Source organism: Streptomyces sp. NBC_01498, assembly GCF_036327775.1.
Lineage (GTDB): Bacteria > Actinomycetota > Actinomycetes > Streptomycetales > Streptomycetaceae > Streptomyces.
This window is the reverse complement of record NZ_CP109598.1, coordinates 230,686-461,371: the sequence shown is the minus strand read 5'-3', so window position 1 is coordinate 461,371 and position 230,686 is coordinate 230,686. Positions and strand designations below refer to the sequence as shown.

The window sequence follows — 230,686 nt, the reverse complement described above, 5'->3', positions numbered from 1 at the left end:
GGACGCGAGCCGGGCCAGCAGATCCACGGCCGGTGCCTCGGCCGGCGCGGGAACCGGGTTCCCGCCGTGGGACAGTACCGTCGTCATCGTCGCCTCACTCCCCGGACGCGGTCGTCGCCGGCGCGGTCTCGGGACGGCACTCGGCCAGGGTGATCGGGTCGCCCATGGCCACCAGGATCTTCCGGTCGCCCTTGAAGGACTCCCGGCCGTGGGCGTTGAGCACGTTGTCCACCAGCATGACGTCGCCGCGCTGCCAGGTCTCCCGGACGGTGACCCGGTCGTACACCTCGTTGATCGCGTCGACCTCGTCGTCGGTCAGCCGTGTCCCGTCGCCCAGGTACGTGTCGAACGGCAGCCCGTCGTCCCCGTACGTCTCCAGCAGCACCTCACGGACGTCGGGGTCGAGTGTCCGGTTGTTCCAGAACGCGAAGTGGTTGAACCACGACTTCTCCCCGGTGACCGGGTGGGTCACGACCGCCGAACGCCGCTGGCGGGTGCGCAGCGCGCCGTCCGGCAGCCACTCGTAGCCGATGGCGTTCTCCCGGCAGTACGCCTCCGCCACGGCGGGGTCCTCGGTGGCGAAACTCTTCTGCCAGGGCAGCCCGGCCAGTTCGGAGAAGTTACGCGTCAGCAGCCAGCCCTTGGCCATGAACCGGTCCCGCAGATCGGCGGGCAGCAGACGCAGCGCCTCGCGCATGTCGCCGACCGTGGTCGCGCCGTCCTCGGTGGGGGCGACGACACAGCCGAACAGCAGGGTGCCGGGGAAGTCGAGGGTGTAGCTGTTCTCGTTGTGCAGCCGGATCGGCTGGACGGCGGGCAGGTCGGTCGAGGAGAACACACCCTCGCCGAAGTCCGTGCGCGGCGTGGCCTTCTCCTTGTAGCCGGCTCTGCGCGGCATGAGGACATCACGCACCCGGCCGAAGTCGGCCGCGTCGTCCACCCCCAGCCCGCGGATCAACAGCGCGCCGGAGCGGTGGAGTTCGTCCTTGACCGCGGCCCGCTGCTCGGTGAGCCAGTCGATCGCCGGATCGATCCCGGCGAACGAGGGGGCCCGCAGGACCGCGGGCTTGCCCGCTTCCCTGCTGACGTCGAGAGCGGTGGCGGTGGCGAGGGTGGCGGCGGCGGGAGCGGCGGTGGCCGTGGGCGACATCGCGTTCTTCCTTCTGATCGGGTGGACGGGTGGGGTGGGTCAGGCGAATTCGTGCGGGGTGGGCGCCCCGGAGAGCACGGAGTTGACGAGGGTGAAGAAGCGCTCCAGCTGCTGCTGGAAGTAGAAGTGGCCGCCCGGCAGGATCTCGAACGCGGCCGGGCCGTCGGTGATCTCGGCCCACCGCGTGAGCGCGTCGAGCGGGACGACGGGGTCCTCGGTGCCGCCGATCGCGGTCACCGGGCAGCTCAGCGCGGGGGAGGGACCGGTGTAGCGGTAGACGTCGTCGATCGCGAAGTCGGCGCGGACGGACGGGATGATGATCTCGCGCAGCTCGGGTTCGTCGAGGATGCCGTCGTCGGTGCCGCCGCGCGCCTTGATGGCGGCGACCAGTTCGTCGTCGGTGAGCCGTTCGGGGTGGACCGTGCTGGGGTTGGCCACGAACGGCGCGCGGCACGCCGAGGCGATGAGGGCGCGCGGGGCGCGGCCGGCCAGGGTGAGGGCGCGCGTCACCTCGAAGGCGACCAGCGAGCCCATGCTGTGTCCGAGCACCACCAGGTCGTCGGTTCCGGCCGGCAGGCTCTCCACGATCGGGCCGACCAGGTCGTCCACGCCGGTGGGCAGCGGGTCGGAGAAGCGGGCACCGCGGCCGGGGTACTGGCCGATGAGCAGCCGCACGTCGGCGGGCAGGAACGCGCGCCACTCCGTGTACGCGTGGGCGTTGCCGCCGGCGTGCGGGAGGACCAGGAGGGACGTACGTACCTCGGTGGCGTCGGCGGCGTCGAGCGTCCACACCACGTCGTCGGGATCGGGAATCACCGTGAACTCCGTTCGTCTTCGGGAGAGCGGGAATCGGACAGGGAAATGGGGACAGCGGGCGAATCAGGGCAGCGGGAACCAGGGCAGTGGGAATCAGGGACGTGGGAATCAGGGACGTGGGAATCAGGGACGTGCGAAGGCGTGTGACGGAGGACGGGGTGCAGGCGACGGGGGCGTCAGCCGCGCGCGCCGTCGTTGCTCAGGAGCGTGCCCGCCTCGGTACGGCGCCGCAGAGTGGGGCGCTTGCGTTGCCGGGGAGCTGCTTCCTGGAGTGTGGTGATGTGGTGGGTGAGGGTGGCGGGGGTGGGGTTTTGGAAGATGTCGCGGATGGTGAGGTTGGTGTGGAGGGTGGTGCGGATGTGGGTGGTGAGTTTGGCGGCGAGGAGGCTGTGTCCGCCGAGGTCGAAGAAGTTGTCGTCGATGGTGGTGGGGTGGGTGAGGTTCAGGGTTTGGGTATAGAGGGTGCAGAGGATTTCTTCTTGGGGGGTGCGGGGTGGGCGTCCTTGGGTGGTGGTGTGGGGTGTGGGGAGGGCTTTGTGGTCGATTTTGCCGTTGGGGGTGAGGGGGAGTTTGGGGAGGATGGTGATGGTGGTGGGGATGAGGTGGTGGGGGAGGGTGGTTTGGAGGTGGTGGCGTAGGTGGGTGGGTGTGGTGGTGTGGTGGTGGGGGTGGAGGGTGGTGTAGGCGTTGAGTTGGGTGGTGCCGTTGGGGTGGGTGGTGGTGGTTGTGGTGGCTTGGGTGACGTGGGGGTGTTGGAGGAGTGCGTGGTGGATTTCGGTGGGTTCGATGCGGAAGCCGCGGATTTTGATTTGGTGGTCGGTGCGGCCGTGGTAGTGGAGTTGGCCGTCGGGGGTTTGGTGGGCGAGGTCGCCGGTGCGGTAGAGGCGGGTGCCGGGGGGTCCGTAGGGGTGGGGGATGAAGTGGGTGGCGGTGAGGGTGGGTTGGTGTTGGTAGCCGTGGGCGAGTCCGGTGCCGGCGAGGTAGAGCTCTCCGGTGACGCCGGGTGGGACGGGCTGGAGGTGTGTGTTGAGGATGTAGGCGTGTTTGTTGGTGACGGGGTGGCCGATGGGGATGGGTGTGTGGGTGGGGGTGTCGGTGGTGGGGAGGGTGTGGGTGGTGGTGTAGCCCATGGATTCGGCGGGGCCGTAGCCGTTGGTGAGGGTGAGGTGGGGGTGGAGGGTTTTGAGGTGGTGGGTGTGGGTGGGTGAGGCGGGTTCGCCTCCGGTGGAGGCGTGTTGGGTGTGGGTGAAGGTGTCGGGGTGTTCGTCGGTGAGGTAGTTGAAGAGACTCGACGACAGTTGGAGCATGGTGATGCGGTGGTGGTGGGCGAGTTGGTTGATGAGGGTGGGTTCGGGGCGTTGTCCGGGCTGGAGGACGGTGGTGGCTCCGTGGAGGAGGGCGCCCCAGAATTCGAGGGAGAAGGCGTCCCAGGAGACGGGTGAGCACTGGAGGAATCTCTGGCCGGGCCCGAACTCGGCGTAGTCCTGGGCGAGCACGGTGCCGGTGAGGGCGCGGTGCGGGGTCAGGATCGCCTTCGGCCGGCCCGTCGACCCCGACGTGTACATGATCGTCGCCGCATCCTCCGGATGCGTACTCGTCTCGGGATCGGTCACCGGAGAGAGGCTGACGTCCAGGGCGTCGAGATCGAGGGTGGCGAGACCGGTGAGCCGGTCATGGGTCGGCCGATGGGTGAGTACGACGACGGGCCGGGCGTCGCCGGTGATCAGCCGGAGCCGTTCCTCGGGGAAGTCGGGGTCGAGCACCGCGTAGGTCGCCCCGGTCTTGGTCACGGCGACCAGGGCGGTGGCGAAGGTGATGCCCCGCTCGACGAGCACGCCGACGGTCTGCCCCCGCCGCACACCATGACGGTCCATCAGCTGATGAGCGAGGCGGTTCGCCCGCTCGTTCAACTCCCTGTACGACACGTGCTCGTCATTGAAGATCAGCGCCGTCGCCTCAGGTGTCCGCGCCGCCTGCTCCTCGAAACGACCGCCCAGCGTCACACTCTCCACCGGCCGCACCGTGTCGTTCCAGGTATGCAGGACCAACTCCCGCTCCTCAGAAGACATCACCTCCACCGCACCCACCAACACCCCCGGATCGGCGGTCACCTGGTCCAGGAAGCGGGAGAGGCCCTCGACCAGACGCTCCACCGTCGACCGGTCGTAGATGTCGGTGCTGAAGACGACCGCGCCCGTGATGCCGGCGTCCGCGTCCTCGCGCAGCAGGAACTCCAGATCGAACTTGGCCGCCCGGTTGTCCACGAAGGTCGCCGGACCCGACCGCGTACCCGCCAGTCGTACGTCGCCCGCGGCCCCGCTCTCCAGCGCCAGACAGATCTGGAACAGCGGATGCCGGGACAGCGACCGTACCGGGCTGGTCGCCTCGATCACGAGGTCGAACGGTGTCTCCTGATGGGCGAACGCGTCCAGATCGGCCGTCCGTACCCGTTCGAGCAGTTCGCGGAACGACGGGTTGCCCGAGGTGTCCGTCCGCAGCACCAGCGTGTTGACGAAGAATCCGACCAGCTCGCCCAGGGCGTCGTCCGTTCGGCCGGCCACCGGGGACCCGAGCGGTATGTCCTCGCCCGCGCCCATCCGGGTCAGTGTCGCGGCCAGCGCCGCCTGGAGCACCATGAACACCGTGCAGCGCTCGGCCCTGGCCAACTCCACCACACGGGACCGCAGTTCGGGTCCGAAGTCCACCACCACCGCGTCGCCGCTCTGCCCCGCCACGGCCGGTCGCGGCCGGTCCAGCACCAGGCCCAGCTCCTCGGGCAGCCCCTCCAGCGCCTCCCGCCAGAATGCCAGCCCCTCGGCGAGCAGGCTCGTGTCGTCCGACGTCTCGCCGAGCAGCCGGTGCTGCCACAGCGCGTAGTCCGCGTACTGCACGGGCAGCGGCGTCCAGCCCGGCGCGGTCCCCGCACGACGCGAGGCGTAGGCGGCGGACAGGTCGTCGAAGAGCGGACGCAGCGACTGGCCGTCGGTAGCGATGTGGTGCAGCAGCACCAGCAGGACGTGCGTGCCGTCGCCCAGGTGGAACAGGCTTACCCGCAGGGGGAGTTCGGCGCTCAGATCGAAGGTGTGCCCCGCCGCCGTACGCAGCCGCTCGGCAAGTCCGTCCGCGTCGACCGTCTCCTCCTCGAAGACGACCGGGGCCTCTTCGGGGGCCAGTACACGCTGGTACGGCTCACCCTGCTCCACCTCGAACCGGGTTCGCAGCACCTCGTGCCGTGCCACCACGTCACCGAAGGCCGCGCGCAGCGCGGCCGTGTCCAGTTCCCCGTCGATCCGCACCGAGAGCGGCACGTTGTACGCGGTGCCCTGCTCGCCCAGCGCGGCGAGGAACCACAGCCGGCGCTGTGCGTACGAGAGCGGCAGCCGGTCCGGCCGGTCGCCGGCGGTCAGCCGCGGACGTGCGCGTCCGGGTCCGTCTGCCAGTGTGGTGATGTGGTGGGTGAGGGTGGCGGGGGTGGGGTTTTGGAAGATGTCGCGGATGGTGAGGTTGGTGTGGAGGGTGGTGCGGATGTGGGTGGTGAGTTTGGCGGCGAGGAGGCTGTGTCCGCCGAGGTCGAAGAAGTTGTCGTCGATGGTGGTGGGGTGGGTGAGGTTCAGGGTTTGGGTGTAGAGGGTGCAGAGGATTTCTTCTTGGGGGGTGCGGGGTGGGCGTCCTTGGGTGGTGGTGGTGTGGGGTGTGGGGAGGGCTTTGTGGTCGATTTTGCCGTTGGGGGTGAGGGGGAGTTTGGGGAGGATGGTGATGGTGGTGGGGATGAGGTGGTGGGGGAGGGTGGTTTGGAGGTGGTGGCGTAGGTGGGTGGGTGTGGTGGTGTGGTGGTGGGGGTGGAGGGTGGTGTAGGCGTTGAGTTGGGTGGTGCCGTTGGGGTGGGTGGTGGTGGTTGTGGTGGCTTGGGTGACGTGGGGGTGTTGGAGGAGTGCGTGGTGGATTTCGGTGGGTTCGATGCGGAAGCCGCGGATTTTGATTTGGTGGTCGGTGCGGCCGTGGTAGTGGAGTTGGCCGTCGGGGGTTTGGTGGGCGAGGTCGCCGGTGCGGTAGAGGCGGGTGCCGGGGGGTCCGTAGGGGTGGGGGATGAAGTGGGTGGCGGTGAGGGTGGGTTGGTGTTGGTAGCCGTGGGCGAGTCCGGTGCCGGCGAGGTAGAGCTCTCCGGTGACGCCGGGTGGGACGGGCTGGAGGTGTGTGTTGAGGATGTAGGCGTGTTTGTTGGTGACGGGGTGGCCGATGGGGATGGGTGTGTGGGTGGGCTTTTCTGTTGTGGGGAGGGTGTGGGTGGTGGTGTAGCCCATGGATTCGGCGGGGCCGTAGCCGTTGGTGAGGGTGAGGTGGGGGTGGAGGGTTTTGAGGTGGTGGGTGTGGGTGGGTGAGGCGGGTTCGCCTCCGGTGGAGGCGTGTTGGGTGTGGGTGAAGGTGTCGGGGTGTTCGTCGGTGAGGTAGTTGAAGAGACTCGACGACAGTTGGAGCATGGTGATGCGGTGGTGGTGGGCGAGTTGGTTGATGAGGGTGGGTTCGGGGCGTTGTCCGGGCTGGAGGACGGTGGTGGCTCCGTGGAGGAGGGCGCCCCAGAATTCGAGGGAGAAGGCGTCCCAGGAGACGGGTGAGCACTGGAGGAATCTCTGGCCGGGCCCGAACTCGGCGTAGTCCTGGGCGAGCACGGTGCCGGTGAGGGCGCGGTGCGGGGTCAGGATCGCCTTCGGCCGGCCCGTCGACCCCGACGTATACATGATCGTCGCCGCATCCTCCGGATGAACACCCACGACAGGATTCGTGACCGGCGGCTCATCGGCGTACGGAGTATCGAGGGACAGAGCGTCGAGATCGAGGGTGGCGGCGGAGACCCGGCCACCGGTCGGCCCATGCGTCAGGACCACGACCGGCCGCGCGTCCCGTGTGATGAGGGCGAGGCGCTCATCAGGAAAGTCGGGGTCGAGCACCGCGTAGGTCGCCCCGGTCTTGGTCACGGCGACCAGCGCGGTGGCGAAGGTGATACCCCGCTCGACGAGCACGCCGACGGTCTGCCCCCGCCGCACACCATGACGGCCCATCAGCTGATGAGCGAGCCGGTTCGCCCGCTCGTTCAACTCCCCATACGACACGTGCTCGTCGTTGAAGATCAGCGCCGTCGCGTCAGGTGTCCGCGCCGCCTGCTCCTCGAAACGCCCGCCCAGCGTCACACTCTCCACCGGCCGCACCGTGTCGTTCCACGTGCGCAGGACCAACTCCCGCTCCTCAGAAGACATCACCTCCACCGCACCCACCAACACCCCCGGATCGGCGGTCATCGAGGCGAGAATCTGATGGAACGTCCGCTCGTACGCGGAGAGGTCCACGCTCTCGCCGTACGCCTCGTCGATGGTGAAGTCGACCCGCAGCCCCCCGTCGGGACCGCGGCTGACGGTGAGTGAGAGATCCTCGGCGGTGCCCCCGGTGGAGAGCAGATGCCCCACGGCCGGGATGCCCGCGAACGACGACTGCTCCTCGGCCACGACGATGTTGACGACCGGACCGAACCGCCGCCGACCGTTCGCCGGCCACCCCAGGTCCCGCATCAGATCGGCCGCGTCGTACCGCTGGTGCCACTGCGCGCGCAGCGTCAGCGCCGCCACCCGGGCCGCGAACTCCTCGCAGGTCTCGGCGTCGTCGACCCGGCAGCGCAGCGGGATGACGTTCGCCATCATGCCGGGCACCGTCATGCCGTCCTTGCCGAGCCGCCCCGACACCGGGAGGCTCAACAGCACGTCGGCGTCGCCCGTCCACAGCCGGCGGTGCAGCACCGCCGCCGCCAGGACCGCCTGCTGCCAGGAGATTCCCGCGCGTTCCCCGAACGCGACCAGCCGCCCGAAACCCTCCTCGTCCAGCGAGGAGATCCGCCGGCTGATCCGGTGCGTGAGCGCCCCGGCGGGACCCGGACCCGCCGGATACTCCGCACCCGCCATGACGTTCTTCCAGTACGCGGCGTCCCTGGCCCGCGCCTTCGACTCCGCGTACGCGTCCTGGTCCGCCAGCAGACGCTCGAACGAGCCGTACGGGGTGCCGGGGCCCGCCACCCCGGCGAGTGACGCGTACAGTTCGGCGGCCCTGCGCCGCATCAGGGTCGCGCTGTAACCGTCGTTGATCAGATGGTGGGCGCGGTTGTACCAGAACCAGCGGTCGGGACCCACCGCGAAGAGCAGATGGTGGAAGAGCGGCCCCCGTTCGAGATCGGGCACGGCCGCCAGGTCGTCGAGCATCCGCTGTCGCGCCGCGCCGACGGGGTCCGGTTCCGCGCTGACGTCCAGCAGTTCCACGGTGAAGTCCGGCGCGTCGCCGAAGTGCTGCCGGGGCACGCCGTCGGCCTCGCTGAACGTGAGGCGCGCGGTCTCGTCCTCGGCGACCAGGGCCGTCACCGCCGCCTTGAGGAGTTCCGGGTCGGCGGGACCGTTGATCTCCAGATAACCGCCCATGTTGAAGACCGGGTTCAGCGGGTCCATCCGCTGCGCGTACCACACCCCCGACTGTGCCTCGTTGAGCGGACGTCCGCCGTTCACCGGACCAGACATGGCTTCCCCTTGTACGTTGTTCCGCTGGCGGACAGGTGACGGCGCCGGCGCGGTCCTGATACCGCGCCCGCCGCCCGGAAATGAGCCGGGCCCCGGCCGGCCGCGCGCCCGGCGCGCGGTCCGGCCCGTCCGGCGGACAGCCCGTGGGGCCGGTTCTCAGACGACGGCCACAGCCTGCCGGCGCTCGATGATGTCCAGAATGTCCTGCACGCTCTCGACGTCGATCATCTCGCTGTCGTCGAGGGTGACGTCGAAGCGCTTCTCCACCTGGACGAGGATCTCGACCAGCGAGAGGGAGTCGACTCCCAGATCCTGTTCGAGCCGGTCCCCGGCGGCGATGGTCGCCTCGAACTCCGGCAGGACGTACACGACGATGTCCCGCACTCTTTCCAGCGTCGTTTCCATGTCTCTCCTTCGGTGGTGGCCGGCGGATGCCGAACCGGGTGGGTGGTGACGCGTTGACGAAGAGGAGCCCGGGGGGCCGGGATCCCGTGGAGGTCTCAGAGGGAGTCGGCGGGGGCGACCGGGGGCAGGTCGGGCCAGATCAGCGTGGCCGCGGCCCAGGTGACTCCGCCGCCGAACGCGGCCAGCAGGACCTTGTCGCCCGCCTTCAGCTCCCCGGAGCCCATCGCCTCCATGAGGGCGAGCGGGATCGAGGCGCCGGAGGTGTTGGCGACGCGGTCGACATTGATGACCGCCCGCTCCTCGGGAAGACCGATCTCCTTGGCGGTCGCCGCGAGAATCCGCCGGTTGGCCTGGTGCGCGACGAGCCGGTCGACGTCCTCGACCGCCCAGCCCGTCTTCGCGAGCACGTCCAGCGACGCCTCGGCCATCCGGGCGATCGCGTGCCGGTAGACGAGCCGTCCCTGCATACCCAGGTAGCTCTGTTCCGGGTCGGTCGCCGAGAGCGGTGAGCGCTGCCGCGAACCGCCGCCGGGTGTCAGCAGGATGTCCAGCAGATCGCCGTCGCTGCCCAGCGACTGCGCCAGCAGGCTGCCGGGCTCGTCCGCCGTACCGGCCCGTACCACCACGGCCCCCGCGCCGTCACCGAAGATCGGTGCGGTGATCCGGTCGTCGTGGTCCACGATGGTGGAGATGGTGTCCGCGCCGATGATCAGACCGGTGCCGTACGCGCCCGAGGCCAGCATGCCCGCCCCGGCGGAGAGCCCGTACACGAAGCCGGAACAGGCGGCGTTCAGGTCGAAGGCGGCGATGCCCGCGAGGCCCAGCCGGGAGGCGACGGCCGGCGCGGTGGAGGGGAACGTGTGGTCGGGCGTGCAGGTCGCCAGGATGAGGAAGTCGACCGGGGGGTTGCCGCACGCGTCCAGCGCGCGCCGCCCCGCCTCCACCGCCAGGTCCGACGTCGCGCCCTCGGGGTCGACGAGATAGCGCTGCTCGATTCCCGTCCGCTCCCGGATCCAGTCCTCGGTCACCCCGAGCCGCGCCGCCACTTCCTCGTTCTTGACGAGGCGGGCGGGCAGGGAGGCGCCGATGCCCGTGATGACGGCGGTCCTGGTGCCTGAGGCACTCTGCAATACCGGGGACATGGGTCCTCCTCCAGTGCGCGTGTGGTCGGCCCGGCGGGATTCCGTCGCTCTCCGAGGCCCGTTGCTGACCTCATCGAACACCTGGTACGAAACGGCCTGCGGCAGTTGTTCCGGCATTCGCGGAGCAGAAGGACCCGGTACGGCACCGGGCCCCGGGGCGCCGTTCACCGGTGGCCCGCGGCGGTCGTGACCCGGGCCGCGGCCGGCTGGAAGGCCCGTACCAGGTGGAAGACCTGGAAGCGGGAGCGGCCCAGCTCGTAGCTCGGGCGGGCGGTGCCGCTCAGCAGCAGATCGCGCACCATACGGCCGCAGTCCGGCAGGCTCCGCCCGGTCAGCGCGGCGACGTCGGCGAGCGCGAAGCCGCCGTCCCGGCCCGCCCCGTCGGCGTCCCCCGCACCGCCGTTCCCCTCGCCCGGTTCCCGCTCGCAGAGCCGGGCCAGCAGTGCCCGGCCGTCCTCGGGCAACCGGGCGACCCGGCGCCGCAACGCCTCCAGGAACCTGGCCCCTTCGTCGTCCCCCGCCAGATGGACCAGCAGACTCGCCAGGTCGTCCTCCAGGCACTGGCGCAGTGTCGCCAGGTCGTACACGACCAGCCAGGAGGCCGCCGCCCGCAGCGCGGAGGGCAGACCGTCCAGCCTGCGGCACACGTCCGCGACCATCGGCACGTCGTCGGCCGTCAGTACGTACTCCGGTCTGGTCCGCCGCAGCTGGTCCAGGAAGAGCCGTACGGCCGGGATCCGCCCCAGCGCGTCGGGGGTGTACTCCACGGTGCCCACCGGCGCCTCCAACGGGCCCAGCAGGAAGGCGCGTTCACCCGCGATGCCGTACGGGCCCTCCGACGTCACCAGGATCCGCAGCTCCGGGCAGTCGCGCAGCAGCCGGTCGATCCCGGCGGTGTCCGGGCGGTCGGTGAGCGCGCCGTCGACCACCAGGAGCGCGGGCCGGTCGGCGACGAGTTCCGCGAGCGCCGTGACATCCGCGTGCCGGGCGCCTGCTTCGGCGGGGGGCTCCGCCGAGGGGCCGGACGACGGCCGACCGGTCGCGGACGGCCCGAACAGCGCGTCCGCGCACCCCGCGACCAGCGTGGTCAGACCGTCCGGACCGCTCGGCGGCCGGTACGCGACGGTCGGGCCCCCGAAGGCCGCCCACAGCACGGGAAATCCGCTGCCACCGTGCAGCCGGGCCGCCACCTCCAGGGCGAGCCGGGTCTTGCCCACCCCGCTCAGACCCATCACATTGACCAGCCGCTCGGTCCCGGAGGCGAGTTCGGCGGTGAGGGCCGCCGCCTCGGACTCCCGGCCCGTCAGCGTGTCCAGCGCGGCGGGCGGGGCCACGGGGCCGGCGTCGTACCCCAGTTTCAGCGCCCACCCGTTCTGCCCCTGCCGGGCGGCGGCCTCCAGATCGGCGCGGGCCCGCGGGCCCAGCCGCAGGCCGTCGGCGATCAGCCGCACGGTGGCGTGCCGGGGCCGGGTGGCCCGGCCCTGCTCCAGATCGCGGATGGCCCGCACACTGATGGTCGAGAGGTCCGCCAGCTCCCGCTGGGTCAGGCCGACCCGGTCGCGGTGCCCGCGTACCAGCCTGCCGAACAGACCGATGTCCTCGGCTGTTTCCCCGGTTCTCTCCGCCTTGGTGCTCGTCGTCACCTTCAACACTCCTCGCGTCGGGACCTGGGTCCGGGAGAAGGCTGAGCCCGCGTCGGTCCGCCCCCGGACTGGAACTACGCACCCATCGTCCGAATCCGGCTATCGGCGCGGCATCGCCGGAACAACGGCGTACGGGGGCCGAGCCGGCGCCGGAGGAAGGCGGCGACCGGTGGTGAAAGGATCCCGTCATCGGTGATAGCGGCGGGATAAAGCCCGCGATAGTCCCGAGTTTCCAGCTCTCCCTAAGTTCGTGTCATCGAAGAGCGGAACCGAGGGAAGGAAACCCCGAGATGAGCGTCACCAGAGTCCTCGACAGAGTCCTCAAGAGCCTCGCCGTCACCGCCGTCATCGGCGGAACCATCCTGATCGGCGGCACCGCCGCCCACGCCGCCGAGGGCGACCCGACCCCCCGCACGACCGCCGCGCTGTCGGCGCCGGCCACCACGTCCGACGACGGACAGCAGGGGAACGACCCCTGGGACGTCCCGCCGCCGAAGAACGACCCGTGGGACGGCGAGCCGAAGGGCAACGACCCCTGGGACAGCTCCCCGCACGGCAACGACCCCTGGGACTGACACCGGGAAGCGGCTCGACCGCCTCGACCGGGTGCGGGAGCCGACCTCCCGAACGACATCCGGGACCGGCCTCGGGAACCGCCCGCAGGACCGGCCCCCCGATACGAACTCCGGGACCGGTGACAGAAACCGGCCCCCCCTCGAACGCCCCCGGGCCCGACCCCCCCGGAGAGGCCCGACACGACCCCCGCTACGGCAGGTTCTCGATGTCGCGCCGTACGACGTCCGCCCCACCGTGGTCCATGATCTGCTCCCGTACCGCCAGCGCGCGGACGAAGAAGCTCCGGGCCTCGTCGTAACACCCCCGGCCGGCCTTCACCTCGCCGAGGTTGCGCAGCAGATGCCCCTCGCCGATCAGGTCACCACTGGCCCGTACCATCGCCAGCACATCGGTCAACGTCCGTTCGGCCTCGGCATGTTCACCGCGCTGGAACAGCACCTGACCCACCCGCCGCAGCGCACGCGCCTCACCGCCGGTGAACCCCACCGACCGGTAGATGCCCAGCGCCTCCTCCAACTGGGCGTGCGCGGCTGCCGTATGACCACGTCTCATCCAGATGTGCGCGCTCTGTGTCAGTACCGTCGCCCGGCCGACGATGTCGCCGACCAGTCCGAAATCACGGATCGACCGGTCGTACAGCGCCAACGCCCGTTCGTCGTCGCCCGCCTGTCGTTCCAGAAGTGCCAGGTCCCTTCGGCAGAGGGCCAGTCCGCCCCGGTCACCGAGTTCGTCGAAGAGAGTGAGTGCCTGGTCCAGCGACGTCCTGGACTCCTCGGGCCGTCCCCTGCTGAGATACAGCGTGCCCAGCGAGCTGAGCAGTGCGGCGGTGCCACGTCTGTTGCCGGATCTTCGAACCGCCGCGAGCGCCACCTGATGCGTCGTCTCCCAGTGGTCCAGATAGCCACGGGCCTCGAAGAGCGTCACCAAGGTGGTCGCGAGATCCCAGCACAGTTCGTCCAGCCCTTCCTTCGCCGCCTGTTCCACCGCGTGACGGAGATTCTCCTGCTCCCTGTCCAGCCAGTCGAGCGGGTCGGCGAGCAACTCCTCGACATAGTCGGCGGGCGGCACCCACCGGGGGGCCGAGCCGTGCAGCACCGTGTAGTCGCCGCCGTAGATCTTGCGGTGGGCGCGCTCCGCCAGCGCGAGCCAGCCGCCCAGCATCCGCTCGGTCGCGCTCTGCCGAACGGACCTGCTGTCGGTGACGGACAGCTGCTCACGCGCGTAGACCTTGATGATTTCGTGGAACCGGTAACGGAACTCGCCGGTGTTCTCCACCGAGACGACATCGAGCATCTGTACGTCGACCAGCGACTCCATCAGGTCCGACGGCTGCGGGCGCTGGTCGTCCAGCAGGGCGCCCGCGAGCCAGCCCGGCAGTGTGGGCCCCTCCGCCAGACTGAGCCTGCGCAGCAGATGCCGGTCGGTGGCGTCGAGGCCGTCGAACGTGAGCGACAGGCTGGTACGGATGGTCATCTCGCCGTAGGCCAGTTCGTCCAGCCGATGACGTTCGTTCGCCAGCCGGTTGACCATCGAGGCGAGCGACCAGTGCGGACGGGCGGCCAGCCGGGCGGCGACGATCCGCAGCGCCAGGGGCAGCCCGCCGACCGTACGGATCAGCGCCTTCGCCGCCTCCCGCTCGTCGGACACCCGCTCGGGGCCGAGGATCAGGCTCATCAGCTCCAGGGCCCGCGTCTCGTCCAGGATCGTCAGCTCGATCCGGCGCGCGCCCGGCAGGGCCGTCATCCGGGACCGGCTCGTCACCAGGACCGCGCAGCAGTCACTGCCGGGCAGCAGCGGGCGGACCTGGCTCTCGTTGTACGCGTCGTCCAGGACGACCAGGACCCGGCGGGTCGCCATCAGCGTCCGGTACATCTCGGCGCGTTCGTCGAGGGAGGCGGGGATGACCGGGCCGGGAATGCCCAGCGCCCGCAGGAAACGGCCGAGCGCGTCGGCGGGGGCGACCGGGTCGGCGCCCGCGCCGCGCAGGTCGCAGTACAACTGGCCGTCGGGGAACACCTTTCCGCTCAGCCGGTGCGCGATGTGGGTGGCGGTGGTGCTCTTGCCGATGCCGGGCTTGCCGACCATGACGGCCACCCCGACCGCGCCCTGGCCGGCGCCCCCGGTCAGCACCGCCTCGACCGTCCCGATCAGCACCTCGTCACCGACGAAGTCCGCCGTGTCGGTTGGGAGTTGATGGGGCAGCTCGTCACGGTGGCCGACGTCGGCGGGGTCCGCCGGAAGGAGTGCGGGCGGCTCGACGGAGGTCCGTACCGGAGCGGGAGCCGGAGCCGGGGCGAGAGCCGTGCCCGCGACCGGGGCGAGCGGCCCGGCGTGCAGGGCGCTGTCGCCCGCCAGGATGGCGGTCTCCAGCAGCCGCAGTTCCTCGCCGGGGAGCAGCCCCAGCTCCTCGATCAGCAGATCACGGCCCGCCCGGTAGATGTCCAGCGCCTCGGACTGCCGGCCGGAGCGGTGCAGAGCCAGCATCAGCTGGCCGCGCAGCCGTTCCCGCAACGGGTTTTCGTGCAGCAACCTGCCGATCTCGCCCACCAGTTGGTGATGGCGGCCGAGGTCGAGCTCCAACTGGATATAGGTCTCCACGGCGTTCAGCCGGTCCTCGTCGAGCTGGAGCGCCTTGGCCCGCAGCGCGTCACTGGTCACACCGCCCAGACACTGGCCGCGCCAGAGGGCCGCCGCCGCGCGCAGCAGCTCGGCGGCCTCCGCGCCGCGCCCTTCCTTGACCAGCACCCGGGCCTCGGCGGTACGTCGGTTGAACAGCCGCAGATCGAGCATCTCGTCGGCGGCGCGCAGCAGATAGCCCGGCGGGCGGGTGGTGATCGGGGCGTCGATGCCCGCTTCCGTGAGCCCCTTGCGCAGTCGTGACACGCAGATCTGGACCTGTGTCCGCGCGGTGCCGGGCGGCTCCTCGTCCCAGATCAGGTCGACGAGGTAGTCGGTGCTCACCACCCGGTTGGCGTCCAGCAGCAGGGCGGCCAGAATCGCCTCCTGGCGGCCGGGAGGTATCCGTACGTGCCCGGCGGGGCCCCGTACCTCCAGCGGCCCGAGGATCAGGAAGGCAAGCTGTGCCGAGCTGGTCCGTTCCACTGCCGACGACTCGATCATGCGTCTCCAAGCTGACACATCTGTGACGTTTGGGCACAGTGTCATCGACCGTAAATCCGGTTGTCCATGGGGTGTTGATGGCTATCTTGGGGATCGGTGTGTCTGGAACATAAATTCCACGGGTCTTCGGGCACGCACCGTCGTCCGGCCCCCGGCGCTGAGCTGTGACTTCGTCAACTGCCCACGCGGCGTCGTGTGTTGACGGAGTGTGAACCGCTGACTTCCGGTCAGACGAGGGATGCTACCGCCCGCTGAGGCCCCTGGGGCCGGTGGTGTCTGAGACTGTTTGACCGATCCTGCGAGTGGCCGATGTGCAACGCCCGCCGGAGGGGGTCCGAATCCCGCGGCGGCCCGTTCCGTTCACCGTAATAGCGCGGTGATAGCCCCCAGTTGTGACACTCGAAGAAGGTGTCCGAGCGAACCACGCATCGTGGCACGGACGCCCCGGTGCGAGTTGAGAGGAGTAGCCGTATGAGCGGCCTGTTTCCGAGACGGTCGCCGCGAAGTACCGCCGCCACGGCGGCCGGCATCGATCATGTGCGGCTGTCCTACCACTACCGCGACACCGGGGACATCGACGCGTTCGGCTCGCTGCTGCACGAGGACGTGCAGGTCAAGCGGCCGGACGCGCCCTTCGGGCACGGCCGCGACGAGGTCATCCGGCTGCACACGCGGATGGCCGGCGCCCGGGAGCACCATCACATCTACAAGATCGTGGCCGACGGTGACTGTGTCGTGGTGACGGGCAGCTACACGGGGGCCTGCGCGGGGGCGGGCGGCGACGGCGGACCGGACGGGGGGCCCGCCGGTCCGCTGGAGTTCGCCGACGTGTTCACGCTCACCGACGACGGCATGCTCCTCGGCTACCGGCGGTTCTACTTCGTCGCGCCGAACTGAGGGGCTCCGCCGCCCGCACGCGCCTCAGCCGGCGGCCCGCGCGGCCCGGGCGTCCGCCGCGGGCCCCTCGGGGCTGCCGTCGATCCACTCCTGGAGCTGGTCCGGCGTCACGGCCGGGTCGGCGATGAGGGCGTTCAGCGTGTCCGAGGCGTGGACGGACGTGCTCACGGCGGGGCAGCGCCCGCAGGCGGCCCGGCCGGTCTGCTGCCACCACTGGCAGCGGGCCCGCAAGTGGCAGCGGGGGAGCGGCTGTTCGTCGGCGGCGGGCAGCGTACGGATCTTGTCGACGAGCGTGCAGTCGTTGTTCCGGCGGTGGGCGCACTCGCTGACGCAGTGCGAGGCGAAGCGCAGGACCCGGCTCGGCTCGATGCCGTCGGGGATCATCGGGAGCAGCTCCCGGGCCGGGGCCGGGGTGGCGAGGTAGGCCAGGGTGCCGTCCGACCGGGAGCGGACGCCGAGAACCACGGCCTCGGGTGCGAGGGCCTGTCCGCTGGGGCACCACGTGGTGGGTGCGGGTTCGGCAGCAGTTGCGACGTCGGGCGCGTTCTCGGTGTCCATGACTCCTCCTCGGGACGACGGTGTCAGCAGGCGGCGGTCGCGGCCGTGCCGGGCTTCGACTGGAGGGCGGGGCGGCCCACCGGGTCGGTGTTGAGGGCGACGGAACCCTGAGCGGCCTCCAGGGCGACGGCCTGGGCCAGGTGCTCGTGGAGCTGGGCGGTGCCGGTGATCCGCTCGGCGGCGACCGCACCGCCGGTACCGGCGGCCAGCAGACCGGCGGCGAGAACCGCCGCGGCGGCCACGCGGGATGCCTGGGGCAGAGGAGACATGAAGTGATCCCTTCCGGATGGACTGTGGGGCTGACGGACTGACGCAGCGCGTACGTCGGGTACTGCGCTCCCGAAGGGACGCTAGGGGGACGGACGCGCCGCGACCGGCAGTCCCGGTGCCGGGTACGGCGGCGGTTTCCGGTCAATGTCGGTGAGGGCCAAGGCAGTTGGCAGCGTGACCTCGGACGCCCGGCCGGCTGCCGGCCCTCGGGGAGCGCCCGGGGGGCGGGAGACACGCTCGGGTGGGTGGTCGCCCCGCCCGCGCCGTGATACCTGTTCCATTCTCCGTCCCCAGACTTTGTCGTCCATTCGGAAAACGTCCGGACAAATCGATGCATGGGGCGCCCGTGGAGTTTCCCGACGGATTATTTGTCGCCACCACTGGCTTGAAGTGAGCGACGGTGCGGGGGGAACTTGGTCATGCCATGTTGTCGAACCCGAATAAACGGGAAGACGCACCCCGTCAGCCGGTGCACCACGAAATCGACACCTGTATCCGCCGCCCTGCGGCCCCATTCGCATGCCCCCATGTCCCCACGCCCCCGTCCCGCGTGCCCGCATGTCTGTTTATCCGCATGTCCGTGCATAAATCGTCTCGGTATTGAGATTCGGTTCATCACCCTCAGAAGAAAGGTTTTCGATGAAACTGGCGCTGATATCAGGAGATGGCCTGCCGGTGAGCGGCCTGCTCACCATCTTCCGAAATGTGATCGAGTCCGAACTCGGGAACGGAAGTCTTGAGCTGCCGGTGGTGGCCGATCTCGGTTTCTCCTGGCGCCCCGACAAACAGCACTTCTTCCCGCGAGGCTCCGAGCAGTGCGTGTATCCCGACTGGATGTCCACGAGCGACGCCGTGCCGGTCGGTACCGGCCGTGCGGAGCTGATGCGTGAACTGACCGAGATCCGTGGCGCGGTGGCACGTGCCGACACGCTGGACGACGAGGCGCGCGCGGAGCTGCGCAGTGCCGTGGAGTCGCTCGCCGGGCCGTACGAGGAGTACTTCACGCGCTGGTTCGAGGAACACGACGTCGACTGGGTCTGCGCGGTCAACATGACCCTCTCCGACGCCGTGCCGGTGACCCTCGGTCTGCACCGGGCGGCTGCCCGGCGCTGGCCCCCCGGAGTGCCGGGCGGGGTGCTGTTCTGGGATCACGACCTCTTCGGTACCTGCGCGATCTTCGAGGACGGCGCCCGGCTGTACCCCCCCGTCGCCCAACGAATTCACGCCCGTTCCCGGCACACACCCGTGTCACCGCTGGGCTGTCATCTCTCCCGCGCTGGCGGAGGAGGTGAAGGGATATCCCACGGAGCTCGAAGCGACGACGCTGCCGAACGTGCTCCCGTCGCTGGAACCGGCGGAGCCGGGGGAGCGGCACGCGTCCTTCCTGGCACAGCACGGACTGGCCCCCGACCGGCCGCTGTTGCTGGTGCCCGTGCGGGTGTTCCAGGTGAAGGGGGTGGAGATAGCGGTCTCGATGTTCGCGGAGATGAAGCGGACATGTGAGGAGCGGGGAATGCCGGAGCCCAGTCTGCTGGTGTTCGGCAGTCTCGACGAGGATCCGCCGTACGCCCGGAAAGTGCTCTCCGTCGTCCAGGAGCTGAACGTCCAGGACGACGTGATCTTTCTGGACGGGGTGCCGCTGTCGAGCCATCAGGACGCCGGGGGCCGCCGGCGGCTCGACGAGGTCGACCTGCTCCGACTCTGCCGGGCCAGTGGGGGCGCGGTGCTTTTCACCCCCAACACCTCGGACGTGGAGAGCGTCGGGCTCGGACCGGCGTTGGCGGCCATCGCCGAAGTGCCGTGCGCCGTCACCGAATACGCGTGCTTCGAGGACATCTACGGGACACGGAGCAGTTGCGTCAGGGTGTCGGACGCGGCCGACATTCCGGCGGCGGCCGGGCGGCTCCTCGAACTGATGGCGAAGAACCGGCACGGCGATCCGACGGTCCGGGAAGCGCTGAAGCGCGACAAGGAACAGGTTCTGGCGTCGTTCGACCCGAATCCGTGGCGGAAGCTTCTTCAGGAGATGGCGAACGAGGTGAGCGGGTCCGGGAGTTACGGGGAGATCGACGGAGCGGGTGACAGAGGACCGCGCTCCTGAGCGGGCGCTCCACACCGGTCGCACACCACGGGGTGAACTCGTCGGGGTGAACGCGTCGGCTCGCGCAAGCCACGGACCCCGAACCGCGGTCCGTGGCTTGCCCGGCCTGATCCGGACGAGGAGCGAGCCCTATCCGTGGGTCCGGCGGGCGCTCGCCGTGACCATGGCGCTCAAGTCACCGGTGCGGGCGAGCAGTTCGCGCTGAACCCGGGCGCCGCTGCCGGTCTTGAGGAGCGTGGCCAGCAACTCCCGCGCGGAGTCGGTGTCGCCGCTGTCCTCCAGGGCGTCCCGTACGTGGTCGAACAGCGCGTGCAGCACCGCCTCGGCAGGGGCGGGGCGCATGGTGAGGGGGTGGACCAGTTGGTCCTCCAGCCCGGATCGCGCGGCGCGCCAGGACGCGAGACGCAGCAGTTCCACCCCGTGCCGCGCCGGTGGCTGCCCGGCCTGCCACTGCCGCGCGGCCGTCTCCACCAGCGCGCGGACCAGGGTCGCCAGCAGCACCGTGGTGGAGGAGTCCAGACAGACGTCGGCGACCCTGATCTCCACCGTGGGATAGGAGTGCGAGAGCCGGGCGTCGAAGTAGATCATGCCCTCGTCGAGCAGCGCCCCGGTGTCGATCATCGCCCGTATCCGCTCGTGGTACCGGTCCGCCGAACCGAAGACCTCCACCGGCCCGGCCGACGGCCACCGTCCCCACACCCGGCTGCGGTAGCTGCTGTACTTGCTGTCCTGGCCCTGCCAGAAAGGGGAGTTCGAGCTCATGGCGAGCAGAACGGCCAGCCAGGGCCGGATACGGTCGAGGACCGCGACCCCCTCCTCGTCGGACGCGACCGACACGTGCACATGGCATCCGCACGTGAGCTGCTCGTGGGTGGTCAGCCCGAAGTTGTCCGCCAGCCAGCGGTACCGCTCCCCGAAGCCGATCGTGGGGCTGACAGGAAGGGGCGAGGTCCCGAGCGCGGCGACCGTCGCCCCCAGCCCGTCCGCGTGCCGGGCGGCCTCGGCCCGGCAGCGGTCGATCTCCGCCGCCAGCTCGCCCATGTCGGTCCGGGGCGACGTCGCGAACTCCAGCTGCTGCCGGTGCAGTTCCGCCTCGAACACCTCGTCCTGCCCGTCGGCCTCCCGGGAGGCCGATGCCAGCACCGCGGTCGCCAGGGCCCGCGGCTCGCCGTTGTCCGCGTCCACCAGGAGCAGTTCCTCCTCGACACCCACGCTCCGCACCATCACTGCCTTTCAGCTGTTGATCAACGAACAACGAACACGAACAACGAACACGAACAACGAGCACCCCGAGCACCGAGCACCGAACGCCGGAGAGATCGAGAGCCGGGACCTCGGGGGCCACGCTGACCCTGCTGGTGCCCAGCTCCGGAACTCTGACGCGCCGCCCGCCCGGTCTTGTTCGGAAGAGACCGGATCTGCCCGGATCGGGCCGTCCGAGGCCGGATGAGCTCGGACGGATGAGAAGGGATGAGCGCGGAGGGAGCGGGTGGGGCTCCGAGCGTGCGGTGCCGGTGCGGTGCCGGGCCGGGTCCGGCCGGTGCGGCACCGGGAGAGGCGGGCGACCCGGCCGCCCAGCGCGTGCGCGATCCCGCCGGAGGCACCAGCCTGGAACCATGACCGATCCGCTCGTACCTCCTCAGGAGACCCCGCCGGCCGAGGGCTGCATCGCCGAGGCCCACGAGGAACGGCCGGACGGAGGCATCTGGGAGCACCCCGGCGTCTGGCTGGGGCTGATCCTGTTCGGTGCCGTGCTCGTCGCGGCCTTTCTCATCGGCCGGGTGATCGCCTTCTGACGCCGCCGGTCCGCGGGCCGCGTACCGCTCACCGCGCCTCCCCGACCGACTTCGCCCCGGCCCGCGCCTCCGACGCCGGGACCGTCAGGGAGGCGCGGCACCACGCCGCGCCGCGGCGTCGAGGAGTTCCGCCAGATCCTTGAGCCGGTCCAGGCCCGTGACGGCGCGGGCCGTGCGGTGGTTGGCGGCCAGCCGTGCCCGGTGGCGGTGCAGGAAGGCCCAGTAACCCGCCGTGTAGGGGCAGGCACGGTCGCCCGTACGCTCGGCCGGCCGATAGGCACAGGGCCCGCAGAGGTCGCTCATCCTGTGGATGTACGCGCCTCCGGAGGTGTAGGGCTTGGTGGTCATGAGGCCGCCGTCGGCGTACTGGGACATGCCGACGACGTTGGGGAGCATGACCCAGTCGTAGCCGTCGACGAAGCAGCGGTGGAACCAGTCGGTCACGGCCGCCGGGTCCCAGCCGTCCTGGAGCGCCCGGCTCCCCAGGACCATCAGGCGCGGGATGTGATGGGTCCACCCGGTGTCCCGTACCTGTGCGAGGACCGTGGACAGGCAGTTGGCGGTGACCGCGTCGGCGTCCAGATCGAGGAACCAGCCGGGCAGCGGCGCGGTGTGGCGCAGCGCGTTCCGCTGCCGGTAGTCCTCACCGAAGTGCCAGTAGAGCTGCCAGACGTACTCCCGCCAGCCGGCGATCTGCCGGACGAAGCCCTCGACGCTGTTGAGCGGCGCGTCACCGGCGCGCCACGCCCGTTCGGCCCGCTCGACGCACTCCGCCGGGTCGAGGAGCCCGAGATTGAGCGGCGCGGAGAGCAGACTGTGGCTGAGCGCGGGGTCGGCCGCGAGCATGGCGTCCTCGTAGCAGCCGAAGTCCGGCAGCCGGTGCCTGACGAAGTGGCGCAGCGCGGCCAGCGCCTCCCGGCGGGTGGCGGGAAACCGCCGTGGCCCGTCCCGGCCGACGAAGGAGACGTCGCCGTCACGCTCCCAGCGGTCGAGGTCGTGCCGGACCTCGGCGTCGATGTCGTCCTCGGAAGGTTCCCAGGGCCCCCGGACATCCAGGGTCGGGCTGCCGCGCGGTGGCGGCTCACGGTTCTCGTGGTCGAGGTTCCACTTCCCGCCCGCCGGTTCGTCCCCGTCCATCAGCAGACCGTGCCCCGCGCGGACCCAGCGGTAGAAGCTCTCCAGCCGCAGACTTCGCCCGGAGCCGCGCGCCGCCCACTCCTCGAAGTCCCCCTGGCCGACCAGGAAGCCCCGCGCCGGCAGGACCTCCACCCCGTCGAGCGCGCTCACGAAATCCAGCGCGGCGCGGGAGGTGGGGTGGCAGACGGTCAGCCCGGCCGTGCGGCGCGCCCCGGCCGGTGCGAGCCCCTCGGCCTGTTCGCGGGCCCGTTCAAGCCCCTCGGCGTACGTCTCCGCCCGGATGTAGCTGACCCGGTCGCCGAGTTCGGCGGCGCGGTGCCGCATCGCCGAGAGGACGAGGTGGGCCTTGGCCCGGTGGAAGCGGCGCCGCCGCAGTACCGAGCGTGCCTCGATCATGACGACCGGCGCCTGCGCGTCGGGACCGCCGTGCCGGGGATCGAGGAAACGCGGGCCGAGTTGGTCGCCGAAGAGCCAGTGCGTGCGTGGCGCCATGGGCCCGCCTCTCGTGCCGTCGGCCTCGTCGGTCGCGTCGTCCTCGTCGTCCTCGTCGGCCTCGTGGGCCTCGTGGGCCCGGCCGGTTCTCAGGCCCCGCCGAAGAGGCGGGAGAGAAGGCGGAAGGGCAGGGACACGACGGTGGCGACCGCGCCACCGACGGCCCGGAGAGCGTCTGCGATGGCCTGGAGCACTGAGTACCTCCCGGAAACAGATGGATGCGTACGTCGTCCGGCGCCGGCGGCCGGTTCAGGGTCGGCGGCCGGTCCAGAGGCGGTCACCGGTTCTGGGGGCGTTGACCGCGTCTCCAGCGTCCGCCCCGCGTGAACGTGCCGCCACCAGGGACGGGGACATCCGCCCCGTTGCCGGTCGGGCCGCGTGTTCCCCGTACGGCTGCCAGAGTGAGAAGCGGACCCACAGGCGCCGGGCACCGGGGACGGGCGCCTTTCGACAGGCCGTGACCAGGGTTGGAGGGCCGATGGCCGTACGACACCGACTGATCGAAGCGCCCGTGGAGGACGTGTGGGCGGTCCTCGCGGACGGCACGCGTTACGCCGAATGGGTGGTCGGCACGGCCGACTCGTACCCGCGCGAAGGTCAGTGGCCCGAGATCGGCGCCCGCATCACGTACACGGTCCGGCTGGGGCGGTGGTCGGCGTCGGGGACCACGGTCGTCCGGCGGAGCGAACCGCCTCGGGTGCTGGAACTGGAGGCGGACAGCGGCCCTCTCGGCACCGCGCGCATCGCCGTCGAGGTCCGCCCCTGGGGTGAGCACGCCCTGGTCGTCATCGACGAACACCCCCTGCGCGGACCGGGCGGGACCCTGCACAACACGGCCGTGGACGCCGTGATCCAACTGCGGCACCGCACCATGCTCGCCCGCCTGGCGGACGTCGTGGAGAACCCCCCGAGGCACACGCGCGCCCGACGGGCGGCGTGACCAGGGGGTGCGACAGGCGGCGACGAGAGCGATCAGAACCTGGAGGCGGCGATGCCGGATGCCGTGGTTGTCGGCGCGGGGCCCAACGGCCTGGTCGCGGCGAACGTGCTCGCCGACGCCGGCTGGAGCGTCGAGGTCCTGGAGGCCCAGCGGGAGCCCGGGGGAGCGGTCCGCAGTGACCGGGGCCTGCACCCCGACTACGTGAGCGACCTCTTCAGCTCCTTCTATCCGCTGGCGGCGGCCTCCCCGGTGCTGGCGGAGCTGGAACTCGGGCGCCACGGCCTCCGCTGGAGCCACGCGCCACGCGTTCTCGCCCACCCGCTGCCGGACGGCCGGTGCGCGGTGCTCGAACGCGGCGCCGCCAGCACGGCGGCCGGCCTGGACGCCTTCGCGGCGGGCGACGGAGCGGCCTGGCTCGAACTGTCCACCGTCTGGGACCGCCTGGGTCCCGACATCCTCGGCGCGCTGTTCACCCCGTTCCCGCCCCTACGGTCCGGCGCGCGTCTCGCCGCCCGGCTGCGGGGCGCCGGAGGGCTGCGGCTGGCCCGGACCCTGATTCAGCCGGTACGGCGCCTGGGCGAGGAGCGGTTCGGCGGCGAGGCCGGGCGGCTGCTCCTCGCGGGCAACGCGCTCCACGCCGACCTCGGACCGGAGGCCGCGGGGAGCGGCGGCTTCGGCTGGCTGATGTCCATGCTCGGGCAGAGCGTCGGCTTTCCCGTGCCGGTCGGCGGGGCGGGCGCGCTGACGGCATCCCTCGTCCGGCGTCTGGAGCGGCTCGGGGGCCGGGTCCGCTGCGGCGAGCGCGTGACGCGGATCGTCGTACGGGACGGGCGGGCCGTCGGCGTACGTACGGCGGGCGGCGACAGCGTCCCGGCCTCCCGCGCCGTACTCGCCGACGTGTCCGCGCCCGCGCTGTACGGCGAACTGGTCGACCCGGCCCGGCTGCCCGGACGGCTGCTGGACGACCTGCGCCGCTTCCAGTGGGACTTCGCCACCTTCAAGGTCGACTGGGCGCTCTCCGGCCCGGTGCCCTGGGCGGCGCCGGAGGCCGCCACGGCGGGCACCGTGCATCTCGCCGACGGCGTCGACGGCCTCACACGTTTCGCCGCGCAGCTCGCCACCGGGCATGTGCCCGAGCGTCCCTTCCTCCTTCTCGGCCAGATGACCACGGCCGACGGCACCCGCTCCCCGGCGGGCACCGAATCGGCGTGGGCGTACACGCACGTCCCGCACCGGATCAAGGGCGACGCGGGCCGGGAGGGCCTGACGGGGCTCTGGGACCGGCGCGAGCAGGAGGTGATGGCGGCCCGGATGGAGGAGGAGGTGGAACGCTGGGCGCCCGGTTTCCGCTCCCGTATCAGAACCCGCCGTCTCCTCGCGCCGCCCACCCTCCAGGCCCTGGACGCCAACCTGCGCGGCGGCGCCGTCAACGGCGGTACGGCCGCCATTCACCAGCAGCTGGTGTTCCGCCCGACGCCGGGAGCCGGACGGGCGGAGACCCCGGTCAAGGGCCTGTACCTCGCCTCGGCCTCCGCCCACCCCGGCGGTGGTGTGCACGGCGCGCCCGGCGCCAACGCCGCCCGCGCCGCACTGCGCGGGCACGGCGATCACCGTCTCCGCCGGCTCGCTCTCCCCCGGCGCGGGCGGGCCTCGCGGCCCGCGCCGCCGCATGGCGGGGACGGCGCATGACCCCCGTGGGGCGCGCCTGCCGCGCCGTGCCCACCGCCCGCGCCGGTCCGCGAGGCGGCGGCGAGCCCGGCGTACTCGGCTTCGGCCGCCCGTGCCCCGGCCCGGCGCGCCCGGTGACGACAAGGAAGGGCGGGTGATGGTCCGTGTCGAACGCGTCCGATGACAGGCCCCGCCGTGTGACGCCGACCCGGGACGGGCCGTTCCTGGTCGACGGCCCCGTGGAGGTGGTCCTCGACGACGGGACCACGGTGAGGTCGGACCGGTTCACGGTGGCCCTGTGCGCGTGCCGCCGCAGCCGTACGTACCCGTGGTGCGACACCAGCCACCGCCGCAGGGTCAGGGAGCCCGCCGACCGCCCGTCGGCGACGCACGACGAACGCGGTGAGCGGAGTGAGCGGGGCGAACGCGGCGACCCCGCCGGGCCGAGCGAGGAGGCCGAGGAGTGACGACGCGACACACGACGCGACAGGCCCCCGCCCCCTCACCGGCCGACCCGGCTCTGCCGGACGGCCGTGGCGACCTCAGCCACGGAGTCGTACGCGCTCTGCGCGACCGGCCCGGTGATCGGAGCGCTCTGCCGCCGGACGGCACGGCCGACGCGGCGGATCCGTACGGGGACGATCTGCACCTCGCGCTCTACGTCTGTTACGAGCTCCACTACCGGGGCTTCCGCGACGTCGACCCCGCCCGGGAGTGGGACCCCGCGCTGCTCGGGCTGCGGGCCGCCCTGGAACGCCGCTTCCTCGCCGCGCTGCGCGAGGACACCCGGGCCCAACCGCCGGGCGCCGACGAGGCGTTGGCGGTACTTCTGGTCGAGCCGGTCGGCGGCGCGGGGCTCTCCCACCATCTGCGGGACGCCGGAGAGCTGTGGCAGCTCCGCGAGTACGCGGCGCAGCGCTCGCTCTACCACCTCAAGGAGGCCGATCCGCACCTCTGGGTGATCCCGCGCCTGCGCGGGCGGGCGAAGGCGGCCATGGTCGCGGTCGAGTACGACGAGTACGGCGCCGGCCGGGCGGACCGGATGCACTCGCGGCTCTTCGCCGACCTCATGACGGACCTGGGACTCGACACGACGTACGGCCGGTATCTCGACGTGGCGACGGCCGAGATGCTGGCGAGCGTCAATCTGATGTCGATGTTCGGGCTGCACCGGGCGCTGCGTGGCGCGCTGGTGGGACACTTCGCCGCCCTGGAGGTCACCTCCTCGCCGTCCTCGCGCCGCCTGGTCCGGGCGATGCGCCGGACCGGTGCGGGCGAGGCGGCCGAGCACTTCTACGCGGAGCACGTCGAGGCCGACGCCGTCCATGAACAGGTGGCCCGCCGGGACGTGGTCGGCGGGCTGCTGGCGGACGAGCCCTGGCTCGAGAAGGACGTGGCCTTCGGCGTCAACGCCACGGAGATGCTGGACGCACGGCTGGTGGAGAAGACGCTCACCGCCTGGCGGGCGGGCCGCAGCAGCCTGCGCGCGCCGCTCTGACCCGGGGCCGCCCGTCCGGCCCTGTCTCGTCCGGCCCTGTCTCGTCCAGCCCCGTCCGTCCAGCCCCGTCCGTCCGGCCCGAAGGCGGGGACAGCCGGGCCGGAGGGATGACGGCTTCAGGGGAGACAGCGGGAAAGGGCGGCTATTGGTCTAGGCCAGGCCGCTCCGTCCCTGTAGCCTCATGCGTGGCCAGCGGCACTCAATCCCCCCCACCCCGGTTGTGTGTTGGCGCGGGCGAAGCCCCAGTACGACCCTGCGCCAGGCAGCCGGGCGGGTTCCCCCCATCCGCCGCCTCCAGGAGGTCACGGTGAAAACTCGTACCAGAAGCACGGCCGTCATCGGCGCCATCTGCCTCATCGGTTCACTCGCCCTGGGTTCGGCATACGCCGACCAGCCCGCCGACCCGCCCCGGGCGGCGGCGGACGTCGTGCTCACGGAAGTGGCCACGGCCACCAACCCCATCGCCGGTGCCGCCGGACCGGGCGACACGGTCTGGATCGCCGAACGCGCGGGCACCGTAAGGGTCCTGGGCGACCAGGGCCTCGGCGCGCCCGTCCTCGACATATCCGACGAGACGACCACCGACGGCGAACGCGGCCTGCTGGGCGTCGCGTTCGACAACGAACTCGAACACTTCTACATCTCTTTCACGGATCTTGAAGGCACCAGCACCATCGACGAGTTCGCGGTGCGGGACGGCGCCCTCCAGCCGGAGACGCGGCGTACGGTCCTGACCCAGACGCAGCCGTACGAGAACCACAACGGCGGCGACATCAAGTTCGGGCCGGACGGATATCTCTACATCGCCTTCGGTGACGGTGGCGCGGGCGGCGACCCGCACGGCAACGGGCAGAACCTCGACACCCTGCTCGGCAAGATCCTCCGCATCGACCCGACCGGTGGCGAGCCGTACGCCGTCCCGGCCGACAACCCGTTCGTGGCCGACCCGAACGCCAGGGACGAGATCTGGTCGTACGGGCTCCGCAACCCCTGGCGCTTCTCCTTCGACTCGGCCAACGGCGACATGCTCATCGGCGACGTCGGCCAGAGCGACTGGGAAGAGATCGACTGGGCCTCCGGGGCGAGCGCGGGTGGCGAGAACTACGGCTGGTCCTCCATGGAGGGCACCCACCCGTTCCGGGGCGGCACCGAGCCCGCGAACCACACGCCTCCGGTGTTCGAGTACGACCGCACCGGCCTCGGCTGCTCGGTGACCGGCGGCTACGTCTACCGGGGCGACGCGATCCCGGCCCTCCAAGGGCAGTACGTGTTCAGCGACTACTGCGACGGCACCGTCCGCACACTCCAGATCGCGAACGGCGAGGTGACCGGCCAGGGCGACCTGGGGGTCAGCGGCGGCGAGGCCATCTCCTTCGTGCAGGACGGCGACGGCGAGCTCTACGTGCTCGGCATCGGCGGCGCCATCTCCCGTATCGACCCCGCGTAATCAGCACCGGAGTGTGACCTCGGGCCCGGAGCCGGACGACCGGCACCGGGCCCGAGGTCGTGCCCCACCGTCGCCTGCCCCACTTCCTCAGGTCCGGCGCTCGTCCACAGGGAGGAGTGTACGTTCGTACGCTCTCCTTGTAGGCTCCCGCCCATGACCGTCGACGCGATACGCCTGCCCACCCACGCCGAACGCCGGGCGCGCGCGGCTGTCGCCGTGCTGTTCTTCACCAACGGGGCGCTGTTCGCCAACCTCCTGCCGCGTTTCCCGCAGATCAAGACGGATCTCGGCATCGGGAACGCCGCGTACGGACTGGCCCTCGTGGCCTTTCCGGCCGGCGCCGTCGCGGCGGGCCCGGCGGCCGGGGCGCTCGTCCGGCGGCTGGGGTCGGCGCGCGTCGCGGTCGCCGGCACCCTGCTGACCGGCCTCGGAGTTCTCGCCGCCGGACTGGCGGGATCCGTGGCGCTGTTCGCGGCGGCCCTGTTCCTGGCGGGAGCGATGGACGCCCTCACCGATGTCGGGCAGAACGCCCACGGCCTGCGTGTCCAGCGCCGCTACGGTCGCTCCCTCATCAACTCGTTCCACGCGATCTGGTCCGTCGGCGCCGTGACCGGGGGATCGATGGCGGCCGGGGCGATCGCGCTCGGCCTGCCCCAGGGGCAGCACCTGCTGATCTCGGCGGTGCTGTTCGGGATCGCCGCCTGCGTCGCCCTGCGGTTCTGCCTGTCCGGGCCCGACACCGATCCGGACGCGGCGCGGACGGACGATGTGACGACGGACGGCGCGAAGGCGGGCGGTGCGGATACGGACGCGGCGAGGACGGACAGCGCGGACGGCGGTGACCGGGGGCGGGCCGCGTGGCCGGGGGACCGTGACTCCGCGCGTCTGCGCGGCGCTTACGTACTGGCGGCCCTCGTCCTCATCGCCGCGTCCGGTGCCCTTGTCGAGGACGCGGGCAGTTCCTGGGCCGCGCTCTATCTCGCCGACTCGCTGCACGCCTCGGCGACCCTGGCGGCCTCCGGCTACATCGCCCTGGTCGGGGCCCAGTTCGTCGGCCGTGTCATCGGTGACCGGATGGTCGACCGGTTCGGCCGGCGTACGGTCGCACGCTCCGGCGGCGTCGTCGTCGCGATCGGCATGGGACTCGCCCTCGCCGTACCCACCACTAGCGGGACGATCCTGGGCTTCGCCGCCGCCGGATTCGGCGTGGCGACCCTCGTGCCCGCGGCGATGCACGAGGCCGACGAACTGCCCGGTCTCAAGCCCGGATCGGGCCTCACGATCGTCTCCTGGCTGATGCGACTGGGCTTCCTGCTCTCCCCGCCGGTCGTCGGGCTGGTCGCCGACGAGTCGGGTCTTCGGGTGGGCCTGCTGGTCGTACCCCTGGCCGGGGTCCTGGTGATCCTGTCGGCGGGGGTGCTGCGGCCTCGACGCCCGTGAGCCGTCCCGCCGGCCGGTGCGCGTCGACCCTCGACTTTCCGCCGACCTCCTGAGGAGGCCGCATGGGGAGGGAGAGGGAGAAGCGCCGGTACGGAGGAACTCCCCGGTGTACGTTCGCGTCTATGCCGATGGACTTCCCCGGGCCCGGCCCGCGCAGGCGACCGATCGTACGACCCGGCGCCCGCCCGGCCCGTACCCTCTGAGCGCGCCGCCATGGCCACCGGACACACCGACCCGCAGCGCCGCGAACGCATCATCGCCGCCACGCTCGACCTCATCGCCGAAGAGGGCCTCGCCCGTGTCTCCCACCGGAAGATCGCCGCGCGGGCCGAGGTGCCCCTGGGCTCGATGACCTACCACTTCGGCGGGATCGACGAGCTGCTGCGCGAAGCCTTCGGCCGTTTCACCGGCCATATCGTCGCGGTCTTCGACGCGTACCTCTCCGCCCCGGCCGACCGCGACCAGGCCCGGGAAGCCGTGGCCGACCTCGTGCACGTCCTGTCCGAGGGACCCCAGCGCGACCTCGTCCTCACGCAGGAGCTGTACACCCTCGCCGCCCGGCGCCCGGAGTACCGCGAACTCACCCACGAGTGGATGCGCCGCAGCCGCGTCCACCTGGAGAAACACTTCGACCCGGACACCGCCCGCCAACTCGACGCCCTCATCGAGGGCTTGGCCCTGCACCGCGCCCTGGCCCGCGAACCGCACGGCCGGGAGCTGACGTTGGAGGCGATCACGCGCATCACCACGACCGACGGGTGAACGGCGGGCGGGTGAACGGCGTGCGCGTGAACGGCAGACGGGTGATCGACGGACGCACGACGCACGGACGCACGACCCGCGGGTGAACGACCCCCGGTTCGCGGGGTCCTCGCTCACCTCCGCGGGCTGATGCCCGCCACCGTCAGGCCGAGCAGCCGGTGCGCCTCCGCCTCGGGATCGGGGTGGTGCTCCGTGGCCAGGGCGATGCCCGTGACCAGCGTGACCAGGTCGGCGACGGTCACGTCCGCCCGCACGGCACCGGCCCGCGCGGCGCGTTCCAGCAGTGGTTCGACCGCCCCGCAGAGCTTCTCGGAACACGCGTTCACGCGCTCCGGGCCGCCGACCGCGCCGTCCTGGACCAGCGCGTCCGCCATGCCCCGCGCGGACGCGGCGTACGAGGTGAGCGCGCCCAGCCACTCCAGCAGCGCGGCCCGCGGATCGGCCGCGCCGGTCAAGGCGCGCGCACGGCCGCACAGCGCCTCGATCCGCTCGCCGAACACCGCCTCCAGCAGCGCGCGCCGCCCCGGGAAGTGCCGCCGTACGGTCGCCGATCCCACCCCCGCCGTACGGGCGATCTGCTCCAGCGAGGCGTCGGCGCCGCGCGCGGCCACCTCGGCCTCGGCGACGGCGAGGATCCGTGCGTAGTTACGACGCGCGTCCGCGCGCTGGACGGTCATGGCGTCCTCTCCGAATTGTCGAGTGGCCGACGTGCCGGGTAGGCCGGGCCTGCCGAGGTGCCCGAGCGATACGAGCTTGCTAAGTGGCGGGGCCCTCCGTATCGTACCCGAACGTAAGTGGCGGCCCCCGCCACTTAGGGCCCGTGGTCTGCGCCGGGCCCTGGCCGCGAGTCATCACCGAGGACCTCATGACGTCAGAATCAGCGCCCCCGAACCCGACCCCGACCCCGCTCCCACCCGCCTCCGCGCCCGTCCTCGTCGTCGGCGCCACCGGACAGCAGGGGGGCGCCACCGCCCGCGCCCTGCTCGCGTCCGGTATCCCGGTCCGGGCGCTGGTCCGCGACCCGGCGAGCGCCAGGGCGAAGGCCGTGGCGGTGCTCGGCGCCGAGCTGGTCACCGGGGACCTCGACGACCGCGACTCCCTGAAACGGGCCGCAGAAGGGGCCCGCGCCGTCTTCTCGGTCCAGATGCCCGATGTGGGCGGGCGTGCCTTCGAGGGCGAGGTCGCCCAGGCCGTGAACCTGATCGAGGGAGCGAAGGCGGCGGGCGTGCCGCAGTTCGTGCACACCTCGGTCTCCGGCGCCGGACAGCACACCGACTGGGTCAGGGGCGACTGGGCCTGGATGGATCCGTACTACTCCGCGAAGAGCGAGATCCAGGACCGGGTACGCGACGCGGGCTTCACGCACTGGACGCTCATCAAGCCCGGCTACTTCATGGAGAACCTCCGCCCCGCCGCCGGGATCGTCTTCCCGCGCGGGGTCGAGGGCGGTCTGGTCACCCTCCTGAAGCCCGGCACCCGGCTGTCTCTCGTCGCCGTCGGCGACATCGGCGTGGCCGCGGCGGCTGCCGTGGCCGCACCTGAGCGGTTCCACCGGGTCGAGATCGAACTGGCGAGCGATCTTCTGGCGATGACGGACATCGCCCGGATCCTCTCCGCCCGTCTGGGCGCCGACCTGACCGCGCCCGACCTGACCGGCGAGGAAGCCGTCGCCGCGGGGATGCCCGACATGGGCTTCGGCCAGGCCGCCCTCAACGACTTCCCGCAGCCGGCCCGCCCGGAATTCGCCCGCGCGCTCGGTGTCCCGCTCACGACCTTCGAGGAGTGGGCGCGCGAGCACCTGCGGGCGACGGTCTGAGGGTCCCGTCGGACGAGGCGGGAGCAGGTGTCGTGTTTGAGCCGCGCGTCGGCGGTTATCAGACGGGTGTCCCTGAAGTCGATCGCAGCAGGATGTGAGTGATCATGGCTGCCAATGAGAAGACGCGGGCCAAGACCGAGCAGGCCAAGGGCAGGGCGAAGGAAGCCGCCGGCCGCACCGTGGGCAACGAGCGTCTGACCGCCGAGGGCCGCGCCGAGCAGGCCAAGGGCGACGCGCGCCAGGCCAAGGAGAAGACGAAGGACACCTTCAAGCACTGACACCGCCTCCGCCGTCCCCCGGACGGCGCGGCGACCGCGGCCCGGCACACTGTGCCGGGCCGCACGCCTGTCCGGAAGGAAGCCGCAGATGCCTCAGTCGCCGACCTATGACGACGTCCAGGACGCCGCCGCGCGTATCGCGCCGTACGCCCACCGCACCCCGGTGCTCCGCTCGCGCCTGATCGACGAGCGACTCGGCTGCGAGGTGGTGTTCAAGTGCGAGAACTTCCAGCGCATGGGCGCCTTCAAGTTCCGTGGCGCGTACCACGCCCTGTCGCGGTTCACTCCCGAACAGCGGCGTGCCGGAGTGGTCGCCTACTCCTCGGGCAACCACGCACAGGCCGTGGCGCTGTCCGCCCGGCTCCTGGACATACCGGCCACGATCGTGATGCCGCACGACGCGCCCGCCGCGAAGGTCGCCGCGACCCAGGGGTACGGAGGACAGGTCGTCCCGTACGACCGTTATACGGAGGATCGCGAGGAGATCGGCCGCGCGCTGGCCGACGCCCGCGGTCTCACGCTGATCCCGCCCTACGACCACCCGTGGGTGATCGCCGGGCAGGGCACCGCGGCCAAGGAGCTGTTCGAGGAAGTGGGCGACCTCGACGCCCTGTTCGTACCGCTCGGCGGCGGTGGACTGCTGTCCGGTACGGCCCTGTCCACGAAGGCGCTGTCGCCGGGCTGCCGTCTGTACGGAGTCGAACCGGAGTCCGGGGACAAGGGCCGGAGGTCCGTGCGCGAGGGGGCCGTCGTGCACATTGACACCCCGAGGACCATCGCCGACGGCGCGCAGACCCAGCACCTGGGCGCCTGGACGTTCGACATCATCCGCCGTGACGTCACGGACTTCCACACTGCCGGCGACGCCGAACTGGTCGCGGCGATGCGGAGTTTCGCCACCTTCATGAAGATCGTGGTGGAGCCGACGGGATGCCTCGGCTTCGCCGCCGCCCGCGATCTGGCCGGTCAACTGCGTGGACGGCGCGTCGGTGTGATCGTCAGCGGCGGCAACATCGACCTCGACCGCTATGCCTCGCTCCTGTCCTCCGGGCCGTCCGCCTGACGGGGAGACGGGTCACGGCAGCACCGAGGAAAGACGCCCGAGCGGGGCGGCCCGGAGAAGCGATTCTCCGGACCGCCCCGCTCGGGCGTTTCCCCGGACCGCGCGCGTCCGTGTTCGACTCATCAATCGAACAAATCGCACACCATCTGCCGAGCAGATAAACCTCATGCGCAACAAGATCGCCGGATCGAGTTAACTCACCAGCCGTTTCAGGCGAGTTGGGCCCACCCGCCGTTAGCGTTCCCATGGATCTGGACGCCTTGCCCGTGATTCGCCCTTTTGCTCTTGTCCACAGTCCGTCCTTGTTCTTGGTCCCTGCTCCGTCCTTCCTCACCCGTTCCACCGGTTGGCGCGTGTACGCCGATCACCGCCGTGGCAAAGGAGAACCCGCCCGATGACCGTCGACACCAGCCCGGAAGCACAGCCGGAATCGCCCCCGCAGTCCAGCCTTGGCACCGCGGCTGCCCGCAATCTCGCCACCACCACCAAGTCCGCCCCGCAGATGCAGGAGATCACCTCCCGCTGGCTGCTGCGGACGCTTCCCTGGGTCGAGACCAAGGGCGGCGCCTTCCGGGTGAACCGGCGGCTGACCTACACCGTGGGCGACGGACGCGTGGACTTCGTCCAGGACGGCGCCGATGTCCGCGTCATCCCCCGCGAGCTGGGTGAACTGGCCCTGCTGCACGGCTTCGACGACGTCGAGGTGCTGACCGCGCTCGCCGACCGCTGTGTCCAGCGCGACTTCCGCGCGGGCGAGCCCCTGGTCGAGCGCGGTACGCCCGCCGAGCACATCCATCTGATCGCCCACGGCCGGGTGAACCGGACGACCGTCGGTCCCTACGGTGACGAGGTCTCCCTCGCCGTCCTCGCCGACGGCGACCGGTTCGGCGACGAGGCCCTGCTGGACGACGACGTGCGCTGGGACTACACCGCGACCGCCGCGACCGACGGCGTTCTGCTCACCCTCTCCCGCTCCGACTTCGCCGCCGTGCAGTCCTCCGCCCCGCAACTCAGGGCCCACGTCGAGCGGTTCCGCGCACTGCCCCTCCAGCGGCAGAACCGGCACGGCGAGGCCGAGATCGCGATGTCGTCCGGCCACACCGGTGAGGTCGCCCTCCCTGGCGCCTTCGTGGACTACGAACTGAAGCCCCGCGAATACGAACTCTCCGTCGCACAGACCGTGCTGCGCGTCCACACCAGGGTCGCGGACCTCTACAACGGCCCGATGAACCAGACCGAGGAGCAACTCAGGCTCACCATCGAGGCGTTGCGGGAGCGGCAGGAGTACGAGCTGGTCAACAACCGGGAGTTCGGCCTGCTCCACAACGCCGACTTCAAGCAGCGCCTCCAGCCGCACTCCGGCCCGCCCACCCCGGACGACCTCGACGAGCTGCTCTCCCGCCGGCGCGGCACCAAGGTCTTCCTGGCCCACCCCAGGGCGATCGCGGCCATCGGGCGTGAGCTCAACCGCCGGGGCCTCTACCCGAACCATGTCGACCTCGGCGGCCAGCAGGTCCCGGCCTGGCGCGGTGTCCCGATCCTGCCCTGCGGCAAGATCCCCGTCACCAAGGAGAACACCACCTCCATCATCGCCATGCGCACCGGCCAGGAGGAGCAGGGCGTCGTCGGTCTGCGCCAGACCGGGCTGCCCGACGAGTTCGAACCCGGCCTGTCGGTGCGCTTCATGGGCATCAGCGAGCAGGCGATCATCTCGTACCTGGTGACCACGTACTACTCCGCCGCCGTCCTGGTGCCCGACGCGCTGGGCGTGCTGGAGAACGTGCAGATCGCCCGCACCCGTGACTGAGGTGCTCGGGCGGTCCTCGCCGCCCGGCCCCCGGCCGTCGGTGCTCCCGTCGGGGCCGTCCGTGGCGGCGGCCTTCGCCGGGGTACGCGACCGGGCCGCCGCCGACGTGGTGACGCCGCCGGGTCCCGCCCCGGGGCGGGTGCTCGGCGGCCCCACCGGGCTCGGTACGGCGGGTCTGCGTCCCGGCCGCCGTACGGAGCCCGCCGTGCCGTCGGCGCCGCCCGCGCCGCCGGAGTCCGGCAAACCGGCGAAGGGCAGTCCCGTCCCGGGCCTCTACCACCATCCGGTGGCGGAGCCCGACCCGGTCAGGGTGGAAGAGGTCGGGAGCCGTATCCGGGTCTGGGCGGTGGACGACGTCCAGGCGGTGCCCCCCGAGTGGGAGGACCAGTTCGACGGCTTCTCCGTGGGCCGCTACATGGTCGCCTGCCACCCGGACGCCCCCACCGTCGACCATCTGATGATCGCCACCCGGCTGATGGTCGCCGAGAACGCGCTGGACGACTGCTACTGCGAGGACCACGGCGGCTCACCCGTCGGCCTCGGCGGACGCCTGCTGCTGGCGCACACGGCCCTGGATCCGCTGCACACGACGAAGGAGTACGAGCCCGAGTGGGCCCGCTCGCTCCACGCGGACGCGCCCCGGCGTGCCTACCGCTCCGCCATGGAGTACTTCGTCCGGCAGGCCACCGACTCGCAGGCCGACCGGTACCGGCACGACATGGCCCGGCTGCACCTGGGCTACCTCGCCGAGGCCGCGTGGGCCGAGACGGATCACGTACCGGAGGTGTGGGAGTACCTGGCGATGCGCCAGTTCAACAACTTCCGCCCCTGTCCCACGATCACCGACACCGTCGGCGGCTACGAACTGCCCGCCGATCTGCACGCGCTGCCCGCCATGCAGCGGGTCGTCGCGCTCGCCTCCAACGCCACCACCATCGTGAACGACCTCTACTCGTACACGAAGGAACTCGACAGCCCCGGCCGGCATCTGAACCTGCCCGTGGTCATCGCCGACCGGGACGGAGTCTCCGACCGGGACGCCTATCTGAAGGCGGTCGAGGTCCACAACGACCTCATGCACGACTTCGAGGCCGAGGCCGCCGCCCTGGCGGCCGACTGTCCCGTCCCGAACGTGCTGCGTTTCCTCCGCGGCGTGGCGGCCTGGGTCGACGGCAACCACTACTGGCACCAGACCAACACCTACCGATACAGCCTGCCCGACTTCTGGTAAGGAGTTCTTTTCACTGTGACCAGCACCCAGCTCACCTCCGGCACCTCCGTGTACATCCCCGGGCCGGCTTCGCCCTACCAGGGAGACATCGCCCGGTACTGGGACGGGGAGGCCAGGCCCGTGAACCTGCGCCTCGGTGACGTCGACGGGCTGTACCACCACCACTACGGCATCGGCGACGTCGACCACGCCGCGCTCGGGGACACCGGCGACAGCGGCTACGAGAAGCGGCTCATCGCCGAACTCCACCGGCTGGAGTCGGCGCAGGCCGAAGTCCTCCTGGACCACCTCGGCTCCGTCGGCCGCGACGACACCCTCGTGGACGCCGGCTGCGGCCGGGGCGGTTCGATGGTCATGGCGCACCAGCGGTTCGGCTGCGACGTCGAGGGCGTCACCCTCTCGGCCAAACAGGCCGAGTTCGCCAACGGGCGCGCCCGGGAACTCGGCATCGAGGACCATGTCCGGGCCCGCGTCCGCAACATGCTCGACATGCCCTTCGAGAAGGGCCACGCGACCGGCTCCTGGAACAACGAGTCCAGCATGTACGTCGACCTGGACGACCTCTTCGCGGAACACTCGCGCATCCTGGCCGTCGGCGGCCGGTACGTCACGATCACCGGCTGCTGGAACCCGCGCTACGGCCAGCCCTCGAAGTGGGTGTCCCAGATCAACGCGCACTTCGAGTGCAACATCCACTCCCGCCGGGAGTATCTGAAGGCGATGGCCGACAACCGCCTCGTACCGCAGACCATCGTCGACCTGACCGCCGAGACCCTGCCCTACTGGGAGCTGCGGGCGACGTCGTCACTGGTCACCGGCATCGAGGAGGCGTTCATCAACTCGTACAAGGACGGTTCCTTCCAGTACCTGCTGATCGCGGCCGACCGGGTCTGATCCGCCCTCCGGCCGAGGCCGCCGCCCGGCCCCCGCGGACGCATCTCGTACGCGAGCACGAATCGCGCGACGACCGCGGGGGCGCGGACCGGCACGGATCGCCGCTGCTGTGATGCGCGGGGTGCGGCGCGCCGGCGCCGACCGGGTCCGGACGGTCGCTCGCCGGCGTCCGCTCGCCGGCGTGACCCGGACTCCGGGCACGGTACGGGTCTCGGGCCGGACGGCCGCAGGTACGGCCCCCGGAGCACGGCGGCGACGGCACGTCCGCGCGCCGGCCGTTCCTCACCCGCCCGGCGCTCCGACCGTCACCGCCTGTGGTGGCCATGTCACCGCTCCGTCGCCGTACGCCCCCTTTGCTCCGTTTTGCTCGGATGAGGTGGAAAATGGAGGGAGGCGACATCTGACGGAGGCGAGCGATGACACGAACCCGCTACACGAAGGACCGCGGACTGACCACGCGCATGGTGACCACCCTGTTCCTGATCGGCCTGCTCTACGTGGTCCTGCTCGGTGTGCTTCTCGCGGTGCTCGGCAAGTTCTGGCCGGTGATCCTGATCCTCGTCGGCGCGCTCTTCGTCGGGCAGTTCTGGTTCAGCGACAAGATCGCCGCCTTCGGCATGGGCGCGCACGAGGTCACCCCCGAACAGGCGCCCGCACTCCACGGCGCCGTCGACCGTATCTGCGCGCTCGCCGACATGCCGAAGCCCAAGGTGGCGATCTCCGACAGCGACATACCCAACGCCTTCGCCACCGGCCGCAGCGAACGCAGCGCACTCGTGTGCGCCACCACCGGCCTGCTCCGCAGACTGGAACCCGAGGAACTCGAAGGCGTCCTCGCCCACGAGATGTCCCACGTGGCCCACCGCGACGTCGCGGTCATGACCATCGCCTCGTTCCTGGGCGTCCTCGCCGGCGTGCTGACCCGGATCGCGCTCTACAGCGGACTGGCCAGAAGCGCCCGCAACTCCGGACCCGTCGGACTCGCGATCCTGATCATCCCCCTGGTCAGCGCCGTGGTGTACGCCATCGGCTTCCTGCTCACCCGGCTGCTCTCCCGCTACCGCGAACTCTCCGCCGACCGCACGGCCGCGCTGCTCACCGGACGGCCCTCGGCACTCGCGTCGGCACTGACCAAGGTCGACGGTCAGATGGCGCGCATCCCGACGCGTGACCTGCGGAAGGCGGAGCCGTACAACGCCTTCTACTTCGTCCCGGCCTTCTCCTCCGGCGAGAGCCTGGGGCGGCTGCTCGCCTCCCACCCGACCTTGGAGCAGCGGCTCGACCAGCTGGCCCGGATCTCCGCCGACCTCGCCCGTCCGTGAGTCGGTCCTTCACCCCTGAGGAGCTGGTCCCGTGGGTCTTCTCGACACCATCCTCGGCCGGAGCAAACCGGTCCGCCCCGATCTCGACCAGCTGTTCGCCCTCCCCGCCGCCGCGCTCACCCTCCAGGCCGGAGCCGGTTACACACCCACCGGCTTCGGCTCGGTCTGTTTCGCCGGTGTCGAGGGGGGCGGTTTCGCCCAGGTCAGACAGGACGTACGGGAACTGCTCGACGCGGACGTACGTCAGGACGGCCACCCCGTGGAGTTCAGCCGGGACTCGTACGGCTACACCTGGCTGCTCGCCCGCCAGGACCCCGGCGACACGGCCTCGCTGGTCAACGATCTGCACGCGGTCAACACGCTCCTCCAGGAGGCCGGATTCGGCCCCCAGCTCCTCTGCTCACTGATCAGTTTCCGCGACGCGGAACAACGGCCGCTCGCCCTCGTCTACCTCTACAAGCGCGGCACCTTCTACCCCTTCGCACCGCTGCCCGGCACCGCCGAGAAGCGGGACAGCCAGCGTGAACTCCAGGTCAGAGCCGTCATCGGCGACGATCTCCGGATCGAGACCGACCTCGCCCGCTGGTTCCCGGTCTGGGGCGCACCCGGACTCTGACCGCCCTCCGGCCCCGGCCGGGCCGGTGTGCCCCGCGCCTGAGCAGACCCGGCCGCGTTCCCGAACGGGTGAATCGACTCGCGATTTCGGCGTGTCCCGCCGCCGTAAGCAGCACTGTGCGGATGCGGGAGCGCGTCGGCGCCGTACCCGCCGCGCAGGCACAAGTGCACGGGGCACGAGGGGGAGGGGCGGGAGTGGCAGAAGCGAAGGTGCGACGTCCGGTCTCGTGGCGGGACCGGGCGAGTTACCGGTTCGACCGGACGCTGGCCCGCAGCACCGGCACGCTGATGGGCTGGCTGGTGATCACCTGCCTGGCCGTCGTCGTCCCGGTCAGCATGCTGCTGGTGTGGACCGACCCCGGCTCACCGAGGTCCCTGTCGGGCAGGCTGACGGCCGCCTGGCGGACCAGCGCCGAGACACTGCGGCTGGGCGCGATGACCGGCACACCGCTGCGCATGCTGCTGTCCGCCCTGCTCGGGCTGGTGGCTCTGCTGTGCGTGTCGACCCTCGTCGGCGTGATCACCACGAGTCTGGCCGAGCGGATGGCGGAGCTGAGCCGTGGGCGGTCGACGGTCCTGGAGCAGGGCCATGTGGTGCTGCTCGGCTGGTCGGACCAGGTGACCACGGTGGTGAGGGAGCTGATCGCCGCCCAGACCCCGCACCGGCCCCGGGCCATCGTCCTGCTCGCCGACCGGGACAAGACCGAGATGGAACGGGCGCTGGCCGCCCAGGTCGGCCCCGCCGCGCGCACCCGGCTCATCTGCCGTAGCGGCCCCGCGAGCGACCCGGCCGTTCTCGCACTCGTCGGCCCGGGGACGGCGAGCACCGTCCTGGTGCTGCCGTCCGGTGAACCGGGGGCGGACGCCGAGATCCTGCGGATCCTCCTCGCGCTGCGCGCGGTCGTCGGCGGCGCGCCGGACGCCCCTCCGGTACTCGCGGCGGTGCGGGACGACCGGTACCGGGCGGCGGCCCGGCTGGCGGCCGGACCGCGCGGCACGGTCCTGGAGACCGACACGGTCACGGCCCGGCTCATCGCCCAGTGCGTGGGCAGGCCCGGCCTCTCCCTCGTCCTGCGGGACCTGCTCGACTTCGCGGGCGACGAGTTCCACCTCGCCGACGCGACCGCCTTCCACGGCGCTTCCTTCGGCGCGGCGCTGCTGGGCCACGCCGACTCCTGCGTGGTCGGACTGCTCACCCCGGAGGGGCGTACGGTGCTCAATCCGCCCGCCGACACGGTTCTCGGGACGGGGAGCCGGCTGATCGTCGTCACCCACGACGAGACCTCGGCGCGGCGGCAGGACTGCCGGCCTCTCGTGGACCCGTCGGCCCTCGCCGGGGACCGCCCGCCGCCGGAGGCCCCCGCGCGGCTGCTGGTGCTGGGCTGGAACCGGCGGGCGCCCCTGGTGGTCGAGCAGTTACGGCGTACGGCCCGGCCGGGCTCCACCCTCGACGTGGTCATGGACAGGGCCGTACCGGGACCGAGGGAGCCTCAGCCGGCCGACACGGGGGAACGGCTCGGTGCGGCGGGGGAAGGCGTCGCGGGGGAGGGGGAGGCCGATCGGCTGACCGTACGGTTCCGTTCCGCCGCCCTGTCCCGGCCCGAGACCCTGCTCGGGCTCGACCTCACTCCGTACGACGGACTCGTGGTCCTCGGCCCGGACCCCGACGACGGCCCGGACCGCCCCGACGACTGGACACTGGTCACCCTGCTGGCCCTGCGGCTGCTCGAAGAACACACCGGAGGACGGGAGTTGTGCGTGGTCAGCGAACTGACCGACGACCGCAACCGGCCGCTGGCACCCGTCGCCCCCGGCTCCGACGTCATCGTCAGCGGGCAGCTGACCGGACTGCTGATGGCGCAGATAGCGCAGAACCGCCATCTGGCGGCCGTGTTCGACGAGTTGTTCTCCCCCGACGGCAGCACGATCTCGCTGCGGCCCGCCGGGACGTACATCCGTCCGGGCGTCGAGGCGACCTTCGCCACCGTCGTGGCCGCCGCGCGCGACCGGGGCGAGTGCGCCATCGGTTACCGCCGCCACGACCGGTGGACGACGGCCCCCGACCACGGGGTCCGGCTCAACCCCCACAAGGGGGAGCGGCGGGTGTGGCACGCCCTGGACCAGGTGGTCGTCATCACAACCGAGCACACGGAGCGCGCACAACTCACGGAGCGCGCACAACGCACGGAGCGCACGGAACGCACGGAGCAAACGGAAATCATGGAACGCACGGCGCCGACCGACTGCGCGGAGCATGCCGACCGGACCGGGCAGGCCGACCGCACCGAGTTCACCGAGTCGACCGATCCGACCGAGCCGGTCGAACAGGCCCGACAGCGGAAGCGGCCTGTCGCGACGGCCGACACAGCGGAGGGGCCGGGGCGCCCCGGTTCCCTCCTCGGTCCGCCCGACGGACCCTGAACGGCCGTCGGCCTCCCATGTATCCACGGGAGGCCGACGACAGCGTGCGAAGGACAGCTCAGATGTTGTCGCCGAAGACGACAATCGTGTTGAAGCTGTTCTTGATCCAGGTGGAGACGAACTCGCTGTTCACACCGTAGTTGCCGCCGTGGGGGCCGCTGCCCGGCGTCATGGCGGTGGCGGCACCCGCGCCGCCGAGGAGGGTGACGGCGGCGAGAGCGGTGGCGGCGACTGCTGTGCGGATGCGCATGGGGTTCTCTTTCTACGGGTACTGCGGGGACGGTCGGACTCTGCACCCATAGACGCCGGGAGCCCCCGATAATCCCGTCGCCCGAGAGACCACTCCGATGCCGGGCACGGTCGGGCGGCGATATTAAGTCAGTCGCTTGCCTTAGTGGGCGGGCGGCGGTTAACTGATCGCGTACTCGAAGCCGACCACGAGGATCTGTGATGGGTGACCCCGCGCGACGTGCCGGTCCGCTCGTGACCGAGCGAGGCAGGAACGGCCGGGGCGAACGCTCCGACGCGACACGCGAGTTGATCCTCGCGACGGCGGAGCGGCTGTTCGCCGAGCACGGTGTGTTCGCGGTCTCCAACCGGCAGGTGAGCGAGGCGGCCGGACAGGGCAACAACGCCGCCGTCGGCTACCACTTCGGCACGAAGACCGATCTCGTGCGGGCCATCGCCCGCAAACACGCGGAGGCGCTCGAACAGCTCCGCCGCCGGATGGTGGCCGGGATCGGCGAGACTCCCGGCGTACGGGACTGGGTGGCCTGTCTCGTACGCCCGGTCACCGACCATCTCGCCGAACTGGGCAGCCCCACCTGGTACGCCCGGTTCGCCGCACAGGCGATGACCGACCCCGCCCTGCGCGAGGTCATGGTCCAGGAATCACGCACCGCGCCGTCGCTGCACCGGATCATCGAGGGCCTCGACGTCTGCCTGCCGGACCAGCCGGCCGATGTACGGGCCGATCGCGCCGACATGGCCCGACAGCTGATGACGCACGTCTGCGCCGAGCGGGAACGGTCGCTCGCGCTCGGTGCCGACACCCCCCGATCGAACTGGCAGGACACCGGTACGGGCCTGATCGACGCGATCGTCGGGCTCTGGCTGGCCCCCGTCACCCGGCCCTGACCTCCTCCTCTCCCCTCCCCGCAGCTCCCGTCCTGATCCCTCCTCACCTCGTCCCCGCACGGCGACGACCCGACCTGCCCACGAGCGGACGACCGTCCGGCCCCCTCCTCGGGACCCGCCCCACGGCCCCCGCATGCTCCACGGCTCGCACCCGCACCGAGCCCACCGAGCCCGCCCGCGCCCGCGACACCCGCGGCAGAGGCCCCGCACGACCCCCACGTTCCCTGCCGAACCGCAGACGGAGGAGTTCCCACCATGAGAGCAACGGTCGACCGGTCGTCGCACACGACGGCGGGTGAGCCCGCCGACGTGCTCGTGATCGGCGCGTCCGCCGCCGGGCTGACCACGGTGGAGGCGTTACGACGCCAGGGCTTCACCGGCCCGGTGACGGTGCTCGGCGCCGAGAAACACCCCCCGTACGACCGGCCGCCGCTGTCGAAGCAGGTGCTCGCCGGTGTCTGGGAGCCCGAACGGGCCCAGCTGCGCCCGGAGAAGGCGCTGTCGGCCCTCGGCGCCGAGTTCGTCCTCGGCGACCCGGCGGCGGGCCTGGACGCGGCGGCCCGCACGGTGCACACCGCCTCCGGCCGCACGCTGCGCGCCGACGCGATCGTGGTGGCCACCGGCACGCGTCCCCGTACCCTGCCCGGCCAGGAAGCGTTGGCCGGGGTCCACTACCTGCGGACCCTCGACGACGCGCTCGCGCTGCGCGCCGGACTGTCGCGCAGCACACGCCCCGTGGTCGTCGGCGACGGCGTCCTCGGCGCGGAGATCGCCGCGACCGCCCGCACCATGGGCCTGGACGTCACCCTGGCAGGACCCCAGCACGCGCCGATGGCGAGCCAACTCGGCCACGGCGTGGCCGACCTGCTCGCACTCCTGCACACCGGACGCGGCGTCGGAACCCGGCCGGGCGCCGGCGTACGCGGGCTGACCAGCAGCGCGGGCACCGTCACCGGCGTGGCTCTCGACAACGGTGAGGTGCTGCCCGCGGACCTCGTCGTGGTGGCGATCGGCGTCGTCCCGGTCACCGACTGGCTCCAGGACAGCGGGCTGCGGATCGACAACGGCGTGGTCTGCGACTCCCGTTGCCGGGCGGCCGAGGGTGTGTACGCCGTCGGGGACGTGGCGCGCTGGCACCACGACGGGCTCGGCCGGCTGCTGCGGCTGGAGAACCGGACCAACGCCGGCGAGCAGGCGATGACCGTCGCGGCCAACATCCTGGGCGCGGACCGCGCGTACACGCCCGTGCCGTACTTCTGGACCGACCAGTTCGAGACGAAGATCCAGGTGCACGGCGCCGTGCCCGCCGGTGCCGGCGCCGAGATGACCGTGGTGGAGGGCGACCCGGCGACCGGACGGTTCGTCGCGCGCTACCGCCACGAGGGCCGGGTCACCGGCGTACTCGGCTGGAACATGCCCAAGCAGACCCGGCTGCGCCGCCAGGAGGTCGTCGACGCGCTCGCCGCCGGACGACCGGACCCGGCAGCCTCCGGGGCCCCGCGCTGACCGCACCGCACCGCTGACCGCACCGCGGCGTCCCGGGACGTCCCGGGACGTCCCGGGACGTGCGAGCGACCGGGGCCCGGCCACCCCAGGGGCACCACCACCCCCACGGCCCCCGTGCTGACCTCACCACCGCATCGCCGCACCCACGGCACCGCCCCCAGGTGCCCCATCCCCCACAACCAACCCCCCTTTGGAGCGGACATGTCCACCACCGTGAAACCCGCCGGCGACACCCCGGAAGCCATACCGGCCTTCCCGATGGACCGGGCGCCCGGCTGCCCCTTCGACCCTCCGCCGACCGCGGTCGCCCAGCAGAGGACCGCCCCGCTCACCAAGGTCCGGATGTGGGACGACAGCACCCCCTGGCTGGTCACCCGGTACGCCGAACAGCGCGCCCTGCTCGCCGACCCACGGGTCAGCGCCGACATCACCCGGCCCGGCTACCCGCTCCAGACCCCGCTCCCGCCCGACGGCGCCGGAGTCAGCTTCATCCTGAAGGACGACCCCGAACACGCCCGGCTGCGGCGCATGGTGACGGCCCCCTTCGCGATCAAGCGGGTGGCGGCGCTGCGTCCCGCCGTCCAGAAGATCGTGGACGATCTGATCGACGACCTGCTCGCCGGTCCGAAACCGGTCGACCTGGTGGAGACGTTCGCGCTGCCGCTGCCCTCGCTGGTGATCTGCGAACTGCTCGGCGTCCCCTACGGCGACCACGACTTCTTCCAGGACAACAGCAAGGTCGTCATCAGGCGCGACGCGGCACCCGAGGAACGCATCGCCGCCCAGCGGCAGTTGTTCGGCTATCTCGACGACCTCATGGGCCGGAAACTGGCAGCCCCGGCCGACGATCTGCTGTCCGGTCTGGCCGGGCGGGTGACGGCGGGGGAGCTGACCCGGAAGGAAGCGGCCCAGATGGGCGTGCTCCTGCTGATCGCCGGACACGAGACCACCGCCAACATGATCGCGCTCGGTACGCTCGCGCTGCTCGAACACCCCGACCAGCTCGCGCTGCTGCGTGACTCCGACGATCCGAAGCTGGTCTCCTCGGCCGTCGAGGAACTGCTGCGCTATCTCAACATCGTCCACAACGGGCGCCGCCGGGTCGCCCTCGAAGACATCGAGATCGGGGGCCGGCTCGTCCGCGCGGGCGACGGCCTGATCATGGCCAACGACATCGGCAACCGGGACCCCGACGTCTTCCCCGACCCCGACCGCCTCGACATCGAGCGCGACGCCCGGCACCACGTGGCGTTCGGCTTCGGGGTCCACCAGTGCCTCGGCCAGCCCCTGGCCCGGCTGGAACTCCAGATCGTCTACAGCACCCTCTACCGGCGTGTTCCCACCCTGCGGCTCGCGGGCGCCATCGAGGACGTCCCGTTCAAGCACGACGGCAGCGTGTACGGCGTCTACGAGCTGCCCGTCACCTGGTGACCGCCCCCCGCCGCCCGCCCCTGCCACCCACCGATCGCCCGTTTCCCGTCCCCCCGCCCAAGGAGCCCTCATGAAGATCACCCTCGACCAGGACAGGTGCGTCGCGTCCGGGCAGTGCGTGGTCGCCGCCGCCGACGTGTTCGACCAGCGTGACGAGGACGGCATCGCCGTCCTGCTCAACGCCGCGCCCCCGGCCGACCAGGCCGACGACACCCGCCACGCCGCGTCCGTCTGCCCGGCGCTGGCCATCCACATCGAGGAATGAACCGAGAAGTGAACCGAGAAGTCAATCGAGGAAGGAGCGGACGGGGCCCGGAGGTCCCGTGACACTCGGTTCCGGACCGTCACCGTTCACCTGAACGGCGTAGTACCGGTGGTCAGGGGAGCACGGACGGCGGATTGTCGGGCCCATGCCGGAGTGGTTCGCGGAGCGGGCCACACAGTCGGCCGAGGAGGCTCTCATGGCACAGACCGCGTCCCCTTCGGGGGCACACCAGACACCGTCCCGCAAGAGTCACGGCGGAACCGCCTGGGCGACGGGCGGGGCGATGTTCGCCGGGGTCCTGCTGTTCGTGGACGGCGTACTGGCCATCCTGAACGGCGTCGTCAGCATCGCCCGGGACAAGGTCTTCACACTGAACGGCAGCTACACCTACCAGTTCACGCTGACCACCTGGGGATGGATCCACGTGGCGGTGGGCATCGTGCTGGTCCTCACCGGGATCGGCATCATCAGCGGGGCGTCCTGGGCACGGTGGCTCGGCGTGGCCGTCGCGGCGATCAGTGTCGTCACGAACTTCATGTGGCTGCCGTACCAGCCCGTCTGGGCGGTTGTTGTGATCGCCATGGGAGTCTTCGTCATCTGGTCCCTGCTCACCGACCACCGGCCCCGGGCGCTGCGGTAGCCGCGTACGGGGGCGGCCGGGAATCCCCGGCCGCCCCCGTACGCCGGGACTCTCCCCGAGCCGGTCAGGAGCCGCTGCCGCCGGTCTCCCGCTCCGCGTTCTTCTCCTTCACGCGCGCCGCTTCCTTCCGGACCTCGGCCTGGGTGGCGCGCTCGCGGCGCAGCCAGGACGGGAACTCCTCCTTGAGCGCGTCGATCTGCTCCGTCGTGAGCGGGTCGGTGACACCGCCGCGGGCCAGACCCGCGATGGAGACACCCAGCTTGGCCGCGACCACCGGCCGGGGGTGCGGGCCGTCGCGCCGCAGGTCCCGCAGCCACTCGGGGGGATCGCTCTGGAGCGCGTTCAGTTCACCGCGCGAGACGACTCCCTCCTGGAAGTCGGCGGGGGTGGCCGGGAGGTACACACCCAGTTTCTTCGCCGCCGTGGCGGGCTTCATGGTCTGGGTGGTCTGCTGCGACGTCATGGGCCCCAGACTATCGAGCGCGTGCGGTGCCTCCGACCACGACCGGTAGCCTGACCGGCGTGACAGGCTCGGAGGTACCCCTCGCGTCCCCCACGTTCCGGCTCGTGTACGTGCCGGGGGTGACCCCCACCAAATGGCTGCGGATCTGGGACGAGCGGGTTCCCGGGGTCCCGCTGACCCTCACCGCGGTCGCCGCGGCGGAGGCGGGCGGCGTGCTGCGCGCGGGCGGGGCGGACGCCGGTCTCGTACGTCTGCCGGTCGACCGGACGGAACTCAGCGCGATCCCCCTCTACACCGAGACCACCGTGGTCGTCGTCCCGAAGGACCATCTGGTGAGCGCGGCGGACGAGGTGTCGGCCGCCGATCTGGCCGGTGACATCGTCCTGCACCCTCTCGACGACACCCTCGACTGGGACGGGCCCCTGCCCGGCCGGCCGGCGATCGAACGGCCCGCGACGACGGCGGACGCCGTCGAACTGGTCGCGGCGGGCGTGGGACTTCTCGTCGTCCCGCAGTCGCTGGCCCGGCTGCACCACCGCAAGGACCTCACCTACCGGCCGGTCACCGACGCCCCCGAGTCACGCGTCGCCCTGTCGTGGCCGGAGGAGCGGACGACCGATCTGGTCGAGGAGTTCATCGGGATCGTCCGGGGGCGCACGGTCAACAGCACCCGGGGCCGCCGCGCCGCGCAGGCCCAGGCGCGGCCCGACCCGAAACAGAAGCAGAAGCCGGCCTCCGGCGACAAGCCGAAACCCCGGGGCTCCGGCGGGAACGGGAAGACGACGGGCCGCGCTACCGGCAGGCCCACCGGCGGCGGGAACTCCCGGAACACCCCCCGGGGCGGCGGCGGTTCGGGCGGCCGGAAGAGCGGCGGGCGCGGGCGCCGCGCCTGACGGCGGGCCACCGTCGGCAGCCGCGTCCGACAACGGCCCGCCGGCCCATGCCTCAGTGCCCGGTGTCCTCCACGAGCCGGGCCAGACTGTCCAGCGACATCCGCGTACCCGTCTCGTTGTCGGCCGCCGGCACCGCGTCCGGCACCCCTTCGTGGACGAGCCGGACCTCCGTCCCGCCGTCGACGTCCGTCAGCGTCGTCGTCATGGTCATGGTGCCCCGCATCGCGGCGTCGTCGGTCTCGAACTCAAGCACCTCCACCACCAGTTCGCCGGGCACCAGCCGCGCGAAGTGACCGTGGTACGTGTCCCGGCGCGGCGCCGACCTGCCGGTGTCCGTCGGCGCGTCGTACAGGAGCGAGACCCGGAACCGCCCGCCCTCGCGACCGTCGAACTCGTGCACCCGCGCGCTCATGCCCTCGGGCGCCCGCCACACCGCGACGGCGTCCGCGTCCAGCAGCGCGCGATAGACGGCGGCACGCGGGGCCCGCATCCGCCGGGAGACCTCGGTCGAGTACATGGCGCAAACGTAGCGCCCTCACTGCCGCCACAGCCGGCCCGCGTCCGCCGTCGGCGGCTCCCCGGACAGGGTGTCGCCGCGGTGCAGTTCGAAGAAGAGCCAGCCCAGGGAGACCAGGGCCAGCAGCACGTAGGTGAACCGCCCCGTCGTCCCGTCCCAGAGGGCGTGCAGGGCGACCGCCGCCAGGAACGTCACCACCAGCCGTACGACGGCCCCCAGCGACCAGCGCGCCGCCACGGCCCCCCACAGGGCCCCGCAGACGAGCCCCGTCCACGCCATGTGCGCGGCGGGCGAGGTCAGTCCGCGCAGCAGCAGGGTCTCCTCGACGTCCCCGATGTTCCCCTGGGACGCCAGCAGCGCCGTGAACGCGTACCCCATGGTTTCCAGCGCGGCGAACCCCATGCCCGCCGCGACGCCGATCAGCAGACCGTCGCCGACGCGCACGGTGCCGCGCCGCGCCTGCCACACCAGGATCAGCACCGGGACGATCAGCTTGCAGGACTCCTCGATCAGCCCGATACCGATCAGGGTGCTGGTGCCCAGACCGCGCAGGGTGTCGAACTCCAGCTGTCCGGCGGTCACGATCCCGACCACGCCGCCGAACAGCGCGGCGATTCCCAGCGTGAACGGCCCGACCTGCCACTGGCCGGTGCGCCCGGCGACGAAGGTGAGGAAGGACAGGGGCACGACGACCGCGCCCAACATGATCATCGCCGGTACGTAGTTGACGTTGCCGGTGTCGACGAGGGTGGCCTGGACGATGAAGTACAGCCCCAGCCCGACGGCCAGAACGGGCAGCCAGGCCCATTTGCGCATGACGGTCGGCATCGCACTGCACCTCGTTCTCACGTCCACGGCAGGTCGTACCACCGGTGCAGCGTAAGCCGGACCCACCCGCGGTCCGGTGCAGCGACCCGGCCGCGCGTCGCCGGGGGTTCACGAGGAGGAACACACCCGCCGGGACCGTTCCCGGCGGGTGCGGAAGGGCTACGACACCCGGGCCACGCCCGCGTAGATGCCGCTCGCCTCGTCGGTGGGCGCCGTCGTGTCCTTGAACCAGGAGGGGGCGGTGACCAGCCCCGGCTCGACCAGTTCCAGTCCGTCGAAGAAGCGGCCGACCCCGGCGTGGGTACGGAATCCCAGCCGGATGCCGCCCTTCGCGTACTCGGCGACGACCTTGGCCGACAGCTCAGGCATGATGTCGGACGCGGCGTGCGACAGCATCAGATAGCTGCCCGACGGCAGCACGTCCAGCAGGCTGGAGACGATCTCGTACGGCCCCTCGTCGTCCGGGACGAAGTGCATGAGCGCGATGAGCGACAGCGCGACCGGCCGGTCGAAGTCGAGGGTGCCTCGGGCGTGACGCACTATGTCCTGCGGCGCGCGCACATCGGCCTGTATGTAGTCCGTCCTGCCCTCGGGGCTGCTGAAGAGCAGGGCCTCGGCGTGGCGCAGCACGATCGGGTCGTTGTCGGCGTAGACGATGCGCGCCGCTGGGTTTATCGCCTGCACGATCTGGTGCAGGTTCGGCTCGGTCGGGATGCCGGTGCCGATGTCCAGGAACTGGGTCACGCCGTGGCCCGCCAGCCAGGCGGCGGCGCGGTGCATGAACGCCCGGTTCTGGCGGGCGGCGGCCTTCGACTCGGCCGGCAGGGACCCGCCCACCCGACGGTCGACCTCGTAGTTGTCCTTGCCGCCGAGCAGCCAGTCGTAGACCCGCGCGGGGTGCGGCTTGCTGGTGTCGACCTGGGGTTTGGGCGTGCCTGCCGTCATGACGAAGCTCCGATGCGTACGTGGCGGTGCGACGGAGGCGGCACGACGTGTTGGGACGCGTCGCCGGGTCGGCCCCGGGCGTCACCGGCCGTCCGGGCAAGTCTGCCACAGGGGACGGGAGTTGATCGTGGCCGGGTCGGACGGCGGCCGGGCCCCGGCGACCCGGACCCGGCGGGGCCACCCACCTCGGGACGCCCGGCGCGGACGGTCGACCGCGAGCCGTTCAGCGCCGACCGACCGCCGACCGCCGACCACGACCGCAGATCGCCGACCGCGACTCGTCCGCCTCGCCCCGTCGGCCCCCGACAGCGCCCGGTTCAGGCCATCGACAGCCCGAGACCGTAGAACGTGACCCGGTACGCCCCCACCTCCCCGGCCTCCGCGCCGATCAGCAGGTCCTCGGGGGAGACCACACCCATGGCACGGGCCGTCGCCACGATCGTCTCGGCCAGCTCCTGGCCGGAGGGCTCGCCCGGACCGCCCGCGTCGATGCGCAGCCGGGGGTGGCGGGTGTCCGGCCAGGGCCGGCCGGTCTTCGGGTGGTCGGCCGACGTGCCCCAGCCCAGCGCCGACGCGTCGACGTCCTCGCCCGCGAAGCAGGCGAGCATCAGCCGGTCACCGCAGTCGACGTCGAACAGGATCGGTGCGCCCTTCCCCTCGATCCGGCCGTAGATCGGCATCCACATCGGGGTCCGCAGCGCGCTCGTCTCGGCCGGGAGGGTCGTGAGGAAGTCGGCGAGCGCCCGCGTCACCGTCTCCCAGCTGCGGGCCTTCCAGCCGCCGGGGAAGGTCAGACCGCCGTTCGACGCGTCGGGCCGGAAGCCGAAGAAGCCGCTGATGGCGTGCTCCTCGCCGTTGCCCTGGCGGACGAACCAGTTCTCCGCGGGGTCGGTGGGCCTGAGCACCAGCTCGGGCCCCGTCGGCCCGGCGCGCAGTTCGAGCGTGTCCCGTTCGCCGCGCCAGCGCAGATAGGGGGAGCCCCAGCTCTGCACGGCGCCGAGGAACGGTGCCAGCCTGCCGTGCACGCCCATGATCGACGCCTCGCCGAGGGTGGCGGTCAGCTCGTCCTTCGCCACCCGGAACGCCTCCGCCTGGGAGGCGGCGTCCGGTGCGGCGCGCCGTACCGGCACGGCCAGTTCGACGTACGCCTCCCCGCCGACGTACCGCTCCTCGTACTTCCCGACGGGCCGCAGCCGCGCGTCACCGGTGGAGCGGCCGGTGAACACCGTGGGGCTCTCGCTCCAGCCCCAGCCGAGCCGGACGATCAGCGCGCGTGTCGCGTCCGCCGTCCAGCCGCCCGTGTCCGCCGCGCGGAGGCGGACCGCCAGGGCCGCGATCGTCTCGTCCGTGGCGCTGTGCTGCGGTGCGCCGCCCCGTTGTTCGGTCATACGACCGATCTTGCCGTACGCGACGGTCCTTCTTCACCGGGAGTTGCGGAGTTGGAACATCGGGCGGCGGCGGGGCGGCGCCGGCGGAGCTCAGTTGCCGAACCGGTCCGGGTGGGGGCCGGTCCTTTCGTCCCGGTTCAGCGCGGACAGTTCGGCCATGTCGGCCTCGCTCAGCTCGAAGTCGAACAGGGCGAAGTTCTCCTCGACACGCTCCCGGGTCACCGACTTCGGGAAGACGATGTCACCGCGCTGGAGTGCCCACCGGAGGGTCACCTGCGCGGGCGTGCGGCCGGCGGACTCGGCGATGCTCACGACGACCGGGTCCTTGAGCACCCGGCCCTTGGCGATGGGGGACCACGCCTCGGTGGCGATGCCGTGCTCGGTGTCGAACGCCCTGACCTCGTCCTGGGTCAGATACGGGTGCACCTCGACCTGGTTGACGGCGGGCACGATCTCGGAGCCGTCGAGGACCCGGCGCAGGTGGTGGGGCTGGAAGTTGGAGACGCCGATGGCCCGCGCCCTGCCGGAGCGGTACATCTCCTCCAGCGCCTTCCAGGTCTCCACGAAGTCCCCGGCCGCCGGCCACGGCCAGTGGATGAGGAAGAGATCCAGCCGGTCCAGCCCCAGGTCCCGCAGGCTCTGCTCGAACACGGCGTGCGCGGCGGCGGGATCGTGGGCGGTGTTGTCCAGCTTGCTGGTCACGAAGATGTCGTCCCGGTCGATCCCGGAGTCGCGGACCGCCTGGCCGACCTCCTTCTCGTTGCCGTACATCTGCGCGGTGTCGATGTGCCGGTAGCCGATCTCCAGCGCGGCCAGCGTCGCGCGCCGGGTGTCCTCCGGCGGGATCTGGAAGGTGCCGAAGCCGAGTTGGGGGATCGTCACGCCGTTGTTGAGCGTGATGTCGGGGACGGCGTTCATGGGTGGCTCCTCGATGGGGTGGGGGAGAGCGGACGGGAGGCCGCCGGGGTGATCGTATGACGTCGGCGCCACACAACACCGCAAAGGCGTACGAAATGTCAGCCGGCCGTGCGCAGGACCGTCGACACCAGTGCCTTAGCCTCCTCCTGGACCTCGCTCAGATGATCCGCTCCCCGGAAACTCTCCGCGTACACCTTGTAGACGTCCTCCGTGCCCGAGGGCCGGGCCGCGAACCACGCGTTCTCCGTGCACACCTTCAGGCCGCCGATCGCCGCGCCGTTGCCGGGCGCCTCGGTGAGGACGGCGGTGATCGGCTCGCCCGCCAGCGAGCCGGCCGTGACCTGGTCCGCCGAGAGTTTCGCGAGCACGGCCTTCTCCTGCCGGGTCGCGGGGGCGTCCACACGGGCGTACGCCGGATCGCCGAAGCGTCCGGTCAGCGCCGTGTAGTGCTCGGACGGGGTGGAGCCCGTGACGGCGGTGATCTCGGAGGCCAGCAGGGCGAGCAGGATCCCGTCCTTGTCGGTGGTCCACACCCGCCCGTCGCGGCGCAGGAAGGACGCGCCGGCCGATTCCTCGCCGCCGAAGCCCAGCCCGCCGTCGTACAGACCGTCGACGAACCACTTGAACCCGACCGGCACCTCCACCAGCGTCCGCCCCAGATCGGCGGCGACCCGGTCGATCATCGAGGACGACACCAGCGTCTTGCCGATCCCGGTGCCGTCCGGCCAGCCGTCGCGGTGCGCGTACAGGTACTGGATGGCCACGGCCAGATAGTGGTTGGGGTTCATCAGCCCGCCGTCGGGCGTGACGATGCCGTGCCGGTCGGCGTCCGCGTCGTTGCCGGTGGCGATCGTGTACGTGTCGCGCTGGGCGATCAGCGACGCCATGGCGTACGGCGACGAGCAGTCCATCCGGATCTTGCCGTCCCAGTCCAGCGTCATGAACCGCCAGGTCGGGTCGGCGAGCGGGTTCACCACGGTGAGGTCCAGCCGGTGCCGCTCGGCGATCCGGCCCCAGTACCCGACCGAGGCGCCGCCGAGCGGGTCCGCGCCGATCCGGATCCCGGCGTCCCGGACCGCGTCCAGGTCCAGGACGGACGGCAGGTCCTCGACGTACCGGCCCAGGAAGTCGTGCCGCCCCGTGGTGTCCGCGGCCAGCGCCCGCGCGTACGGCACCCGGCGGACTTCCTTGAGACCGCCCTCGATCAGGGAGTTGGCCCGGTCCTGGATCCAGGAGGTGGCGTCCGAACCGGCCGGGCCGCCGTTGGGCGGGTTGTACTTGAAGCCGCCGTCGGCCGGGGGGTTGTGCGACGGCGTGACGACGATGCCGTCGGCGAGCCCCGTGCTGCGGCCCTGGTTGTGCGTCAGGATCGCGAGCGAGACGGCGGGGGTGGGCGTGTAGCCGTCGTCCGAGTCGATCAGGACGGTGGCCCCGTTGGCGGCCAGCACCTCCAGCGCCGTGACCCGGGCCGGCTCGGACAGCGCGTGCGTGTCGGCGCCGAGGAACAGCGGCCCGTCGGTGCCCTGGCGGGTGCGGTAGTCGCAGATGGCCTGCGTGGTGGCGGCGATGTGGTCCTCGTTGAACGCCGCCACGAGGGCGGAGCCGCGGTGTCCCGACGTGCCGAAGGCGACCCGCTGCGCGGGATCGGCCGGATCCGGACGCAGCGCGTAATACGCCGTCACCAGCCGCGCCACGTCCACCAGGTCTCCGGGCTGCGCCGGCTGCCCGGCCCTGTCGTGCACCATCGCCGAACTCCCATCGTGTCGGTCGGCCGCCGCCCGGGGCGTCGCGCGCCGGGCGGGACTTCGGGGCCGCGCCCCCGCTACGTAACCCTATGAGGGGAGGCCGCGCCAGTGGGCGCCGCCCCGCCTGCGGCGGGCCAGTGCGTCAGCAGCACATGGAGCGCCTCGACCATCCGTTCCCAGGACGCCCGCACCTCACGGTCGGCGGCGAACCCGCCGCCGGCCTCCAGCGCGGTGAAGCCGTGGAAGGTGCTGCGCAGCAGCCGTACGGCGTCCGTCAGATCGGGCTCGTCCAGACCGTACGCCCGGAGCATCCCGTACGTCATCCCGACGGTGCGCGCGTACGACGGGGGAGGGGCGGGCAGCGGCGGGTCGATCCGGGTCTGGGTGGCCCCGTACAGACCGGGGCGCTCCCGCGCGAACGCCCGGTACGCGTCGGCGTACGCCACGAGCGCGTCCTTCCCGGCCCGCCCCGCCAGCGCGGCGGCCACCCGCTCCGCGAACTCGTCCACCGCCAGCAGCGCGATCCTCGTCCGCAGATCGGCCGCGTTCCTCAGATGGGCGTAGAGGCTCGCGTCCTTCACCCCGAAGCGCCGGGCGAGCGCGGCGACGGTGACGTTCTCGAATCCCACCTCGTCCGCCAGCTCGGCCGCCGCCTCGGTCAGCCGTTCGACGGTCAGTCCCACGCGCGCCATGGGCGCCACCTCCTGTGCCGGATGAGGAGCACAGCGTACCTAGGGAAAATAATTGTTTGCCTAATATGATTAGGCACTGTTAGCGTCGCCACCATGAAAGCTGTGACCGAGCGTGACATCAGGGCGTCGTTCGTCAATTGTTCCAAGGGCGAGGCGCAGCGACTGCCCCTTCCGCGCGGCTTCGCGGAGCTTCCCTGGGAAGACCTCGACTTCCTGGGATGGCTCGATCTCTCCGCGCCCGACCGCGCCTATCTCGTCGTGCAAAGGGACGACGTGCCAGGAGACGGCACAGAAGGGGACGGCGAGGAAGGGGACAGCTCGGAAAGGGACGGCACGCTCGTCGGGGTGACCCTGCGATATCCGTCACGGCGCCGGGGCTTTCTGCACCGCACCATGTGCTCCCTCTGTCTGACCACCCACCCGGGCGGCGGGGTGTCCCTGATGGCGGCGCGCAAGCGCGGCAGGGCGGGCCGCGAGGGCAACTCGGTGGGGCTGTACATGTGCACCGACCTCGCCTGCTCCCTGTACGTACGCGGAAAGAAGGCCGCCGCGCCGGGCTCGCGCATGGAGGAGACCCTGACCGTCGAGCAGCAGACCGAGCGCCTGCGGGCCAACCTCCTCGGCTTTCTCGACCAGCTCGGCCCCTGAGCGGACGGTCCGCGCGCGCCCTACGATTGCCGGGAAAGCAGCCCTCTTCCACGGAGAAGGTGCGCCGCATGACGAAACTCGGCCTCCCGGACAGAATTCGGGCCTGTCTGTTCGATCTCGACGGAGTCATCACCAGGACGGCCGTGGTGCACGCCGCCGCCTGGAAGGAGACGTTCGACGTATTCCTGCGGGAGCGTGGTGACGGGGAACAATTCCGCCCGTTCGACGCCGTCGCCGACTACAACCGATTCGTCGACGGGCTGCCCCGCGCCGACGGCGTCCGGGCCTTTCTCGGCTCGCGCGACATCCGGCTTCCCGAGGGCGCGCCGGACGACCCGCCCGACCGGGCCACCGTCCAGGGCCTCGGCAACCGCAAGAACGAACTGCTCCTGAAGAAGATCAGGACCGGGGGCGTCGAGGCGTACGACGGCTCCCTGCGCTACATCCGGGACGTCCGCGCGGGCGGACTGCGTACCGCTGTCGTCTCCTCCAGCACCAACTGCCGCGACATCCTCCGGTCGATCGACGCCGAGGGACTGTTCGACGTCCGGGTCGACGGCGTCGTGGCGGCCGAGCGCGGACTGCCCGGCAAACCGGACCCTGCCCCGTTCCTCGCGGCGGCGCGCGACCTGGGCGTCGAGGCGTCGGACGCCGCCGTCTTCGAGGACGCGCTGGCGGGCATGGAGGCGGGCCGCTCCGGACACTTCGGCTACGTCGTCGGCGTCGACCGGGTCGGCCAGGCCGACGCGCTGCGGGCGCACGGCGCGGACACCGTGGTCACCGACCTGGCGGACCTCGCCGGCAGCCCCGCCGCCCCCGGCCACGACCGCGCCCACGGGGAGCAGCACTCATGATCACCGACTCGATGTACGCGGTGGAGCCCTGGTCCCTGCGGGAGACCGAACTCAGCCTCGACGTCCTGCCGCAGAGCGAATCGGTCTTCGCGCTGTCCAACGGCCATGTCGGCTGGCGCGGCAATCTCGACGAGGGCGAACCGCACGGTCTGCCGGGCTCCTACCTCAACGGCGTCCACGAACTGCACCCGCTGCCCTACGCGGAGGCCGGATACGGCTACCCCGAGTCCGGCCAGACTGTCATCAACGTCACCAACGGCAAGATCATCCGACTGCTCGTGGACGACGAGCCGTTCGACGTGCGCTACGGCCAACTCCGCTCCCACGAACGGGTCCTGGACCTGCGCACCGGCCTGCTGCACCGTACCTGCGAGTGGACCTCACCCGCCGGCAGCACCGTACGGGTGCGCTCCACCCGCCTCGTCTCCTTCACCCAGCGCGCCGTCGCCGCCGTCTCCTACCAGGTGGAGGCGGTCGACTCCGAGGCGCGCATCGTGATCCAGTCCGAACTGGTCGCCAACGAGCAACTGCCCGACGGCACCGGCGATCCCCGCGCCGCCGTCGCCCTGGAGTCACCCCTCCAGGCGGAACAGACCTTCGCGTCCGGACACCGGCTGCGGCTGGTGCACTCCACCCGCCGCAGCGCCCTGCGTGTCGGCGCGGCGGCCGACCACTTCGTGTCGGGGCCCGAACGCACCACGACCCAGTGCGAGTCCGACGACGACATCGCCCGGCTGACCGTCACCGCAGTCCTCGCCCCCGGCACGAGCCTGCGCCTCGACAAGATCGTGGCGTACGGCTGGTCCGGCGCCCGGTCACTGCCCGCCGTCAGCGACCAGGTGGACGCCGCCCTGGCGGGCGCCACGAGCGTCGGCTGGGACGGACTGGCCGAGGAACAGCGCGCCTATCTGGACGACTTCTGGACCTGCGCCGACGTGGAGGTGGACGGGGACGAGAAGATCCAGCAGGCCGTACGGTTCGCCCTCTTCCACGTCCTCCAGGCGGGCGCCCGCGCCGAGCAACGCGGTCTCCCCGCCAAGGGGTTGACCGGATCGGGCTATGACGGGCACGCCTTCTGGGACACCGAGGCGTTCGTCCTGCCCCTGCTCACCAACACCACGCCCGACGCGGTGTCCCAGGCCCTGCGCTGGCGCCAGAGCACCCTGCCCGCCGCCCGGGAGAGGGCGACGCAACTCGGCCTGAGCGGCGCGGCGTTCCCCTGGCGGACCATCGAGGGCTCCGAGTGCTCGGCCTACTGGCCGGCCGGCGCGGCGGCGTTCCATGTGAACGCCGGGATCGCCGACGCCGTCGTGGGCTATCTCGCCGCGACCCACGACGAGGAGTTCGAGCGCGAGTGCGCCGTCGAACTCCTCGTGGAAACAGCCCGGTTGTGGCGCTCCCTCGGCCACCACGACCACCGCGGCGCCTTCCACATCGACGGTGTCACCGGCCCCGACGAGTACAGCGCCGTCGTGGACGACAACACGTACACCAACCTGATGGCCCGGACGAATCTGCTCGCGGCGGCGGACATCGTCGAGCGGCACGCCGACCGCGCGTCCCGACTCGGGGTGGACGACGAGGAGAGCGCGACCTGGCGGGACGCCGCCGAGGCCATGCACGTCCCGTACAACGAGGAGTTGCGGGTCCACGAGCAGGACGCCGGATTCACCGGGCACCAGCAGTGGGACTTCGCCCGCACCCGGCCCGACCAGTACCCGCTGCTGCTCCACTTCCCGTACTTCGACATCTACCGCAAGCAGGTCGTCAAACAGGCCGACCTGGTCCTCGCGATGTACAAGTGCGGCGCGTACTTCGACGCCGACCACAAGGCGCGCAACTTCGCCTACTACGAAGCCCTCACCGTCCGTGACTCGTCCCTGTCGGCCTGCTGCCAGGCCGTCATGGCCGTGGAGACCGGACACCTGCGCCTGGCCTACGACTATCTGACCGAGGCCGCGCTGATGGACCTGGAGGACCTGGAGCACAACACCCGCGACGGCCTGCACATCGCCTCGCTCGCGGGCGCCTGGACGGCCCTGGTGGCCGGTTTCGGCGGTATGCGGCGCCACGGGGAGCGGCTGGAGTTCGCGCCCCGGCTGCCGGAGGAGATCAGCCGGCTCGCTTTCACGGTCCGGTTCCGCGACCGTCATCTGCGGGTCGAGATCACCTCCACCACCGCGACGTACAGCCTTCCCACCGGTGAACCGCTGAAGATCCGCCACTACGGCGACCCGCTCACCGTGCGCGGCGGGGTCGGCGATGCCCGTGCCATTCCGCCGGTCGTCGCCCCGCCGCCACCGCCGTACCCGCCCGGACGCCGGCCCAACGAGGGCGGGCGCCGCCGCTGATCCGGGCACACCTGATCCGGGCACCTGATCCCGGCCGTCGAGCCCGCCGCCGGGTCTCGGGTGTACACCGCCGGCTTCGCACCACGCCGCGAAGGGTGTGAAACTGGACAGAAGTGGGTGATGTCGCCTCGGAGGAGCGCGGGTCGCAGGCCGTCGGTCGTAGGCCGTTGTAGGTCCGTACCGGCCTCCGCCATCGGCGGGACGTGCCGCGGGATACGCGGGGCGTGCCACTCACGCACGGCCGGTGGCCCGAGCGCGGGTGCCCGGCCCGACCCGGGAGTGGTCCATGGCCAAGGCAGCAGGAATCGATCTCGGTACCACCACCTCGGTGATCGCCGTCTGGAAGGACGGCGGGGCGACGGTCGTCCGCCACGCGCGGGGCGCCCGCACCGAACCCCCCGTGGCCGGATTCACCGACACCGACACCGACACCGGTGACGCCGATGCGGTCGAGCGGCGGAGCGGGCCACCGGCCCGGCGGCAGGCGGTCCCCGATCCCGAGGGCGCCGGGACCTCGGCCGCGGCGCCCGTACTGCGCCAACTCGCCGAGGACGCGGGCCGGGCCCTGGGCGAGCGGATCACCGAAGCCGTCATCACCGTGCCCGCCCACTACGACGACGCGCGGCGAACCGCCGTCGGGGACGCCTGCCGGACCGCCGGTCTCGACGTCCTGCGTGTCATCGACGAGCCCACCGCCGCCGCACTCGCGTACGGAATGGACAAGATCGGACGCGCCACGAACGGGTTCGGGCATGGGACGGACGAGAAGGAGCACGAAAGCGTGCTCGTCTTCGACCTCGGCGGCGGCACCCTCGACGTGAGCGTTCTGGACGTCGCGGACGGAGCCGTGGAGGTACGGTCCACCGCGGGCGACAGCCACCTCGGCGGCGCCGACTTCGACCGCCGGCTGGTCGACCATCTCGCCGACGGTTTCCAGCGCGACAACGGCATCGACCCGCGAGCGGACCCGCGGTCCCTGCCACGGCTCTTCGAGGCGGCGGAGAAGGCCAAGACCGAACTCAGCTCGGCCACCCGGACCCGGATAGGTCTGCCCTTCGTCGCCGCCGACATCTCCGGCCCCCGGCATCTGACCGGGACGGTCACGCGCCCCACGTTCGAACGGCTCACCGCCGATCTCGTGGAGCGCTGCGCCGGGCCCGTCCGGCGGGCGCTCGCCGACGCCGCGCTGACCGAACAGGACATCGACGAGGTCGTCCTGGTCGGCGGCTCGACCCGTATCCCCGCCGTCCGGGCCCTGGTCCGCCGCCTCGCCGGCGGCACGGAACCCCGTACGGGTGTCAGCCCCGACGAGGTCGTGGCGCTGGGCGCCGCGATCCAGGCGGGGGTCCTCGCGGGCCGGGCCGGGGACGCCCTGCCGCCGGACGTCCTGCCGCTCGCGCTCGGAGTCGAGACGCACGGCGGTGTCATGACGAAGATCATCGAGCGGAACACCCCGTTCCCCGTCCGCCGCTCCAGGACCTTCTCGACCGCGGAGGACAACCAGTCGGCCGTCGATGTCGTGGCCGTCCAGGGTGAACGTGAACGGGCCGCCGACAACCGGGTCCTCGGCCGCTTCCAGCTCACCGGCATCCGTCCCGCGCCCCGTGGCGAACCGCGTATCGAGGTCACCTTCGACGTCGACGCCGACGGCGTCCTCCACGTCGGCGCGAGGGACCGGGCCACCGGCGGGGCTCAGTCCGTCTCCATCGGCGAGGGCGCCCGCCTCGACCGGTCGGAGGCCGAACGGATCGTCGCCGAGGCCGCCCGCAACCACGGCGAGGACCAGGCGCTGCGCGAGGCCGTCCACGCCCGCAACGAACTCGACGCCGCAGCCCACCGGGTGGAGCATCTCCTCACCGAACTCGGTGACTTCGCGCCCGAGCACGAGCGGGCCCGCGCACGGCTGCTCGTCTCCGACGCACGGCAGGCCGTCGAGGTCGAGGCCGACCCGGTACGGGCCGGGACGCTCACCTCCGAACTCCACCAGACCCACGTGTCGCTGGCCGCGCACCGAACCCCACCGGCAGCGGACGAGAGCGGCGACGTGGTACCCGGCGACGGACCGGGGGACGCCGGGGCGGGCGAGGGCCTTGAGCCGTCCGGCGCCGACGACGTCATCGACGCCGAGTTCGACAGGGACTGAGACCGCCCGGACCGCGTCCCCACACACTCACACCCACGATCACTGTCTCCACGTCCTCGTCCCTGAGGCCCCCGGAATCGTCACCGCCCGCTGACAGTCACCGTGTTGAGCACGTCCGCGAGTCCTCGGACCACCTCGGACGCCATGACCGCCTGACCCGATGTCGAGAAATGGATACGGTCCGCACTCAGCAGATCCGGCCGCGAGTTGAGCGGGTGGTCCCACATCTCGACCACGACGATGCCGAACTCGGCCGCCAGATCACGGGTGATGGTGTTGAGCGCCCGCACCCGCTGCGGAAAGTCGGGGAACACCGGTACGTCGAAGGCCCGGCCCAGCGTGAACGTCGTCACCCGCGCCCCGGTCCCCGCCGCCGCCCGGAACACGTGTCGCAGCGTCTCCTCGACGGCGTCGAAGTCGGGCCGGCGCCGGAACAAGTCGTTGGCGCCACAGGAGAGATGGAGCAGATCCGGGCCGAACTCCGCGATTCCACCGATCTGTTGGCCGAGCGTGTCGGCGGCGGTCGCGCCGATCGTGCCGGTGTTGAGATAGACCAGTTCCGGACGGACGCGCCGCAGGGCGTCGGCGACCCGGTCGCCCCACGGCCGGTCCAGATATCCGGGACTCGGGTCCCCGGTCCCGGCGGCCAGGCTGTCGCCGGCCACCGCGAACCGTCGCCACGGCGCCCCGGTGAGGAGCCGTGTGGCGCGCGCCGGTGAGAGGCAGAAGGGATCGGTCTCTTCGGTGAGGGCCTGTGCCGCGGTCTTCATGACGTAAAAATACGATCGATCGTGCGCACACTGCAAGTGATCATGAGGCCGGAGTGTCGGCGTGTCGCGGCTCCGGTAGTAGGTTTCCGATGCGCCGCTATTGGTATGGACCTTGACGCCGATGGCGGGTGTCCTTACGGTGGCAATCAGCCCCATCGTTCACATGCTCGCCCCTCGTTCACATATGAGACCCCCACTCCAGGTAGGAAGGCGTTCGCGATGCGTGCTCGAAAGCTGCTCCCCACCCTCCTCGCCGTCGCCACGACGGCCGGCGTGCTGTCGGTGGCCACCACTCCGGCCCACGCGGCCGTCATCAGTGTCAAGACCGCCGCCGAGCTGAAGACGGCGCTCACCAATGTCCGCCCCGGCGACACGATCCAGCTCGCCGACGGCCAGTACACCGGCAACTTCAAGGCCCTGGTCGCCGGCACCGCCAACTCCCGCATCACGCTCACCGGTTCGGAGCGGGCGGTGCTCAGCGCGGGCGGCGGGTACGTGCTGCACCTCAACGGCGCCTCGTACTGGACCGTCAAGGGCATCACCCTCACCGGCGCCCAGAAGGGCATCATGGCGGACACCGCCAACGGCGTCGTCATCGACTCCGTCGTGGTGCACGACCTGGACATGGAGGGCGTCCACTTCCGCAACTCCAGCCGGGACGGCGTCATCAAGAACTCCCGGATATACAACACCGGCAACGACGGACGGGGCATGGGCGAGGGCGTCTACGTCGGCTCCGCCGGCGGCACCTCCGACAAGAGCGACAACGCCCAGATACTCAACAACACCATCGGTCCCGATGTCGGCGGCGAGGCCATCGACATCAAGGAGGGCACCACCGGCGCGAAGATCATCGGCAACACCTTCGACGGCCAGGGGCTGACCGGCGCCAACTTCGACGACTCCTGGGTCGACGTGAAGGGCAACAACACCCTGGTCGAGAACAACACCGGGAAGAACACCACCAACAACGGCTTCGAGACCCACACCCAGCAGTCGGGTTGGGGCTGCGGCACGGTCTTCCGCGGCAACAAGTCGAACCTGACCGGCGCCACCGGCGACAAGCGGCTCGCCATCAACGTCACGGCGGACACGGCCAGTTGCCGTACGACCGTCTACGCGAGCAACACCGTCACCGGCGGCCGGGGCCTGACGAACATATCCGTCACCCCCTGACCCCCGGTCGCCCGCGCGCGGGTGGGCGCCGGACGGACCACGCCGATACGGCCCGTCCGGCGCTCACGGACACGGGCGAAGGAGCGGACGGCGGGCGGAAGGAGCGGACGGTGGACGGCGGGAGCGGACGGCGGGCGGTCGGCTCCGACCCGAATCCCCGGCACGGCCGCGACCCGCGCCGGGGCCACATCCGCGGCGCGCTCCCGCCGCGCTCCGACCGCCTCCGCCCGTTCAGCCCGCTGAAGCGCCGAACCACGCGGGCAGCCGGTCGAGCAGCTCCCGCTGGTCCTCGCCCACCCACACCACGTGCCCGTCCGGCCGCAGCAGCACCGCGGGCACGTCCAGTTCCTCGCCGGCGTCGACCACGTGGTCGACCCGGTCCGCCCAGCCGTTCACCGAGAGCCGGCCCGTCCGGTCGAGCAGCAGCCCGCGCCCGCCGTGCGTCAGCTCGTACAGCCGTCCCCGCCCCAGCCGCACGTCCCGCAGCCGCCGGCCGAGGAGTTCGTGGCCCTCCCCGACGTCGTAGCGGATCCCGATCGCGATGATCTTCTCCGTCAGACACCGGTTCACCTCCTCGAAGTCCATCAGCTCCGCCAGCAGCCGGCGCACCGCCAGCGGGCCCGGCCCGGTGGACATCAGCAGGCTCTGCGCGCGGGTGTTGTCCAGAACGTCCGCCGCCACCGGGTGCCGCTCGCTGTGATACGTGTCCAGCAGCCCCTCCGGTGCCCGGCCGCCCACCTCGGCGGCGAGTTTCCAGCCGAGATTGAACGCGTCCTGGATGCCGAGATTCAGCCCCTGGCCGCCCATCGGCGGATGGATGTGCGCCGCGTCGCCCGCCAGCAGCACCCGGCCCGTCCGGTAGCGCTCGGCCTGCCGGGTCGCGTCGCCGAAGCGGGACAGCCGGCGTGGCGAGTGCGCACCGAAGTCGGTGCCCGCGAAGGCCCGCAGCTGCCGCCGGAACTCGTCGAGCGTCGGCGGCGCCGAGCGGTCCTCCGCCAACCCCTCGGCCGGGACGACGACACGGCAGATCCCGTCCCCGAGGAGCCCGGCACCGAACCGCTTCTGGGTCCGGCGGACCTCGGCCGTCACCGCCGCCAGCGTCTCCGGCGACGCGGTCACCCGCATCTCGCCCAGCAGCGTCTCCTCCCGGGCGGGCTCGCCCGGGAACCCGACGCCCAGCAGTGTGCGCACCGTACTCCGGCCGCCGTCGCAGCCGACCAGGTACCGCGAGCGCAGCCGTGTGCCGTCGGCCAGTTCGGCCGTCACCCCGGCCTCGTCCTGGCTCAGCCCCACCAGTTCGAGGCCCCGCCGGATGTCCGCGCCGAGCTCGGCGGCGCGCGCGGCCAGCAACCGGTCCGTGACGGTCTGCGGAATGCCGAGGACATAGCCGTGCGCGGTGTCCAGCCCTTCCGGCGCGGGCTTCTCGATCGCGGCGAAGCCCCTGAGCGGGAACCGGCGCCCCTCGGCCAGGAACCGCTCCAGCAGCCCCCGCTGGTCCAGTATCTCGACGCTGCGCGCGTGCAGACCGAGCGCGCGTACGTACGGCGCCGGCTCCGCCGCCTTCTCCAGTACGTGTACGGCCACCCCGTGCAGCCGCAACTCGGCCGCCAGCATCATTCCGGTCGGTCCACCGCCGACGACGGTCACCTCTGTCACGTCTGTCACGTCTGTCGCATCGGTCACCGCGGTCATCTTCGTCACCGCGGTCATGTCGGTCGTACCGGTCGTATCGGTCACGTGATTTCCCCCGCATATCGCCACCACCAGCACGCCGAAGCGCATGAAAGCGATATCTCACGCATTTCATCGCGTTCCCGCTCGGGTCGGCCATTCTGCGATACGAACGGGGCCTTGCCGCAAGCCCCCCGGTGCGCTATATGTTGAGAATGGCGAGGAGCGTGGGTGCTCCCCGCCATTCGTCGTTCACGGGGTGAACGCGGGTCGGTCGGCACCGGCCGACCGCCGGAAGTAGTGGCCCTGGTCGAGGTCTTCGAGAAGACCGGGACGGCTCGGCCGCCAGTCCAGCAGCTCGCGGGTCAGCGCACTGGACGCCGGGCTGTCGAGCCCGAGCAGCGGACTCAGCCAGGTGAAGTGCGCGGGGGCGTCCTCCGGGTTCACGGAGGCGACCGGCACACGCAGATGACGGCCGATCACCTCGGCGATGTCGCGGATCGGGATGCCCTCCTCGGCGACGCCGTGCAGCACCGACCCGGCGGGTGCTCCGTCGACCGCCAGCCGGAACAGCCGGGCCGCGTCGAGGCGGTGGACGGCGGGCCACCGGTTGGCACCCTCGCCGATGTACCCCGAGACGCCCTTGGTGCGGGCGATGGCGACCAGGGTCGCCAGGAAACCGTTGTCCCCGTCGCCGTGACAGGTCGGCGCGAGACGCACCACGGACGACCGCACCCCGCGCGCGGCGAGCGCGAGCGCGGCCCGCGCGGTCGCCGACCGGATCGCCGACGGCGACTCGTCGACGCTGGGCACGACCCGCTCGGTGGCCACCCGTCCCGGGGCGAAGCCGATCACGCCGGAGGCGAGCACGAACGGGCGGTCGGTACCGGCGAGCGCGTCACCGAAGGTGTCGACGGCGCGCCGGTCGGCCTCGGCGGCGCCCTGGAAGTCGCCGGTGAAGGCGATGTCGTGCTTGAAGGCGAGATGGATGACCGCGTCCGAGCCGGCGGCGGCGTCCCGCAGGACCGCGAGATCGTCCAGGGTGCCGCGGACCACCTCCACCCCGGCCGCGTCGAGCGCGGCGGCGGAGACGTCGGAGCGGGCGAGGCCGGTGACCCGGTGCCCCGCTTCCGCGAGTTCCGGAACGACGGCTGAGCCGAGCCAGCCGGACGCGCCGGTCATGAAGATGCGCATGGGGAACCTCACCGTGTCGATGTGCGCCGGGCCGAGCACCGGGCGCGCCGGGCGGGCCGCCCGCACGGGCGGGGCTCCTCCGGTGGCCCTCGTGCGGCGGGACGCGCACCGGTACGAGGCGCCGTCCGCCGGTTGCGGCGTGGGGGAGTCGCGCTGCGTGGAGGCGATCGCCGGCGGCTCGCGGTCCGCCGCCGGACCCGTCGACGGGCACGCGGTGGGGCTCGGCGTGGTCCCCGGTATGGTCCCCGAGCACCTCGCGCAGCTCCGTACACGACACGCCGCCACCCGCCGTACAGACCTGACCCGCGAGCGGCCCGCCGGACGGGACGCAAGCGGCGGGCGGCCCGGCCGGTTGCCTGTCGCACGGGTCAGGTCGTCCGGCACGCACGCGTGCGCCCGACGCTGTACCTGTCGCTCCTCCTCCGACGGAGGTGGCGTCGGGAAAGAGGGACGGACGTGGTGGACACGGCGGACAGGGTGGGGCCCGGCGGTGCGGAGATCGCCGGTCCGGCCGAGGTGTCCCCCCGCGCCGGAGCGAGGGACCGTGAAGCGCGGCATCGACATCACCGGCACCACCGGCCACGGCATCCGCCCCTCCCGCCCCGGGCCCCGGACGGGGCGGCTCCGTACGGTCCTGGCCGGACGCGTCGCCGGGCATCGGGGGCGGCCGTCGGAGTCGTACGCCCCCGGTGCCCCGAGCCGGCGACCGCCGTAGGCCGATCGCGCCGCCGCTCCCACCCCCGCCCCGGTGGCAGTCCGGGCGCATGATCGGATCGGACCGGGACGATCGGGCGCGGCCCGGGGCCCGCTCGGCAGAGTGGACATCGAAAAGGGGGTCGTGATGATCGCGGCACTGAACCAGCTCGTCGGTCTCGTGGAGGATCGTCTGGCCGAAGAACTGGACGTCCACGGACTGGCCGGGAAGTTCGGCACGACCGAGTACCACCTGCGCCGCATGTTCTCGTCGCTGGCCGGCATGCCGCTGTCGGAGTACGTGCGGCGCCGCCGCATGACCGCCGCCTGCGCGGACGTGGTCCGGGGCGAGGACGATCTGCTGGGTATCGCGGTCCGTTACGGATACGGCTCGACCGAGGCGTTCGGCCGGGCGTTCCGCGCGGTCCACGGCGCCGGTCCCGGTGACGTCCGCCGCGACGGAGGCCCCCTGCGTACACAACCCCGGCTCAGGTTCCACCTGACCGTCGAAGGGAGCATCCCCATGGAGACCCGTCTGGTCGCAAGACCCGCGTTCCGGCTGGCCGGACACGCCGCCCGGGTCCCGCTCATCCACCAGGGCGTCAACCCGCACATCCAGCGGCACATCACCGCGCTGTCGCGGCAGGAGCATCACCGGCTCAAGGACCTCGGCGACACCGAACCGGAGGGCCTGCTGCAAGTCTCCGACGACGTCGACCCCGACGGCACGGAGGGCAGCGAACTGACGTATCTCCACGGCGTCGCCGTCACCCGTGACACGCGGATCCCCGAGGACCTCGACGTCATCGAGGTACCGGCCGGCACCTGGGCGGTCTTCCGTACCGAGGGTGCGTACCCGCAATCCCTCCAGACGGCGTGGGCCGCGACAGCGACCGAATGGTTCCCCTCCAACCCGTGGCGCCTGCGGCCGGGCCCCTCGATCGTCTCCGTTCTCGACCGCGCGGACGACTTCAGCACGGCCACCTGTGAGCTGTGGCTGCCCGTCGAAGCCGCGTGACCTCCGCACCTCCGGGAGGAATGCCACACCACGGCGGCCCACGACGGAGCCGGTGACGGAGTCGCCGGGCGCGCCGGTATGACTGTTGTGCCCCGGAGGGTGAACTTAGGGACACTCGCTTCGTCGGGCCGTCGCGGGTCGGTATCAACGACTCATGCGTACAAGCCGATTCACCGGATTCACCAGATTCACCGGATTCGTCTCCCGCGCGGTCGCCGTCGCGGCAGCCGCCCTCATGTCGCTGCCGCAGAGCGCGGCAGTCGCCGAGAGCCCCACCGCCGTGTCGCGTGCCGTTCCCCCGGCCTCGGCGCCGGCCGCCGAGAACCCAGGCATCCGGTACACGACGAGCTTCCGCAACGCGGCCGTCTACGAGGTGCGTGCCGCTGTCGGCGGGAAGTGCCTCGACATCCGCGGCGGGGGTCGTCCGCAGGCCGGAGCCGTGATCCAGACCTTCGACTGCAAGAACGAACTGCACCAGCGCTTCCACTTCCAGAGCCTGGGCAACGGCACCTTCACGATCGGCGCCTTCGGTGTCTACTGCCTCGGGGCCCAGGGCGGCGGCCCCACTCCCGGCGCCCCTGTCGTCCTCACCACCGGCTCGGGCTGCTCCACCTTCACCTGGAACAACCGCGGCACCTCGGCGAACCCGGACCGCTGGGAGTTCGTCGAGGTGACCACCGGGCAGTGCGTGCGGGACACGGGGCGGCGTTCCCAGGCGGTGCTGGGGGCCTGCGGCGGCACCGCGGGCCCGGGGCCGGAGGCGTGGGACCCGCGATTCAAGGAGTACTTCAACTATGACCAGTTCTGACGCGGGCACCCTCTGACACCCCCCGGACGGCGCGGTGCGGCGCCGTGCCGGACGCCCCGGGCCTGTCCACGCGGCTCCACCGGACGGGCCCCGGGCGCGGTGCCGGATCAGCCGGCCACGTCGCTCCGTGACATCAGGACCGGCGTCGGGAGGATCACTTCCCGTTCGATCGGCAGGCTTCCCCTCCCCTCCACCGTCCAGGTGCCGAGGGCGAGTTCGGCCGTGATGCCGGGGCCGAAGCCGGCGATGACCCCGCGTGCGCCGTGCTCGGCGCCGCCGTCCTCGAAGAAGCGGTCCAGGGCGTCGAAGATGACGGCGCTGGCGATGTTGCCGCGCTCGGTCAGTGTCGCCCTGCTGTAGCGGAACATGTCCGCCGGTACATCGAGGAAGCGGCAGAGGTCGTCCAGGATGCGGGGCCCTCCGGCGTGCACGATGTAGAAGTCCAGCCCGGAGACGTCCCAGTCGTACGGCTCGGCCATCTCCCGCATGGCGGGCGCGAGGACGGACATGGTGCCGGGCACCCGCTTGTCGAGCATGAAGTGGAACCCGGTGTCCCGGACCTCGTAGGAGATCCAGTCCTCCGTGTCGGGCACCAGATGGGACGCGTTGCGCTCAAGCCGTACGCCGGTGCCTCCCTCACCGCGTACGACGGCGGCGGCGACGGCGTCCCCGAACAGGCCGTTGGAGAGCAGGTTGCCCACGGCCAGGTCCGTCGGCTGATAGCACAGCGAGCAGAACTCGCAGGCCACGATCAGCACGTTCGCCCCCGGGTACGCCGAACAGAAGTCGTGCGCCCGGTTGATGGCCGCGCCGCCGGCCGCGCACCCGAGCTGGGCGATCGGCAGCTGCCGGGTCCCCGATCCGAAGCCCATGGTGTTGATGAGCCACGCGGTCATCGACGGCATCATGAAGCCGGTGCAGGACACATAGACGATCATGTCGATGTCCGGCGGCGCCAGTTCGGCGTGGCCCAGGGCCCGGCGTACGACCTCCGGCACCCGGGCCTTCGCCTCCGCCTCGTAGACCGCGTTACGGGTGGTGAAGCCGGGGTGCTGGAGGGTCGTCCCGATCGGCTGCACCAGACGCCGGGTCCGGACACCGGTGTTGCTGATCAGCCGCACGGCCAGGTCGAGCTGCGGATGGCCGGCGTGCAGTGTCCGGGCCAGCTCCACGGTCTCTTCCATCGTGATGACGTGCTCGGGGACCGCGACGGCGGGTCTGCACAGAGTTGCCATGATCAGTTCCTTACCAGGTGACCGGCAGGGCGAGCGGATAGCGCCAGATCGAGACGGTGTTCCACCGCACCTCCTCCGCCGGTACGGCCAGACGAAGGTCGGGGAATCGGGTGAGCAGCGTGCCGAGGGAGACCTGGAGCACCATGCGCGCCAGATGGGCACCGAGGCAGTGATGGCTGCCGTACCCGAACGTCAGGTGCGGGACGGGGTCCACCCGGTGGAAGTCGATCTCGTCCGGGCGGTCGTAGGCCAGCGCGTCACGGTTGCCCGTCAGATATGACACATGGACCGTGTCGCCCGCCTTGATGACGGCACCGTCGAACGCGACGTCCTCCAGGGCCACCCGGGGGATACCGACCCCTTGCCGGAACGGAATGTGCCGCAGCAGTTCCTCGACGGCCCGGGGAAGCAGCTCGGGCCGGGCGCGCAGCTCCGCCGCCCGCTCGGGGTGGGTCAGCAGCGTGTACACGATGTTGCTGATCTCGTACGTCGTGGTGTCGTGGCCGGTGACCACCAGGAGCATGGCCAGCACGGTGAGTTCGTCCGCGTCGAGCATCTCGTCGCCGATCCGCGCCGTGGCCAGGCCGCTGATCAGGTCGTTGCCGGGAGCACGCCGCCGCTTTGCCGTCAGGTCGGCGAAGTAGGCCCGCAGCCAGGCCTTCGCGGCGACGGCCAGGTCCCGGTCGGCGGCGCTCATGGACATCATCTCCATGGCGCGGCGCCGCAGTTGCTCCCGGTCGGCCTCCGGCACGTCCAGCAGTTCGCTGATCGTCATGAGCGGCAGCCGCTCCGCGAGGTGCTCGGTGACATCGGCCGGCGCGCCGCTCGCGGCCATGGTGTCCAGCAGTCCGTCCGCGGTCCGCTGGGTCCACGGGCGCAGTGCCTCCACCTGCGGAGTGGTGAACGCCTTGTTGATCAGCCTGCGCACCCGGTTGAGGGCGGGCGGGTCCATGAGGTTGATGGACTCGGACTGGGCGATGGGCGCCGGAGTGATCCGGGGGAAGTCCCGCCCGACGAGGGCGGCCCTGCTGAAGCGGCGGTCCGAGGTGACGGTCTTCACGTCCTCGTACCGGGTCACCAGCCAGCACTCGCCCTCGCCGTACGGCATACGCACCCGGGCGACGGGCGCCTCGGCGTGCATGCGGGCCATGAAGGGGTCGGGCTCCAGAGCCACGTCGTGGCGGAAGGGGCAGGTTTGTACGGAGTCCACACCGGTCATCACAGCACTCCCACGGGAGGGAAAGTCACTCACGGTGACATTGGCAACTCCGAGTTCATTGCCCGTGGGGGGAGCCGCCATGCGCGGAGATCCCAAGCTCACCTGTACGGGTAAGCCGCCTGGGGCCGGGGGCGCGCGGCCGACGCTCCGCGCCCACCTGAAAGCGTGCTGGTCAGAGGATCGGTCATCCGCCGGTAGGGCCTTCGCCGCGTGGAACGTCGCCTCCGGCGCACCGGGGAAGCCGCCGCACGCGCCGGAGCGCGTGACCCCCGTATACGGCGATCCCGGCGGACGGTGACTCCCCGCGCACGGTAGCGACCCGCGCAGGGTGACGGCCCGAGCGGTGACGGCCGGTCGGCTGCACGGGGCGAGTGCGGCGCGGGCCTGTTCACGGGCGTGCCCGACGGCGTCGGGAATGATCCCCGGGCCGTGAGCGACCGGCGCCCCGCTCGTGAATCGGCATGAGCGTGCGGGCAGGAGGCCGGGCGATGTCCGTGTCGGTCTCCGGTGCCCGGTTCGGCGGGGCGCCGCGTCCCGTTCCCCGGGGTGCCCGGCAGGAAGGCGCCGATCAGTGGTCTGCGACGATGGCGCGCATGGACGTGCGGCGGAGGAACCATGTGAGGGTGACCGGGCGTGCCGGTGGCCCGGTGTTGATGCTGGCGCACGGGTTCGGGTGCGACCAGAACATGTGGCGGCTGGTGGTGCCGGCGCTGGAGCGCGACTTCACGGTCGTTCTCTTCGATCACGTCGGATCGGGGAACTCGGATCTCGCCGCGTGGAGCCCGGAGCGCCACGCGTCGCTGGACGGGTACGCCGACGATGTGCTGGAGCTGTGCCGGGAACTGGCACTGGGCCCGGTCACCTTCGTGGGCCATTCGGTGAGCGCGATGATGGGTGTGCTGGCCGCGGCACGCGAACCCGAGGCGTTCACCGGGCTGGTGCTGCTCGCCCCGTCACCCTGTTTCATCGACGACCCGGTCACCGGTTACCGGGGCGGGTTCAGCGCCGGCGACATCGACGAACTGCTGGAGTCCCTGGACGCGAACTACCTCGGCTGGTCCGGCGCCATGGCCCCGGTGATCATGGGAAATCCTGAGCGGCCCGAGCTGGGGGAGGAACTGACCAACAGTTTCTGCCGCACCCACCCGGACATCGCCCGGGCGTTCGCCCGGGTGACGTTCCTCTCCGACAACCGGGCCGACCTCGCGTCGGTGGGTGTGCCCACCCTCGTCGCCCAGTGCTCCAACGACGCGATCGCCCCGTCCGAGGTGGGCGCGTTCGTCCACGCCCGGATACCGGGAAGCCGCCTGATCACCCTGGACGCCACCGGACACTGCCCCCAGCTCGCCGCCCCCGAGGAGACCGCCGCGGCCATCGCCGCGTTCGCGGGAGCCCCCGGATGATGTGCGCGACAGGCGATTCCACCGAGGGCGGGGACCCGGGCGGGAACCAGCAGCCGGGCGAGCCGGACGACGAGAAGGCCCGGTTCTCCGCACTGCTGGAGGACAGCGCCGAGGACCTCTACGAGCACGCGCCCTGCGGCTATCTGTCCACCCTCCTGGACGGGCGGATCGCCAAGGTCAACACCACCCTGCTGAACTGGCTCGGCCACACGCGCGAGGACCTGGTCGGCCGCAAACACTTCTCCGACCTGCTGACCGTGGGTGGCCGGCTCTACCACGAAACGCACTTCGCCCCCCTCCTACGGATGCAGGGTGAGATCAGCGGCATCGCCCTGGAACTGAAGACCGCCGACGGCTCCCGTCTGCCCGTCATGGTCACCTCCACGGTCAAGAGGGGCGGCGACGGACAACCACTGCTGATCCGCACCACCCTTTTCGACGCCCGTGACCGCCGCGCCTACGAAACCGAACTGCTGCGTGCCCGCCGGGAAGCCGACCAGGAACGCGACCGCCTCAAGCTCCTCAACGCCACCCTCCAGAGAACGCTGCTCCCACCCACTCTGGCGAACGTCCCCGGCCTCGATGTCGCCGCGCACTACCACGTCGCCTCCGCCGACGAGGTCGGCGGCGACTTCTACGACCTCTTCCCCCTCTCCGCCGGTACCTGGGGCATGTTCCTGGGCGATGTCTGCGGCAAGGGCGCCGCCGCCGCGGCGGTCACCTCCCTGGCCCGCTACACCCTGCGTGCCGCCGCCGTCTACGACCCCGACCCGGCCGCCGTCCTCGCCAATCTGAACACCGTCCTCAACCACGAGTACCACGGCACCGACCCCCGCTTCTGCACCGTCCTCTACGGCCTGCTCAGCCCCGACACCGACCGGGGCGGTTTCCGTCTCACCCTGGCCAGCGGGGGCCACCCACCGGCCCTGCTGATGCGCGCGGACGGCACCGCCGACCGGTTGCCCACCCCTGGCGGGCAGCTCATCGGTGTCCTCCCCGACGCCCACATCGCCACCGTCACCTTCCGCCTCGCCCCCGGTGACACCCTGCTCCTGCATACCGACGGCCTGACCGAGGCCCACGCCGGCGGAGACGGCGGGGACCGGTACGGCGACGAAGCCCTCCTCGCCCTCGGCCGTGCCCTGGCACCCACCACCGCGTCACGGACCATCGGGGCGATCCGCGCCCTGCTCGACACCTTCGGCACGGGCGTGGACGACGACACGGCCGTCCTTGCCGTCCATGTACCCCTACCCGCCGGCGAAGGGCAGACGTGACCAGGCAGCTGACCCTTCACACCCGTGCCACCACGGCCGGGGTGGTCATCGAACTGACCGGGGAACTGGACCACCACACCGCGCCCGAGGTCCGCGCCGCCCTGCCCGCGGCCGGCCTGCGGGCGGGCCGGCAGCTCACCCTCGATCTCACCGGTCTCACCTTCTGCGACTCCACCGGCATCACCGTGCTTCTCGCCGCCCGCAACCACGCCCTGGCCGCCGACGCGACCATCGCCCTGGCCGCCGTCCCCGACCGTGTCAGCCGGATCTTCCGCATCGTCGGCCTGGAACACGTCTTCCCCACCCACCCCACCGCCCAGGACGCCGAAGCAGCCTGGCGACCGACCACCGACTGACCTCCGGACCCGGCAGAGGGCCCCGCGCCGCGTGTCGGCGGCGGAGGCCCGGCTTGTCCCCCGGAGGGGGCGGTATAGGCGACGGCGCGGGCCGACGGGAGGCTGACCGCCCCGCTCGGTGACGGGTGGGCGAGAGGCGCGGTGGACGACGTACGCGATCGTGCCGCCGGCCATCGGCCGTACGACAACGACGCCGTCGGACGGCCACGCCGCCGATCACGATCACACCCGTGCCGTTGCCCGGCCCGAGGCGGTTACGCCTGTCGGCGATCCGCCCGCGCGGGGTCCCGTACGGTCCGTGTCCGGTCGTACCCCGGCGAGGGTACGGACCGGATCCCGCTCAGTTCACCTCCACGTAGTCGCCCGTCGCCTTCGCCGCCGGGGTGGTGGTCGTACCGGCGAAGTTCCACCGCCAGTACCCGTCCGCCGCCGCCTTCACGGTCGTGCTGAGGTTCCCGGTCCCGTTCGTCGTCACGGTCTTGACGGTGCTGTACGTGTCGCTGTCCTTCGGACGGAACTGGAGGGCCACCGGCCGGCCGGTGTACCCCGCGTAGCGGTACGTGTCCCAGTTGGCCCGGGTCAGCTTGCCGGTGACCGTGAGGGTGGCGCCCTTCGCGACCGGTTCGGGCGCGGCGTTGACCGTCAGCAGGGACGCGCGCTGAAGCCGGAACGTCCCGGCGCCCATCGCGAGGAAGGAGACCCCGTCGTTGGTGTCCACCAGCGTGTTCACTCTCCAGGCACCCGCGTTGGCGTTGCTGAGGTCGGCGTCGTCGTTGTACGGATCGAGGTGGGGGTCGACGGTGAAGCTCATGGTGCAGGCGGTCTGGCTCTCGCAGAAGGCGTCGGTCGTGTAGAAACCGACGGCCGGTCCCTGAAGATCGACGTCGGCCATGAGGAGGCCGGAGTCGTCACTCCCGTGGACCGTGACGGTGAAGGACACGCGTTCCGTCGTACCGACGACGACGTCCTTCCCGCCGTTGACGGTGACCCCGGTGACGACCGGGTCCGTGGGGTCGAGGGCGGCGGCCGGCCCGGCGGCGAGGGGGACAGGAGCGCTGTCCGCGAGGGCGGTCGGAGCGGTGAGCCCGCCGACCGCTGCGGCGAGGGTCAGGGCAACTACGGCATGTCTGGTCATATCAGGTATGACCGCCGAGAGCGGCAAAGGTTGCGAACCCCGGAGAGCGGCGCTCGCACACCTGCCCGAAGCGTCCAACAGGGTTGTCCCGGCGCCGAGATGGGCAACGGGGGCGGATGACGGGAGCGCCCGCCCGACGCTCTATCGTGAACGCCATGTCCACCCCAGAACTGATCCGCATCGTCTCCCGCGACTCGCCGATGGCGCTTGCCCAGGTGGAGCGGGTGCGCGCCGAACTGACCGCCCTCCACCCCGGCATCGAGACCGAGGTGATCCCGGTCAGGACGACCGGCGACAAGTGGATGGGCGACCTCTCCCTGGTGGAAGGGAAGGGCGCCTTCACCAAGGAGGTCGACGCCGCCCTCGTCGCAGGAGAGGCCGACCTCGCGGTCCACTGCGTCAAGGACGTGCCCGCCGACCGCCCGCTGCCGGCCGGGACGGTCTTCGCCGCCTTCCTGAAGAGGGACGACATCCGCGACGCCCTGATCCACCCCGGGGGGCTCACCCTCGACGAACTGCCCGCCGGCACCCGCGTCGGCACGTCGTCGGTCCGGCGTGTCGCCCAGCTCGCCGCCTCCCACCCGCAGCTCGTATGCGTCCCGATGCGCGGCAACGCCAACCGCCGACTGGAGAAACTCGCGGCCGGCGAGGCCGACGCCCTGCTGCTCGCCGTCGCGGGCCTGGAACGCATCGGGCGCGCCGACGCCGTCACCGAGATCCTGCCGGTCGACCTCATGTGCCCGCCCATCGGCGCGGGCATCCTCGCCCTCCAGTGCCGCGAGGACGACACCGACACCATCGACGCCGTCTCCGGGCTCGGCGACCGGGACACCTACCGGGAAGCCTCCGCCGAGCGGATGTTCCTCCATGTCCTCCAGGGCCACTGCAACAGCCCGATCGCGGGATTCGCGCACGCCGAGCGCAGCGGTGGACTGTCGCTGCGCGCACGGGTCTTCACCCCCGACGGCAAGACGGTCCTCAACGCGCACGAGTGGGCCGGCCCGCTCGACCCGGCCACCCTCGGTACTTCGGTCGCGGTGGCGCTGCTCCGCCAGGGAGCACGCGAGCTGATCGACTCGATCGCGCACTGACCGGGGGCGCGGGGCGGGCCCGGCCCGGCGGTCCCTAGGGTTGACCCACGCGGTGACATCGATCAGGAGGCCGGCCACGGTGACGGGCACGCTGGACGGGCTGGACGGGCTGGACGAGTTCTGTACGAAGGCGCTGGCCGACCACGGCTGTCCGTCGGTGTCCGTCGCGATCGCCGAACATGACGAGCTCGTGCTCGCCAGGGCCTACGGCTGGGCGGACACGGCCGCCCGGCGCCCGGCCACTCCGGAGACCATCTACGGACTGGCCTCCGTCACCAAGGCGTTCACCGCGACGGCCGTCTGTCTGGCGGCCGACGAAGGACTGCTGGACCTCGACCGGCCGATCTCCGGTGTCAGCGAAGGGACCGCGCCGACACCGCGCCAACTGCTGCGACACCGGGGCGGTTTTCCCGCCTTCTACAACTTCCACTACGAAGCCGGTCCCGTCCCGATCGACATCGACCGGTATCGCACCCTCGTCCGCGAGCCGGGCACCGGTTTCGAGTACTCCAACCTCGGCTATCGCGAGCTGGGCAGGCTGCTGGAGTCCGTGACCGGCCGGGAGCCGGGTGGCCATCTGCGTGAGCGGATCTTCGAGCCGCTGGGCCTGAGCAGCTTCGGATACGGGCCGGACCACCCGGGACCCGGTCCGGTCGCCGAGCGCTACTCCGCCGGTGGGCGGGCGTATCCCACCTGTTTCAGCTCTCACTCCGCCGCCGGGGCCGGCTGGGCGACCGCCGGCGACGTGGCGCTGTTCGCCCGGCGGTCCCACCGGCTGCTCGAACCCGCCACGCTCGCGGACATGTACGACGCCGAGCCGATCAACGAGCACCTCGGTTACGGGCTCGGCCGGATCGTCACGCGCGGGCCCGGACCGGTGATCCGCAGTCACGGCGGCGGCATGGGGGGCATCGCCGCGATGATGATCGAGATCCCCGAGCGCGATCTCTCCGTCGCCGTCCTGGCCAACTCCACCGACAAGGCCGCCCGCGACGCGATCGTCCGCCATCTCGTGGGCCTCCTGGCCCCCGGCTTCCGCAGCGAGATACTCAGCCCGGTCACCGAGCACCCCCGCCCGATGACACTGCGACCGGGGGAGTGGGAGGGGGAGATCACCACCCCGGAGGGCATCGTCCCGCTGCGGATCGGAATCCTGACGGATCACCGGGTGGAGATCCGGCTGGGCGAGGCGGCGGACACGGCGCCGGTCACCGCGCCGGGTAGCGCCTCCGAGAGCTGGGACCTGAGCGTGAGCACCCCGCAGCAACTGCCCACGGCCGACGCCCGGCTCAACAGCCCCCACCTCGCCGTCCATCTCCGTGCGGAACGGAACCGCCTGGTCGGCCGGGCCGTGGCGTTCAAGGACGGGGACCGGGAAGGCCGGCTGGGCGCCTACCTGGTTCACCCCTGCGAGCTGAACCCGCGCTGACCGGCGGGCTCAGCCGCGTAACCGGGACCTCGGCGGGCGAGCGGCCGTCGCCGGTCGCCCATCTCCCGTGAACGCGCAGGTCGGAAGCTGTTTCGCAGCTCGTTCAGGGTGCGTTGTCAGTGGTGGGCGGCAAGATGAGCGGCATGACGACACCCGCAGCCGTTCTTGTCGACGCAGCCGCCTACGCCGTCGCGGTGGAGACCGCGAAGAAGGCCGCCGCTGCCTACTACGCGACGGGCGAGAGCGCCCTCGACGACGACGCCTACGACCGTATGGCGCGCGGTATCGCCGCCTATGAGGAGGCGCACCCCGGCGAGGTGTCGGCCGACTCGCCCAGCGGCAAGGTGGCGGGCGGTGCGGCGGTCGGGGACGTGCCGCACACGGTGCCGATGCTGTCCCTGGACAACGTGTTCGGCGGCGACGAGTTCACCACCTGGGCCGCGTCCGTGGAGCGGCGGATCGGCCGCCCGGTGGAGTGCTGGAATGTCGAGGCGAAGCTGGACGGGCTCGCCGTCGCGGCCCGGTACGAGGACGGCGGGCTGGTCCGGCTGATCACCCGGGGCGACGGGCTGGCGGGCGAGGACGTCTCGCACGCGACCGGGATGATCGCGGGACTGCCCGACCGGCTCGCCGAGCCCGTCACGCTCGAAGTGCGGGGCGAGGTTCTGATGACCACCGAGCAGTTCGAACGGGCCAACACGCTTCGTACGGGCCACGGCGGGACCCCGTTCGCCAATCCGCGCGGCGCGGCGGCCGGGAGCGTGCGGGCCAAGGACCGGCCGTACCGGGTGGAGATGACGTTCTTCGCGTACGCGGCACTGCCCCTCGCCACCACCGGACCGGAACTCGCCGCCGCACTGACCGGGGATTCCCACGGTGAGGTGCTCGCACGCGTCGCGGCCCTCGGTGTGCACACGACGGCCGCCACCGCCGCACCGCCGAGAACGGTGACCGACGCCGACGCCGTACGCGCCCGGGTGGAGGAGATCGCCGCGCTCCGCCCGGAGCTGCCGTTCGGCATCGACGGCATCGTGATCAAGGCGGACGCGGCGGCCGACCAGCTCGCCGCGGGCTCCGGATCCCGCGCGCCGCGCTGGGCGATCGCCTGGAAGCTCCCGGCGGTCGAGAAGGTGACCCGGCTGCTGGACGTGGAGTGGAACGTCGGCCGTACGGGCACCATCGCACCCCGTGCCGTCCTGGAACCGGTGGTCATAGACGGCTCGACCGTCGCGTATGCCACCCTGCACAACCCGAACGACATCACCCGGCGTGACCTGCGGATCGGTGACCAGGTGATGGTCTACAAGGCGGGCGACATCATCCCCCGCGTGGAGGCGCCCGTGGCGCATCTGCGCACCGGGGAGGAGAAGGCCGTCGTCTTCCCCGAGGTGTGCCCGCAGTGCGGCTCAGACATCGACACCACCGAGCAGCGCTGGCGCTGTGTCCGGGGCCGGAACTGCCATCTGGTCGCCTCCGTCTCGTACGCCGCCGGGCGCGACCAGTTCGACATCGAGGGCCTGGGGGCGACCCGTGTCGTCCAGCTCGTCGACTCCGGGCTCGTCGGTGACATCGGCGACCTGTTCAGCCTCACCCGCGAGCAGATCCTCGGCCTCGACCGGATGGGGGAGACCAGCACGGACAACCTCCTGGCCGCGATCGGACGTGCCAAGGGCCGGCCGCTGTCCCGGGTGCTGGCCGCGCTCGGCGTACGCGGCACGGGCCGGTCCATGTCCCGGCGTATCGCCCGGCACTTCGCCTCCATGGACGTGCTGTGCGCCGCGGACGAGGAGGCGATGCGGCGGGTCGAGGGAATCGGTACGGAGAAGGCGCGGGCGATCGTGGCGGAACTCGCCGACCTGGCGGAACTGATCGGGAAGCTGCGGGCCGCCGGGGTCAACATGACCGAGCCGGGCGCGACACCGCCGTCCGACGACCCGTCGGCCGCCGAGGGTTCTCCGGGTGCCGTTGGCGCCGAAGTCCCGGCGGAAGAAGGTCCGTTGAGCGGGATGACCGTGGTGGTCACGGGTTCGATGACGGGACCGCTGGAGAAGCTGTCGCGCAACGGGATGAACGAGCTGATCGAGCGGGCGGGTGGCAAGTCCTCCTCCGGTGTCTCCAAGCGCACGTCCCTGCTGGTCGCGGGAGGAAACGCCGGATCCAAGCGGGAGAAGGCCGAACAACTCGGGATACGTATCGCCTCGCCGGACGAGTTCGCCGAGCTGATCGCGGAGTTCCTCGCCGCTGAGGCGGACGCCACCGTTACCGCCGACGCCGCTGACACGGGCGCCGACGCGATGGCCGGGTAGCGGCAGGCCCGCCCGGGGGTCGCCGTCCGGAGTAGCCACGTGGAGACCCGCCCTGAGCGCGCCCCGGGCGGCGGCTCACCGGGTCGATCCTGCCGCTGGAACCGCTGGAACCGCTGGAACCGCTGGAACCGCTGGAACCGCTGGAACCGCTGGAACCGCTGGAACCGCCCGAACCGCCGGAAATCGCGGGGGACAGGAGAGAGCCGGTGGAGTCCGCCGACATCGACCGGGTCCGCGCGGCAAGCGAGCGCGCTATGCCCCGGGTGTTCCCGGACGCAACCATCGCAACGCCGCGTCGGCGCAGTCCTCCGGGGTGGTGTCGAAGGCGATCGCGGCGGTCGGCGCGTGCCGGTGGATCATGTTGATCAGCTTCTCGAAGAACTCCAGCAGCGGCTCGTACGTCCGGATGCCGCCGCCGATCACCACACAGGCGTACTCCTCGCGGGTCAGGGCCTGCCGGATCGCCCCCTCCGGGTCGGCGCCGAGGTCGACCAGACACCAGTCGGCCTCGACACCCACCTCGGCGAACCGGGCCCGCCCCCGGGCGATCGCCGACAGCACCGGGCCCGGGTCCCACTGGTCGAACTGCTCGGGATCCAGGCCGACGACGAGCACACGCGGCTTGTCCCCCACTACGCCTGGCCCGTCTCGAAGCGGCTGACCCGGCCGCCGGTGACGGTGAAGGCCCAGCGCGTCCGCATCGTGCCGTACGTCGTGTTGGTGAACGCCGCCGTCAGGGAACGGCCCTCGTCGGAGGCGGTCTCGATGTCCATCCGGCCCCCGGCGGAGAAGATCTCCCTGTCCACCCAGACGGCGAGATCACGTTCGCTTCCGTCGTCGGACATCGTGGCGTCCGGGGTCAGGACGGAGTAGAAGGCGTCCCTGTTCCCGCCGTTGACCGCCGAGACGAACGCGGCGACCGCCGGGTCCTCGGGGATGACGCTCATGACGGATCCTCCTGGTGGCTCGGTGACGGCGCGCCCGGCCGGCGCGAGGGCCGCCGCACCGTCCGTACGGCGGACACGCCCATCATCCCGTCTGCCGCACCGGCCCGCAGCCCGGCCGGAACCGGCTGCGCGGCGAGGGTGTACAGCCCCCTTCCAACGATGTAAAAGAACTCTACGGGCCCGCACCAGCACCGTCCTCGCCCGTCTGACCGAGGAGGGCACACCGACCATGCACGCCTCGTCCGTCCCGTACGCCTCGCGGCTGATCCCCGCCCGCGCGACCGCCTGGCTCGGCGCGCTGCTGCTCCTGTGCGTGAGCCTGGTGGCGGCCGGCGGCCCCGCCGAGGCCAGGCCCGCCGCCTGGCAGCCCAAGCCGTCCCCCATGACCACCCCGTGGACGAATCAGGTCCCGGTCGACAACCCGCTGCCGGAGTATCCGCGCCCCCAGCTCACCCGCCCCGACTGGCTCAACCTGAACGGCGTCTGGGACTTCGCGGTCACGGGCGCGAACGCCGGGCAGCCCGCCGCGTTCCCCGAACAGATCAGGGTCCCGTTCCCCGCCGAGTCCGCCCTCTCCGGCATCCAGCGCCGGATCACCCAGAACGACAAGCTCTGGTACAAGCGGACCTTCACCGTGCCGGCGGGCTGGAACGGCCGCCGGGTCCAGCTCAATTTCGGGGCCAGCGACTGGCAGACCACGGTCTGGGTCAACGGCCGGCAGGCCGGCGCCACCCACAGCGGTGGTTTCGACGCGTTCACCCACGACATCACGCCCCTGCTGACGACGGGCACCAACACCGTCGTCGTCTCCGTCCTCGATCCCTCCCAGACCGGCGGCCAGGCCGTCGGCAAACAGCGGATCAGCGAGGTCACCCCGCACCCCGGCGGAGGGATCTTCTACACGGCCGCGTCGGGAATCTGGCAGACCGTCTGGCTGGAGCCCACCGGGTCCGCCCACATCACCCGGCTCGACCTGGTGCCCAGCCTGTCCGACAACACGCTGCGGGTCACCGTCCGCGGTGCCGGGGTCGTCGCCGGCCAGACGGCCAGGGTGACCGTGTCCTCCGGCGGGACGACGGTGGCCACCGCCACCGGCCCCGTCGGCACCGCGTTCCCGGTGGCGATACCCAACCCCCGCCTGTGGACCCCCGAGGACCCGTATCTGTACGACGTCAGGGCCGATCTGCTCTCCGCGCCGGGCGGTGGGACGACCGTCGACTCGGTCGGCAGCTACGCCGGGATGCGCTCCATTTCCGTGGGCAAGGTCGGCGGCGTCCAACGCCCCCTGCTCAACGGGAAGTTCGTCTTCCAGACCGGCACACTCGACCAGGGGTACTGGCCGGACGGCATCTACACCGCCCCCAGCGACGAGGCACTGCGGTACGACCTCCAGAAGCACAAGGACCTCGGTTTCAACATGGTCCGCAAACACATCAAGGTGGAGCCGCAGCGCTGGTTCTACTGGGCCGACCGGCTCGGGCTGCTGGTCTGGCAGGACATGCCGGCGATGGACACCCGCACACCGGACAGCGCGGCGCGCGTGCAGTGGGAGGCGGAGTACGACCGGATCATCGACCAGCACCGCAGCTCACCGTCGCTGGTGATGTGGGTCAACCAGAACGAGGGCTGGGGCCAGTACGACCAGGCCCGGATCGCCGACGAGGTCAAGGCGTACGACCCCTCCCGTCTCGTCAACAACATGAGCGGCGTCAACTGCTGCGGCTCGGTCGACGGCGGCAACGGCGACGTGATCGACAACCACAACTATGTCGGCCCCGGCACCACGACACCGACGGCCGCCCGCGCGGCCGTCCTCGGCGAGTTCGGCGGTCTCGGCTGGAAGGTACCGGGCCACGAGTGGTATCCGGGCGGCGGCTTCAGCTACGAGGACCAGGCGAGTGTCGCCGCGCTGAACAACCGCTTCGTCGGGCTCATCGACACGATCCGGGAGAATCAGATGCCCCGGGGTCTCTCCGCCTCGGTCTACACCGAGATCACCGACGTCGAGAACGAGGCCAACGGCCTGCTGACGTACGACCGGCAGGTGGTCAAGGTCGACGCGGCCCGGGTGAAGGCGGCCAATCTCGCCCTGATCGACGCCTCACGCACCCCGCCGCCACCGGTCACCCTGCCCACCGGCCAGTACCGGTCGCTGCGGGTGACCACACCCGGTCACACCGGCAAGTATCTGCGCCACCAGGACGGACTCGCCTTCACCGCGCCCGTCGACGCGAACAGCGACGCGCTGCTCAAGAGCGACGCCACCTGGAAGATCGTCCCGGGTCTCGCGGACAGCGGCTGCTACTCGTTCGAGTCGCGCAACTATGCCGGGCAGTATCTGCGGCATCGCGACTTCCGCGTGTACCGGGAGGCGGGTGACGGTTCGTCGCTCTTCCGGGGCGACGCCACGTTCTGCGCGCTGCCCGCCGCCGGGGGAGTACGGCTCACGGCCCACAACATGGCGGGCGCCTACCTGCGGCACATCAACTCGGAGGTGTGGATGGCGACCCGGGGCGGTCCGCGTGCCTGGGACAACCCCGCCTCGTTCACGGAGGACACCGTCTGGTCCGTGGACGGTCCTTGGGCGGGCTGACCCGGTGAGCCTGCGGCCATGACGGCCCCGACCCGCTTACGACCCGGCGGTGGACCCTCGGCCGTCCGTGGCGGCGCGGGCGGCGGCGGGCGGGGGCCCGGTGTGCGAGCATGCCGCCATGGACCTGGCTCATCTCGAACTGGCCGTGCAGCGACTGCGTGATGCCGAGGCGGCGGCCGACGCCGCCCGCGCCGACGTGGAGATGGAGGCGGTCCTCGCCGTACGGCGCGGCGCGGCCGTCGAGGACGTCTCGTCCGCCTCCGGCATCACCCCGCACGACCTGATCCGCCTGGAGAAGACAGCGGGCGGTCCGGAGCAGTAGGCGCCCGGACCGTTCGCTCGTTCGCTCGTTCGCTCGTTCGCTCGTTCGCTCGTTCGCCCGTTCGCCCGTCCGGGCTCAAGGGCGGGGCCTCCTTCGGCCGGACCGTGACCCACCGGGCCCGCGACTGTCGGCCCGTCACCTCCGGCCGGCCCGTCACCTCCCGCCCGCCGGGCCCGGCGCGCTCGCACCCGGCCCGTCACCCCCGCCGCACGCACCCCGCCCACCACATCCGCCGCCCACACACCCCGCGCACCCCGCCCCACCGTGCCCGGTACGCGCACACCCGGCCCGCCGCGTCCGATACGTCATCTCTCCCCCGTGAACGCTGAAGAGCACGGGGGAGAGCCCATTTGTTCATAGTGTGAACCCAATTCGCACGGCCTCGCCAACGGCCTTGATTCAAAAGCCTGAACACCCTGCCGGAGGCCGCCGCTCCACCAGCAGGTCACGGTATTTGGATAGACTCTTGACAAATTAGTGCGCCGTTGCCAGCATGCAAAAAATTCGCGGGCGTCCCGCGAATGTTCGGTGCCGTACCCGCAACCCCTTGCACGGACCAGCACGACTGCTCCCCGGGTGACGGGACATCACCCTGGACGGCAGGTTCCTCCCTGAGTGAGACACGGTGGCGCGCTCGCCCGCGCTTCCGCCTGTCTCCCTCCCCTTATCAGGTAAGGAAGGACGCTCGATGTCAGGACTCTCAGGACGGCCGCGCCCGAGACAGAAGTGGCTGAGATGGCTCGCGGTACTGGGCCTGGTGGTGGGGGGCGGCGCGATCAGCGTTCCCACCGCCGCCGCCCACGCGGGCCACGAGCACCCCGGCCAGGAAGCAGCAGCCGCCGCCGACATCCCGGCAGGCGACTATCAGCAAGTACAACTCGCCCTCGGATCGGCCGAGTTGGGCGAGGCGATGTCACTCGCCGTTCTGCCCGACCGCGCCGTGGTGCACACGGCGAGGGACGGCACGGTCCGTTACACGGACGCCGCGGGCAACACCAAGTCGGCGGGCAAGCTGGACGTCTACACCCATGACGAGGAAGGCCTCCAGGGCATAGCCGCCGACCCCGGCTTCGCGACCAACCGGTATCTGTACATCTACTACTCGCCCAAGCTCAGCACGCCGGGCGGCGACGCCCCCGTCACGGGCAGCGCCGCGACCTTCGAGGCGTGGAAGGGCCACCTCAACCTCTCCCGGTTCACGCTGAAGTCGGACAACACCCTTGACCTGGCGAGCGAGAAGGTCGTGCTGGAGGTTCCCAACGACCGTGGCCAGTGCTGTCACGTCGGCGGCGACATCGACTTCGACGCGCAGGGCAACCTCTACCTGACCACGGGCGACGACACGAACCCGTTCGAGTCGGCCGGCTACACGCCGATCGACGAACGGACCGACCGCAACCCGCAGTTCGACGCCCAGCGCTCCTCCGGCAACACCAACGACCTGCGCGGCAAGGTGCTCCGCATCAAGCCGACCGCGGCCGGCGGCTACACCGTCCCGTCCGGCAACCTCTTCGCGCCGGGCACCGCCAGGACCCGCCCCGAGATCTACGCGATGGGCTTCCGCAACCCGTTCCGGATGTCCGTCGACAAGGCCACCGGCATCGTCTACCTCGGCGACTACGGTCCGGACGCGGGCGTCACCAACGCCAGCCGCGGCCCCAGCGGCCAGGTCGAGTTCAACCGCATCACCGGCCCCGGCAACTACGGCTGGCCGTACTGCACCGGCACCAACACGTCCGCCGAGACGTACAGCGAGTTCACCTTCCCCAGTGGCCCGTCCGCCGCGAAGTACAACTGCGCCGCGCCCGCGAACAACTCGCCGCACAACACCGGTCTGGCGACCCTGCCCGCCGCCAAGGCGAGCTGGATCAAGTACGGCGGTGACGCCGGTACCCCGCCCGAGTTCGGCGGCGGCTCCGAGTCGCCCATGGGCGGCCCCGTCTACCGCTACAACGCCGGCCTCAACTCCAGTGTGAAGTTCCCGCAGTCGCTCGACGGCCGCTTCTTCGCCGCCGAGTACGGCCGGAAGTGGATCAAGGCCATCGAGGTCAAGTCCGACGGCACACCGGGCGTCATCGAGGCGTTCCCGTGGACCGGCACGCAGGTCATGGACCAGGCGTTCGGCCCCGACGGCGCGCTGTACGTCCTCGACTACGGCACCGGAGCCAACAACCAGGCCCTGTACCGCGTCGAGTACCTCGCGGGCGCCAACCGTAACCCGGTCGCCAAGGCCGCCGCCGACAAGGTCTCCGGACCCAGCCCGCTGACCGTCGCGTTCTCCTCGGCCGGCAGCGCGGACCCCGAGGGCAAGGCTCTGACGTACTCGTGGAACTTCGGTGACGGCACGTCCTCCACGGCCGCCAACCCGAGCCACACCTACACCAGCAACGGCACCTTCCGGCCGACGCTCACCGTGCGGGACCCGGAGGGGCTGACCGGCACGGCGAGTCTGGTCGTCACGGCGGGCAACACCGCGCCGACCGTGACCCTCCAGACGCCCAAGGACGGCCAGCTGTTCTCCTTCGGCGACACGGTGCCCTTCCAGGTCACCGTCAGCGACCCGGAGGACGGGACCATCGACTGCTCCAAGGTCAAGGTCACCTATCTTCTCGGCCACGACGAGCACCGGCACCAGATCACCCAGGCCACCGGCTGCTCGGGCAACCTGAACGTGCCCGCCGACGGTGAGCACGACAGCGCGGCCAACATCTACGGGGTCTTCGACGCCGAGTACACCGACGGCGCCGGGCTGACCACGCACAGCGCCCGTATCCTCCAGCCCCGGCACCGCCAGGGCGAGCACTTCTCCGCCCAGAACGGCATCCAGGCCGCCGCGCACGGCAACGCCGAGGGCGGCAGCACCGTCGGCTTCACCGACAACAACGACTGGGTCTCCTTCAAGCCGTACAACCTGGCCAACGCCACCCGGTTCAGCGCCCGCGTCTCCTCCGGCGGCGTCGGCGGCAGCCTGGAGGTCCGGGCCGGTTCCGCGACCGGCACCCTGCTCGGCTCGGTGAACGTGGCGCCGACCGGCGGCTGGGAGAACTTCGTCGACGTGTCGACGAACATCGCCAACGCCCCCAGCGCGTCGACGGACCTGTTCCTCGTCTTCAAGGGCGTGACCGGCCAGGGCAACCTCTTCGACCTGGACGCCTTCACGTTCACGACCGGCACCACCGGCTCCAGCCAGACCGTCGAGGGCGAGTCGTTCAGCTCGGGGCAGGGCGTCCAGGCGGCCGACCACGCTCCGGCGAGCGGCGGCAAGACGCTCGGCTACATCGAGAACGGCGACTGGGCGGGCTACGCCAGCGTGCCCACGGCCGGCGGCAAGACCTTCTCCGCGAAGGTCTCCTCGGCGGGCGCCGGCGGTACCGTCACGATCCGCTCGGGGTCCGCGACCGGCGCCGTCCTCGGCACCGTCGCCGTACCCAACACCGGTGGCTGGGAGACGTTCGCCAACGTCTCCACCGCGCTGACCGGCACCGGGTCGTCCGGGGCTCTGTTCCTCACCTTCACCGGTGGGGCCGGCTCCCTGTTCGACATCGACACCCTCACTGTCACCAAGTGACGCGAGTCAAGGGGACGATGATGCTCCGTCAGCTCCGCACACTTCCGAGGACCGCAGCCGCGGCCTTCGCCGTCACCCTCGGCCTGGCCGCGTCGCTCCTGGCACCCGCGACCGCCGCCCAGGCCGCCGACCCCGCGTACAAGGTCCTTGTCTTCTCCAAGACGGCGGGCTTCCGCCACGACTCCATCCCGGTCGGCATCCAGACCATCCGGGACCTCGGCGCGGCGAACAACTTCACCGTCACCGCCACCGAGGACAGCAACTCCTTCACCGCGTCGAACCTGGCCGGCTTCAAGGCCGTCGTCTTCCTCTCCACCACCGGCGACGTCCTCAACACCAGCCAGCAGTCGGCGCTCCAGGGGTACGTGGACGGAGGCGGCGGCTACTTCGGTGTCCACGCCGCCGCCGACACCGAGTACGAGTGGCCGCAGTACGAGCAGCTCGTCGGCGCCTGGTTCAAGAGCCACCCGGCGATCCAGCGGGCCACGGTGAAGAACGAGGACCGGTCGCACGCGGCCACCTCGCACCTGGGCACGACCACGTCCCGTACCGACGAGTGGTACAACTACCGCACCAACCCCCGCCCGAACGTCCGGGTGCTCCAGAGCCTGGACGAGTCGAGCTACAGCGGCGGCGAGATGAGCGGCGACCACCCGATCACCTGGTGCCACCCGCAGGGCAGCGGCCGGTCCTTCTACACGGGCCACGGCCACACCCAGGAGTCGTACGCCGACCCCGCGTTCCGCTCGCTGCTCCTCGGCGGCATCCGGTACGCGGCGGGCTTCGCCAAGGCGGACTGCCGCGCGGAGACCGGCTACACCACGCTGTACAACGGCTCCACCACCGGCTGGTCGCAGGCGGGACCGGGCAGCTTCACCAACACCGACGCCACCCTCAACGCGCAGGGCGGCATGGGACTGTACTGGTACCGCACGAAGGAGTACGCCTCGTACTCCCTCAAGCTGGACTGGCGCATGGCCGGGGACGACAACTCCGGTGTGTTCGTGGGCTTCCCGGCCTCCGACGACGTCAACACGTCGGTGAACCAGGGCTACGAGATCCAGATCGACTCCAGCGACGCGGCCGACCGGACCACCGGGTCCGTCTACGGCTTCAAGGCGGCGGACATCGCGGCGCGGGACAACGCCCTGAATCCGCCGGGGAGCTGGAACACGTACGAGATCCTCGTGGAGGGGGAGCGGCTCCAGGTCTTCCTCAACGGCGCGAAGATCAACGACTTCACCAACGCCGACCCGGTGCGCTCGCTGCGACAGGGCCACATCGGGATCCAGAACCACGGCACCGGTGACGACGTGTCCTTCCGCAACATCAGGATCAAGGAGCTGGGCGGTACGAGCCCGCCGGCGTCGTCCACCTACGAGGGGGAGTCCTACACCTCGGGGCAGGGCGTCCAGGCGGCCGACCACGCTCCGGCGAGCGGCGGCAGGACGCTCGGCTACATCGAGAACGGCGACTGGGCGGGCTACTCCCAGGCGTCGCTCACCGGGGCGAAGACCTTCACCGCGAAGGTCTCGTCGGCGGGTGCGGGAGGTACGGTCTCGGTCCGCTCGGGCTCGGCGACCGGGCCGGTGCTCGGTACGGTCGCGGTACCGAACACGGGCGGCTGGGAGACCTTCCGTACGGTGTCCACGAACCTGACGGGCACACCGACCGGACCGCTGTTCCTCACCTTCACCGGTGGGGCCGGCTCCCTGTTCGACATCGACACCCTCACCATCGGCCGGTAGCGGTACCCCGGCCGAGGCGGGCCCCGAGGACGCACCTGTCCTCGGGGCCCGCCCCATGTCCCGTGCGCACGAGCTGTATTGACGGTAGGTCAGACGCGACGCCGGAGTACTCGCGCCTCCCAGGGCGCGAGCGCGACCGTGGTCCCCACCGGCGCCGGGTCCGGGACATTGCCGATCAGCGTGCGGGCCTCCCGCCACCCGCCGTCCGGCAGTTCCACCTCGGCGGTGTCCCCGGTGAAGTTGCCGAGGACCAGCAGCTCGGTCGCCGTACCGCCGTCGGGGTCCGCCAGGCGCCGGGTGAACGCGTACACCCGCGGGTCGTCCGGCAGGAGCATCGTGAAGTCGCCGTGCGCCACGGCCGGTTCGGAGTGCCTGAGGGCGATCAGCCGCCGGTAGTGGTGGAAGACGGACCCCGGATCGGCGTACGCCGCCTCCGCGTTGATCTCGGTGTGGTTCGGGTTGACCGGGAGCCACGGGGTGCCGGTGGTGAACCCGGCGTGTTCGGAGGCGTCCCACTGCATCGGCGTGCGGGCGTTGTCCCGTCCCCTCGCCCGCAGCCCCGCCAGCACCCGCGCCGGGTCGGCGCCCCCGGCGACCGCCTCCGCGTAGTGGTTGAGCGACTCGATGTCGCGGAAGTCGTCCACGGAGGTGAACGGGGCGTTGGTCATGCCCAGTTCCTCGCCCTGGTAGACGTAGGGCGTGCCCCGGTGCAGATGCAGGACGGTGGCGAGCATCGTCGCCGACCTGACCCGGTGGGCGGGTCCGTCGTCGCCGAAGCGGGAGACGACGCGCGGCTGGTCGTGGTTGTTCCAGTAGAGGCTGTTCCAGCCCGTCTCGGCCAGCGCGTCCTGCCAGCGGCCGAGCGACGCCTTCAGATCGAGCGGATTCAGCGGCCGGACGTCGAACTTGTCGTCCCCGTGGTCGAGTCCGACGTGCTCGAACTGGAAGACCATGTCCACCTCGGCGCGCGCCGGATCGGTGAACAGCCGGGCCTCCTCGACGGTGACCCCCGGCATCTCGCCGACGGTGAGCAGCCGCCCGGCGCGGCCCGCGAAGACCTCGCGGTGCATCTCCTGGAGGAATTCGTGGATCCGGGGCCCCGCGCCGTGCCGGGTGCGGTCGGCCAGCGCGGGGTCCTTGGAGATGAGGTTGACGACATCCATCCGGAAGCCGTCCACGCCCCGGTCGAGCCACCAGTTCATCATCCGGTGGACGGTCGCGCGGACCTCCGGGTTCTCCCAGTTGAGGTCGGGCTGCTTCCGGGAGAAGAGATGCAGGTAGTACTCCCGGCTCCGCTCGTCGTACGTCCAGGCGGGGCCGGAGAAGAAGGAGCGCCAGTTGTTGGGCTCGGCGCCGGGGGCACCGGGCTCCGTGCCGTCGCGCGCGGGGCGCCACCAGTACCAGTCGCGCCGGGGGCTGTCCGGGCCGCGCCGGGACTCGGTGAACCACGGGTGTTCGTCGGAGGTGTGGTTGACGACGAGATCCATGACGAGCCGCATGGAGCGGGCGTGGACGGCGGCCAGCAGGTCGTCGAAGTCGGCGAGGGTGCCGAAGACCGGATCGATGTCCTGGTAGTCGCTGATGTCGTAGCCGTTGTCGTCCTGCGGGGACGGGTACACCGGGGACAACCACAGGACGTCGACGCCGAGTTCGGCCAGATGGTCCAGCCGGTCGACGATGCCGCGCAGGTCCCCCACACCGTCGCCGTTCGAGTCGGCGAAGCTGCGCGGATAGATCTGGTAGACGACCGCGGACTTCCACCAGGCGTCGGAGTCCCGCCGGGCGCCGGAGTCGTTCTCGTGGGGTGCGGGCCGGGCGGGTGCGGGCGGCCGGGGTCCGTCGGACTGGCGACGGGCTTCGGGGGAGGGGGAGTCGGTGCTCACGTGCCGGAACCTCACTGCCGTTCTCGTTGTCGGTCAGCGTGCGTGTGCCTCCAGGAGCACCAGGTGCCCCGGAAGGAGGGTCGGGGCCCGTACACCGGCGACGGCCAGGGTCCGGCCGGTCAGTTCCACGCCGTACGGGTCGTCCCACCAGGGCGGGTCGGAGGGGCGCGGTCCTTCGGGCCGGCCGCCCGGCAGCAGGGGCCGTACCCGGTAGCGGGCCGCCGGGTCGAGTCCCGGAAGCCGTACCTGACCGGCCGCCGACATCACCCCGGTCGCCATCCGGACCAGGGCGTACAGGGCCTGGGAGCGGTCGGGCGCCACCACACCGTGCACCCATGACGCCGGGTCGGGATGGTCGCCGTGGACGACCGTGCCGGAGTGCAGCAGCGGGCGTAACGCCTTGTACCCGGCGACCCATTCGGCCAGCCGGGCGCGCTCGCCGGGAGGGGCGGCGGTCAGGTCCTCCTCGATGCCGAAGTGGCCGAACAGGGCGGTCCCGGCGCGGAAGTCCAGCGCGGCGGTGTGCCCCGCCGGGCCTCGGGCGGACGGGCCCACCCGGGCGACGAGGAGTTCGGGCGGCAGCAGCACGCCGGTCCAGCGGTGGACCCGCTGCTGCTCCAGCGGGTCGGCGGGTCCGGCCGTCCCGACGCCCTCGGCCCGGTCCAGGACACCGGCGTCGACCCCGTCCTCGCCGGACGAGGGCGACGCGATCTCCAGAGCGGGATGCCGGCGGCGCAGGTCGTCCAGGAGCCGGTGGGCGGCGGCTGCCCGTGTCCGGGCCCCGGCGGCCCCCGCCGGACCGAGCCCGGCCGCCACGAGGTCCGGGTGCGGGTCCCAGACCAGGTGGTCGACCGCGTGCTCGCGGACCAGCGCGTCGAGCCGCGCCAACAGCCCCTCGTGGGCGGCGGGTTGACCGGGGCCGGTGCCCGGGAGGAGGCTCCCCGGCGCCGGGGCCAGCCCGAACTCCATTCCCCGGGTGTGGACATGATCGGCCAGCGGACGCAACTCCCCTTTCCGGACGGCCTCGTCCACGGACCGGCCCTCCAGGACGAAGCGCTCCGCGCCGACCTCGGCGGCGGCGTCGGCGAGCGCCGTGAGCGCCCCGACGTCCCGGGGGCCGGGTCCGTCGTCGCGGGCGGTGAGGGTGACCGGCCGCGGGCGGCGCGGATGCCGGGGCCCGGCGCGCAGCTGACGGTGGAAGCGCCCGGCCAGTTCGTCCAGCCCCCGGCCGTACGATCCGACGACCCAGGGGCCGGTGTACGACTCCCCGCCGCCCAGCCGGACTTCGCCCGCCGGCAGCGTCTCACCGCCGCCGAGCAACGACACACCGTCCGGGGTGCGTTCGGCGAGCGTGTGGTGGTCGCCGCCGCACGCCGGACGCAGACCCCACACCTCGCCCGTACGGAAACCGAAACCGGGCTCGCCCGCCACCCGGAGCAGCGTCGGATCCAGCCCCGCGAACTCCCGGCGGTTCTCCCGCAGATGGGTGCCGGGCGTGAACGCGTAGCGCCGCGGCCCCTGTTCACCCGGCTGCCGGCCGGTGGTGAGGTCGAGGAGTTCGGTGGCGTGGGCGGGCACGGGGAGCGCGAGCAGCAGACCGGCGAGAACGTACGGGCGTTCGCCCCTGTCGTGGTTGACGAGGGTGGCACGCTGGCGTACGAGCCCGGCGCCGGTCATCTCGACCTCCAGGACGAGACCGAGCCGGGCGCGCGCGTCCACGGCGTCGACGGTGAGCTGGTGGGCGCGCGGCAGGTCGGGGGCGCGGACGGTACGGATCGCGCGGACCGTGAACGCGGTGGTGAAGTCGGCGCCGTCGCGGTGGCCGGTCAGCCCCGGCGTACCGTACCGGCCCGCCGCGTACTCCGGCAGCAGGGCGAGCGGGCCGGGCGTGCCGGCGCCGTCCGGTCCCGGCCGGACGGCGCTCGCGGCGGCCAGCGCCCCGAGCGCGTCCGGGCCCGTGGACTCCAGGTCTCCGAGGTCGTCGCCCCAGTGCAGCACGCGCGGCAGCCGGTCGCCGGAGCAGTCGAGGACCAGGCTGGTACCCGGCGCGCGCAGCTGGAGCAGGCCCCCGGAGTGCGTCACCACTGGTACGGCAGGTACTTTCCGTCCATCGTGATCACCACGCGGTCACCGGCCGGGTCGGGAACCCGCCGGACGTCGAGACGGAAGTTGATGGCGCTCATGATGCCGTCGCCGCACTGCTCGTGGATCAGTTCCTTGATGGTGGGACCGTAGACCTGGACGACCTCGTAGAGCCGGTAGATCGTCGGGTCCACCGGGACGGCGGCGTCCAGCGCTCCGCGTGTCGGCTGGAGTCGGAAGGCGAGAGCCGCGTCGTCGCCGAGTTCGAGGAGCGCCGCGGCCGTGGCGGCGTCCTCCGCGCCCATCGGGTGCTGCCCGAGCAGCGCCGCCGTGGTCCAGGCGAGCGGTTTGCCCACCGCTTCGGCGAGTTGGGCCCAGGTCACTCCCGTACGTACCTTGGCCTGACGGACTGCTTCGGCGGCTTCGATCTTGGTGAGCATGTGCGTCTCCGATCTCGTGCTGCGGCCCTGTCAGCGCCCGGCCACAGCATAGGAGAGCGGGGGCGGAACGGGTACGGCGCCTCGTTCCCGTGCCTCTGCGCCGCCCCCGGGCCTGCTCGTCGCCCCTGCCCGCCGTGCCCCGTCCGTCAGCGGGCGGACGGCGGCAGGGAGTCCAGGAAAGCGCCGAGCACCGCGTCGAACTCCGCCCGCCGCTCCAGGTTGGGCAGATGCCCGGCACCCTCGACGACCGCGAGGGTCGCGCCGGGTATCCCGTCGCTCATCACCCGCGCGTCGGCGACCGGCGTGTACCCGTCCTCGCTGCCCACCACGACCAGCGCGGGCACCGTCACCCGCCCCAACATGCCCACGTAGTCCGGCCGTTCGGCCCGGCCGCGCAAGGCCGCCGCCGCGCCCTCCGGCGGCGCGGCCCGCATCATGTCCCGTACGTGCGCGGTCACCTCCGGCAGGGCCGCCGCGGTGCCCGGCGCGACCATCCTCGTCAGCACCTCGTCCGCGTACGGTCCCATGCCCTCCCGCACCAGCCGGTCGGCCGTCGCGCGGCGCACCGCCCTGCCCCGCTCCGTCTCGGCCGCCGCCAAGGTGTCGGCCAGCACCAGGGCCCTGACCCGCTCCGGGAAGAGCCGGTGGAACTCCAGGACGATCTGGCCGCCCATGGACAGCCCGCCCAGCACGACGCGGCCGACGGCCAGCCGGTCGAGCAGCGCCGCGAGGTCACGGGCGAAGGCGGTGAGCGTGGTGACACCCGGTACGACGGTGGAACCGCCGTACCCGCGCAGGTCCGGGGCGATCACCCGCCACCGGGGCCCGGCGAACGTCTCGATCTGGGGCCGCCACATCGAGCGGTCGAACGGGTGGCCGTGCACGAGAAGCAGCACCTCGCCGTCCTCCCGGCCCTCGCCCCCGCCCACGTCGTCGTAGGCGACGGTGAGGTCGTGCAGCGTCATGGTGCCCATGGGGTCCCGCCCTTCGTCCACCGGCGCACCCCGGCGGCGACAGTCGCCGGGGCCGGTCGTCCGGTGCTCCGCCTCTTGAAATCCGATGCTAGGTGGTGCACCATCTCAATGCAATGAGGAAATTGCACTCGGTGCAATAGGGGCAATGGGGAGGGCGTGTGCGCCATGGACGACTACCGCCGGATCGCCGACCGGCTCGCCGCCGACATCCGGGCCGGGCGGCTGGGACCCGGCGAGCGGCTGCCACCGCAGCGGACGTTCGCCCGGAACCACGGCATCGCCCCTTCCACGGCGGCCCGCGTCTACGGCGAGCTGATCCGGCGCGGACTGGCCGCCGGCGAGGTGGGCCGGGGGACCTACGTCCGCGCCGCGCCACCCGGACCCCAGCCCGCGCTCGCCGAGACCGGCGAGGCCAGGATCGACCTGGAGGTCAACTTCCCCGTCCTGCCCGAGCAGGCCGGAATGCTCGCCGCCGGGCTGGCCCGGACGGCGCGCCCCGACGTCCTGGAGGCCTCCCTGCGGCCCCTCGGCGGCGCCGGGTCCCTCACCGGGGAGCGGGAAGCCGCGTCCTCCCTGCTCGCCCGCGCCGGCTGGACACCGGAACCGGAACGGATCCACTTCGCCGGCAACGGCCGCCAGGCGATCGCGGCGGCCCTCGCGGCCTGCGTCCCGGCCGGCGGCCGGCTCGGCGTGGAGGAATTCACCTACCCCGTCGTCAAGGGCATCGCCGCCCACCTCGGCATCACCCTCGTCCCGCTCGCCATGGACGAGCACGGCGTCCTGCCGCGGGCCCTGACCGACGCCCCACCGCTGCGCGCCGTCTATCTGCAACCGACGCTCCACAACCCGCTGGGCATGACCGTCCCGCCGTCCCGCCGGGAGCAACTGGCCGAGACGGCGAGGAAGTTGGACCTCCATGTCATCGAGGACGCCATCTACGGATTCCTCCGGGACGACGTGCCGCCGCTCGCCACCCTCGCCCCCGAACGCACCGTCGTCCTGGACAGCATGTCCAAGCGGCTCGCGCCCGGCCTGACCCTCGGTTACGCCGTCGCGCCGTACGGATTCGAACAGCGTCTCGCCTCGGCCCTGCGCTCGGGTGCCTGGTCGGCGGCCCGGTTCGCCCTCGACGCGGCGACCCGGTGGACGACCGACGGCACCGCCGGGGAGATCGCGCGTGCCAAGCGCGCCGACGCCCTGCGGCGGCAGGGCATCAGGGCCGACCGGCTGGCCGGCTTCACCGTCCACGCCGACCCCCACGGCTACCACTGCTGGTGGGAACTGCCCGCGCACTGGCGGGCCGAGACCTTCGTCGCAGCCGCCGCCCGCCAGGGCATCGCCGTCGCACCCGGCGCCGCCTTCGCCGTCGGCACCGGCCGCGCGCCCCACGCGGTCCGGCTGGCCCTCGGCACCCCGTCCCACGCGGCGCTCTCCGACGCGCTCGACCTGCTGGCCCGGCTGGCCCACGGCACACCGGAGGACACCACCCCGGAATGACCCGGAGCGGACGGCCCGGGGGCGTGCCGCCCGCCCACCGGCCCGGACGGGCCAACCCCACGCGCGGCCCGCCCGGAACGGCGCTGCAATGGACGGGTGACCGCGCCCCCCGACGACTGCCTCGCCCGCAACGACTGGATCTGTGGTGCCTATCTCTCCAGCCGCCGGGACCTCCTCCAGGACGCCGTCCTCCAGCACCTCCAGCTCACCGCGGGCTCCGTCCTCCTCGCCCTGGCACTGGCCCTGCCGCTCGCACTCGCCGCCCGGCACCGGCGCTGGGCGGCCGGCCCCGTCCTCGGTGCCACCACCGTGCTCTACACCGTCCCGTCCCTGGCGATGTTCTCCCTGCTGCTGCCCGTGTTCGGGCTGTCCGCCTCGCTCGTCGTCGCCGGGCTCGTCCTCTACTCGCTCACCCTGCTCGTCCGCAACATCCTCGCCGGACTGCGCGCCGTCCCCGAAGAGACCCGGCAGGCCGCGCGCGGCATGGGATACGGGCCGCTCAGACTCCTGCTCACCGTCGAACTGCCCCTCGCCCTGCCCGCCTCCATGGCGGGCCTGCGCCTCACCACCGTCTCGGCCGTCTCCCTCGTCACCATCGGCGCGATCGTCGGCCACGGCGGGCTCGGCAATCTCATCCACGCCGGGATGAACACCTTCTTCAAGGCGCAGGTACTGACCGCCTCCGTCCTCTGTGTGCTCATCGCCGTCGCCGCCGACCTGCTGCTGCTCGCGCTCCAGTGGGTGCTCACCCCGTGGGCGCGGCGGCCGGGGGAGCGCCCCGCGTGAACACCCCGGCCGCCGCCTGGTCCTGGCTCACCACCGGCGCCCACTGGACGGGCGCCGACGGCATCGGCACCCGCCTCGGCGAACACCTCTTCCTCACCGTCGTCTGTCTGCTCATCGGCTGCGTCCTGGCGCTGCCCGTCGCCGTCGTCCTCGGCCATCTCGGCAAGGGAGGCGCCCCGGCCGTCACCCTCGCCAACACCGGCCGGGCCGTCCCCACCTTCGCCGTCCTGGTCCTGCTGCTCCTCACGCCGGTCGGCCGGTACGGCGACTGGCCGACGATCGTCGCGCTCGTCCTCTTCGCGGTCCCGCCGCTGCTGACCAACGCCTACGTCGGCATACGGGGCGTGGACGCCGACGTCGTACGGGCCGCCCGGGGCATGGGCATGACGGGCCGTCAGCTGCTCGCGCGGGTCGAACTGCCTCTCGCCGCGCCCCTGATCCTCACCGGGGTACGGATCGCCGCCGTCCAACTCGTGGCCACGGCGACACTCGCCGCGCTGGTGGGCGGCGGCGGCCTCGGCCGGATCATCACCGCCGGGTTCAATCTGGCGGCCACCCCGATGGTCGTCGCGGGCGCGGTGCTCGTCGCCGTGTTCGCGCTCCTGGTCGACGGGCTCTTCGAGGCGGTGCGGCGGCTGTCGCCCCCGTGGGTGAGGGGCGAGGCGGGATGAGCCCGCGCCGTACGGCCGTTGCCGCACCCGGTGCTCCCGCCCTCGTCCTGTTCCTCGCGCTGGGCGCCACGGCGTGCGCCACCGGCCCCTCACTGGAGACGCGGGACGCCGTCACCGCCGCGCCCGGCGACAGCGAGAGCCTCACCGTCGGATCGGCCGGATTCACCGAGAGCGATCTGCTCGCCCGGATGTACGCCCTCCTCCTGGACCGGGCCGGCTACCGCACCCGGATCCTCTCCGTCGCCAACCGCGAGCTGTACGAACCCGCCCTGGAGAGCGGCCGGATCGACGTCGTGCCCGAGTACGCCGCCACCTTCGCCGACTGGCTCAACACCAAGACCCACGGCGCCGGCGCCGAACCCGTCGCCTCCCCGGACCTGGCCCCCACCATGAAGGTGCTGCGTGCGCTGGCCGCGCGGCGCGGCCTCGACGTACTGGAACCGGGCCGCGCCGTCGACCAGAACGCGTACGCCGTCAGCGCCGCGTACGCGCGGAAGCACCGGCTCCGCACGCTCTCCGACCTCGGCCGCGCCCGGCTGCCCGTCCGGCTGGCGGCGGGCGACGAATGCGTGCGACGCGCCTCCTGCGCACCGGGGCTGAGGAAGACGTACGGCATCCGGATCACCGCCGTCGACCCCCGGGGGCTGGGCACCACCCCGTCCAAACAGGCCGTGCGCAACGGGCGCGACCAGCTGGTCGCGACCACGACCACCGACGGGACACTCGCCGGGTTCGGCCTCGTGGTCCTCGCCGACGACAAGCGCCTCCAGAACGCCGACCACGTCGTCCCCGTCGTCAACCGGTCGCGGGCCGGCGGCCCGGGTGTGCGTGCCGCACTCGCCCCGCTCAACACCGTACTGACGACCGGGGACCTGACCGCGCTGAACACACAGGTCGACAGCTGGCGCCGGCTGCCGGAGGAGGTCGCCAGGAACTACCTCGTGTCGAAGAGGCTGCTCCCCGGCTGATCCCCGGCCGCACCGCACCCGGCGGCCGGCCGAAAAGATGTCAGTCCGTCAGCCGGGGCGGCAGCCAGGCCAGTTGGGCCTCCTCCTGGTACGACTGACCGCCCTCGTGGCCGTTGAACTCGTACACCTCGATCGTCCGGTCCTCGGCCCCGTAGGCGTTGAACGCCCCGAACACCGTCGACGGCGGACACGTCTGGTCCTCCAGCGCCACCGAGAACAGCGCGGGAGCCCGGCCGCGCGCCGCGAAATGCACCCCGTCGAAGTAGCCGAGCGTCCGCCGCACCTGCTCGCCCCGGCGCCGGTAGGTGTTGAGGTACTTGCCCACCTCCCGGTACGGATGGCTGTCGGTGAGCGTGATCGCCCGGGGGAAGTCGCAGAGGAACGGCACGTCCGGCGCCACCGCCGCCAGGTCCGGCACCAGACCCGCCACCGCCAGCGTGATCCCGCCGCCCTGGCTGCGCCCGATCGCCGCCGTGCGGGAGGCGTCGGCCAGCGGATGGGAACGGGCGGCCTCGACGGCGCGGACCGCGTCGGTGAACACCCGGCGGTAGTAGTACGCGTACGGGTCCTCGACGCCCCGGGTCAGATAGCCGGGGAACGCGGACGCGCTGCCGACCGGGTCCGGGGTGTCGCCCCCGCCCCACGCGGCGCCCTGCCCCCGGGTGTCCATCACGAAGTGCGCGAACCCGGCCGAGGCCCACAGCAGTTGGGTGTGCGGCAGCCCGCGCCCGCCGCCGTACCCGACGAACTCGACCACCACGGGCAGCGGTTCACGCGTACCGGCGGGCAGCACGAACCAGCCCTTGACCGGGTGGCCGCCGAACCCGGCGAAGGTCACGTCGTACACCTCCACCGTCGCCAGCCCCGTCGTGACGGGCTCGAAGCGGGCGTCCAGCTCATGGGCGCGGGCCTCGGCGAGGGTCGTCGTCCAGAAGTCGTCGAAGTCCGCCGGTTCCACGGACCGGCTGCGGTAGGTCCGCAACTCGTCCAGGGGCAGATCGAACAGGGCCATCGCGGCATCACCTCGGTTTTCGCGGACGGATGATCACACCGTACGGTCCGGGCCGCCGCCGATGAAGGGAGCGGAAGGGGCCGGAAGAAGTCTTGACCGATCCCTTGACCGCCGCCGTCCGGAGGTCCACAGTACTCGCTAATGCGCATTAGTAATACGCATTAACGATCTGGAGGAACACGGTGGAGGAACCCAGGAAGCGGGCCCGGCCGGGCCGGACACCCGCACCCACGGGCCGTACGTCACGTCCGCGCCAGGCCGAGGTCGCCCGGCTCGCCGGGGTCTCGCAGGCCACGGTCTCGCTGGTGCTCGGGGCCCGGAAACAGGGCGCCACGATCTCCGAGGAGACCCGGCGGAAGGTGCTCGACGCGGTACGCAGCCTCGGCTACGTCCCCGACCCGGCGGCCAGCAGACTGGCCGCCGCCCGCAACAACCTGCTGGGGGTCTTCAGCTTCACGTCCACCTTCCCGACCGACGTGCACCACTCGTACTACCCGTTCCTCGTCGGCGTCGAGCGGGAGGCGGCGGCGCGCGGGTACGACCTGGTGCTCTTCACCGGCTCCAGCACCGGCGGCGCGGGAGCCACCGGACCGCACGCCCTGGGCCGCGTACGGCTCGCCGACGGCTGCCTCTTCCTCGGCCGCCACGCGCCCGCCGACGAACTGGGGCGCCTGGTCGCCGACGGCTTCCCCGTGGTGCATCTCGGCCGCCGGGACGAACTGGAGGGGCTGGCCTGGGTCGGCGCCGACTACGTCAGCGCCAGCAAGGAGGTCGTCGCCCACCTCGCCGCACTCGGCCACCGGCGCATCGTGCTGGTACGCGAGGACGACGAGGCGCCCGCGTCCACCGACCGTGAACACGGCTTCCTCAAAGGGCTGGAGGAGGCCGGGCTGCCCGGTGGCCCCGCCGCTGTCTTCCGCTCCGCCGACCCGGAGCACGACCTGACCGCCGAACGGCTGCGCGGCTGGCTCGACAACGGTGTCACCGCGTTCGTCGCCGAGGAGACCGACACCGGGGACGCCTGGCGCGCACTGCACGGCGCCGCGCACTTCGTCGGCATCGACTGCCCGCGCGACGCCTCGCTCGCACTCCTCGGCAGCCCGCCGCCGGATCTCTCCGACGGTCCCGCGCCGACCGGATTCGACATCCCCCGGCCGCAGTTGGGCGCCGCGGCCGTACGGATGCTCGCCGCGCTGGTCGCCGGGGAACAGGCCAGCGAACCCCTGGTCGCGTGCACCTTCCGGCCCGGCACGACGGCCGGACCACCGCCCACGGCGGGACCGCCACCCGCCCGCCCCTGACCACCCGGCCTGCCCCCGGCCCCTCACCCGCACCCGTCGCACGACGCACGCACCACGCCCCCGCACCAGACCCACCCCGTATTCGACGCACCACGCACACACCGCACTTCAAGGAGACCCGTGACATCCGCACCCGACATCCTCATCGTGGGCGCAGGGCTCGGCGGCGTCGCCGCCGCCCTCGCCGCCTGCCGGGCCGGACGCACCGTCGTCCTCACCGAGGAGACGGACTGGATCGGCGGCCAGCTCACCTCCCAGGCCGTCCCGCCCGACGAGCACCCCTGGGTCGAGCGGTTCGGCGTCACCGCCTCGTACCGCACGCTGCGAGAGTCCATCAGGGACCACTACCGCCGCTGGTACCCGCTGCGCTCCGAGGCGCTCGCCCTCACCGGCCTCAACCCGGGCGCCGGGCGGGTCAGCAAGCTCTGCCACGAACCGCGCGTCGCCCTCGCCGTCCTGGAGGCGATGCTCGCCCCGCACCGCTCGTCCGGCCGGCTCACGCTCCTCACCGAACACCGCCCGGTCGCCGCCGAGACGGCCGGCGACGACACCGTACGGTCCGTCACGCTGACCGATCTGCGCACCGGCAACCACCGTACGATCAACGCCCGTTACGTCCTCGACGCGACCGAGACCGGTGAACTGCTCGCACTCGCCGGGGTCGAGCACGCGATCGGCGCCGAGGCGCGGAGCGAGTACGGCGAACCGCACGCCCCCGACGACGCCCAGCCCCTCAACCAGCAGGGCATCACGGTCTGTTTCGCGCTCTCCCACCACGAGGGCGAGGACCACACCGTCGAACGGCCCGCCGACTACGACTTCTGGCGCGCCTACCGGCCGGACTTCTGGCCCGGCCCGCTGCTCGGTTTCCTCGCGCCCGACCCCCGTACCCTGGAGGCCGTACCGCGCACCTTCGTCCCCAACCCGGACCTCGACCCGCTCGACGTCACCGCCGACCAGTCCGCCGACGCGGGCGACAAGGAACTCTTCGGCTTCCGCCGGATCCTCGCCCGCAAGCTGCACCGGCCCGGCGCGTTCGACTCCGACATCACCCTGGTCAACTGGCCTTTGAACGACTACTGGTTGAAGCCCCTGATCGGCGCCGGCGAGGAGACGTCGGCCGCCGCCCTCGAAGGGGCCCGGCAGCTCTCCCTCTCGCTCCTGTACTGGCTCCAGACCGAGGCGCCGCGTGCCGACGGCGGCACGGGATTCCCCGGACTGCGGCTGCGCCCCGACGTGACGGGGACGGCGGACGGTCTGGCCAAGGCGCCGTACGTGCGCGAGTCGCGCCGGATCAAGGCGGTCACCACCGTCACCGAGCACGACGTCGCGATCGACCTGGTCGGCCCCTACGGCGGCACCCGCTACCGGGACTCCGTCGGTATCGGCAACTACCGCATCGACCTGCACCCCTCGACCGGTGGCGACAACTACATCGACATCGGCTCCGTGCCGTTCGAGATCCCGCTCGGCGCGCTGATACCGCGCCGTGTCCGCAATCTGCTGCCCGCCGGGAAGAACATCGGCACCACCCACATCACCAACGGCTGCTACCGGCTCCACCCGGTGGAATGGAACATCGGCGAGGTCGCCGGCGCGCTGGCCGCGCACTGCGTCGCCGAAGGCGTCGAACCGCACCAGGTCCAGGCCGAGGACAAGCGGTTCGACCGATTCGCCCAACTGCTCGACCGCGAAGGGGTGCAGCGCCACTGGCCCGACGTACGCGGTTACTGACACTCGATCACCTGACGATCCGTCAGGCCGCCATACCCCTCAACGACGGCGGACAGCCGGGCGGCGCAGCTCCACCTGCCCCGCCCGGCCTACCGCCCGCGCCGTACCCACCCACCCGCACAAGGAGGTGCCCAAGCCATGAACACCCACCGCATCCGCGTCGGCATCGACGTGGGCGGAACCTTCACCGACGCCGTGGCCGTCGACGCCACGACCCTGCGACTGCTGGGACAGGTGAAGGTCCCCACCAGCCACCGTCACGAGGACGGCGTCGCCCACGGCATCGTCGAAGCTCTCGACCGTCTGCTCGAACAGACCGGACACGCCCCCGAGGACGTGGCCTTTCTCGCCCACGGCACCACCCAGGCTACCAACGCCCTGCTGGAGGGCGACGTCGCCACGGTCGGACTGATCGGCGTCGGCGACGGACCGGGCGCCGCGTTCACCCGCCGCCTCGCCGCGTTCCGGAAGCTCGAACTCACCCCCGGCAAGCGGCTGCCGCTCGCCTACGCCCATGTCGACGACCCCGACGACGCGCCCGCCGTCCGCGCCGCCGTCGACGCGGTCGTCCGCGACGGCGCCCAGGTCGTCGTGGCCAGCCAGCCGTTCAGCGTCGACCGCCCCGAAGGCGAGGACCGGGTCGTCGCGGCGGCCCGGGAGCGCGGACTGCCGACGACCGCCGCGCACGAGATCACCTCGCTGTACGGGCTCCACAAGCGGACCCGCACCGCCGTCGTCAACGCCGCGATCCTGCCGCGCATGCTCGCCACCGCCGACCTCGTCGACGCCTCCATCACCAAGGCGGGCGTCACCGCCCCGCTGATGGTGATGCGCTGCGACGGGGGAGTGATGTCGCTGGACGAGATGCGCCGCAGACCACTGCTGACCGTCCTGTCCGGTCCCGCCGCCGGAGTCGCGGGCGCGCTGATGCAGGAACGCGTCAGCGAGGGCCTGTTCCTGGAGACCGGCGGCACGTCCACCGACATCAGCGTCGTCCGGCGCGGCAAGGTCGCCGTCCGGCACGCCACGATCCTCGGGAAGACGTCGTACCTCTCCGCGCTCGACGTCCGGACCGTCGGGGTCGGCGGCGGCTCCATGGTCCGTATCGGCGGCGGCAGGGTCACCGGCGCCGGGCCGCGCAGCGCGCACATGGCGGGCCTGCCGTACGCCTGCTTCGCGACCCTGGACGACCTGCGGGACGCCACGGTCACCACCGTCCGGCCGATGGACGACGACCCGGCCGACTACGCGGTGCTCGACGCCGCCGGCGGACGATTCGCGCTCACCATGACCTGCGCGGCCAACGCCCTGGGCCGGGTCCCGGAAGGGGACTTCGCGCACTGCGACCCGGCCGTGGCGAAGGCCGCGCTCGCGCCCCTGGCCGCCGCGCTCGGCACGGACGTCGCCACGGCGGCGGCCCGGGTCCTGGACGCCGGGGTCGACCAGGTCAGGAGCGTCGTCGACGCGATGATCCGTGACTACCGGCTGGACAAGGACACCGCCGTGCTCGTCGGCGGCGGCGGAGGCGCCGCGGCCGTCACCCCGCACCTCGCGGCGGTCACCGGCCAGGAGGGCCGCATAGCCCGGCACAACGAGGTCATCAGCCCCATCGGTGTCGCCCTCGCCCTCATCCGCGAACAGGTCGAACGCATCGTCCCCGGCGCCGGACAGGAACAGATCCTCGCCGTACGGGCCGAGGCCGAGGCGGCCGTCGTCGCCCAGGGCGCCGCCGCCGACGGCGTCGAGGTGGAGGTCACCGTCGACCCGCAGACCAGCACCGTGCGGGCCGTCGCGACCGGCGCCACCGAACTGCGCACCCAGGACCGCGCCCACCGGGCCGACGACACCGAACGGCTCCGCGCCGCCGCCGACAGCCTCAAGACCGACCCGGCGTCGGTCCGCGTCCTCGCCGGCACCCCCGCGCACACCGTGTACGGCACCGACGTCCGCCGCCGGTTCCGCCCCGACCGGCACCCGGTGCGGGTGGTGGACGCCGACGGCGTCGTACGGCTCCACGCGCCGGACGCCCGGGTCGAGTCCACCACCGTCGGCCGCGCCCCCGAGGTCCTCGCCGGACTGGTGCGGGAGGCCACCTCCTACGGCGACGGCGGTGTCCGCGCCCCCGCCCTGCGGCTCCTCCTCGGCTCCCGGATCGCCGACCTCTCCGGCGTACTCGACCCCGGGCCCCTGCTGGCGCTCGCCCGCAGCGAACTGCGCGCCCGCGCCGCCGACGAACCCGTCGTCGCCGTGCTGGAGGTGCGCTCATGACGGCCGTCCTGCTCGACCGCGCCACCCGCGCGGCGATCGAGGCACTGGAAGCCACCGACGACATCGCGTTCGGCGCCCGGCTGCTCGCGAACACCCCCACGCACGAGGGCCGCGACCCGGACCTGCTGCGCCGATGGGCGCGTACCGCCACCGAGTTCGGCGCCGCGCTCGACCCCGTCGCCACCACGGCCCGGATCGTGGAGAGCGACGGCGGACTCGCCAGGGGGCTGCTCGCCCGCTACACCTCCCGGCCGGTGCCGACGGTGGAACTGTTCACCGACACCCTGGCCCTCGCCGACGAACTGGCCGGCCGGCTCGGCTGGCGCCACTGGTACCCGGCCGGGTCCCTGCGGGCGGCGGCGATCGCCCACGAGACGGTGCACGAACAACTCCACCACGGACCGGCGAAGGCGGCCCTGAGACGGTCGCTCGGCCATGTCGTGCTGCGCGCGGGACGCCACCGCCTGTACGGCCATGTCGCGGGCGCCGACGAGATCGCCGCCCACGCCCACGCCCGCGCCGTCTGCGGTCTGGGCCGCAGCCCGCTCCTGCTGACGGCCGCCCTGGCCGCCGCCGCCGAGGCGGCCGAACCGCCGTACGGAACCCGGCACGGGTCGCCGCACGCCTCCCCGCACGGAAGAAAGAAGTAACGCCATGGGCGTCGTCATCCTTCTTGTCATGGCGGCCGGTGTCGCCGCGATGCTCACCCGCAAACTCCCCACCGCCTTCGCGCTCGTCCTGCTGGCCGTCGTCATCGCCCTCCTCGCGGGCGCCCCGGCGACCGGCGAGAACAGCGTCCTGGACACGGTCCTCCAGGAGGGCGCGCCGACCCTCGCCGTCACGATGATCGCCATCCTGCTGGGCTCCTGGCTCGGCAAACTCCTCGACGAGACCGGCATCGCGGGCACCCTCGTCCGCAAGATCGTCGAATTCGGCGGCGACCGCCCGGTCGTGGTCGCCCTCGGTGTCCTCGCCGTCTCGACGCTCGTCGGCACGGTCACCGGCTCGGCACCCGCGGCCATGCTCGCCGGAATCGTCGGCATACCCGCGATGATCGCGGTCGGGATACCCAAGGTCACCGCGGCGGGAACGATCCTGATGGGCATCGCCGCCGGCATGCCCTTCGAACTGCCCATCTGGCAGTTCTTCTCCACCGCCCTGGAGCTGCCCGTCGACACCGTGCGCGGCTTCATGATGAAGCTGTTCCCGTTCGCGCTGGCCGCCGCCGTCCTGTTCGTCCTGGTCGAGACCCGCCGGCGCGGCGTCGAACACACGTGGTCTCTCAAGTCCGCCTCGGCGAAGCCCACGTCACGCCGCGAGCGGCTCGGCGACGCCCCCTGGTACGCGCTGCTCACCCCGCTCGTCCCGCTGATCCTCGCCCTCGGCCTGGACGTCGCGATCCTGCCGTCGATGCTCGCCGGTGTGCTGTACGCGCTGGTCACCACCACCCGGCCCGGCGGGATGAACAAACGGCTGCTGCGCACCCTGTACGGCGGCTTCGAGGTCGCGGCGGCACCCATCGTGCTGTTCGTCGCGATCGGCATCCTCCTCGCGGCGGTCAAACTGCCCGGCGCGGTCGAGGCGCTGGAACCACTGGTCAAGGCGGTCAGCCCGCAGAACCCGGTGCTGTTCGTCGTGGTCTTCACCGCGCTCGTGCCGCTCTGCCTCTATCGGGGGCCGCTGAACGTCTACGGCCTCGGCGCGGGCATCGCCGGTGTCCTCATCGCCGCCGGGATCTACCCGGCCGCCGCGGTGCTGGGCCTGGCCACCTCGTACAACCAGGTCTTCGGTGTGTCGGACCCGACCAGCACCCAGACCGTGTGGAGCGCCCAGTACGCGGGGGTCACCCCGCAGCAGGTGATGGCGCGGACCCTGCCGTACGTCTGGGCCGTCGCCCTCGGCGGCTTCTGCGTCACCGCCGCCACCTACCTCTGAACCCTCTCCGGCTTCCTCTGTGATCCCTCAACCCTCCGGGACGGAGCACGACATGACACAGCACGACAGCGACGCACACCCGCGGTCCTCCGGTGAACCGCGCGACCCCGGCCGGCGGATCTTCCTGCGCGCGGCGGCGGCGACCGCCGCGGCGGCCTCCGGTGTGATCGCCACCGGTGCGGCGGCAGGCGGCGCGGTCGCGGCCCCCGCCGTCACCCCCGCCGCCGCTCCGGCGGCCGCGCCCGGCGGATTCCCCGACTACCGCTACCTCAAGACGCTTCTGACGCCCTCTCAGCTGAAGTACAACCCCACCGGCGAGATCATCTTCCCGTGCGTCAGGGGCGTCTACGACAAGCTGGCCAACCCGCTGGGCCGCTACTACCTCTACTACGGGCCGCACGACGCGCCGGGCGGCATCTGCCTGGCCTACGGCGACTCGCTGGAGGGCCCTTTCACCGAATACACCGCCAACCCGATCGTCTCCAACAACTGGCAGCCGCACTACCGCGTCAGCCACGTCGCCTCCCCGCACGTCGTCTGGCGCGAGGACGTCAAGGAGCTGTGGCTCTACTTCCACGGCGAGAACGGCACCACCCGCCTCGCCCGTTCCAAGGACGGCATCACCTTCACGTACGACAAGGTGGTGCTCACCACCGCGATGATGCCCGCCGGCAGCAGCGAGACCTCCTACGCCCGCGTCTTCCCGCACGAACTGCCCTCGCGCGGCGCCCACTGGGTGATGCTGTTCATGCTCAACAACCAGTCCAACCACCGGGACATCGCCTGGGGCTGGTCGGCCGACGGCCGCAACTGGACCTTCGACCAGACACCGCTCGTGCGCCACTCCGACGTCGGCGCCAACAACATCGGCGGCCCCCACCTGCTGAGCCGGGACGGCAGCACGTACGTCGTCTACAACAACAGCAAGGAGAACGGCGGCAATCTGCTGATCACCGAGGTCGGCAACGACTTCGGCCGCCGCAACCATCTCGGACTCTTCTACGACTCCGCCACCACCGCGCCCGACAACGGACGCAGCGCGGCCCCGAGCTTCGGGACCGACCGGGGCGTGCCGTACATGATCTACGAGGCGGGCGAACGGCTCCAGGGCTCGATCGCGGTGGCACGCGGCTGACCCACCGCCGCCGGACGGGCCCCGGCCCGGCCCGTCCTGCGGCACCCCCGACTCCCGGCCCGTCCTGCGGCACCCCCCGACTCCCGCTCCGCTACGCGTCCGCCACCGAGTCGAACAGGACCTCGCCGCGGGCGACCCCGCGCGCGTCCGCGCCCACCGACCGCCGCAGCGCCTCGTGCAGCTTCGCCGGGGTCAGCACCCCCGCGAACCGCGCCCCGTCCAGTACCGCCACCCACCCCGCGTCGTGCTGGAGCAACTCGCCGAACGCCCGCTTCAGCGGCGCCCCCAACGGCACCCACGCCTCCATCCGGCGCGCCAGCGAACCCACCGCCCGCTGCGCGCCCGCGCCCTCCAGCGCCGAGACGGACACCCAACCGTGCGGCTCGTCCCGGTCGTTCAGCACCACCGCCCAGCGCGCCCCCTCCTCCCGCAGCCGCCGAGCCGCCCCCGGGGCCGGCTCGTCCAGCCGGACCACCGGCGGCTGCTCCAGATCGGCCGGCTCGATCGTGGTCACCGACAGCCGCCTCAGCCCCCGGTCCGCGCCCACGAACTCCGCGACGTACGGCGTGGCCGGCGCCCCGAGCACCGCCCCCGGCCGGTCGAACTGCTCGATCCTCCCCGGCCCGTACACCGCGATACGGTCGCCCATCCGCACCGCCTCCTCGATGTCGTGCGTCACCAGCAGCACCGTCTTGCGCACGGTGGCCTGGAGCTTCAGGAACTCGTTCTGGAGTTTCTCCCGGGTCACCGGGTCGACCGCGCCGAACGGCTCGTCCATCAGCAGGACCGGCGGATCGGCTGCCAACGCCCGCGCCACGCCCACCCGTTGACGCTGCCCGCCCGACAACTGCGCGGGGCGGCGGGGCCCGTACACCGCCGGATCGAGGCCCACCAGATCCAGCAGCTCCGCGGCCCGCTCGCGCGCCCTCGCCCGCTTCCAGCCGAGCAGCGCCGGGACGGTCGCCGTGTTGTCGAGGACCGTACGGTGCGGAAAGAGCCCCACCTGCTGGATCACGTAGCCGATCCGGCGGCGCAGCCGGACCGGGTCGGTCTCCGAGACGTCCCGGCCGCCGACCAGAATCCGCCCCGACGTCGGTTCGAGCAGCCGGTTCACCATCATCATCGTGGTCGTCTTGCCGCAGCCGGACGGGCCGACCAGGGTCACCAGCTCCCCTTCCCGGACCTCGAAGGACAGCCCGTCGACGGCCGTCGTACCGTCTGGGTAGACCTTGCTGACCTGCTCGAACCGGATCATGGGCCCACGCTAGGAGCGGGGCCCCCGCCGCGCACACGGACCGCCGCCGAACGGCCACGGTCCGTCGCCGGACGCCGTCGGGCGGACCACGGCACGGCCGCACCCGCACCGACCGACAGCCCGCGCCGCACCCGCACCGACCAGGAGCCACCGTTGACCAGCTACCGCCAGCCCGGCGTCATCCTCACCGATCACCGCTTCTCGGTCCCGCTCGACCACGCGAACCCGTCGGGGGAGCGGATCGAGCTGTACGGCCGCGAGGTGGTCGACCCGTCGAAGGCCGGCGAGGACCTGCCGTGGCTGGTCTATCTGGAGGGCGGCCCGGGCTTCGGGGCCCGCCGGTTCACCGGTCGCCAGGCATGGCTCGACCGGGCCCTCCGGGAGTTCCGGGTGCTCCTGCTCGACCAGCGCGGCACCGGGCTCTCCACCCCCCTCAACCGCCAGACCCTTCCCCTGGTCGGCGCTCCCCGGGAACAGGCCGACCATCTCGCCCTCTTCCGGTCCGACAGCATCGTGCGCGACTGCGAGACGATCCGCCACCAGCTGACCGGCGGCGCCCCCTGGACCGTCCTCGGCCAGAGCTTCGGCGGCTTCTGCGCCGTCCGGTATCTCTCCGCCGCGCCGGAGGGCCTGGCCACCGTACTGATCACCGGCGGGCTGCCCTCGCTCCACGCCACCGCCGACGACGTCTACCGCGCCGCCTACCCCCGGATCGAGCGCAAGGTCGCCGCGCACTACGCCCGCTACCCGGGGGACGCCGACCGGGCCCGCCGTATCGTCCGGCACCTCGCCGAGCACCGGCCCGAGCTGCCGAACGGCTACCGGCTCACCCCCGAGGCGTTCCAGTCGCTCGGCATCCTCCTCGGCGGCAGCGAGGGCAGCCACCAGCTCCACCACCTGCTGGAGAACGCCTTCGTGCGCACTCCCGGCGGCGCCGAGCTGTCCGACGCCTTCCAGGAGGCCGTGGCCGCGCAGCTCTCGTTCGCCGGGCATCCCCTCTACGCCCTGGTGCACGAGGCGGCCTACGCCCAGGACGACCGGCCCACCGCCTGGGCGGCCGAGCGGGTGCGCGCGGAGTTCCCGCAGTTCGACCCGGAGCGGAGCCCGGACGGCGGCACGCCGCCGCTGTTCACCGGCGAGACGATCCACCCCTGGCACTTCACCTCGGACCCGGCCCTGCGTCCGCTGCGCGAGACCGCCGACCTGCTGGCCGCGCGCACGGACTGGCCCGCGCTGTACGACCCCGCGCGGCTGGCCGCGAACGAGGTGCCGGTCGCCGCCGCCGTCTACCACGACGACATGTACGTCGACACCGCGCACTCGCTGGAGACGGCCCGCGCCATCCGGGGACTGCGCACCTGGGTCACCGACGAGTACGAGCACGACGGCGTGCGGGCCTCCGGTCCCCGGGTCCTCGACCGGCTGCTCGGACTCGCCCGGGGAGAGATCTGACCGCCGGGCACCCGGCAACGGAGTTACCCTTCTGAGTGTTTCGGGTGGTTTTGTACGGCGATGAACCGGTAGCTCTCACGAGGGGGTGGCGGAACGGAGAGACGGGCTCGGCAGCGAAGGACCGGCGGCATGAACCAGGGTCATTCCCGCATCCAGGAGTACCTCTGGCTGGCCCCGGTGCTCCTCGCCGCGTCCGTCGCCCTCGAACTGCTCACCCCGACGATCGTCAGCGGCGCCGCGCTGATCGCCGTCGCCGCGATGGCGGCGGCCATCACCAGCTCCTTCCGCTACACACTGCTGGTCGTGGCCGTCGGCATCGCCATCTCCGGTGTCTCCGCGCTGGAGGGGCACCACGGCTACCCGGCCGAGATCGTGCAGATCGTCGAAGTGCTGATCGCCTCCGCCCTCGCGCTCGCCCTGCGGCGCATGCTCGACAGCCAGAGCGCCAGATTCTCCCTGGTCAGATCCACCGCCGAGGAACTCCAACGCGCCATCCTGCCCCCGCTGCCCACCATCGTCGGCCCCATGACCGTGGCGTGCCGCTACGAGGCGGCGTACGCCGAGGCCCGGATCGGGGGTGATCTCTACGCCGTGGAGGAGACCCCTTTCGGTCTGCGGCTGCTCATCGCCGACGTCCGGGGCAAGGGCCTCGGCGCGGTCTCCGCCGTCTCCGTCATCATCGGCGCGTTCCGCGAACGGGCCGAGTCCGAGACGGATCTGACCGGACTCGCGGCACGGCTGGACCACGCCGTCGCCCGGTCCGTCCAGGAGTACGCCGACCCCTTCGACGTCGACGCCGCCGAGGCCTTCGCGACCGCGCTCCTGGTCGAGATCGACCGGCCCGGCACCACACTGCGCCTGGTGAACTGCGGGCATCCCGCCCCGTACCTCCTGCACGACGGCGCACTGATCCGGCTCGACACGGGCGAGGCGACCCTGCCGCTCGGGATGCGCGCCCTCGCCCCCGGCGCGGGCGGGCCCCACACGTACGACTTCCCCCTCGGGACCACGCTGCTCTGCCTCACGGACGGCGTGACGGAGGCGCGGAACGCCCGCGGAGTCTTCTACGACCCCTGCCGTGATCTGCGGCCGGCCACGGACGGGGACCCGGAGCGGCTGATCGACGCCCTCTTCGCCTCGGTCGGACACTGGACGTCGGGCGAGCGCGACGACGACATGGCGGTGGTCGCGGTCGCGCGTCACGGCGCCGACAGGCGTGACGGTGAGGTCGGGCGCAACGGTGAGGTCGGGCGTGACGCCGAGCCGCCCGGCGGTGAGGGCGGGCGGGGGAGCGGGCCGGCCGGGACCGGCTGACGCGCGGCTGTTCCCCGAGGGCAAGCGACCGCTTAGTATGCGCAGAGGTTCCCGAAACCGCGTGCGTACCGACCCTCAGCTGTGGAGGCCCCGAATGCAGGCATGGCGAGTGCACCGCAACGGCGAGCCGAGCGAGGTGATGCGGCTCGACGAGGTGGACCGGCCCGTACCGGGAGACGGCCGGCTCCTGCTGAAGGTCCTCGCGGCCGGCATCAACTTCCCCGACGCGCTGCTCTGCCGGGGCCAGTACCAGGTCCGCCCGCCGCTGCCCTTCACCCCCGGCGTCGAGGTCTGCGCCGAGACCGAGGACGGGCGCCGGGTCATCGCGACCCCCGCCCTGCCCCACGGCGGCCTCGCCGAGCACGTCGTCGCCGACGAGGCCACCGTGCTCCCCGCGCCCGACGCCCTCGACGACGCCGAGGCGGCGGCGCTGCACATCGGCTACCAGACGGGCTGGTTCGGACTGCACCGCAGGGCCCACCTCCGGGCGGGCGAGACGCTGCTCGTGCATGCCGCCGCCGGAGGCGTCGGCAGCGCGGCCGTCCAGCTCGGCAAGGCGGCGGGCGCGACCGTCATCGGTGTGGCTGGAGGGCCCGACAAGGTGCGCGTGGCAAGGGAGTTGGGCTGCGACGAGGTGATAGACCGGCGCGCCGACGACATCGTCACGGCGGTGAAGGACCTGACCGGCGGGCGCGGCGCGGACGTCGTGTACGACCCCGTCGGCGGCGACGCGTACACCGCGTCCGCCAAGTGCGTCGCCTTCGAGGGCCGCATCCTCGTCGTCGGCTTCGCGAGCGGCGCCGTCCCGGCCCCCGCGCTCAACCACGCGCTGGTGAAGAACTATTCGATCGTCGGGCTGCACTGGGGGCTGTACCAGCGCAAGGACCCCGCCTCGATCCTCCGCTGCCACCAGGAGCTGACGGAACTCGCCGCCAAGGGCGTCGTCCGGCCGCTCGTCAGCGAGCGGGTGCCGATGGCGGACGCCGCCAACGCGGTGCAGCGGGTGGCCGACGGCACCACCACCGGCCGGCTGGTCGTCCTCCCCGCAGCCGGGAAGGGCACCCGGTGACCACCCCGGACGCGGCCGAACTGCGCCGACTCACCAGGGAGTTGCTCGCCGGGCATCCCCCGGCCGACACTCCGGTCGCCGACTTCCTGACCGCCCGTTTCGACGCCGGGCTCGCCTGGGTGCACTTCCCCGTCGGTCTCGGCGGACTCGGCGCGCCGCGCACCCTCCAGGGGGCGGTCGACGCCGAACTGGCCGCCGCCGGAGCGCCCGACAACGACCCGCGCCGGATCGGCATCGGTCTCGGCATGGCCGCGCCGACCATCCTCGGGTTCGGCACCGACGAGCAGAAGCGCCGCTTCCTGCGGCCCCTGTGGACCGGTGAGGAGGTGTGGTGCCAGCTTTTCAGCGAGCCCGGAGCCGGGTCGGACCTGGCGGCCCTCGGTACCCGCGCCGTACGGGAGGAGGACGGCGACTGGATCGTCAACGGACAGAAGGTGTGGACCTCCAGCGCCCATCTGGCGCGCTGGGCCATTCTCGTCGCCCGTACCGACCCCGCCCTGCCCAAGCACCGGGGCATCAGCTACTTCATCTGTGACATGACCGACCCCGGCGTCGATGTCCGGCCGCTGCGGCAGATAACCGGCGAGGCCGAGTTCAACGAGGTCTTCCTCACGGATGTCCGTATCCCCGACGCCCACCGGCTCGGCCCGGTCGGCGACGGCTGGAAGGTCGCCCGGACCACCCTGATGAACGAACGCGTCTCGATCGGCGGCGCCCGGCTCCCGCGCGAGGGCGGCATGATCGGCACGGTCGCCCGCACCTGGCGGGACCGCCCCGACCTGCGCACCCACCAACTCCACCAGCGGCTTCTCGCCCTGTGGGTGGATGCCGAGGTGGCGCGGCTGACCGGCGAACGGCTGCGCCAGCAGCTCGCGATGGGCCGGCCGGGGCCCGAGGGCTCGGGCCTCAAACTCTCCTTCGCCCGCCTCAACCAGGAGATCAGCGGGCTTGAGGTCGAACTGCTCGCCGACGAGGGCCTGTTGTACGACGACTGGACGATGCGCCGCCCGGAACTGGTCGACTTCACCGGCCGCGAGGCCGGCTACCGCTATCTGCGCGCGAAGGGCAACTCCATCGAGGGCGGAACGAGCGAGGTACTGCTCAACATCGTCGCCGAACGCGTCCTCGGCCTGCCCGCCGAGCCGCGCGACGACAAGGACGTGGCGTGGAAGGACCTCACCCGATGAGCACCCTGGACGAGACGCACGAGACGCGGCCGGAGACGTTCCCGGCCGACGGGGCGCCGGACCTGCTGTACTCGGAGGCCGAGGACGACCTGCGCGCCGCCGTACGGTCCCTGCTCACCGACCGGGGCGACGCCACCGCGTCCCTGGCCCGCGCCGAGTCCGGCTCCCCGTACGACTCCGCGCTCTGGACCTCCCTCGCGGGCGGGATCGGCGCGGCCGGACTGCTCGTACCGGAGGCGCTCGGCGGCCAGGGCGCGAGTCACCGGGAGGCGGCGGTGGTCCTGGAGGAACTGGGCCGGGCGGTCACGCCCGCGCCGTATCTGACCAGTTCCGTGATCGCGACGCAGACCCTGCTCGCCTGCGACCCGGACGACGGCGGAGGCGGCGGTGACGGGACGGCCGCGACCGCACTGCTCGGCGACCTGGCCGAGGGCCGTACGGTCGCCGTGCTGGCCGTCCCCCTGGCCACCGGACCGGACGCCCCGCTCCCCGGCACCGCGCCCGGCGGCGTGATCAGGGCCGTGGCCGACGCCGCGACCGCCGACGTCCTGCTCGTCCTCGGCGACGACGGGCTCTACGCGATCGCGGCCGACGCCCCCGGCGTCACCCTCCGGGCACAGACGCCGCTCGACCTCACCCGCCCGCTCTCCGCCGTCACCGTGGACCCCGCCGCGTTCGCCGCCGGGACACGTGTCGCCGGGCCGGACAGGGCCGTGGCCGCCGTACGCGGCGGACTGCTCGCGGGCGCGGGACTGCTCGCCTCCGAGCAACTCGGCCTCGCCGAATGGTGCTTGGCGGAGACAGTCCGGCACACCCGCGAACGGCACCAGTTCAACCGGCCCCTCGGCTCCTTCCAGGCGCTCAAGCACCGGATGGCGCAGCTGTGGCTGGAAGTCGCCTCGGCCCGCGCCGCCGCCCGCAACGCTGCCGATGCCCTGGCCACGGGCAGCCCCGACGTACGGCTCGCGGTGGCGGTCGCCCAGGCGTACTGCGGCCGGGTCGCCGTCCACGCGGCCGAGGAGTGCGTCCAGCTCCACGGCGGCATCGGCATGACCTGGGAACACCCCGCGCACCTGTACCTCAAGCGCGCCAAGTCAGCGGAGATCGCACTGGGTTCGACCGGAGCACACCGCACCACCCTCGCGACGCTGACGGACCTGCCCGCGCCCCGGACCCCGCAGGAGTAGGCGCGCGGCGGAGGTGGCGCGGTCCGCCCTCAGGGCGGGGAATCGGGGTTGAGGCCGACCCGGCCGTACGTGGCGACGCCGACAACCGGCGCGAGGTGCCGTGCCCGGCGTTCCGGGCTCGCGACGATCCGCCCCTCAGGGCCCGGCGCGCACCGCGATCGGCGTGCCGGTCCGGGGGCGGGCGTACGCGACTTGATCGCTGGGCGGCCGGGGCGGGCGTGCGGCGCGGTGAAGTCGCCCGCCGTACCGGGAAGTCGGCGCAGCTGTCCACCGCCCCGACGCGCCATCCGGCCGCCGTCCGTCCGCACGGGCCCGGTGGCCCCGCCTGCCGCCCGCGCCGGCGGGGGATCCCCGAACCCTCGACCACGGCCGTACCGGTCCGGGGCGAAGTCCCGGCCACGGCAGTGGACTTCGGGCAGTCGGCGGCCCTGACCCGTTCGCGCCGGGGCCGGGAGGTGAGCGTGGCGTCCTGGCGGCGGGACTTCGCCGCTGTCGTCTGTATCGCAGTTGTCGGTGGTCGAGCTCCGGCACGTCGGTGCGGGGGCGAAGTCCCGGCCACGGCACCGGACTTCGGGCAGTCGGCGGCCCTGTCCCGTTCGCGCCGGGGCGCAGGGCGACCGTGACGCCCCGCCGTCGTTGGGACTTCGCCGCGGGCCGTCTGAATCGCAGCCGTCGGGCGGTCGAACTCTTCGTAGGAACACCCCACATGAGGCCGCCCCCGGCGGATACTCGGCTGGTCGTCCGGCCCCCACCCAGACCTCGGAGGCATCATGGCCCTCACCACCCGACGCAGAGCGGTGACCACCGTCGCCGCCGTTCTCGCCGGAGCTGTCGCCACCCCCTCGTACGCCGCCGCGACGGAGCGCGGACGCCGGCCCGAACCGCTGCGCCGTGCCCACGCGCACAACGACTACCTGCACGGGCGCCCCCTGCACGACGCGCTGTCGCACGGCTTCACCAGTGTCGAGGCCGACATCTTCCTGGTCGACGGCGATCTGCTGGTCGCCCACGAGCCCGAGTCCCTCGACCCCACGCGTACGCTCCGCTCCCTCTACCTCGACCCGCTGCGCGACCGGATCCGGGCCAACGGCGGCGCCGTGTACCGGGGATACCACCGGCCGGTCCAGCTGCTCATCGACATCAAGACGGACGGCGCCGCCGCCTATCTGGAGCTGCACCGCCAACTGAACGCCTACCGGGCGCTGTTGAGCACCTACGCTCACGGCACGGTACGGTACGGCGCCGTCACCCCGGTCATCTCCGGCGACCGCGCCGCCCGTCTCCCGATGGAGGCGCAGCAGGTCCGGTACGCCTTCTACGACGGCCGGCTCGACGACCTGGCCGGCCCGGCGGGCGCCTCGTTCGTGCCCCTCATCAGCGGCAACTGGACCACGAGCTTCGGCTGGCAGGGCGTCGGTCCTTTCCCCGCCGCCGAGCGCGCCGAACTGCGCCGTATCGTCCGCACCGCCCACGGCCGGGGCATGCGGGTCCGGTTCTGGGCCACCCCCGACCTGCCCGGACCCGCCCGCGACGCGGTCTGGACCGAACTGCTCGACGCCGGGGTCGACCACCTCAACACGGACGACCTCGCGGGCCTGGCGAGCTTCCTCACGGCCCACGACCGGTCGCCCCGGAACCGCTAGTCAACCCGTACGGCCTACACGCCGGTTGCCCGCGCAGCTCCTCCGCTCCGCCAGACTGGCGGCCGAACGTCGCGATTCCGGCGCGGCGGAGGAGGTTGGCGATGGCCATTTCGATCTCAGTCGTCCTGCTACTGCTGCTGCTCACCGTGATCTTCGTACGCAACAGCGGGCTCAAGCTCGGGCACGCGATCATCTGCGTCCTGCTCGGCTTCTTCCTCGCGGGCACGAGCATGGCGCCGACCATCCAGGACGGCATCGACTCCACGGCGAACGTGGTGAGCAGCCTCCAGCCGTAGGACACGGCGAACGTCCGGGGCCCGGTCCCCGCGCCTCACGCGATCAGCCGTGAGCGGATCAGGAACCGCACCCCCTCCGGGGCCTCCAGCGAGAAGCCACTGCCGCGCCCCTCCACGACATCCACGATCAGCCGGGTGTGCCGCCACGCCTCGTACTGGCTCACCGACATCCAGAACGGCACCGGCTCCGCGACGCCCTCGACCGCCAGGGACTCCAGCAGGACGTCCGAGTTCCCCGTACGGAACTCGCCGGCCGGGTAGCACATGGGCGCGCTGCCGTCGCAGCACCCGCCCGACTGATGGAACATCAGCGGCCCGTGATCGGCCCGCAGCCGCCGTATCAGTTCGGCCGCCGCGGGCGTCACCTCCACGCGCGCGATCGTCTCCTCGCCCATCGTCAGTCCCGTCCCGTTCCCGCTCGATCGACTTCTCGATTTCTTCCAGTCAATCGCACCCAACGTTGCATGAAGGTTGCGTGCCCGGCCGGGGCCCGCTGAATTGCCATCAGATATTTTATGACCGGGTATACCCAGGGGCATCAACTGATGCTATTTATATAGAGTCCATGACCCCACTCATCGGAGAACTAGTCGTGCGCTCAAAAAGACCACTGGTCGCCGCCCTTCTGGCAATGGTCGTCGCCGCCACCGCAGCCCCCACAGCGAACGCGGAGCCCAAGGCGGCCGGTAAGTACGTGGCCATCGGCGACTCCTACGCGGTCGCCCCCGGTACCCGTACCTACGACAACCCCGACGACCCGTGCCGGCGCGGTCCGCTGACCTACCCCCGGCTCTGGGCGGCCTCGCACCCGTCGGTCGGTTTTGTCGAGGCGTCCTGCTCCGGCGCGACCACGGCCGATGTCAACAGCACCCAGATACCGCAGCTGACGGCCGACACCACCCTGGTGACGGTGCAGGTCGGAGGCAACGACGTCGGTTTCGTCGATGTCCTGACGAACTGCATCCTGACGATCAACGACGCGGACTGCCTCGCCGGCGTCGACCTCGCGAAGCAGGCCGCCCAGGGCCTGCTGTCGCCCGCGCTGGCCCAGACCTACGGCGCGGTCCGGGCCGCCGCCCCGTCGGCCCAGGTCGTCGTCGTCGGTTACCCGCGGCTCTACAAGATCGGCGGCAACTGCGGCATCCTCGGGCTCAGCGACACCGAGCGCGCGGCCATGAATTCGGCGGCCGACCTGCTCAACGAGATTATGGCGAGCCGTGCGGCCGAGGCCGGTTTCACCTTCCTGGACCCGCGCCCCTCATTCGACCAGCACGCCCTCTGCTCGGGCGCGCAGGAATGGGTCACGAGCCTGGAGTGGGACAAGATCAACGAGTCCTACCACCCGAATGTGGAAGGACACCGGGACGGATATCTGGCCGCCCTGAACGGCATAACCGGCTGATCTTCGTCACGTTGACCGAGAATCACTGGAAAAACTGAGAAAAGGTGAGGGCATTTCGCGAACACGCGGAATGCCCTCACTTCTTTCTCACAGATTCACCGGCACCGGCCCCTCGCCGGCCGCCGGAACCCCGGGGCCTCCCGCGCTGTCGCCCTCGTCGCCCACCAGCATCTGGGAGGCGGCCAGTTCGCGGTACAGCACATCGGACTCGACCAGCTCCCCGTGCGTGCCCGAGCCCCGCACCTGCCCGTGCTCCAGCACCACGATCTGGTCCGCGCCCGTCACCGTGGAGAGCCGGTGCGCGATCAGCAGGACCGTGCAGCGCCGCGCCACCTGCTCGACCGCCTCGCGCAGTGCCCGCTCGTTGTTGGCGTCGAGCTGCGCCGTCGCCTCGTCCATCAGCAGGACCTCGGGCCCGCGCAGCAGGGCCCGCGCGATGGCGAGCCGCTGCCGCTCACCGCCCGAGAGCGCCACCCCGCGGCTGCCGACCTCGGTCCGCAGCCCGTCCGGAAGCCGCTCGATCAGCGAGTCGAGCCGGGTCAGCCGCAGCACCTCGGCGATCTCCCCGGCCGACACGTCCGAGGCCGCGTACGTGAGGTTGTCCTCGATCGTCCCCGCCATGACGGGCGACTCCTGCTCGACATAGGCGATCCGGCGCCGCACCTCGGCGCGCGGCAGGGTCGCGATGTCCACCCCGCCGATCAGGATCCGGCCCGCCGACGGCTCGTAGAACCGCTGGAGCAGCGCGAACATCGTCGTCTTTCCCGCACCCGACAGACCCACCAGCGCGCTCTGGGTGCCGCCGCCCACCGTGAACGAGACCCCGCGCAGCGCGGGCGAGCGGTCCGGGTACGAGAAGTGCACGTCCCGGAACTCGACCGGTGGCGCGTCCGTCCCGTCCCAGCGGCCCGCGCGCGTCGCCGCGTCGCCGTCCACGTCCTCCTCGACGGGCATCCGCCCCACCTGCTCGATGCGTCCCACGGCGCCCAGCCCCTGCTGGAGCATGCCGAGCCCCGCGACCAGCGAGCCGATCGGGCTCGCCAGGTAGAACACGTACAGCAGGAAGGCGATCAGCGCCGACGCGGTCAGACTCCCCGACGCCACCAGCGCGCCGCCCACCCCGAGCACGGCGAGGAACGCCGCCTGGATGGAGACACCGGACAGCACCTTCACCATCGCCACGTACCGGGCGCCGACCAGCCCCGCCCGGTACGCGCCGTCCACGGCCCGCTCGGCGGCGGCCGTCTCGCGGCCCTCGGCGCCGTTGGCCTTCACCGTCCGGGCCGCGCCCAGCGCCCGGTCGAGTGCCGCGCCCACCGCGCCGATCGACTCCTGCGAGCGCGCGACCGCCTCCCGGATGCGCGGCAGGATGAGCACCATCACCAGCGTGACCCCGAGCAGCACCGCCACGGTCACCCCGAGCAGTCCCAGATGCACCAGGCCCATCAGGACCACCGCGCCCAGGATGCTGAGCACCCCGTTGGCGATCATCACCAGGCCCTCGGTCGCGGCGTTCTGCACGAGCGTGCTGTCGGAGGTGACCCGGGAGATGAGATCGCCCGGGGCCCGCCGGTCCAGTTCCGGCACCCGCAGCCGGATCAGCCGGAACACCAGGTCCCGGCGGATCTGCCGCACCACCCGCTCCGAGGTGCGCTGCTGCCACCAGGACTGGAGCCCGGTCAGCACCGCTCCCAGGACGACCAGGGCCGCCAGCAGCAGGACCGGCCCCGTCACCCCGGAGCCGTCCCCGAGTCCGTCCAGGACGTGCTGCGCCACCAGCGGCTGGACGAGACCGGCCCCGCTCGCCGCCAGCAGGAGGAGCAGGGTGGCGCACAGGACGAGGCGGTGCGGGCGGGCGTAGCCGAGCAGGACCCGTAGCGGAGAAACACCTGACGGTTCGTCAACTGATTTGTTCTCAGCGGCGGTTTCGGTGCGGGGGGTGGGGGGAGCGGTGGCCGAGGTCATGGGGGGTCCCGTGGTAGCGGTCGGGGGAGTCAGTGGGGGAGGGGGTGGGCGGCGGCCGGGGCCTGCCGCGCCGCGATCCGGATCAGATGGTCGGCGGCGGCGGCCCGGCCGCCCGCCGCGCGCAGCGACCGGCCGACGGCCTCGGCGGCGGTCCGGTGCCCGCCGGAGTCGTCCAGGACGGTGCCGATCGCCGTCGCGAGCCGGGCGGCGTCCACGCGGCGGAAACGGACCCGTACACCGGCGCCCGCGTCGACCACCTGGCCCGCGACGATGGGCTGGTCGTCGCGGATCGGGGCGAGGACCAGCGGCAGGCCGTGCCAGAGCGTCTCGCACACCGTGTTGTGCCCGGCGTGGCAGACGACGGCGTCGGCCCGTGCCAGCAGGTCGAGTTGGGGCACGTGCGCACGCACGATCACCCCGGGCGGTACGGCTCCGAGGGTGCCGCCGGGATCGACGACGACCCCCTGGACCCGGTCCGCCAGCATCTCCAGCGCGGAGACCGCCTCGGTGAGGAAGCGGCCTCCGGCGTCCGCGTTGGCCGTCCCGAGCGAGACGAGAACGAGCCGGCGGTCCGGGTCGATCCGCTCCCACGGAAAGTCGCCGCCCCCGCCGCGCGGGGCGACGGCCGGGCCGACCAGATGGACGTGGCCGCCCGGCAGCGCCGCGTCACCCACCAACTCGCGCCCCGTGAAGGCGATGACGCCGTGCGGCGAGAACCGGGGGTCGCCCTGCGCGGACGGATCGCCGATCCGGGCCCGCAGACCGCCGAGCAGCTCGGCCAGCCAGGCGCCCACCTTCGGCAACTCGGCCAGCGGGTCCACGAGTTCGGCCGACGTGGTCGCGGAGGTGACATGCACGACGCCGCGCCGCTCGGCGACCAGCGCGCCCGCGACGGCGTGCTGGTCGGTGAGGACGGCGTCCGGACGGAACGCGTCGATCGCCGCGTCCACGCCCGGCGCCATCAGATCACCGAGCGGGACGAAGAACTTCTCCCAGAGGTGCTGGAAGGCCGCGGGCCCCGCGAGGCCCGGCGGCCGGCTCAGCCCCCCGTCCGGCATCGCGCACTCGTACACCCGGGCGCCGGAACCCGCCAGCGCCCGGATCTGGTCGCCGTAACCGGCCCATGCCACCTCATGACCCCGGCCGGACAGCTCCCCGGCGACGGCCGCCAGCGGGTTGGTGTGTCCGACCAGCGGGGGGACGACGAGCAGGAACCTCACCGCACCGCCCCCGCCAGGGTGTGCTCGCGCACCCAGCGCAGGATCAGCCGCTGGGTCTCCTCGGTGCGCTCGACCAGCACCGAGTGACCCTGCTCGGGCAGGACCACCGTGCGGCAGGACACCAACTTGGCCTCCAGTTCCGGCACTTGGGCGCTCAGTCCGGACTCGTCGCCGAAGATCGCCAGCAGCGGGCAGCCGTCCAGCGCGTCGAGACCGTCGTCGATGACCCGGCCCGCCGGGACGTCCTCGGCCAGGGTCGTGGTGGCCAGGATGCGACTGGCGCTCCGGGAGAGCCGGGCGGTGTGCGCGCCGTGGTTGGCGGAGATCCAGCCGATGACTTCCTCGCGGCCGAGCTGGTTCTTGGCGTCCGCCAGCCCCTCGGCCATGTGCCGGGTCCACTCCGCCACCGGCGGCTCGGACTCGATCATCGTGACGGTGGCCACCCGGTCCGGGTGCCACGCGGCCAACGCGGTCGCGATGGTGCCGCCGAAGGAGTTGCCGACCACATGCGCCCGACGGGTCTCGCCGAGCCCGTCGAGCACCCCGACGAGATCCGCGACGAACGACTCCAGACGGTATCCGGAGGCCGGCCGGTCACTGCGGCCGTGGCCCCGGAGGTCGTACATGATCACGTCGATGCCCGCCGCCGCGAACGCCGGGCCCAGGGTGAAGTAGTAGCTGGCCAGACTGTCCGTGAGCAGACCGTGGACGAACACCACGACCGGCACCTCGCCGCCGTCGGCGGGCGGGTTCGCGGCCGGCAGCAGCTGGACGTGGGTGGTGATGTCCCCCGTACGTATCTTCGCCATCGGATCAGACCTGCCCGGCGGTGCGCAGCGAGGCGGCGACGTAGTCGACCAGTTCACCGACGGTCAGCGCGATGATCTCGTCCAGCTCCAGATCGGCGATGAACAGCGCGAGGTTGACCTGGTCGCCGTAGTGCTCGCGCAGCGAACCGGCCAGCGTCACCAGGTCGATGCTCTCCAGCTCCAGATCGTCGTGGAAGGTGGTCTCCCGCGTGATCTCGGCGTCGTCCAGCCCGTCCTCCGCCAGCATGGTCCGCAGCATCGCGGTGATGTCGCGCTCCACGGCCGCCGCCACGGTCGTCTCGGTCTCGGTGGTCATGACGAGTCTCCTGTCCGATTGGTGTCGTCGTTCTCGGTCGTCGTCCGGGCGACGACGTAATGCCTCTCCGGCAGCCCCGGCGGATTGGCGGTTTCCTCCAGCCGCACCTCGTAGAGGCGTCCCCCGGCCACCACACGGGCGCGGTTCTCGTCGGCGGCGACCACCCGGTACTCCGCGGGGCGGCCCCGCAGACCGGTGCCGCGCGCCTTCGCGACGGCCTCCTTGGCGGTCCAGAAACGGGTGAACCACAGCGCGCCGCCCCCCGGCGACCGCGCCACCAGCGAGTCCAGCAGGGCGAGTTCGGTCGTGTCGCACGACGTCTCGACCGTGGCGCGCGGACGCTCCACGACCTCCTCGACGTCGATCCCGCACTCTCCCCGCGCGGCGATCGCCACGCCCGTCTCCCGGCGGTGCGCCACCGAGACCGTCAGCCCCGGACCGAGCACGCGCCCGTGCACGCCCTCGGCCAGCGGGCGCCCCGACGCGTCGTTGCGTACGGCGATCTCGGCCGGATAGATGTCGTCCGCGCCCTCCCGCCACAGCAGCCCGCGCACCGCGTCCTTGGCCGCGATGCGGCCGAGCAGCCACTGGCGCCTGCGCACCGGCGGCAGCCCCTCGTAACGGGCCCGCTCCTCGCTGCCCAGCATGTTGCGCATGATCAGCTCGCGCGTGGCGAGGTCCGGCCAGCGCTCGTGGACGAGCGTCCAGCCGCCGGGCCGCGCCGTGGACAGGGTGTTGCGGCCCGGGAAGCGGTCCACCGCGCGGATGTTGGCGTCGGTGTCGAACCGCCGGTCCTGCCAGCCGGTGAACTCCGCCCAGACCAGGCCGTCCTGGCCGACCAACTGCATGTCGGCGGTGAGCGTGAGGTCGGTGACCTCGGTGATACGGATCAGACAGGTCAGCCGCTCGCCGGGGCGCGGGTGCGGCCCGTGGAACCGGATGTGCTCCATGCGGACCGGGAACACCGTGGTCCGTTCGGTGAGCGTCGCCATGATCCAGTAGCCGAGCAGCTGGCCGACGTTGTCGAGCAGCGCACCCGGCGCCTGAGGGGTCGTCAGCACGCCGCGTACCCAGCGGTCGCCGATCCCGGACAGCTCACTGACGCCCTGGAAGCGCGGCCCGTGGAACATCCACCGCTCGTCGTAGAGCTGCTCGGCCGTCATCCCCGGGACCCGCTCGGCGGCGGCGTCCACCGGCCAGGCGGCCGGCGGCGCCGGATGCGCTGCGGCCAGTTCGACCACGGCCCGCGAGTAGCCGGTGAGGGTCACCTCGACCCGGTCGGCCGCCAACCGCCGCACCTCCACCGGCACATCGGAGGCGGGCATCGCCTCGATCCACTTCAGCAGACGGACATCGTGCACGGCGACCGCCCCCATGCCGGGCACGGCCTGTTCGGCGATCTCCATGAGGTGGCCGATGACCGTGGTGGCGGGGACGATCGGCCAGCGGTCGCCCTCGTCGGGCCAGCCCGGCCGCTGCCGGAAGAAGCAGTGGTCGAGCAGGTACGGCATCGCGGCCACGTCCACCCGCAGCACGGCGGGGACCTCGGAAGCGGCGGGGGGTGCGGCCGGTGCGGGGGCCGGGGTCTGTGCCGGCACCCGGGCCTGGGGCGTACCGAGGGCGGCGCGTGCCGCGATCAGTTCGTCCGCCACCGCCGCCGTGTCGCTGATCAGCGCCGACAGCTCGGCGGCGACCGGGAACCCGGCGCCCGAGCGCCCGAGCGCGTCCAGCCGGTCGAGCGCGTTGCCGTCCCCGAGACCACGGGACGGCGGCGGATGACCGATGCTGTCCGCGAGGAGCTTGCGGGCCTGGTCGGGCAGCGAGATCAGCGCCCCGTCGAGGTTCAGCCGTACCCCCGGCCGCCCACGGCCCGTACCCGCCGGAGCGGCCCCGGACCCCAGCAGCGGACCCACGTCCGGCGCCGCGCCCTCCACCCACAGCGCGGTCACGACCCGGCGCAGCTGCGCCAGACCGTCCCGCGCCGGGGAGTGCGCCGAGACGACCAGCCGGTCCTCGCCCGCCAGCGTGTCGTCGATCAGCGAACCCAGCTGACCCGCGCCGAGCTGGACGAACGCCCGGTGCCCCGCGCCGTGCATCGCCGTGATCAACTGCCGGAACCGCACGGGCTCCAGCAGATGCCGCACGAACAACTCCCGTACCGCCGCCGGGTCGTCGGGATAGCGCGCGGCCGTCGTCGCCGACCAGACCGGCGTGGACTGCGGATGCAGCGTGTACGTCTCGGCGGCCCGCCGGATCGGATCCAGGTACGGGGCGAGCATCGGGGTGTGGAAGCCGGAACGGAACGGCAGCACCTGCCCGATCACGCCCCGTGTCCGGAACCGGTGGACCAGTTCGCCGACCGCCTCCTCCGGACCGCAGATCATCGACTGGTTCGGCGCGTTGTCGTGCGACAGCACCACGTCGTCGCGGCCCGCCAGTTCGGCGAGCACCCCCTCGGCGGGCATCCCGAGCACGGCGAACGCCGCACCGGGCACCCGCAGCGCGTCCGGGTCGAAGCCCGCGAGGAACGTGTCGACCTCGCCGGCGGCGTGGATCCCGCCGCAGGCCATCGCCGTCCACTCGCCGACACTGTGTCCGGCGACCGCGTCCGGCACCACGGACAGCCGCCGCAGCGCCGTGTCGAGCAGCCTCCCCAGCTGGAAGACCGCCGCGCCGTGCCGGCCCACGTCCCCGACCCGGGCCTCGTGACCCGGCGCCCAGGTCAGTCCGAACCGCTCGGCCAGCGAGTCGACCCGCGCCTCGAACTCCGCCTCCAGACCGGGGAACACGAACACCGTCGTGCCGCCGCCCGGACCGAGCAGCGGACGCGGGCTGAACCACACGTCGCTGCGCCCGCGCCAGGCGGCGCCCTTGGCGACCGCCTTCCTGGCCAGCTTCAGCCGGCGCGCCGTCGGGTCGACGATGCCCAGCCGGACCGGTCCGGCGGCCCGCTCACGCTCGTCGAGACCGGCGGCCAGCACCGCCGGGTCGTCGGCGTCCAGCAGCGCGGCCAGCGACTCCCGGTCGGGCGCGGCGAGCCGCAGCACCCGTTCCGGTTCGGTGACCGTGGCCGTCGCCCGCCCCGTACGGCCCGCCGGGACGCTGCCCCGGCCCGCCGGTGCGGACGCCGCCTGCTCCAGCACCACATGGGCGTTGATGCCGCCGAAGCCGAACGCGTTGACCCCCGCCCGCCTCGGCGCGCCCGACTCCGGGCTCTCCCAGGGCGCCGACCGCGACAGCGGGGCGAACCGGGTCTGTTCCAGGGCCGGATGCGGGTCCTCGCAGTGCAGCGTCGGCGGCAGCACCCCGTGGTGCAGCGCCAGCGCGGCCTTGATCAGCCCCGCGACACCGGCGGCCGGCATCGTGTGACCGATCATCGACTTCACCGAGCCGATCGCCGCACGCGCACCCACGGCGGGGCCGAACACCTCGGCCAGCGTGGTCAGTTCGGCCCGGTCACCGGCCGGGGTCGCCGTGCCGTGTGCCTCCAGCAGACCGAGGGCGTCGGCCGCGCGCGGGTCCAGCCCCGCCGCGTCCCACGCCTGACGTACGGCACGGACCTGCCCGCCCGGATCGGGATTGAACAGACTGGCCGACCGGCCGTCGCTCGCCACACCGGTACCGGAGACCACCGCGTACACGCGGTCGCCGTCGCGCTCCGCGTCCGCCAGCCGCTTCAGCACCACGATGCCGGTGCCCTCGCCGATGAGCACCCCGTCCGCGCCCCGGTTCAGCGGCCGGATGCGCTCGCTGGGCGACAGCGCGCCGAGCTGGCTGAACACACTCCACAGCGTGATGTCGTGGCAGTGGTGCACCCCGCCCGCGAGCATCACGTCGCAGCGCCCGCCCGCCAGTTCACGCACCGCGTGGTCGACCGCCACCAGCGAGGAGGCGCAGGCGGCGTCCACGGTGTACGCCGGGCCGCGCAGATCGAGCCGGTTGGCGACCCGGGACGCGGCCAGGTTCGGCACCAGACCGATCGCCGACTCCGGCTGCTCGGGCCCGAGCTGACCGGCGAAGGCGGAGCGCACCTCCTCCAGCCGGTCGTCGCCCAGCTCGGGGGCCAGTTCCCGCAGCGTACGCACCAACTGATTCGCCGTACGCACCCGTTGGTCGAGCCGCACCAGACCCGGCGTCAGATAACCGCCCCGGCCCAGCACGATCCCCGCCCGCTGCCGGTCCGCCGGCAGCACCGGCTCACCGCCCGCGTCGGTGATCGACCGGTGGGCCACGTCCAGCGCGATCAGCTGGTCCGGCTCCGTCCCCGCGACGGAGGTCGGCATGATGCCGAACCGCGTCACGTCGAACTCGGCGCCCTGGTCCACGAATCCGCCCCGCCGGCAGTACACCCGGTCGCTGCGCGGGGGACCGCCGGGCGCGTAGAACTCCTCGTCCCAGCGGCCCGGGGGCACCTCGGTGATGGAGTCGACGCCGTTGACGATGTTGTGCCAGTAACTCTCCAGGTCGTTGGCGCCCGGGAAGTACACGGCCATGCCGACGACGGCGACCGGTGTGCGGGTGTCCACGGAGGTCACCAGCCCGACGCGGTGTAGACGGCCGCGTGCGTGTGCGGCGCGCCCCAGGCGAGCTCCCGCAGCAGGCTCAGCGGCCCCTCCTCGGGGTCGATCAGCTTGATCCCCCGCGCGGCGTACGAACGCATCAGGGCGGGAGTGACCATGCCGCCGTTGGTCTCGGCGGCGGCCCACGGGCCCCAGTGGACGGTCAGCCCCCGGCGCTCGTCCGTCGACCAGCGGCGGCCCAGCTCCTCCAGCGCGTCGTTGGCCGCCGCGTAGTCGGACTGGCCGCGGTTGCCGAGGGCGGCGGCGATGCTGCCGAACAGCACGGCGAACCGGGGGCCGCGCGGCAGCGCGTCCACCGCGTCCAGCACGGCGCGCGCGCCGTCGACCTTGGTGGCGAACACCCGGCCGAAGGACTCCGCCGACTTCTCGGCCAGCAGCTTGTCCTCGATCACCCCGGCCGCGTACACGACACCGTCGAGCCTGCCGTGCTCGGCGTGGACGTCCTTCACGGTGGACCGCACGGCCTCCGCGTCCAGCACGTCCACGCAGTGGTAGCGGACCTCACTGCCGAGCGCCCGCAGCGCCTCGACGGTGCCCCGCACCTCGCGTTCCGCGAGGACCGCGCCCACCAGGCGCTCCACCTCGCCGGGCGAGGTCAGACCGGTGGACAGGAACGCGGCCCGCAGCGCGTCACGGTCGGCGGCCCCGGCCGTGGCCGGGTCCTCCGTGTCCGCGGGGACGGGGGTACGCCCCATGAGTTCGATCCGGCAGCGGCTCGCGGCGGCGATCGTCCGGGCGAAGCGCGCGGTGATCCCGCGCGCGCCGCCGACCAGCAGTACGACCGACTCACGGTCGAGGCCCGCCGCCTCGGCCTCCGCCTGGCCCTCGCCGGCCGGACCGGCCCCGGTGGCGGCGAGCGCCCCGAGATCGGTCGGGGTCAGCCGCAGCGCGTGCCGTGCGACGCCGTCGTGCAGGACGACCGGCTCCTTGTCGGTGGCGGTGAGTTCGGTGACGAGGGCGTCCGCGACCGCGTCGGCCGTCGCCTCGCCCGCCACCTCGACCAGCGTCGCCTTCATGTCGGGGTACTCACGGGCGACGGAGCGGAAGAAGCCGCGCAGACCGCTGGCCGCGCCCTCGCCCCGGCGCTCCACGGCGACCAGCGTCCGGGGCGCCCCGGCGAGCGCCGCCTGGAACACCGGCAGCGCCTCGGGGAACGGCGGCTCCGCCGCGTCGAGCGTGCCGAGCAGGATCACCGCGTCGGCGGGCGCCGTCGGCGCCACTCCGGCCGGTACGAGCGTGGGATCGGCGCCGGCCGCGCGCAGCCGCTCGGCCAGCAGCGGGGCCAGCTCGCCACCGCCGAGCAGCGTCACGGCGGTCCCGGCGGCCAACGACCCGGTCACCTCGGCCAGCCGCTCCTCGGTGAACTCCAGCCGCTGCGGGGCCAGGATCTCCGCCTCGGCGGCGGTCTCCGCGACCGGGGGCTCGTCCGCCGCCCGGGTGTCCCCGGCGGCCGGGGTGCCGGTGCCGGTGAGCCGTTCCACCAGCAGCCCGGTGATCCCGGCCGCGGTGCGCGCCGTGCTGAGACCGTCCAGTTCACCGCTGGCGTCCAGCGGCAGGCCGAGGCGTACGGCGAGTTCACCGGCGATCTCGGCGCGCTTGATGGAGTCGACGCTGAGGTCCGCCTCCAGGTCCAGTTCCGGCTCGATCATCTCGACCGGGTAGCCGGTGCGGTCCGCCACCACGGACAGGACGGCGGCGAGTACGGACTCCGGGTCGGCCGGGGCGGCGGGGTCGGCGGGCACCGGGTCCGCCGGGGCCGGGGCCGGGGCACCGGCGGCGGGGCCCGCCGCCGCGGTGGGGGGCGCGGCGGCGGGCAGCGCGAGGACCGCCCGGTCGGCCGGCGCGGCGACCGGGGCGGGCTGCCAGGTGACGGCGGCCGGGGCCGGGACGGAGCCGGCGCCCGGTCCGCCGAGGTAGGTCATCAGGACGTCGCGCTGGGCGGCGACCAGGTCGCGGCTGGTGCGCAGGAACTCGGCGACGAGAGCGTCCGGCGCGCTGTGGGGGGCGTGGGGGGAGTGGTTCTCCGGCACGATCAGCTCCGTAACGGGTCGGGCGGGGTGCAGGGCGTGGGGGGGAATGGTGCCGTCGGCGAGCCGGACGAGCTGGCCGTCGACGGTCCAGCCGGGGCTCCGTCCGGCGGTGGCGGTCTCCGGGTCGACGGCGTCCCGGCCCCGGAAGAGCCGGCCGGTGCGCACATCGGCCCCGTTGACGGCGAGCTGCGCCAGGGCGGTGAGGAAGCCGCCCAGTCCGCCGCCCGGCCGTCCGCCGTCGAGCGGGACCACGCGGTGCGGGCGGTCCCCGAGGACGGCCTCGACCAGCCGGGTCAGGACCCGGCCCGGCCCGACCTCCGCGAAGACGCGGGCCCCGGCGGCGTACATCGCCTCGACCTGCTCGGCGAACCGGACCGGCGCGCCGATCTGGGCGGCGAGCCCCGCCCGTACCCCGGCGGCGTCCGCCGGATACGGCTCCGCCGTGCGGTTGGCCCACACGTCGAACGCGGGCGGATACACGGTCAGCGCCTCCAGCCGCTCGGCGAACACCTCACCCGCGCCCGCCAGCAGCGGGCTGTGGAAGGCGCACGCCACCTGGAGCGGTTTGACCTGGTGACCGGCGTCGCGCAGCCGTGCGACGGCCGCCCCCACCTGCTCGGTGGGGCCCGAGATCACCGTCTGGACGGGCGAGTTGCGGTTGGCGGCGACGACCTCGCCGTCGAGGCCGGCCAGCCGCAGCACCTCGTCCACCTGTTCGGGTGACGCCGTGACGGCCGCCATCGTGCCGGGGTCGCCGCCCGCCGTCCGGGACAGGATCGCCCCGGCGCGCTCGGCGCTCGCGGTGATGACGTCCCGGGGCGAGAGCGCCCCGGCCACCCCGAGGGCGACCAGTTCGCCGTAGCTGTGCCCCGCCGCCATGGCCGGGCGTACGCCGACCGAGGCCAGCAGTTCGGCGGCGGCGAGTTCGACGACACCGAGCGCGGGCTGGGCGACGGCGGTGTCGGTGATCCGGGCCAGCTGGCCGGCCCGGTCCTCCTCGCCGAAGGCGGTCGGCGGGTGCAGCACCTCGGCCCAGCGCTCGCCGAGCTGGAGATAGTGCTGCAACTCGGGGAACGCCACGAAGAGTTCGGCGAGCATGCCGGGGCGCTGGCTGCCCTGCCCGGGGAACAGGAACGCCAGTTTCCCGTGTGCCACCTCCGCGCCCGGTGTGCCCTCGGCGGCCTCGGCCGCGTGGATCCCGGCCTCCGGCGCGTGCTCGCCCTCCGCCGCCCGGCGCAGTAGACCGGGCAGGTCGGCGAGGGTGTCCGCCACCACCGCGATCCACACCCGCTCGCCCCGGACCGCCGCCCGGTCGGCGCGCGCGGCGGCGTTGCGCGCGTAGTCGCGCAGCCGCCACCGGCCGCCCTTGGCCACCAGGTCCTCCAGCGCCCGGACCGACCGGCGTGCCGCGTCGGCGTCCCGGCCCCGGAAGACGAGGAGTTCGGCCGGCCACGTGTCCAGAGAGTGCGCGGGCGGTGCCTGTGTGTACGCGCGTAGAACGGCGTGGAAGTTGGTGCCGCCGAATCCGAAGGCGCTCACTCCCGCCACCCGTCGCTCGGGCTCGGCCGCCCACGGAGCCGCCTTGGTGTGGAAGACGAACGGGCTGCTCCCCGCCTTCCAGGCGGAGTTGGGCTCCTTGAGATGCAGGGTCGGCGGCTTCACCCCGTGGTAGAGCGACAGGGTGACCTTGATCAGTCCGGCCAGCCCGGCGGCGCACTTGGTGTGCCCGATCTGGGACTTGACCGAGCCGACCGCGCAACTGGCCACCTCCGCACCGGCTTCGGTGAACACCTCGGTGAGCGTGCCGAGTTCGGTACGGTCCCCGACGACGGTGCCGGTGCCGTGCGCCTCGACCAGCCCCACCTCGGCGGGCGAGACACCGGCGTTGCGGTAGGCGCGGGTGAGAGCGGCGTGCTGGCCCTCCGGGCGGGGCGCGGTCAGACCGAGCGCCCGCCCGTCGCTGGCACTGCCCACTCCGTCGATCACCGCGTACACCCGGTCGCCGTCGCGCTCCGCGTCCGCGAGCCGCTTCAGGACCACACAGGCGACGCCCTCACCGAGGGCGATGCCGTCGGCGGCGGCGTCGAAGGTGGCCGAACGGCCGGTGGGGGAAAGGGCGTGCACCGACGAGAACAGCAGATAGTCGTTGATGCCGTTGTGCAGGTCGGCGCCGCCGCACAGCACCATGTCGCTGGTGCCCGCGACCAGTTCCTTGCAGGCGACGTCGACGGCGGTGAGCGAGGAGGCACAGGCCGCGTCGACGGTGTAGTTGGCGCCGCCGAGGTCGAGCCGGTTGGCGACCCGTCCCGCGATCACGTTGGCGAGCATGCCCGGGAAGGAGTCCTCGGTCAGCCGGGGCAGCTGCTCGTCGAGCGCGGGCGGGATGGTGCCGATGTAGCCCGGCAGCACCGTACGCAGCGTCGTCGCGTTGGACAGGTCGCTGCCCGCCTCGGCTCCGAACACCACCGACGTACGGGAGTGGTCGACGCCCTTCGCGTCGTACCCCGCGTCGGCGAGCGCGCGCCGCGACGCCTCCAGGGCGAGCAGCTGCACCGGCTCCACGGCCGCCAGCGACGCGGGCGGAATGCCGTAGCGCAGCGGGTCGAACGGGATCTCGGGCAGGAAGCCGCCCCACCGGGAGGGGGTGCGTTCCCCGTCGCCGTCGGGCGCGTAGTACCGCTCCTGGTCCCAGCGCTGGGCGGGGACCTCGGTGACACAGTCCTTGCCCGCGAGGATGTTGGCCCAGAAGTCCGCCAGATCGGGCGCCCCCGGGAACATGCCGGCCATGCCGACCACCGCGACCCGCAGCGGCTCGGGGGCCGGCGGCTCCTCCCGCGCGCCGATGCCGAGCGGGGCGCGCACCTCGGCGGCGCGGGCGCGCAGCCAGCCGGCCGCGCCGTCGCTCACGGCGCCGTGCAGCGCGGCGACCGTGGTCACCGCCTCGCGCAGCACCACGACCTCACCGGCCATGAACATGCCCTCGTCGGACTGCCGGGTCTCGTCCACGGCCAGCAGGTCGTCGCCGACCCGCTCGATGCCCTTGCTGGCGAGCCGCAGCCGGCCGACGTTGAAGCGCTCCAGGCGCTCCCAGATCTCCCGGTCGGGCACGCCCTGTTCGCGCAGTTCGTCCTTGAGGGCGGCGAAGTCCTCGCTGATGGCGCTGCGCGCGCAGCGGGTGGCGTGGCCGGGGGCCGTCTCCAGCAGATCGGTCCGCTCCGCGTCGAGGATGCGGCGCTGGAACAGCGGCTGTATCGCACCGCCGCGCACCGCCTCCTCGGTGAACAGATAGGCGGTGCCCATCAGTACGCCGAATCCGACACCGGCCCTGGTCAGCGGGGCGGCCAGCGCGGCGGCCATCGCGGCCGACCGCTCGTCGTGCACGCCGCCCGCGAAGAGCACGGTCAGCGCGGCGGCCTCGTCGCCCGCCTCGGCGAGGAAGTCCAGCAGGACCTCGGTCTGCGCCTCCCAGAGCGGGAAGCTGTTGCGCGGGCCGACATGGCCGCCGCACTCGGCGCCCTCGAAGATGAACCGGCGCGCGCCCGCCGCGAGGAACTGCCGCAGCAGACCGGGGGACGGCACGTGCAGGAAGGTCGTGATGCCCTCCGCCTCCAGCGCCGCCGCCTGGGCCGGCCGGCCGCCCGCGATGATCGCGTGCGTGGGCCGCAGCTCACGGACGACCTCCAGCTGGGCGGACTTGATCTCCTCGTCGGCGAAACCGAGCACGCCCACACCCCACCGGGCGTCGCCGAGGGCGTCACGGGTGCGGGTCAGCATCGACCGGGTCCGCTCGGCGTTCGCCAGCGCGAGCGCGAGGAACGGCAGGCCGCCCTCGGCCGCCACCGACGCGGCGAACGCGGGCTCGTCGCTGACGCGGGTCATCGGCCCCTGGGCGACGGGCAGCCGGGTGCCGAGCGCGCGTGCCCCGGCCGATCCGGCGGCCAGCGCGGCGGCGGGGGCGTCGTCGGCGAACGCGTCGGCCATGGCGGCCGTGACACCGCGAACGGCCTCGGCCACGCTGCTCCAGCGAGCGGCGAAGGAGGCGGCGAGGAAGGCGTCCTGACCGAGCGGGAGGAACTGCGTACGGAGATCGTCCGAACCGATCCGCGCGGCGAACTCGGCCGCGTCGTCGGGGAGTTCGGGCGCGCCGGGGCCACGGCGGCGCAGCACCCGCACGCCGTGGTGGAGCACGGTCTCCGAGCCGTCGAGCCCGGCGAGCACGCCGGTCAGCTCGGTCGGCAGCGCCGCCTCGTCGAACAGCGCGACCTGCGTGTCGAGCACGACACCGGCCGCGCCGCCGGCCACGGAGGCGGCGGCGGTGTGCGGTCCGATGCCGCCGCAGGCCCAGGCGGGCAGATCCAGGGCCGGTTCGGCGAGCACCTGCTGGAGGAGCACGAAGGTGCTCAGCCCGCCCGCGCGACCGCCGCTCTCGGAGCCGCGCACGATCAGTCCGGAGGCACCGGCCTCGGCGGCGCTCAGCGCCTCGGCGAGGGTGGTGACCTCGACCAGGACCCGGCGGCCGGCGAACTCGGCGGGTGAGCGCGCGGGATCGGCAAGCAGCACCGTGTCCACGAGTTCGGGCAGTTCACCCGCGCCGGCCGAGCAGCCCTCCCGGATCCGGACGCCGAACGGCGCGGACGACCAGCGGCAGGTGCGGTCGAGCAGATCCGTCACCTCGCGCGGGTCACCGGCGGGCAGTTCGAGCACACCGACGGCACCGGCCGAGGCCGCTGCGACGGTGAGGCGTGGGGACGGCCGTTGCAGAGGGTTGATCACGATGACCGAATGCGGCAGGGAAAAGTCGTTGGACCAGGAAGGTCCTGGAGTCCGCATGAACTCTCCAGATGCGGGGGGCAGTTGTGGGGATTGGCAGTTAAGTGGCCGTGCTTCCCCAGAGTCAACCGGACACGGAGCGTGGTGGACCCGATCTGTCGAACGTCTGTACGGATTTGACCGGAGCCACATTCCCGCAGGCGGGGGGTTGGGGGGCGTTTCTCATGGGCGTCATCCGTGGATCATGTCGTTGATATCGACATGACATGCGCGTGCAACAGGCGCCCTCCTGTGGCGCCCGGGGCTGTGCTTCAGATCACAATAACTTTCTCGATGGGTGTCCGGTTCCGGCCTTATGGCTACGGAGAGTGAGGCTGGCCCGGGAGGGAGGCCGGTCGGCGCGCAAGGGCGTGTTTCGGCAGCTCGGCGGCGTGAAACGGCCGGTCGCAATCGTTTCGGAAACCTTCTTTCGCAGCGTTCCGACGCTCAATGTCCACGGAGAGACCAAAGTTTGGCGACGGAGCGCAGCGATCAAACCCCACCGAACCGGCACGTAGCACGACCGCCGTCCGCGACCTCACATTTCCCGGGCCCCGGACGTCTACGGAGTGATGGACATGAAGAAGCCTTTCGAGCGGCTGGTCGAGGACCACGCGGACACCGTGCTCCGGGTCTGCCGGGCGGTGGTCGGCGTCCACGACGCCGACGACGCCTGGTCGGAGACCTTCCTCGCGGCACTGCGCGCCTACCCGGACCTGCCGGACGACACCAACACGGAGGCGTGGCTGGTGACGGTCGCGCACCGCAAGGCCGTCGACATCGTCCGGGCGCGGCGGCGGCACGCCGTACCGGTCGCGGACCTGCCCGAGCGGCCGTCGGGCGACGGGCTCCCGGACGGGACGGACCACGACCTCTGGCGGGCCGTGGGCGCGCTTCCGGAGAAGCAGCGGCAGGCGGTGGCGTACCACCACTTCGCCGGGCTGCCGTACCGGGAGGTCGCGGAGATCGTCGGCGGCACTCCGGAGGCGGCGCGGCGCGCCGCGTCGGACGGCGTCAGGTCCCTGCGGGCCACCCTGTCCGAGCCCTCCGACCGGCCCACCGAACTGAAGGGAAGCACGCCATGAAGGACAGCACGGGAAGCAGGGGAACCACGGGAGCCGGGGGAACCACAGGCGCGAGTGGCACCACCGGTACGAGTGGCACCACCGGCGCCACCGGCACCACGGGCGTCACCGGTACGAGCGGGACCACCGGCGCCACCGGCACCTCAGGCGCCACCGGCACGAGCCACGCCCCCGACGCCACCCGCGCCCCGGACCTCGCTCCCCCCACCCCTCTCCTCCCTCTCCTCGACCGCGCCGCCGCCGACCCCCGAACCCTGGCCCGGCTGCACACCCGTCTGGAGGACGCGGCGCGCCGCGACGGGCTGCTGGATGTCGCCTACACCGTCGTCGACAGCCCCGTCGGCCGCCTTCTGCTGGCCGCCACCGAACGGGGCCTGGTCCGCGTGGCCTTCTCCGGCCAGGACCACGACAAGGTCCTCGACGGCCTGGCCACCGCACTGAGCCCCCGCGTGCTGCGCGCCCCGGGCCGGCTGGACGACGCGGCCCGGGAACTCGACCAGTACTTCAGCGGTACGCGCAGGACGTTCGGGCTGCCGCTCGACCTGTCGCTCTCGCACGGGTTCCGCCAACTGGTGCAGCGTCATCTCCCGGACATCGCCTACGGCCGGACCCGGAGTTACGGCGAGGTCGCCCGGCTCGTCGGCAACCCGAAGGCGGTCCGCGCGGTCGGCACGGCCTGCGCGACCAACCCGCTTCCCGTCGTCGTCCCCTGCCACCGCGTGCTGCGTTCGGACGGAACGCTCGGCGGTTACGCGGGAGGGGCGGCGGCCAAGTCGGTCCTGCTGGACCTGGAGTCCGCCGTCTGAACGCGGCCGATCCCGGCCGATTGGCGTCTTTCCCCCTGACGCGCCCCTCCCCGCCACCCCACAATGGCACGCACATGACATGCCATGTCCGGGAAAACGGGGAGGGACCATGAGTCCGTACGGGACCGAAAGACCGTTCCGCAGACCGACGCGCAGACCGTTCCGCGGGTCGATCCGCACCGCCGCGTCGGCCGTCGCCGCGCTGACGCTCCTGCTCGGCCTGTCCGCCGCCACCGGATCGGCCGCGTACGCGAAGGAGCCCACGACCCGGGCCGCCGCGCCCGCGGCCACCTCGGCGCCCGCGAACGCCAAGGCGGTCACGGTGCGCGGGGGCAACGTCCTCTATCACAGCAGCGGAGTCCGCTGCACCATCGGCTTCAACGCCAGCGGGGCCGTCGGCCGCGTCGGCCTGCTGCCCAAGGTCTGCGCCCAGATCGGCGGCAACTGGTACGCGGACTCGGCTCGTACCGTACTCGTGGCCACCAGCACCGGCGTACTCCTGCCGACCGACAACTACGATCTCGGCATCGTCCGTTACGTCTCCAGCACGACGGTCAACCCCGTCGGCGAGGTCTCGCTCCTCGGCGCCGGGACGCTGGACATCACCGGTGCCGCAAGCCCGGCCGTCGGCCAGCGTCTCTGCCACGTCGGCGTCACCAGCGGAGTCCGCTGCGGCAGCGTGACCGGCGTCAACCTCACGGTCAACTTCCCCCAGGGCACGGTGTACGGGCTGTTCCGCTCCAACATCTGCTCCGAACCCGGCGACCTGGGCGGCCCCGCGTACTCCGGCAGCGTCGCGCTCGGCGTCATCGTCGCCTCGTCCGGCAACTGCACCTCCGGCGGCGCCACGTACTACCAGCCCGTGCTGCCGTGGCTGTCGACCTACGGCGTGACCGTCTACTAGGCGATCGGGACCACCGGGCGTGAACAGGTCGGCCGGACGGGACTCTTGAGCCCGTCCGGCCGACCGGTCGGTTCACCCGATCCGGGGCCGGGCCCGCCCCGGGCCTGCTCAGTCCCCCCGTACCAGCGCCGGGCGCCCCGGGTCGAACTCCCAGCCCGGCATCAGATACCGCATCGCCACCGCGTCGTCGCGCGCCCCGAGCCCGAGGCTCCGGTACACCTCGTGCGCCGACTCCACCCGCTCCCAGTCCAGTTCGACACCCAGCCCCGGCCGGTCGGGCACCTCCAGCGCGCCGTCCCTGATCGCGAACGGCCGGACGGTGAGCCGCTGCCCGTCCTGCCAGATCCAGTGGGTGTCGATGGCCGTGATGTCACCGGGAGCCGCCGCCGCGACGTGCGTGAACATCGCCAGCGACACGTCGAAGTGGTTGTTGGAGTGCGACCCCCACGTCAGGCCCCACGCCTCGCAGAGCTGAGCCACCCGCACCGAGCCGTTCAGCGTCCAGAAGTGCGGGTCGGCGAGCGGGATGTCGACGGCGTCCGCGCGTACGGCGTGCCCGAGTTGCCGCCAGTCGGTCGCGATCATGTTCGTCGCCGTACGCAGCCCCGTCGCCCGGCGGAATTCGGCCATGGTCTCCCGGCCCGAGTAGCCGTCCTCCGCGCCGCACGGGTCCTCCGCGTACGCCAGCACGTCGCGCAGTTCCCGGCCGAGCGCGACGGCCTCCTTCAGGGGCCAGGCCCCGTTCGGGTCCAGCGTGATCCGCGCCCCGGGGAAGCGCTCGGCCAGCGCCCGTACCGCGTCGGCCTCCTCGGCCCCCGGCAGTACCCCACCCTTGAGCTTGAAGTCCTGGAAGCCGTAACGCCGTTGAGCCGCCTCGGCGAGCCGTACCACCGCCTCCGGGGTCAGCGCCTCCTCGTCGCGCAGCCGCAGCCAGTCGTCGCCGGTCCCGTCCCCCGCCCGGTACGGCAGATCGGTTCGGCCCCGGTCGCCCACGTAGAAGAGATACCCGAGCACCGGCACCCGGTCGCGCTGCCGGCCCTCGCCCAGCAGGGCGCAGAGCGGCACCCCGAGATGCTGCCCGAGCAGATCGAGGAGCGCCGACTCCAGGGCGGTGACCGCGTGCACCGTGACCCGCAGATCGAAGGTCTGGGCGCCGCGCCCGGCGGTGTCCCGGTCGCCGAACCGCTCGCGCACCGCGCGCAGCACGGCGTGATGGTCACCGACGGACCGTCCCACGACCAGGTCCCGCGCCGCCTCCAGGGTGGCCCGGATACGTTCGCCGCCGGGCACCTCGCCGACTCCGGTGCGTCCCTCGGAGTCGGTCAGCACGACGAGGTTGCGGGTGAAGTGGGGGGCGTGCGCGCCGCTGAGGTTCAGCAGCATGCTGTCCTCGCCCGCGACGGGGACGACGCGGACGGCGACGACCGACGGAGTGCGGGGGCCGGGTGCGGGGGCGCTCATGGGGTCCTTCCGGGAGCGGCGCGCGGGACGGCTCCCGCGCGGGGATCAACCACCTGTTCCGTATCCCGCGACGCCGCCCCCGAACCGGACACGTCCCCATGACGACACTCACACCCTCGGGGGATTCCCGGCGCCCGCGCGGCGAGGCGGTAGGTCACCTGCCCCGTACGGCTCGACGGGCCCGCCCGCCCGGGAGCCCGCGCGCGCTCATTCCGGGCGGGAGCCGGGGCCGTTGACGAAGGCCACGATCTCCGCGAGGCCGGGGGCGTAGCCGTCCGTGGTGTCGACCTCGATCCACGGCGCGTCGACCGAGACCCGGTCGAACGTGTCGTGGCCCCGCGTGTGCGCGGCCGGGTCGATCGAGCCGGGGATCTCGTGTGCCGTACGCGCCGGGTCCTGCGCCCGGCGAAGCCGCCGTGCCAGTGCCACCTCCGCGTCCACCGAGCAGTGCACGACGCGGAGTCGGGCCCTGCCGCGCAGCGCCTCCAGCCCGGGGCGCCACAGCCGGTCCTGGAACGCGGCCTCGGCGACCGTCGTGACCCCGGCGCCGATCAGCAGGTCCAGCACACCGAAGAACGCGGGCAGCGTACGGAGGTTCAGCTCCTGGCTCCTGCCGGCCGAGAAGTCCGGCGTGGCATGGACCATGCCCTCCTTGATCTCGTCACGGCAGACGGCCGGGCAGCCGACCGCCCGCGCGACGGCGTGCGCGAGCGTGGTCTTGCCGACGCCGGGCGGCCCGCCGATCACGACGAGCGTGGGCCTGGTGTCCGTGGTCGTCTCCGTCACGCGTCCAGTGTGGGGTACGAGGCTCCCGCCCGCCGTTCCTCCCGGACGCGTGGGTCTTCCCCCTGCCACCGGCTCGGCGTCCCGGCGTGGGGCGTTGGCCGGATCACGTCAACCCGCCTTTCTGATAGGAGAGTTGACGCCGCATCAGGGAGGGTCCGGCTGACCCGGCGTATGCGGGCGGTGACATAATCCCGGCATGACTTCAGGCACCCCCAGGCCCCAGATCGACACCAGCAGGCCCCACCCGGCCCGGCTGTACGACTACTACCTGGGCGGCAAGGACAACTACCCGGTCGACCGGGAACTGGCGGAGAAGCTGGCCAAGGGGGCACAGCGCGGGGCGCAGATCAACCGGGAGTTCATGCACCGTGCCGTGGCGTGGGCGGCCGGGAGCGGCGCCGACCAGTTCCTGGACATCGGCACCGGCATACCCACCCGGCCCAACCTGCACCAGATCGTGCAGGCCATCGTCCCGGCGGCGCGGATCGTGTACGCGGACAACGACCCGATCGTGCTGCGGCACGCCGAGGCGCTGCTGGTGAGCACGCCCGAAGGAGCCACCGCGTACGTCGAGACGGATGTCCGCCGGCCGGCGGACATCCTCGAAGAGGCCCGCCGTCTCCTGGACTTCGAGCGGCCGGTCGTGCTGTCGCTGGTCGCGCTGCTGCACTTCCTCGGGGACGACGACGATCCGTACAAGGTGGTCCGCACCCTGGTCGACGCCCTGCCGCCCGGCAGCCTCCTGGTGATCTCGCACGGCACCGCGGACTTCCTGGACCCGGAACAGGCAGCGAAGGTCACCAGCACGTACCGGTCCGGCGGCATTACCCTGCGCCCGCGCACCCGCGCCGAGGTCGCGCGGTTCTTCGAGGGGCTCGACCTGGTGGATCCCGGACTGGTCCGGGCCCCCGAGTGGTACAAGGACACGCCGGCGCCCGCGAACGAGGAGAGCGGCTTCTACGTCGGGGTCGCCCGGGTGCGCTGACCGGTACCCGGCTCCCGCACGAACCGCCTCACGCGCCCTGCCGAGGCGCCGGACCTGTGGGCCGATCGGGCGCCCGGGGAGGACCTCGAAGTCGGGTCCTACGGCGGCCCGTTGAGGTCCTGCGCGATCCAGCCCGGGGCGTCCGGGCGTACCGGACGGGCGCCGACCAGCGCCGCCAGGTGCGACTCCAGCCTCGCGAGTTCGCCGGCCCCGATCCGCCGGGCCCACTCCTCCCGCAGCTCGTCGAAGATCGACTCCCCCTGCCGCAGCACCTCGAAGCCGAGCGCGGTGACCTGGAGCCGCTTGCGGCGGGCGTCCAGGGGATCGGCGTCCCGTGCGACGTAGCCCCGTTCCTGGAGCACCGCGATGGTCTTCGCCGCCGCCTGTTTGGAGACCGAGAGGCGGCGGCCCAGCTCGGACGCGTTGTCCGCGCCGGCGGCGATGGCCCGCATGGCGAAATCGTGGACGGGGCGCACGTCCTCGTGGCCCCGGCGGGCCAGTTCGGCCGTCGCGGCGTCCACCAGTGACCGGAAGCCTCCGAGCAGGAGCAGCGCGAGATCAGCGCCGGATCGTGACATGGATGAAGAGTACGGCCACGCGGCTGGACATCGACAACCGAGTTGTCTAACGTTATGGACAACAAGGTTGTCGAACTGTGGAGGAACGATGAGCGGCACGCCCACGCCCACGACCCACCCGGGCTCCACCCTCCCCGGGATCACGCACCACCACGCCGAGGTCAACGGCACCCGGCTGCACTACGCGGCGGCGGGCACCCACGGCTCGCCCGTCCTGCTGGTCCACGGGTTTCCCGAGACCTGGTGGGCCTTCCACAAACTCGTCCCGCTCCTCGCCCGGACCCACCGCGTCTTCGCCGTCGACCTGCGCGGCTTCGGCGACTCCGGCAACGGACCGGGCGACTACGACAGCGCGGCCTCGGCCGAGGATCTGCACCTGCTCATCGAGGAACTGGACGTCGGCCCGGTCCACCTCACCGGACAGGACATCGCCGGCGCGACCGTCTTCCGGCTGGCGACCACCCACCCGCGCGACCTCCTCAGCCTCACGGCGATCGAGATGGGCCTGCCCGGCTTCGGCCTCGAAGCGCTGGGCGACATCACGCACGGCGGCAGCTGGCACATCGGCGTCCTCGCCGCGCCCGGCATCCCCGAACTGCTGCTGGCCGGTCGCGAACGCGAGTTCCTCGGGCGGTTCGCGTTCCCGGCCATGAGCGCGACTCCGGGCGCGGTCACCGACGCCGACATCGAGGAGTTCGCCCGCACCTACGCGCGCCCCGACGGCTGGCGTGGCGCGAGCGGCCTCTACCGGTCGATGCTGCGGGAGGGCGCGGAGATCAAGGCCCTCGCCGAGCGGCCGGGCCTGCGGGTGCCCGTCCTCGCGGTCGGCGCGGGCGGGGGCCCGTTCACCGCCGGCACCCTGTCCCGGGCCGGGGCGGCCGACCTGATCACGGTGACGCTTGACGGCGTGGGGCACTACGCGGCGCTGGAGGCTCCCGACGCACTGGCGAAGACGCTCCTGGACTTCACGGCCGGGGTCGACGCCGGCTGAGCCGCCCGGTGGGACAGCCGTGCCGGGCGGGAACCCTGCACCGGTGGAGCCGGCCGGGGTGCGCGCCCCGGAGAGCGCTGCCACTCGGATCGGTCGTGGGCGCGCCGGGTCAGGACGCCTCGCGCCGTACGCGCAGCTCCCGCAGTTCGTACAGCCCGACGGCCCCGGCCAGCACCGCCACACAGCCCGTGAAGATCAGCCCCACGACCCGCAGGTCCAGCACCAGGGTCAGCGCGCCGATGCCGATGACCGGCAGGGAGATGCCGATGTACGCGACGACGAAGAACGCCGAGATCGTGCCGCCGCGCGCCTCCGGCGGCGCCGCCGCGCCGATGGTCGTGATCGCCGCGCGGAACGCCAGCCCCTGACCGAGCCCGCCGCACACCACACCGACCACCAGCAGCGGCAGCGACTCCACGAACAGCGACACCCCCACCAGGACGAGCCCGGCCACCAGCACCAGACAGCCGCCCGGCAGCGCGCGGGCCGCGCCCACCCGGCCCATCAGGGACTGGCCCACGGTGGAGGCGAGGAAAACCGAGAACACCACCGCGCCCGACACCGCCAGATTGGTCTCGCCCAGCGTCGTCCCGATGAACGTCGGCGACACCGCCGTCAGCAGACCCAGCAGCGCGAAACCCGCGAACGCGGCCAGCGCCGCCGGGGCGAAGACGCCCCGCACCTGCGGCGGGACCCGCAGCCCCTGCGGTCGGAGCCTCGGCCGCCGCGAACGGTGCCCGACCGTCTCGGGAAGGAGCCACGTCAGGACGAGCCCCACACCCACCAGCACCAGCGCCGCCACGAACGGCAGTTTCAGCGGGGACGGCGCGTACTGCGCGAGCAGCCCCGCGAGCAGCGGGCCGCAGCCGAGACCGCCCATGTTCGCGGCGGTGGCGGCCAGCCCCGCACGGGCCTCCCGGCCGGGCGGGGCCAGTTCCATCACCGTGGCGGTGGCGGCGCCGCTGAACAGCCCGGCGGCGAACCCCGACAGCAGACGGCCGGCGAACAGCAGCGGCAGCCCGCCCTCCGTGAGGAAGCAGACGGCGCTGCCCGCCGAGAGCGCCAGCGCGACGAACAGGACAGGCCGGCGGCCCGCCCGGTCGGAGAAGTTGCCCGCCAGCAGCAGGACGGCGATGACCCCGAAGGCGTAGACGGCGAACACGACCGTCACCATGAACTCGGAGAAGCCGAGCTTCTCGCGGTAGAGCCCGTACAGGGGTGTGGGAAGCGTCGTCCCCAGCATGCCGATCGCGAAGACGACCGCGGCGCCGAGATAGCCGACCGACAACCGTCCTACCGACAACCGTCCTGGGGTGCGCTGCGGCATGGGCGCTGCGTCCTCACCTGATACGACCGGAGTACGAAAGGGGATGCTTCTGGTCATATCATCGTGTCGGCCGTGCGCGGTGTCCAATGAGGCATCAGTTCCCCGGCCGGGCAGCGGTGAAGGCCAGCGACACGTTGTGGCCGCCGAAGCCGAAGGAATTGGCCACCCCGGCCGTCCAGGCGCCCCGGCGCGGCGCGCCCGCGACGACGTCGAGAGCGACCGCCGGGTCGAGCGTGTCGAGATTCCTGGTCGGCGGCACCGTCCCGTCCCGCAGCGCGAGCACCGTCGCCAGCGCGCCCAGCGCCCCGGCCGCGCCCAGCGGATGCCCCGTCATCGACTTCGTCGCGGTCACCACCGGATGGACCCCGACGGCCTCGGCGATCGCCCGCGCCTCGGCGACATCACCCTGCGGGGTCGACGTCGCGTGCGCGTGCACCAGGCCCACGTCCCCCGGAGCCAGCCCGCCCGATCGCAGGGCCGCCCGGACGGCCCGCACCTGACCCGTGGTGTCCGAGGCGGTGATGTGCCGCGCGCCGGACGTCACCCCGGCGCCGGCCAGCGCCGCGTACGGACGGGCGCCCCGCGCACGCGCGAACTCCGCGCGCTCCAGCACCAGTACGGCGGCCCCCTCGCCCAGCACGAAGCCGTCACGTCCCGCGTCGAACGGGCGCGAGGCCCCCGCCGGGTCGTCGTTCGCCCTCGACAGCGCCCCCATCCGCGCGAACCCCGCCAGCGGCAGCCCGTGCAGACACGCCTCCGCCCCGCCCGCCACCACCACGTCGGCGCGGCCGAGCCGGATCAGGTCGAGCCCCAGCGCCAGCGCCTCGGCGCCCGACGCGCACGCGCTCACCGGGGTGTGTGCCCCGCCGAGCGCCCCCAGGTCGATGCTCACCAGGGCGGCGGGCCCGTTGGGCATCAGCATCGGCACCGTGTGCGGCGAGACCTTGCGCGGCCCGGACGCCTCCAGGACGTCGTCCTGGCCGAGCAGCGACCGTACGCCCCCGACGCCCGTGCCGATCGACACGGCGATCCGCTCCGGTTCGGCGCCCGGCCGCCCCGCGTCGGCCCACGCCTCACGGGTGGCCACCAGCGCCGCCTGCTCGCACCGGTCCAGCCGGCGGGCCTCGGTCCGGGGCAGCACCGAGGCCGGGTCCACCCGCAGCCGGGCCGCCAGCCGTACGGGCAGTCCCGCCGCCCAGTCGTCGTCCAGCACGCCGATCCCGTTCTCCCCGGCGCACATCGCCGACCAGGTGCTCGCCGCGTCGCCGCCGAGCGGTGTGGTCGCGCCGAGGCCCGTCACCCACACCTCGGCGTCCGCCCCGGTCCCTGTTCGTGTTCCTGTCCCTGCGACCGTCATCGGCGCGGCTCTCCTCGTCTCGCCCCATCGTCCGGTGAGGCTGTTCCGGTGAGGCGCACCGTAGCCAACCAACCGTCTGGTCGGCCATGTAGGGTTCTGCCATGTCGCCCACCGAATCCCTGTCAGGAACCCGTGCCCGGCTGCTCGTCGCGGCCCGCGGTGAATTCGCCGTCCACGGCATGGGCGGCGCCCGTGTCGGCCGGATCGCCGAGCGGGCGGGGGTCAGCAAGGAGCGGATCTACGGCTACTTCGGCAGCAAGGAAGGACTCTTCGCCGCGGTCGTCTCCGAGGCCCTGACCGAGCACGCCGCGCTGCTCGGACCGCCCTCCGGCGACCCCGGCGAGTACGCCGGACGGATCTACGACCTGCACCGGAGCAACCCGCAACTGCTGCGCCTGATGATGTGGGAGGCCCTGCACTACGACGGGGACGGCCTGCCGAACGAACAGCCGCGCGGGGCCCGCTACCGCGAGATGGTCGGGACGCTCTCCGAGACCCTCGGCTCCGGCTCCGACGGCGGCTCCGGTTCCGCTTCCGACGGCGGCTCCGGCTCCGACGGCGCGGCGGCGAGCACGCTCCTCGCCCTCATCGGGCTCGCCGTCCTGCCCACCGCGTTTCCCCAGATCGCCCGGCTGATCCTCGGCCCGGCGGCCGACGACGACACCGAACTGCGGTCCCACATCGTCCGGTTGGCGCGCCGCATGGTCGCGGGCCCTGACGTGCCGACGTCATCCTGACGGGCCGACAAGCCACCCATCGAGTGATTCATATGCTTTAGATGCGGTTTCTTAATATTCGCCCTGTGGCGTGTCCCGTCGGCCCGGCGGGACCCGGGCGGGCAGCTTTGGGCCATGACTCAGACCAAGGCCGTCGCGACCGGCCTGCCAGAGACGAGCCGCCGACCGGCCCGCCAGGTCCTCCGGGACTGGACGGCCGACGGCGGCTTCCTCTGGCCGGCGGTCGTCGCGAGCGTGTACACCCTCGTCCAACTCGTCTTCCTCGTACCGGGATCCGGGCTCGGCTGGGACGAGACGGTCTACACCAGCCAGGTCAGCCGCGCCGCCTCCGACACCGCGTTCTTCAGCGCCCCCCGCGCGCGGGGCATCACCTTCCTCGTCGCCCCGGTGACCTCGCTCACCGACTCCGTCGCAGCGCTCCGGGTGTATCTGGCGCTGCTCTCCGGCGGCGGACTCCTCCTCGCCCTGTGGGTGTGGCGGCGCCTGCTGCCCGCCTCCGTACTCGCCCTGGCCGGCGCCCTGTTCGCCGGACTGTGGATCACTCTCTTCTACGGTCCCCAGGTCATGCCGAACCTCTGGGTCGCCCTCGGCTGTCTCGCCGCCGTCGGCCTCTTCCTCAGGGCCGCGCGCGACCGCACCGACCGCGCGGCGCTCGTCGGCCTCGGTGTCGCCGTCGCGTTCGTCGCGCTCATGCGCCCCACCGACGCCTTCTGGCTCAGCGCGCCTCTCGCGCTCGTCGCACTCGCCGTCGGCCGGTGGCGCCGGGGCGCCCTGCTGACGGCGCTCGCCGCGGGCGGGGCGATCGGCAGCGCGGAGTGGATCGTCGAGGCGTACGTCAGTTACGGCGGACTCTTCACCCGGCTCGCGCGGGCCAGCGAGATCCAGGGCCATCTCGGCTGGAACCTCGTCTTCGGCGACCACATGCGCGCGCTCGACGGGCGGCTGCTCTGCCGTCCCTGCTCCTCGCGGTGGCGCCGCCCGGCCACCGCGATCTGGTGGTTCGCCCTGCCGCTGCTCACGCTCGGCGGGGTGCTGGCCGCCGCGCGGCTGCGGCGGCTGCCGCTCGTGCTGGTGCCGACACTGGTCGGACTCTCGATGGCCGCGCAGTACCTGCTGCTGATCGGGTACGCCGCGCCGCGCTTCCTGCTGCCGGTGTACGCGCTGTTCGCGCTGCCGGTCGCGCTTTTCCTGACCCGGCTGGCCAGGGCCGCCCGGCCCCGTCCGCTGGTGGTGGGGCTGCTGGTTGCGGCGGCCGTCGCGCATCTGTGGGTGCAGGGGACCGTCGTCGCCGACCGGGTGGAGCGCGGGCGCGCCGACCGCGTGCGACTCGACACGGTGACCGCCGAGTTGGCGCGCCTGGGCGTCCGGCCGCCGTGTGTGGTCAGCGGCATGGAGGCGATCCGGGTCGCCTTCCGGGCCGGCTGCGCGTCGCGGCAGACCGGCGGCCACGACGGGAGCATCACCCCCGCCGGGCTGGTGGCCCTGGGGCGTGAGCGGCCGGTGGCGTTCGTGGTGGCGGGATCGGCCGGGCCACCGGCGTACGCGCGCGGCTGGCGGGCCGCGCGGATCACGAACCTGCCGGGGCTGCGCGACTGCCGGGTGTATCTGTCACCGGCGGCACACGCGGCACAGACAACACCTGCGGCACCGGCGGCGCCCCCCGCGTCGGCCGCCCGAGCGGGAGCGGCAGCCCGAACCGCCCCCGTCGGCACGTCCTGAGCGATGGCCCGCCCGTCATCCCGGCCGCCCGTGGCGTGCGGACCGGCACCGGCACGCGGACCGGCACGCGGACCGGCCCCGCTCTCCCGTGGCCGGGAGAACGGGGCCGGGGCCCGGATCGGTGCCGTGTCGCCCCTACTTGGGCATCAGCACCGTGTCGATGAGGTTGACCGTCGCGTTCGACGTCGTGACGTCACCGCACACGATGTTCGCCGCGTCGTTGACCTTGAACGCCGAGCCCGAACCCGACGTCGAGAGGGTGCTGCCCTCCATCGTCGTGAACGTGCCGTTCGCCAGCTGCGACTTGCTGATCTTCTCGCCCACCACGTGGTAGGTCAGCACCTTGGTCAACTCCGCCTTGTTGGCGAGCAGCGCGTCGAGGTCCGCCTTCGGGATCTTCTCGAACGCCGCGTTCGTCGGCGCGAACACCGTCAGGTTCTTCGCGTTGTTGAGGGTGTCGATCAGTCCGGCCCTCTCCAACGCCGCTGTCAGCGTGGACAGTTCCGGATTCTCGGCGGCGGCGGTCGCCACCGGCTTCGACGCCATGGACGCCGCGCTGCCCGCACCCGACTGGGGGAGGGACGCACACGCGGGGCCGAACGGGTCCGACGCGGCGGGGGCCGCGGAAGCCTGGGGCGCCAGAACTCCCAGCGAGACGGGGAGAGCCACGGCGGCGCAGACCGCCACCGCCGTGCGGCGGGCGCGGGAGCCGCGCGGGCCACGGGGGCCGGAAGCGTTGCGGGAGATGTTCATGGGGGGACTCCTCCTGCGGTAAACGCGGGAACGTCGGACGCGCGGGGTCTCCGCACGGCCACTGTCCTGCCTCAGCCGTCCGGTCGGACGACACCCCTCACGTTCGCACGACCCCGCGCGACGGGCATGTCGTGACAGCGCCCTGCCCGCCTCGCTCCCGCCCGTGCCCGCCGGTCACGACCCCCGCCCCGACGACCCGCCCGGCCTTGTCCCGCAACGGGCGGGGCGCCCTCGTCCGGGCGCTCCCGGGGCGCCCGTCCAGCTGCTCCGGACACCGGTCCGCCGCGTCGTTCGTGCGTCGCTGGTGCGTCGCTTCGAGGGTCAGTCGATGCAGAAACGATGCGAATTGCTCCTCTCGCATCGGTTTCGTGAGAGTGGCCCTGTCTCCGCCGCCCGTACGCGCCGGCCGGGCGGCTCCCCGGCACAAGGAGCCCCTGTGAACACGCCGTACGCCGATCCGGCCACCCGGTCCCGCGTACCGGAGCCGGCCGGGGAGAGCCGCGCCGAGGCGGACATCGCCGCCGCCCTGACACGCGGCGACCCGGATGCCCTGGCCGACGCGTACCACCGCTGGGGACCACTGGTGCACGCCCTGGCCACCCGCGCGCTGGGCGACGCGAAAGAGGCCGAGGACATCACCCAGCAGGTCTTTCTGGGCGTGTGGCGGGGACGGGCCGGCTACCGCCCGGAACGCGGGCCGGTCGGCGCCTGGGTCGTCGGCATCGCCCGCCGGAAGATCGTCGACGCCCTCGCCGCCCGTACCCGCCGCACCGAACTCGTCGCCGCGGCGACCGCCGCCGCCGAGACCCGCGTGGAACGCCCCGGCGACCGCCCCGAGGCGGTCCTGGACCGATTACTGGTGCTGCGCGCCCTGGAGACGCTGCCCCAGGCCCAACGACGGCTGCTCGCCCTGGCGTTCTTCGACGACCTCACCCAGGTCCAGATCGCCGAGCGCACCGGGTTGCCGCTGGGCACCGTCAAGAGCCATGTGCGCCGCGGCCTGCACCGGCTGCGCGGCTGTCTGGAGCCGGAACACGACAGCACGCCCCGCCCCCGTGGCTGACCGCCCGGACCCGGGCCCCGCGCGGCCGGGACCCGGGCGTACGGGAGGCCGGGACCCTGGCTACGGGACCGGCGGGGCGACGGCCCGGACAGGACCCGGGCACCCGGACAACACCCCGGGCCCGGATGCCGCTCACGCCGCCGCGTGTCGGCGCCGACTCGTAGAGTGATCAGGTGAGCGAATCCGTGTACGAGGTCCGGGGCCCGTTGGCCGGTCCGGCAGAGGGCGCGGGGGACGACGCCGCCTCCGAGGCGGGCGTCTCCACCGGAGCGGTGGCCCGCAGACTCGGCGTCTCGCCGACCACGCTCCGCTCCTGGGACCGCCGTTACGGCATCGGGCCCGCCGCGCGCGAGGACGGCCGGCACCGCCGCTGGACACCCGCCGACGTCGCCATGCTCGAAGAGATGTGCCGGCTGACCGCCGCCGGGGTGCCGCCCGCCGAGGCCGCCCGCGCGGCCCGCGACCGGCCCGCCGCACCGCCGGGTCCGCCCGCCCCGTTCTCGTCCACGTCCACCTCCGTGCCATCCGTCGCCGTCCCGTTCGGCCTCACGACCCGGTCCGCTCCGGCAACCGGGCCGGTGACGCCGACGCCGGGCGCCCGTCGCCCGTCGACCGCTCGGGTGCTCCCGCTCGGGAACGTCCGGTCGGACTGCCGGGGCCTCTCCCGCGCCGCCGTACGCCTGGACGCGCCCCTCGTGGACGAACTGCTCGCCTCGTTCGTCGCGGCCTACGGCCTCCTTCACGCCTGGGAGGACGTGATGGTGCCGACGCTGCGCGCGGTGGGCCGCACCTGGGAGGCCGCCGGGGACAAATACGTCGAGGTCGAGCACCTGCTGTCCTGGCACATCTCGTCCGTCCTGCGCCGTGTCCCGCCGGCCCCGCCCCGGCGGACCGACACCGGGCCGGTGCTGCTGGCCTGCGTACCGGGTGAGCAGCACACCCTGCCGATCGAGGCCCTGAACGCCGTACTGGCCGAACACGGCCTGCCCACAAGGATGTTCGGCGCCGCCGTACCGGCGACGGCACTCGACGAGGCCGCCCGCCGCGTCGGCCCCCGTGCCGTCGTCCTCTGGTCCCAGTCCCGGTCGACGGCGAGCCGCCCGCTGGCCCAGCACATCGGGGCGGGCAGCTGGGGCGTGCGCGGAGCGCGCAGCAGCCCCGAGGTCATGCTCGCCGGGCCCGGCTGGGCGGGACCCCCGCTGCCCGGCATGCCGCGCCCGCACGGCCTGCGCGAGGCGCTCACCACCCTGGCCCGCCTCTACGGCACGGAACCGCCGGCGCCCGGCCCCGAGGCGGGGGACGACCACCGCGCGCGGGGCGCGCGCCGTATCCACCCGTCCCACGACACGCCCGGCACCCCGCCCCACGCCACCCCCGGCTGATCTCCCCCCGACGCGAAGGACGGTCCTCATGTCCGTATCACCCGGCACCCCCGACGTCCTCGTGGTCGGAGCGGGCCTCGCCGGTCTGGCCTGCGCCCACGACCTCCTCGCCACCGGACTGAAGGTCACCGTGCTGGAGGCGTCCGACGGGGTGGGCGGTCGCATGCGCTCCGACCGCGTCGACGGCTTCGTCGTCGACCGAGGCTTCCAGGTGTTCAACACCTCCTACCCGCAGGCCAAACGGCGCCTGGCGCTGCGTGACCTCCGGCTGCGTCCGTTCACCCCGGGCGTCCTCGTCCACACCGACCGGGGCAGGATCGCCTTCACCGACCCCACCCGCGCGCCGCGCGCGGCCCGAAGCCTGCTGCGCGACCGCCCGGCCACGCCCCGCGATCTGCTCGCCCTCGGCGCGCTCGCTGCCCGCGACATGCTCGGACCCGTGGGGCCACTGAAACGGGCCGAGGAGCACACCACCCGGACGGCCCTCGCCGCCGCCGGGATCTCCGAGGAGTTCACCGGCCTGTTCTTCCGGCCGTTCCTCTCCGGCGTGTTCCTGGAGGACGAACTGGAGACGTCCAGCCGCGTCTTCCATCTGGTCTGGCGGAGCATGCTGCGCGGCACGCTCTGTCTTCCCACGGACGGGATCGGCGCGGTGCCCCGGCAGCTGGCCGACGCGCTGCCGCCGGGCACCGTACGGTTCGAGTCGCCCGTCGACCGGCTCACCGACGACGGGGTCCAGCTGGCCGACGGCACCACGCGCGGCGCGCCCGTCGTGGTCGTCGCGACCGGGCCGCGACCCGCCGTACGTCTGCTGCCCCGACTCCTCGTGCCGCCCTACCGCGTGGTCACCACGTACTTCCACACCGTCCCGCGCCCGCCGCTGGACCGGCCGACGCTGCTCACCGACACCCGGCTGCGTTACCTCAACAGCTGTGTCCTGAGCGAGGTGGTGCCGGGCTACGCGCCCGCCGGGGCCGCGCTCGTCGCGACCTCCGTCCTCGGCGCGGACACCGAGGGCCGGGAACGCGCGCTGCGGGACGCGCTCGCGGAGGCGTACGAGACGGACACGGCCGGCTGGGACCTGCTCGCGGCGCGCACCATCCAGGACGCGCTGCCCGCCATGGCGCCGCCCCAGCCGCTCACCCGGACCTCCCGGGTCCGGCCGGGCCGCTACGTGTGCGGCGACCACCGCACGACCGGCTCCGTCCAGGGGGCGCTGGCGTCCGGGGCCCGCGCGGCCCGCGAGATCCTGCGGGACCTCGGCCGGTAGACCTCGCGAGGGCCCGGCCGTTCAGCCCTTCCCGCGCGCCCGCTGGAACCGGTCCCGGCCCTCGGCCAGCTCCAGCAGCGGCGCCGGGTAGTCGTACCGGGCCCGCTCCGCGTCCGGCAGTTTCCACGGCTCGTGGACCGCCGGGCCCGCCAGCCCGGCCAACTCCGGTACCCAGCGACGGACATAGCCGCCGTCCGGGTCGTACCGCCTGGCCTGCGTCACCGGGTTGAGCACCCGGTTGGGGCGCGAGTCCGTGCCCGTGCCCGCCATCCACTGCCAGTTGAGCTGGTTGTTGGCGATGTCGCCGTCCACCAGGAACTCCAGGAAGTGGCGCGCGCCGACACGCCAGTCCACGTACAGGGTCTTCGTGAGGAAGCTCGCGGTGAGCAGCCGGCCCCGGTTGTGCATCCACCCCTCGTGGCGCAACTGGCGCATGGCCGCGTCCACCACGGGATAGCCCGTACGGCCTTCCTTCCACGCCGTCACCTCCGTGCGGGCGGACCGCTCCGACCGCCAGCGGTCGTGCTTGGTGCGGTAGTCGGCCCACGACACCTCGGGCCGGGCGGCCAGCACCTGGTGGTGGAAGTCCCGCCAGCACACCTGCCGGACGAACGCCTCCGCGCCCGCCCCGCCCACCCGGCGGGCCCGCCGCACGACTTCGGTGGGGGACAGGGCGCCGAAGTGCAGATACGGCGAGAGCCGCGAGGTCACGTCACCGGCCAGGTCGTCGTGGCCGTCCTCGTACGTCGCCAGCCCCGACCGCCGCCACGCGGCGAGGCGCGCCCGGCCCGCCGACTCACCGCCCTCGGCGAGACCCTCCGAGACGCCGGGCGTGTCCGCCCGCCTCGGCACCGGCACGGAGGCCACGCCCTCCGGCACCCGTACGGTCCGGGGCGCCCCGAGCACGTCGCGCGGGCGCTCCTGGGACCAGCGGCGGAAGTACGGGGTGAAGACCGCGAAGTGGTCCGAGCCGCCCGGCGTGACGGCACCCGGCGGCAGCACCGTGAGCGTGGCGTCGTGGACGTGCAGCGTCCGCCCGTCGGACTCCAGGGCGGCCCGCAGCCGTTCCTCCCGGCGCTGGGCGTACCGGCTGACCCCGCCCGCCGTCCGTACCTCGCCCGCGCCGGTCTCGGCGGCGACCTTGCGGGTCTCCTCGACCACGTCTCCGGCGCGTACGACGAGCCGGCCGCCGCGCTCCCGGAGCCCCGCGTCGAGATCGGTCAGACAGTCGGCGAGGAACGCGCGCCGGTTGGGCGTGGCGAACCCGGCCGAGACGATGGCCTCGTCCAGCACGAACAGCGGTACCACCTCGTCGGCGCCCGTGACGGCGGCGTGCAGCGGGGGGTTGTCGTGCAGGCGCAGGTCGCTGGTGAACAGGACGACCGAGACGGTCATGGTGGTTCTTCTCCTCAGCTGGGTCCGTGCCGTTGTTCCGTGCCGGGTGTGTGTTCTGTGCTCTTGCCCCGAACCTGGTGTTTCGGGCTCGTTGTTCCGCGCCCGTTGTTCCGTCCGTCCGGGCCGTCCGGATGCGGCGCGCGGCGTATGGCGTGCGTGTGTGGCGTGGGCGAACGTCCCCGGAGACCTCGGTGGGCCGTCCGTGTGACGGTGCCGACGGAGACCCGCCGGCACGCTGCCCCACGGGCCCTCGGCCTCCGCCGGACACCCGGCCGGGGGAGTCGCCGGACGCCGTGTCACCCGAAGGGCGCACCGCTGACGCGGCGCCCCGGCGCGCGGCGGACGACCGTGGTGGACTGAGGCGCGTCACCGGATCAGTACCAACGAGCCGTACACCGGACCCGCACCGGCGGAGCCGTACGGGCGCCGTCGCACCAACCGAGCCGTACCACCGCAGCCGTACCGAGCCGTATCGGGCCGAACCACCGCAATCGCGCCGGGGCCGGCGCATCCGAACGTCCCGCCCGATCCGAATGAGCGGTGGAAGACGGCCGGCCGACGCCAGGAGAGGACACGCGATGCGCCGCACCGGGGCCGGGACACGACCCTCCGAAGGACAGCGCGGCACCTCACGGCCGGACGGCCCGCCCACGGACGGCGTCACCCGGGAGACCGTCGACCACGACGTGGCGGCGGCCGTCGAACGCGAACTGGCCCACGTCCTGGCCGACCGGGTCCGGGACGCGGCCGAGACCGACGCCGTCTTCGCACGCGACGTCGCCCAGCGGGTCGCGGACTTCACCCTGCGCGGCGGGCGGCGTATCCGCTCGCAGTTCCTGTGGTGGGGCCTGCGCGCCTGCGGCGGCGACGGCATCGCGACCGGACCCGTCCTGCGGGTCGCCGCCGGTCTCGAACTGATCCAGACCTGCGCCCTCGTGCACGACGACGTGATGGACGGCTCCCCGCTGCGGCGCGGTCGTCCCGCCGTCCACACCGACTTCGCCACGCACACCGGCACCGCCGCGCGCCACGACACCCTGCCGGGGCCCGGCGCCCGGCCCGGCGGAGCCGTCCCCTTCGGCACGGCAGCCGCCGTCCTCGTCGGGGACCTCGCCCTGGCCTGGGCGGACGACACGCTCGGCGACGCGGACCTCGCCCCCGGACCACGCCTGCGGGTCCACGAGGTGTGGCGGGCGATGCGCACGGAGATGGTCGCCGGCCAGTACCTCGACCTGCACAACCAGGCCACCGGCTCCCGCTCGGCGGTCCGGGCGATACGCGCCGCGTGCCTCAAGACCGCCCTCTACACCGTCGAACGGCCGCTCGCCCTCGGCGCCGCGCTGGCCGGCGCGGACGAGACCACCTCCGGCGGCCTGCGGGCCGCGGGCCGCTGCGCCGGGATCGCCTTCCAGCTCCGCGACGACCTCCTCGGCGTCTTCGGCGACCCGGCGGCCACCGGCAAACCCAGCGGCGACGACATCCGCGAGGGCAAACTCACCTACCTCGTCGCCGTCGCACGCGCACGCGCCGAGGCCCACGGCGACACCGCGTCCCGCACGCTCCTCGACGGCGCGCTCGGCGACCGGAGCCTCTCCGAGGGCGACATGGACCTGATCAGAACCGTACTCGTCGACACCGGCGCGAAGGACCACGTGGACGCCAAGATCGAACGCCTCGCCGCGCACAGCGCCCGCCGGCTGGCGGCCGTCCCCCTCGATCCCGCCGCGCGCCACCGGCTCGGCGCCCTCTTCCACGCCGTCACGGGTGCCACCGGCCCCGCGCCCCCGGCAGCAGGACCGGATCCGCGTGCGGCGCTCCTCGCCGCGTCCCCCGGCGGCGGCCGATGAGAACCCTCCCCGGACCCACGGACCACGTCGTCGTGGTCGGCGCCGGACTCGCCGGGCTCTCCGCCGCCCTGCACCTCCTCGGCGCCGGCCGCGCCGTCACCGTCGTGGAGCGCGGCACCGGGCCCGGCGGCCGGGCCGGGCTGATCGAACGGGGCGGCTACCGCATCGACACCGGCCCCACCGTCCTCACCATGCCCGGCCTCGTCGAGGACGCACTCGCCGCCGTCGGCGACAAACTCACCGACCGGCTCGACCTGATCCCCCTGCACCCCGCCTACCGGGCGCGGTTCGCCGACGGCAGCACCCTCGACGTCCACACCGACGCAGACGCGATGGCGGCCGAGGTCGAACGCCTCGCCGGAGCCCGCGAGGCCGACGGCTACCGGCGGCTGCGCCACTGGCTGGAGAAGCTGTACGACGCCCAGATGGGCCGCTTCATCGACGCCAACTTCGACTCACCGCTCGGCCTGCTCCACCCCGACCTGCTGCGGCTCGCCGCACTCGGCGGCCTCGGCCGGCTGGACGCCCGCATCGGGTCGTTCCTCGGCGACGAACGCCTGCGGCGGATCTTCTCCTTCCAGGCCCTGTACGCGGGGGTCCCGCCCTCCCGCGCCCTCGCCGCGTACGCCGTCATCGCCTACATGGACACCGTTGCCGGGGTCTACTTCCCGCGCGGCGGCATGCACGCCCTGCCCCGGGCCCTGGCGGACGCGGCGGCGGACGCGGGCGCCGTGTTCCGCTACGGCCACGAGGTGACCGGCCTGGAACGGTCCGGCCGCGGCACGGCACGGGTAGCGGGCGGTGGCTCCGGCGACCGGATCACCGCCGTCGTCACCGGCCGGGGCGAGGACCGGGAACGCATCCCCTGCGACGCGGTCGTCCTCACCCCCGACCTGCCCGTCACCTACCGCCTGCTCGGCCGGGCGCCCCGCCGCGCCGTACCGCTGCGCCACTCGCCGTCCGCCGTGGTGCTGCACGCGGGCACCGACCGCACCTGGCCCGGACTCGGCCACCACACCCTGTCGTTCGGACACGCCTGGCAGGGCACGTTCCGCGAACTGACCCGCACCGGGAGCCTCATGAGCGACCCCTCCCTGCTCATCACCCGCCCCACGGCCACCGACCCGTCCCTCGCGCCGCCCGGCCGCCATCTCCACTACATCCTCGCGCCCTGCCCCAACACCCGGATCGGGCCCGGCGTCCAGGACTGGGCCGCGCTCGGTCCCCGCTACCGCGCGAGCCTCCTCACCGAACTCGAACGCCGGGGACTCGACGGAATCGGCGCGGCCATCGAGGAGGAGTGCCTGGTCACCCCCGCCGACTGGGCCGCCGAGGGACACGCGGCGGGCACCCCGTTCTCCGCCGCCCACACCTTCGCCCAGACCGGGCCCTTCCGCCCCCGCAACCTGGTGCGAGGCACCGTGAACGCCGTCCTCGCCGGCTGCGGCACCACCCCCGGAGTCGGCGTCCCCACCGTCCTGATCTCCGGGAAACTCGCCGCGGCCCGCGTCACCGGCGCCGGTGACCCACGGCCCGGCCGGGCCCGGGGAGGACGGCGCGTATGACCGACCGCGAACTCGCCGCCGCGGGCATCCGGGACCCCTACCTGCGCGCCGCCTACACCCACTGCCGCAGGCTCAACGCCCGCCACGGCAAGACCTACTTCCTCGCGACCCGCCTCCTGCCGGTCGAACGGCGTCCCGCCGTCCACGCCCTCTACGGCTTCGCCCGCTGGGCCGACGACATCGTCGACGACCTCGGATCGGGCGCGACACCCGCCGAACGCGCGAGTCGACTGGGCGCGCTCCAGGAGCGGTTGGCGGCCGGACTGCGCTCCGGGCGCAGCCCCGAACCGGTGGTCGGGGCGCTCGCCCACACAGCGGCGGTGTACGGCATCGACCACCGTCTCTTCACCGACTTCATGGCCTCCATGCGCAGCGACCTGACGGTCACGGACTACGCCACCTACGACGACCTGGACCGCTACATGCACGGCTCGGCCGCCGTGATCGGCCTCCAGATGCTGCCGGTGCTCGGCACCGTCGTCCCGCGCGGGACGGCCGCCCCGCACGCCGCCGCGCTCGGAGTCGCCTTCCAGCTGACCAACTTCGTCAGGGACGTCGGCGAGGATCTCGACCGGGGCCGGATCTATCTGCCCGCCGATCTGCTCGCCGCCCACGGCGTCGACCGCGACCTGCTGGAGTGGAGCCGGGCCGGAGGCTTCCGGGACCGGCGGATCACGCTCGCGCTGCGGGACGCCGTCGCCCTGACCCGGGGCGTCTACCGCCTGGCGGCGCCGGGCCTCGGCATGCTCGACCCCGTTGCCCGGCCCTGTATCCGCACGGCGTTCGTGCTGTACGGCGGGATTCTGGACGCCGTCGCCGACGACGGGTACGCGGTCCTGCACCGCCGCGCCGCCGTGCCGCGCCGACGGCGTGCCGCCGTGGCCGTCGACGGGCTGGTACGGCTGGCGGCGGCCCGGCGCAGGGCGGCCGGTCACGCGCGGGGCACCGTGACCGGGCCCGGCCGACCCGCCGGAGGCGTACAACGGACGCGGGAGCGGGCCGAGTCCGTGCCCGAGGGGGTGGCATGAGGGCCCACGACGACGGCCCGGCGGACGGCTCGGCGGACGGCCCGGCCGGTGAGCGCGGTGGGTCCCTTGAGCGCGGCGAGCCCGGGGAGTCCGGTGGGCGGCGCGGGCGGTTTCCGCTGCGACTGCGTCGCGGCCCCGTCAACTGGGCCGAGCAGGAGCCGAGTTGGCGCGAGGCGCGGCCCGCGCTGATCGCCGGGGCGCTGAAGCGGGCGCTGGCCCGGCCCTCGGGCAACTGGTACGTGATCGGCGCCGCCCGCGACGTACGCCCCGGCCGTCCCCTCGGCCGTACCGTCGCGGGCACCGAACTGGTCGTGTGGCGCGACGGATCGGGCAAGCTGGTGGCGGGCCCGGGAGCGTGTCCTCATCTGGGCGCGCCCCTCAAGGACGGCCGGGTGTGCCACGGCACCCTGATCTGCCACTGGCACGGACTGGCCCTGGACGGTGGGCCGTTCGCGGGCTGGGAGCCCTACCCGGCCTACGACGACGGGGTGTTGGCCTGGGTGCGGCTCGACCGGGCGGGCGGGGAACCGCCGTTGGACCGGCCCGTCCTGCCGCCCCGCCCCTCGGCACCGGCTGTCGACGCCGTCTACACCGGCTTCGGGGTGTGCGAGCCCGAGGACGTGGTGGCCAACCGGCTCGACCCCTGGCACGGTGCCTGGCTCCACCCGTACTCCTTCGTGGATCTCACCGTCCTCGCCACCCCGGAGCCGGACACCCACGACTCCGACGCGGACGACGGCTTCGCCGTGGACGTCTCCTTCAAGGTCGCCGGGCGGGCCGTGGTCCCCGTACGGGCGGTGTTCACGGCACCCGGCCCACGCACCGTCGTCATGCGCGTCACGGAGGGCGAGGGCCGGGGCTCGGTCGTGGAGACCCATGCCACCCCGCTCGGCACCGACGACCGGGGCCGGCCGCGTACCGCCGTCGTGGAGGCGGTCGTCGCGGCCTCCGACCGGCCGGGCTTCAGGGCCGCCCGCGCCGCCGCACCCGTCCTGCGCCCGCTGATGCGCGCGGTGGCCGGCCGCCTGTGGCGCGACGACCTCGCGTACGCGGAACGCCGTCGGCAGCTGCGGGCGACGGGGCGCTTCCCCGGGTAGGGCCCACGCGGGGCGAGGGGGCGAGGCCGGTGCCGTGTTGGTGGCGTGCGGTGCGGCGGTCGATTCCGCTCGCTTCCCGCGCCGGTCAGTGCCGGGCCAGTCGCGCCAGTGCGCGCAGTGCCGCCGACCGTCCACGGTCGGGTGCGGTCCTTCGTGGGGCGAGGGGGCGAGGCCGGTGCCGTGTCGGTGGCGTGCGGTGCGGCGGTCGATTCCGCTCGCTTCCCGCGCCGGTCAGTGCCGGGCCAGTCGCGCCAGTGCGCGCAGTGCCGCCGACCGTCCACGGTCGGGCACGGTCCACAGCGTCTGGCCCCGTACGCCCCAGCGCTCCAGCAATGTGTTCGCGGCCAGGAACCCCGTGGTCGCCGCCCGCTCCATCAGTGCCACCGGCAGGTCCGTCCGGATCAGGTCACCCGCCACCACCACGGCCGGGTCCGGCGTACGGACGGTGGGACGGTCGCCGTAACCGCCCACCGGGAACAGCGGACAGTCCGACCGCCACTCGTGCCGCGCGTCCACGATCCCCGCGTCCCGGGTCTCCGGATACACCCGGTGCAACTGCTCCACCAGCAGCCGCTGCCGGTGGTCCCGGTCGGTGCCGGGGGCGACGGCGTACGCGTGCAGCTCCACCACCGAGCCGCCGTTCTTCGCCGCCCACCGCGCCGCCTCGCCCTCCCAGCGCTCCAGCACGCTCACATTGTCCAGCCCGCCGTAACCGCTCGTCCCGAGGAAGCCCGGCCGTTCGGCGGAGACCGGCCGGTCCAGCCACAGCCGCGACACCAGGAACGGCGGCGCGTCGCGCAGCCGACCGATCCGCGCCCGCCACCGCTCGTCGCACAACCGGGGTGAATCGGCGACCACATGACGCAGCCCGCCGCCGTCCAGGGCGAGGACGGCCGCGTCGTAGCGCCGGGGCCGCCCGCCCGCCGTCACGGTCACCCCGCCACCGGGCGCGGGCGCCACCTCGTCCACCGCCGTACCCGTCCGCAGTGCGGCCCCGTGCCGGGTGAGATACCGGCCCAGGGGCTCCCACAGCGCGGCGGGAAAGGGCTCGTCCGGTACGTCGAAGAGCAGGCCCTCGCTCGATCCCAGGAAGTAGATGTGGAACATCAACACCAGTTCGGCGGCGGAGAGTTCGGCCGGATCGCAGAAGAAGCTGCGGGAGAACACCTCGAACGCCAGATGCCGGGCCGCCTCCGGGAAGCGGATCGCGGCCAGGAAGTCCTCGGCACTGACGCGGTCCAGTTCCTCGTACACCCCGGGCACCCGCACGTCGAGCAGCGGCAGCGCCGCCCGCGGGTCCATCCGCGCCAGGTCCCGCCAGCCGAAGGTGGGGCTGCGCGCGACGAATCCCAGGGCGCTCCACGGCGGGGTCCGCGGGACCCGCGCGAAACTGTCGTACAGGTCCGAACCGCCGTGGCGCAGCGGGTAGTCGGGGAGCCCGACGAGCGCCCCGAGGCCGGGATCGGCCCGCCGGAGCAATTCCCGCAGGTTGTAGTACTGCCGGAAGAAGGCGTGGAAGCCCCGGCTCATCGTGGCCGCCGAGCCGTCGGCCAGGGTGACCGGCCAGCCGGTCAGCCGCCCGCCCAGACCCTGCTCGCGCTCGAACAGCGTCACCGCCGCCCCGCGCTCCGCCAGTGCCGTCGCGGCGGCGAGCCCCGCGATGCCGCCTCCGACGACCGCGACGTCCGGCACCTCACCGCCGCCGAACCGGGCGCGTCCCGGCGCCGCCCGGATCACCCGGGCCCGCCGGTCCCGGCCCCGGCGCGGCTCGGCTCGCACCGGGCCGGCGTGCACGGTGTCGTGCGTGGCGTCCCGAACGGTCATCGCGCGCCCCCGTTCTCCGCCTGCCGCCGCCTCGGCGGGGGACACGGGAGAGACGCGCGCCGGCCGGGGCCGACGGCGAACGGCCGGTCGTACGCGGGTGCGGCGGGGGCTGACCCGGGCGGGAGCCCCGGGTCGGGCGGGAGAGTCATCGGTCAGCCGTCTCCTTCTGGTGTCACCGTTCGTGCGGGTCGGGTCGGTCCGGTCCGGTCGGTCCCGTCGGTCCGGGTCGTGGTTTCTTCGGTCGTGGTGCTCGTGCTGCTCGTGGTGCCGGTGGTGTCGGTCCGGTGGCCCGCGCGGCGTGTCCGCTCCCCGCCGTCAGGTCCCGCCGGGCGGGCGCCGTCGCAGCCACGGCAGTTCGGCGACGGTGCGCAGCATCGGCCGGACCGGGGTGCGCAGGCCGATCAGCACGTCCTCGTACGGCCGGGTGTCCCCGTCCAGGAACCGCAACAGCCGCTCCGTCGGCACCCGCCGGAACAGCCCCTCGAAGAACGCGGCCCCGTCGACCCGCCCGCTGTCCAGCCCCCGCAGCAGCACCGCGTCCATCGCCGTGGCCCGCGCCCCGTACGCGGGCGGCGGCGCGGGCACCCGTCCGGCGTGGTACGCGGCGGCGACGGCCCGCGTCTGGCGCTGCACGGCGGCGAAGGTGTAGCCGGTGGAGGGGCGGGTGGCGCCGCCCGCGGTGCCGATACGGAACACCGAACGGCCCGCGCGGCGTGCGAACCGGCCGTCGGTCATCGGAATCACGCCCTGCTCGGAGGCGGTCACCTCAAAGTCGCCCAGCCCGAGGACCCGCCCGGTGTAGTTCCGCAACGCCCGCTCGTACCCCGCGTCGTTCAGCACCTCGCGGGAGAACTCGGTGTACTCCACCAGCGCCTCGCGCGCGCCCGTCGGCAGGACGTAACCGAACGACAGCCCGCGCGGCGGCTGCGGGGTGCGGAAGTCCATCAGATCGGCGGTCCCGGGATCGAACACCGGCCGCTCCGTACGGACGAACCAGCCGCGGAAGTGCTGGAGGAGCGTCGTGCGCGCGGGCGGCAGAACACGCGGCGGACGCGAGTCGAACACCCAGCGGCCCCGCAGCGTCAGCGGGCTCCCGTCGGCGCGCACGCCCGTCACCTCGGCCCCGGCATCACCCGGAAGGTCCCTGATCGTGTCGACCCGGGCCGCCACCCGGGCGGGCGCGCCGGTCCCGTCGAGCCGTTCGGCCACCAGCGCCTCGAAGGAGCCCGACCGCAGCATCTTGTACCGGAAGGGACCGGGCCGCCCGACCGTCTCCGTGCCGTCCCGCCCCCGGACCCGCAGCGACGCCCACGAGGCGCCGAGCGCCCCGTCGTAGTCTCCGGGCCCGCTCTCCCAGAAGCACCAGGTGCGCTCGGGCGGTCGCAGCGGGCCGGGGGGAGCGTCGATCAGCGTCACCCGGGGAAGGGGCCGGCCGGGCGGAGGCGTACACAGCCGGTACGCGAGGGAGAGACCGGACGCGCCCGCGCCGACGACGATCACGTCCGCGTCTCGCTCCACCGCTCCTCGCCTCCGCCCGCCGGCCGTCGAACGGCCGTCCGTCGTGCCGTAGGGCACCGGCCGTTCCTCAGCATTCGGCGGGAGGGGCCCGCCCGGATGCAGACGGCACGCGGAACTTTCCCGGAGCGGACGGGGCCGGGCCCGCCCGGTGCGGGCGGCGGCACGGGAGGTTGACGGTGCCCCGGGGCAGACCTGTCGGCCCCGGGGCACCGGGTGTCGTGGGCGCCGGCCGGTCGTCCGTGGGGGGTGCCGGGGCTCACGACGGATCAAGGGGCGCCCGGCCGGCCGTGGTCGCCCGGCCGGCCGTGGTCGGCCGGGCGGCCGTCGGTCAGGTGATCGGCTTGGTCTGGGTGCAGTTGGTCCATTCGACCCAGGGGCGCGCGCCGCCGTTCTTGGGTCCGGTGGCGTAGGAGGGGTCGCCGGTGATGGTCTGGTTCTTCTCCTCGTGCGTGATGTCGATGCCGAAGAGTTTGAAGCCCATGGTGACCTGGCCGGCGGAGATGCCGAAGCCGATGCCGAGGGAGGCGTTCCACCAGTCGGTGTTGGCGTTGTAGTCGAGGCGGGAGAGTTTGGCCTTGTCGTGGAGGAGGCGTTCGAGGGGGCCCGCGTCGCTGCCGGGGGCTTCGGCGGCGTCGGAGGGGCTGGGCAGGACGTCGCCGGCGGGGAAGTCGCCCCGGCCGCGCAGCCAGTCCTCGACGAGCTTGCTGTCCGGGTCGTTGTCCAGGACCAGCTCCGCCGACTCGGTGTGGATCTGCGACTGGATGGTGCCGCCACCGCCGCCGACGTCGATGGTCACGGGCGTTCCGGCGACGTTGGCACCCGCGCCGACCTGGACCCCGGCGCCCGCGCCGTTCTCCTCACTCGTCGTGATGACCAGCTTCTCGGGGCGGTGCTCCTTGCCGTCCTCTTCTTCCTGGTCGTACGTCGCCGCGTCGTAGGTGACGGCGACCTGCTGCATGCGGGTGGCCTTGCCCTGGGCGATCTCGCCGCCCTTGGCGTCGACGCTGAAGGTGTAGATGAAGGTGATCTTCCCGGCGTCGGGGCCGGTGTTGGCGCGCATGACGACGACGTCCTCGGTCATCGCCCCGGAGCCGAACTCGCCCGAGATGTTGCCGAGGTCGGTCGGCTTGCCGTCCTTGTCCTTGCCGCCCTTGCCCTTGGTGAAGCCCTTGCCGAAGCTGACGCTGCCCGACTTCTCGGTGCTGGTCTTCGTGATGTCGACGTCCGGGGCCTTCTCCGGCGGCAGATCGGGCTTCTTCTTGTTGGCGTCGTAGCTGCAGATCATGCCGAGCTCGGCGGACCGCGCCCCGGGCGGGCGCGAGTTGCACTTGCCCTGGGCCTTCAGATACTCGGTGAACTGCTTCGCGTCCTCAAGATTCAGCTCCAGGTCCTTCTGCGGGTCACCGGTCTTGTTGCCGTTGAACAGCCACTGACCGCCGCTGCCGCTGCCCTTCATGTAACTGCCGCTCAGCGACGCGCTGCCGCCCCAGTCCTTCAGCCCCGGGATACCGGCGGAGATGCTGGCCGTGACACCGCCCCCGGACTCGGTCACGCGCTCCAGCGTGACCGTGCCGTCGGACCACTGCTGGAGCTTGATCTGCTCGGAGCTGCTGATCTTGATGAACAGGATCTGGACGACCACGGTCTCTTTGGTCTGGTCCTGGGAGAGCAGGCACTTCGCGGGCTGGAAGGGATCGCCCGGCGGCGGGGGAGGCAGCGGCCCGTCGCCGTCCCCGCCGTCCCCGTCCTCACCGTCACCGTTGCCCGAGTCGCACCCCTCGCCGCCGTCACCCGCGTTGACGATCCGGCACACCGCGTCGTCAAGAGCCACGGCCGTGTCCTCGGGGACGGTCAGCGCCACGATCGCGCCGACGATCGCGGCCACCACACCGATCATCGCGACGTACTCGACACCGCCCTGACCCGTCTCACCACGGCCGCGACCGCGACCGTGCGCTCCGTGACGGTGGTACGTCCCGTTCATCCGAGCTCCTCGCCCAAGCCGTGACATGTTCACTCCCGATCGGACTGGAGAGCGTAGGGACGGCCCCGGGCCCATGCGCAGGGTCCGGGGGCCCACTCATGGGCCCACCGGTCGGCGAAACCCCCGACCGGGCGGCGTCATGCGCCGAAACGGGCGCCGGAAGGGTCCGGGCGGGCGCCGGGGCAGCGATTCGGCACCCGACGACGGGGCGGCTTCACCGCTCGCGGCGTCGCGCGAGGGGGAGCGGTACCGTGGAAGCCGGAGGGCTTCGCGCCACCTGACGGGCGGCGGGGGCCCCGGCGATGTCGCAGGTGAAGAGGTGCGTATGGACGCGGATCGCGCCGCGCGAGTGACCGACGAACTGCGTGCTCGCGGTGTCATGGCGCACACGGTGCACGCGGGTGTCTACGAGTTCGGGATCCGGGTCGTCCTCGACGGCGCCATCGAGGCGCTGTGGGACCTCGACGGGGCGGCCGGACTCGACGCGGAGATCGTCAACGAGGGCGCCCTGATCGGCTTCGTCCCGCATGTGCCGGGCTCGGAGGAGTTCACCGAGGAACAACTCGTGAACTGCATCGCCGGCACGGACTACGCCCTCGACACCCTCCAGCGCCCCGCCGACCGCACCACCGGGCAGGCCTCCGGGGACACCGGCGCCGCTCCCGCCGGGCCGCCGCGCGCGGCCCCGTCCGACCGCCGGCGGCAGCGAAGGGCCCACTGGCTCCGGCGCGGCAACCGGTGAGCCCCGTACTCCGGCTCACGGACGGCCCGGCCCCGTCCCGGTCGAGCGGGGACCGCGTGCCGGGCGTGTACGGGGCCGAGGTCCCCGACCGCGTGACGGATGCCTGACACCGACGCCGTCCGGAACGCGCCGACGCCGTCGGAACGCACCGGCGTCACTCCCACCGACGAGGACGGCATTCCGCCACACTTGCCGCATGTCGGGCACTCACGGTAAGAAGACGAACGCCAACCGCACACGGAGCGCGGCCGTCCCGGGCAGCACCCCCCTCCGGGCCCTCGACGCCCAGCAACTGCGCGTGCTCGGCAGCGTCGGACGCGAATGGCGGCGGGTGTCGGCCGAACCGGAGGTGTGGCGCGAGGCGCTGCCGGTCGACCCGGACCTGGGCGCCCTGCCGACCCCGGCACAGATCACCCCCGCCCGCTTCGGCCGGGTCGTCCCGGTGTCCCCGTTCGGCCCGACCACGTCACGCGGGGCCGCGCCCCCGACCCGTACCCCCGCACCCCCCGCCCCGCCCGGCGAAGGCCCCACGTCCCCCGTGCCCGCCCCCCTCCGGCCGTCCGGAGCGGGGGGCCGCGTACGACGGGTCCTGCTGGGTCCCGCACTGGCCAACACCGCCATCGCGCGCGAGCGGATGCGCAAGATCGTCGCCCTGCCCGTCCTGTCCGCCGACGCGCTGTCCTCCGTCGCGTACGGGCCCGAGGCCATGCTCGCCGTCCTCGTCCTCGCGGGCTCGGCCGGACTCGGCTACTCGATCCCCGTCGCGGCCACCATCGCGTTCCTGATGCTGGCCATCGGCGTCTCGTACCGCCAGACCATCCGCGCCTATCCGCACGGCGGCGGCTCCTACATCGTGGCGACCGACAACCTCGGGCGCGTGCCGGGACTCATCGCCGCCGCCGGACTGATGACCGACTACATCCTGACGGTCGCCGTCTCCATCGCGGCCGGGGTCGCCGCGATCACCTCGGCCGTCCCGTCGCTCGACTCCTCCGCCGTGCTGCTCGGCGTCGCCGCCATCGCCGTCCTCCTCGCCTGCAACCTGCGCGGGATCCGGCAGGCCGGCGCCATCTTCGCCGCGCCGACCTACGCCTTCGTGATCGCGATGCTGGCCCTGATCGCCGCCGGTCTCTCCGACGCGGCCGGCCGGGACTTCCACCGGGTGCCGCCCCCGCCCGTCGACAGCACCGAAGCGCTCGGCGTGCTCCTCGTGATGCGGGCCTTCGCCTCCGGCGCCACGGCGATGACCGGCATCGAGGCGATCTCCAACGCGGTCCCGGCGTTCAAACCCGTCGAGTGGCGCAACGCCCGCACCACGCTCACCTGGATGATCGGGCTCCTGGTCGTCCTGTTCGCCGGCATCGTCGCCCTCGTCCATCTCCTCGGCATCCTCCCGAGGTCCGGCGAGACGGTCCTCTCCCAACTCGCCCACCACAACTACGGGTCGGGCCCGATGTACGTCTTCACCCAGGCGGCCACCGCCGCCGTCCTGCTCCTCGCGGCGAACACCGCCTTCAACGACTTCCCGCGCGTCCTGTCCCTGCTGGCCCGCGACGACCACGCGCCGCGCCTCTTCGCGCGGATGGGTGACCGGCTCGCCTTCAGCAACGGCATCATCCTGCTCTCGGTCGCGGCGGGCCTGGTGTACGTCGCGTTCGACGGCCGCACCGCGTCCCTCATTCCGCTGTACGCGGTCGGTGTCTTCCTCGCTTTCACCCTGTCGCAGAGCGGAATGGTGGTCCACTGGTGGCGGCTGAGGGACCGGCACTGGCGCAAGAGCCTGCTGTTCAACGCCGTCGGCGCGGTGCTGTCCGCCGTCGTCCTCGTCACCGCGGGCATCACCAAGTTCACCGAGGGCGCCTGGGTCGCGCTGGTGGCGGTCGTGCTGTTCCTGTACGTCACGACACACATCCGCCGTCATTACGACACCGTCGCCGCCGCGCTGCGCCTCCAGCGGCACTCGATCGAACTCCCGCGCCGCGCGATCGCGCCGCGCGTCGAGGTACCGCCCCGGAGCGTGGAGAGTTCGCGGGACCCGGACCACCCGAGGAACCCGGAGGCGTTCGCCCGCACCGGGAAGGCGGGGGAGCGGGAGGAGGCGGAGGAGGTGCCCGAGGAGATCCGGCACCTCACCCTCGTACTGATCGAGACACTCGACCGCGCCGGAATGCGCGCCCTCGCGTACGCCGCCTCGCTCCAGCAGCCCGTCCTCGTCGTCCACGTCAGCACCGCCGCCCACGAGGCCGAACGGTTCCGGGACCAGTGGCGGCTGTGGGGCGACCACCTGCCGCTCCAGGAACTGCTCTCCCCCTACCGCGCCGTCATCGCGCCCCTCGTCAACTACATCGAGGCACTGCACCACCAGCGGCCCGACCTCACGCTCACCGTGATCCTCCCGGAGATCGTGATGTGCCAGCGGCGCTACAGCGCCCTGCACAGCCGGACCGCCCGACGGCTGCGGCGGGCACTGCGGCCCCTGCGCAAGGTCGTGGTCACGACGGTGCCGTTCCACGTCTGAGCGTCTCGCGCGCCGATGAGTTCCGGACGTCCCGCGAGTCTCCTCCCACGGGTGGCGCACGACCCCGTACGACGCCGCCCGTCACACCGCCCGGTACCGCGACGCACCACGGAGGACACCCATGACGACCACCCCCGGCCCCGCGACCGACGACCTGCCCGGAAAGCCGCCCGTCGTCGACCCGGCCACCTGGCAGGCGGCCCGCGACGAGCTGCTGGTCCGCGAGAAGGCCCACACCCACGAGGGCGACGCGATCGCCGCGGCCCGCCGCCGGCTGCCGATGACCGAGATCGACGGCACCGTCGAGGTCGTCGGCCCCGACGGCCCGGTCCCCTTCCTGGACCTGTTCCAGGGACGCGACGAACTCGTCGTCTACCAGCACATGTGGTGGGACGGGGCGCCGCACCAGGGGCAGTGCGAGGGCTGTACGACCGCCGCCTGGCATCTGAAGGACGCCGTCTACCTCCACGCGCGCGGCGTGTCGTTCGCCGTCCTGACCCCGGGCCGGTGGGAGGAGGTGGCGTCCTTCGTCGCGTTCATGGGCTACACCCAGCCCTGGTACTCGGTGCGCGACACGCCCGCCCCGGTCGGCGGCGAGATGGGTCACCTCACCTCCTTCCTGCGCGACGGCGACCGGGTGTTCCTCACCTACTCCACGACGGGCCGCGGCAACGAGGTGGTCAACGCGTCCATCGGCCTGCTCGACATGACGCCCTACGGCCGCGGCGAGGCATGGGAGGACAAGCCCGAGGGCTGGCCCGAGGGTCACGCCGCCTGCTGGTCCTGGCGCTCGGACGCCGACGGGAACGCCACCTGGGGGCCGGCCAGCCGTCCGGTGCCGCAGTGGTCGCGCCCCGGCGCGACCCCCGTGGAGACGCTGGGGCGGCAGGGACACCACCACTGACGCGCCCCACGCGGGCCGTTGCCCGGGGCACGCCCTCGTCCCGGGTGATCGGCCCGGCTAATATGTTCTCGTGATGAACAAAAGGGGTGCGGACGGCAGCGCGGGAGACGCGGACCACGGCACGATCGGTGACGGCTACGCCCGCCACCGCCGCCCGGACGCGCGCATCGCCGCACGCGTCACCGAGGCGCTCGGACCGGCGAGGACGGTCGTCAACGTCGGCGCAGGCGCCGGTTCGTACGAGCCGACCGGCTTGGACGTCACAGCCGTCGAACCCTCGTCCGCCATGCGCGCGCAGCGGCCCCCGCACCCGCGCCCCGCCGTCGACGCGGTCGCGGAGGCCCTGCCGTTCGCGGACGACACCTTCGACGCGGCGATGACCACCTTCAGCGTCCACCAGTGGCGCGACCCCGAGGCGGGCCTGCGTGAGCTGCGCCGCGTGGCACGCGGCCCGGTGGTGGTGCTGACCTGCGACCCCGGCCGGGTACGGGAGTTCTGGCTGTACGACTACGCGCCCGGCGTCCTCGACACCGAGGCCGGACGCTACCCGCCGATCGAGACCGTCACCCGCACACTCGGCGGCCGGGTCTCCGTCCGTCCGGTACCGGTCCCGGCGGACTGCACGGACGGCTTCAACGAGGCGTACTACGCCCGCCCCGAACGCCTGCTCGACCCCGACGCCCGCCAGGCGTGCTCGTCCTGGAGTTTCCTCACCCCCGGGGAACGCGACCGCTGCACCGCCGCGCTCGACCGCGACCTGGCCTCGGGCGCCTGGGACCGCCGCCACGGTTCCCTGCGCCGACAGCCCTTCCTGCTCGGCTCGTTGACCCTGATCAGGGCGGTCCCCTCCTAGGGTCCGGCGTCCGGGGACGGGCAGCGGGCCAGATACGCGTCGAGTGCCTGTACGCCGCCGGGGAGCGGCTCCCGCCCGTCCCACCAGTGGATCGCCGTCGTCTCGTCGTTCGCCCGGAACACACGCGGGGCCGTGGTGCGGGCGGTGAACACCGCGCCGTACTCGCGCCGTTGGTCCGGGGCGAGCAGGAAACAGGCGTAGCCCCCGAACGTCACGGGGCCGTCGGGCCGTTGACCGCTCTCCTCCAGAAGCTCGCGCACGGCCGCCCGGCGGGGCGTCTCGCCGGGCTCGATCATCCCGCCGGGCAGTTCCCAGGCCCCGCGGTGCCGGTCGTGGACCATCAGCACCCGGTCGCCGTGCCGGAGCACCACCAGCGCCAGCGGCATCGGCGCGTCGGTGGGCGGCGACGCCTCCGGGCCGCCGCGGAAGGACAGCAGGGAGTTGCCGCGTCCGTCGACGGCCAGGGGTACGTGCGGTGCCGGGGGCATGCTCCAGGTGTACCCGGTCCCGGGGCGTTCCGGGCGCCGGCGCCCGGAACGCGGACAGGGCGCCGTGGCCGACCGGGGACGAGGGCGCCGACTCCGGCGGCAGCGCGCGGAAGGCGCCGCACCGGGGGACTCCCGGCGCCCGAAGTCCCTTCCCGCGTGGGTGAGTTGGCGGGTCCGCGCGGATTCCCGGCCGCCGCGCGCCCCCCGCACCCGCCGGCCGTCACCACCCGCCGACCCGTACTCGCCAACCACCGGCCGTCGACTACCGGCCGTCGACTACCGGCCGTCGACCGCCGGCCGCCGACCGTCGACTATCGGCCGGTTCAGGCGTCCAGCGGCTCGGCGTAGTGCCGGAACTCCCCGCGGTCCCGGTGCATCCCCCACAGCGTGTCCGCGAGCACCGCCGGGTCCTTGCGGGGATGACCGGGGGTGATCGCGCCGGGGACGATCAGCTGGGCCGCGTGGATGTCCTCGCCCGCGAGCGCGTCGTGCAGCATCCGCGCGTAGGCGCTCTCGGCGGCGAACGCGATCGACGTCCCGGCGCGCTCGGGATGCGGCTCGACGGCCGTACCGCCGTTGACGAACAGCACCGTGCCGCGCCCGAGCGAGCGCATACCGGGCAGGACCTGGCGGACGGCGGCCATCGGGCCCACGACGGAGAACGCGAACGGGCCCGCCACATCGGCCGGGCCGGTCTCCAGGACCGGCTTCATGTAGTCCGGGTGGGGGAGCGGGCTGTACTGGAGCACCTCGACCGGCCCGAGCGCGGACGCCGCCGCGTCCAGGGCGGCGGCGAGAGCGGCCGGGTCGGTGACGTCGGCGGCGAAGCCGCGCGCGTTCACCCCCTCGGCGCCGAGGTCGGCGGCGAGGGCGTCGACGTGCGCCCCGGTCCGGGAGAGCAGGGCGACGTCGAAGCCCTCACGGCCGAAGCACCGCGCCACGGCGCCGCCCAGCCCCTTGCCCGCTCCGACGATGGCGATGGTGGTCATACGGGGTCCTTGTCATCAGGGAGGGGCACGGCCCCCGGCTCAGCGGGGGACGAGCTTGAGGGTCGCGGCACGCGCGGTGTCGGCCACCATGGGGCCCACGTACTCCTCGCTGTACGTGCCGTACTTGCCGCGGTACGCGGCGTCCAGCCGGTCGTTCAGGGCCGGGTCGTCCTGCTCGACGAACATGACGTCCTTGTCGACGCCGCCGGCGCTGATGTGCCCCGCGTGCCGGGCCGTCGCGGCGCGGTACCAGACGCCGTTCCGGCCGTTGAAGGCGCGTACGAGGAGATCGTCGCCGTCGCGGACCACCCACACGGTCGTCGGCTGCCGGGTGGTGTCGTCACTCTTCAGGGGCGCGACCTCCAGCTCGTCGGCGCGTCCGATCATGTTCAGTTCGTCCTTGGTCCAGGTGGCCATGGCGGTCTCCTTGTCGGCGGAGCCGGCGTACGGACCCGCCGGCGTACTCCCTTCCACCCTGGCGACCCCGGCGCGCCGCCCGCACCTCGGCGACACCCGGCGACGGCCGGAGGGACCGCGCCGCGAGGCCGGGCCGGGAACGGTCTCCCACACCGGGACGCCTGCCCGGGGCACCGTCGGCGACCGGGCCCCGCCGCCTCGGCGCATGTACGCCATTCGAGTGAGGCCGGGGGCGCCGGTGTGCTCAGAGCCGGGGCCAGGGCCGCCCGGCGAGCCGCTCGATGTCGGAGTTGAAGCGCCTGAGACAGGCGGCGAACGCCGCGATCTCCTCCTCGGGCCAGTCGGCCATGACCCGGTCCAGGGACCGCACGATGCCCTCCCGCTCCTCGTCGAGCACCCGCGCGCCCTCGTCCGTGATGCGGAACTTGCGCGCCATGCCGCCCTCGGGGTCGGCCATGCGCTCCACGAACCCCGCGCGCAGCACCGCCGCCGTCTGCCGGTTGAGGGTCGAGGCGTCGAGTCCGAAGGCGTCGCTGAGTTCGCCGATCGACATCGGCCCCTGCAAGCGGATACGGCTGAGCAGGATGTACGCGCTGCGCTCCAGGACACCGTCCTTGCGCCGTCCGCCCTTCTGGTTCAGGAACGAGTAGCGGCTGAGCAGCATCTGCTCGTACTCGACCTCGTGCGTGGCCCCGACCATGCCAGTGTCGCCTCCTGCCCTCTGTCGCCGGGCCATTCTTCCACCCGGTCCGGACGGCCCGGACACCGTCGTTTCACGATTATGCAGCATGCACGTAAAGTGCTGGATGCATGTGATGTGTATCGTGCACATGCTTGTTCCGGATCCGACAGCCCCAGGAGCCCACTTTCATGGACGCCCCTCCACCCACCTCCCGCTCCGGCGGCGTGGTCGCGACGCTGGCGCTCGCCGGCACCACGGCCGCGATCATGCAGACGCTGGTCACGCCCCTCCTCGCCGACCTGCCCCGGATTCTCCACACCACGGCGTCGAACTCCACGTGGGTGATCACGACGACGCTCCTGGTGGCGGCCGTCTGCGTACCGGTCGTCGGACGGCTGGGTGACCTGGTCGGCAAGCGCCGGATGCTGCTCGTCTGCTCGGTGCCGCTGATCGCGGGCTCCGTGGTGTGCGCCCTCTCGTCCTCCGTACTCCCGATGATCGTCGGGCGCGGGCTCCAGGGCATGGGCATGGGCATGGTGCCGCTGGGCATCGCCCTGCTGCGGGACGTCGTCCCCACGGAGAAGCTCAGCTCGTCCATCGCGCTCGTCAGCGCCTCCATGGGCATCGGCGGCGGTCTCGGCCTGCCGATCGCCGCCGCCGTCGCCCAGTACGCGAACTGGCGGGTGCTCTTCTGGGGCTCCGCCGTCCTGGCCACGGTCATCGCCCTGCTGATCTGGTACCTGATCCCGGACGTGCCGGCCGGTGCCAAGGGGCAGCGGTTCGACCTGGTCGGCGCGCTCGGACTCGGCGCCGGACTGGTCAGTCTGCTGCTCGCCATCTCCAAGGGCGCCGACTGGGGCTGGAGTTCGGGCACCACCCTCGGCCTGTTCGCCGCCGCCGTCGTACTCCTGACCGGCTGGGGCTTCTGGGAGCTGCGCACCACCGACCCGCTGGTCGACCTGCGCACCACGGCCCGCCCCCGGGTCCTGCTCACCAACCTCGCGTCGGTCTTCGTCGGTTTCGCGATGTACGGGAGCATGCTCGTGATCCCGCAGCTGCTCCAGTACCCGGAGGCCACCGGTTACGGCCTGGGCCAGTCGATGCTCGCGGCCGGTCTGTGGATGGCCCCCGGCGGGATCATGATGATGATCGTCTCCCCGCTGGGCGGCAGGCTGACCAACGCGTACGGCCCGAAGCTCACCCTTCTCGGCGGAGTCCTCGTCATCGCCGCGGGGTACGGGCTCGCCCTCCTGCTGATGGGCTCCGCGTGGGGAATCATGCTGGCGATCATGGTGATCAACAGTGGTGTGGGACTCGCGTACGGCTCGATGCCCGCGCTCATCATGAGTTCCGTACCGGTCTCCGAGACCGCCGCCGCGAACAGCTTCAACGCACTGATGCGCTCGCTCGGCACGTCCGTCGGAGCCGCCGCGATCGGGGTGGTCCTCTCGCAGATGACGATCGAGCTCGGCGGCTTCAGCCTCACCTCCGAGAGCGGCTTCCGCACGGGCCTGATGATCGGCGGCGGCGTCGCCCTGGTCTCCGCCGCGATCGCGGCGGTCATCCCGGCGGTGCGCACCGCCACCGGCGGTCCGGCGAGGACGCACACGCCCGCCGGAGCGGAGAAGTCGGCGGTCCGCGCCTGACGGCGCGAACGGGCCGGTGCCCGGTCCCGGGGTGCCGGGCGGTGCCCCGGGCGGCGGTTCTCCGGACAGCTCCCCCGGATTGTCACGTACGAGACGGGCCGGGGGACCGCCCACCGGGCCGACCGGGCCGCGCCACGAGCCCCGGGTCGCCCTCGCCCACGGGAACACCGCCCGGTCACCCCGGCGGCACCCGCCCGCGCCCGCCCCACCGGAACCCGCGCCCGCCCCACCGCGGTCCGCGCCCGCCCTTCGGGCCGAGCCGGCCGGGGCGGACGGCCACGCACGCCAGCGCCGCCGACGCCCAGAGCAGCGGTACGACCATCGCCCAGGGCGCCGAGGCCGCGTGCGCCAGCGCCGCCCCGGCCGCGCCCGCCGCGAGCGCGATCAGCCGGGCCAGAGCACCCAGATCCCCGCGACGGACGCCCCGCGGGCCCGCGACCCCGGCGACCAGCCGGGTGAGGGTGCCGGTGAAGTACGTCCCCGGGCCGCCGGCCGCCCCCGCGGCGGCCAGCGCGGCGGACTGCGTCCCCATGGCGGCGGCGACCGCGACCAGCACCACGTCCCGCCACGGCCGCTCCGGCGACCCGCCGGCCAGACCCCACCCCACGGCGACGGCGGCCAGCAGCACCACCTCGGCGGCGAGCCGGCGCACGACCGCGCGCGGCCAGCGCGTCTCCGGCTCCTCCGGCCGCCGCCGGACGAACGGCGCCACGGCCGCGACGCCCACCACATAGCCCGCCAGCGCCAGCAGCGGCGCGGCCGGGCCGCCCTCGTCGCCGGTCCCCGTCAACGACAGCCCCAGCAGCACCAGATTGCCGGTCATCACCCCGGCGAAGACCTGTCCCAGTGCCGTGAACGCCAGTACGTCCACCGCGCCCGACGCCCCCGCGAACAGGATCAGGGCGGCCCACTGGGCACGCCCCGGACGTACCGGTTCCGTCGCCGACACCCCGTCACCGCCTCCGTGTCCACGTGTCCGACGAGGCCACCAATACGGCGCGGGCGAGTGCCCCTGGGTACGCCGAGCCGTTCCCGTCCCGGCGCTCACCCGTCCGGCGCACACCCCGGCGGGACGGTGTCCGGCGGGACGGTGTTGGACGGGAGGCACGAGGAATCCGGCGGACCGGTCACCGGGAATCGGCAATACTCCCGCAATGCCCCCGCGAGGGTGCCGCAACAACTCCGCAACACAGTGCGGGCGATGACGATCCCGGAAAGTCCCGGCCCCATTGCCAGGGTTCTTTCCGTCGCCTACCGTTGCCTCGTGCATTCAGGTACGAGGCTCGTGACGCGCATTCACGTCGACCTTCTGCGGTCGGCCAGCGCCCTGTGTCCGTGAATCCTCACTGACGCGCCGTCATATTCCTTGCGCGCGCACCGATTCCTTTCGCCGCAGCCGGTCGGACCACGGTCGGCACCACGGGGGACACCCACGAGGGAATTCCTGTCCGGGCTTCTCGTGTCGTCATGCAATTTCCCTCGTTCTTCCCTTCTCCTCCCTTCCTTCTTCCTTCCTCCGGAAAGCGGCCCCGGAATCGTCCGATTCGGTGTCGCCGACCGGTACGCCCGCGTCCGAGTGGAGCCGAGCGGATCCCAGCGGATCGGCCGGCGCCCGACAGCGAATCGGAGTCGTGACAGACATGAGCGACGAATATCTCTGGTACATCCCCAACACGGTCGAGCCCGGCCATCGCGGTGACGACACGACCGACGGATGGGGCACCCTCGGCTTCTCCACCGAGATCGCCCGCGCGGCGGAGGACCACGGCTGGGGCGGGGCCCTCATCGGCACGGGGTGGGGCCGGCCGGACACCTTCACCGTCGCCACCGCCCTCGCGGCCCGCACGACGACGTTCAAGCCGCTGGTGGCGATCCGGCCCGGTTACTGGCAGCCGGCCCACTTCGCGAGCTCCGCCGCCACCCTCGACCGGCTCAGCGGCGGGCGCCTGCTCGTCAACATCGTCAGCGGACTCGACAACCCGGCGGCGTACGGCGACGGGGAGAGCGACCCGGCCCGACGCTACGACCGCACCCGGGAGTTCCTCCAGCTCGTCCGCCGGCTCTGGACCGAGGAGTCGGTCACCCACCGGGGCGAGTTCTTCACCGTCGAGGACTCGACGGTGAACCCGCGCCCCCACGGCGCCGAACACGGTCGCACCCCGAGGCTCTACTTCGGCGGCGCCTCGGCGGCGGCGGAGGCCGTCGCGGCCACCGAGGCCGACGTCCAGCTGTTCTGGGGCGAACCGCTCGACGGCGTGGCCGAACGCGTCGGCCGCCTGAAGGAGTTGAGCGAGTCCCTGGGCCGCGCCCACGCCCCGCTGGAGTTCGGGCTGCGGGTGACGACACTGGTCCGCGACACGACCGAGGAGGCGTGGCGCGACGCGGAGGCCAAGGTGGCCCAGCTGGCCGGCACACCCGACACGACCCTGGGCGCCGGACGGCGCCAGGCCGTCGGGCAGCGGCGGCTGCACGACCTCGCGGAGCGCGGCGAGGTGCTGGACTCCTGCCTCTACACCGCCCCCGGCCGGGTGGGCGGGGGCGGGGCCGGAACCACCTGGCTGGTCGGCTCGCCGGACGACGTGGCCGCCGCGCTGCGCGCGTACCGCGCGCTCGGCATCACCCACTTCGTTCTCTCCGACACCCCCTATCTGCCCGAGGTCGCCCGCATCGGTGATCAACTGCTGGGCCGCCTGCGGGAACCCGCCCCGGTCTGAGCGGGCGCCTGACGGGCCGAAGCACCGAACAGGCGCCCGCCGAAGGCCGGCCGGCGACTCAGCTGACCATGATCGGACCCGCGGTGGCGGTGCACTTGGTCTGGTCGGCGGCCACGGCCGCGCAGCCCGCGCCCGGGGTGGCCGTGTAGCCGGCCGGGGTGAAGATGATGACGTTGCTGTTCAGACCCCAGGCCCCCGGAGGCACATTGACCCGGCCCACGGTCTCGGCGATGGTGCCGGTGATGTCGTACGTACTGCCCGGGTAGTAGGCGATGTCGCTGCCCCACACGTACGAGTGGCTGACCCCGTACATGCGCACGACGACGCCGCAGACCACGACGGAACGCCAGGAGAGCTGGTGGGGCTCGGTGGGGGCGTGTCCGATGCCGGTGGGCATCGTGACCTCGCAGGTGTAGACCCCGCCGTCGTTGTTGTTGGTGAAGCTGACGAACGCGCTGCCCGAGTCCCTGGTCGCGGGTGGGGCCGCGAGGGTGGAGGCGGCGCGCTCGGCCGGCCCGGCGGCGTGCGCCGGACCGGAGGTGAAGGCGAGGGACAGCGCGGCGATACCGAAGGCCGCTGCGGCTGAGGCGATTGTGCGGTGGAGCGAGTGGGGGGACACGGACGTACCGACCCTTCGTGGACACGACATCGGACAGACGGAATTCCGGTGCTTCCGGCCGCCCACCCGGCGTGGGCGGCCAGAAGATCGTGTCGCCCCCGCGAAGGGTCGGTCAAGGGTTTGAACGTTCGAATCGTTTTAACGCTCCAACCCGCCGCCGACGGGCGGCGGTCGGGCCGTCGGCGGCGTGAAGCGGGTCAGAACCGCACGAACCGGGCCGTCTGCTCGGACAGGCTTCTAGAAACCGCTGGCGCGCAGCGGTGACGTCGCGTCGTCCTCCGGGTGTTCGTGTTCGTCGCGCGCCGTCTCCAGCAGGCGCCGCCAGGACGTGACGGTCGGTCTCCGCCGCAGCAGCGCCCGCCGTTCACGCTCCGTCATACCGCCCCAGACACCGAACTCCTCGCGGTTGTCGAGGGCGTGGGCCAGGCACTCGGTACGCACCTGGCAGCCCAGGCACACCGACTTCGCCCGGTTCTGCTCCTGGCCCTGTACGAACAGGGTGTCCGGGTCGACGACCCGGCAGGCACCCCGCCCGCTCCACTCCGACTGTGCGCTCATCACGGCCCCTTCCCCTGGAAGGTCAGACGCTACAAAACGCTGTCGCGTTGCGACAGATGGCAGTTCGGCGATCACTCCTTCGGGTGAGAACCCGCTGGATTCCCCCACGAGTGGGTGACCGATCGCGCGTATGTGCTCATTGGGGAGGTGTCGCGGCCCTGCCTACAGTGAGGTGGTGTCCGCCGCGTGGTGTCCGTCACCGCGCGGCCACGGCCGTCCGCTGCATGACCCGGTCCGGTGTCGAGGGAGTCCGCTCATGGCCAGCGAGTTTCAGGAACGCAAACTCTCAGGCGTGTTCGCCGCGTTCGACACGGACGGCGACGGCTATCTGCGCGAGGAGGACTTCCGGGCGCTCGTCGCCCGCTGGAGCCGGCTGCCGGGGGTGGGTCCCGGTACCGAACTGCGGGCGCGGGTGGAGTCGTTGCTGATGGGCTGGTGGGCGGCGCTGCTGGAGATCGGGGACACCGACCGGGACGGCGCGATCGGCATGGACGAGGTGCTCGCGCTCGTGGACCGGCTCCCCGGCATGATCGCGGACGTGACCGCGACCGCCGACACCGTCTTCGACGCCGTGGACTCCGACGGGGACGGCACGATCTCCCCGGAGGAGCACCGCAGACTCGTCGAGACCTGGAACGGCCGGCCGGTGGACCTGACCGGTGTCTTCGCGCGTCTCGACGTCGACGGCGACGGCCGGCTCGGCCGCGCAGAATTCGCCCTGCTGTGGCGACAGTTCTGGATCAGCGACGACCCGGCGGAGCCGGGCAACCGGCTCTGCGGCCGGATCCCGGCCGACTGATCACGCGTCACGCGTGAGGCCCCGCCAACCCACGCGGTCGCACCCCACGCACCTACCGGTCCGCACGGCGCCGGGCTCGACTCCGCCGCCACGGCGTCCCGTTGACGCGGACCCCGTGGCGACGGCGTGTGGGAGCCGCGTCGTCAGGGGCGGCCGGTCAGATAGCCGCCCATCGAGGTGAAGTACTCCGTCGCGGGCAACTCCCGCCCGTCCTCGGTCCGTACCCGCGTGATCGCCAGCCCGTGGTTGCGGCCGGTGCGGGCGTCGGCTCCGGCGACGATCACCACACTGTCCCCCTCGCGGTAGAAGATCCGGCCGGGCGTCCCGCCGTACCGGCCCTCGGAGACGACCGCCGCCAGGACCTCCAGCCGCTTGCCCCGGTGGTGGGTGAAGGCGCTCGGGTACGGCTCCGACTGCGCGCGCACCAGCCGCTCCAGGTCCTCGGCCGGCCAGTTCCAGTCGATGCGGATGTCGTCGGCCGACCGCTTGTGGAAGAAGCTCGCCTGCGAGCGGTCCTGCTTGGTGAACTCCGTCTGCCCGGCCGCGATGAGACCGAGCGCGCCGATGGTGACCGGGGCGATGAGGTCGACCGTCTTGTGGAAGAGATCGGTGGCGGTGTCCTTCGGTCCGACCGGGACCGCCTCCTGCCGGACGATGTCCCCGGCGTCGAGTTCGTCGTCCATCAGGTGCGCGGTGACGCCGACCTCGGACTCGCCGTTGATCAGCGCCCAGATGAGCGGAGAGAAACCGGCGTACTTCGGCAGCAGCGAGTCGTGGACGTTCAGGGTGCCGTGGCGGGGGAGGCCGAAGACGCGCGGGGGAATCCAGGTGCGCCAGTTGTTGGCGACGATGATGTCCGGGTCCGCCGCCTTCAGACGCTCGAACAGCTCCTCGTCGTCCGGGCGGTTGCGGATCAGCACCGGTACGCCGTGCTCCTCGGCGAGATCGGCGACGGAGTCGCTCCAGATCTTCTCGTACGCGTGCTCGCTCTTGGGGTGCGTCACGACCAGCACCACGTCGTGCTCGGAGTCCAGAAGGGCTCGCAGGGTGCGGTGGCCCCAGGTCTGGTAACCGAACATGACGACCCGCATGGGGTTCCTCCTCAGAGCAGGGATGGACCGACCAGAGAGTTAAGCAAGGCTTACCTTAGTATGCAACTCGCCTGCGGGGCGGCCCAGTCGAGGGGACCGGCCGTCCGACCCCCTGTCGACAGCCGCAAAAGATTAGCTTAGGCTCACCTAAGTCATGGCGGGCGACGTCGTCGGTGCGCCCCCCTTCCGTATCTTCCCCCCGCACCCGACAGGCGGCTTCCCCCGTATGAATGGGAGTGACATGTCACAGGTTCTTCCTGGCGACGCAGCACCGGTCTACGACCTCATAGGAATCGGCTTCGGGCCGTCCAATGTGGCCATGTCGATCGCGGTCAACGAGCACAACGCGCGCGTCGGCAGGCAGGAGTCCGTCACCGCCCACTTCTTCGAGCAGCAACCGCGTTTCGGCTGGCACCGGGGCATGCTGATCGACGACGCGACCATGCAGGTGTCCTTCCTCAAGGACCTGGTGACACTCCGGAACCCGACCAGTGAGTTCAGCTTCCTCTGCTACCTGAAGAGCAAGGGCCGGCTGATCGACTTCATCAACCACAAGAACCTCTTCCCGCTGCGGGTCGAGTTCCACGACTACTTCGAGTGGGCCGCCGCCAAGGTCGACGACATGGTCTCGTACGGCCACGAGGTCGTCGGCATCACCCCGGTCGTCCGCGACGGCGCGGTGGAGTACCTGGACGTCACCGTACGGTCGGCGGAGGGGCTCGTCGTCCACCGCGCCCGCAACCTGGTCATCGGCACCGGACTGCGTCCCCAGATGCCGGAGGGCATCGAGCGCGGTGAACGCGTCTGGCACAACTCCGAGTTGCTGAAGAAGGTCGACTCCCTGGACGGCGCCTCGCCGTCCCGGTTCGTCGTCGTCGGCGCCGGGCAGAGCGCCGCCGAGAACGTCGCCTACCTGCACCGCCGCTTCCCCGAGGCCGAGGTGTGCGCGGTCTTCTCCCGTTACGGCTACAGCCCCGCCGACGACAGCGGCTTCGCCAACCGGATCTTCGACCCCGAGGCGGTCGACCAGTACTTCGCGGCCCCCGAGGACATCAAGGGCCGGCTGATGGACTACCACGGGAACACCAACTACTCCGTGGTGGACATCGATCTGATCGACGACCTGTACCGGCAGAGCTACCAGGAGAAGGTCCTCGGCACCGAGCGGCTGCGCTTCATCAACGTCTCCCGGCTGGTCGACGTCAAGGAGACCCCGGACAAGGCGCGCGCCACGGTGAAGTCCCTCGTCACCGGCGAGGAGACCTTCCTCGACGCCGACGTCGTGGTGTTCGCCACCGGCTACAGCCAGGCCGACCCCGTCGGACTCCTCGGCGAGGTCGGGCAGCGCTGTCTGCGCGACGACGAGGGCCGCGTCCGCGTCGAGCGCGACTACCGCATCGCGACCGACGACGCGCTGCGCTCCGGCATCTACCTCCAGGGCGGTACGGAGCACACGCACGGCATCACCTCGTCGCTGCTCTCCAACACCGCGATCCGGGTCGGCGAGATCCTCGACTCGGTGCTCGCCCGGGGCGCCGCCCCGGCCTCCGTGGCGGCCCGTCAACTCGCCGACGGCACCGGCACGGCCGCCCACCCGTAGGGCCCGCGCCGCCCACCCGTGGGGCCCGCCGCCCGGATCGGTTCCCCGGCCCTCCCGCCCGTCCGCGCGCCGGAGTCGAGCCGCCCGGTGAGGCCCGACAGGCCCGGCCTCCCCCGTACATCCAAGGGATAACGTACGTCGACATGAGCACGACTGTGGTGGAGCGGCCCCTGCCCGGGGGCACGACGAGGACCCGCCGACGGCGGGTGGTGGGCGTGGGGGCGCTGGTGGCGGTCCTCGCGGTCGCGGGGGCCCTGTCGCTGGCGGTCGGGGCACGCGCGCTGAGCCCCGCCGAGGTGTGGCACGGGCTGTTCGCGGCCCCCGATCCCGACCAGCGGCTCACCGAGATCCGGCTCATCGTGCGGACGGTGCGGGTGCCCCGGACCGTGCTCGCGATCGTGGCGGGCATCGCCCTCGGGGTCGGCGGGGCGCTGATCCAGGGGTACACGCGCAACCCGATCGCGGACACGGGGCTGCTCGGGGTGAACGCCGGCGCGTCGTTCGCCGTCGTGTCGGTCATCGCTCTCTTCGGCTTCACCGACCCGTTCCAGTACGTCTGGTTCTCCTTCGCCGGCGCCGGGGCCGCCGGGGTCGTCGTGTTCGGCCTGGCCAGCATCGGCCGGGGAGCCGGCAATCCGCTGACACTCGCGCTCGCCGGACAGGGCGTCACCGTCTTCCTCGCGGCGATGACCACGGCGGTGGCGCTGTCGGACAAGGAGTCGCTGAACGCGCTGCGCTTCTGGAACGCGGGCTCGGTGGCGGGCGTCGGCTTCGACACCATCTGGCCGGTGACCGCGTTCGTCGGGGCCGGGCTGGTGCTGGCGCTGACCACCCTGCCCGCCCTCAACCTGCTCAACCTCGGGGACGACGTGGCGCGCGGGCTCGGCGTGAACATGGCTCTGAGCCGCACCGTCGGCGTCGTCGCCATCACCCTGCTCGCCGGCGCGGCCACGGCGGCGTGCGGCCCCATCGCCTTCCTCGGGCTGATGGTCGCGCACCTGGCCCGCCGGCTCACCGGCCCGGACTACCGCTGGCTGGTGCCGTACGCGGGGCTGCTCGGCGCCGTGATCCTGCTGGTCTGCGACATCGTGGGGCGACTGGTGGTGCGGCCGGGCGAACTGGACTCGGGTGTCGTCGTCGCCCTCCTCGGGGCCCCGTTCTTCGCGGGCCTCGTGTGGCGAGGAAAGTTCAAGAGCGCGTGAACAGGACACATCAGCACATGAACGGGACGGCGCACGCGAAGCCCGACAGGCCCGCGGTGGCACCGGGCGTACGGCTCGGCCGGATGTCCTTCGTCTGGCGGCCCTGGGTCGTCCTGGTCACCCTGCTGCTGGCCGCGGCCTGCTTCCTGTTGTTCTGCGTGTCCATCGGCGTGGGGGACTTCCCCATCGCCCTGCCCCAGGTGATCGCCACCCTGGCCGGGCAGGGCGAACAGGTCGACGAGTTCGTGATCATGGACCTGCGGATGCCGCGTGCCCTGGCCGGTCTGGTCGTGGGTGTCGCGCTCGGCGTGTCCGGCGCGATCACGCAGTCCGTCGCGCGCAATCCGCTGGCCAGCCCGGACATCCTCGGCATCACCCAGGGGGCCGGGGTGGTCGCGGTGTTCCTGATCACGGTGTCGGGCGGTGCGGCCACCGTGGTCGTCGACTCCGTGGGCCAGTCGGCGGCGGCGCTCGCCGGCGGCCTCGTCACGGGCTTGCTGGTGTACTTCCTCGCGTGGCGGCGCGGCATCGACGGCCTGCGGCTGATCCTCATCGGCATCTCGGTGAGCGCCATGATGCAGGCCCTCACCACCTGGCTGCTGATCTCGGCCGACATCCGGGATGTCGCGCGGGCCCAGGTGTGGCTGATCGGCTCGCTGGACGGCCGGTCCTGGGACCAGGTCACGGTCGCGCTCTGGTCGACCCTGGTCCTGCTGGTCGTCGTGGTGGGAGCCGCCTTCCAGTTCAAACCGATGCATCTCGGCGACGACATCGCCGCGGGGCTCGGCGTCCGGCACGGGCGGATCCGCGCGGTGCTGCTGCTGTGCGCGGTCCTGCTGGCCGCCGTGGCGGTGAGCGCGGCGGGGCCCGTGCCGTTCGTCGCGCTGGTGGCGCCGCAGGTGGCGATGCGTCTGGCGCGCTGCCCCACCCCGCCGATGGCCGCCTCGGGCCTGGTGGGCGCCCTGCTGCTGATCGGGGCCGACCTCGTGGCACGGGCGGCGCTGCCGATCAGCCTGCCGGTCGGGGTGGTCACCGCCGCCGTCGGCGGTCCCTTCCTGGTCTATCTGCTGGTGCGGGCGAACCTCAGACAGTCAGATCGATGATAGAAAAGGTTAGGCAAACCTAACGAGGGGGGCACGTGACCGCTCAGTCCATCACCGAGTTCGCGTCGGCGACCGGGAACACGTCCACGGCCGGGACCGGGTCCGCCGTCGGCGGCGACGCCCGGCTGGCCGCCAGGGGCATCACGGTCGGGTACGGCGGACGGACCGTCATCGACACACTGGACGTGGCGATCCCGTCCGGGGTCATCACCACGATCATCGGCCCCAACGGCTGCGGTAAATCGACCCTGTTGCGCACCCTGACCCGGCTGCTCAAGCCGGCCGGCGGCACGGTCGTCCTCGACGGCCAGGACATCGCCGGCCTCCGGACCAGGGACGTCGCGAAGAAACTCGGGCTGCTGCCCCAGGCACCGGTCGCGCCGGAGGGTCTCACCGTGGCCGACCTGGTCGCCAGGGGCCGCCACCCGCACCAGAGTTGGCTGCGCCAGTGGTCCTCGGACGACGCGGAGGTCGTGGAGCGCGCCCTGGCCATGACCGGGGTCGCCGACCTGGCCGACCGCCCGGTCGACTCGCTCTCCGGCGGCCAGCGCCAGCGCGTCTGGATATCGATGACCCTGGCCCAGGGGACCGATCTGCTCCTGCTGGACGAGCCGACGACCTATCTGGACCTGGCGCACGCGATCGACGTGCTCGATCTCGTCGACGATCTGCACGAGTCGGGGCGCACCGTGGTCATGGTGCTGCACGACCTCAACCTGGCGGCGCGCTACAGCGACAACCTCGTGGTGATGCGGGACGGGGCGATCCTCGCGCAGGGACATCCGCGTGACGTGATCACCGCCGAGCTGCTGCACGAGGCGTTCGGGCTGCGCGCCCAGGTGATCGACGCCCCGGTGGGCGACGGCCCGGTCATCGTGCCGCTCGGCCGTACCCACGTCTGACAGACCGTCAGGTCGCGGAGCCGTTCTCCCGGGGCGTACGCGGGCCCGGAGCCGTCTCCCTGTCACCGCCGGACGCCCTCGTGGCGTCCGGCGGTCGCGTGCGGAGCCCCCCGCTCCAACCCATGGAACGGTCAAGGGAATTCATGGGTTAGGCTAGGCTAACCTCACCAACGCAGGATAAGGTTTGGCTGCCCTAAGACACGGGGCAGCCGCCGGCGCGAACGCAAGGGAATACCGGATGTCTCTCCAAAGCACGACGCTCGTGAAGCCGTGGCGGCGACTGGCGGCGACTCTGTCCGCCGCCGCGCTCGGTGTCGGACTCCTCGCGGGATGCGGTTCCGACTCGGCGGACAAGCCGACCGACGACGCACCCGCCGCCGCTGCCTCCGGGGCGTTCCCGGTCACCGTGGAGCACGCGTTCGGGTCCACGGAGGTCACCAAGGCCCCCCGGCGCGTCGTCTCCGTCGGCTACACCGACGACCAGGCCGTCCTCGCGTTCGGCATCAAGCCGGTCGGCATGGTCGACCAGTACCCGAACCCGGCGGGCCAGAGCCCCGACATCAACACCCAGTGGCCCTGGGTGAAGGACAAGTGGGGCGACGCCCGCCCCGAGGTCATCATGAAGAACGGTGACGCGGGCCCCAACTACGAGAAGATCGCCGCCCTTCGGCCGGACCTGATCATCGCGGTCTACTCCGAGATCGACCAGGCCGCGTACGACAAGCTGTCGCAGATCGCCCCGACCGTGGGCCGTACCAAGGCCGAGAAGGAGCCGTTCAGCGCTCCCTGGCAGGACAACGCGGTCCACATCGCCAAGGCGCTCGGCAAGGAGGACGAGGGCACCGAGCTCGTCCGGGGCATCCAGGACAAGCTCGACGCGGCGAAGAAGGCCAACCCCGCGTTCGCCGACCAGACGGCGGTCGTCATCTCCTGGTACAAGGACGCGATCTCGCCCTTCACTTCGACCGATGTGCGCGGCCAGTTGGTGACGGGCACCGGCTTCGCGTACCAGACGGAGATCGACAAGATCGCGGACGGCGGCTTCTCCACCGAACTCTCGCCCGAGCGCATCGACCTGATCGACGTCGACCGGGTCTTCGTCGTCAACGACAAGGTGGACACCGAGGCGTTGAACAAGTTCGAGCTGTTCGCCAACCTCCCCGCGGTCAAGAACGGCAAGGTGTCCTACCTGCTGGACAGCGAGGGCCCGGCGATCGGCGCCGCCATGTCCCAGGGCACGCTGCTCTCCCTGCCGTACGCGATCGACGAACTCGTCAAGTCCGCCAAGTAAAGGTGACGATGTGACCAACTCGCCCCGTCCGCTGCCCTGTTCACCACTCGGTACGGTCTCCGGGTGAGCGCCGCCACCGATACCCGCGTCCCCCCGGCCACCCTGCGTACGGCGACCGGGGGTGAGGCCGGCCGATGGGTCGTGACGCACTGCCGCGACCGGCCCTGGCTCACCCTCGCCACCGTGCTCACGACGGTGGCCGGGGCGGCGCTCCAGGTCCTCCCGGTGCTGCTGCTCGGCCAGGTGGTGGACGGGGTGGTCGAGGGCGAGCCGCGCTCGGTCCTGGTCACCGTCGGTGTGCTGATGGGGGCCGCCGCGCTGCTCGGCGCGGCGGCCACCGCCGCGTCGACGTATCTGATCGGACGGCTCGGCGCGGACCTCCTCGCGCACCTGCGCGAACGCGCGGTCCGCGCCGTCCTCGCGATGCCGAGCGCGCGGATCGAACAGGTCGGCCGGGGCGACGTGCTGTCCCGCGTCGGTGACGACGTGGCCGTGCTGTCCAAGGGCATCCGGACCGCCGTGCCCACCGTGTTCTCGGCCGGGGTGCTGGTCTTCATCGCCACGGTCGGCATGTTCGGACTCGACTGGCGGCTCGGGCTGGCGGGCGCGGGCGCGCTGCCCGCGTACGCGCTGGCGCTGCGCTGGTACCTGCCGCGTTCCGCCCCGCTCTACCGCGCGCAGCGGGTGGCCCAGGCCGACCGCGCCCAGGCCCTGATCAGCGGACTGAACGGTATCGACACCGTACGGGCGTACCGCCTGGAGGAGTCCGTCCGCGAGACCGTCACCCGTGAGTCGTGGCGGGTGCGCGACCTCGGTGTCGAGGTCTTCCGCTTCTTCGGCCGCTTCGTCGGCCGGGAGAACCGCGCCGAGTTCATCGGTCTGGTCCTCATCCTCGTGGTCGGGTACGCCCTGTTGGAGGCCGACGCGGCCACCCTGGGCGAGGTGTCGGCGGCGCCGCTGATGTTCCACCGGCTGTTCACCCCGCTCGGCGCCATCATGTTCACCTTCGACGAGGCACAGAAGTCGGGCGCGAGTCTGACCCGGCTGGTCGGGGTGCTGGGGGAGGACGCGCAGGACCGGCTGGTGGGCGACGGGACGGTCGCCCCGGCGGAAGCGGGCGCGTACCCGGTGACGGTGCGGGGGCTGACGTTCCGTTACCCCGGCGCCTACGAGCCGGTTCTGCGGGACGTCGACCTGACGATCCCGGCCGGGGGTTCGCTCGCCCTGGTCGGCGCCACCGGCGCGGGCAAGTCCACGCTGGCCGCGCTGATCGCCGGTATCGGCACCCCGGGGACGGGGTCCGTACGGGTCGGGCCGCACGATCTCGCCGGGCTGGACGAGGCCGGGGCACGGGCGTTGGTGAGCATCGTCACGCAGGAGACCCATGTGTTCTCCGGCACGCTCGCCGACGATCTGCGGCTCGCGTCGCCCGGGGCGACGGACGCCCGGCTGCTGGACGCGCTGCGCACGGTCGGCGCCCACGACTGGGTCGACGCGCTGCCCGACGGGCTGAACACCCCGGTGGGCGAGGGCGGCGAGCGGCTGGACGTCACCAAGGTCGCCCAGATCGCCCTGGCGCGGCTGGTGTTGAGCCGGTCGCCCGTGGTGGTGCTGGACGAGTCGACCGCGGAGGCGGGCAGCGAGGGCGCCGCCGAGCTCGAACGCGCCGTGCTGGCCGCGTGCGCGGGGCGGACCACGCTGTTCGTGGCGCACCGGCTGACCCAGGCGATGGCGGCGGACCACATCGCCGTCCTGGACGCGGGGCGCGTGGTCGAGCGCGGGACGCACGACGAACTGGTGGCGCTGGGCGGCCGGTACGCGCGCCTGTGGCAGGCGTGGCGCGAGGGCAGCGGGACCGGCCTTGATGAGGCAAGGCTAAGTTAGGTTAGGCTAACTTTCATGCCTGGAAGGGATGCTGAGTCTTCGATGATGGAACCGAGCGCTCGTCGCGTACTGCTTTCTCCCACTCGTGTGGCCGATGTACGGCGGCGGGTCGGTGACTACTCCGACCGGACCATCGCCGAAGCCTGTGCCGTCGGTCTCTCGTACTGGTCGACGGGGCGGAGCCCGGAGGGCATCGACCTGGCACCCGGCACGCTCTTCGCCGACGTCCTCGGCTGGATCGACAACGGCGGTGCCGGGAGCGGCGGTTGGGAGGTCCACCCGCACGGGGCGGACGGCGCGGACGGCTGGCGAATCACCGTTCCCGGCGATGTCGAGCCGGCCGGTGCCCAGCTCGCGCTGGACGACCTCGCCGACTTCCCCGACCGGCCGCTCGGCACCATCGCCCCCACGGGCGCGGCGGCCCGGCTCGCCGCCCTCACCGAGTGGAACGCCACCGAGGCCGACCGGGTCCGCCCCACCCTCGTGGAGATGTTCCACGAACAGGTCCGCAACCGGCCCGACGCCGTCGCCGTCGTGGACGAGCACCGCACGCTGACCTACCGTCAGACTGCCGCACTCGCCGGTCAGTTGGCACACCGTCTGATCGAACGCGGACTTCTCCCCGAACAGGTCGTCGGCATCTCTCTCGGCCGCTCCGCCGAGATGGTCGTCGGACTGCTCGCCGTACTCCAGGCCGGAGGCGCGTTCGTACCGCTCGACCCGCACTGGCCCGCCGCGCGCCGCGCCGTCGTCGTCGAGGACGCCCGCGTCGTCCTGCAACTCGGCGCCACCGCCGAGACCGCGCCCGGCGAACCGGACGCCGAACCCGTCGACATCGACGCCTGGGCGTACGGCTCCTACCCGGCCGACGGCACCGGTGTCTCCACGCCCGGCACCGCCCTGGCGTACGTGATCTTCACCTCCGGCTCCACCGGCCGCCCCAAGGGCGCGATGATCCGCCACGAGGCCATCAGCGAACGCCTGCTCTGGCAGTCCCGGGAGATCCTCGGCTTCGGCCACGACGACGCCTCCCTCTTCAAGGCACCGCTCTCCTTCGACATCTCCATCAACGAGATATTCCTGCCCCTGGTCACCGGCGGCCGGCTGATCGTCCTGCGCCCCGGCGGCGAACGCGACCCGCACCACCTGCTCGGCGTCATCGCCGAACAGCGCGTCACCTTCACGTACCTGGTCTCCTCCATGCTGGACGTCCTGCTGGAGATGGCCGACGGCTCCGGACGCCTCTCCAGCCTGCGCCACGTGTGGTGCGGCGGCGAGGTGCTGACCCCCGAGCTGTACGAGCGCTTCCGCACCCAGCTCGACATCCCGCTCTACCACGGCTACGGCCCCGCCGAGACGACCATCGGCGTCTCGCACGTCATCTACCGGGGCGAGGCGGAACGCCTGTCCACCTCGATCGGCAAGGCCAACCCCAACACCCAGCTCTACGTGCTGGACGACGAACTGCGCCCCGTCCCGGTCGGCGTCGGCGGCGAGCTGTACGCGGGCGGCTTCCTGCTCGGGCGCGGCTACGTCAACGCGCCCGGCCTCACCGCCTCCCGGTTCGTCGCCAACCCGTTCGCCACCGACGGCTCCCGGCTCTACCGCACCGGCGACCTCGCCCGGTTCGCCCCCGACGGATCACTGGACTTCCTCGGCCGCGCCGACAACCAGATCAAGATCCGCGGCATGCGGCTGGAGATCGAGGACGTCGAGGCCGGTCTCGCCGAACACCCCGGCGTACGGCACACCTGCGTCGTCGCGAAGAAGAACGCGGCCGGCGGCACCTATCTCGTCGGCTACGTCATCCCCGCCGCCGGGCACGAGGACCTGCGCGCCGACGACGTCAGGAACTGGGCCACCGACCACATGGTCGAGTACATGGTGCCCGCCCACACCGTCGTGATGACGGAGTTCCCCCTCACCGCCAACGGCAAGCTCGACCGGGCCGCCCTGCCCGAGCCCGCCGTCGGCACCGGCCCCCTCGTCCCGCCCGGCACCGAGAACGAACGGGTGGTGTGCGAGGTCGTCGCGGCGGTGCTGCGCCTCGACGAGGTCGGCGTCAACCAGGACTTCCTCCAGCTCGGCGGCGACAGCATCCTCGCTATCTCGCTGCTCAGCGCCCTGCGCGCCGCGGGACTCCATGTCACGACCCGCCAGATCTTCACCCACAGCGTCGTGGGGGCGCTCGCGGCCGTGGCGAGCCGTGAGGACGTCACCACCGTCGACCACCGCGACGTCCCGGCGGGCCGTGTCGTGGGCTCGCCCATCGTGCAGTGGCTCGGCGAGACCACCGACGCCGTCGACGGCTTCGTCCAGTCCGTGGTGCTCAACACCCCGGCCGACCTCACCGCCGACGCGCTCGACACGATCCTCACCGCCGTCCTCGGACGGCACCCCATGCTGCGCGCCAGGCTGGTACGCGGCGACCGCTGGAGCTTCGACATCCCGGAGACGGACACCGGGACGGCGCCGGGAGCGGGCCGGTCCGGCGCCGACTGGCAGGAGAGCGACCTTCCGCTCGACGCCTGCGTCGCGCTGGCCACCGACGCCCTCGACCCCGACCACGGGGTCATGCTGCGCGCGGTCTGGCGCCGCGAGGCACGCCACCTGGTCCTGGTCGCCCACCATGTGGTGATCGACGGCGTGTCCTGGCGCATCCTGATGGACGACCTGGCCACCGCCTGGCGGCAGTTCACCTCCGGCGACCCCGTCGAACCGCCCCCCACCGGCACCTCGTTCCGGCGCTGGACCCAGCTCCTGGAACGCGCCGCGTTCGACGCCGACAGCGCCTACTACCGGCGTCAACTGCCCGGAAATGACGGCCTGTTGGGCAGGCGCGCGCTGTCCGGCACCGACACCGTGGCACGGGAGAGGACCGAGACCGTCACGGTCGGCCCCGACATCACCGCGGCACTGCTGGGCGAGCTCCCGGCCAGATTCCACGCGGGTGTCAACGACGTCCTGCTGACCGCGCTCGCCGTCACCCTCACCCGGTGGCGCCGCGCGCTCGGCCAGGACCAGAGTCACGCCCACATCGAACTGGAGGGCCACGGCCGCGAACCGGGCTTCGTCGCGGACTCCGCGGGCTTCGAACCCGAACTGTCGCGCACCGTCGGCTGGTTCACCACCCTGTTCCCGGTGAGCGTGGACCCCGGCACGGCGCCCGACCTCACCGCGCCCGCCTATCTGGCCGCCGCGCTCAAGGCGGTCAAGGAAGACCTCGCGCGGGTGCCCGACAACGGCGTCTCGTACGGCGCGCTGCGCCATCTCGCGCACACCGACTTCGACGCGCCCGCACCCCAGGTGCTCTTCAACTACCTCGGCCGGTTCGACGCCGGAGCCTCCGGCGACTGGCAACTCGCGCGGACCACGGGGCAGTTGGGCGAGAAGCGGGACCCGAGGATGCGGCTGCCGCGCGCCCTGGAGTTCAACGCCATCGCCGAGCCCGCCCCGAGCGGCGCGTACGAACTGGTCACCACCCTCTCCTGGCCCGACGGCGTGTTCACCGACGAGGACATCGCGACCCTCGGCGGCTACTTCCGGGAGACCCTCGCCGGACTCGCCGCGCTGGAGCGGGGCGGCCACTCGCCGAGCGACTTCCCGCTGGTGCCCCTCACCCAGGCCGACGTCGACGCGCTGGACGGCCCGGCGCTGCGGGACATCCTGCCGCTGACCCCGTTGCAGGAGGGCCTGTACTTCCACTCCGTCTTCGACGACGACTCGGCGGGCAGCTACGTCGAACAGCAACTGCTCACGCTGGAGGGCGAGGTGGACGCCGACCGGCTCGCGGCGGCGGCCACCCGGCTGCTCGCGCTGTTCCCGAACCTGGCCGCGCGGTTCACCGCCCTGGCCGACGGCCGGGTGGTCGCCGTGCTGGAGAGCGGCACCCCGGCCCCCTTCACCACCCTGGACCGTCCCGGCCTCGGCGACGACGAACTCCGCGACCTCGCCGAACGCGACCGGCGCGCCGGATTCGACCTGGCCACCGGCCCGTTGATGCGGTTCACCCTGGTCCGGGACGGCGCCGTACGGAACGTCCTCGTCCAGACCGTGCACCACATCATCGCCGACGGCTGGTCGGTGCCGCCGATGCTCCGCGCACTGCTCGCCGAGTACCACGCGCCCGGCACCGTCCACCCGCGCGGCGGCTTCGCCGACTATCTGCACTGGCTCGCCGCCCGGGACGCCGACGAGAGCGACCGGGTCTGGCGGGACGAACTCGCCGGGCTGCCGGGCCCCTCACTGGTGGCCGAGGGACACACTCCCTCCGACCGGTTCGCCGACACCGCCCTCGACCCGGCGGACGAGACCGGGAACGAGGACGGCGGTCTCGCGCTCGACACCGCCGTCCGCACCGCCGGGGTCCCGCTCAGCGTCGCCGTGCACAGCGCCTGGGCACTGACCCTCGGCGGCCTCCTGCACAGCGAGGACGTGGTCTTCGGCTCCACGGTCTCCGGCCGCGACGCCGACGTGCCCGGCATCGGGGACATGGTGGGCCTGTTCATCAACACCATTCCGGTACGCGCCCGTTGGGCCACCGCCACCGCCACCGCCACCGCCACCGCCACCGGCACGGCCGCTCCCACCACGGCGCGCGAGCTGCTCGGCGCCGTACGCGCACACCAGAGCGCCGTCCTGCCGCACCAGCACGTCTCGCTGGCACGGATCGGCCGACAGGCCGGCGTCGGCACCCTGTTCGACACCCTGGTGGTGTTCGACGTCGCCACCGATCTCGGCGCGCTGCGCGGGACCGGCGACACACTGGCCGTCACCGAGGTCGTCAACGAGGGCGCTCCGCACTACCCGTTGACACTGGTCGTGGAGCGCACGGCCGACGGCCGCCCGCGCTTCAACCTGATCTACGACGGCGAACTGCTGCGCGAGTCGAGCGCCCGGGACATCCTGCGTACGTTCACCCGGGCCCTCGCGGGCCTGCTCACCCGCCCGGACGGCCCGGTCGCGGAGCTCACGGCCGGGGCCGACCGGCGGCCCGAGCCCGGCACCCCGGCCACCCTCGGCGCGCTCTTCGACGCCGCCGCCGACCGCGACCCCACCGCCGCCGCCGTCACCCACTGCGCACTCGACGGCACGTCGCACTCGCTGACCTACCGTCAACTGTTCTCGGCGAAGGACGAGTTGGCCGCCACGCTGCGCGCGGCCGGGGTCCGGCCCGGCACCCGCGTCGCCGTCGCCGTGCCGCGCTCCGCCGAACAGGTCGTCGCCCTTGTCGCGGCCGTCACCGCCGGGGGCGCCTACGTACCGCTCGACCTCGCCTATCCCGACGACCGGCTGGAGTACATCCTCGCCGACTCCGCCCCCCAGGTCGTGCTCGTGGACCGGGAGCAGCGGGAGCGCTTCACCCGCCTCCTCGCCCGTGCGGGCGTACCCGCCCGTGTCCTCGTCCAGGGCGACGACCTGCCGCCCGACACCACCACCACGGCGGGACCCGACGCAGCCCCGCACGACGCCGCGTACGTGATCTACACCTCCGGATCCACCGGCCGGCCCAAGGGCGTCGTCGTCCCGCACAGCGCCGTCGTGGCGCTGCTCGCCCACACCCGCCCCGACATGGACTTCGGCCCCGACGACGTATGGGTCCAATTCCACTCGTTCTCCTTCGACTTCGCGGTCTGGGAGCTGTGGGGCGCGCTGGCGCACGGCGGTGAGCTGCTGGTCCCGGAGTACGGGCTGACACGCTCGCCCGTCGACTTCCACCGGCTCGTCCGCGAGCGCGGGGTGACCGTCCTCAACCAGACCCCGTCCGCGTTCCACCAGTTCATCGAGGCCGACCGGCACGCCGGCGAACCCCTCCCGGCCCTGCGCCGCGTCATCTTCGGCGGCGAGGCCCTGGACCCGGCCCGGCTGCGCGGCTGGGTCGAGCGGCACGGCACAGCCTCGCCCGAACTGGTCAACATGTACGGCATCACCGAGACCACCGTCCATGTCACCCACCGGGTGCTCACCGACGACGACTTCGGCCCCGGCGACGACGTCAGCCCGATCGGCGGACCGATACCCGGCCTGGTCACCCATCTCCTGGACGACCGGCTGCGGCCCGTACCGCCCGGCCGGGTCGGCGCCATCTACGTCGCGGGCGACCAGCTGTCGCTCGGCTACCTGGGCAGGACCGGACTGACCGCCGGGCGCTTCGTGGCGAACCCGTTCACGGACGACGGCTCCCGCATGTACCACACGGGCGACCTCGCCCGCCGGACCCTCGACGGCGAGCTGGAGTTCGCCGGCCGCGCCGACGACCAGGTCCAGCTCAAGGGCTTCCGGATCGAACTCGGCGAAGTGGAGTCCGCCGTCAGGCAGTTGGACGGCGTGGTGGACGTGGCGGTGACCGTCGCGGACACCGGCGACCACCTCGTGGCCCATGTCGTGGGCTCGGTGCCCGCCGATCTCACCGGCCTGCTGTCCGCCACCCTGCCCGCGCACATGGTGCCGGGCCGGGTGCTGACCGCCGACGCACTGCCGCTGACGGTCAACGGCAAGCTGGACCGCAAGGCCCTCGCCGCACGCGCCGCGCGGGCCCCCGACGGACCCACCGCCCCGCACGGGACCCCGGTGGCCGCCGACGGGTCCGCGCTCGCCGCGCTGACCGGCATCTTCGCCGAGACGCTGCCCGGCGAGGACGTGGACGGCGACACCGACTTCTTCATGGCGGGCGGTGACAGCATCGTCGCCATCACCGTGATCAACCGGGCCAGGGCGCTCGGTCTGCCGATCGCCCCCCGCGACGTCTTCCTGTTCCGGACGCCGCGCGCGCTCGCCGGGAACCTGGCGAGCCGGGCACCGCGCACGCGGGCGCCCGCCCCGGCCCACCGCGCGGACGGCCCGTTCGCACCGACGCCGATCATCCTGCGCCAGCGCCGACTCGGCGGCTCACTCGCCCGGTTCGCCCAGGCCCGGACGCTCCTCGCCCCCGAGGGCAGCGGCTTCGCCGACGCCGAGCGCGCCGCGAACGCCGTCGTGGCCGCACACCCCGTCCTGCGGCTGCGGCTGGACGTCGACCACGGGGTGTGGACCCTGCGAACCGAACCCGCCCGCCCGGTCGCCGTCACCCGTATCGGGGCGAGCGAGGACACCGACGCCACCACCGCGGCGAACGAGGCCGCCGGGCGGCTCGACCCCGAGGCCGGGGACGTCGTCGCGTTCGCCTGGCTGGAGGCGAGCCGCACCCTCGTGGTCACCGCGCACCACCTCGCCGTCGACGCGGTGTCCTGGCTGATCCTCCTGGACGACCTGACCACCGCCCTCGGCGGCGCGGCCCTGCCGCCGCCCACCACCTCCTACGCCGAGTACGCGGACGCCCTCGCGGCACGGTCCACCCACACGGCCGACGGACTCGGCGCGTGGATCACCGCACTCGACGCCCCCGCCCCGCTGCCCGCGCCCGGCACACCGCGCGAGCGGACCGTCGTCCTGCCGCCCGAGGCGAGCGACCGGGTGACCCGCACCGCCCCCGCCGCCCTCGGCGTGGGCCTCACCGAACTGCTCTGCGGCGCCCTGCGCACCGCCCTCACCCACATCCAGCCCGAACCCACCGACCTCGCGATCGAACTGGAACGCCACGGCCGGGTCCCCGCCCTCGACCACCACGACTACACCCGTACGGTCGGCTGGTTCACCTCCGTCGCACCCGTCCGGCTCACCCCGCACACCGACCCCCTCGCCGCCGCACGCGAGGTCGCCGAACGCCAGCCCGACGAGCACGGGCACGTCGCGTACGGCCGGCTCCGCCACCTCAACCCGCAGACGGCCCCGCTGCTCACCGCCCACCCGCAGGTGCTGTTCAACTACCTCGGCCGGGGCGGCGAGTCCCGCGCCCTCAGGATCACCGGCGGCGACCGGCCGAGCCCGTACGCCGTCGAGGTCAACGCGTGGACCGACGACACCACCGGAAGCCTGCACGCGGCCTTCACCCTCGCCGACGGCGTCCCCGACGACATCACCGGGCACTGGCGCGACGCCCTGGAGCGGATCGCCGACGCCTCCGCCACGGCCGAGCGCACCGCGCCCGTCACCCCGCTCCAGCGGGGCCTGTACTTCCAGGCCCAGATGGCGGGCACGGCCGGACACTACGTCGCGCAGAGCTGGTTCACCTTCGACCGGCGCCTGGACACCGACGCGCTCACCGAGGCGATGGCGTACGTCATCGCCCGGCACCCGGTCGTGGGAGCGGGCTTCGGCACCGACACCGACGGGAACCCGGTGCAGCTCCTCAAGGCCGGGCGGCGCGTCGGCGTCCGTACGGTCACCCTGGCGACGGACGCGGAGGCCGAGGAGCTGCGCGCCCGTGACCGCGACACCGGATTCGACCCCGGGGAGCCGCCGCTGATCCGGCTCACCGTGGTGCGGCTGCCCGGCGACCGGGACGGCCTGCTGCTCAGCTACCACCTGCTGCTGTGGGACGGCTGGTCCCGCGAGATCCTGCTGCGCGACCTGTTCGACGCGTACGAGACCGTCCTGGCCGGCGGGCACCCGGTCGCGGTCCCGGCCACGCCGGGCTTCGAGGAGTACGCCCGGACGCTGGCCGCCAAGGACGCCGGCGCCTCGGAACGGTTCTGGGCGGAGCACCTGGCCGGGCTCCCCGGCCCCACCCTGCTCGCCGGACCGGCACCGGTCCTGCCCGACACCTTGCCGCGCCCGCTCACGCACACCCTCTCGGCCGAGCTGTCCGACCTCCTGCGGGATGCGGCCAAGACCCACGGTGTCACCCTCAACTCGGTGCTCACCGGAGCCTTCGGTCTGCTCCTCGGCGCCCACACCGGGCGCGGCGACGCCGTGTTCGGCGTCACCGTCTCCGGCCGCGAGGGCGAGGGGCTGTCCGACATCGTCGGCGTCCTCCTCAACACCGTGCCGATGTGGACCCGCGCCCGGCCCGACGACACGGTCGGCGCCTATCTGGCGGCCGTCCAGACGGCCCGCGTCGAGGCGATGGAGCACGAGCACCTGGGACTCGGCGAGATCCAGCGGGCCAGCGGCCACCCCACCCTGTTCGACAACCTGTTCGTGCTCCAGAACTTCCTGGACATGGACGCCTTCGCCGCGATGAACGCCCGGCACGGCATCGAGTCGGTCCGGGCCGACGACTCCACGCACTACCCGTTCACCTGGGTCGTCACGCCCGGCGACCGGCTCACGGTCAAGCTGGAGCACCGCGACGACGACCCCGCCGGGGCCCGTCGTCTCCTCGACGGCTATCTGCGGATCCTGGAGGACCTGGCCCGCGCCACCGGCCCGGTCGGCGCCCTGCCGGGGCTGGGCGAACAGCCCGAGCCCGCCCCGCGTACCGCCGTGGGCACGGACACCGTGGTCGACCGGTTCGACCGCGCGGCCGACCGTCACCCGGGGCGGATCGCCCTGGTCGCCGACGGCGCGACCACGACGTTCGGCGAACTCCGGGACCGCAGCCGCGCCGTGGCGGGCGTGCTCGCCGGGCGGGGCATCGGCCCCGAGACGACCGTGGGCCTCGCGATCCCGCGCTCACCGGACTGGATCGTCGCGCTGTTCGCGGTCCTGCGGACCGGCGCCGCCTACGTGCCGCTGGAACTGGACCACCCGGACGAGCGGATCGCGACGATCGTCGCCGACGCCCGCCCCGAGGTGATCCTCACCGTGAGCGCCGTCTCGCCCCGGCTGACCGGTGAACTGATCGAGCTGGACCGGCCGTTGCCGCAGACCGCGCCGTACACCACCTTCGACCCGGACGACCCGGACCGGCTGCGGCACCCCGCGTACACGATCTACACCTCCGGATCGACCGGCCGGCCCAAGGGTGTGGTGACGGAGTACGCCGGCCTCACCAACATGCTGATCAACCATCAGCGGCGGATCTTCGAACCGGTTCTCGCCGACCACGGCCACCGGGTCTTCCGGATCGCGCACACCGTGTCGTTCGCCTTCGACATGTCGTGGGAGGAACTGCTGTGGCTCGCCGACGGCCACGAGGTGCACATCTGCGACGAGGAACTGCGTCGTGACGCGCCCCGGTTGGTGGCGTACTGCCTGGAGCACGGCATCGACGTCGTCAACGTGACACCGACCTACGCGCAGCAACTGGTCGCCGAGGGGCTGCTCGACGATCCCGGACAACGGCCCGCGCTCGTCCTGTTGGGCGGCGAGGCCGTGACCCCCGGGCTCTGGCGGCGGCTCGCGGAGACCGAGGGGACGGTCGGCTACAACCTGTACGGGCCCACCGAGTACACCATCAACACGCTCGGCGTCGGCACCTTCGAGTGCCAGGACCCGGTGGTCGGCGTCGCCATCGACAACACCGAGGTGTACGTCCTCGATCCATGGCTGCGGCCCCTGCCCGACGGTGTCCCCGGTGAGCTGTACGTGTCGGGCGTCGGCATCGCGCGCGGCTATCTCGGACAGCCCGCCCAGACCGCGCACCGCTTCGTCGCCTGCCCGTTCGGCGCGCCGGGCGAGCGCATGTACCGCACCGGGGACCTGGTGACCCGGCGGCCCGACGGCAACCTGACGTATCTGGGCCGCACCGACCAGCAGGTCAAGATCCGGGGGCACCGGGTCGAACTCGGTGAGGTGGAGGCCGCGTTCGCGGCGCACCCGGCCGTACGGTTCGCCGCCGCCGTCGCCCAGCCGGACCCGGGGGTCGACGGCGCGTACCGGCTGGCGGTCTACCTCGTCCTGGACGGGGCCGACCTGGCCGCCGTCGCCGCCGAGGCCGGCGCCGGACTGCCGGACTTCCTGCGCCCCACGCACTACGCCCGGGTCGACGGCATCCCGCTCACGGTCAACGGCAAGGCCGACACCAGGGCACTGCCCGAGGCCAAGCCGCTGGGCGCGCTGACCACGGCGGCCGAACGCGGCCCCGGGACCGCGACCGAGACCTCGGTGTGCGAGTTCTTCGCCGAGGCCCTGGACCTGGACGACGACGAGGTGAGCGCGGTGAGCGACTTCGAGTCACTCGGCGGGCACTCCATGCTGGCGGTGCGGCTGATCGGCATGCTCCGCCGCGAGTACGGTCCTGTGATCACCATCCGTGATCTGTTCACCCTGCGAACCCCGGAAGCGATTGCCCGCCACCTTGATGAAAACTCCTGACCCCCAGCGGCCCCCAGCGGACTCCGGCATCCTGCGGACCGCGTTGCGCCGCAACCTCGGCGCCATGGCCAAGGGCACCGCGCTCATGGGCCTGTACCAGGCCGGAGAGACCGCCTTCCCCATCGCGCTCGGCCTGATCGTCGAACACGCCATGCAGGACCGGAGCCTCACGGCGCTCGGTCTGTCCATCGGCGCCCTGGCCGTGATCATCACGACCGTGTCGCTGTCGTGGCGGTTCGGCATGCGCGTCCTCCAGAAGGCCAACACCACCGAGGCGCACCGCTGGCGGGTACGGGTGGCGGCCTGCGGGCTCCAGCCCGTGGCCCGGGACGTCGACCTGAAGTCCGGCGAGGTGCTGACCATCGCCACCGAGGACGCCGACCAGACCGCCGACATCATCGAGGTCGTGCCCCTGCTGATCAGTTCACTGGTCGCGGTCCTGGTCGCGGCCGTGGCACTGGGTCTGGCGGACATCCGGCTCGGCCTGCTGGTGATCGTGGGAACCGTCGCGATCCTGTCGATCCTCGCCGTGCTGTCCAAACGGATCGGCGCCAGTACCCGGGAACAGCAGGCGCGGGTGGCGCGCGCCGGCGCGAAGGTCGCCGACCTGATCACCGGACTGCGCCCGCTGCACGGCTTCGGCGGCAACCACGCGGCGTTCCGCTCCTACCGGACGGTCAGCTCGGACGCGAAGCGGCAGGCGATCACCGTCGCGAAGGTGAACGGGGCGTACGCGGGCGCGGCACTGGCCCTCAACGCGGTCCTCGCCGCCGCCGTGACCCTGACGGCGGGGTGGCTGGCGTTCGACGGCCGGATCACCGTCGGGGAACTGGTGATGGCCGTGGGCCTCGCGCAGTTCATCATCGAGCCGCTGAAGCTGTTCTCCGAGATGCCGAAGTACGTGATGATGGCGCGCGCCTCGGCCGACCGGATGGCACTGGTGCTGACCGCGCCCCCCGTGACGACCCCGGGACCCGAACGCCCCGCGGCGGGCGGGGACCTGGAGGTCGACTGCGTCCGGTACGGCACCCTCAACCGGGTCAAGTTCACCGTGTCCGCGGGCGAGTTCGTGGCGATCACCGCCTACCAGCCGCGCGCGGCGGCCGAGCTGGCGTCGATCCTGGCCGTCGGCGTCCCGCCGGAGACGTACGAAGGGGAGGTACGGGTCGGCGGGCGGGCGATCGCGGAGCTGTCCATCGAGGCGGTCCGCGAACATCTGCTGGTCAACCCGTACGACGCGGAGATCTTCGCCGGCACACTCCGGACGAACATCGACCCCTCGGGCACCAGCGGTCTGGTGCCCGAGGCGGTGGAGGCGTCGATGCTGACCGACGTGGTCGCCCTGCATCGCGACGGACTCGACTACGCCGTCCGCGACAGGGGAGCCAACCTCTCCGGAGGGCAGCGGCAACGGCTGTCACTGGCCCGCGCGTTGGCCACCGACAGCGACGTCCTGGTGCTGCGGGACCCGACCACCGCCGTCGACGCGGTCACCGAACAGCTCATCGCGCGCAACGTCGCGGCGCTGCGCCGGGGCCGTACCACCGTCGTGATGACCAGCAGCCCGGCCCTGCTGGACGCCGCCGACCGGGTACTCGTGCTGGACGAGGGCGTGGTCACCGCCGAGGACACGCACCGCAATCTGCTCGCGACCGACGAGGAGTACCGCGTGGCGGTGACCCGGTGACCCGGTGACCCGGTGAACCGCCTTGCGCCGCGCGGGGGTCGAGGGGCGCGGTTCCGGGGGACGGTGGCCGGGCGGCTCAGCCGAGCGCCCAGGCCACGTCCCTGAGCAGGGCGTGCCGCCAGCCCACCCGGTCGTGGCCCGCCGGCGACCGCGACACCCGTACGGCCGCCCCGGCCTCCGCCACCAGGGCCTCGACCGGCTCGACGTGGGGCAGCATCCGCGTCTCGTGTTCCCCCAGGTCGAACGCGCAGCGCAGAGCGGACAGTTCGGGACGCCGCTCGCGCAGCCGCGCGGCGATCGTCCCGCCGGGCGGACCGCCCAGCGGGTCCGGGAGGCCGGTGGCCCCGGGCGCCCACCAGAACGACGGCGACTGACAGGCCACGCGGGAGACCAGCTCCGGGAACTCCAGCGCCGCGTACAGCGCGCTCAGCCCGCCGAGGCTCTGCCCGGCGACCACCAGCCGGTCCGGGTCGGCGGGCACGCCGCTCTCCGCCACCAGGGGCAGCAGTTCGTCGCGTATCGCCTCCCAGAGATCGGGCCGGCACCCGAACTCCGCCTCCCGGTCCTTGGACGGTACGAAGGCCAGGGTGACCGGCGGCAACTCCCCGGCCGCGACGGCCGAGTCGAACGCGGTCACGGCCGGATGCAGATAGAGCCAGTCGTCCCCGTCGAGCAGCAGGACCAACGGCCCGCCGCCGCCCGCCGGATGGAGGCGTACGGTACGCCGCCCGCCGAGCCGGTCGCTGCTCCAGCGCACCCGCGCGCGGGGGAGGGGCAGCACCTCGTCGGGGCCGAGGGCGGGCCAGTGCGGCTGGGCGGGCGCGTCCGGGACCGCGGCGAGCGACCGGTCGCCGCCCGCCCCCACCGGGTTGTACGGGTCGGCGAACGCGCCCTCTTCCGAACGGAGTTGATATGTCACCCGCAGCCGCGCGGGCATGGGCACCTCGGCGTACCAGCAGTCCGTCCCGGCCCGGCGGCGCAGCGCGACCGGCTGCGACCAGCCCTCGAACTCGACCGTCGCCGGTGATCCGCGCCACAGGAACAGGGTCCGCCAGCCGCCGTCGCCGCCGGGTACCGACAGCGGGGTGCGCGCCGCCGCCCAGAAGGTGTCGGTGCCGGGCTCACCGGGCAGCCCGTATTCGGCGAACGCGTGGTCCCGGCCGGCCGCGAGGGGCATCGACGTCTCCTTGTGAGAGGGCGGGCGAAGGGTTAGGCTCGCCGCTGATAAGGGGAGCCTAACCTAATGTGATCTCTCCTTCCATCGGACCGACGCACACCGCACACGACACCGCACACCGGACCCCGGGAGGCATCCGCCCATGAGCACCAACCCCTTCGACGACCCCGAAGGCCGCTTCCTCGTCCTGGTGAACGACGAGGGGCAGCACTCCCTGTGGCCGTCCTTCGCCGAGGTGCCCGGCGGCTGGACCGTCGCCTTCGCCGAGAACACCCGCGAGGCGTGCCTGGAGTATGTCGAGACCCACTGGACCGACCTGCGACCCCGGTCCCTCGCCGTGTCCAACGACGGCTGATCCCGGGCGACTTCGGAAGGGGCGCCGCCGATGCTCTGCACCCGACTGACCAACGCGCGCTTCCTGACGATGGACCCGGACCGTCCCGTCGCCCACGACCTGGGCATCTGGCGGGGCCGGATCGCGGGCCTGGACGAGGAGATCACCGGACTGCCGGCGCGCGAGGTGATCGACCTTCAGGGCGCCACCGTGCTGCCGGGATTCATCGACGCGCATGTGCATCTCGCCTGGACCGGGCTGAAGGCGGCCACCCCGAGCATCGCGGGCCGCACCCGGATCGACGACGTGCTCGACGTCGTGTCGCGGGTCACGGCCGGGACGGGCTCGCCGGGCGACTGGGTGAGCGTCGCCGGTTACGACCAGCGGGCGCTGGGGCGTCATCTGACCGCCGCCGAACTGGACACCGTCAGCCACGGGCGCAAGGTGTTCCTGCTGCACGACTCCGGGCACGGCTGCGTCGTCAACTCCGCCGTCCTCGCCCGGCTTCCGGCCGGTGTCCCGCACGAGAACGGCTTCCTCGCCGAGGGCGCCATGGCCCCCGCCCGCGCGCTCCGTCCGCCGTACGCCCAGCGGGAGTTGGCCGAGGCGATCGGCCGCGCCGCCCGGGGCTGTCTGGCGGAGGGCATCACCGCCTGCGCGGAGGCGGGCATCGGCAGCGTCCTCTTCGGACACAGCCCGGTCGAACTGGGCGCGTACCAACTCGCTCGCGACGAGGGCCTGTTGCCGGTGCGCGTGCAGCTCATGGTGGCGGCGGAGCGGCTGCGTCCGGTCGGCGCGCACCCGGACGACCGCGTCCCCCGGGCGCTCGAGCTGGGGCTGCGTACCGGCTTCGGTGACGACCGGCTCTCCGTGGGCGCGCTGAAGGTCTGGACGGACGGCGGCATGATGGCGCGGACCGCCGCGCTGAGCGCGCCGTACGAAGGGCTGGAGCACACGGGCCAGTTGCAGGACGATCCGGACGTGCTCACGGACACGATCGTGGACGGGCATCTCGCCGGGTGGCAGCTGGCTGTTCACGCGATCGGCGACCGCGCGGCCGATGTCGCCCTGGACGCCCTGGAACAGGCCCAGCGCCGCCGGCCGCGCCCCGGTGCCCGGCACCGGATCGAACACGCGGGCCTGATCCGCCCCGACCAGCTGCCGCGACTGGCGCGGCTCGGCGTCAGCGCCGTCGTACAGCCCAACTTCCTGCGGTACTTCGGCGACGACTACGCGGAGATCATGGGCCCCGGGCGGGCCCCGTGGCTCTACCGGGGCCGGTCGTTCCTGGACCACGGCATCCCCCTGGTGGGCAGCTCCGACCGTCCCGTCGCGGACGGATCCCCGTTGCGGGCCGTCCAGTTCATGGTGGAGCGGGCATCCGCCTCCGGCCGGGTGATCGGCCCGGACGAGGGCGTCACGGTCGAACAGGCCCTGCGCGCCTACACGGTGGCCGGGGCCTTCGCCTGCCGCTGGGACGACAGACTGGGGAGCCTCACACCGGGCAAGTACGCCGATATGGTCGTGCTCGGCGACGACCCCCGGAGCGTCGACGTCTCGCGCATCGGGGGCATCGAGGTGGTGACGACGTATGTGGACGGCCGGGACACCGGCGTGTAACAGGCAGCCCAACAGGATCGCGTCTCGCTGGACTTGGAAGTTAGGTAAGGCTAGCCTAATCTCGTTTGTCGGAGCGGCACGGCGACCGGCCGTGCTCCGCCCGTGGAACCGAGGAAGGACAGCCTTGATCACGGCCACGCCGCGCCCCGCCCCCCTGTCGTCGCATGCGCTCCTCGCGCCGGTGTCCCCCGTGCGCCCCGCCCGCCCGGAGGACGCCGCCGAACTCGCCGCCCTGTCCGGGCCCTTCGTGCGCTCGGGTGCGCTGCGCGAGCGGCCCCTGTCGCTGTACGCGGCCCACGCGGCCGACTTCCTGGTGGCGCGGGCGCCGGGAGGCGCACCGGAGGGCTGTGTGGGCCTGCGCGTGCACGCCGCGGCCGGGCCGGGCGAGGGGCGCGGGCCCGTCGGCGTGCTCTACAACTTCTGCGTGGCCGGGCACCGGCAGGGACACGGGGTGGGGGCCGCGCTGCTGCGCGCCGCGCTGGCCGCCGCCCGGCGCCAGTCGCTCGCCGCCCTGTTCACGGCGACGACCGGCGGGGGCGGGCTGTTCCTCCGGTACGGCTTCACGCCCACGACCGCCCGACTCGCGCCCCCGGCCTGGGCGGCGTCCCTGGACCCCGGGCGCGGCGCGCGTGTCCTGCGACGGGCCCTGTGAGCGGGAACACGTACACGGCCGACCGGCGCGCTCCGGGCCGGTGAAGTCCGTTCGGGCGCAGGCGAGTTCGCGCCAGGCGCCGCCCCCTCGGGACGGCGCGGCGCCGTCCCCGCCGGTGGTCGCGCGGGGCCGCCGGCGGTCGTGGTCAGTGGCCGTCCGGGACCACGGTGGTGCCGGGGCCGGTCTCGTCCAGGACTCCCCGCAGCACCGCGTGCGGCACCCGGCCGTCCAGGACGAGCGCCCGCCGTACACCGCCCCGCACGGCCCGCAGACAGCCCTCCATCTTGGGCAGCATCCCGCTCGTCAGGCCCGGCAGCAGCGCCTCCAGGGCCCCGGCCGTCAGGCGCTCGATCACCTCCGTGCTGTGCGGCCAGTCCGCGTACAGCCCCTCCACGTCGGTCAGCATCACCAGGCGCGACGCGCCGAGCGCCACGGCCAGGGCCGACGCCGCGAGGTCCGCGTTGACGTTGTAGACCTGTCCGTCCTCCCCGCGTGCCACGGGGGAGACCACGGGGATATGACCCTGCGTCAGGAGTGCGCGGACCATGTCCGCGTTCACGGCCACGATGTCGCCCACGAGGCCGATGTCCACGGGTCTGCTGTCCACATAGGCGGGCCGCCGGACGGCCGTCATCGTGTGCGCGTCCTCGCCCGTCATCCCCACGGCGAACGGCCCGTGGGCGTTGATGTGGCCGACCAACTCCCGCTGCACCCGGCCGGACAGCACCATCCGGACCACTTCCATGGTCTCCGGCGTCGTCACCCGCAGCCCGGCCTCGAAGCGGGTCTCCAGGCCGAGGCGGTCGAGCATCGCGCTGATCTGCGGTCCGCCGCCGTGGACGACGACCGGCCGCAGACCCGCGTGCCACAACTCCACGACGTCCTGGGCGAAGGCCCGTTGGAGACTCGCGTCCACCATCGCGTTGCCGCCGAACTTGACGACGACCGTGCCGCCCCGCAGCTCCGTGACCCGTCCGGTCATGGTCCCCGTCTCTCCCGCCGGTGATCATTAATTAGCTTAGCCTAACCTAAATGACAGTTGGCATGGTCGTCGGCCCTCGCCTCCGACCCCTGCCTCCGGGCCCCGGGGAAGCGACCGGGCGTGACCGGTGTTGCCCCGGCTCGCCGTCAGGTGGTTTCAGGACATCGGGAGTGATGTCGGTGCCTGGCGCGAATCCGATTTCCGTAAAGCGTTTCTCGCCAACGGCGACCCGTCGTCTTACGCGCGGTATTTCCGTTTTTCGCGCCCGAACGGACAGCCGTGTACACGTGTAGATCGACGTTGGCACGCGTCATCTGCCAGAAAGCAAACAAGGTGGGCGCGGCCGGTTTTCGACGTTTGTCAAATTCGCGCCGAAGGGTAATGATCGTCCTGGTCCGGAAGTGGCTTGATTAAACCGCCGTCCGTTCAGCGCGCCGCTTTGAAATCCGTGTCCGTGCTCCATCGATGACTTCAACGATGTCTCGCAGCCCTCGGACAATCGCGTACCTGAAGGAGTGTCATCCGGTGTCTGACACAACGAATATCGAAACCCCTCTGCGGAGACTGCGGACGCTCGTGGCGGAAGTGATGGAAACGGGTGAGGAAAACATTGAGGACGACGCCCTCTTTTTCGAGGACCTCGGACTCGATTCCCTGGAGAAGACGGAAGTCGTCGTCCGCGTCGAGAGAGAATTCCAGGTGAAGCTGAGTGCCGCCGACGCCGCGGCCATGCGCTGCGTCGAGGACTCCGCCACCGTCCTGATGGACAAGCTGAGCACGCCCCCGCCGACGGCCACGGCCCCGGTCGGCCTCGTCGAGCGGCTCGTGGGCACCCACCTCGCGCAGGGGCGCGGCGACCGGATCGCGTACACCGACCCCGATGTCGGCGATGTCTCCTACCAAGGACTGCACGACGCCGTCCTGCGGTACGCGGCCACGCTCGCCGCGACGGACACCCCCGCCGGCAGTCGCGGTCTGATCGTCGCCGACGACTCCGTGACCACCGTCGCCGCCGTCCTCGGCATGTGGTGGCACGGCTGCGTCCCCGCCGTCGTCAGCCCCCTCCTCAACGACGAGGAACTCGCCTACATCGCCGACGACTGCCGCGCGGGCGTGATCCACCTGGACGCGGCGCCCCGGCGCCAGAAGGCCCTGGAGGCCCTCTTCGCGGACCGCCGGCGCATCTCCGGACAGGACGTCCGCGCCGCCGGCGGTACGGACGCCGGTACCGCCCCCGCCGGCATCCCCGCCCCCGCCGACGCCGTCGTGCGGGCCTCGGACCACGAGGCGCTGATCCAGTACACCTCCGGAAGTACCGGCCTCCCCAAGGGCGTCCGGCACAGCGCGGGAGCGATCGTGGCGGCCCTGGCCGGATTCGGCTCGCTGCTCGCGCTCCGCGACGACGACACGGTGCTCTCCACGGCCCGGATGTCCTTCGGGTACGGCTTCGGCGCGACGGTGCTCTTCCCGCTCGCCGCCGGTGCGCGCGCCGTCCTCATCCGAGGCAGCGTCGACCTGCACACCGTGACGGCCGCGCTGGACCGCTACCGGCCGACGGTGCTCTGGTCGGTACCGCGCCTGTACGCCGCGATGACCGACGCCGCCGCCCCGCCCGCCGACGGGGCCGTGGACGCCGACGGGACCGCGCACACGGCCGAATGGGGCACGCGCACGGCATCGGTACGGCTGTGCGTCGCCGCCGGCGAGCACCTCCCCGCCCGGCTCGGCGAGCGCGTCCGCGAGACCTTCTCGGCCGACCTGATCAACGGGCTCGGCGCGACCGAGGTGCTGCACATCGTCGTGGCCACCCCCGCCGGACGGCCCATGCCCGGAACCATCGGCCTGCCCGTGCCCGGCGTGCGGGCCACCGTCCGGGACGCCGACGGCCTCCCGGTGGCCGACGGCACCGAGGGACGGCTCCACATCGACGGACCCACGGTCGCGCTCGGCTACATCGGCAGGCCCGACGCGGCGGCGGCGACCTTCGCCGACGGCGGCGTCTACACCGGCGACATCGCGATCCGGAACGACGACGGCACCGTGGTCCACCTGTGCCGCGCCGACGACCTGCTCAACCTCGGCGGCTACAAGATCCCGCCCGCCGAGATCGAGACCGTGGCACGCGCCGTCGACGGCGTCCGCGAGTGCGTGGTCGTCGGCCGGGCCGACACCCACGGACTGGAACAGGCCGTGCTCTACGCCGTCGCCGACACCGGCGCCGACCCCGAGCAGGTCCGCCGCGCCATCACCGCCGCCATCCGCGCCGGACTGCCCCCCTTCAAGCGCCCGGCACGCGTCGAGTTCCTCGACCGGCTGCCCGTCACCTCCACCGGAAAGCTGGCCTCCTTCCAGCTCCGAAAGCGGGTGACCCAGCCATGACCTGGGACATCACCGGGATCGGCGCCCTCGCCAACATCGGCCGCACACCGGAGCACATATTCGACGCGCTCTGCGCCGGCCGGGAGACCCGCGCCCCGCTGAAGGTCTTCGACCGCGCCCGGTACCGCACCAGGCACGCGTACGAGATCGACGACCGCCCCCCGGGCCGCGACGAGCCCCTGCGCGCCACACGATGGCTGCTCCTCGCCGTGCACCAGGCACTCGCCGACGCCGGCCTGTCCGACGACCTCTCCCGTACGCCCGTACTCGTCGGCACGACACTCCGCGAGCAGCGCAGCGCCGAACTGTGGTGGACCGAGGGCACCGCGCTGCGCCCCGCCGACCTCCACTTCGGCGGCGCCCTGCGGGACGAGTTCGGCGCCGTCACCAGCTACACCTTCGCCAACGCCTGTTCCGCCTCCCTGTACGCGCTGGGCCTGGCCGCCGACATGATCGAGTCCGGCCAGACCGACACCGTCGTCGTGGCGGGCACGGACGCCCTCACCGAGAGCGCGTTCGGCATGCTCGACCGGGTGCAGAACGAGTCCCCCCAGGAACTGCGCCCGTTCGACACCTCCCACAAAGGCATGCTGATGGGCGAGGGCGCGGTCGCGGTCGTCCTGCGGCGCCCCGGTACGCACGACGGGCGCCCGCTCGCCCGGCTCAGGAGCGTCGGCATGAACTGCGACGCCCACCACGCCACCGCGCCCGACGCCGACGGCGTCCGCGCGGCCGTCCTCGACGCCCATCGGCGGGCCGGCCTCCGTACGGAGGACATCGACCTGGTGATGCTGCACGGCAGCGGCACGCCCCGCAACGACGAGACGGAAGCCGCCGTCCTGGCCGAGCTGTTCGCGGACACGCGCGGCGCCCCGCTGATGACGGCCATCAAGTCCATGACGGGGCACACCCTGGGCGGGTCCGGGCTCCTCAGCCTGGTCATGGCCGTCCTCGCCATCCGGCACGGCACCGTGCCACCGGTCCTCGGACTCACCGACCCCATCGGGCAGGCGGCCGGCCTCGGACTGGTCCGGGGAGAGGCCGCCACGGCCGCCGTCACGACGGCGCAGATCAACGCCTTCGGTCTGGGCGGCATCAACGCGGTGGCGCTGATCGGGGCGGCGGCATGACGGACCCGTACACGCAGCTGTACGCGGGCACGCGCCCGGCGGACGGCACCCGCCGCGCGGCGGAGCACACCGTGATCACCGGCGTCGGACTGGCCTTTCCGGGCCTGCGCTCCGTCGGAGACCTCCTCACCTCCCGGCCGCCCCCGGACGGCTTCGATCCGGCGACGGAACTCAAGGGCCGGGAGATGCGCAACAAGGACCGCGCCTCCCGCCTCGCCCTCCACGCCGCCGAACAGGCCCTGGACGACGCCGGACTGCTGGACGGGAAGGGGCGGCTGCGGGACACGGCCGACGGCCCGGGGAGCGACACCGCCGTGGTGGTCAGCTCCAACCTGGGCTCGCTGCGGACGGTCTGCGACTTCACCGACACCATCGCCCGCGAGACCGTCACCGGACTGAGCCCGCTCGGACTGCCGCAGACGTCGAGCAACGTCGTCGCCGGCTGGGTCGCCATCCGGCACGGGCTGCGCGGCCCCAACCTCACCGTCTGCAACGGCGCCACCGGCGGACTGGACGCCGTGCACTGGGCGCGCAACCTGATCGTCGCGGGCCGGTGCCGCCGGGCGGTCGTCGTGGGTGTCGAACCGGCCGGCGAACACGCCGACAAACTGCTCGGCGTACCGACGACCGACGTGGCGTGCGCCGTGGTGCTCGAACCGGCGGCGGCGTCCTCCGTAAGGAGGCCGGCCGGATACGCCCGACTGTGGGCGTACGTACGCGGCGCCACCCTCGCCTCCACCGTCGAGGCCGCCGAATCCCTGGCCCCCGCCCCCGTCGGGCTCCGGCTCACGGACGGCCCGGCGCCGCCCGCCCGCGTGCCGTCCCCGGAGCCGGGCGCGGATCTCACGGGTATGGATCTCACCACGCGCCTGGGGCCGTGCTCCGGCGCCCTGGGAGTTCTCCAGGCCGCCGTCGGAGCCGTACACACACGCACACACGGAACGAAAGCGGTGCTCGCCCTCGGCGGAGGCGCCGACACCGACGACGCCGCGGCGGCGCTTCTGTTGACCGGTGCGGACACCGAATGAAAGGACCAGCCGCGATGGAATCGACCGTGAATGTCGAGGAACTGCGCGAGATCGTCGCCCAGTCCCTGGAAATGGAACCCGAAGAGGTCGGCGACAGCGACCATTTCGCCGAAGACCTCGAAATGGACTCCCTGATGGTGCTGGAAATAGCCTCCCGGCTCGAACAGCGCTACAGCATCTCCGTCGAGGACACGGCCATGGGCTCCCTGGAGAATCTCACCGAACTGCGCGGCCTGGTCGAATCCCTGCTGGCCGACGGACCGGCGGCATGACCGCCAGGCCGGTCGCGCTGGTCAGCGGCGGGTCGCGCGGAATCGGCCGGGCCGTGGTCACCCGGCTCGCCCGCGACGGGTACGACGTCGCCTTCTGCTACGCCGCCCGCGCCGAGGCGGCCAAGGAGACCGAGGAGCGGGCGGCCGAACACGGCGCCCGGGTGCTCGCCCGCCGGGCCGACGTCGGCGACGCCGACGAGTGCCGGGCCTTCGTCACCGCGACGGAGGACGAACTCGGCCCCGTCGACGCCGTGGTGACCGCCGCGGGCATCACCCGCGACAAGCCGCTGGCGACCATGGAGGACGCCCAGTGGCACGACGTACTGACCACCAACCTGGACGGCACTTACCACATCTGCCGCCCCGTGATCGAGCGGATGGCCAGGCGCCGGGCGGGCTCCCTGGTGACCCTCTCCTCGGTCGCGGGCGTCCACGGAAGCGTCGGGCAGACCAACTACTCGGCCGCCAAGGCCGGGATCATCGGCTTCACCCGTGCCATGGCGAAGGAGTACGGCGGATTCGGCATCCGGGCGAACACCGTGGCGCCGGGCTTCATCGAGACGGACATGACCGCCGGCATCTCCGACCGGGCCAGGAAGAAGCACCTCGGGCGGATCCCGCTCGCCCGGTTCGGCACGGCGGACGAGGTGGCCGACCTGGTCTCGTTCCTCCTGTCCGCGCGCGCCTCGTACCTCACCGGCCAAGTCCTCGGTGTCGACGGCGGGCTGGTGATCTGACATGAGGCCGCTCGCCCCGCCCGGCCCGGTCACCCGGCGCCGCCCCGTCGACGACCCCGCGGTGCGCCTGTTCCTCCTCCACCACGCGGGCGGCTCCCATCTGCTCTACCGGGGCTGGACACGTCTCTTCCCGGACGACTGGGACATCTGCCTGCTCGACGCGCCCGGCCGGGGCAACGCGCAGGCCCTGCCGCTCATCGCCGACGGCGCCGGCCTCGTCGCGTACTTCGGCGAGGCCCTCGCACCGCTGATGGACCGGCCGTTCGCGTTCTTCGGCCACAGCGTGGGCGCGCGCGTCGCGTACGGGCTCACGCACCACCTCGCGGACACCGGGCGCCGCCTGCCGCTCTGGCTGGGCGTGTCGTCCTTCCGCGCCCCCCAGCCCGCCGCGCCGGAACCACCCCTCGGCAGCCGCCTGGCGACCGACACCGAACTGCGCGACTGGCTCCGTACGACCGGCGGCGTCCCGGACCGCCTGCTGGCGGACGACGGGCTGTGGGCCGCGTTCGCGCCCGTCCTGCGCGCGGACCTGTCCCTGGCGGACACCTGGGACCACGCCTCACCGGCCACACCCCCGCCGGTCCCGCTGACGGTCTTCACCGGCTCCCACGACCCGGTCGTGCCCCGTCCGCAACTCGACAACTGGCCCCGCCTGACGGCCACGTTCCTCGGTACGCACACCTATCCGGGGGATCACTTCTACCTGACCGAACACCGCGAGCGCCTGACGGACACCATCACCGCCACGGTGCGCGCCCAGCTCGGGCGGGAGGGCGCGCCGGAGGCGGCGGTGCCCGGGAAGCCGGCCGGTTCGACGGGTCGGTAGGGCCGCTCCGGGGGCGGCATGAGTGATCGCGCCCGGCGCGACGGCCGCGACTACGAGGACGCGGTCCGACGCGCCGGGACGACGCGGCGGTGGGGCCGCGCGGTGACGGCGGCCGTCATGACCCTGATCCCCGTCGCGGTGGCCACCACCGTCGTCGCCGCCCTGGTGCTCGTACCGGCCGCCTTCTCCGCCCGGATCGGAGGGGCGGCGGCGTAGCGGGCACATCCGTGGGCCCCGTTCCGCACACCCCCGACGCGCCACTCCGGCGACGCCCCGTGCCGGAACCTCGGCGGTCGTCACGGCCGGGGGCGCGCCCTGCGCCCTCCCCCCGCGCGGACGCCCCGCCGACACCCCCGAAGCAGCCCCCGCCCCCCGGGCCCTGTCCGCCGGACAGGGCCTAAAAGTGGCGGGGTGCGGGGCGCGGGCGTGGAATGGGGGAGTGGGGGCGGAGACGTGGAGGCGTCGTGGCTGTGACACCGCTGACCGAGATCCTTGCCGAGCCGTTCGCCGAGCGCTACGCCGTACCCGCCGTCAACGTGTTCAACGACCTCACACTGGAGGCCGTGCTGGCGGCAGCCGTGGAGAACGCGTCGCCGCTGATCGTGCAGACCTCCGTGAAGACGGTCAGGTCCATCGGCAGCGACGTCCTCTACGCCATGTGGACCTCGATGACCGCGGGCATCGAGGTCCCCGTCGCCCTGCACCTGGATCACTGCCCGGAACGCGAGGTCATCACCGAGTGCCTCCGGCGCGGCTGGAACTCGGTCCTCTTCGACGCGTCGAAACTGCCCGTCGAGGAGAACATGCGGCAGACCGTCGAGGTCGTCGCTGAGGCCCGCGCCCACGGGGCGGCCGTCGAGGGCGAGATCGAGTCGATCACCGGTGTCGAGGACGGTGTGGGCAGCGCCACCGCCGCCGAACAGCAGAGCCTGGAGGTCGCGCTGGAGTTCCTGCGCACCACCCAGGTCGACGTCTTCGCCCCGGCGATCGGGAACGCGCACGGGTCGTACAAGCAGGCACCGGTGCTCGACGCCCAGCGCGTCTCGGACATCGTGGCGGTCCACCCGGTGCCGATCGCGCTGCATGGGGGCAGCGGGCTGTCCGACGAACAGTTCCACGACCTGATCTCCCGGGGCTGCGCGAAGGTCAACATCTCCACGGCCCTCAAGGAGACGTACATGAAGTCGAACCTGGCCTTCCTGGAGTCGGCGGCCGAGCGCGGGAAGTGGGATCCGCCGTCGCTGTTCCGGGCCGTCCGCCAGGACGTCGTGGAGATGACCGGGTCACTGATGAGGCTCTTCGGCAGCGCCGGGCGGGCGGGCTAGTCATGGCCGCGCTCATCTTCGACTGCGACGGCGTCCTCGCCGACACCGAACGTGACGGGCACCTGCCCGCCTTCAACCAGACGTTCGAGGAATTCGGCCTGCCCGTGCGGTGGAGCGACCAGGAGTACGCGGAGAAGGTCAAGGTCGGCGGCGGCAAGGAGCGGATGCGGACGCTGCTGACCCCCGAGTTCGTCGCCGCCAACGGGCTGCCCTCCGACCCGGCCGCGCTCGACGAGCGGGTCGCGGACTGGCACCGGCGCAAGACCGAGATCTACACCGGCGTCATCCGGGGCGGCCACATCCCGCCCCGCCCCGGCGTGCGACGGCTCGCACGGGCGGCGTACGAGGCGGGCTGGACCCTCGCGGTGGCCTCCACCTCGGCGGAGGCGTCCGTACGCAGCGTGCTCGAACTCGCCGTGGGGCCGGAACTCGCCGCCCGCTTCGGCGTGTTCGCCGGGGACGTCGTACGGCGGAAGAAGCCCGCCCCGGACATCTACGACGTCGCCGTGCGGTCGCTGGGGGTGGCCGCCGCGGACGTCGTCGTGATCGAGGACAGCCGCAACGGGATGCTCGCCGCGCTCGGCGCCGGACTCGCCTGCGCGGTGACGACCAGCGCCTACACCGGCGACGAGGACTTCGACGGCGCGTCCCTGGTGGTCACCTCGCTCGGTGACCCGCCGCCGGAGGAGACCGTGACCCGGGTGCTGGGCGACCCCCTCGGGGTCCGGCCGGGGCCCTGGGTGAGCCTCGCGGATCTGGCCGGGCTGCTCACCGCCTCCGCCTCCGCTTCCGCGGGCTCGGGGCCCGGCACCGCCGGTCCGCCCGTGGACGGCCTGCCCGACCCCGGCCCGCCCGGTTCCGGTACCCGCCCCCGTCCCCGACCGCACTGACGTCGCGGCAGTCAGGAGAGCCATGTCATCGCCATCGTCAACGCCCTCGTCCACGACGCCCGCCGGCGACCTCGGCTTCGTCGTCCGCGTCGTCGCGCAGACCGCCGTGGACAACGAGAGGGCCTTCAGCGATCTCGACGCCGTCGCGGGAGACGGGGACTTCGGATACTCGCTCGCCCGCGGCTTCGAGATCGTGCTCGCCGACTGGGACACCTTCGCCCCGGAACTGCCCGCCGACCTCCTGAAGAAGGTGGCCCTGGTCATCTCCAAGCGGGTCGGCGGCTCGTCGGGGCCGCTCTGGGGAACGGCCTTCCTGCGGGCCGCCGGTGCCGTGAAGGACCGGCCGGAGCTGAACGCCGCGGACGCCGTGGCCATGCTGCGGGCCGCCGCCGAGGGGATCAAGGTCCGGGGCAAGTCCGACGTCGGCGACAAGACACTGCTGGACGCGCTGGTTCCGATGACCGACGCCCTGGAACGGCGGCTGGCCGCCGGCGACCCCGTGCCCGGCGGTGCGGAGCTCGCCGCCCTCGCGGCCACGACCGCCCGTGCGGCGGCCGACGCGACGACACCCATGCAGGCCAGACGGGGCCGCCAGAGCTACACCGGTGAGCGCAGCATCGGCTCGCCGGACCCGGGCGCGGTGGCGATCGCGGTCATGGCGGAGCGCGTGGCCGCCGAGTGGGAGGCCCGCGACTGACCGCACCCGGGACCGGCACGGAAGCGGGACCGGCCCGGCGCCCCGGCACCCGGCAGCTCACGGACCCGGCAGGACGAGGAGAGGTTGCGACATGAAGAAGTTCGTCAACGACCCCAAGGACTACGTCGCGGAGATGCTGGAGGGACTGGCACTGGCCAACCCCGACACGCTGAAGTACGTCCCCGAGTACAACCTGATCATGCGCGCCGACGCCCCGGTGAAGAACAAGGTCGCCCTGGTGCAGGGATCCGGCTCCGGACATGAACCGGCGCACGTGATGAACGTCGGCAAGGGGATGATCGACGCCGCCTGTCCCGGCGACGTGTTCGCCGCGCCGCCCGCCGACTTCGTGTACGAGACGGTCAAGCTGGTGGCCTCCCCGAAGGGGGTGCTGCTGCTGGTCAACAACTACACCGGCGACCGGATGGCGTTCGAGATGGCCGAGGAGCTGTCGCAGGCCGACGGCGTCACCGTCCGCACCCTGTTCATCGACGACGACGTGGCCGTGGAGGACTCGACGTACACCGTCGGCAGGCGCGGTGTGGCGGGCAACTTCTTCGTGATGAAGGCGTGCGGCGCCGCGGCCGAGCGGGGCGCGGACCTCGACGAGGTGTACCGGATCGGCGAGAAGGTCAACGCCGTCACCCGCACCATGGGGATGGCCCTCACCGCCTGCACACCCCCGGCGAAGGGCTCACCGCTGTTCGACCTGCCCGAGGACGCCGTCGAGATGGGCGTGGGCATCCACGGCGAACCGGGCCGCAAGCGCGAGAAGCTCCAGTCGGCGGACGCGATGGTGCGCGAACTGGTCGGCGCGGTCGTGGACGACCTGCCGTTCGCCTCCGGCGACCGCGTCGCCCTGATGGTCAACGGCCTCGGCGGCACACCGATCGGTGAGCTGTATCTGGTGTACGGCCTGGCCCACAAGCAACTGGCCGGGCGCGGCATCGAGATCGGCCGCAGCTACGTGGGCGAGTACTGCACCTCGCTCGACATGGCGGGCGCCTCGGTGACCCTGGCCCGGCTGGACGACGAGATCCTCGACCTCCTCACCGACCCGGCCGAGATCCCGATCCGGGTGTTCTGACCCTCGCCACGGTCCCGGGTCGCCGCCCCGCACCCGACGGGAGCGCCACCTCGACCTCGACGGAGTCCGACCCCACGGAGCCGGTGCCGGAAGGCACCGGCTCCGACCGCGTGCGGCCGGTGGCCCCGCCGGGCGCCGGCGCGTGGGGTGTTCACCGCTCCGACGCCCGTCGGCGGCCCGAGCGTCCGACGGCGACGAGGCGTCCCGTGGCGAGTCCGGGGTGCGCGCACCCCGCGGATCGCCGCCGACATACGGGTGAGAAACCGACCGCGAATTAGAAATATAAAAATAGTTAGTAACTCACATCGGCGACATCGGGCTCACCCGCTATTCCGCTCCTCCCGCGACTCTGCTTCAATGAGCGTGAGGTAAAGCCCCTTTGCTCCGATGGAAACACCTGTCGATTTTCCGGGCACCGGTCTCCGGACGGCAATTGATTCGTTCGGCACGCGAGGGTTGAACTCCTCGAAACAGGAAAACAATCAACCGAGCTCACGTCAGGCCCGGGGAAGACCCGCCCGGCCCGTTCCACCTGCTCGTATTCTTCCGCATTCTCCTGTGTCCACATCTCCGCGGAGGTGTCGCCGATGCACGAAGACGAACGCCCTGCCGACCGCGGTATTCATCCGGCGTACGAATCCACCGGGAAATCGAACGCCGAATTCCACCGCACGCTCCTCCGTGTCACCGCTTATCCGCTGCTTCTGCTGGCCACTTTCCTGGTGGCGGCCGGTGCCCTCGTTCTCCGCTGGGAGCCCGGCCGGGTCAGTCCGCTCTTCCTGATGGGCACGCTGCTCTACCTCACCGTCCTGGAGAGGCTGATTCCGTACGAGCGCGACTGGCACCCCAGCAGGGCCGAGTGGCGCTGGTACGGCGTCTACTTCCTGCTCACCATGGCCGGCAGCGCGCTCGCACAACTCCTGGTGACGACCGCCGTCGGCAGGATCGCGCCGGCCGACCCGGCGCTCCCGCTCGGCGCGGAGATCCCCGCCGCCCTGCTGAGCGGATCGCTCGCCGGCTATCTCGTCCACCGACTGGGGCACTCCCAACCGCTGTTGTGGCGGCTGCACGGGGTGCACCACGTCCCGTCGAAGGTCAACGTCGCCAACAACGGCGTGAACCACGTCCTCGACATCGTCCTCGCGCAGGGCGTCGTCCAACTCGTCCTGGCCTGGGCCGGGTTCTCCCGTGAGGCCGTACTCGCCGCCGGGCTGTTCACGGCCGCCCAGGGCTACTTCGTGCACGCCAACATCGATGTGCGGATCGGGCCTCTCAACCATCTGCTCGCCAGCCCGGAACAGCACCGTCTGCACCACAGCACGGACCTGTCGGAAGCGGGGCACTACGGCTCCGACCTGTCCTGCTGGGACCACCTCTTCGGAAGCTTCACCTGGCGGCCGGGCCGTGCGCCGGCCGCGGTCGGACTCAGTGATCCCACCTCGTTCCCCGGGACCGGCGAGATCGCCGCGAGCCTGGTCCATCCCGTACGGCGCGCGAAGCGGCCCGGGAACCGGACCGCCTGAACCGGGCCCGGAGGCGGAGACCCCGGTGCCCCGCCACGGGGAGCCTCCGGGCCCTCCGACGGCCCCGCACCGCTGACTTTCGGCGCTGCCCACGGCAGCGCGCGACCACTTGAGGAGTGTGCGATCTTGGCTGGTGCGAACAACGACGCTTCGACGGGCAGAGTCGCGATCATCGGTATCGGCTGCCGTATGCCCGGCGGAGCCTCCGACCACCGGGCCTACTGGCGGAACCTGCTCGACGGCAAGGACTGCGTCACCCCCACACCGGCGGACCGCTACGACACCGGCACCCTCGCCAGCCGCCACCGGGACAAGCCCGGCCGGCTGGTGGGCGGCCGGGGCGGATACATCGACGGACCGGCCGAGTTCGAACCGGCCTTCTTCGGTATCAGCCCCCGCGAGGCCGACTCCATGGACCCGCAGCAGCGGAAACTGCTGGAGGTGGCCTGGGAGGCGCTGGAGGACGGCGGCCAGCGGCCGGCCGCGCTCGCGGGCAGCAACACCGCTGTCTACGTGGGCGCGTTCACCCTGGACTACAAGATCCTCCAGTTCGCCGATCTGAGCTTCGAGACACTCGCCGCCCACACGGCGACCGGCACCATGATGACGATGGTGTCGAACCGGATCTCGCACTGCTTCGACTTCCGCGGCCCCAGCCTCTCCGTCGACACCGCGTGCAGCTCCTCCCTGGTCGCCGTCCATCTGGCCTGCCAGAGCCTGCGCCGGGGAGAGAGCGATCTCGCGCTCGCGGGCGGCGTCCTGCTGCACATGGCCCCGCAGTACACCATCGCCGAGACCAAGGGCGGATTCCTGTCGCCCGGCGGGCACTCCCGTACCTTCGACGCCGCCGCCGACGGCTATGTCCGCGCCGAGGGCGTGGGTCTGGTCGCGCTGAAACGGCTGGAGGACGCGCTGGCCGACGGCGACCCGATCCACGCGGTGATCCTCGGCAGCGGCGTCAACCAGGACGGCCGTACCAACGGCATCACGGTCCCCAGCGGCGACGCCCAGGTCTCCCTCGTACGACAGGTGTGCGCCGAGGCGGGCATCACGCCCGGCGACCTCCAGTACATGGAGGCCCACGGCACCTCGACACCCGTCGGCGACCCGGTCGAGGCCAACGCGCTGGCCCGCGCGCTCGCCGTCGGACGCGCCCCCGGCGCCGCCTGCTACGTCGGGTCGGTGAAGGCCAACATCGGGCACACCGAGTCCGCCGCCGGGATCGCCGGGCTGATCAAGACCGCCCTCGCTCTCGAACACCGCCGTATCCCGCCCCACATCAACCTCGAAAGGATCAACCCCGCCATCGACCTCGCCGCCGCGCCCTACGAGATCCCCACCCGGGTGACCGACTGGCCCGCGCACGAGGGCCCCGCCCGCGCCGGCGTCAACTCCTTCGGCTTCGGCGGCACCAACGCCCATGTCGTCCTGGAGGAAGCCCCCGCACGCCCGCGCCCCGCCCCGGACCCGGTGCCCTTCGGCACCGCCCGCACCCAGGCGCGGAGCTGGAGCATCCTCCCGCTGACCGCCCGTCACCCCGACGCGCTCCCCGACCTCGCGGAGGGTGTCCGCCGCGAACTGGCGGGCGACAACGGGCCGGCCCCCGCGCTCGCCGACCTCGGCCACACCCTGGCGCACCGCCGCCAGCACCTGGAGTCGCGGCTCGCGGTCGTGTACGGGACGGGCGACCACGCACGGCACCTGCTCGACGAGCCGCTGGCCGCCTGCGCCCGCGGCGAGCAGCACCCCCGGGTGGTACGGGGCCGCCGGCTGGACCCGGCGGAGCGGCGTCTCGTCTGGGTCTTCACCGGGATGGGCCCCCAGTGGTGGGGGATGGGCCGGGGCCTGCTCGCCGAGGAGCCGGTGTTCCGCGACGTGATCACCGCGTGCGACCGGGAGATCCGCAAGATCGCCGACTGGTCGCTGCTGGACGAGATGGCCGCCGACGAGGACCACTCCCGGATGGCGGAGACCTGGCTGGCGCAGCCGGCGAACTTCGCCGTGCAGATCGGGCTGGCCGCCCTGTGGCGTTCGTACGGGGTGCGCCCCGACGCGATCGTCGGGCACAGCACCGGCGAGATCGCCGCGTTCCACGAGGCGGGCGTCTACTCACTCCAGGACGCCGTCGCCGTCGCCGTCCACCGCAGCCGCCTCCAGCACACCCTGACCGGCACCGGCACCATGCTCGCCGTCGGACTGTCCGAGGAGGAGGCCGAGCGACGGGTACGGCCCTACGCGGAGCTGATCTCCGTGGCCGCCGTCAACAGCCCCGCCTCCCTCACCCTGGCCGGGGACGAAGCGGCGCTGACCGCGCTCGCCGACGAACTGCGGGCGGAGCAGGTCTTCACCAAGTTCCTCGCCGTACACGTGCCGTACCACAGCGCGGCCATGGACCGGATCAAGGACGAACTGCTCACCTCACTCGCCGGCCTCGCGCCCCGCCCGGCCCTGCTGCCCCTCCAGCTCACCGGCCGGGAAGCGGTCGCCGACGGAACCGAACTGGACGCCGGCTACTGGTGGCGGAACGTCCGCGACCGGGTGCGCTTCCGGGCCGCCGTCGACCGGCTCGCCGCCGACGGCCACCGCCACTACCTGGAGATCGGCCCGCACCCGGTGCTGGGACACGCGATCCGCGAATGCCTGGAGGCCGCCGGACACACCGCAGTCACGCTCCCCTCCGTACGCCGCGACGAGGACGAGTCCGAGCGGTTCGCCCTGTCCCTGGCGACCCTGCACACCCTCGGCGCCGACCTCGCCTGGGACGTCCTCCAGCCCACCGGAGCACCCGTCACCCTGCCCCGCTACCCCTGGCGGCGCGACCGCCACTGGACGGAGCCGCGCGCCGTCGCCCAGATCAGACTCGGCCTGACCGACCACCCGTTGCTGGGCCGAAGAACCGACCACACCGAACCGACCTGGCAGTCGAAACTCGACACCGAGAGACTGCCCTACCTCGCCGACCACCGCATCCAGGACACCGTGGTCTTCCCCGCCGCCGGATATCTGGAGATGGCGGCCCAGGCCGTACGGGTCCTCACCGGCGGTACGACGGCGGCGCTGGCCGGCATCGACCTCCGCAAGGCGCTGTTCCTGGCCGAGGACGAGACCCGGACGGTCAACCTGTCGCTGTCCCTGGAGAACGGGGACTTCACCATCGCCTCCGTCACGGGCGCCCACGCCGAGCGGGCGGTGCACGCGAGCGGGGTCGTACGGACCGTACAACGCCCCTTCACCGGCCCCCCGCTGGACAGCGCCGCGATCAAGGACCGCTGCCCGCGCAGGCTCGACGCTCCCGCGTGCTACGCCGGGCTGGCCGCCCTGGGCTACCACTACGGGCCCGCGTTCCAGGCCGTCCAGGAGGTCTGGATCGGCGACGGCGAGGTCCTGGCGCGGATCGGCCCCCCGGAGGCGATCGGAGCCGGCACGGACGGCCACCACATCCACCCCGTGCTCCTCGACGCCTGCTTCCAGACCCTGCTGACCCCGGGGATCCCGGCACCGGACGACGGGTCCGCCGCCCCGCCCGCGCGGGACGGCGGTATCCGGATGCCGCTGTCGCTGGACGAGATGAACCTCGCCCCGGTCGGCGACCGGCCCCTGTGGGCGCACGGCACGGTCTCCCGCGACGACGGGAACGAACTGGTCGCCGATCTCGCCCTGTACGCCGTGGACGGCACCGCCCTCGGCCTGCTGCGCGGCTTCCGCGCGGCCGACGTCTCGAAGGCCGCCGGGTCCGTCTCCCTGAGCACCGTCGACTCCTGGCTCGCCGAACCCGCCTGGATCGACCGCCCCGCGGCGGCGGGCGAGGACACTCCCGCGCCCGGTGCCGACGGCCCCCGCGACTGGCTGGTCCTCGCGGACGGCACCGGCGTGGGGGACGCCTTCGCGGAACTGGTGACCGCGCGGGGCGACCGCTGCCGCACGGTCCGGGTGGGCGCCGCCTACCAACGGGAGCGGCGGGGAGGGGAGTTCACCGTCATACCGGACTCCGCCGACCACCTGGAAAGGGTCTTCACCGACCTGGACCGGCACGGCACCGCCCTCGACGGCACCGCTCTCAAGGGCGCGGCACTCAACGGCAGCGCCCCCGGCACCACCGCCCCCGGCGACAGCACCGCTCTCAACGGCAACACCCCCGCCGGTACGGTCTTCGACGGCACCGTCGTCCATCTGTGGAACCTCGACCTCCCGGACCTCGCCGCCTGCGCCCGCGACGACCTCGAACGGGCCACCGGCACCGGGACGTACTCCCTCGTCGCCCTCGCCCGGGTCCTCCTCGGCCGCCACGGCACCGGCGGACTCCATGTCGTCACCCGAGGCGCGCAGCCCGTCGATCCCGGGGAGCCGGTGGAACCGCTGGCGGCCCCCGCCTGGGGCGTCACCCGAGTCCTGCGCCACCAGGAACTCACCGGCCACCGGGGCAAGTTGATCGACCTCGACCCCGCCGGGGAACGGGACACGGCCGGCGTCCGCGCCGACGCCGAGGCCCTGCTGCGCGAGTTCCTGACCGACGACGAGGAGGAGATCGGCCTGCGCGGCGGGCGCCGCGCGACCAGCCGGCTGCTCCCCGCCGCGGGACTCACCGGACCCCTGCCGCTGCGGCTGCGCGCCGACGGCTGCTACCTGGTGACCGGCGCCTTCGGGGCACTGGGCCGCCTCCTGTGCCGGACCCTCGCCACCCACGGCGCCCGCCGGATCGTCCTGATGGGACGCACCCCGGTCCCCGCACGCGCCCGGTGGGCGACCACCGACCCCGCCACCCCCCAGGGCCGGGCCGTCGCCCTCCTCACCGAACTGGAGGCCCTCGGCGCCCAGCCGGTCCTGGCCCGCGTCGACATCACCGACGAGAAGGCCCTGACCGGCTGGCTCGACCACCGGCGCCGCGCCGGCGAGCCCCCCGTCCGGGGCGTGTTCCATCTGGCGGGCCAGGTCCGGGACACGCTGGTCGCCGACATGGACCGGCCGACCTTCGACGCGGTGCACGACCCCAAGACCGTGGGCGCGTACCTCCTGGACAAGCACCTGCGCGACCAGCCGCTCGACCACTTCGTCCTCTTCGCCTCCGTCGCCTCCCTGCTCACCACCGCCGGACAGACCAACTACGCGGCGGGCAACGCCTTCCTGGACGCGCTGGCCCACCGCCGCCGCGCCCAGGGCCTGCCCGCGCTGAGCCTGGACTGGGGGCCCTGGGCGACCGGAATGATCGAGGAACTGGGCCTGGTCGACCACTACCTCCACAGCCGGGGCATGAGCTCCCTCGCCCCGGAGTCCGGAATGAGCGTGCTGGAGCGCGTCATGGGCCAGGACCGCGCCCAGCTGCTCGTCGCCACGATCGTCGACTGGCCCACCTTCCTCGCCTGGTACGACACCCCGCCCCCGCTCGTCGCCGAACTGGCCGCCGCCGCACGGCAACAGACCACGGAGGGCCCCGGCAGCGGCGCCGGCGTCCTCGACTCGTTCCTCCACGTGTTCCGCGACGCCGACGAGACCCGCCGCCTGCGCCTGGTGACCGACCGGTTCACCGAACTCACCGCGACCGTCCTGCGTACGGCGCCCGCGGAGATCGACGTGTCGACCGGGCTCGGCGCGCTCGGGCTCGACTCGCTCCTCGCCATGGAACTGCGCGCCAAGGTCCAGGCCACACTCGGCGTCGCGCTGCCCGTCGTCTCCCTGCTGAGCGGCACCCCCGTCGGCGAACTCGCCGGTCAGGTCCACGACGGCCTGGTCGAACAGGTCGCCTCCGACACCCCGGGCGACGGCACGGCCCCGGCCGTGGAGGTGTTCACCGACGAACGGAGCCACCCCCTGACCCAGAACCAGAAGGCGCTCTGGTTCCTCAAGCAGCTCAACCCCGACGGATACGCGTACAACATCGGCGGCGCCGTGGAGGTCAGGGCCGCCCTCGACCCCGACCTGATGTTCGAGGCCGTACGCAGACTGATCGCCCGCCATCCGGCGCTGCGCACCACCTTCCACCTGGAGGACGGCCGGCCCGTGCAGCGCACCACGTCCGGCGCCGACCCCGACCTCGCCCTGTTCGACGTACGCGGCCAGGAGTGGGACGACATCGAGCGGACGATCATCGCGGAGTACCGCAGGCCCTACGACCTCGAACGGGACGCGCTGATCCGGTTCCGGCTGTTCCGGCGGGCCGAGGACCGGTGGATCATCATGAAGGCCGTCCACCACATCGTCTCCGACGCGATCTCCACCTTCACCTTCATCGAAGAACTGCTCGCCGTGTACGAGGCGCTGAAGCGGGGACGACAGCCCGCGCTCCCCCCGGTGGGCGCCCGCTACCTCGACTTCCTCAACCAGCAGAACGAGTTCCTCGCCGGCCCGGAGGCCGGGCGCATGCTCGACTACTGGCGCTCCCATCTGCCCGCCGAGGTCCCCCTCCTCGACCTGCCGGTCGACGCGCCCCGCCCCGCCGTACAGACACACAACGGCGCCTCCGAGTTCTTCGTCCTGGACGCCGAACTCAGCGCCCGGGTGCACGCGTTGGCGCGCGAACACCGCGTGACGCCGTTCATGGTCCTGCTCGGCGCCTACTACGTCCTGCTGCACCGCTACTCCGGGCAGGACCATGTCGTCGTCGGAAGCCCGGTGACCGGCCGCACCCAGCAGGAATTCGCCTCCGTCTACGGCTACTTCGTCAACCCGCTGCCGCTGCACGCGGACCTGTCCGGCGGCCCGTCCGTCGCGGACCTGCTGGAACAGGTCCGCAGGACCGTGCTGAACGGACTGGACAACCAGGAATACCCGTTCGTCCTGCTGGTGGAGGAGCTGGGGCTCCAGCACGACCCCAGCCGCTCGGCGGTGTTCCAGGCGATGTTCATCCTGCTCACCCACAAGGTGGCCACCGAGCAGTACGGCTACCGGCTGGAGTACATCGAACTGCCAGAGGAAGAGGGCCAGTTCGACCTCACCCTGTCCGTCTACGAGGAGGAGACCGAGGGCCGCTTCCACTGCGTCCTCAAGTACAACACCGACCTCTTCCTGCCCGAGACCGTCCGCCGGACGGCCGCGCACTACGTCCAGCTGCTCGACAGCATGACCCGGGCGCCGTCCGAACTGCCCACCCCGCGGCTGGCCATGCTCGCGGAAGAGGAGCGAGAGAGGCTGATCACCGACTGGAGCGGCGCCTCCCGCCCGCCGGACCTCGCACCACCGGCCCCCGAACCGGTGCGCCCCGTCCACCACTTGATCGCCGACACCGCCGCCGCGCGCCCCGACGCCCTCGCCGTCGTCGCGCCCTCCCCCCGGGGCGCCGCCACCCGGCTCACCTACGGACAGCTCGACTCGCGCGCCGACGTCCGGGCCCGCCGGCTGCGCCGTCTGGGCGTCAGGGAGGGCTCGGTCGTCGGCCTCTGCCTCGACAAGTCACCGGAGCTGATCGTCACCCTGCTCGCCGTCCTGAAGGCGGGCGGCGCCTACCTCCCGGTCCATCCCGACCAGCCCGCCGACCGGGTCGGCCAGGTCCTCGGTGACGCCGGGGCCGACCTCGTCATCGTCGACGACGCCCGCGTGCGCTGGGCCGACGGGCTGCCGGTCACCGTCCTGACCCTGGACACCCTGCGCACGACCGAGAACGGGACCGAGACCGGGAGCCGGACCCGCACCGGGGCCGAGTCCGCGACCGGGAGCCGGGGCCCGGCCCCGGAAGTCACGACGGACCCGGACTCCGCCGCGTATGTCATCAACACCTCCGGCTCCACCGGCCGCCCGAAGGCCGTACGGGTCAGCCACCGCTCCCTCGCCTCCGCCTACGACGCGTGGCTGCGCGCCTACCGGCTGGAGACCGACGCGCGTGTCCACCTCCAGATGGCCGAGCCCTCGTTCGACGTGTTCACCGGCGACCTGGTGCGGGCCCTGTGCTCGGGCGGCACCCTGGTACTGGCCGACCGCGACCTGGTCTTCGACATGGCGCGGCTGCACCGGGTGATGCGGGCGGAACGCGTCGACTGCGCGGAGTTCGTCCCCGCCGTCGTACGCGGACTGATGGACCACTGCGCGCGCGAGGGCGACCGGCTCGACTTCATGCGCCTGGTGATCGTGGGCTCCGACGCGTGGAAGGTCGCCGAGTACCGGCGGCTGCGCGGCCTCTGCGGCCCGGAGACCCGTGTGATCAACTCCTACGGCGTCACCGAGGCGACCATCGACAGCGCCTTCTTCGAAGACCCCGCCGACGACCTGGAACCCGGCCTGATGGTGCCCATCGGCCGCCCCCTGCCCGGCAGCACCCTCCACATCCTCGACGCGCACGGCGAACCGGTGCCGCCCGGCGTACCGGGCGAGCTGTGGATCGGCGGCCGGGGCCTGGCCCTCGGCTACGCGGGGGACCCCGAGCAGACCGCGCGGCGCTTCGTGACCCGCGTCCTGAGCCGGACACCGGGCGCCCCGCCCGTACGCCTCTACCGCACCGGGGACGTGGCCCGCTGGGACACCCACGGCCGGGTCCATCTCCTCGGCCGCAGCGACCACCAGGTCAAACTGCGCGGCCACCGCATCGAGATCGGCGAGATCGAGTCCCACCTCGCCGACTGGCCCGGACTGGCCCGGGTGGTCGTCACCGTCCGCCCCGACGCCGCCGGAGAACCCACCCTCTGCGCCTACTGCGTCGCCGAGCCCGGCGCGACACTCGACCGGCGCGCCCTGCGCCGCCGGCTCGCCGGCGCCCTGCCCTCGTACATGGTGCCCTCCCACCTCGCCGAACTGCCCGAACTTCCCCTCACCGCCCACGGAAAGGTCGACGTCGCCGCGCTGCCGGTGCCGCACCACGACGACCGGCAACAGGCCCACGAACCCCCGGTCACCCTCTACGAGACCGGCATGGCCCGGCACTGGGAGGCACTCCTCGGCCTCGAACGGGCCGGGCTCGGCGACGACTTCTTCGAGTCCGGCGGCAGCTCGATCAAACTGATCGAACTCCTCCACCACCTGCGGACCGAGTTCGGCGTCAGTGTCCCCGTCAGCAGGCTCTACCGGGTCACCACCCTGCACGGAATGGCCGCCGCCGTCGAGGAGTTGGTCACCGGCGCGACTGCCGAGGACGTGCCCGCACTGACGTTCAACCCCGGCCAGGGCGGCCCCGTCTTCTGCTTCCCCCCGGCGGGCGGCCACGGCCTCGTCTACCGCGGCCTCGCGGCCCAGCTCCCGCGCCACCGGATCATCGCCTTCAACTACCTGCCGGGCGACGACAAGGTCGCCCGGTACGCCGACCTCGTGGAGACCGCCGCACCCGGGGGCGCGTGCCGGCTCCTCGGCTACTCACTCGGCGGCAACCTCGCCTTCGAGGTCGCCAAGGAACTGGAGGCACGCGGACGCCTGGTCAGCCATGTGGTCGTGCTGGACTCCCTGCGCGTCATGGAGGCGTACGAACCGGGCGACGACGGCGTCACCGCCTTCGAGGCCGAACTGGGCCGCCACCTCCACAAGCACACCGGGTCGGAGATCGTCACCCGCACCGCACTCGAACACGCCGCCGAATACCTGCGGTTCTGCGGCCGGACCCCCAACACCGGGACCGTGGACGCCGCGGTGGGGGTCGTCACCGACGAGGACAACGCCGGCCTCCACACCGCCGACGCCCCCGGCACCTGGCACGGCAGCTCCACCGACGCCACACGCGTCCTGCGCGGCTCCGGCATCCACGCCGACATGCTCGACCCCGCCCACCTGCCCCGCAACGCCGCACTCGTGCGCGCCCTCCTGACGGGCGAGGCGGACCATGCCGGATGAACGGACGGAGCCTTCCGAACGGATCGCGCCGGACGGGCGGACGGCGCCTCCCGAACTGACGACCCCTCCCGAACCGACGACGCCCCAGGGGCGGACCGGGCCCGTCCGCCGGGCCCCGGCCACACGACGGACCGCCCCCGACCCGGCGGAGCCCGACTGGTCCACACGCGAACGGGCACCCGGCGCCGCGCCCCGTGTCATCGTCATCGGCGCGGGCGTCGCCGGACTCTCCACCGGCTGCTACGCCCAGATGAGCGGGATGCGCACCCGTATCTTCGAGAAACACGTACTCCCCGGCGGCTGCTGCACCGCCTGGTCACGCGACGGCTACCTCTTCGACTACTGCATCGAATGGCTGATCGGCACGGCGGCCGGCAACGACGCGAACCAGGTCTGGCGTGAACTCGGCGCCCTCGACGGCAAGACGATCACCAACTTCGAACTCTTCAACAAGGTCGTCGACGAGACCGGCCGCTCGGTCACCTTCTACAACGACCCGGACCGGCTGGAGGAACACCTCCTGCGCGTCTCACCCGCAGACGCCCGGCTGATCCGCTCCTTCTGCCGGGACCTGCGGCGGTTCACGGCCATCGACCTCCATCCGTTCCTGACGGCGCCCGCGCTGCGGACCGTACGGGAGAGGGCGGCGACGCTCCGCACCGTACTGCCCGCGTTCCGCCTCTTCTGGCGCACCGCCGCGACCCCGATGCACACCTTCGCCGACCGGTTCGAGGACCCGCTGCTGCGCCGCGCGTTCCGCAACATCTTCTTCCAGGACCCGGAGGGCTTCCCGCTGCTCCCGTACCTCTACAACATGGCCTGCGCCCACCACGGCAACGCGGGCTTCCCCCAAGGGGGTTCACTCGGTCTCGCCCGCTCGGTCGAGGAGCGCTACACCTCGCTCGGCGGTACGGTCATCTACCGCGCCCGCACCGAGAAGGTGCTGGTCGAGAACGACCGGGCCGTCGGGATCGAACTGCGCGGCGGGCGGCGGTTCTACGCCGACCACGTCGTCTCGGCCTGCGACGGACACACCACGGTCCACGGCCTCCTGGGCGGCCGGTACACCGGCCCCCGCATCGACAAGCTCTACGACGACCTGCTGGAACGCCCCGGAACCCTCTTCCCCGCCGTGGTCTCCGCCTTCGTCGGCATCCGGGGCGAACTCCCCGCCCACGACGCCCACAGCACGACGTATCTGCTGCCCGCCGAGGAAGGGCGCGGGCTGCCCGGCGCGCTCCAGAACAGCCTCGTCGTGCAGTTGCGCTCCCGCTACTCCGACGGATTCGCGCCGCCCGGCAAGTCGGTCGTCCACTGCACCTACTTCAGCGACTACGCCTACTGGAAGCGGCTGCGCCTCGCCGACCGCGGGGAGTACCGGGCCCGCAAGCGCGAAGTCGCCCTGTTCGTACGGCGCTTCCTGGACAGGCTGTGGCCGGGCACCGACGAGCGGATCGAGCTGGTGGACGTCGCCTCGCCCGCGACGACCCACCGCTACACCGGCAACCACCACGGTTCGATCCTGGCCTGGAAGGCGTTCTCCGAGGCCGACGACATCGCCGCCGCCCTCGTCGGCAAGGACCGCATGCGGCTGCCCGGACTGAGCGGGTTCTCCATGGCCGGACAGTGGATCGGGATGGGCGGCCTGATCCGCGCCGCGTCCACCGGCCGGTTCGCCGTCCAGTACCTGTGCGAGGAACTGGGCGTCCCGTTCCGGGCCTGGGAGAGCACCGGGACGGAGCCGTGGCACAGCGGCAAGCTGGGCCGGCTGCCCCAGCTCGACCGGTGGTACTCCCGGGAGGACCCCACGTCCCGCGAAGACCCCACCCACCACCCCACGCCCCGGAAGACCCCGGTGTCCCAGGAGGACCCCGCTTCCCCGGAGGACACAGACGCGTGAGCAAGCGGCAACGTGTGACGTCGGAGCGGCGGCGTGTGACGACGGAGGAGAGCGAGTTCATGGCACGTTCGGTACGTCCGGCCCGCCCGCCCCGTGCGCCCGGTCCGACGCGCGGCAGGGAAACGATGATCATCATCGGTGCGGGGCTCGGTGGTCTCTCCACCGGCTGCTACGCGCAGATGAACGGCTACCGCACCCAGGTACTGGAGATGCACGAGATCCCCGGCGGCTGCTGCACCGCCTGGAAACGCGGCGACTTCACCCTCGACGCGTGCGTGAGCTGGATGCTCGGCAGCGGCCCCGGCAACGAGATGCACCAGATCTGGCTCGAACTCGGCGCGCTCCAGGGCAAGGAGGTCCGCCACTTCGACGTGTTCAACATCGTGCGGGGACAGGACGGCCGGGCCGTCCACTTCTACTCCGACCCGGACCGGCTCCAGGCCCATCTCACCGAACTCTCGCCCGCCGACGCCAAACAGATCAGGGAGTTCTGCCGACGGCTGCGCTCCTTCCGCAAGGCGCTGGCCGTCTACCCCTTCCTCAAACCGGTCGGACTGATGGGACGCACGGAGCGCTGGCGGATGCTGGCCTCCTTCACCCCGTACGTCAACGCCGTCCGCACCACCATCTCGGTGCTGATGTCCGACTACGCGGCCCGGTTCCAGGACCCCCTGCTGCGCGAGGCGTTCAACTTCGTCCTGTACGAGAAGCACCCGGGGTTCCCCGTACTGCCGACGCACTTCCAGCTCGCCTCGCACGCCAACCTCTCCGCCGGGGTGCCCGAGGGCGGCTCGCTCGGACTCGCGGAGTCGATCGAGCGCCGCTACCGACGGCTCGGCGGCCGGGTCGCGTACAACACCAAGGTCGAGGAGGTGCTCGTCGAGGACGACCGGGCGGTCGGCGTACGACTCAGCGACGGGCGCCGACTGCGCGCGGACATCGTCGTGTCGGCCTGCGACGGACCCACCACCATGATGAAACTCCTCGGCGGGCGCTACCTCGATGACGAGTACCGGCGCCTCTACACCCGGACCATCAACGAACCGGGCATGGTGTTCCCCGGCTACTTCACGCTCTTCCTCGGGCTCAACCGGCCCTTCCCCGAGGGCGAACCGTGCACGACATACCTGCTCGGCGAGACGGAGGCGGCGGAGCTGACCGGCATCCGCCACCGGAGCATCAACGTCCAGTTCCGCAGCCGCCACTACCCGGAGCTCTCCCCGCGCGGAACGAGCGTCGTCTACGCCACGTACTTCTGCGACATCGCCCCCTGGCGCGCGCTGGACGAGGGCCCCGAGCAGATCACCCGGGCGCGCGGCGGGCAGGAGCTGCACACCCTTCCGGTACGCCACGGGCGCGGCTACTACCTGGCCAAACGCCGGGCGCGCACGGCGCTCGTGCGCTTCCTGGAGGAGCGCTACCCGGGAATCGAGGACGCCATCGTGGTCCGCGACGTGTCCAGCCCGCTCACCCAGGTCCGCTACACCGGCAACCACGACGGCACGGTGCTGGGCTGGCAGCCGTTCGTGGAGAGCGGCGAGACCCTGGAGAAGCTGGTCAAGAAACACGGTCCCGGGCTGCCGGGGCTGGCGAACTTCTACCAGTCCGGCGTGTGGGCGACCACCGGCGGGCTGATCCGCGCCGCCGCCGCCGGCCGCCATGTCATGCAGTTCGTCTGCCGGGACGACGGCAGGGAGTTCACCGCCTCCCTCGACGAGTCCGGGCCGCCGCCGACCCACCGCGTGATCCCGGTCGTCCCGGGCCCCGACACCCCCGTCACGCCCGACATCCCCGTCACGCCCGGAATCCCCGGCACCACGCGCCCGGCGACCACCGGCGCCGAGAAAGGGCCGAAGTGAAGATCAAGAAATGGGTGGTCCGCGCCCACGTCGAGGGCACCCCCGACGTCGACCGGATCTACGAGAAGGTGGTCGAGGACATCCGGGTGAACCTCGCCCCCGACGAGATGCTGCTCAAGACCCGGTACGTGTCGGTCGACCCGTACCTCCAGGGCATCGCCCTGGACACCCCCCTCGGCGACCACATGGGCGCCGACTCGATCATGGAGGTGCTGGACGCCGGCCCGCGCGCCGCCCACCGGCCGGGCGACCTGGTCCAGGGCTTCGGCGGCTGGCGCTCCCACGTGATCGCCAACGGCGCGGAACGACTGTGGCAGACGGGGACGTTCCCGATGGTGTTCCCGGCCTACCGCGGGCTCGATCCGGGGTGGTACGACGACGCGCTGCCCCTCGCGTCCGCGCTCAGCTCCATGGGCGGCCCCGGCATGACGGCCTGGGGCACACTCACCACCTTCCTTGACGTCGGTCCGGGGGACACCCTCGTCATCAGCGGCGCCTCCGGAGCCGTCGGGACCCTGGTGGGCCAGCTGGCCTCGCTCGCCGGCGCCCGCGTGGTCGGTACGACATCGAGCCCGCGCAAGGCCGACCGGCTGCGCGGACTGGGATTCGACGCGGTCGTCGTCTACCGGCAGGGCGACAGCGTCTCGCGCGTCCGCGACGCGCTCGGGCGGGCCGCCCCCGACGGTGTCGACCGCTACTTCGACAACCTCGGCGGCGCCGTCACGGACGCCGTCTTCACCATGCTCAACGTCGGCAGCCGGGTCGCCGTGTGCTGGCAGTGGGCGACCCAGGTGGGGCGCGACGCGGTCGGGCCCCGGCTCCTGCCGTACCTCATGTTCCCGCGCGCGACCGTCCGGGGGATCTTCTCGCTGGAGTGGTTCACCGAGGAGAAGTGGCAGGC

174 protein-coding genes and 1 pseudogene (2 of these 175 running past the window's edge) are annotated in these 230,686 nt (G+C 72.6%); 111 read left to right on the top strand and 64 right to left on the bottom strand.

Annotation, left to right across the window (positions count from 1 at the left end; translation table 11 throughout):
- The 7 genes from OG875_RS01660 to OG875_RS01630 form a co-directional block, all read right to left on the bottom strand.
- Positions 1-87, bottom strand: the start of a protein-coding gene (locus tag OG875_RS01660; protein WP_330172407.1) for a non-ribosomal peptide synthetase. Its footprint begins 1,788 nt before the window's first position; only the first 87 of its 1,875 coding nucleotides appear in the window; its start codon is at positions 85-87; its stop codon lies beyond the left edge, outside the window.
- Between the two features lie 7 nt (positions 88-94).
- Positions 95-1,150 (bottom strand): TauD/TfdA family dioxygenase, encoded by a 1,056-nt coding sequence (locus OG875_RS01655; RefSeq protein ID WP_330172406.1) that lies wholly within the window; start codon positions 1,148-1,150, stop codon positions 95-97.
- A 39-nt stretch (positions 1,151-1,189) separates the two neighbouring features.
- Positions 1,190-1,966 carry a thioesterase II family protein gene (locus OG875_RS01650; protein WP_330172405.1) on the bottom strand — a complete coding sequence of 259 codons (777 nt, stop codon included), beginning with the start codon at positions 1,964-1,966 and terminating at the stop codon, positions 1,190-1,192.
- A 176-nt stretch (positions 1,967-2,142) separates the two neighbouring features.
- On the bottom strand, positions 2,143-8,517 hold the full coding sequence (locus tag OG875_RS01645; RefSeq protein WP_330172404.1) for an amino acid adenylation domain-containing protein: 6,375 nt from the start codon (positions 8,515-8,517) through the stop codon (positions 2,143-2,145).
- A gap of 156 nt (positions 8,518-8,673) precedes the next feature.
- Entirely contained in the window at positions 8,674-8,922 is a 249-nt protein-coding gene (locus OG875_RS01640; RefSeq protein ID WP_330172403.1) for an acyl carrier protein, read from the bottom strand.
- Between the two features lie 95 nt (positions 8,923-9,017).
- Positions 9,018-10,064 (bottom strand): beta-ketoacyl-ACP synthase III, encoded by a 1,047-nt coding sequence (locus OG875_RS01635; protein ID WP_330172402.1) that lies wholly within the window; start codon positions 10,062-10,064, stop codon positions 9,018-9,020.
- Positions 10,065-10,228: 164 nt separating this feature from the next.
- A complete protein-coding gene (locus OG875_RS01630; RefSeq protein WP_330172401.1) occupies positions 10,229-11,707 on the bottom strand; it encodes a helix-turn-helix domain-containing protein in 1,479 nt (492 codons plus the stop codon).
- A 290-nt stretch (positions 11,708-11,997) separates the two neighbouring features.
- Between OG875_RS01630 and OG875_RS01625 the strand changes: the two genes are divergently transcribed.
- Complete coding sequence (locus OG875_RS01625; RefSeq protein ID WP_330172400.1) at positions 11,998-12,282, top strand: hypothetical protein; 285 nt, start codon at positions 11,998-12,000, stop codon at positions 12,280-12,282.
- A 190-nt stretch (positions 12,283-12,472) separates the two neighbouring features.
- Here the strand turns inward: OG875_RS01625 and OG875_RS01620 are convergent, their stop codons facing one another.
- Positions 12,473-15,403, bottom strand: a complete 2,931-nt coding sequence (locus OG875_RS01620) for an AfsR/SARP family transcriptional regulator (RefSeq protein WP_330172399.1) — start codon at positions 15,401-15,403, stop codon at positions 12,473-12,475.
- A 471-nt stretch (positions 15,404-15,874) separates the two neighbouring features.
- On the opposite strand from OG875_RS01620, the gene OG875_RS01615 reads away from it, so the two are divergent.
- Positions 15,875-16,300, top strand: coding sequence for a nuclear transport factor 2 family protein (locus OG875_RS01615; RefSeq protein WP_330172398.1), 426 nt, complete (start codon positions 15,875-15,877; stop codon positions 16,298-16,300).
- Between the two features lie 24 nt (positions 16,301-16,324).
- Here the strand turns inward: OG875_RS01615 and OG875_RS01610 are convergent, their stop codons facing one another.
- Positions 16,325-16,858 carry a hypothetical protein gene (locus OG875_RS01610; RefSeq protein ID WP_330172397.1) on the bottom strand — a complete coding sequence of 178 codons (534 nt, stop codon included), beginning with the start codon at positions 16,856-16,858 and terminating at the stop codon, positions 16,325-16,327.
- Between the two features lie 23 nt (positions 16,859-16,881).
- Positions 16,882-17,127 carry a hypothetical protein gene (locus tag OG875_RS01605; protein ID WP_330172396.1) on the bottom strand — a complete coding sequence of 82 codons (246 nt, stop codon included), beginning with the start codon at positions 17,125-17,127 and terminating at the stop codon, positions 16,882-16,884.
- A 640-nt stretch (positions 17,128-17,767) separates the two neighbouring features.
- Between OG875_RS01605 and OG875_RS01600 the strand changes: the two genes are divergently transcribed.
- Complete coding sequence (locus OG875_RS01600) at positions 17,768-18,631, top strand: hypothetical protein (RefSeq protein ID WP_330172395.1); 864 nt, start codon at positions 17,768-17,770, stop codon at positions 18,629-18,631.
- Between the two features lie 10 nt (positions 18,632-18,641).
- Positions 18,642-19,229, top strand: coding sequence for a hypothetical protein (locus OG875_RS01595; protein WP_330172394.1), 588 nt, complete (start codon positions 18,642-18,644; stop codon positions 19,227-19,229).
- 129 nt (positions 19,230-19,358) lie between these two features.
- On the opposite strand, the gene OG875_RS01590 is transcribed toward OG875_RS01595, so the two are convergent.
- Positions 19,359-20,450 carry a glutamate--cysteine ligase 2 gene (locus OG875_RS01590; protein ID WP_330177559.1) on the bottom strand — a complete coding sequence of 364 codons (1,092 nt, stop codon included), beginning with the start codon at positions 20,448-20,450 and terminating at the stop codon, positions 19,359-19,361.
- A 395-nt stretch (positions 20,451-20,845) separates the two neighbouring features.
- On the opposite strand from OG875_RS01590, the gene OG875_RS01585 reads away from it, so the two are divergent.
- Complete coding sequence (locus OG875_RS01585) at positions 20,846-21,025, top strand: DUF6480 family protein (protein ID WP_330172393.1); 180 nt, start codon at positions 20,846-20,848, stop codon at positions 21,023-21,025.
- An 84-nt stretch (positions 21,026-21,109) separates the two neighbouring features.
- On the opposite strand, the gene OG875_RS01580 is transcribed toward OG875_RS01585, so the two are convergent.
- Both OG875_RS01580 and OG875_RS01575 read right to left on the bottom strand, forming a co-directional pair.
- Positions 21,110-22,654, bottom strand: coding sequence for a cryptochrome/photolyase family protein (locus tag OG875_RS01580; protein ID WP_330172392.1), 1,545 nt, complete (start codon positions 22,652-22,654; stop codon positions 21,110-21,112).
- Between the two features lie 89 nt (positions 22,655-22,743).
- Entirely contained in the window at positions 22,744-22,848 is a 105-nt protein-coding gene (locus OG875_RS01575) for an LPFR motif small protein (protein ID WP_330172391.1), read from the bottom strand.
- A gap of 284 nt (positions 22,849-23,132) precedes the next feature.
- Here OG875_RS01575 and OG875_RS01570 point away from each other — a divergent pair, with 284 nt between their 5' ends.
- From OG875_RS01570 to OG875_RS01540, 7 genes are all read left to right on the top strand, one after another.
- The gene (locus tag OG875_RS01570) at positions 23,133-23,594 is read left to right on the top strand and encodes an SRPBCC family protein (RefSeq protein ID WP_330172390.1); all 462 of its coding nucleotides are present in this window, start codon (positions 23,133-23,135) and stop codon (positions 23,592-23,594) included.
- Between the two features lie 51 nt (positions 23,595-23,645).
- A complete protein-coding gene (locus OG875_RS01565; RefSeq protein ID WP_330172389.1) occupies positions 23,646-25,283 on the top strand; it encodes a phytoene desaturase family protein in 1,638 nt (545 codons plus the stop codon).
- 176 nt (positions 25,284-25,459) lie between these two features.
- Positions 25,460-25,729, top strand: a complete 270-nt coding sequence (locus OG875_RS01560) for a CDGSH iron-sulfur domain-containing protein (RefSeq protein WP_330172388.1) — start codon at positions 25,460-25,462, stop codon at positions 25,727-25,729.
- Positions 25,726-26,760 (top strand): iron-containing redox enzyme family protein, encoded by a 1,035-nt coding sequence (locus tag OG875_RS01555; protein WP_443079043.1) that lies wholly within the window; start codon positions 25,726-25,728, stop codon positions 26,758-26,760. Before OG875_RS01560 ends, OG875_RS01555 begins: the two co-directional genes overlap by 4 nt.
- A 307-nt stretch (positions 26,761-27,067) precedes the next feature.
- On the top strand, positions 27,068-28,207 hold the full coding sequence (locus OG875_RS01550; protein ID WP_330172387.1) for a PQQ-dependent sugar dehydrogenase: 1,140 nt from the start codon (positions 27,068-27,070) through the stop codon (positions 28,205-28,207).
- Positions 28,208-28,360: 153 nt separating this feature from the next.
- Positions 28,361-29,647 carry an MFS transporter gene (locus OG875_RS01545; protein WP_330172386.1) on the top strand — a complete coding sequence of 429 codons (1,287 nt, stop codon included), beginning with the start codon at positions 28,361-28,363 and terminating at the stop codon, positions 29,645-29,647.
- Positions 29,648-29,860: 213 nt separating this feature from the next.
- On the top strand, positions 29,861-30,409 hold the full coding sequence (locus OG875_RS01540; protein ID WP_330172385.1) for a TetR/AcrR family transcriptional regulator: 549 nt from the start codon (positions 29,861-29,863) through the stop codon (positions 30,407-30,409).
- Between the two features lie 113 nt (positions 30,410-30,522).
- On the opposite strand, the gene OG875_RS01535 is transcribed toward OG875_RS01540, so the two are convergent.
- Positions 30,523-31,086, bottom strand: a complete 564-nt coding sequence (locus OG875_RS01535) for a TetR/AcrR family transcriptional regulator (protein WP_330172384.1) — start codon at positions 31,084-31,086, stop codon at positions 30,523-30,525.
- A 188-nt stretch (positions 31,087-31,274) separates the two neighbouring features.
- On the opposite strand from OG875_RS01535, the gene OG875_RS01530 reads away from it, so the two are divergent.
- From OG875_RS01530 to OG875_RS01490, 9 genes are all read left to right on the top strand, one after another.
- Positions 31,275-32,225: an NmrA/HSCARG family protein gene (locus OG875_RS01530; RefSeq protein WP_330172383.1), complete on the top strand. Its 951-nt coding sequence runs from the start codon at positions 31,275-31,277 to the stop codon at positions 32,223-32,225.
- 104 nt (positions 32,226-32,329) lie between these two features.
- Entirely contained in the window at positions 32,330-32,503 is a 174-nt protein-coding gene (locus tag OG875_RS01525; protein WP_330172382.1) for a CsbD family protein, read from the top strand.
- 88 nt (positions 32,504-32,591) lie between these two features.
- The gene (locus OG875_RS01520) at positions 32,592-33,566 is read left to right on the top strand and encodes a threo-3-hydroxy-L-aspartate ammonia-lyase (protein ID WP_330172381.1); all 975 of its coding nucleotides are present in this window, start codon (positions 32,592-32,594) and stop codon (positions 33,564-33,566) included.
- A 394-nt stretch (positions 33,567-33,960) separates the two neighbouring features.
- Positions 33,961-35,373, top strand: a complete 1,413-nt coding sequence (locus OG875_RS01515) for a family 2B encapsulin nanocompartment shell protein (protein ID WP_330172380.1) — start codon at positions 33,961-33,963, stop codon at positions 35,371-35,373.
- Positions 35,366-36,604 (top strand): family 2 encapsulin nanocompartment cargo protein terpene cyclase, encoded by a 1,239-nt coding sequence (locus tag OG875_RS01510; protein WP_330172379.1) that lies wholly within the window; start codon positions 35,366-35,368, stop codon positions 36,602-36,604. Before OG875_RS01515 ends, OG875_RS01510 begins: the two co-directional genes overlap by 8 nt.
- Positions 36,605-36,619: 15 nt before the next feature.
- Complete coding sequence (locus tag OG875_RS01505) at positions 36,620-37,498, top strand: geranyl diphosphate 2-C-methyltransferase (RefSeq protein WP_330172378.1); 879 nt, start codon at positions 36,620-36,622, stop codon at positions 37,496-37,498.
- Positions 37,499-37,914: 416 nt separating this feature from the next.
- Complete coding sequence (gene htpX, locus OG875_RS01500; RefSeq protein ID WP_330172377.1) at positions 37,915-38,820, top strand: zinc metalloprotease HtpX; 906 nt, start codon at positions 37,915-37,917, stop codon at positions 38,818-38,820.
- A gap of 31 nt (positions 38,821-38,851) precedes the next feature.
- Entirely contained in the window at positions 38,852-39,436 is a 585-nt protein-coding gene (pspAB, locus tag OG875_RS01495; protein ID WP_330172376.1) for a PspA-associated protein PspAB, read from the top strand.
- A gap of 194 nt (positions 39,437-39,630) precedes the next feature.
- Positions 39,631-41,856 (top strand): CASTOR/POLLUX-related putative ion channel, encoded by a 2,226-nt coding sequence (locus tag OG875_RS01490; RefSeq protein ID WP_443079042.1) that lies wholly within the window; start codon positions 39,631-39,633, stop codon positions 41,854-41,856.
- Positions 41,857-41,914: 58 nt separating this feature from the next.
- On the opposite strand, the gene OG875_RS01485 is transcribed toward OG875_RS01490, so the two are convergent.
- The gene (locus OG875_RS01485; RefSeq protein WP_330172375.1) at positions 41,915-42,106 is read right to left on the bottom strand and encodes a hypothetical protein; all 192 of its coding nucleotides are present in this window, start codon (positions 42,104-42,106) and stop codon (positions 41,915-41,917) included.
- Positions 42,107-42,306: 200 nt separating this feature from the next.
- On the opposite strand from OG875_RS01485, the gene OG875_RS01480 reads away from it, so the two are divergent.
- From OG875_RS01480 to OG875_RS01460, 5 genes are all read left to right on the top strand, one after another.
- On the top strand, positions 42,307-42,993 hold the full coding sequence (locus OG875_RS01480; protein WP_330172374.1) for a TetR/AcrR family transcriptional regulator: 687 nt from the start codon (positions 42,307-42,309) through the stop codon (positions 42,991-42,993).
- A gap of 255 nt (positions 42,994-43,248) precedes the next feature.
- Entirely contained in the window at positions 43,249-44,499 is a 1,251-nt protein-coding gene (locus OG875_RS01475; protein WP_330172373.1) for an NAD(P)/FAD-dependent oxidoreductase, read from the top strand.
- A 201-nt stretch (positions 44,500-44,700) separates the two neighbouring features.
- Positions 44,701-45,930, top strand: coding sequence for a cytochrome P450 (locus tag OG875_RS01470; RefSeq protein WP_330172372.1), 1,230 nt, complete (start codon positions 44,701-44,703; stop codon positions 45,928-45,930).
- 70 nt (positions 45,931-46,000) lie between these two features.
- Complete coding sequence (locus tag OG875_RS01465) at positions 46,001-46,195, top strand: ferredoxin (protein WP_330172371.1); 195 nt, start codon at positions 46,001-46,003, stop codon at positions 46,193-46,195.
- A 196-nt stretch (positions 46,196-46,391) separates the two neighbouring features.
- Positions 46,392-46,835 carry a DUF7144 family membrane protein gene (locus tag OG875_RS01460; protein ID WP_330172370.1) on the top strand — a complete coding sequence of 148 codons (444 nt, stop codon included), beginning with the start codon at positions 46,392-46,394 and terminating at the stop codon, positions 46,833-46,835.
- Positions 46,836-46,899: 64 nt separating this feature from the next.
- Here OG875_RS01460 and OG875_RS01455 read toward each other — a convergent pair whose 3' ends face one another.
- Positions 46,900-47,298: a DUF5997 family protein gene (locus OG875_RS01455; RefSeq protein WP_330172369.1), complete on the bottom strand. Its 399-nt coding sequence runs from the start codon at positions 47,296-47,298 to the stop codon at positions 46,900-46,902.
- Positions 47,299-47,357: 59 nt separating this feature from the next.
- On the opposite strand from OG875_RS01455, the gene OG875_RS01450 reads away from it, so the two are divergent.
- Positions 47,358-48,191, top strand: coding sequence for a LysR family substrate-binding domain-containing protein (locus tag OG875_RS01450; RefSeq protein ID WP_330172368.1), 834 nt, complete (start codon positions 47,358-47,360; stop codon positions 48,189-48,191).
- A gap of 52 nt (positions 48,192-48,243) precedes the next feature.
- Here the strand turns inward: OG875_RS01450 and OG875_RS01445 are convergent, their stop codons facing one another.
- The 7 genes from OG875_RS01445 to OG875_RS01415 form a co-directional block, all read right to left on the bottom strand.
- A complete protein-coding gene (locus OG875_RS01445; RefSeq protein ID WP_330172367.1) occupies positions 48,244-48,708 on the bottom strand; it encodes an SRPBCC domain-containing protein in 465 nt (154 codons plus the stop codon).
- A gap of 18 nt (positions 48,709-48,726) precedes the next feature.
- Complete coding sequence (locus OG875_RS01440) at positions 48,727-49,536, bottom strand: PrsW family intramembrane metalloprotease (protein WP_330172366.1); 810 nt, start codon at positions 49,534-49,536, stop codon at positions 48,727-48,729.
- Between the two features lie 159 nt (positions 49,537-49,695).
- Complete coding sequence (locus tag OG875_RS01435; RefSeq protein WP_330172365.1) at positions 49,696-50,481, bottom strand: SAM-dependent methyltransferase; 786 nt, start codon at positions 50,479-50,481, stop codon at positions 49,696-49,698.
- 317 nt (positions 50,482-50,798) lie between these two features.
- Positions 50,799-51,869 carry a hypothetical protein gene (locus OG875_RS01430; protein ID WP_330172364.1) on the bottom strand — a complete coding sequence of 357 codons (1,071 nt, stop codon included), beginning with the start codon at positions 51,867-51,869 and terminating at the stop codon, positions 50,799-50,801.
- A 90-nt stretch (positions 51,870-51,959) separates the two neighbouring features.
- On the bottom strand, positions 51,960-52,787 hold the full coding sequence (locus tag OG875_RS01425; RefSeq protein ID WP_330172363.1) for an aldo/keto reductase: 828 nt from the start codon (positions 52,785-52,787) through the stop codon (positions 51,960-51,962).
- Between the two features lie 98 nt (positions 52,788-52,885).
- Positions 52,886-54,532 carry a phosphoglucomutase (alpha-D-glucose-1,6-bisphosphate-dependent) gene (gene pgm, locus OG875_RS01420; protein WP_330172362.1) on the bottom strand — a complete coding sequence of 549 codons (1,647 nt, stop codon included), beginning with the start codon at positions 54,530-54,532 and terminating at the stop codon, positions 52,886-52,888.
- 77 nt (positions 54,533-54,609) lie between these two features.
- Positions 54,610-55,224 (bottom strand): TetR/AcrR family transcriptional regulator, encoded by a 615-nt coding sequence (locus OG875_RS01415; RefSeq protein ID WP_330172361.1) that lies wholly within the window; start codon positions 55,222-55,224, stop codon positions 54,610-54,612.
- A 93-nt stretch (positions 55,225-55,317) separates the two neighbouring features.
- On the opposite strand from OG875_RS01415, the gene OG875_RS01410 reads away from it, so the two are divergent.
- From OG875_RS01410 to OG875_RS01395, 4 genes are all read left to right on the top strand, one after another.
- Positions 55,318-55,872, top strand: a complete 555-nt coding sequence (locus tag OG875_RS01410; RefSeq protein WP_330172360.1) for an FBP domain-containing protein — start codon at positions 55,318-55,320, stop codon at positions 55,870-55,872.
- A 68-nt stretch (positions 55,873-55,940) separates the two neighbouring features.
- Positions 55,941-56,726 carry an HAD family hydrolase gene (locus tag OG875_RS01405; RefSeq protein ID WP_330172359.1) on the top strand — a complete coding sequence of 262 codons (786 nt, stop codon included), beginning with the start codon at positions 55,941-55,943 and terminating at the stop codon, positions 56,724-56,726.
- The gene (locus OG875_RS01400) at positions 56,723-59,077 is read left to right on the top strand and encodes a glycoside hydrolase family 65 protein (protein ID WP_330172358.1); all 2,355 of its coding nucleotides are present in this window, start codon (positions 56,723-56,725) and stop codon (positions 59,075-59,077) included. Before OG875_RS01405 ends, OG875_RS01400 begins: the two co-directional genes overlap by 4 nt.
- A 286-nt stretch (positions 59,078-59,363) precedes the next feature.
- Positions 59,364-61,220 (top strand): Hsp70 family protein, encoded by a 1,857-nt coding sequence (locus OG875_RS01395; protein ID WP_330172357.1) that lies wholly within the window; start codon positions 59,364-59,366, stop codon positions 61,218-61,220.
- 80 nt (positions 61,221-61,300) lie between these two features.
- On the opposite strand, the gene OG875_RS01390 is transcribed toward OG875_RS01395, so the two are convergent.
- The gene (locus tag OG875_RS01390) at positions 61,301-61,990 is read right to left on the bottom strand and encodes an SGNH/GDSL hydrolase family protein (RefSeq protein ID WP_330172356.1); all 690 of its coding nucleotides are present in this window, start codon (positions 61,988-61,990) and stop codon (positions 61,301-61,303) included.
- Between the two features lie 219 nt (positions 61,991-62,209).
- On the opposite strand from OG875_RS01390, the gene OG875_RS01385 reads away from it, so the two are divergent.
- Entirely contained in the window at positions 62,210-63,166 is a 957-nt protein-coding gene (locus OG875_RS01385) for a right-handed parallel beta-helix repeat-containing protein (protein WP_330172355.1), read from the top strand.
- Between the two features lie 231 nt (positions 63,167-63,397).
- On the opposite strand, the gene rox is transcribed toward OG875_RS01385, so the two are convergent.
- The gene (gene rox / locus OG875_RS01380) at positions 63,398-64,858 is read right to left on the bottom strand and encodes a rifampin monooxygenase (RefSeq protein ID WP_443079232.1); all 1,461 of its coding nucleotides are present in this window, start codon (positions 64,856-64,858) and stop codon (positions 63,398-63,400) included.
- Between the two features lie 231 nt (positions 64,859-65,089).
- Positions 65,090-66,031, bottom strand: a complete 942-nt coding sequence (locus tag OG875_RS01375) for an SDR family oxidoreductase (RefSeq protein ID WP_330177555.1) — start codon at positions 66,029-66,031, stop codon at positions 65,090-65,092.
- An 841-nt stretch (positions 66,032-66,872) separates the two neighbouring features.
- Here OG875_RS01375 and OG875_RS01370 point away from each other — a divergent pair.
- Positions 66,873-67,742, top strand: coding sequence for an AraC family transcriptional regulator (locus OG875_RS01370; protein ID WP_330172354.1), 870 nt, complete (start codon positions 66,873-66,875; stop codon positions 67,740-67,742).
- A gap of 154 nt (positions 67,743-67,896) precedes the next feature.
- Entirely contained in the window at positions 67,897-68,550 is a 654-nt protein-coding gene (locus OG875_RS01365) for an RICIN domain-containing protein (RefSeq protein ID WP_330172353.1), read from the top strand.
- A gap of 107 nt (positions 68,551-68,657) precedes the next feature.
- Here the strand turns inward: OG875_RS01365 and OG875_RS01360 are convergent, their stop codons facing one another.
- Both OG875_RS01360 and OG875_RS01355 read right to left on the bottom strand, forming a co-directional pair.
- On the bottom strand, positions 68,658-69,785 hold the full coding sequence (locus tag OG875_RS01360) for a type III polyketide synthase (protein WP_330172352.1): 1,128 nt from the start codon (positions 69,783-69,785) through the stop codon (positions 68,658-68,660).
- A gap of 10 nt (positions 69,786-69,795) precedes the next feature.
- Positions 69,796-71,004 (bottom strand): cytochrome P450, encoded by a 1,209-nt coding sequence (locus OG875_RS01355; RefSeq protein ID WP_330172351.1) that lies wholly within the window; start codon positions 71,002-71,004, stop codon positions 69,796-69,798.
- Positions 71,005-71,597: 593 nt separating this feature from the next.
- On the opposite strand from OG875_RS01355, the gene OG875_RS01350 reads away from it, so the two are divergent.
- The 3 genes from OG875_RS01350 to OG875_RS01340 are packed head-to-tail and all read left to right on the top strand — an operon-like array spanning position 71,598 to position 74,040.
- On the top strand, positions 71,598-72,407 hold the full coding sequence (locus tag OG875_RS01350; protein WP_330172350.1) for an alpha/beta fold hydrolase: 810 nt from the start codon (positions 71,598-71,600) through the stop codon (positions 72,405-72,407).
- Positions 72,407-73,684 carry a PP2C family protein-serine/threonine phosphatase gene (locus OG875_RS01345; RefSeq protein WP_330177554.1) on the top strand — a complete coding sequence of 426 codons (1,278 nt, stop codon included), beginning with the start codon at positions 72,407-72,409 and terminating at the stop codon, positions 73,682-73,684. Before OG875_RS01350 ends, OG875_RS01345 begins: the two co-directional genes overlap by 1 nt.
- Positions 73,681-74,040, top strand: a complete 360-nt coding sequence (locus OG875_RS01340) for an STAS domain-containing protein (protein ID WP_330172349.1) — start codon at positions 73,681-73,683, stop codon at positions 74,038-74,040. Before OG875_RS01345 ends, OG875_RS01340 begins: the two co-directional genes overlap by 4 nt.
- A 340-nt stretch (positions 74,041-74,380) precedes the next feature.
- Here the strand turns inward: OG875_RS01340 and OG875_RS01335 are convergent, their stop codons facing one another.
- On the bottom strand, positions 74,381-75,175 hold the full coding sequence (locus OG875_RS01335) for a calcium-binding protein (RefSeq protein ID WP_330172348.1): 795 nt from the start codon (positions 75,173-75,175) through the stop codon (positions 74,381-74,383).
- A gap of 155 nt (positions 75,176-75,330) precedes the next feature.
- Here OG875_RS01335 and hemC point away from each other — a divergent pair, with 155 nt between their 5' ends.
- The 3 genes from hemC to ligA all read left to right on the top strand — a co-directional run bounded on the left by hemC (position 75,331) and on the right by ligA (position 80,001).
- Positions 75,331-76,266 carry a hydroxymethylbilane synthase gene (gene hemC, locus OG875_RS01330; protein ID WP_330172347.1) on the top strand — a complete coding sequence of 312 codons (936 nt, stop codon included), beginning with the start codon at positions 75,331-75,333 and terminating at the stop codon, positions 76,264-76,266.
- A 79-nt stretch (positions 76,267-76,345) separates the two neighbouring features.
- Positions 76,346-77,695, top strand: a complete 1,350-nt coding sequence (locus OG875_RS01325; RefSeq protein WP_330172346.1) for a serine hydrolase domain-containing protein — start codon at positions 76,346-76,348, stop codon at positions 77,693-77,695.
- Between the two features lie 134 nt (positions 77,696-77,829).
- Positions 77,830-80,001 (top strand): NAD-dependent DNA ligase LigA, encoded by a 2,172-nt coding sequence (gene ligA / locus OG875_RS01320; protein WP_330172345.1) that lies wholly within the window; start codon positions 77,830-77,832, stop codon positions 79,999-80,001.
- A gap of 252 nt (positions 80,002-80,253) precedes the next feature.
- On the opposite strand, the gene OG875_RS01315 is transcribed toward ligA, so the two are convergent.
- The gene (locus OG875_RS01315; protein WP_330172344.1) at positions 80,254-80,616 is read right to left on the bottom strand and encodes a hypothetical protein; all 363 of its coding nucleotides are present in this window, start codon (positions 80,614-80,616) and stop codon (positions 80,254-80,256) included.
- A gap of 17 nt (positions 80,617-80,633) precedes the next feature.
- A complete protein-coding gene (locus OG875_RS01310) occupies positions 80,634-80,948 on the bottom strand; it encodes a nuclear transport factor 2 family protein (protein ID WP_330172343.1) in 315 nt (104 codons plus the stop codon).
- 229 nt (positions 80,949-81,177) lie between these two features.
- Here OG875_RS01310 and OG875_RS01305 point away from each other — a divergent pair, with 229 nt between their 5' ends.
- From OG875_RS01305 to OG875_RS01290, 4 genes are all read left to right on the top strand, one after another.
- A complete protein-coding gene (locus OG875_RS01305) occupies positions 81,178-83,541 on the top strand; it encodes an AbfB domain-containing protein (protein ID WP_330172342.1) in 2,364 nt (787 codons plus the stop codon).
- A 118-nt stretch (positions 83,542-83,659) separates the two neighbouring features.
- Positions 83,660-83,863: a hypothetical protein gene (locus OG875_RS01300; RefSeq protein WP_330172341.1), complete on the top strand. Its 204-nt coding sequence runs from the start codon at positions 83,660-83,662 to the stop codon at positions 83,861-83,863.
- Between the two features lie 688 nt (positions 83,864-84,551).
- Entirely contained in the window at positions 84,552-87,431 is a 2,880-nt protein-coding gene (locus tag OG875_RS01295; protein WP_330172340.1) for a carbohydrate-binding protein, read from the top strand.
- A 20-nt stretch (positions 87,432-87,451) separates the two neighbouring features.
- Positions 87,452-89,179 (top strand): ThuA domain-containing protein, encoded by a 1,728-nt coding sequence (locus OG875_RS01290; protein ID WP_330177553.1) that lies wholly within the window; start codon positions 87,452-87,454, stop codon positions 89,177-89,179.
- Between the two features lie 89 nt (positions 89,180-89,268).
- Here the strand turns inward: OG875_RS01290 and OG875_RS01285 are convergent, their stop codons facing one another.
- The 4 genes from OG875_RS01285 to OG875_RS01270 all read right to left on the bottom strand — a co-directional run bounded on the left by OG875_RS01285 (position 89,269) and on the right by OG875_RS01270 (position 94,558).
- Positions 89,269-91,062: a glycoside hydrolase family 13 protein gene (locus tag OG875_RS01285; RefSeq protein WP_330172339.1), complete on the bottom strand. Its 1,794-nt coding sequence runs from the start codon at positions 91,060-91,062 to the stop codon at positions 89,269-89,271.
- Positions 91,063-91,095: 33 nt separating this feature from the next.
- On the bottom strand, positions 91,096-93,144 hold the full coding sequence (locus tag OG875_RS01280) for a glycoside hydrolase family 36 N-terminal domain-containing protein (protein WP_330172338.1): 2,049 nt from the start codon (positions 93,142-93,144) through the stop codon (positions 91,096-91,098).
- Positions 93,141-93,584, bottom strand: coding sequence for a cyanase (gene cynS, locus OG875_RS01275; protein ID WP_330172337.1), 444 nt, complete (start codon positions 93,582-93,584; stop codon positions 93,141-93,143). The genes OG875_RS01280 and cynS overlap by 4 nt, the downstream gene beginning before the upstream one ends.
- A gap of 146 nt (positions 93,585-93,730) precedes the next feature.
- Positions 93,731-94,558, bottom strand: coding sequence for an alpha/beta fold hydrolase (locus OG875_RS01270; RefSeq protein ID WP_330172336.1), 828 nt, complete (start codon positions 94,556-94,558; stop codon positions 93,731-93,733).
- A gap of 165 nt (positions 94,559-94,723) precedes the next feature.
- On the opposite strand from OG875_RS01270, the gene OG875_RS01265 reads away from it, so the two are divergent.
- The 4 genes from OG875_RS01265 (at position 94,724) to OG875_RS01250 (ending at position 98,480) form a co-directional block, all read left to right on the top strand.
- On the top strand, positions 94,724-96,055 hold the full coding sequence (locus OG875_RS01265; RefSeq protein WP_330172335.1) for an aminotransferase-like domain-containing protein: 1,332 nt from the start codon (positions 94,724-94,726) through the stop codon (positions 96,053-96,055).
- Between the two features lie 96 nt (positions 96,056-96,151).
- Positions 96,152-96,841, top strand: a complete 690-nt coding sequence (locus OG875_RS01260) for an ABC transporter permease (protein ID WP_330172334.1) — start codon at positions 96,152-96,154, stop codon at positions 96,839-96,841.
- Positions 96,838-97,512: an ABC transporter permease gene (locus OG875_RS01255; protein ID WP_330172333.1), complete on the top strand. Its 675-nt coding sequence runs from the start codon at positions 96,838-96,840 to the stop codon at positions 97,510-97,512. Before OG875_RS01260 ends, OG875_RS01255 begins: the two co-directional genes overlap by 4 nt.
- Positions 97,509-98,480, top strand: a complete 972-nt coding sequence (locus tag OG875_RS01250; RefSeq protein WP_330172332.1) for an ABC transporter substrate-binding protein — start codon at positions 97,509-97,511, stop codon at positions 98,478-98,480. The genes OG875_RS01255 and OG875_RS01250 overlap by 4 nt, the downstream gene beginning before the upstream one ends.
- A gap of 40 nt (positions 98,481-98,520) precedes the next feature.
- Here OG875_RS01250 and OG875_RS01245 read toward each other — a convergent pair whose 3' ends face one another.
- Entirely contained in the window at positions 98,521-99,492 is a 972-nt protein-coding gene (locus OG875_RS01245; RefSeq protein WP_330172331.1) for an acetylxylan esterase, read from the bottom strand.
- Between the two features lie 182 nt (positions 99,493-99,674).
- Here OG875_RS01245 and OG875_RS01240 point away from each other — a divergent pair, with 182 nt between their 5' ends.
- The 6 genes from OG875_RS01240 to OG875_RS01215 all read left to right on the top strand — a co-directional run bounded on the left by OG875_RS01240 (position 99,675) and on the right by OG875_RS01215 (position 107,865).
- Positions 99,675-100,793, top strand: coding sequence for a LacI family DNA-binding transcriptional regulator (locus OG875_RS01240; protein WP_330172330.1), 1,119 nt, complete (start codon positions 99,675-99,677; stop codon positions 100,791-100,793).
- Positions 100,794-100,913: 120 nt separating this feature from the next.
- Positions 100,914-102,527: an FAD-dependent oxidoreductase gene (locus OG875_RS01235; RefSeq protein ID WP_330172329.1), complete on the top strand. Its 1,614-nt coding sequence runs from the start codon at positions 100,914-100,916 to the stop codon at positions 102,525-102,527.
- A 138-nt stretch (positions 102,528-102,665) separates the two neighbouring features.
- Positions 102,666-104,795 (top strand): hydantoinase/oxoprolinase family protein, encoded by a 2,130-nt coding sequence (locus OG875_RS01230; RefSeq protein WP_330172328.1) that lies wholly within the window; start codon positions 102,666-102,668, stop codon positions 104,793-104,795.
- On the top strand, positions 104,792-105,445 hold the full coding sequence (locus tag OG875_RS01225) for a hypothetical protein (protein WP_330172327.1): 654 nt from the start codon (positions 104,792-104,794) through the stop codon (positions 105,443-105,445). The genes OG875_RS01230 and OG875_RS01225 overlap by 4 nt, the downstream gene beginning before the upstream one ends.
- A gap of 4 nt (positions 105,446-105,449) precedes the next feature.
- A complete protein-coding gene (locus OG875_RS01220; RefSeq protein ID WP_330172326.1) occupies positions 105,450-106,730 on the top strand; it encodes a transporter in 1,281 nt (426 codons plus the stop codon).
- Between the two features lie 52 nt (positions 106,731-106,782).
- On the top strand, positions 106,783-107,865 hold the full coding sequence (locus OG875_RS01215; RefSeq protein ID WP_330172325.1) for a hypothetical protein: 1,083 nt from the start codon (positions 106,783-106,785) through the stop codon (positions 107,863-107,865).
- Between the two features lie 91 nt (positions 107,866-107,956).
- Here the strand turns inward: OG875_RS01215 and OG875_RS01210 are convergent, their stop codons facing one another.
- Entirely contained in the window at positions 107,957-109,120 is a 1,164-nt protein-coding gene (locus tag OG875_RS01210; protein ID WP_330172324.1) for an ABC transporter ATP-binding protein, read from the bottom strand.
- Between the two features lie 153 nt (positions 109,121-109,273).
- Here OG875_RS01210 and OG875_RS01205 point away from each other — a divergent pair, with 153 nt between their 5' ends.
- From OG875_RS01205 to OG875_RS01175, 7 genes are all read left to right on the top strand, one after another.
- On the top strand, positions 109,274-110,572 hold the full coding sequence (locus tag OG875_RS01205) for an alpha/beta fold hydrolase (RefSeq protein WP_330172323.1): 1,299 nt from the start codon (positions 109,274-109,276) through the stop codon (positions 110,570-110,572).
- A 129-nt stretch (positions 110,573-110,701) separates the two neighbouring features.
- On the top strand, positions 110,702-111,886 hold the full coding sequence (locus tag OG875_RS01200; protein WP_330172322.1) for a PP2C family protein-serine/threonine phosphatase: 1,185 nt from the start codon (positions 110,702-110,704) through the stop codon (positions 111,884-111,886).
- Positions 111,887-111,980: 94 nt separating this feature from the next.
- On the top strand, positions 111,981-112,955 hold the full coding sequence (locus OG875_RS01195) for an NADPH:quinone oxidoreductase family protein (protein ID WP_330172321.1): 975 nt from the start codon (positions 111,981-111,983) through the stop codon (positions 112,953-112,955).
- Positions 112,952-114,142: an acyl-CoA dehydrogenase family protein gene (locus OG875_RS01190; protein WP_330172320.1), complete on the top strand. Its 1,191-nt coding sequence runs from the start codon at positions 112,952-112,954 to the stop codon at positions 114,140-114,142. The genes OG875_RS01195 and OG875_RS01190 overlap by 4 nt, the downstream gene beginning before the upstream one ends.
- Complete coding sequence (locus tag OG875_RS01185) at positions 114,139-115,329, top strand: acyl-CoA dehydrogenase family protein (protein ID WP_330172319.1); 1,191 nt, start codon at positions 114,139-114,141, stop codon at positions 115,327-115,329. Before OG875_RS01190 ends, OG875_RS01185 begins: the two co-directional genes overlap by 4 nt.
- 770 nt (positions 115,330-116,099) lie before the next feature.
- On the top strand, positions 116,100-116,972 hold the full coding sequence (locus tag OG875_RS01180) for a phosphatidylinositol-specific phospholipase C/glycerophosphodiester phosphodiesterase family protein (protein ID WP_330172318.1): 873 nt from the start codon (positions 116,100-116,102) through the stop codon (positions 116,970-116,972).
- 101 nt (positions 116,973-117,073) lie between these two features.
- The gene (locus tag OG875_RS01175; protein ID WP_330172317.1) at positions 117,074-117,268 is read left to right on the top strand and encodes a hypothetical protein; all 195 of its coding nucleotides are present in this window, start codon (positions 117,074-117,076) and stop codon (positions 117,266-117,268) included.
- Between the two features lie 35 nt (positions 117,269-117,303).
- On the opposite strand, the gene OG875_RS01170 is transcribed toward OG875_RS01175, so the two are convergent.
- Positions 117,304-117,663 (bottom strand): DUF779 domain-containing protein, encoded by a 360-nt coding sequence (locus tag OG875_RS01170; protein WP_330172316.1) that lies wholly within the window; start codon positions 117,661-117,663, stop codon positions 117,304-117,306.
- Between the two features lie 170 nt (positions 117,664-117,833).
- Between OG875_RS01170 and OG875_RS01165 the strand changes: the two genes are divergently transcribed.
- Entirely contained in the window at positions 117,834-118,670 is an 837-nt protein-coding gene (locus OG875_RS01165) for an SGNH/GDSL hydrolase family protein (RefSeq protein ID WP_330172315.1), read from the top strand.
- A gap of 87 nt (positions 118,671-118,757) precedes the next feature.
- Here the strand turns inward: OG875_RS01165 and OG875_RS01160 are convergent, their stop codons facing one another.
- Genes OG875_RS01160 through OG875_RS01135 form a run of 6 tightly spaced genes read right to left on the bottom strand, consistent with a single transcriptional unit; the run spans position 118,758 to position 134,420 of the window.
- The gene (locus OG875_RS01160) at positions 118,758-120,635 is read right to left on the bottom strand and encodes an ABC transporter ATP-binding protein (protein WP_330172314.1); all 1,878 of its coding nucleotides are present in this window, start codon (positions 120,633-120,635) and stop codon (positions 118,758-118,760) included.
- A gap of 29 nt (positions 120,636-120,664) precedes the next feature.
- Complete coding sequence (locus tag OG875_RS01155; RefSeq protein ID WP_330172313.1) at positions 120,665-121,855, bottom strand: glycosyltransferase; 1,191 nt, start codon at positions 121,853-121,855, stop codon at positions 120,665-120,667.
- On the bottom strand, positions 121,852-122,664 hold the full coding sequence (locus tag OG875_RS01150) for an alpha/beta fold hydrolase (RefSeq protein ID WP_330172312.1): 813 nt from the start codon (positions 122,662-122,664) through the stop codon (positions 121,852-121,854). Before OG875_RS01150 ends, OG875_RS01155 begins: the two co-directional genes overlap by 4 nt.
- Before the next feature lie 4 nt (positions 122,665-122,668).
- Positions 122,669-122,980, bottom strand: a complete 312-nt coding sequence (locus OG875_RS01145) for an acyl carrier protein (protein WP_330172311.1) — start codon at positions 122,978-122,980, stop codon at positions 122,669-122,671.
- Positions 122,977-127,473 carry a beta-ketoacyl synthase N-terminal-like domain-containing protein gene (locus tag OG875_RS01140; protein WP_330177552.1) on the bottom strand — a complete coding sequence of 1,499 codons (4,497 nt, stop codon included), beginning with the start codon at positions 127,471-127,473 and terminating at the stop codon, positions 122,977-122,979. Before OG875_RS01140 ends, OG875_RS01145 begins: the two co-directional genes overlap by 4 nt.
- 38 nt (positions 127,474-127,511) lie before the next feature.
- Entirely contained in the window at positions 127,512-134,420 is a 6,909-nt protein-coding gene (locus tag OG875_RS01135; RefSeq protein ID WP_330172310.1) for an SDR family oxidoreductase, read from the bottom strand.
- A 557-nt stretch (positions 134,421-134,977) separates the two neighbouring features.
- Here OG875_RS01135 and OG875_RS01130 point away from each other — a divergent pair.
- The 3 genes from OG875_RS01130 (at position 134,978) to OG875_RS01120 (ending at position 137,194) form a co-directional block, all read left to right on the top strand.
- Entirely contained in the window at positions 134,978-135,484 is a 507-nt protein-coding gene (locus OG875_RS01130) for an RNA polymerase sigma factor (RefSeq protein WP_330172309.1), read from the top strand.
- Positions 135,481-136,290 carry a methylated-DNA--[protein]-cysteine S-methyltransferase gene (locus tag OG875_RS01125; protein WP_330172308.1) on the top strand — a complete coding sequence of 270 codons (810 nt, stop codon included), beginning with the start codon at positions 135,481-135,483 and terminating at the stop codon, positions 136,288-136,290. Before OG875_RS01130 ends, OG875_RS01125 begins: the two co-directional genes overlap by 4 nt.
- A 109-nt stretch (positions 136,291-136,399) precedes the next feature.
- Positions 136,400-137,194 carry a S1 family peptidase gene (locus OG875_RS01120; protein WP_330172307.1) on the top strand — a complete coding sequence of 265 codons (795 nt, stop codon included), beginning with the start codon at positions 136,400-136,402 and terminating at the stop codon, positions 137,192-137,194.
- A gap of 108 nt (positions 137,195-137,302) precedes the next feature.
- On the opposite strand, the gene OG875_RS01115 is transcribed toward OG875_RS01120, so the two are convergent.
- Positions 137,303-138,655, bottom strand: a complete 1,353-nt coding sequence (locus OG875_RS01115; protein WP_330172306.1) for an enolase C-terminal domain-like protein — start codon at positions 138,653-138,655, stop codon at positions 137,303-137,305.
- A gap of 207 nt (positions 138,656-138,862) precedes the next feature.
- Positions 138,863-139,441, bottom strand: coding sequence for an AAA family ATPase (locus tag OG875_RS01110; RefSeq protein WP_330172305.1), 579 nt, complete (start codon positions 139,439-139,441; stop codon positions 138,863-138,865).
- Positions 139,442-139,637: 196 nt separating this feature from the next.
- Here OG875_RS01110 and OG875_RS01105 point away from each other — a divergent pair, with 196 nt between their 5' ends.
- Positions 139,638-140,426: an SAM-dependent methyltransferase gene (locus tag OG875_RS01105; RefSeq protein ID WP_330172304.1), complete on the top strand. Its 789-nt coding sequence runs from the start codon at positions 139,638-139,640 to the stop codon at positions 140,424-140,426.
- A gap of 98 nt (positions 140,427-140,524) precedes the next feature.
- Here the strand turns inward: OG875_RS01105 and OG875_RS01100 are convergent, their stop codons facing one another.
- Complete coding sequence (locus OG875_RS01100) at positions 140,525-141,004, bottom strand: MarR family winged helix-turn-helix transcriptional regulator (RefSeq protein WP_330172303.1); 480 nt, start codon at positions 141,002-141,004, stop codon at positions 140,525-140,527.
- Positions 141,005-141,092: 88 nt separating this feature from the next.
- On the opposite strand from OG875_RS01100, the gene OG875_RS01095 reads away from it, so the two are divergent.
- Positions 141,093-141,995 carry an alpha/beta fold hydrolase gene (locus tag OG875_RS01095; RefSeq protein ID WP_330172302.1) on the top strand — a complete coding sequence of 301 codons (903 nt, stop codon included), beginning with the start codon at positions 141,093-141,095 and terminating at the stop codon, positions 141,993-141,995.
- A gap of 109 nt (positions 141,996-142,104) precedes the next feature.
- On the opposite strand, the gene OG875_RS01090 is transcribed toward OG875_RS01095, so the two are convergent.
- Positions 142,105-143,322: an MFS transporter gene (locus OG875_RS01090; RefSeq protein ID WP_330172301.1), complete on the bottom strand. Its 1,218-nt coding sequence runs from the start codon at positions 143,320-143,322 to the stop codon at positions 142,105-142,107.
- A 94-nt stretch (positions 143,323-143,416) separates the two neighbouring features.
- Entirely contained in the window at positions 143,417-144,679 is a 1,263-nt protein-coding gene (locus tag OG875_RS01085; RefSeq protein WP_330172300.1) for a beta-ketoacyl-[acyl-carrier-protein] synthase family protein, read from the bottom strand.
- A gap of 101 nt (positions 144,680-144,780) precedes the next feature.
- On the opposite strand from OG875_RS01085, the gene OG875_RS01080 reads away from it, so the two are divergent.
- The gene (locus tag OG875_RS01080) at positions 144,781-145,416 is read left to right on the top strand and encodes a TetR/AcrR family transcriptional regulator (RefSeq protein ID WP_330172299.1); all 636 of its coding nucleotides are present in this window, start codon (positions 144,781-144,783) and stop codon (positions 145,414-145,416) included.
- A 114-nt stretch (positions 145,417-145,530) separates the two neighbouring features.
- The gene (locus OG875_RS01075) at positions 145,531-147,135 is read left to right on the top strand and encodes a hypothetical protein (RefSeq protein ID WP_330172298.1); all 1,605 of its coding nucleotides are present in this window, start codon (positions 145,531-145,533) and stop codon (positions 147,133-147,135) included.
- 135 nt (positions 147,136-147,270) lie between these two features.
- Here OG875_RS01075 and OG875_RS01070 read toward each other — a convergent pair whose 3' ends face one another.
- The gene (locus OG875_RS01070) at positions 147,271-147,888 is read right to left on the bottom strand and encodes a fasciclin domain-containing protein (protein ID WP_330172297.1); all 618 of its coding nucleotides are present in this window, start codon (positions 147,886-147,888) and stop codon (positions 147,271-147,273) included.
- A 436-nt stretch (positions 147,889-148,324) separates the two neighbouring features.
- On the opposite strand from OG875_RS01070, the gene OG875_RS01065 reads away from it, so the two are divergent.
- The 3 genes from OG875_RS01065 (at position 148,325) to OG875_RS01055 (ending at position 151,603) form a co-directional block, all read left to right on the top strand.
- The gene (locus OG875_RS01065) at positions 148,325-148,951 is read left to right on the top strand and encodes an RNA polymerase sigma factor (RefSeq protein WP_330172296.1); all 627 of its coding nucleotides are present in this window, start codon (positions 148,325-148,327) and stop codon (positions 148,949-148,951) included.
- A gap of 173 nt (positions 148,952-149,124) precedes the next feature.
- A complete protein-coding gene (locus tag OG875_RS01060) occupies positions 149,125-150,333 on the top strand; it encodes a MerR family transcriptional regulator (RefSeq protein WP_443079038.1) in 1,209 nt (402 codons plus the stop codon).
- A 28-nt stretch (positions 150,334-150,361) separates the two neighbouring features.
- Entirely contained in the window at positions 150,362-151,603 is a 1,242-nt protein-coding gene (locus OG875_RS01055; protein ID WP_330172295.1) for an NAD(P)/FAD-dependent oxidoreductase, read from the top strand.
- 21 nt (positions 151,604-151,624) lie between these two features.
- Here OG875_RS01055 and OG875_RS01050 read toward each other — a convergent pair whose 3' ends face one another.
- The gene (locus tag OG875_RS01050; RefSeq protein WP_330172294.1) at positions 151,625-152,998 is read right to left on the bottom strand and encodes a cryptochrome/photolyase family protein; all 1,374 of its coding nucleotides are present in this window, start codon (positions 152,996-152,998) and stop codon (positions 151,625-151,627) included.
- A gap of 578 nt (positions 152,999-153,576) precedes the next feature.
- Here OG875_RS01050 and OG875_RS01045 point away from each other — a divergent pair.
- The 4 genes from OG875_RS01045 to OG875_RS01030 are packed head-to-tail and all read left to right on the top strand — an operon-like array spanning position 153,577 to position 158,535.
- A complete protein-coding gene (locus tag OG875_RS01045; protein WP_330172293.1) occupies positions 153,577-154,845 on the top strand; it encodes a polyprenyl synthetase family protein in 1,269 nt (422 codons plus the stop codon).
- The gene (gene crtI / locus OG875_RS01040; protein WP_330172292.1) at positions 154,842-156,410 is read left to right on the top strand and encodes a phytoene desaturase family protein; all 1,569 of its coding nucleotides are present in this window, start codon (positions 154,842-154,844) and stop codon (positions 156,408-156,410) included. Before OG875_RS01045 ends, crtI begins: the two co-directional genes overlap by 4 nt.
- Positions 156,407-157,438 carry a phytoene/squalene synthase family protein gene (locus tag OG875_RS01035; protein WP_330172291.1) on the top strand — a complete coding sequence of 344 codons (1,032 nt, stop codon included), beginning with the start codon at positions 156,407-156,409 and terminating at the stop codon, positions 157,436-157,438. The genes crtI and OG875_RS01035 overlap by 4 nt, the downstream gene beginning before the upstream one ends.
- Positions 157,435-158,535 (top strand): DUF5914 domain-containing protein, encoded by a 1,101-nt coding sequence (locus OG875_RS01030; protein ID WP_330172290.1) that lies wholly within the window; start codon positions 157,435-157,437, stop codon positions 158,533-158,535. Before OG875_RS01035 ends, OG875_RS01030 begins: the two co-directional genes overlap by 4 nt.
- 231 nt (positions 158,536-158,766) lie before the next feature.
- Here OG875_RS01030 and OG875_RS01025 read toward each other — a convergent pair whose 3' ends face one another.
- From OG875_RS01025 to OG875_RS01015, 3 genes are all read right to left on the bottom strand, one after another.
- The gene (locus OG875_RS01025) at positions 158,767-160,359 is read right to left on the bottom strand and encodes an FAD-dependent oxidoreductase (protein ID WP_330172289.1); all 1,593 of its coding nucleotides are present in this window, start codon (positions 160,357-160,359) and stop codon (positions 158,767-158,769) included.
- Positions 160,360-160,674: 315 nt separating this feature from the next.
- Entirely contained in the window at positions 160,675-161,877 is a 1,203-nt protein-coding gene (locus OG875_RS01020) for a lycopene cyclase family protein (RefSeq protein WP_330172288.1), read from the bottom strand.
- 328 nt (positions 161,878-162,205) lie between these two features.
- Positions 162,206-163,861: a hypothetical protein gene (locus OG875_RS01015; RefSeq protein WP_330172287.1), complete on the bottom strand. Its 1,656-nt coding sequence runs from the start codon at positions 163,859-163,861 to the stop codon at positions 162,206-162,208.
- A gap of 325 nt (positions 163,862-164,186) precedes the next feature.
- Here OG875_RS01015 and OG875_RS01010 point away from each other — a divergent pair, with 325 nt between their 5' ends.
- The 4 genes from OG875_RS01010 (at position 164,187) to OG875_RS00995 (ending at position 168,878) form a co-directional block, all read left to right on the top strand.
- Positions 164,187-164,603, top strand: a complete 417-nt coding sequence (locus tag OG875_RS01010) for a hypothetical protein (protein WP_330172286.1) — start codon at positions 164,187-164,189, stop codon at positions 164,601-164,603.
- A 196-nt stretch (positions 164,604-164,799) separates the two neighbouring features.
- Positions 164,800-167,121 (top strand): APC family permease, encoded by a 2,322-nt coding sequence (locus OG875_RS01005; RefSeq protein ID WP_443079037.1) that lies wholly within the window; start codon positions 164,800-164,802, stop codon positions 167,119-167,121.
- 121 nt (positions 167,122-167,242) lie between these two features.
- Positions 167,243-168,025: a DUF899 family protein gene (locus OG875_RS01000; RefSeq protein WP_330172285.1), complete on the top strand. Its 783-nt coding sequence runs from the start codon at positions 167,243-167,245 to the stop codon at positions 168,023-168,025.
- 73 nt (positions 168,026-168,098) lie between these two features.
- Positions 168,099-168,878: a class I SAM-dependent methyltransferase gene (locus OG875_RS00995; protein WP_330172284.1), complete on the top strand. Its 780-nt coding sequence runs from the start codon at positions 168,099-168,101 to the stop codon at positions 168,876-168,878.
- Here OG875_RS00995 and OG875_RS00990 read toward each other — a convergent pair.
- From OG875_RS00990 to OG875_RS00975, 4 genes are all read right to left on the bottom strand, one after another.
- Positions 168,875-169,366: an NUDIX hydrolase gene (locus OG875_RS00990; RefSeq protein WP_330172283.1), complete on the bottom strand. Its 492-nt coding sequence runs from the start codon at positions 169,364-169,366 to the stop codon at positions 168,875-168,877. The genes OG875_RS00995 and OG875_RS00990 overlap by 4 nt on opposite strands.
- Positions 169,367-169,689: 323 nt before the next feature.
- The gene (locus OG875_RS00985) at positions 169,690-170,355 is read right to left on the bottom strand and encodes an SDR family NAD(P)-dependent oxidoreductase (protein ID WP_330172282.1); all 666 of its coding nucleotides are present in this window, start codon (positions 170,353-170,355) and stop codon (positions 169,690-169,692) included.
- Positions 170,356-170,394: 39 nt separating this feature from the next.
- Positions 170,395-170,772, bottom strand: a complete 378-nt coding sequence (locus OG875_RS00980) for a DUF2255 family protein (RefSeq protein ID WP_330172281.1) — start codon at positions 170,770-170,772, stop codon at positions 170,395-170,397.
- Positions 170,773-171,016: 244 nt separating this feature from the next.
- Positions 171,017-171,472, bottom strand: a complete 456-nt coding sequence (locus OG875_RS00975; protein ID WP_330172280.1) for a MarR family winged helix-turn-helix transcriptional regulator — start codon at positions 171,470-171,472, stop codon at positions 171,017-171,019.
- Positions 171,473-171,642: 170 nt separating this feature from the next.
- On the opposite strand from OG875_RS00975, the gene OG875_RS00970 reads away from it, so the two are divergent.
- The gene (locus OG875_RS00970) at positions 171,643-173,100 is read left to right on the top strand and encodes an MFS transporter (RefSeq protein WP_330172279.1); all 1,458 of its coding nucleotides are present in this window, start codon (positions 171,643-171,645) and stop codon (positions 173,098-173,100) included.
- 175 nt (positions 173,101-173,275) lie between these two features.
- On the opposite strand, the gene OG875_RS00965 is transcribed toward OG875_RS00970, so the two are convergent.
- Positions 173,276-174,049 carry a YoaK family protein gene (locus tag OG875_RS00965; RefSeq protein WP_330172278.1) on the bottom strand — a complete coding sequence of 258 codons (774 nt, stop codon included), beginning with the start codon at positions 174,047-174,049 and terminating at the stop codon, positions 173,276-173,278.
- Positions 174,050-174,301: 252 nt separating this feature from the next.
- Between OG875_RS00965 and OG875_RS30935 the strand changes: the two genes are divergently transcribed.
- The gene (locus OG875_RS30935; protein WP_443079036.1) at positions 174,302-174,439 is read left to right on the top strand and encodes a putative leader peptide; all 138 of its coding nucleotides are present in this window, start codon (positions 174,302-174,304) and stop codon (positions 174,437-174,439) included.
- 301 nt (positions 174,440-174,740) lie between these two features.
- On the top strand, positions 174,741-175,814 hold the full coding sequence (locus OG875_RS00960; protein WP_330172277.1) for an LLM class flavin-dependent oxidoreductase: 1,074 nt from the start codon (positions 174,741-174,743) through the stop codon (positions 175,812-175,814).
- 58 nt (positions 175,815-175,872) lie between these two features.
- Here OG875_RS00960 and OG875_RS00955 read toward each other — a convergent pair whose 3' ends face one another.
- Positions 175,873-176,433, bottom strand: coding sequence for a hypothetical protein (locus OG875_RS00955; protein ID WP_330172276.1), 561 nt, complete (start codon positions 176,431-176,433; stop codon positions 175,873-175,875).
- 237 nt (positions 176,434-176,670) lie between these two features.
- Positions 176,671-176,991 (bottom strand): WhiB family transcriptional regulator, encoded by a 321-nt coding sequence (locus OG875_RS00950; RefSeq protein WP_330172275.1) that lies wholly within the window; start codon positions 176,989-176,991, stop codon positions 176,671-176,673.
- Between the two features lie 256 nt (positions 176,992-177,247).
- Between OG875_RS00950 and OG875_RS00945 the strand changes: the two genes are divergently transcribed.
- Complete coding sequence (locus OG875_RS00945) at positions 177,248-177,790, top strand: EF-hand domain-containing protein (protein ID WP_330172274.1); 543 nt, start codon at positions 177,248-177,250, stop codon at positions 177,788-177,790.
- A gap of 143 nt (positions 177,791-177,933) precedes the next feature.
- On the opposite strand, the gene OG875_RS00940 is transcribed toward OG875_RS00945, so the two are convergent.
- Positions 177,934-178,881 (bottom strand): methionyl-tRNA formyltransferase, encoded by a 948-nt coding sequence (locus tag OG875_RS00940; RefSeq protein ID WP_330172273.1) that lies wholly within the window; start codon positions 178,879-178,881, stop codon positions 177,934-177,936.
- Between the two features lie 241 nt (positions 178,882-179,122).
- Here OG875_RS00940 and OG875_RS00935 point away from each other — a divergent pair, with 241 nt between their 5' ends.
- From OG875_RS00935 to OG875_RS00900, 8 genes are all read left to right on the top strand, one after another.
- Positions 179,123-180,481 carry a lysine N(6)-hydroxylase/L-ornithine N(5)-oxygenase family protein gene (locus tag OG875_RS00935; protein WP_330172272.1) on the top strand — a complete coding sequence of 453 codons (1,359 nt, stop codon included), beginning with the start codon at positions 179,123-179,125 and terminating at the stop codon, positions 180,479-180,481.
- A gap of 143 nt (positions 180,482-180,624) precedes the next feature.
- Positions 180,625-181,683 (top strand): FecCD family ABC transporter permease, encoded by a 1,059-nt coding sequence (locus OG875_RS00930; protein ID WP_330172271.1) that lies wholly within the window; start codon positions 180,625-180,627, stop codon positions 181,681-181,683.
- Positions 181,684-181,700: 17 nt separating this feature from the next.
- Complete coding sequence (locus OG875_RS00925) at positions 181,701-182,786, top strand: FecCD family ABC transporter permease (RefSeq protein WP_330177549.1); 1,086 nt, start codon at positions 181,701-181,703, stop codon at positions 182,784-182,786.
- Positions 182,787-182,911: 125 nt separating this feature from the next.
- Positions 182,912-183,688 (top strand): ABC transporter ATP-binding protein, encoded by a 777-nt coding sequence (locus OG875_RS00920; RefSeq protein WP_330177548.1) that lies wholly within the window; start codon positions 182,912-182,914, stop codon positions 183,686-183,688.
- Positions 183,689-183,926: 238 nt separating this feature from the next.
- Complete coding sequence (locus tag OG875_RS00915) at positions 183,927-184,979, top strand: iron-siderophore ABC transporter substrate-binding protein (protein WP_330172270.1); 1,053 nt, start codon at positions 183,927-183,929, stop codon at positions 184,977-184,979.
- Positions 184,980-185,042: 63 nt separating this feature from the next.
- The gene (locus OG875_RS00910; RefSeq protein ID WP_330172269.1) at positions 185,043-186,863 is read left to right on the top strand and encodes an ABC transporter ATP-binding protein; all 1,821 of its coding nucleotides are present in this window, start codon (positions 185,043-185,045) and stop codon (positions 186,861-186,863) included.
- A 42-nt stretch (positions 186,864-186,905) separates the two neighbouring features.
- Positions 186,906-197,939: a non-ribosomal peptide synthetase gene (locus tag OG875_RS00905; protein ID WP_330172268.1), complete on the top strand. Its 11,034-nt coding sequence runs from the start codon at positions 186,906-186,908 to the stop codon at positions 197,937-197,939.
- Positions 197,926-199,626 (top strand): ABC transporter ATP-binding protein, encoded by a 1,701-nt coding sequence (locus OG875_RS00900; protein ID WP_330172267.1) that lies wholly within the window; start codon positions 197,926-197,928, stop codon positions 199,624-199,626. Before OG875_RS00905 ends, OG875_RS00900 begins: the two co-directional genes overlap by 14 nt.
- A 76-nt stretch (positions 199,627-199,702) precedes the next feature.
- Here OG875_RS00900 and OG875_RS00895 read toward each other — a convergent pair whose 3' ends face one another.
- Positions 199,703-200,803, bottom strand: coding sequence for an alpha/beta hydrolase-fold protein (locus OG875_RS00895; RefSeq protein ID WP_330172266.1), 1,101 nt, complete (start codon positions 200,801-200,803; stop codon positions 199,703-199,705).
- A 142-nt stretch (positions 200,804-200,945) separates the two neighbouring features.
- Between OG875_RS00895 and OG875_RS00890 the strand changes: the two genes are divergently transcribed.
- The 3 genes from OG875_RS00890 (at position 200,946) to OG875_RS00880 (ending at position 203,409) form a co-directional block, all read left to right on the top strand.
- Positions 200,946-201,158, top strand: coding sequence for an MbtH family protein (locus OG875_RS00890; protein WP_330172265.1), 213 nt, complete (start codon positions 200,946-200,948; stop codon positions 201,156-201,158).
- 30 nt (positions 201,159-201,188) lie between these two features.
- Positions 201,189-202,757: an amidohydrolase gene (locus OG875_RS00885; protein ID WP_330172264.1), complete on the top strand. Its 1,569-nt coding sequence runs from the start codon at positions 201,189-201,191 to the stop codon at positions 202,755-202,757.
- A 124-nt stretch (positions 202,758-202,881) separates the two neighbouring features.
- Positions 202,882-203,409, top strand: a complete 528-nt coding sequence (locus OG875_RS00880) for a GNAT family N-acetyltransferase (protein WP_330172263.1) — start codon at positions 202,882-202,884, stop codon at positions 203,407-203,409.
- A gap of 145 nt (positions 203,410-203,554) precedes the next feature.
- On the opposite strand, the gene argB is transcribed toward OG875_RS00880, so the two are convergent.
- Positions 203,555-204,391, bottom strand: coding sequence for an acetylglutamate kinase (gene argB, locus OG875_RS00875; protein WP_330172262.1), 837 nt, complete (start codon positions 204,389-204,391; stop codon positions 203,555-203,557).
- Between the two features lie 525 nt (positions 204,392-204,916).
- Between argB and OG875_RS00870 the strand changes: the two genes are divergently transcribed.
- The 16 genes and pseudogenes from OG875_RS00870 to OG875_RS00795 all read left to right on the top strand — a co-directional run.
- On the top strand, positions 204,917-206,770 hold the full coding sequence (locus OG875_RS00870; protein ID WP_330172261.1) for an AMP-binding protein: 1,854 nt from the start codon (positions 204,917-204,919) through the stop codon (positions 206,768-206,770).
- Positions 206,767-207,900, top strand: a complete 1,134-nt coding sequence (locus OG875_RS00865; RefSeq protein WP_330172260.1) for a beta-ketoacyl synthase N-terminal-like domain-containing protein — start codon at positions 206,767-206,769, stop codon at positions 207,898-207,900. The genes OG875_RS00870 and OG875_RS00865 overlap by 4 nt, the downstream gene beginning before the upstream one ends.
- Positions 207,897-208,928, top strand: coding sequence for a beta-ketoacyl synthase N-terminal-like domain-containing protein (locus tag OG875_RS00860; RefSeq protein WP_330172259.1), 1,032 nt, complete (start codon positions 207,897-207,899; stop codon positions 208,926-208,928). Before OG875_RS00865 ends, OG875_RS00860 begins: the two co-directional genes overlap by 4 nt.
- Positions 208,929-208,942: 14 nt before the next feature.
- A complete protein-coding gene (locus tag OG875_RS00855; RefSeq protein WP_330172258.1) occupies positions 208,943-209,200 on the top strand; it encodes an acyl carrier protein in 258 nt (85 codons plus the stop codon).
- Entirely contained in the window at positions 209,197-209,937 is a 741-nt protein-coding gene (fabG, locus tag OG875_RS00850) for a 3-oxoacyl-ACP reductase FabG (protein ID WP_330172257.1), read from the top strand. The genes OG875_RS00855 and fabG overlap by 4 nt, the downstream gene beginning before the upstream one ends.
- A gap of 1 nt (position 209,938) precedes the next feature.
- On the top strand, positions 209,939-210,763 hold the full coding sequence (locus OG875_RS00845) for a thioesterase II family protein (RefSeq protein ID WP_330172256.1): 825 nt from the start codon (positions 209,939-209,941) through the stop codon (positions 210,761-210,763).
- Positions 210,764-210,781: 18 nt separating this feature from the next.
- Positions 210,782-210,979 (top strand): hypothetical protein, encoded by a 198-nt coding sequence (locus OG875_RS00840; protein ID WP_330172255.1) that lies wholly within the window; start codon positions 210,782-210,784, stop codon positions 210,977-210,979.
- 248 nt (positions 210,980-211,227) lie between these two features.
- Entirely contained in the window at positions 211,228-212,088 is an 861-nt protein-coding gene (locus OG875_RS00835) for a class II fructose-bisphosphate aldolase (RefSeq protein ID WP_330172254.1), read from the top strand.
- 2 nt (positions 212,089-212,090) lie between these two features.
- Positions 212,091-212,978 carry an HAD-IA family hydrolase gene (locus OG875_RS00830; protein WP_330172253.1) on the top strand — a complete coding sequence of 296 codons (888 nt, stop codon included), beginning with the start codon at positions 212,091-212,093 and terminating at the stop codon, positions 212,976-212,978.
- 22 nt (positions 212,979-213,000) lie between these two features.
- On the top strand, positions 213,001-213,675 hold the full coding sequence (gene dhaL, locus OG875_RS00825) for a dihydroxyacetone kinase subunit DhaL (protein WP_330172252.1): 675 nt from the start codon (positions 213,001-213,003) through the stop codon (positions 213,673-213,675).
- 91 nt (positions 213,676-213,766) lie between these two features.
- Entirely contained in the window at positions 213,767-214,762 is a 996-nt protein-coding gene (gene dhaK / locus OG875_RS00820; protein WP_330172251.1) for a dihydroxyacetone kinase subunit DhaK, read from the top strand.
- Positions 214,763-215,349: 587 nt separating this feature from the next.
- Positions 215,350-216,285: a sterol desaturase family protein gene (locus tag OG875_RS00815; protein WP_330172250.1), complete on the top strand. Its 936-nt coding sequence runs from the start codon at positions 215,350-215,352 to the stop codon at positions 216,283-216,285.
- Between the two features lie 126 nt (positions 216,286-216,411).
- On the top strand, positions 216,412-226,026 hold the full coding sequence (locus OG875_RS00810) for a non-ribosomal peptide synthetase/type I polyketide synthase (RefSeq protein WP_330172249.1): 9,615 nt from the start codon (positions 216,412-216,414) through the stop codon (positions 226,024-226,026).
- Positions 226,016-227,827, top strand: a pseudogene (locus OG875_RS00805) (phytoene desaturase family protein); the annotation flags it as partial. The gene OG875_RS00810 and the pseudogene OG875_RS00805, both read left to right, overlap by 11 nt.
- A gap of 158 nt (positions 227,828-227,985) precedes the next feature.
- A complete protein-coding gene (locus OG875_RS00800; RefSeq protein ID WP_330172248.1) occupies positions 227,986-229,785 on the top strand; it encodes a phytoene desaturase family protein in 1,800 nt (599 codons plus the stop codon).
- Positions 229,782-230,686: the 5' portion of an MDR family NADP-dependent oxidoreductase gene (locus OG875_RS00795; protein WP_330172247.1), read on the top strand. 151 nt of this gene lie beyond the right edge of the window; only the first 905 of its 1,056 coding nucleotides appear in the window; the start codon lies at positions 229,782-229,784; its stop codon lies beyond the right edge, outside the window. Before OG875_RS00800 ends, OG875_RS00795 begins: the two co-directional genes overlap by 4 nt.

What these genes read in the sequence shown, in the direction of transcription:
- OG875_RS01655 (WP_330172406.1), bottom strand. Translation starts at nt 1,150, where the DNA reads ATGTCGCCCACGGCCACCGCCGCTCCCGCCGCCGCCACCCTCGCCACC.
- OG875_RS01645 (WP_330172404.1), bottom strand. Translation starts at nt 8,517, where the DNA reads ATGTCTGGTCCGGTGAACGGCGGACGTCCGCTCAACGAGGCACAGTCG.
- OG875_RS01640 (WP_330172403.1), bottom strand. Translation starts at nt 8,922, where the DNA reads ATGGAAACGACGCTGGAAAGAGTGCGGGACATCGTCGTGTACGTCCTG.
- OG875_RS01635 (WP_330172402.1), bottom strand. Translation starts at nt 10,064, where the DNA reads ATGTCCCCGGTATTGCAGAGTGCCTCAGGCACCAGGACCGCCGTCATC.
- OG875_RS01625 (WP_330172400.1), top strand. Translation starts at nt 11,998, where the DNA reads ATGAGCGTCACCAGAGTCCTCGACAGAGTCCTCAAGAGCCTCGCCGTC.
- OG875_RS01620 (WP_330172399.1), bottom strand. Translation starts at nt 15,403, where the DNA reads ATGATCGAGTCGTCGGCAGTGGAACGGACCAGCTCGGCACAGCTTGCC.
- OG875_RS01615 (WP_330172398.1), top strand. Translation starts at nt 15,875, where the DNA reads ATGAGCGGCCTGTTTCCGAGACGGTCGCCGCGAAGTACCGCCGCCACG.
- OG875_RS01610 (WP_330172397.1), bottom strand. Translation starts at nt 16,858, where the DNA reads ATGGACACCGAGAACGCGCCCGACGTCGCAACTGCTGCCGAACCCGCA.
- OG875_RS01605 (WP_330172396.1), bottom strand. Translation starts at nt 17,127, where the DNA reads ATGTCTCCTCTGCCCCAGGCATCCCGCGTGGCCGCCGCGGCGGTTCTC.
- OG875_RS01600 (WP_330172395.1), top strand. Translation starts at nt 17,768, where the DNA reads ATGAAACTGGCGCTGATATCAGGAGATGGCCTGCCGGTGAGCGGCCTG.
- OG875_RS01595 (WP_330172394.1), top strand. Translation starts at nt 18,642, where the DNA reads ATGCCGGAGCCCAGTCTGCTGGTGTTCGGCAGTCTCGACGAGGATCCG.
- OG875_RS01585 (WP_330172393.1), top strand. Translation starts at nt 20,846, where the DNA reads ATGACCGATCCGCTCGTACCTCCTCAGGAGACCCCGCCGGCCGAGGGC.
- OG875_RS01580 (WP_330172392.1), bottom strand. Translation starts at nt 22,654, where the DNA reads ATGGCGCCACGCACGCACTGGCTCTTCGGCGACCAACTCGGCCCGCGT.
- OG875_RS01570 (WP_330172390.1), top strand. Translation starts at nt 23,133, where the DNA reads ATGGCCGTACGACACCGACTGATCGAAGCGCCCGTGGAGGACGTGTGG.
- OG875_RS01565 (WP_330172389.1), top strand. Translation starts at nt 23,646, where the DNA reads ATGCCGGATGCCGTGGTTGTCGGCGCGGGGCCCAACGGCCTGGTCGCG.
- OG875_RS01545 (WP_330172386.1), top strand. Translation starts at nt 28,361, where the DNA reads ATGACCGTCGACGCGATACGCCTGCCCACCCACGCCGAACGCCGGGCG.
- OG875_RS01540 (WP_330172385.1), top strand. Translation starts at nt 29,861, where the DNA reads ATGGCCACCGGACACACCGACCCGCAGCGCCGCGAACGCATCATCGCC.
- OG875_RS01535 (WP_330172384.1), bottom strand. Translation starts at nt 31,086, where the DNA reads ATGACCGTCCAGCGCGCGGACGCGCGTCGTAACTACGCACGGATCCTC.
- OG875_RS01530 (WP_330172383.1), top strand. Translation starts at nt 31,275, where the DNA reads ATGACGTCAGAATCAGCGCCCCCGAACCCGACCCCGACCCCGCTCCCA.
- OG875_RS01525 (WP_330172382.1), top strand. Translation starts at nt 32,330, where the DNA reads ATGGCTGCCAATGAGAAGACGCGGGCCAAGACCGAGCAGGCCAAGGGC.
- OG875_RS01520 (WP_330172381.1), top strand. Translation starts at nt 32,592, where the DNA reads ATGCCTCAGTCGCCGACCTATGACGACGTCCAGGACGCCGCCGCGCGT.
- OG875_RS01515 (WP_330172380.1), top strand. Translation starts at nt 33,961, where the DNA reads ATGACCGTCGACACCAGCCCGGAAGCACAGCCGGAATCGCCCCCGCAG.
- htpX (WP_330172377.1), top strand. Translation starts at nt 37,915, where the DNA reads ATGACACGAACCCGCTACACGAAGGACCGCGGACTGACCACGCGCATG.
- OG875_RS01485 (WP_330172375.1), bottom strand. Translation starts at nt 42,106, where the DNA reads ATGCGCATCCGCACAGCAGTCGCCGCCACCGCTCTCGCCGCCGTCACC.
- OG875_RS01480 (WP_330172374.1), top strand. Translation starts at nt 42,307, where the DNA reads ATGGGTGACCCCGCGCGACGTGCCGGTCCGCTCGTGACCGAGCGAGGC.
- OG875_RS01475 (WP_330172373.1), top strand. Translation starts at nt 43,249, where the DNA reads ATGAGAGCAACGGTCGACCGGTCGTCGCACACGACGGCGGGTGAGCCC.
- OG875_RS01470 (WP_330172372.1), top strand. Translation starts at nt 44,701, where the DNA reads ATGTCCACCACCGTGAAACCCGCCGGCGACACCCCGGAAGCCATACCG.
- OG875_RS01465 (WP_330172371.1), top strand. Translation starts at nt 46,001, where the DNA reads ATGAAGATCACCCTCGACCAGGACAGGTGCGTCGCGTCCGGGCAGTGC.
- OG875_RS01460 (WP_330172370.1), top strand. Translation starts at nt 46,392, where the DNA reads ATGGCACAGACCGCGTCCCCTTCGGGGGCACACCAGACACCGTCCCGC.
- OG875_RS01455 (WP_330172369.1), bottom strand. Translation starts at nt 47,298, where the DNA reads ATGACGTCGCAGCAGACCACCCAGACCATGAAGCCCGCCACGGCGGCG.
- OG875_RS01445 (WP_330172367.1), bottom strand. Translation starts at nt 48,708, where the DNA reads ATGTACTCGACCGAGGTCTCCCGGCGGATGCGGGCCCCGCGTGCCGCC.
- OG875_RS01440 (WP_330172366.1), bottom strand. Translation starts at nt 49,536, where the DNA reads ATGCCGACCGTCATGCGCAAATGGGCCTGGCTGCCCGTTCTGGCCGTC.
- OG875_RS01435 (WP_330172365.1), bottom strand. Translation starts at nt 50,481, where the DNA reads ATGACGGCAGGCACGCCCAAACCCCAGGTCGACACCAGCAAGCCGCAC.
- OG875_RS01430 (WP_330172364.1), bottom strand. Translation starts at nt 51,869, where the DNA reads ATGACCGAACAACGGGGCGGCGCACCGCAGCACAGCGCCACGGACGAG.
- OG875_RS01425 (WP_330172363.1), bottom strand. Translation starts at nt 52,787, where the DNA reads ATGAACGCCGTCCCCGACATCACGCTCAACAACGGCGTGACGATCCCC.
- pgm (WP_330172362.1), bottom strand. Translation starts at nt 54,532, where the DNA reads ATGGTGCACGACAGGGCCGGGCAGCCGGCGCAGCCCGGAGACCTGGTG.
- OG875_RS01415 (WP_330172361.1), bottom strand. Translation starts at nt 55,224, where the DNA reads ATGGCGCGCGTGGGACTGACCGTCGAACGGCTGACCGAGGCGGCGGCC.
- OG875_RS01410 (WP_330172360.1), top strand. Translation starts at nt 55,318, where the DNA reads ATGAAAGCTGTGACCGAGCGTGACATCAGGGCGTCGTTCGTCAATTGT.
- OG875_RS01405 (WP_330172359.1), top strand. Translation starts at nt 55,941, where the DNA reads ATGACGAAACTCGGCCTCCCGGACAGAATTCGGGCCTGTCTGTTCGAT.
- OG875_RS01400 (WP_330172358.1), top strand. Translation starts at nt 56,723, where the DNA reads ATGATCACCGACTCGATGTACGCGGTGGAGCCCTGGTCCCTGCGGGAG.
- OG875_RS01395 (WP_330172357.1), top strand. Translation starts at nt 59,364, where the DNA reads ATGGCCAAGGCAGCAGGAATCGATCTCGGTACCACCACCTCGGTGATC.
- OG875_RS01390 (WP_330172356.1), bottom strand. Translation starts at nt 61,990, where the DNA reads ATGAAGACCGCGGCACAGGCCCTCACCGAAGAGACCGATCCCTTCTGC.
- OG875_RS01385 (WP_330172355.1), top strand. Translation starts at nt 62,210, where the DNA reads ATGCGTGCTCGAAAGCTGCTCCCCACCCTCCTCGCCGTCGCCACGACG.
- rox (WP_443079232.1), bottom strand. Translation starts at nt 64,858, where the DNA reads ATGACCGCGGTGACCGATGCGACAGACGTGACAGACGTGACAGAGGTG.
- OG875_RS01375 (WP_330177555.1), bottom strand. Translation starts at nt 66,031, where the DNA reads ATGCGCATCTTCATGACCGGCGCGTCCGGCTGGCTCGGCTCAGCCGTC.
- OG875_RS01370 (WP_330172354.1), top strand. Translation starts at nt 66,873, where the DNA reads ATGATCGCGGCACTGAACCAGCTCGTCGGTCTCGTGGAGGATCGTCTG.
- OG875_RS01365 (WP_330172353.1), top strand. Translation starts at nt 67,897, where the DNA reads ATGCGTACAAGCCGATTCACCGGATTCACCAGATTCACCGGATTCGTC.
- OG875_RS01360 (WP_330172352.1), bottom strand. Translation starts at nt 69,785, where the DNA reads ATGGCAACTCTGTGCAGACCCGCCGTCGCGGTCCCCGAGCACGTCATC.
- OG875_RS01355 (WP_330172351.1), bottom strand. Translation starts at nt 71,004, where the DNA reads ATGACCGGTGTGGACTCCGTACAAACCTGCCCCTTCCGCCACGACGTG.
- OG875_RS01350 (WP_330172350.1), top strand. Translation starts at nt 71,598, where the DNA reads ATGGACGTGCGGCGGAGGAACCATGTGAGGGTGACCGGGCGTGCCGGT.
- OG875_RS01345 (WP_330177554.1), top strand. Translation starts at nt 72,407, where the DNA reads ATGTGCGCGACAGGCGATTCCACCGAGGGCGGGGACCCGGGCGGGAAC.
- OG875_RS01335 (WP_330172348.1), bottom strand. Translation starts at nt 75,175, where the DNA reads ATGACCAGACATGCCGTAGTTGCCCTGACCCTCGCCGCAGCGGTCGGC.
- hemC (WP_330172347.1), top strand. Translation starts at nt 75,331, where the DNA reads ATGTCCACCCCAGAACTGATCCGCATCGTCTCCCGCGACTCGCCGATG.
- ligA (WP_330172345.1), top strand. Translation starts at nt 77,830, where the DNA reads ATGAGCGGCATGACGACACCCGCAGCCGTTCTTGTCGACGCAGCCGCC.
- OG875_RS01310 (WP_330172343.1), bottom strand. Translation starts at nt 80,948, where the DNA reads ATGAGCGTCATCCCCGAGGACCCGGCGGTCGCCGCGTTCGTCTCGGCG.
- OG875_RS01305 (WP_330172342.1), top strand. Translation starts at nt 81,178, where the DNA reads ATGCACGCCTCGTCCGTCCCGTACGCCTCGCGGCTGATCCCCGCCCGC.
- OG875_RS01300 (WP_330172341.1), top strand. Translation starts at nt 83,660, where the DNA reads ATGGACCTGGCTCATCTCGAACTGGCCGTGCAGCGACTGCGTGATGCC.
- OG875_RS01295 (WP_330172340.1), top strand. Translation starts at nt 84,552, where the DNA reads ATGTCAGGACTCTCAGGACGGCCGCGCCCGAGACAGAAGTGGCTGAGA.
- OG875_RS01290 (WP_330177553.1), top strand. Translation starts at nt 87,452, where the DNA reads ATGCTCCGTCAGCTCCGCACACTTCCGAGGACCGCAGCCGCGGCCTTC.
- cynS (WP_330172337.1), bottom strand. Translation starts at nt 93,584, where the DNA reads ATGCTCACCAAGATCGAAGCCGCCGAAGCAGTCCGTCAGGCCAAGGTA.
- OG875_RS01270 (WP_330172336.1), bottom strand. Translation starts at nt 94,558, where the DNA reads ATGGGCACCATGACGCTGCACGACCTCACCGTCGCCTACGACGACGTG.
- OG875_RS01265 (WP_330172335.1), top strand. Translation starts at nt 94,724, where the DNA reads ATGGACGACTACCGCCGGATCGCCGACCGGCTCGCCGCCGACATCCGG.
- OG875_RS01250 (WP_330172332.1), top strand. Translation starts at nt 97,509, where the DNA reads ATGAGCCCGCGCCGTACGGCCGTTGCCGCACCCGGTGCTCCCGCCCTC.
- OG875_RS01245 (WP_330172331.1), bottom strand. Translation starts at nt 99,492, where the DNA reads ATGGCCCTGTTCGATCTGCCCCTGGACGAGTTGCGGACCTACCGCAGC.
- OG875_RS01230 (WP_330172328.1), top strand. Translation starts at nt 102,666, where the DNA reads ATGAACACCCACCGCATCCGCGTCGGCATCGACGTGGGCGGAACCTTC.
- OG875_RS01225 (WP_330172327.1), top strand. Translation starts at nt 104,792, where the DNA reads ATGACGGCCGTCCTGCTCGACCGCGCCACCCGCGCGGCGATCGAGGCA.
- OG875_RS01220 (WP_330172326.1), top strand. Translation starts at nt 105,450, where the DNA reads ATGGGCGTCGTCATCCTTCTTGTCATGGCGGCCGGTGTCGCCGCGATG.
- OG875_RS01215 (WP_330172325.1), top strand. Translation starts at nt 106,783, where the DNA reads ATGACACAGCACGACAGCGACGCACACCCGCGGTCCTCCGGTGAACCG.
- OG875_RS01210 (WP_330172324.1), bottom strand. Translation starts at nt 109,120, where the DNA reads ATGATCCGGTTCGAGCAGGTCAGCAAGGTCTACCCAGACGGTACGACG.
- OG875_RS01200 (WP_330172322.1), top strand. Translation starts at nt 110,702, where the DNA reads ATGAACCAGGGTCATTCCCGCATCCAGGAGTACCTCTGGCTGGCCCCG.
- OG875_RS01195 (WP_330172321.1), top strand. Translation starts at nt 111,981, where the DNA reads ATGCAGGCATGGCGAGTGCACCGCAACGGCGAGCCGAGCGAGGTGATG.
- OG875_RS01185 (WP_330172319.1), top strand. Translation starts at nt 114,139, where the DNA reads ATGAGCACCCTGGACGAGACGCACGAGACGCGGCCGGAGACGTTCCCG.
- OG875_RS01180 (WP_330172318.1), top strand. Translation starts at nt 116,100, where the DNA reads ATGGCCCTCACCACCCGACGCAGAGCGGTGACCACCGTCGCCGCCGTT.
- OG875_RS01175 (WP_330172317.1), top strand. Translation starts at nt 117,074, where the DNA reads ATGGCCATTTCGATCTCAGTCGTCCTGCTACTGCTGCTGCTCACCGTG.
- OG875_RS01170 (WP_330172316.1), bottom strand. Translation starts at nt 117,663, where the DNA reads ATGGGCGAGGAGACGATCGCGCGCGTGGAGGTGACGCCCGCGGCGGCC.
- OG875_RS01165 (WP_330172315.1), top strand. Translation starts at nt 117,834, where the DNA reads ATGACCCCACTCATCGGAGAACTAGTCGTGCGCTCAAAAAGACCACTG.
- OG875_RS01160 (WP_330172314.1), bottom strand. Translation starts at nt 120,635, where the DNA reads ATGACCTCGGCCACCGCTCCCCCCACCCCCCGCACCGAAACCGCCGCT.
- OG875_RS01150 (WP_330172312.1), bottom strand. Translation starts at nt 122,664, where the DNA reads ATGGCGAAGATACGTACGGGGGACATCACCACCCACGTCCAGCTGCTG.
- OG875_RS01145 (WP_330172311.1), bottom strand. Translation starts at nt 122,980, where the DNA reads ATGACCACCGAGACCGAGACGACCGTGGCGGCGGCCGTGGAGCGCGAC.
- OG875_RS01140 (WP_330177552.1), bottom strand. Translation starts at nt 127,473, where the DNA reads ATGGCCGTGTACTTCCCGGGCGCCAACGACCTGGAGAGTTACTGGCAC.
- OG875_RS01135 (WP_330172310.1), bottom strand. Translation starts at nt 134,420, where the DNA reads ATGCGGACTCCAGGACCTTCCTGGTCCAACGACTTTTCCCTGCCGCAT.
- OG875_RS01130 (WP_330172309.1), top strand. Translation starts at nt 134,978, where the DNA reads ATGAAGAAGCCTTTCGAGCGGCTGGTCGAGGACCACGCGGACACCGTG.
- OG875_RS01125 (WP_330172308.1), top strand. Translation starts at nt 135,481, where the DNA reads ATGAAGGACAGCACGGGAAGCAGGGGAACCACGGGAGCCGGGGGAACC.
- OG875_RS01120 (WP_330172307.1), top strand. Translation starts at nt 136,400, where the DNA reads ATGAGTCCGTACGGGACCGAAAGACCGTTCCGCAGACCGACGCGCAGA.
- OG875_RS01115 (WP_330172306.1), bottom strand. Translation starts at nt 138,655, where the DNA reads ATGAGCGCCCCCGCACCCGGCCCCCGCACTCCGTCGGTCGTCGCCGTC.
- OG875_RS01105 (WP_330172304.1), top strand. Translation starts at nt 139,638, where the DNA reads ATGACTTCAGGCACCCCCAGGCCCCAGATCGACACCAGCAGGCCCCAC.
- OG875_RS01100 (WP_330172303.1), bottom strand. Translation starts at nt 141,004, where the DNA reads ATGTCACGATCCGGCGCTGATCTCGCGCTGCTCCTGCTCGGAGGCTTC.
- OG875_RS01095 (WP_330172302.1), top strand. Translation starts at nt 141,093, where the DNA reads ATGAGCGGCACGCCCACGCCCACGACCCACCCGGGCTCCACCCTCCCC.
- OG875_RS01090 (WP_330172301.1), bottom strand. Translation starts at nt 143,322, where the DNA reads ATGCCGCAGCGCACCCCAGGACGGTTGTCGGTAGGACGGTTGTCGGTC.
- OG875_RS01085 (WP_330172300.1), bottom strand. Translation starts at nt 144,679, where the DNA reads ATGACGGTCGCAGGGACAGGAACACGAACAGGGACCGGGGCGGACGCC.
- OG875_RS01080 (WP_330172299.1), top strand. Translation starts at nt 144,781, where the DNA reads ATGTCGCCCACCGAATCCCTGTCAGGAACCCGTGCCCGGCTGCTCGTC.
- OG875_RS01075 (WP_330172298.1), top strand. Translation starts at nt 145,531, where the DNA reads ATGACTCAGACCAAGGCCGTCGCGACCGGCCTGCCAGAGACGAGCCGC.
- OG875_RS01070 (WP_330172297.1), bottom strand. Translation starts at nt 147,888, where the DNA reads ATGAACATCTCCCGCAACGCTTCCGGCCCCCGTGGCCCGCGCGGCTCC.
- OG875_RS01055 (WP_330172295.1), top strand. Translation starts at nt 150,362, where the DNA reads ATGTCCGTATCACCCGGCACCCCCGACGTCCTCGTGGTCGGAGCGGGC.
- OG875_RS01050 (WP_330172294.1), bottom strand. Translation starts at nt 152,998, where the DNA reads ATGACCGTCTCGGTCGTCCTGTTCACCAGCGACCTGCGCCTGCACGAC.
- OG875_RS01045 (WP_330172293.1), top strand. Translation starts at nt 153,577, where the DNA reads ATGCGCCGCACCGGGGCCGGGACACGACCCTCCGAAGGACAGCGCGGC.
- crtI (WP_330172292.1), top strand. Translation starts at nt 154,842, where the DNA reads ATGAGAACCCTCCCCGGACCCACGGACCACGTCGTCGTGGTCGGCGCC.
- OG875_RS01035 (WP_330172291.1), top strand. Translation starts at nt 156,407, where the DNA reads ATGACCGACCGCGAACTCGCCGCCGCGGGCATCCGGGACCCCTACCTG.
- OG875_RS01030 (WP_330172290.1), top strand. Translation starts at nt 157,435, where the DNA reads ATGAGGGCCCACGACGACGGCCCGGCGGACGGCTCGGCGGACGGCCCG.
- OG875_RS01025 (WP_330172289.1), bottom strand. Translation starts at nt 160,359, where the DNA reads ATGACCGTTCGGGACGCCACGCACGACACCGTGCACGCCGGCCCGGTG.
- OG875_RS01015 (WP_330172287.1), bottom strand. Translation starts at nt 163,861, where the DNA reads ATGAACGGGACGTACCACCGTCACGGAGCGCACGGTCGCGGTCGCGGC.
- OG875_RS01010 (WP_330172286.1), top strand. Translation starts at nt 164,187, where the DNA reads ATGGACGCGGATCGCGCCGCGCGAGTGACCGACGAACTGCGTGCTCGC.
- OG875_RS01005 (WP_443079037.1), top strand. Translation starts at nt 164,800, where the DNA reads ATGTCGGGCACTCACGGTAAGAAGACGAACGCCAACCGCACACGGAGC.
- OG875_RS01000 (WP_330172285.1), top strand. Translation starts at nt 167,243, where the DNA reads ATGACGACCACCCCCGGCCCCGCGACCGACGACCTGCCCGGAAAGCCG.
- OG875_RS00995 (WP_330172284.1), top strand. Translation starts at nt 168,099, where the DNA reads ATGAACAAAAGGGGTGCGGACGGCAGCGCGGGAGACGCGGACCACGGC.
- OG875_RS00990 (WP_330172283.1), bottom strand. Translation starts at nt 169,366, where the DNA reads ATGCCCCCGGCACCGCACGTACCCCTGGCCGTCGACGGACGCGGCAAC.
- OG875_RS00985 (WP_330172282.1), bottom strand. Translation starts at nt 170,355, where the DNA reads ATGACCACCATCGCCATCGTCGGAGCGGGCAAGGGGCTGGGCGGCGCC.
- OG875_RS00980 (WP_330172281.1), bottom strand. Translation starts at nt 170,772, where the DNA reads ATGGCCACCTGGACCAAGGACGAACTGAACATGATCGGACGCGCCGAC.
- OG875_RS00975 (WP_330172280.1), bottom strand. Translation starts at nt 171,472, where the DNA reads ATGGTCGGGGCCACGCACGAGGTCGAGTACGAGCAGATGCTGCTCAGC.
- OG875_RS00970 (WP_330172279.1), top strand. Translation starts at nt 171,643, where the DNA reads ATGGACGCCCCTCCACCCACCTCCCGCTCCGGCGGCGTGGTCGCGACG.
- OG875_RS30935 (WP_443079036.1), top strand. Translation starts at nt 174,302, where the DNA reads ATGACGATCCCGGAAAGTCCCGGCCCCATTGCCAGGGTTCTTTCCGTC.
- OG875_RS00960 (WP_330172277.1), top strand. Translation starts at nt 174,741, where the DNA reads ATGAGCGACGAATATCTCTGGTACATCCCCAACACGGTCGAGCCCGGC.
- OG875_RS00950 (WP_330172275.1), bottom strand. Translation starts at nt 176,991, where the DNA reads ATGAGCGCACAGTCGGAGTGGAGCGGGCGGGGTGCCTGCCGGGTCGTC.
- OG875_RS00945 (WP_330172274.1), top strand. Translation starts at nt 177,248, where the DNA reads ATGGCCAGCGAGTTTCAGGAACGCAAACTCTCAGGCGTGTTCGCCGCG.
- OG875_RS00940 (WP_330172273.1), bottom strand. Translation starts at nt 178,881, where the DNA reads ATGCGGGTCGTCATGTTCGGTTACCAGACCTGGGGCCACCGCACCCTG.
- OG875_RS00935 (WP_330172272.1), top strand. Translation starts at nt 179,123, where the DNA reads ATGTCACAGGTTCTTCCTGGCGACGCAGCACCGGTCTACGACCTCATA.
- OG875_RS00930 (WP_330172271.1), top strand. Translation starts at nt 180,625, where the DNA reads ATGAGCACGACTGTGGTGGAGCGGCCCCTGCCCGGGGGCACGACGAGG.
- OG875_RS00925 (WP_330177549.1), top strand. Translation starts at nt 181,701, where the DNA reads ATGAACGGGACGGCGCACGCGAAGCCCGACAGGCCCGCGGTGGCACCG.
- OG875_RS00915 (WP_330172270.1), top strand. Translation starts at nt 183,927, where the DNA reads ATGTCTCTCCAAAGCACGACGCTCGTGAAGCCGTGGCGGCGACTGGCG.
- OG875_RS00905 (WP_330172268.1), top strand. Translation starts at nt 186,906, where the DNA reads ATGATGGAACCGAGCGCTCGTCGCGTACTGCTTTCTCCCACTCGTGTG.
- OG875_RS00900 (WP_330172267.1), top strand. Translation starts at nt 197,926, where the DNA reads ATGAAAACTCCTGACCCCCAGCGGCCCCCAGCGGACTCCGGCATCCTG.
- OG875_RS00895 (WP_330172266.1), bottom strand. Translation starts at nt 200,803, where the DNA reads ATGCCCCTCGCGGCCGGCCGGGACCACGCGTTCGCCGAATACGGGCTG.
- OG875_RS00890 (WP_330172265.1), top strand. Translation starts at nt 200,946, where the DNA reads ATGAGCACCAACCCCTTCGACGACCCCGAAGGCCGCTTCCTCGTCCTG.
- OG875_RS00885 (WP_330172264.1), top strand. Translation starts at nt 201,189, where the DNA reads ATGCTCTGCACCCGACTGACCAACGCGCGCTTCCTGACGATGGACCCG.
- argB (WP_330172262.1), bottom strand. Translation starts at nt 204,391, where the DNA reads ATGACCGGACGGGTCACGGAGCTGCGGGGCGGCACGGTCGTCGTCAAG.
- OG875_RS00865 (WP_330172260.1), top strand. Translation starts at nt 206,767, where the DNA reads ATGACCTGGGACATCACCGGGATCGGCGCCCTCGCCAACATCGGCCGC.
- OG875_RS00860 (WP_330172259.1), top strand. Translation starts at nt 207,897, where the DNA reads ATGACGGACCCGTACACGCAGCTGTACGCGGGCACGCGCCCGGCGGAC.
- OG875_RS00855 (WP_330172258.1), top strand. Translation starts at nt 208,943, where the DNA reads ATGGAATCGACCGTGAATGTCGAGGAACTGCGCGAGATCGTCGCCCAG.
- fabG (WP_330172257.1), top strand. Translation starts at nt 209,197, where the DNA reads ATGACCGCCAGGCCGGTCGCGCTGGTCAGCGGCGGGTCGCGCGGAATC.
- OG875_RS00845 (WP_330172256.1), top strand. Translation starts at nt 209,939, where the DNA reads ATGAGGCCGCTCGCCCCGCCCGGCCCGGTCACCCGGCGCCGCCCCGTC.
- OG875_RS00840 (WP_330172255.1), top strand. Translation starts at nt 210,782, where the DNA reads ATGAGTGATCGCGCCCGGCGCGACGGCCGCGACTACGAGGACGCGGTC.
- OG875_RS00830 (WP_330172253.1), top strand. Translation starts at nt 212,091, where the DNA reads ATGGCCGCGCTCATCTTCGACTGCGACGGCGTCCTCGCCGACACCGAA.
- dhaL (WP_330172252.1), top strand. Translation starts at nt 213,001, where the DNA reads ATGTCATCGCCATCGTCAACGCCCTCGTCCACGACGCCCGCCGGCGAC.
- dhaK (WP_330172251.1), top strand. Translation starts at nt 213,767, where the DNA reads ATGAAGAAGTTCGTCAACGACCCCAAGGACTACGTCGCGGAGATGCTG.
- OG875_RS00815 (WP_330172250.1), top strand. Translation starts at nt 215,350, where the DNA reads ATGCACGAAGACGAACGCCCTGCCGACCGCGGTATTCATCCGGCGTAC.
- OG875_RS00800 (WP_330172248.1), top strand. Translation starts at nt 227,986, where the DNA reads ATGGCACGTTCGGTACGTCCGGCCCGCCCGCCCCGTGCGCCCGGTCCG.